This is a genomic window from Listeria weihenstephanensis, assembly GCF_003534205.1.
GTDB lineage: Bacteria > Bacillota > Bacilli > Lactobacillales > Listeriaceae > Listeria_A > Listeria_A weihenstephanensis.
In genome coordinates this window covers 2,741,921-2,972,606 of record NZ_CP011102.1, presented here as the reverse complement: position 1 = coordinate 2,972,606, position 230,686 = coordinate 2,741,921, and the positions used below count along the sequence as shown (strand labels likewise).

General features: G+C 41.1%; 206 protein-coding genes, 4 tRNA genes, 4 rRNA genes and 1 riboswitch (2 of these 215 cut by a window edge). Of the genes, 157 read left to right on the top strand and 57 right to left on the bottom strand.

Annotated elements, in window-relative coordinates:
* From UE46_RS14330 to UE46_RS14315, 4 genes are all read left to right on the top strand, one after another.
* Nucleotides 1–843, top strand: the 3' portion of a protein-coding gene (locus UE46_RS14330) for a LacI family DNA-binding transcriptional regulator (protein WP_118907727.1). Its footprint begins 174 nt before the window's first position; only the last 843 of its 1,017 coding nucleotides appear in the window; its start codon lies beyond the left edge, outside the window; its stop codon occupies nt 841–843.
* 206 nt (nt 844–1,049) lie between these two features.
* On the top strand, nt 1,050–2,231 hold the full coding sequence (locus UE46_RS14325; protein WP_036061151.1) for a NupC/NupG family nucleoside CNT transporter: 1,182 nt from the start codon (nt 1,050–1,052) through the stop codon (nt 2,229–2,231).
* Between the two features lie 14 nt (nt 2,232–2,245).
* A complete protein-coding gene (gene deoB / locus UE46_RS14320) occupies nt 2,246–3,427 on the top strand; it encodes a phosphopentomutase (RefSeq protein WP_036061152.1) in 1,182 nt (393 codons plus the stop codon).
* A gap of 21 nt (nt 3,428–3,448) precedes the next feature.
* Nucleotides 3,449–4,750 carry a pyrimidine-nucleoside phosphorylase gene (locus tag UE46_RS14315; RefSeq protein ID WP_036061153.1) on the top strand — a complete coding sequence of 434 codons (1,302 nt, stop codon included), beginning with the start codon at nt 3,449–3,451 and terminating at the stop codon, nt 4,748–4,750.
* 855 nt (nt 4,751–5,605) lie between these two features.
* Here UE46_RS14315 and UE46_RS14310 read toward each other — a convergent pair.
* Nucleotides 5,606–6,070 carry a DUF1877 family protein gene (locus tag UE46_RS14310; RefSeq protein ID WP_036061156.1) on the bottom strand — a complete coding sequence of 155 codons (465 nt, stop codon included), beginning with the start codon at nt 6,068–6,070 and terminating at the stop codon, nt 5,606–5,608.
* 235 nt (nt 6,071–6,305) lie between these two features.
* Here UE46_RS14310 and UE46_RS14305 point away from each other — a divergent pair, with 235 nt between their 5' ends.
* Together UE46_RS14305 and UE46_RS14300 are read left to right on the top strand one after the other, a co-directional pair.
* Complete coding sequence (locus UE46_RS14305) at nt 6,306–7,280, top strand: ABC transporter ATP-binding protein (RefSeq protein WP_036061157.1); 975 nt, start codon at nt 6,306–6,308, stop codon at nt 7,278–7,280.
* Nucleotides 7,277–8,791 (top strand): ABC transporter permease/substrate-binding protein, encoded by a 1,515-nt coding sequence (locus UE46_RS14300; protein WP_036061159.1) that lies wholly within the window; start codon nt 7,277–7,279, stop codon nt 8,789–8,791. The genes UE46_RS14305 and UE46_RS14300 overlap by 4 nt, the downstream gene beginning before the upstream one ends.
* A gap of 26 nt (nt 8,792–8,817) precedes the next feature.
* Here the strand turns inward: UE46_RS14300 and UE46_RS14295 are convergent, their stop codons facing one another.
* Complete coding sequence (locus UE46_RS14295) at nt 8,818–9,177, bottom strand: Lin0512 family protein (RefSeq protein WP_036061161.1); 360 nt, start codon at nt 9,175–9,177, stop codon at nt 8,818–8,820.
* 12 nt (nt 9,178–9,189) lie between these two features.
* The gene (locus tag UE46_RS14290) at nt 9,190–9,636 is read right to left on the bottom strand and encodes a MarR family winged helix-turn-helix transcriptional regulator (protein WP_036061163.1); all 447 of its coding nucleotides are present in this window, start codon (nt 9,634–9,636) and stop codon (nt 9,190–9,192) included.
* Nucleotides 9,637–9,751: 115 nt separating this feature from the next.
* On the opposite strand from UE46_RS14290, the gene UE46_RS14285 reads away from it, so the two are divergent.
* The gene (locus tag UE46_RS14285; protein ID WP_036061164.1) at nt 9,752–10,192 is read left to right on the top strand and encodes a universal stress protein; all 441 of its coding nucleotides are present in this window, start codon (nt 9,752–9,754) and stop codon (nt 10,190–10,192) included.
* Nucleotides 10,193–10,248: 56 nt separating this feature from the next.
* Here the strand turns inward: UE46_RS14285 and UE46_RS14280 are convergent, their stop codons facing one another.
* The gene (locus UE46_RS14280; protein WP_036061166.1) at nt 10,249–11,505 is read right to left on the bottom strand and encodes a nucleoside permease; all 1,257 of its coding nucleotides are present in this window, start codon (nt 11,503–11,505) and stop codon (nt 10,249–10,251) included.
* A gap of 59 nt (nt 11,506–11,564) precedes the next feature.
* A complete protein-coding gene (locus UE46_RS14275; RefSeq protein ID WP_036061168.1) occupies nt 11,565–12,383 on the bottom strand; it encodes a purine-nucleoside phosphorylase in 819 nt (272 codons plus the stop codon).
* Nucleotides 12,384–12,567: 184 nt separating this feature from the next.
* Here UE46_RS14275 and UE46_RS14270 point away from each other — a divergent pair, with 184 nt between their 5' ends.
* Nucleotides 12,568–13,785: an ROK family protein gene (locus UE46_RS14270; protein ID WP_185427085.1), complete on the top strand. Its 1,218-nt coding sequence runs from the start codon at nt 12,568–12,570 to the stop codon at nt 13,783–13,785.
* Nucleotides 13,786–14,139: 354 nt separating this feature from the next.
* On the opposite strand, the gene UE46_RS14265 is transcribed toward UE46_RS14270, so the two are convergent.
* Nucleotides 14,140–15,054: an alpha/beta hydrolase gene (locus UE46_RS14265; RefSeq protein WP_077912523.1), complete on the bottom strand. Its 915-nt coding sequence runs from the start codon at nt 15,052–15,054 to the stop codon at nt 14,140–14,142.
* Nucleotides 15,041–15,793 carry a MurR/RpiR family transcriptional regulator gene (locus tag UE46_RS14260; RefSeq protein ID WP_036061173.1) on the bottom strand — a complete coding sequence of 251 codons (753 nt, stop codon included), beginning with the start codon at nt 15,791–15,793 and terminating at the stop codon, nt 15,041–15,043. The genes UE46_RS14265 and UE46_RS14260 overlap by 14 nt, the downstream gene beginning before the upstream one ends.
* 212 nt (nt 15,794–16,005) lie before the next feature.
* On the opposite strand from UE46_RS14260, the gene celB reads away from it, so the two are divergent.
* Genes celB through UE46_RS14245 form a run of 3 tightly spaced genes read left to right on the top strand, consistent with a single transcriptional unit; the run spans nt 16,006 to nt 19,409 of the window.
* On the top strand, nt 16,006–17,349 hold the full coding sequence (gene celB, locus UE46_RS14255) for a PTS cellobiose transporter subunit IIC (RefSeq protein ID WP_036061175.1): 1,344 nt from the start codon (nt 16,006–16,008) through the stop codon (nt 17,347–17,349).
* The gene (locus tag UE46_RS14250) at nt 17,346–18,662 is read left to right on the top strand and encodes a 6-phospho-beta-glucosidase (protein ID WP_036061177.1); all 1,317 of its coding nucleotides are present in this window, start codon (nt 17,346–17,348) and stop codon (nt 18,660–18,662) included. Before celB ends, UE46_RS14250 begins: the two co-directional genes overlap by 4 nt.
* 18 nt (nt 18,663–18,680) lie before the next feature.
* Complete coding sequence (locus tag UE46_RS14245) at nt 18,681–19,409, top strand: glucosamine-6-phosphate deaminase (RefSeq protein WP_036061178.1); 729 nt, start codon at nt 18,681–18,683, stop codon at nt 19,407–19,409.
* Between the two features lie 53 nt (nt 19,410–19,462).
* Here UE46_RS14245 and UE46_RS14240 read toward each other — a convergent pair whose 3' ends face one another.
* The gene (locus UE46_RS14240) at nt 19,463–20,074 is read right to left on the bottom strand and encodes an immunoglobulin-like domain-containing protein (protein ID WP_036061179.1); all 612 of its coding nucleotides are present in this window, start codon (nt 20,072–20,074) and stop codon (nt 19,463–19,465) included.
* Nucleotides 20,075–20,231: 157 nt separating this feature from the next.
* Nucleotides 20,232–21,548 carry a 6-phospho-beta-glucosidase gene (locus tag UE46_RS14235; protein WP_036061181.1) on the bottom strand — a complete coding sequence of 439 codons (1,317 nt, stop codon included), beginning with the start codon at nt 21,546–21,548 and terminating at the stop codon, nt 20,232–20,234.
* 214 nt (nt 21,549–21,762) lie between these two features.
* On the opposite strand from UE46_RS14235, the gene UE46_RS14230 reads away from it, so the two are divergent.
* From UE46_RS14230 to UE46_RS14200, 7 genes are all read left to right on the top strand, one after another.
* Nucleotides 21,763–22,515, top strand: coding sequence for a MurR/RpiR family transcriptional regulator (locus UE46_RS14230; protein ID WP_036061182.1), 753 nt, complete (start codon nt 21,763–21,765; stop codon nt 22,513–22,515).
* Nucleotides 22,516–22,592: 77 nt separating this feature from the next.
* On the top strand, nt 22,593–23,729 hold the full coding sequence (locus UE46_RS14225; protein WP_051492941.1) for a globin domain-containing protein: 1,137 nt from the start codon (nt 22,593–22,595) through the stop codon (nt 23,727–23,729).
* Nucleotides 23,730–23,952: 223 nt separating this feature from the next.
* Nucleotides 23,953–27,633 (top strand): immunoglobulin-like domain-containing protein, encoded by a 3,681-nt coding sequence (locus UE46_RS14220; protein ID WP_051492942.1) that lies wholly within the window; start codon nt 23,953–23,955, stop codon nt 27,631–27,633.
* 171 nt (nt 27,634–27,804) lie between these two features.
* Nucleotides 27,805–28,074 (top strand): ACT domain-containing protein, encoded by a 270-nt coding sequence (locus UE46_RS14215; RefSeq protein WP_036061183.1) that lies wholly within the window; start codon nt 27,805–27,807, stop codon nt 28,072–28,074.
* A 12-nt stretch (nt 28,075–28,086) separates the two neighbouring features.
* A complete protein-coding gene (locus tag UE46_RS14210) occupies nt 28,087–29,442 on the top strand; it encodes a PFL family protein (protein WP_036061184.1) in 1,356 nt (451 codons plus the stop codon).
* 609 nt (nt 29,443–30,051) lie between these two features.
* The gene (locus UE46_RS14205) at nt 30,052–30,507 is read left to right on the top strand and encodes a MarR family winged helix-turn-helix transcriptional regulator (protein WP_051492943.1); all 456 of its coding nucleotides are present in this window, start codon (nt 30,052–30,054) and stop codon (nt 30,505–30,507) included.
* Nucleotides 30,507–30,872, top strand: coding sequence for a DUF1304 domain-containing protein (locus tag UE46_RS14200; protein WP_036061186.1), 366 nt, complete (start codon nt 30,507–30,509; stop codon nt 30,870–30,872). The genes UE46_RS14205 and UE46_RS14200 overlap by 1 nt, the downstream gene beginning before the upstream one ends.
* Before the next feature lie 24 nt (nt 30,873–30,896).
* Here the strand turns inward: UE46_RS14200 and UE46_RS14195 are convergent, their stop codons facing one another.
* Nucleotides 30,897–31,868, bottom strand: a complete 972-nt coding sequence (locus UE46_RS14195; RefSeq protein ID WP_036061187.1) for a LacI family DNA-binding transcriptional regulator — start codon at nt 31,866–31,868, stop codon at nt 30,897–30,899.
* Between the two features lie 159 nt (nt 31,869–32,027).
* Between UE46_RS14195 and UE46_RS14190 the strand changes: the two genes are divergently transcribed.
* The 6 genes from UE46_RS14190 to UE46_RS14165 all read left to right on the top strand — a co-directional run bounded on the left by UE46_RS14190 (nt 32,028) and on the right by UE46_RS14165 (nt 38,484).
* A complete protein-coding gene (locus UE46_RS14190; protein WP_036061188.1) occupies nt 32,028–33,362 on the top strand; it encodes a 6-phospho-beta-glucosidase in 1,335 nt (444 codons plus the stop codon).
* A gap of 499 nt (nt 33,363–33,861) precedes the next feature.
* Entirely contained in the window at nt 33,862–35,223 is a 1,362-nt protein-coding gene (locus UE46_RS14185) for a PTS sugar transporter subunit IIC (protein ID WP_036061189.1), read from the top strand.
* A 334-nt stretch (nt 35,224–35,557) separates the two neighbouring features.
* A complete protein-coding gene (locus UE46_RS14180; protein WP_233230945.1) occupies nt 35,558–35,758 on the top strand; it encodes a hypothetical protein in 201 nt (66 codons plus the stop codon).
* A complete protein-coding gene (locus UE46_RS14175; protein ID WP_241433220.1) occupies nt 35,758–35,937 on the top strand; it encodes a DUF3188 domain-containing protein in 180 nt (59 codons plus the stop codon). Before UE46_RS14180 ends, UE46_RS14175 begins: the two co-directional genes overlap by 1 nt.
* A 15-nt stretch (nt 35,938–35,952) precedes the next feature.
* On the top strand, nt 35,953–36,381 hold the full coding sequence (locus UE46_RS14170) for a DUF3284 domain-containing protein (protein ID WP_036061192.1): 429 nt from the start codon (nt 35,953–35,955) through the stop codon (nt 36,379–36,381).
* Between the two features lie 213 nt (nt 36,382–36,594).
* Complete coding sequence (locus UE46_RS14165; protein WP_118907726.1) at nt 36,595–38,484, top strand: LTA synthase family protein; 1,890 nt, start codon at nt 36,595–36,597, stop codon at nt 38,482–38,484.
* Between the two features lie 89 nt (nt 38,485–38,573).
* Here the strand turns inward: UE46_RS14165 and UE46_RS14160 are convergent, their stop codons facing one another.
* Together UE46_RS14160 and UE46_RS14155 are read right to left on the bottom strand one after the other, a co-directional pair.
* Nucleotides 38,574–38,774, bottom strand: coding sequence for a cold-shock protein (locus UE46_RS14160; RefSeq protein WP_036061193.1), 201 nt, complete (start codon nt 38,772–38,774; stop codon nt 38,574–38,576).
* 195 nt (nt 38,775–38,969) lie between these two features.
* Complete coding sequence (locus UE46_RS14155; RefSeq protein ID WP_036061195.1) at nt 38,970–39,671, bottom strand: Crp/Fnr family transcriptional regulator; 702 nt, start codon at nt 39,669–39,671, stop codon at nt 38,970–38,972.
* 540 nt (nt 39,672–40,211) lie between these two features.
* Here UE46_RS14155 and UE46_RS14150 point away from each other — a divergent pair.
* The 27 genes from UE46_RS14150 to UE46_RS14020 all read left to right on the top strand — a co-directional run bounded on the left by UE46_RS14150 (nt 40,212) and on the right by UE46_RS14020 (nt 65,485).
* Nucleotides 40,212–40,862: a Crp/Fnr family transcriptional regulator gene (locus tag UE46_RS14150; RefSeq protein ID WP_036061198.1), complete on the top strand. Its 651-nt coding sequence runs from the start codon at nt 40,212–40,214 to the stop codon at nt 40,860–40,862.
* A gap of 36 nt (nt 40,863–40,898) precedes the next feature.
* Nucleotides 40,899–41,561 (top strand): Crp/Fnr family transcriptional regulator, encoded by a 663-nt coding sequence (locus tag UE46_RS14145; protein WP_036061214.1) that lies wholly within the window; start codon nt 40,899–40,901, stop codon nt 41,559–41,561.
* Between the two features lie 93 nt (nt 41,562–41,654).
* Nucleotides 41,655–42,125, top strand: coding sequence for a DUF4352 domain-containing protein (locus UE46_RS14140; protein WP_036061199.1), 471 nt, complete (start codon nt 41,655–41,657; stop codon nt 42,123–42,125).
* A gap of 17 nt (nt 42,126–42,142) precedes the next feature.
* Nucleotides 42,143–43,384: a glycosyltransferase family 4 protein gene (locus tag UE46_RS14135; protein ID WP_118907725.1), complete on the top strand. Its 1,242-nt coding sequence runs from the start codon at nt 42,143–42,145 to the stop codon at nt 43,382–43,384.
* Nucleotides 43,385–43,386: 2 nt separating this feature from the next.
* Entirely contained in the window at nt 43,387–44,709 is a 1,323-nt protein-coding gene (locus UE46_RS14130; protein WP_036061216.1) for a UDP-glucose dehydrogenase family protein, read from the top strand.
* Between the two features lie 21 nt (nt 44,710–44,730).
* Nucleotides 44,731–45,321, top strand: coding sequence for a sugar transferase (locus UE46_RS14125; protein WP_036061217.1), 591 nt, complete (start codon nt 44,731–44,733; stop codon nt 45,319–45,321).
* On the top strand, nt 45,287–46,018 hold the full coding sequence (locus tag UE46_RS14120) for a NeuD/PglB/VioB family sugar acetyltransferase (RefSeq protein ID WP_051492945.1): 732 nt from the start codon (nt 45,287–45,289) through the stop codon (nt 46,016–46,018). The genes UE46_RS14125 and UE46_RS14120 overlap by 35 nt, the downstream gene beginning before the upstream one ends.
* A 313-nt stretch (nt 46,019–46,331) precedes the next feature.
* On the top strand, nt 46,332–47,309 hold the full coding sequence (locus UE46_RS14115) for an SDR family NAD(P)-dependent oxidoreductase (RefSeq protein ID WP_036061201.1): 978 nt from the start codon (nt 46,332–46,334) through the stop codon (nt 47,307–47,309).
* 20 nt (nt 47,310–47,329) lie between these two features.
* Entirely contained in the window at nt 47,330–48,754 is a 1,425-nt protein-coding gene (locus tag UE46_RS14110) for a polysaccharide biosynthesis protein (RefSeq protein ID WP_051492946.1), read from the top strand.
* Nucleotides 48,755–48,777: 23 nt separating this feature from the next.
* Complete coding sequence (locus UE46_RS14105) at nt 48,778–49,683, top strand: hypothetical protein (protein ID WP_036061202.1); 906 nt, start codon at nt 48,778–48,780, stop codon at nt 49,681–49,683.
* Between the two features lie 49 nt (nt 49,684–49,732).
* Nucleotides 49,733–51,229: a murein biosynthesis integral membrane protein MurJ gene (gene murJ, locus UE46_RS14100; protein WP_077912526.1), complete on the top strand. Its 1,497-nt coding sequence runs from the start codon at nt 49,733–49,735 to the stop codon at nt 51,227–51,229.
* 28 nt (nt 51,230–51,257) lie between these two features.
* Complete coding sequence (locus tag UE46_RS14095) at nt 51,258–52,475, top strand: glycosyltransferase (RefSeq protein WP_036061203.1); 1,218 nt, start codon at nt 51,258–51,260, stop codon at nt 52,473–52,475.
* A gap of 40 nt (nt 52,476–52,515) precedes the next feature.
* Nucleotides 52,516–53,628 (top strand): glycosyltransferase, encoded by a 1,113-nt coding sequence (locus UE46_RS14090; RefSeq protein WP_051492948.1) that lies wholly within the window; start codon nt 52,516–52,518, stop codon nt 53,626–53,628.
* A 26-nt stretch (nt 53,629–53,654) separates the two neighbouring features.
* On the top strand, nt 53,655–54,338 hold the full coding sequence (locus UE46_RS14085) for a YveK family protein (protein ID WP_077912527.1): 684 nt from the start codon (nt 53,655–53,657) through the stop codon (nt 54,336–54,338).
* Nucleotides 54,339–54,358: 20 nt separating this feature from the next.
* Nucleotides 54,359–55,057 carry a CpsD/CapB family tyrosine-protein kinase gene (locus UE46_RS14080; protein ID WP_051492949.1) on the top strand — a complete coding sequence of 233 codons (699 nt, stop codon included), beginning with the start codon at nt 54,359–54,361 and terminating at the stop codon, nt 55,055–55,057.
* A gap of 33 nt (nt 55,058–55,090) precedes the next feature.
* Nucleotides 55,091–56,509: an O-antigen ligase family protein gene (locus UE46_RS14075; RefSeq protein WP_036061206.1), complete on the top strand. Its 1,419-nt coding sequence runs from the start codon at nt 55,091–55,093 to the stop codon at nt 56,507–56,509.
* A gap of 34 nt (nt 56,510–56,543) precedes the next feature.
* Nucleotides 56,544–57,302, top strand: coding sequence for an accessory Sec system protein Asp2 (locus UE46_RS14070; RefSeq protein WP_036061207.1), 759 nt, complete (start codon nt 56,544–56,546; stop codon nt 57,300–57,302).
* Between the two features lie 154 nt (nt 57,303–57,456).
* Nucleotides 57,457–58,482 carry an Mrp/NBP35 family ATP-binding protein gene (locus tag UE46_RS14065; protein ID WP_036061208.1) on the top strand — a complete coding sequence of 342 codons (1,026 nt, stop codon included), beginning with the start codon at nt 57,457–57,459 and terminating at the stop codon, nt 58,480–58,482.
* A 284-nt stretch (nt 58,483–58,766) separates the two neighbouring features.
* Nucleotides 58,767–60,318, top strand: a 16S ribosomal RNA gene (locus UE46_RS14060).
* A 122-nt stretch (nt 60,319–60,440) separates the two neighbouring features.
* Nucleotides 60,441–60,514: transfer RNA gene (locus tag UE46_RS14055), tRNA-Ile, on the top strand.
* Between the two features lie 58 nt (nt 60,515–60,572).
* A tRNA-Ala gene (locus UE46_RS14050) sits at nt 60,573–60,648 on the top strand.
* Nucleotides 60,649–60,838: 190 nt separating this feature from the next.
* A 23S ribosomal RNA gene (locus UE46_RS14045) occupies nt 60,839–63,770 on the top strand.
* Between the two features lie 94 nt (nt 63,771–63,864).
* A 5S ribosomal RNA gene (gene rrf / locus UE46_RS14040) occupies nt 63,865–63,980 on the top strand.
* Nucleotides 63,981–63,990: 10 nt separating this feature from the next.
* A tRNA-Asn gene (locus tag UE46_RS14035) sits at nt 63,991–64,063 on the top strand.
* A 56-nt stretch (nt 64,064–64,119) separates the two neighbouring features.
* A tRNA-Thr gene (locus UE46_RS14030) sits at nt 64,120–64,192 on the top strand.
* Between the two features lie 19 nt (nt 64,193–64,211).
* A 5S ribosomal RNA gene (gene rrf / locus UE46_RS14025) occupies nt 64,212–64,327 on the top strand.
* The 16S, 23S and 5S rRNA genes sit together here with 4 tRNA genes alongside, the layout of an rRNA operon.
* Before the next feature lie 78 nt (nt 64,328–64,405).
* Entirely contained in the window at nt 64,406–65,485 is a 1,080-nt protein-coding gene (locus UE46_RS14020) for a winged helix DNA-binding domain-containing protein (protein WP_159103089.1), read from the top strand.
* Nucleotides 65,486–65,525: 40 nt separating this feature from the next.
* On the opposite strand, the gene UE46_RS14015 is transcribed toward UE46_RS14020, so the two are convergent.
* Nucleotides 65,526–66,419 carry an acetamidase/formamidase family protein gene (locus UE46_RS14015; RefSeq protein WP_036059860.1) on the bottom strand — a complete coding sequence of 298 codons (894 nt, stop codon included), beginning with the start codon at nt 66,417–66,419 and terminating at the stop codon, nt 65,526–65,528.
* A gap of 367 nt (nt 66,420–66,786) precedes the next feature.
* Here UE46_RS14015 and UE46_RS14010 point away from each other — a divergent pair, with 367 nt between their 5' ends.
* From UE46_RS14010 to UE46_RS13970, 9 genes are all read left to right on the top strand, one after another.
* On the top strand, nt 66,787–67,626 hold the full coding sequence (locus UE46_RS14010; protein ID WP_036059862.1) for an energy-coupling factor ABC transporter ATP-binding protein: 840 nt from the start codon (nt 66,787–66,789) through the stop codon (nt 67,624–67,626).
* Nucleotides 67,602–68,474 (top strand): energy-coupling factor ABC transporter ATP-binding protein, encoded by an 873-nt coding sequence (locus UE46_RS14005; RefSeq protein ID WP_036059863.1) that lies wholly within the window; start codon nt 67,602–67,604, stop codon nt 68,472–68,474. Before UE46_RS14010 ends, UE46_RS14005 begins: the two co-directional genes overlap by 25 nt.
* The gene (locus UE46_RS14000; RefSeq protein WP_036059866.1) at nt 68,471–69,268 is read left to right on the top strand and encodes an energy-coupling factor transporter transmembrane component T family protein; all 798 of its coding nucleotides are present in this window, start codon (nt 68,471–68,473) and stop codon (nt 69,266–69,268) included. The genes UE46_RS14005 and UE46_RS14000 overlap by 4 nt, the downstream gene beginning before the upstream one ends.
* 15 nt (nt 69,269–69,283) lie before the next feature.
* Nucleotides 69,284–70,024: a tRNA pseudouridine(38-40) synthase TruA gene (gene truA / locus UE46_RS13995; protein ID WP_118907722.1), complete on the top strand. Its 741-nt coding sequence runs from the start codon at nt 69,284–69,286 to the stop codon at nt 70,022–70,024.
* A gap of 366 nt (nt 70,025–70,390) precedes the next feature.
* The gene (rplM, locus tag UE46_RS13990; protein WP_036059868.1) at nt 70,391–70,828 is read left to right on the top strand and encodes a 50S ribosomal protein L13; all 438 of its coding nucleotides are present in this window, start codon (nt 70,391–70,393) and stop codon (nt 70,826–70,828) included.
* 21 nt (nt 70,829–70,849) lie between these two features.
* Complete coding sequence (gene rpsI / locus UE46_RS13985; protein ID WP_036059869.1) at nt 70,850–71,242, top strand: 30S ribosomal protein S9; 393 nt, start codon at nt 70,850–70,852, stop codon at nt 71,240–71,242.
* A gap of 79 nt (nt 71,243–71,321) precedes the next feature.
* A complete protein-coding gene (locus tag UE46_RS13980) occupies nt 71,322–71,897 on the top strand; it encodes a DUF6630 family protein (RefSeq protein ID WP_051492844.1) in 576 nt (191 codons plus the stop codon).
* A gap of 115 nt (nt 71,898–72,012) precedes the next feature.
* On the top strand, nt 72,013–72,975 hold the full coding sequence (locus tag UE46_RS13975; protein WP_118907721.1) for a tRNA dihydrouridine synthase: 963 nt from the start codon (nt 72,013–72,015) through the stop codon (nt 72,973–72,975).
* A gap of 480 nt (nt 72,976–73,455) precedes the next feature.
* Nucleotides 73,456–75,561: an immunoglobulin-like domain-containing protein gene (locus tag UE46_RS13970; RefSeq protein WP_036059870.1), complete on the top strand. Its 2,106-nt coding sequence runs from the start codon at nt 73,456–73,458 to the stop codon at nt 75,559–75,561.
* Nucleotides 75,562–75,622: 61 nt separating this feature from the next.
* Here the strand turns inward: UE46_RS13970 and UE46_RS13965 are convergent, their stop codons facing one another.
* Nucleotides 75,623–76,636 carry a tagatose-bisphosphate aldolase gene (locus tag UE46_RS13965; RefSeq protein ID WP_036059871.1) on the bottom strand — a complete coding sequence of 338 codons (1,014 nt, stop codon included), beginning with the start codon at nt 76,634–76,636 and terminating at the stop codon, nt 75,623–75,625.
* A gap of 277 nt (nt 76,637–76,913) precedes the next feature.
* Between UE46_RS13965 and UE46_RS13960 the strand changes: the two genes are divergently transcribed.
* Nucleotides 76,914–78,086, top strand: a complete 1,173-nt coding sequence (locus tag UE46_RS13960) for a serine hydrolase domain-containing protein (RefSeq protein ID WP_118907720.1) — start codon at nt 76,914–76,916, stop codon at nt 78,084–78,086.
* A gap of 46 nt (nt 78,087–78,132) precedes the next feature.
* On the opposite strand, the gene UE46_RS13955 is transcribed toward UE46_RS13960, so the two are convergent.
* A complete protein-coding gene (locus UE46_RS13955) occupies nt 78,133–79,053 on the bottom strand; it encodes an ABC transporter substrate-binding protein (protein WP_036059872.1) in 921 nt (306 codons plus the stop codon).
* A gap of 209 nt (nt 79,054–79,262) precedes the next feature.
* Here UE46_RS13955 and UE46_RS13950 point away from each other — a divergent pair, with 209 nt between their 5' ends.
* Nucleotides 79,263–79,868, top strand: coding sequence for a hypothetical protein (locus UE46_RS13950; protein ID WP_036059873.1), 606 nt, complete (start codon nt 79,263–79,265; stop codon nt 79,866–79,868).
* Between the two features lie 63 nt (nt 79,869–79,931).
* On the opposite strand, the gene cbpA is transcribed toward UE46_RS13950, so the two are convergent.
* Nucleotides 79,932–80,573 carry a cyclic di-AMP binding protein CbpA gene (gene cbpA, locus UE46_RS13945; RefSeq protein WP_036059875.1) on the bottom strand — a complete coding sequence of 214 codons (642 nt, stop codon included), beginning with the start codon at nt 80,571–80,573 and terminating at the stop codon, nt 79,932–79,934.
* A 174-nt stretch (nt 80,574–80,747) separates the two neighbouring features.
* Here cbpA and UE46_RS13940 point away from each other — a divergent pair, with 174 nt between their 5' ends.
* The gene (locus UE46_RS13940) at nt 80,748–81,056 is read left to right on the top strand and encodes an antibiotic biosynthesis monooxygenase family protein (RefSeq protein ID WP_036059878.1); all 309 of its coding nucleotides are present in this window, start codon (nt 80,748–80,750) and stop codon (nt 81,054–81,056) included.
* Nucleotides 81,057–81,114: 58 nt separating this feature from the next.
* Here the strand turns inward: UE46_RS13940 and UE46_RS13935 are convergent, their stop codons facing one another.
* Entirely contained in the window at nt 81,115–81,729 is a 615-nt protein-coding gene (locus tag UE46_RS13935) for a cyclic nucleotide-binding domain-containing protein (RefSeq protein WP_143812893.1), read from the bottom strand.
* A gap of 216 nt (nt 81,730–81,945) precedes the next feature.
* Nucleotides 81,946–83,388 (bottom strand): helix-turn-helix domain-containing protein, encoded by a 1,443-nt coding sequence (locus tag UE46_RS13930; protein WP_036059882.1) that lies wholly within the window; start codon nt 83,386–83,388, stop codon nt 81,946–81,948.
* A 371-nt stretch (nt 83,389–83,759) separates the two neighbouring features.
* Between UE46_RS13930 and UE46_RS13925 the strand changes: the two genes are divergently transcribed.
* The 21 genes from UE46_RS13925 (at nt 83,760) to UE46_RS13825 (ending at nt 107,426) form a co-directional block, all read left to right on the top strand.
* The gene (locus tag UE46_RS13925; protein ID WP_118907719.1) at nt 83,760–84,425 is read left to right on the top strand and encodes a Crp/Fnr family transcriptional regulator; all 666 of its coding nucleotides are present in this window, start codon (nt 83,760–83,762) and stop codon (nt 84,423–84,425) included.
* 102 nt (nt 84,426–84,527) lie between these two features.
* Nucleotides 84,528–89,192, top strand: coding sequence for a toxin Cry1Ac domain D-VI-related protein (locus tag UE46_RS13920; RefSeq protein WP_036059886.1), 4,665 nt, complete (start codon nt 84,528–84,530; stop codon nt 89,190–89,192).
* Between the two features lie 109 nt (nt 89,193–89,301).
* Nucleotides 89,302–89,805, top strand: a complete 504-nt coding sequence (locus UE46_RS13915; RefSeq protein ID WP_036059888.1) for a hypothetical protein — start codon at nt 89,302–89,304, stop codon at nt 89,803–89,805.
* Between the two features lie 21 nt (nt 89,806–89,826).
* A complete protein-coding gene (locus tag UE46_RS13910) occupies nt 89,827–91,236 on the top strand; it encodes a polysaccharide biosynthesis protein (RefSeq protein WP_118907718.1) in 1,410 nt (469 codons plus the stop codon).
* Between the two features lie 15 nt (nt 91,237–91,251).
* Nucleotides 91,252–92,421, top strand: coding sequence for a glycosyltransferase (locus UE46_RS13905; protein ID WP_036059890.1), 1,170 nt, complete (start codon nt 91,252–91,254; stop codon nt 92,419–92,421).
* Nucleotides 92,418–93,689, top strand: coding sequence for a nucleotide sugar dehydrogenase (locus UE46_RS13900; RefSeq protein ID WP_036059892.1), 1,272 nt, complete (start codon nt 92,418–92,420; stop codon nt 93,687–93,689). Before UE46_RS13905 ends, UE46_RS13900 begins: the two co-directional genes overlap by 4 nt.
* Nucleotides 93,689–94,831 carry a glycosyltransferase family 4 protein gene (locus UE46_RS13895; RefSeq protein WP_051492846.1) on the top strand — a complete coding sequence of 381 codons (1,143 nt, stop codon included), beginning with the start codon at nt 93,689–93,691 and terminating at the stop codon, nt 94,829–94,831. Before UE46_RS13900 ends, UE46_RS13895 begins: the two co-directional genes overlap by 1 nt.
* Entirely contained in the window at nt 94,803–95,405 is a 603-nt protein-coding gene (locus tag UE46_RS13890) for a sugar transferase (RefSeq protein WP_118907717.1), read from the top strand. The genes UE46_RS13895 and UE46_RS13890 overlap by 29 nt, the downstream gene beginning before the upstream one ends.
* A gap of 16 nt (nt 95,406–95,421) precedes the next feature.
* Nucleotides 95,422–96,591, top strand: coding sequence for a DegT/DnrJ/EryC1/StrS family aminotransferase (locus UE46_RS13885; protein WP_118907716.1), 1,170 nt, complete (start codon nt 95,422–95,424; stop codon nt 96,589–96,591).
* Nucleotides 96,588–98,021, top strand: a complete 1,434-nt coding sequence (locus tag UE46_RS13880; protein ID WP_036059896.1) for a hypothetical protein — start codon at nt 96,588–96,590, stop codon at nt 98,019–98,021. The genes UE46_RS13885 and UE46_RS13880 overlap by 4 nt, the downstream gene beginning before the upstream one ends.
* Nucleotides 98,014–98,550: an acyltransferase gene (locus UE46_RS13875; protein WP_051492848.1), complete on the top strand. Its 537-nt coding sequence runs from the start codon at nt 98,014–98,016 to the stop codon at nt 98,548–98,550. The genes UE46_RS13880 and UE46_RS13875 overlap by 8 nt, the downstream gene beginning before the upstream one ends.
* Nucleotides 98,528–99,796 (top strand): MATE family efflux transporter, encoded by a 1,269-nt coding sequence (locus tag UE46_RS13870; protein ID WP_233230942.1) that lies wholly within the window; start codon nt 98,528–98,530, stop codon nt 99,794–99,796. The genes UE46_RS13875 and UE46_RS13870 overlap by 23 nt, the downstream gene beginning before the upstream one ends.
* Before the next feature lie 19 nt (nt 99,797–99,815).
* Nucleotides 99,816–100,484 carry a YveK family protein gene (locus tag UE46_RS13865; RefSeq protein ID WP_036059899.1) on the top strand — a complete coding sequence of 223 codons (669 nt, stop codon included), beginning with the start codon at nt 99,816–99,818 and terminating at the stop codon, nt 100,482–100,484.
* A complete protein-coding gene (locus UE46_RS13860) occupies nt 100,484–101,185 on the top strand; it encodes a CpsD/CapB family tyrosine-protein kinase (protein WP_036059901.1) in 702 nt (233 codons plus the stop codon). The genes UE46_RS13865 and UE46_RS13860 overlap by 1 nt, the downstream gene beginning before the upstream one ends.
* A 24-nt stretch (nt 101,186–101,209) precedes the next feature.
* A complete protein-coding gene (locus UE46_RS13855; protein WP_036059902.1) occupies nt 101,210–102,199 on the top strand; it encodes a polysaccharide deacetylase family protein in 990 nt (329 codons plus the stop codon).
* Nucleotides 102,196–102,963: a formyl transferase gene (locus tag UE46_RS13850; protein WP_036059904.1), complete on the top strand. Its 768-nt coding sequence runs from the start codon at nt 102,196–102,198 to the stop codon at nt 102,961–102,963. Before UE46_RS13855 ends, UE46_RS13850 begins: the two co-directional genes overlap by 4 nt.
* Before the next feature lie 161 nt (nt 102,964–103,124).
* Nucleotides 103,125–104,306: an iron-containing alcohol dehydrogenase gene (locus tag UE46_RS13845; protein WP_036059974.1), complete on the top strand. Its 1,182-nt coding sequence runs from the start codon at nt 103,125–103,127 to the stop codon at nt 104,304–104,306.
* Nucleotides 104,307–104,396: 90 nt separating this feature from the next.
* Nucleotides 104,397–105,881, top strand: a complete 1,485-nt coding sequence (locus UE46_RS13840) for a peptide MFS transporter (protein WP_036059906.1) — start codon at nt 104,397–104,399, stop codon at nt 105,879–105,881.
* A gap of 112 nt (nt 105,882–105,993) precedes the next feature.
* Nucleotides 105,994–106,674, top strand: a complete 681-nt coding sequence (locus UE46_RS13835) for a histidine phosphatase family protein (RefSeq protein ID WP_036059907.1) — start codon at nt 105,994–105,996, stop codon at nt 106,672–106,674.
* Nucleotides 106,675–106,693: 19 nt separating this feature from the next.
* Complete coding sequence (locus tag UE46_RS13830; RefSeq protein ID WP_036059909.1) at nt 106,694–106,999, top strand: hypothetical protein; 306 nt, start codon at nt 106,694–106,696, stop codon at nt 106,997–106,999.
* A 16-nt stretch (nt 107,000–107,015) separates the two neighbouring features.
* Nucleotides 107,016–107,426 (top strand): VOC family protein, encoded by a 411-nt coding sequence (locus UE46_RS13825; RefSeq protein ID WP_233230941.1) that lies wholly within the window; start codon nt 107,016–107,018, stop codon nt 107,424–107,426.
* A gap of 374 nt (nt 107,427–107,800) precedes the next feature.
* On the opposite strand, the gene UE46_RS13820 is transcribed toward UE46_RS13825, so the two are convergent.
* Together UE46_RS13820 and UE46_RS13815 are read right to left on the bottom strand one after the other, a co-directional pair.
* On the bottom strand, nt 107,801–108,838 hold the full coding sequence (locus UE46_RS13820; protein ID WP_036059911.1) for an oxidoreductase: 1,038 nt from the start codon (nt 108,836–108,838) through the stop codon (nt 107,801–107,803).
* 61 nt (nt 108,839–108,899) lie between these two features.
* Nucleotides 108,900–109,946 (bottom strand): lactonase family protein, encoded by a 1,047-nt coding sequence (locus tag UE46_RS13815; protein WP_036059913.1) that lies wholly within the window; start codon nt 109,944–109,946, stop codon nt 108,900–108,902.
* Nucleotides 109,947–110,297: 351 nt separating this feature from the next.
* Between UE46_RS13815 and UE46_RS13810 the strand changes: the two genes are divergently transcribed.
* The 16 genes from UE46_RS13810 to UE46_RS13735 all read left to right on the top strand — a co-directional run bounded on the left by UE46_RS13810 (nt 110,298) and on the right by UE46_RS13735 (nt 131,050).
* Nucleotides 110,298–110,924, top strand: coding sequence for an SH3 domain-containing protein (locus tag UE46_RS13810; protein WP_077912476.1), 627 nt, complete (start codon nt 110,298–110,300; stop codon nt 110,922–110,924).
* A 253-nt stretch (nt 110,925–111,177) separates the two neighbouring features.
* A complete protein-coding gene (locus UE46_RS13805; protein WP_036059916.1) occupies nt 111,178–112,650 on the top strand; it encodes a helix-turn-helix domain-containing protein in 1,473 nt (490 codons plus the stop codon).
* Nucleotides 112,651–113,168: 518 nt separating this feature from the next.
* Nucleotides 113,169–113,828 (top strand): Crp/Fnr family transcriptional regulator, encoded by a 660-nt coding sequence (locus UE46_RS13800; protein ID WP_118907714.1) that lies wholly within the window; start codon nt 113,169–113,171, stop codon nt 113,826–113,828.
* 273 nt (nt 113,829–114,101) lie between these two features.
* Nucleotides 114,102–118,244, top strand: a complete 4,143-nt coding sequence (locus UE46_RS13795; RefSeq protein ID WP_051492849.1) for a toxin Cry1Ac domain D-VI-related protein — start codon at nt 114,102–114,104, stop codon at nt 118,242–118,244.
* Nucleotides 118,245–118,492: 248 nt separating this feature from the next.
* Complete coding sequence (locus UE46_RS13790; protein ID WP_036059922.1) at nt 118,493–118,990, top strand: DUF4352 domain-containing protein; 498 nt, start codon at nt 118,493–118,495, stop codon at nt 118,988–118,990.
* A 2-nt stretch (nt 118,991–118,992) separates the two neighbouring features.
* Nucleotides 118,993–119,661 (top strand): YveK family protein, encoded by a 669-nt coding sequence (locus UE46_RS13785; RefSeq protein ID WP_233230940.1) that lies wholly within the window; start codon nt 118,993–118,995, stop codon nt 119,659–119,661.
* Between the two features lie 13 nt (nt 119,662–119,674).
* The gene (locus tag UE46_RS13780) at nt 119,675–120,361 is read left to right on the top strand and encodes a CpsD/CapB family tyrosine-protein kinase (RefSeq protein ID WP_036059925.1); all 687 of its coding nucleotides are present in this window, start codon (nt 119,675–119,677) and stop codon (nt 120,359–120,361) included.
* A 21-nt stretch (nt 120,362–120,382) separates the two neighbouring features.
* Complete coding sequence (locus UE46_RS13775; protein WP_118907712.1) at nt 120,383–121,825, top strand: polysaccharide biosynthesis protein; 1,443 nt, start codon at nt 120,383–120,385, stop codon at nt 121,823–121,825.
* 12 nt (nt 121,826–121,837) lie between these two features.
* The gene (locus UE46_RS13770) at nt 121,838–123,025 is read left to right on the top strand and encodes a glycosyltransferase family 4 protein (protein WP_051492852.1); all 1,188 of its coding nucleotides are present in this window, start codon (nt 121,838–121,840) and stop codon (nt 123,023–123,025) included.
* Between the two features lie 2 nt (nt 123,026–123,027).
* Nucleotides 123,028–124,299: a nucleotide sugar dehydrogenase gene (locus UE46_RS13765; protein WP_036059926.1), complete on the top strand. Its 1,272-nt coding sequence runs from the start codon at nt 123,028–123,030 to the stop codon at nt 124,297–124,299.
* 1 nt (nt 124,300) lies between these two features.
* The gene (locus UE46_RS13760; RefSeq protein WP_051492853.1) at nt 124,301–125,464 is read left to right on the top strand and encodes a glycosyltransferase family 4 protein; all 1,164 of its coding nucleotides are present in this window, start codon (nt 124,301–124,303) and stop codon (nt 125,462–125,464) included.
* Nucleotides 125,442–126,050: a sugar transferase gene (locus UE46_RS13755; RefSeq protein WP_118907711.1), complete on the top strand. Its 609-nt coding sequence runs from the start codon at nt 125,442–125,444 to the stop codon at nt 126,048–126,050. The genes UE46_RS13760 and UE46_RS13755 overlap by 23 nt, the downstream gene beginning before the upstream one ends.
* Entirely contained in the window at nt 126,043–127,191 is a 1,149-nt protein-coding gene (locus tag UE46_RS13750; RefSeq protein WP_036059927.1) for a DegT/DnrJ/EryC1/StrS family aminotransferase, read from the top strand. The genes UE46_RS13755 and UE46_RS13750 overlap by 8 nt, the downstream gene beginning before the upstream one ends.
* Nucleotides 127,192–127,213: 22 nt before the next feature.
* Nucleotides 127,214–128,644, top strand: coding sequence for a hypothetical protein (locus UE46_RS13745; protein WP_036059928.1), 1,431 nt, complete (start codon nt 127,214–127,216; stop codon nt 128,642–128,644).
* Nucleotides 128,637–129,164, top strand: a complete 528-nt coding sequence (locus UE46_RS13740; RefSeq protein WP_036059929.1) for an acyltransferase — start codon at nt 128,637–128,639, stop codon at nt 129,162–129,164. The genes UE46_RS13745 and UE46_RS13740 overlap by 8 nt, the downstream gene beginning before the upstream one ends.
* A 14-nt stretch (nt 129,165–129,178) precedes the next feature.
* Nucleotides 129,179–131,050, top strand: a complete 1,872-nt coding sequence (locus UE46_RS13735; protein WP_233230939.1) for a NeuD/PglB/VioB family sugar acetyltransferase — start codon at nt 129,179–129,181, stop codon at nt 131,048–131,050.
* A 41-nt stretch (nt 131,051–131,091) separates the two neighbouring features.
* Here UE46_RS13735 and gdhA read toward each other — a convergent pair whose 3' ends face one another.
* Nucleotides 131,092–132,462 carry an NADP-specific glutamate dehydrogenase gene (gene gdhA / locus UE46_RS13730; RefSeq protein ID WP_036059931.1) on the bottom strand — a complete coding sequence of 457 codons (1,371 nt, stop codon included), beginning with the start codon at nt 132,460–132,462 and terminating at the stop codon, nt 131,092–131,094.
* 273 nt (nt 132,463–132,735) lie between these two features.
* Here gdhA and UE46_RS13725 point away from each other — a divergent pair, with 273 nt between their 5' ends.
* Complete coding sequence (locus UE46_RS13725) at nt 132,736–133,521, top strand: 2OG-Fe dioxygenase family protein (protein ID WP_118907709.1); 786 nt, start codon at nt 132,736–132,738, stop codon at nt 133,519–133,521.
* Nucleotides 133,522–133,556: 35 nt separating this feature from the next.
* Nucleotides 133,557–133,883 carry a helix-turn-helix domain-containing protein gene (locus UE46_RS13720; protein ID WP_036059932.1) on the top strand — a complete coding sequence of 109 codons (327 nt, stop codon included), beginning with the start codon at nt 133,557–133,559 and terminating at the stop codon, nt 133,881–133,883.
* 1,557 nt (nt 133,884–135,440) lie between these two features.
* On the opposite strand, the gene hisC is transcribed toward UE46_RS13720, so the two are convergent.
* Genes hisC through hisZ form a run of 10 tightly spaced genes read right to left on the bottom strand, consistent with a single transcriptional unit; the run spans nt 135,441 to nt 142,919 of the window.
* Nucleotides 135,441–136,523, bottom strand: a complete 1,083-nt coding sequence (hisC, locus tag UE46_RS13715; RefSeq protein WP_036059935.1) for a histidinol-phosphate transaminase — start codon at nt 136,521–136,523, stop codon at nt 135,441–135,443.
* 12 nt (nt 136,524–136,535) lie between these two features.
* Entirely contained in the window at nt 136,536–136,850 is a 315-nt protein-coding gene (hisE, locus tag UE46_RS13710; protein WP_036059979.1) for a phosphoribosyl-ATP diphosphatase, read from the bottom strand.
* A gap of 2 nt (nt 136,851–136,852) precedes the next feature.
* A complete protein-coding gene (gene hisI, locus UE46_RS13705) occupies nt 136,853–137,173 on the bottom strand; it encodes a phosphoribosyl-AMP cyclohydrolase (RefSeq protein ID WP_036059936.1) in 321 nt (106 codons plus the stop codon).
* The gene (gene hisF / locus UE46_RS13700; protein ID WP_036059938.1) at nt 137,170–137,931 is read right to left on the bottom strand and encodes an imidazole glycerol phosphate synthase subunit HisF; all 762 of its coding nucleotides are present in this window, start codon (nt 137,929–137,931) and stop codon (nt 137,170–137,172) included. Before hisF ends, hisI begins: the two co-directional genes overlap by 4 nt.
* Nucleotides 137,921–138,646 (bottom strand): 1-(5-phosphoribosyl)-5-[(5-phosphoribosylamino)methylideneamino]imidazole-4-carboxamide isomerase, encoded by a 726-nt coding sequence (gene hisA, locus UE46_RS13695; protein WP_036059939.1) that lies wholly within the window; start codon nt 138,644–138,646, stop codon nt 137,921–137,923. Before hisA ends, hisF begins: the two co-directional genes overlap by 11 nt.
* The gene (gene hisH, locus UE46_RS13690) at nt 138,625–139,245 is read right to left on the bottom strand and encodes an imidazole glycerol phosphate synthase subunit HisH (RefSeq protein WP_036059940.1); all 621 of its coding nucleotides are present in this window, start codon (nt 139,243–139,245) and stop codon (nt 138,625–138,627) included. Before hisH ends, hisA begins: the two co-directional genes overlap by 22 nt.
* Nucleotides 139,246–139,830: an imidazoleglycerol-phosphate dehydratase HisB gene (gene hisB / locus UE46_RS13685; protein WP_036059941.1), complete on the bottom strand. Its 585-nt coding sequence runs from the start codon at nt 139,828–139,830 to the stop codon at nt 139,246–139,248.
* Complete coding sequence (hisD, locus tag UE46_RS13680) at nt 139,817–141,115, bottom strand: histidinol dehydrogenase (protein ID WP_036059942.1); 1,299 nt, start codon at nt 141,113–141,115, stop codon at nt 139,817–139,819. The genes hisB and hisD overlap by 14 nt, the downstream gene beginning before the upstream one ends.
* On the bottom strand, nt 141,112–141,750 hold the full coding sequence (hisG, locus tag UE46_RS13675; protein WP_036059943.1) for an ATP phosphoribosyltransferase: 639 nt from the start codon (nt 141,748–141,750) through the stop codon (nt 141,112–141,114). The genes hisD and hisG overlap by 4 nt, the downstream gene beginning before the upstream one ends.
* Entirely contained in the window at nt 141,747–142,919 is a 1,173-nt protein-coding gene (gene hisZ, locus UE46_RS13670) for an ATP phosphoribosyltransferase regulatory subunit (RefSeq protein WP_036059946.1), read from the bottom strand. The genes hisG and hisZ overlap by 4 nt, the downstream gene beginning before the upstream one ends.
* Before the next feature lie 265 nt (nt 142,920–143,184).
* On the opposite strand from hisZ, the gene UE46_RS13665 reads away from it, so the two are divergent.
* Together UE46_RS13665 and hisJ are read left to right on the top strand one after the other, a co-directional pair.
* Nucleotides 143,185–145,746 (top strand): immunoglobulin-like domain-containing protein, encoded by a 2,562-nt coding sequence (locus UE46_RS13665; RefSeq protein ID WP_118907707.1) that lies wholly within the window; start codon nt 143,185–143,187, stop codon nt 145,744–145,746.
* A gap of 71 nt (nt 145,747–145,817) precedes the next feature.
* Entirely contained in the window at nt 145,818–146,648 is an 831-nt protein-coding gene (gene hisJ, locus UE46_RS13660; RefSeq protein ID WP_036059952.1) for a histidinol-phosphatase HisJ, read from the top strand.
* A gap of 31 nt (nt 146,649–146,679) precedes the next feature.
* Here hisJ and UE46_RS13655 read toward each other — a convergent pair whose 3' ends face one another.
* On the bottom strand, nt 146,680–147,975 hold the full coding sequence (locus UE46_RS13655; RefSeq protein WP_036059954.1) for an NCS2 family permease: 1,296 nt from the start codon (nt 147,973–147,975) through the stop codon (nt 146,680–146,682).
* A gap of 88 nt (nt 147,976–148,063) precedes the next feature.
* A riboswitch (purine riboswitch) is annotated at nt 148,064–148,165 on the bottom strand.
* A gap of 191 nt (nt 148,166–148,356) precedes the next feature.
* Nucleotides 148,357–148,467, bottom strand: coding sequence for a putative holin-like toxin (locus UE46_RS13650; protein WP_077912480.1), 111 nt, complete (start codon nt 148,465–148,467; stop codon nt 148,357–148,359).
* 110 nt (nt 148,468–148,577) lie between these two features.
* Here UE46_RS13650 and UE46_RS13645 point away from each other — a divergent pair, with 110 nt between their 5' ends.
* From UE46_RS13645 to UE46_RS13610, 8 genes are all read left to right on the top strand, one after another.
* Nucleotides 148,578–148,796 carry a hypothetical protein gene (locus UE46_RS13645; RefSeq protein ID WP_036059955.1) on the top strand — a complete coding sequence of 73 codons (219 nt, stop codon included), beginning with the start codon at nt 148,578–148,580 and terminating at the stop codon, nt 148,794–148,796.
* Nucleotide 148,797: 1 nt separating this feature from the next.
* The gene (locus UE46_RS13640; protein WP_036059956.1) at nt 148,798–149,088 is read left to right on the top strand and encodes a hypothetical protein; all 291 of its coding nucleotides are present in this window, start codon (nt 148,798–148,800) and stop codon (nt 149,086–149,088) included.
* Complete coding sequence (locus UE46_RS16360) at nt 149,088–150,599, top strand: TNT domain-containing protein (RefSeq protein ID WP_233230938.1); 1,512 nt, start codon at nt 149,088–149,090, stop codon at nt 150,597–150,599. Before UE46_RS13640 ends, UE46_RS16360 begins: the two co-directional genes overlap by 1 nt.
* The gene (locus UE46_RS13630; RefSeq protein ID WP_036059957.1) at nt 150,596–150,922 is read left to right on the top strand and encodes an Imm59 family immunity protein; all 327 of its coding nucleotides are present in this window, start codon (nt 150,596–150,598) and stop codon (nt 150,920–150,922) included. The genes UE46_RS16360 and UE46_RS13630 overlap by 4 nt, the downstream gene beginning before the upstream one ends.
* A 22-nt stretch (nt 150,923–150,944) precedes the next feature.
* Complete coding sequence (locus UE46_RS13625; protein WP_118907706.1) at nt 150,945–151,268, top strand: Imm59 family immunity protein; 324 nt, start codon at nt 150,945–150,947, stop codon at nt 151,266–151,268.
* Between the two features lie 23 nt (nt 151,269–151,291).
* A complete protein-coding gene (locus tag UE46_RS13620; RefSeq protein WP_036059958.1) occupies nt 151,292–151,630 on the top strand; it encodes a hypothetical protein in 339 nt (112 codons plus the stop codon).
* Nucleotides 151,631–152,024: 394 nt separating this feature from the next.
* Nucleotides 152,025–153,416 carry a glycoside hydrolase family 1 protein gene (locus UE46_RS13615; RefSeq protein WP_036059959.1) on the top strand — a complete coding sequence of 464 codons (1,392 nt, stop codon included), beginning with the start codon at nt 152,025–152,027 and terminating at the stop codon, nt 153,414–153,416.
* Between the two features lie 42 nt (nt 153,417–153,458).
* The gene (locus UE46_RS13610) at nt 153,459–154,187 is read left to right on the top strand and encodes a GntR family transcriptional regulator (RefSeq protein ID WP_036059960.1); all 729 of its coding nucleotides are present in this window, start codon (nt 153,459–153,461) and stop codon (nt 154,185–154,187) included.
* Nucleotides 154,188–154,467: 280 nt separating this feature from the next.
* On the opposite strand, the gene UE46_RS13605 is transcribed toward UE46_RS13610, so the two are convergent.
* Nucleotides 154,468–155,526, bottom strand: a complete 1,059-nt coding sequence (locus UE46_RS13605) for an Lmo2079 family surface lipoprotein (RefSeq protein WP_036059961.1) — start codon at nt 155,524–155,526, stop codon at nt 154,468–154,470.
* Nucleotides 155,527–155,863: 337 nt separating this feature from the next.
* Between UE46_RS13605 and sufC the strand changes: the two genes are divergently transcribed.
* The 5 genes from sufC to sufB are packed head-to-tail and all read left to right on the top strand — an operon-like array spanning nt 155,864 to nt 161,050.
* The gene (gene sufC, locus UE46_RS13600) at nt 155,864–156,652 is read left to right on the top strand and encodes a Fe-S cluster assembly ATPase SufC (RefSeq protein WP_036059962.1); all 789 of its coding nucleotides are present in this window, start codon (nt 155,864–155,866) and stop codon (nt 156,650–156,652) included.
* Nucleotides 156,653–156,670: 18 nt separating this feature from the next.
* On the top strand, nt 156,671–157,963 hold the full coding sequence (gene sufD, locus UE46_RS13595) for a Fe-S cluster assembly protein SufD (RefSeq protein WP_036059963.1): 1,293 nt from the start codon (nt 156,671–156,673) through the stop codon (nt 157,961–157,963).
* 1 nt (nt 157,964) lies between these two features.
* Nucleotides 157,965–159,191: a cysteine desulfurase gene (locus UE46_RS13590; RefSeq protein ID WP_036059965.1), complete on the top strand. Its 1,227-nt coding sequence runs from the start codon at nt 157,965–157,967 to the stop codon at nt 159,189–159,191.
* The gene (gene sufU / locus UE46_RS13585; protein WP_036059966.1) at nt 159,188–159,631 is read left to right on the top strand and encodes a Fe-S cluster assembly sulfur transfer protein SufU; all 444 of its coding nucleotides are present in this window, start codon (nt 159,188–159,190) and stop codon (nt 159,629–159,631) included. Before UE46_RS13590 ends, sufU begins: the two co-directional genes overlap by 4 nt.
* A 24-nt stretch (nt 159,632–159,655) precedes the next feature.
* Nucleotides 159,656–161,050 carry a Fe-S cluster assembly protein SufB gene (sufB, locus tag UE46_RS13580; RefSeq protein ID WP_036059967.1) on the top strand — a complete coding sequence of 465 codons (1,395 nt, stop codon included), beginning with the start codon at nt 159,656–159,658 and terminating at the stop codon, nt 161,048–161,050.
* 116 nt (nt 161,051–161,166) lie between these two features.
* Here the strand turns inward: sufB and UE46_RS13575 are convergent, their stop codons facing one another.
* On the bottom strand, nt 161,167–162,390 hold the full coding sequence (locus UE46_RS13575; protein ID WP_118907705.1) for an ISL3 family transposase: 1,224 nt from the start codon (nt 162,388–162,390) through the stop codon (nt 161,167–161,169).
* Nucleotides 162,391–162,740: 350 nt separating this feature from the next.
* Here UE46_RS13575 and UE46_RS13570 point away from each other — a divergent pair, with 350 nt between their 5' ends.
* The 14 genes from UE46_RS13570 to UE46_RS13505 all read left to right on the top strand — a co-directional run bounded on the left by UE46_RS13570 (nt 162,741) and on the right by UE46_RS13505 (nt 179,584).
* Nucleotides 162,741–163,307, top strand: coding sequence for a lacticin RM (locus UE46_RS13570; protein ID WP_118907704.1), 567 nt, complete (start codon nt 162,741–162,743; stop codon nt 163,305–163,307).
* Nucleotides 163,308–163,411: 104 nt separating this feature from the next.
* Nucleotides 163,412–164,044, top strand: a complete 633-nt coding sequence (locus tag UE46_RS13565; RefSeq protein ID WP_233230937.1) for an ATP-binding cassette domain-containing protein — start codon at nt 163,412–163,414, stop codon at nt 164,042–164,044.
* A 139-nt stretch (nt 164,045–164,183) separates the two neighbouring features.
* A complete protein-coding gene (locus tag UE46_RS13560; RefSeq protein WP_143812892.1) occupies nt 164,184–164,954 on the top strand; it encodes an ABC transporter permease in 771 nt (256 codons plus the stop codon).
* An 807-nt stretch (nt 164,955–165,761) separates the two neighbouring features.
* A complete protein-coding gene (locus UE46_RS13555) occupies nt 165,762–167,633 on the top strand; it encodes a glycosyl hydrolase family 18 protein (RefSeq protein WP_051493048.1) in 1,872 nt (623 codons plus the stop codon).
* Nucleotides 167,634–167,820: 187 nt separating this feature from the next.
* Nucleotides 167,821–168,912 carry an excinuclease ABC subunit UvrC gene (gene uvrC, locus UE46_RS13550; protein WP_036062667.1) on the top strand — a complete coding sequence of 364 codons (1,092 nt, stop codon included), beginning with the start codon at nt 167,821–167,823 and terminating at the stop codon, nt 168,910–168,912.
* 197 nt (nt 168,913–169,109) lie between these two features.
* Nucleotides 169,110–170,216 carry an alpha/beta hydrolase gene (locus UE46_RS13545; RefSeq protein WP_036062669.1) on the top strand — a complete coding sequence of 369 codons (1,107 nt, stop codon included), beginning with the start codon at nt 169,110–169,112 and terminating at the stop codon, nt 170,214–170,216.
* Nucleotides 170,213–171,043, top strand: a complete 831-nt coding sequence (locus tag UE46_RS13540; RefSeq protein ID WP_233230936.1) for a phosphatase PAP2 family protein — start codon at nt 170,213–170,215, stop codon at nt 171,041–171,043. The genes UE46_RS13545 and UE46_RS13540 overlap by 4 nt, the downstream gene beginning before the upstream one ends.
* Before the next feature lie 27 nt (nt 171,044–171,070).
* The gene (locus UE46_RS13535) at nt 171,071–171,997 is read left to right on the top strand and encodes an AraC family transcriptional regulator (RefSeq protein ID WP_036062673.1); all 927 of its coding nucleotides are present in this window, start codon (nt 171,071–171,073) and stop codon (nt 171,995–171,997) included.
* 19 nt (nt 171,998–172,016) lie between these two features.
* The gene (locus tag UE46_RS13530) at nt 172,017–172,505 is read left to right on the top strand and encodes a hypothetical protein (protein WP_036062676.1); all 489 of its coding nucleotides are present in this window, start codon (nt 172,017–172,019) and stop codon (nt 172,503–172,505) included.
* Between the two features lie 14 nt (nt 172,506–172,519).
* The gene (locus UE46_RS13525; protein ID WP_118907701.1) at nt 172,520–174,736 is read left to right on the top strand and encodes a glycoside hydrolase family 3 protein; all 2,217 of its coding nucleotides are present in this window, start codon (nt 172,520–172,522) and stop codon (nt 174,734–174,736) included.
* Nucleotides 174,737–175,571: 835 nt separating this feature from the next.
* Nucleotides 175,572–176,324 carry a DeoR/GlpR family DNA-binding transcription regulator gene (locus tag UE46_RS13520; RefSeq protein WP_036062678.1) on the top strand — a complete coding sequence of 251 codons (753 nt, stop codon included), beginning with the start codon at nt 175,572–175,574 and terminating at the stop codon, nt 176,322–176,324.
* Nucleotides 176,321–177,232, top strand: a complete 912-nt coding sequence (gene pfkB, locus UE46_RS13515; protein WP_036062680.1) for a 1-phosphofructokinase — start codon at nt 176,321–176,323, stop codon at nt 177,230–177,232. The genes UE46_RS13520 and pfkB overlap by 4 nt, the downstream gene beginning before the upstream one ends.
* A 16-nt stretch (nt 177,233–177,248) precedes the next feature.
* Entirely contained in the window at nt 177,249–179,126 is a 1,878-nt protein-coding gene (locus UE46_RS13510; RefSeq protein WP_036062683.1) for a PTS fructose transporter subunit IIABC, read from the top strand.
* A gap of 107 nt (nt 179,127–179,233) precedes the next feature.
* Nucleotides 179,234–179,584 carry a helix-turn-helix domain-containing protein gene (locus UE46_RS13505; RefSeq protein ID WP_118907700.1) on the top strand — a complete coding sequence of 117 codons (351 nt, stop codon included), beginning with the start codon at nt 179,234–179,236 and terminating at the stop codon, nt 179,582–179,584.
* A gap of 53 nt (nt 179,585–179,637) precedes the next feature.
* Here the strand turns inward: UE46_RS13505 and UE46_RS13500 are convergent, their stop codons facing one another.
* Nucleotides 179,638–180,285 (bottom strand): competence protein ComK, encoded by a 648-nt coding sequence (locus tag UE46_RS13500; RefSeq protein ID WP_118907699.1) that lies wholly within the window; start codon nt 180,283–180,285, stop codon nt 179,638–179,640.
* 269 nt (nt 180,286–180,554) lie between these two features.
* Here UE46_RS13500 and UE46_RS13495 point away from each other — a divergent pair, with 269 nt between their 5' ends.
* The 6 genes from UE46_RS13495 (at nt 180,555) to UE46_RS13470 (ending at nt 190,346) form a co-directional block, all read left to right on the top strand.
* Entirely contained in the window at nt 180,555–180,788 is a 234-nt protein-coding gene (locus tag UE46_RS13495; protein WP_036062686.1) for an IDEAL domain-containing protein, read from the top strand.
* Between the two features lie 167 nt (nt 180,789–180,955).
* Nucleotides 180,956–184,429 (top strand): helicase-exonuclease AddAB subunit AddB, encoded by a 3,474-nt coding sequence (gene addB, locus UE46_RS13490; RefSeq protein ID WP_036062712.1) that lies wholly within the window; start codon nt 180,956–180,958, stop codon nt 184,427–184,429.
* Nucleotides 184,426–188,151, top strand: a complete 3,726-nt coding sequence (addA, locus tag UE46_RS13485) for a helicase-exonuclease AddAB subunit AddA (protein ID WP_118907698.1) — start codon at nt 184,426–184,428, stop codon at nt 188,149–188,151. The genes addB and addA overlap by 4 nt, the downstream gene beginning before the upstream one ends.
* A gap of 4 nt (nt 188,152–188,155) precedes the next feature.
* Nucleotides 188,156–189,016, top strand: coding sequence for a fumarylacetoacetate hydrolase family protein (locus UE46_RS13480; RefSeq protein WP_036062687.1), 861 nt, complete (start codon nt 188,156–188,158; stop codon nt 189,014–189,016).
* Between the two features lie 22 nt (nt 189,017–189,038).
* Nucleotides 189,039–189,398, top strand: coding sequence for a YisL family protein (locus tag UE46_RS13475; RefSeq protein ID WP_036062689.1), 360 nt, complete (start codon nt 189,039–189,041; stop codon nt 189,396–189,398).
* Nucleotides 189,399–189,440: 42 nt separating this feature from the next.
* The gene (locus tag UE46_RS13470; RefSeq protein WP_036062691.1) at nt 189,441–190,346 is read left to right on the top strand and encodes a YitT family protein; all 906 of its coding nucleotides are present in this window, start codon (nt 189,441–189,443) and stop codon (nt 190,344–190,346) included.
* Between the two features lie 432 nt (nt 190,347–190,778).
* On the opposite strand, the gene UE46_RS13465 is transcribed toward UE46_RS13470, so the two are convergent.
* Nucleotides 190,779–191,588, bottom strand: a complete 810-nt coding sequence (locus tag UE46_RS13465) for a Cof-type HAD-IIB family hydrolase (protein WP_036062693.1) — start codon at nt 191,586–191,588, stop codon at nt 190,779–190,781.
* Nucleotides 191,589–191,749: 161 nt separating this feature from the next.
* Between UE46_RS13465 and yjfP the strand changes: the two genes are divergently transcribed.
* Nucleotides 191,750–192,502 (top strand): esterase, encoded by a 753-nt coding sequence (gene yjfP, locus UE46_RS13460; RefSeq protein ID WP_036062696.1) that lies wholly within the window; start codon nt 191,750–191,752, stop codon nt 192,500–192,502.
* A gap of 61 nt (nt 192,503–192,563) precedes the next feature.
* Nucleotides 192,564–192,872 (top strand): metal-sulfur cluster assembly factor, encoded by a 309-nt coding sequence (locus tag UE46_RS13455; RefSeq protein ID WP_036062697.1) that lies wholly within the window; start codon nt 192,564–192,566, stop codon nt 192,870–192,872.
* Nucleotides 192,873–192,932: 60 nt separating this feature from the next.
* Here UE46_RS13455 and UE46_RS13450 read toward each other — a convergent pair whose 3' ends face one another.
* Nucleotides 192,933–193,289, bottom strand: a complete 357-nt coding sequence (locus UE46_RS13450; RefSeq protein ID WP_036062700.1) for a PTS lactose/cellobiose transporter subunit IIA — start codon at nt 193,287–193,289, stop codon at nt 192,933–192,935.
* A gap of 151 nt (nt 193,290–193,440) precedes the next feature.
* Between UE46_RS13450 and UE46_RS13445 the strand changes: the two genes are divergently transcribed.
* Together UE46_RS13445 and UE46_RS13440 are read left to right on the top strand one after the other, a co-directional pair.
* Nucleotides 193,441–193,638 carry a hypothetical protein gene (locus UE46_RS13445; protein ID WP_118907697.1) on the top strand — a complete coding sequence of 66 codons (198 nt, stop codon included), beginning with the start codon at nt 193,441–193,443 and terminating at the stop codon, nt 193,636–193,638.
* A gap of 742 nt (nt 193,639–194,380) precedes the next feature.
* Complete coding sequence (locus UE46_RS13440) at nt 194,381–194,902, top strand: type 1 glutamine amidotransferase domain-containing protein (protein WP_036062702.1); 522 nt, start codon at nt 194,381–194,383, stop codon at nt 194,900–194,902.
* A 27-nt stretch (nt 194,903–194,929) separates the two neighbouring features.
* Here UE46_RS13440 and UE46_RS13435 read toward each other — a convergent pair whose 3' ends face one another.
* The 3 genes from UE46_RS13435 to UE46_RS13425 form a co-directional block, all read right to left on the bottom strand.
* A complete protein-coding gene (locus UE46_RS13435; RefSeq protein WP_118907696.1) occupies nt 194,930–195,193 on the bottom strand; it encodes a hypothetical protein in 264 nt (87 codons plus the stop codon).
* Nucleotides 195,194–195,327: 134 nt separating this feature from the next.
* Nucleotides 195,328–195,747: a DUF805 domain-containing protein gene (locus tag UE46_RS13430; protein ID WP_036062706.1), complete on the bottom strand. Its 420-nt coding sequence runs from the start codon at nt 195,745–195,747 to the stop codon at nt 195,328–195,330.
* 376 nt (nt 195,748–196,123) lie between these two features.
* A complete protein-coding gene (locus tag UE46_RS13425; RefSeq protein WP_036059289.1) occupies nt 196,124–197,413 on the bottom strand; it encodes an NCS2 family permease in 1,290 nt (429 codons plus the stop codon).
* A 194-nt stretch (nt 197,414–197,607) separates the two neighbouring features.
* On the opposite strand from UE46_RS13425, the gene UE46_RS13420 reads away from it, so the two are divergent.
* Entirely contained in the window at nt 197,608–198,255 is a 648-nt protein-coding gene (locus tag UE46_RS13420) for an HAD family hydrolase (protein WP_036059291.1), read from the top strand.
* A gap of 43 nt (nt 198,256–198,298) precedes the next feature.
* Nucleotides 198,299–198,589 carry a hypothetical protein gene (locus UE46_RS13415; protein ID WP_051492818.1) on the top strand — a complete coding sequence of 97 codons (291 nt, stop codon included), beginning with the start codon at nt 198,299–198,301 and terminating at the stop codon, nt 198,587–198,589.
* Between the two features lie 360 nt (nt 198,590–198,949).
* Here the strand turns inward: UE46_RS13415 and UE46_RS13410 are convergent, their stop codons facing one another.
* The 7 genes from UE46_RS13410 to UE46_RS13380 all read right to left on the bottom strand — a co-directional run bounded on the left by UE46_RS13410 (nt 198,950) and on the right by UE46_RS13380 (nt 206,020).
* Nucleotides 198,950–199,963 carry an alpha/beta hydrolase family protein gene (locus tag UE46_RS13410; protein WP_233230935.1) on the bottom strand — a complete coding sequence of 338 codons (1,014 nt, stop codon included), beginning with the start codon at nt 199,961–199,963 and terminating at the stop codon, nt 198,950–198,952.
* A complete protein-coding gene (locus UE46_RS13405; protein WP_036059294.1) occupies nt 199,960–200,565 on the bottom strand; it encodes a GNAT family N-acetyltransferase in 606 nt (201 codons plus the stop codon). The genes UE46_RS13410 and UE46_RS13405 overlap by 4 nt, the downstream gene beginning before the upstream one ends.
* Nucleotides 200,537–201,331, bottom strand: a complete 795-nt coding sequence (locus UE46_RS13400) for a MerR family transcriptional regulator (protein ID WP_036059296.1) — start codon at nt 201,329–201,331, stop codon at nt 200,537–200,539. Before UE46_RS13400 ends, UE46_RS13405 begins: the two co-directional genes overlap by 29 nt.
* An 81-nt stretch (nt 201,332–201,412) precedes the next feature.
* Nucleotides 201,413–202,552 (bottom strand): pyridoxal phosphate-dependent aminotransferase, encoded by a 1,140-nt coding sequence (locus UE46_RS13395; protein ID WP_036059299.1) that lies wholly within the window; start codon nt 202,550–202,552, stop codon nt 201,413–201,415.
* A gap of 68 nt (nt 202,553–202,620) precedes the next feature.
* Nucleotides 202,621–203,343 carry an amino acid ABC transporter ATP-binding protein gene (locus tag UE46_RS13390; RefSeq protein WP_036059301.1) on the bottom strand — a complete coding sequence of 241 codons (723 nt, stop codon included), beginning with the start codon at nt 203,341–203,343 and terminating at the stop codon, nt 202,621–202,623.
* On the bottom strand, nt 203,336–204,802 hold the full coding sequence (locus UE46_RS13385; RefSeq protein ID WP_118907694.1) for an ABC transporter substrate-binding protein/permease: 1,467 nt from the start codon (nt 204,800–204,802) through the stop codon (nt 203,336–203,338). The genes UE46_RS13390 and UE46_RS13385 overlap by 8 nt, the downstream gene beginning before the upstream one ends.
* A gap of 252 nt (nt 204,803–205,054) precedes the next feature.
* Nucleotides 205,055–206,020 carry a hypothetical protein gene (locus tag UE46_RS13380; RefSeq protein ID WP_036059303.1) on the bottom strand — a complete coding sequence of 322 codons (966 nt, stop codon included), beginning with the start codon at nt 206,018–206,020 and terminating at the stop codon, nt 205,055–205,057.
* Nucleotides 206,021–206,296: 276 nt separating this feature from the next.
* On the opposite strand from UE46_RS13380, the gene UE46_RS13375 reads away from it, so the two are divergent.
* Nucleotides 206,297–206,734, top strand: a complete 438-nt coding sequence (locus tag UE46_RS13375) for a hypothetical protein (protein ID WP_036059305.1) — start codon at nt 206,297–206,299, stop codon at nt 206,732–206,734.
* Between the two features lie 53 nt (nt 206,735–206,787).
* Here UE46_RS13375 and UE46_RS13370 read toward each other — a convergent pair whose 3' ends face one another.
* From UE46_RS13370 to UE46_RS13360, 3 genes are all read right to left on the bottom strand, one after another.
* Nucleotides 206,788–207,306, bottom strand: coding sequence for a hypothetical protein (locus tag UE46_RS13370; protein WP_036059307.1), 519 nt, complete (start codon nt 207,304–207,306; stop codon nt 206,788–206,790).
* A gap of 131 nt (nt 207,307–207,437) precedes the next feature.
* On the bottom strand, nt 207,438–208,439 hold the full coding sequence (locus UE46_RS13365; protein ID WP_036059308.1) for an inorganic phosphate transporter: 1,002 nt from the start codon (nt 208,437–208,439) through the stop codon (nt 207,438–207,440).
* A gap of 12 nt (nt 208,440–208,451) precedes the next feature.
* Entirely contained in the window at nt 208,452–209,072 is a 621-nt protein-coding gene (locus tag UE46_RS13360) for a DUF47 domain-containing protein (protein ID WP_036066870.1), read from the bottom strand.
* 464 nt (nt 209,073–209,536) lie between these two features.
* Here UE46_RS13360 and UE46_RS13355 point away from each other — a divergent pair, with 464 nt between their 5' ends.
* From UE46_RS13355 to UE46_RS13345, 3 genes are read left to right on the top strand one after another with little or no spacing between them, the layout of a single operon-like run.
* Nucleotides 209,537–210,406 (top strand): aldo/keto reductase, encoded by an 870-nt coding sequence (locus UE46_RS13355; protein WP_036059311.1) that lies wholly within the window; start codon nt 209,537–209,539, stop codon nt 210,404–210,406.
* Nucleotides 210,407–210,435: 29 nt separating this feature from the next.
* On the top strand, nt 210,436–211,083 hold the full coding sequence (locus UE46_RS13350) for a DNA alkylation repair protein (RefSeq protein ID WP_036059453.1): 648 nt from the start codon (nt 210,436–210,438) through the stop codon (nt 211,081–211,083).
* A gap of 18 nt (nt 211,084–211,101) precedes the next feature.
* Nucleotides 211,102–211,503 carry a VOC family protein gene (locus UE46_RS13345; RefSeq protein WP_036059313.1) on the top strand — a complete coding sequence of 134 codons (402 nt, stop codon included), beginning with the start codon at nt 211,102–211,104 and terminating at the stop codon, nt 211,501–211,503.
* A gap of 23 nt (nt 211,504–211,526) precedes the next feature.
* Here the strand turns inward: UE46_RS13345 and UE46_RS13340 are convergent, their stop codons facing one another.
* The 3 genes from UE46_RS13340 to UE46_RS13330 form a co-directional block, all read right to left on the bottom strand.
* Nucleotides 211,527–212,837, bottom strand: a complete 1,311-nt coding sequence (locus UE46_RS13340) for a hemolysin family protein (RefSeq protein ID WP_036059316.1) — start codon at nt 212,835–212,837, stop codon at nt 211,527–211,529.
* A 479-nt stretch (nt 212,838–213,316) separates the two neighbouring features.
* Nucleotides 213,317–214,201 carry a cation diffusion facilitator family transporter gene (locus UE46_RS13335; protein ID WP_036059318.1) on the bottom strand — a complete coding sequence of 295 codons (885 nt, stop codon included), beginning with the start codon at nt 214,199–214,201 and terminating at the stop codon, nt 213,317–213,319.
* Between the two features lie 99 nt (nt 214,202–214,300).
* A complete protein-coding gene (locus tag UE46_RS13330; protein WP_036059320.1) occupies nt 214,301–214,720 on the bottom strand; it encodes an arsenate reductase in 420 nt (139 codons plus the stop codon).
* 360 nt (nt 214,721–215,080) lie between these two features.
* On the opposite strand from UE46_RS13330, the gene UE46_RS13325 reads away from it, so the two are divergent.
* The 4 genes from UE46_RS13325 to UE46_RS13310 all read left to right on the top strand — a co-directional run bounded on the left by UE46_RS13325 (nt 215,081) and on the right by UE46_RS13310 (nt 220,337).
* On the top strand, nt 215,081–217,219 hold the full coding sequence (locus UE46_RS13325) for a transglycosylase domain-containing protein (protein WP_036059322.1): 2,139 nt from the start codon (nt 215,081–215,083) through the stop codon (nt 217,217–217,219).
* 95 nt (nt 217,220–217,314) lie between these two features.
* A complete protein-coding gene (fumC, locus tag UE46_RS13320) occupies nt 217,315–218,676 on the top strand; it encodes a class II fumarate hydratase (protein WP_036059324.1) in 1,362 nt (453 codons plus the stop codon).
* A gap of 113 nt (nt 218,677–218,789) precedes the next feature.
* Nucleotides 218,790–219,911, top strand: a complete 1,122-nt coding sequence (locus UE46_RS13315; RefSeq protein ID WP_233230934.1) for a DUF445 domain-containing protein — start codon at nt 218,790–218,792, stop codon at nt 219,909–219,911.
* A 72-nt stretch (nt 219,912–219,983) separates the two neighbouring features.
* Nucleotides 219,984–220,337: a YlbF/YmcA family competence regulator gene (locus UE46_RS13310; RefSeq protein ID WP_036059329.1), complete on the top strand. Its 354-nt coding sequence runs from the start codon at nt 219,984–219,986 to the stop codon at nt 220,335–220,337.
* A gap of 56 nt (nt 220,338–220,393) precedes the next feature.
* Here UE46_RS13310 and UE46_RS13305 read toward each other — a convergent pair whose 3' ends face one another.
* Nucleotides 220,394–220,828, bottom strand: a complete 435-nt coding sequence (locus UE46_RS13305; protein WP_036059332.1) for an NUDIX domain-containing protein — start codon at nt 220,826–220,828, stop codon at nt 220,394–220,396.
* A 164-nt stretch (nt 220,829–220,992) separates the two neighbouring features.
* Here UE46_RS13305 and UE46_RS13300 point away from each other — a divergent pair, with 164 nt between their 5' ends.
* The 3 genes from UE46_RS13300 to yhaM all read left to right on the top strand — a co-directional run bounded on the left by UE46_RS13300 (nt 220,993) and on the right by yhaM (nt 226,065).
* Complete coding sequence (locus tag UE46_RS13300) at nt 220,993–222,231, top strand: metallophosphoesterase family protein (RefSeq protein WP_036059335.1); 1,239 nt, start codon at nt 220,993–220,995, stop codon at nt 222,229–222,231.
* On the top strand, nt 222,228–225,035 hold the full coding sequence (locus UE46_RS13295; RefSeq protein ID WP_036059337.1) for an ATP-binding protein: 2,808 nt from the start codon (nt 222,228–222,230) through the stop codon (nt 225,033–225,035). Before UE46_RS13300 ends, UE46_RS13295 begins: the two co-directional genes overlap by 4 nt.
* A 91-nt stretch (nt 225,036–225,126) precedes the next feature.
* On the top strand, nt 225,127–226,065 hold the full coding sequence (gene yhaM, locus UE46_RS13290; protein WP_036059339.1) for a 3'-5' exoribonuclease YhaM: 939 nt from the start codon (nt 225,127–225,129) through the stop codon (nt 226,063–226,065).
* 110 nt (nt 226,066–226,175) lie between these two features.
* On the opposite strand, the gene UE46_RS13285 is transcribed toward yhaM, so the two are convergent.
* Together UE46_RS13285 and UE46_RS13280 are read right to left on the bottom strand one after the other, a co-directional pair.
* On the bottom strand, nt 226,176–226,565 hold the full coding sequence (locus tag UE46_RS13285; protein WP_036059341.1) for a tautomerase family protein: 390 nt from the start codon (nt 226,563–226,565) through the stop codon (nt 226,176–226,178).
* A 20-nt stretch (nt 226,566–226,585) separates the two neighbouring features.
* On the bottom strand, nt 226,586–227,338 hold the full coding sequence (locus UE46_RS13280; protein ID WP_036059343.1) for a DeoR/GlpR family DNA-binding transcription regulator: 753 nt from the start codon (nt 227,336–227,338) through the stop codon (nt 226,586–226,588).
* A 295-nt stretch (nt 227,339–227,633) separates the two neighbouring features.
* Between UE46_RS13280 and iolA the strand changes: the two genes are divergently transcribed.
* The 3 genes in view from iolA to iolC are tightly spaced (at most 16 nt apart) and all read left to right on the top strand, a layout consistent with a single transcriptional unit that may run on beyond the window.
* Nucleotides 227,634–229,100, top strand: coding sequence for a methylmalonate-semialdehyde dehydrogenase (gene iolA / locus UE46_RS13275; protein ID WP_036059347.1), 1,467 nt, complete (start codon nt 227,634–227,636; stop codon nt 229,098–229,100).
* 16 nt (nt 229,101–229,116) lie between these two features.
* Nucleotides 229,117–229,926, top strand: coding sequence for a 5-deoxy-glucuronate isomerase (iolB, locus tag UE46_RS13270; RefSeq protein WP_036059350.1), 810 nt, complete (start codon nt 229,117–229,119; stop codon nt 229,924–229,926).
* Nucleotides 229,927–229,942: 16 nt separating this feature from the next.
* Nucleotides 229,943–230,686: the 5' portion of a 5-dehydro-2-deoxygluconokinase gene (gene iolC / locus UE46_RS13265; protein WP_036059353.1), read on the top strand. The gene runs 234 nt beyond the window's last position; 744 of the gene's 978 nt are visible here — the first part of the coding sequence; it begins with the start codon at nt 229,943–229,945; its stop codon lies beyond the right edge, outside the window.

Below are 230,686 nucleotides of genomic sequence, written 5' to 3'. Positions count from 1 at the left end.
AATCGGACGAATACGATTGGTATGATTGTACCGGAAGTAACAGACCCATTTTTTTCGCAGATGGTCAAAGGCGCGGAGGATTACCTGAATGCGCATGATTATATGATTTTACTGTGCAATTCTTCGCAGGATAGTGCACGCGAGGATCTATATGTTGAGGAACTTTTGCATCGGGCGGTGGATGGTCTGATTATCGCGAGTCCGAATATTTTAGCGTCGAACGTGTTTGAGCAATTAGAAATTCGTCATAAACCGTATATTTTACTCGATTGTAAACGGCATCATCGTGAGGAAGGCAATATTTTTATTGATGATTATGAAGGCGGATACATGGCGACGGAATATTTGATTTCGCTAGGGCACACACAAATTGGAATCATCACATCCGATGACTCTTTTTATTCGGTAGAAGAACGATTGCAGGGTTATCTTGCTTGTCTAGAGAAGCATCAGGTGCCGGGCGAGTCCGCTTGGATTTCAGAGGGTGATCAAACGATGGCGGGTGGCTATTTCGCCGCTAAGCAATTGTTAACGACAACAGAGATTACGGCGCTATTTGTAACCAACGATCAGATGGCAGTTGGCGCTTATCGTGCAGCACTAGAACTTGGCATTCACATCCCAAATGACCTCTCCATCGTAGGCTTTGACGATATCGAGCTCGCGGAATACATGGCGCCAGCACTAACAACGATTCGCCAGCCGATCTATGATATCGGTAAAACGGCCGCGGAATACTTACTAAAAGCGACCCAGAACCCAACTGAAAAAATAGCCAATAAAAAAATGCCGCTAGACCTTATTATCCGTGAAAGTACGCAGAAGCTTGATGCGAGGCGGTAATCAAATAAAAATGCAGATGAGAGAGGGAAATCATTTCCCATCTCTCATCGTTAATGATATACTTACTTCTGGTAAACCGTTTTACTTTTTTGAAATCTAAATGTAAACGTTTGCTAAAAATGTTAATATAATGTTCAGTAAACCGTTTTACCTTCTATTTTATCGCACTAATTGTTCCATATTTTAAAAACATTGGGGGATTCATAATGAAGTATCTAATTGGTATTGTTGGCTTGATCGTAGTTCTTGGGATCGCTTGGATTGCAAGTAACGACCGTAAGAAAGTGAAAGTGAAACCGATTATTATCATGATCGTGTTGCAGTTTATTTTAGGGTTTATCTTGCTGAATACAAGCGCTGGGAACTGGCTGATTGGCGGGATTGCAGATGGATTTGGTAATTTGCTATCTTACGCTGCAGAAGGTGTTAATTTTGTATTCGGAGGAATAGTAAACACTGGGCAAATGTCCTTTTTCCTAAGTGTGCTATTACCAATCGTCTTTATTTCCGCGCTAATTGGGATCTTGCAACATTGGCGAATCCTACCGTTTATCATTAAATATATCGGTCTCGCGCTGAGTAAAATAAACGGCATGGGGAAACTCGAATCATATAACGCCGTGGCATCCGCGATTCTTGGCCAATCGGAAGTTTTCATTTCCGTGAAAAAAGAACTGGGATTACTGCCAAAACATCGTCTATATACGTTATGTGCTTCGGCGATGTCAACCGTTTCTATGAGCATCGTCGGCTCTTATATGGTACTCTTAAAGCCAGAGTATGTCGTGACAGCACTGGTTCTTAACCTATTCGGCGGTTTCATCATTGCCTCGATCGTTAATCCATACGAAGTCACTGAGCAAGAAGATATTCTCGAAGTAAAAGAAGAAGCCAAACAGAGCTTTTTCGAAGTGTTAGGCGAGTACATTATGGACGGTTTCAAAGTGGCGATCACGGTTGCTGCGATGCTGATTGGATTTGTTGCGATTATCGCGATGATTAACGCGATTTTCAGCGGTATTTTCGGACTTTCGTTCCAAGATTTACTCGGTTACGTTTTTGCACCATTTGCATTCCTAGTTGGTGTTCCGTGGAATGAAGCGGTTCACGCAGGAAGCATCATGGCAACGAAGATGGTATCCAATGAATTCGTCGCAATGACTGATTTAGCAAAAGGCAATTTCAACTTCTCAGGCAGAACAACCGCGATTGTATCCGTATTTCTAGTATCTTTCGCAAACTTTTCATCTATCGGCATTATCGCTGGAGCAGTAAAAAGCTTGAACGACAAACAAGGTATCGTTGTCGCTCGCTTTGGCTTGAAACTGTTATTCGGCGCCACATTAGTTAGTTTCTTGACAGCCACAATCGTTGGCTTAATCTATTAAGGAGGTTTTTCAAAATGGTATTTAAAAGAATTCACGTTGTAGTTATGGACTCGGTAGGTATTGGAGAAGCGCCAGACGCGGCGCAATTTGACGATTTTGACGTTGACACATTAGGGCACATCGCTCGCGAAAAAGGAGGGCTAAAACTGCCAAATATGTCCGTACTTGGCCTTTCTAACATCCGTGAAATCGAAGGTGTACCAGTTGCAGAGAAACCACAAGCTTACTTCACAAAAATGCAGGAAACGTCCGCTGGTAAAGACACGATGACAGGACATTGGGAGATCATGGGGCTTTTCATCGATACGCCATTCCGCGTTTTCCCAGACGGTTTTCCAGATGAACTAATCAAAAAAATTGAGGACTTCTCTGGTCGCAAAGTTATCGGAAATAAACCAGCAAGCGGTACGGAAATCATGGAAGAGCTTGGCGAAGAACAACTTGCCACTGGCGCTTTGATTGTCTATACATCGGCTGATTCCGTGCTACAAATCGCGGCGAACGAAGAACTTATTCCACTTGAAGAATTGTATCGTATTTGCGAATATTGCCGCGAAATTACGCGCGATGAGCCTTATATGCTAGGCCGTATTATCGCCCGTCCTTTTGTTGGTAAAACTGCGAAAACATTTGAACGTACTTCTAACCGTCACGATTACGCGCTAAAACCATTTGATAAAACGGTGATGGATCACTTGAAAGATGGCGGTTTAGACTCGATCGCACTCGGAAAAATTTCAGATATTTTTGATGATGAAGGCGTAACAAGATCGATTCGCACGAAATCAAATATGGATGGCATGGATAAATTTATCGACCTGTTGACTGAAGATTTCCACGGCATGAGTTTCTTGAACCTTGTTGATTTTGATGCATTATACGGCCACCGTCGCGATCCAATCGGTTATGGCGATGCGTTAGAAGCATTCGATGCGAGACTTCCAGAAGTATTCGAAAATATGAAAGAAGACGATTTGCTTCTTATTACAGCCGATCACGGAAACGACCCAACATACCGCGGCACCGACCACACGCGTGAATACGTGCCACTTTTAGCTTATTCGAAACAATTCAAAGAGGGCGGCAAAGAGATAGACCTACGCAAAACTTTCTCTGATTTAGGCGCGACTGTCGCAGATAATTTTAGAGTGAAAATGCCTGAATACGGCACAAGTTTCTTAAACGACTTAAAATAAAAAAAGGATTGGTGAACGAATATGAGAATGGTAGACGTAATTTCGAAAAAGCGTGATGGCAAAGAATTAACGACGGAAGAAATCCAATTTGTAGTCGATGGTTATACGGCGGGCGATATTCCTGATTATCAAGTCAGCGCATTGGCAATGGCGATCTTCTTTCAAGATATGACGGATCGTGAGCGCGCAGATTTAACGATGGCGATGGTCAATTCCGGTGAAACGATTGATTTGTCCGCGATTGAAGGCATCAAGGTAGATAAACACTCGACGGGAGGCGTTGGCGATACAACAACACTTGTCTTGGCACCACTTGTTGCAGCGCTCGACGTACCTGTTGCGAAGATGTCAGGACGCGGTTTAGGCCACACAGGAGGCACGATTGATAAGTTAGAAGCGATTGAGGGATTCCATGTGGAAATCACGAAAGAGCAGTTTATCGACCTTGTGAATCGCGATAAGGTAGCGGTTATTGGACAATCTGGAAACTTAACTCCCGCAGATAAAAAATTATACGCTTTGCGCGACGTTACAGGCACAGTAAACTCGATTCCGCTTATCGCAAGCTCGATTATGAGTAAGAAGATTGCAGCGGGCGCAGACGCGATCGTGTTGGACGTTAAAACGGGTGCCGGTGCATTCATGAAAACGGACAAAGATGCTGAAAACTTAGCGCATGCCATGGTTCGGATTGGGAATAATGTTGGTCGCCAAACGATGGCTGTTATTTCTGATATGTCTCAACCACTTGGCTTTGCGATTGGAAATGCTTTGGAAGTACAAGAAGCGATCGATACGCTAAAAGGCGAAGGTCCAGAAGATTTGACGGAATTAGTTTTAATTTTAGGAAGTCAAATGGTTGTGCTTGCGAAAAAAGCGAAGGACTTGGATGAAGCGCGCGAAATGTTGAAAGAAGTGATGGCAAATGGCAAGGCTTTAGCGAAGTTTAAGGATTTCTTGAATAACCAAGGTGGAGACGGTTCGATTGTTGATGATCCGAGTAAATTACCACAAGCGAAATTCAAGATCGATGTTCCTGCGAAAGAAGCGGGTGTCGTATCTGAGATTGTGGCAGATGAGATCGGGATTGCGGCAATGCTTTTAGGAGCTGGACGCGCGACGAAAGAGGACGAAATCGACTTGGCTGTTGGAATTATGTTGCGTAAGAAAGTCGGCGATAAAGTGGCGGTTGGTGAGCCATTAGTGACGATTTACGCGAATAAGGAAGATGTGAAGGCGGTCGAGCAGAAAATTTATGAGAATATTCGAGTGAGTGATCATGCGAATGCTCCGAAATTGATTCATACGATTATTACGGAATAGGATATAAGAAGAGCCACCGGACCTTGATTAGGGCGGTGGCTTTGTTGTGGCTCTTATGAGGCATCCCCTGCCGATTTAGAGCCTCAATATGCATGTGAACGTAGTGAGCAGGTAATCCATGCAGTTGGTTTTGCGGCTTGATTTCTAGACTTGGAGTTATTCATGTTCGGACCCCTGAGTTTGAGGGGATGCATGTTTTTATGGTGTAGTCTAGTTTCGTGATCTAGCTCCAACAACCAGCTTCTCGGAAATTTCGTGGCCTCCGAAAAATCCAAGGGAGGGATTGGTCTGCGCCCTCTAACAATTTCTGTCGAAGCTAACGGGCTGTTTCCGCTTTGTTGTGGCTCTTATGAGGCATCCCTTGCCGATTTAGAGCCTCAATATGCATGTGAACGCAGTGAGCAGGTAATCCATGCAGTTGGTTTTGCGGTTTGATTCCTAGGTTTGGAGTTATTCATGTTCGGCCCCCCCGAGTTTGCGGGAATGTATGTTTTTATGGTGTAGTATAGTTTCGCGGTCTAGCTCCAACAGCCAGCTCCTCGAAATTTTCGGTGCCTCCGAAAAATCCAGGGGAGGGATTTATCTGCGCCCTCTAACAAATTTTTTCGGACTTAGAGGAGTTAGAAATAGGCTGTTGGCATCTTAGTTGGGTGGTTATTTGTGTTTGAAAGAAGGTTGGTGTTGAGAATCGGCTGGTTCTCGGGAGTTGGAGTTTTTCATGGGTTGAGCCTTCGGATCTAGCTCCAACAGCCAGCTTCTCGGAAATTTCGTGGCCTCCGCAAAAACCAAGGGATGGTTTTCCCTGCACCCTCTAACAATTTCTGTCGAAGCTAACGGGCTGTTTCCGCTTTTCTATCATACAACATAAAATATAATATAATCATACCCCTTAGCTACCTGATTGAAGAAGGTTCGTAGGCCGTGGAAGCTTTTTAGTAATTCTTCGTCAAATTTCTCTTTCTTTGTTCGCCAGGTGATTCCGTATAATCCGCTTTTTTTCAGCTTTTTAAAATCGTACATCGCGATGAAGTCTTCTTCGGTAATGCTAAACAGCGCGTCGCGAGCCATTTGTATCTGCTCAGGGTAGAGGAAATGTGCCGTTGCTAGGATGTCGCGAATGTGATTTTCAACGCGAAGTGGAACCACGAATCCCCAAGGCGCTGCACCGTTTTTTGTCGTGCCGCAAAATATATAATGAAGTACTTCCCAATATTCGTCTAAGGACAATAGTATCGGTCTGGTGAACACCGGCTCATAACCATCTTTTATTTGCCGGAATCCAGCCTCGTCTACATAATAATAATATCCAGATAATCCCATCTCTATATTCCCCTTTCAAGTTATAAATCATACCTATATGCTGCTTCTATTAGAGAACTTCCTTTACTACAATAAAGTTAATTATGCTCAATTTTAGTTGATTTGTCAACGAAATGCTAAATGGTGTAATTTATTAGTCGGTAGTGGTAGAATTAAGAACAAACGTTTCTAGTTTTATAAAATAGGGTATACTAATAAACATGATTTTAATGACAAAATGAAAGGGAAGTGACCCATGATTCGCTTCGAAAATGTAACTAAGAAATATCCAAATGGAGAAAATGCAGTTAAAAATATCGATCTTAATATTAAGGATGGCGAATTTTTTGTATTTATCGGTCCTAGTGGTTGTGGTAAAACAACGACGCTGAAAATGATTAATCGCCTGATTCCACTCACAACGGGGACTATTTATATTGATGAAAAGCGAATTAGTGACTATAATATTCATGAATTGCGCTGGAATATCGGTTATGTACTGCAACAAATTGCGCTTTTTCCACATATGACGATTGAAGAAAATATTGCGATTGTGCCTGAACTCATCAAATGGGATAAGGACAAGATTCATGATCGTATTACAGAACTCCTGAATAGCGTTGGTTTAGACGCGGAAAGTTACAGGAATCGGAAGCCATCAGAGCTTTCTGGTGGAGAGCAGCAACGTGTGGGCGTCGTTCGTGCTTTAGCTGCTGACCCCGAAATTATCCTGATGGACGAGCCGTTTAGTGCGCTTGACCCCATTAGCCGCCAAAAACTACAACAAGACATGATCGTGTTACAGCGCCGTATCAAAAAGACGATTGTTTTTGTCACGCATGATATGCAGGAAGCGCTGATGCTAGGCGATCGGATTTGTATTATGAAAGACGGTGAAGTTGTTCAGTGCGACACGCCAAATGAAATTTTACAAAATCCAGCGAATGAATTCGTGCAAAATTTCCTAGAGTCAGGCAATGTAAATAAACACGTGCTTTCCTCGAAATTTACCGTGCATGATATGGTGGAACAAGGCTATTTTGAAGCTGGACAAGTAGACGGTGACGCAGATTTTGCGGATCGAATTGCAGTTGAAATCGTCTTGCAACAATTAGCGAATCAGCATGCGGTATCCATTGAAAGTGATGGTAAAGCTGTCGGAACGATTACGCAACAACACGTTATCCAGTTCCTTGCCAAACAGCTTGAAAGGGACGGTGAGCGTGTATGAGTAAATTAATCGACACGTTCCAGATCAGACAGGACGCGCTTTGGGCAGCCTTAGTTCAGCATATCGAATTGTCTTTTGTTTCCTTATTCATCGCTGTATTTATCGCCGTACCACTAGGTATTTATTTAACGAACCATAAACGCGCGGCAGAACCAATCATTCAAGTCACCGCGATTTTACAAACGATACCGTCACTTGCCTTGCTTGGCTTACTGATCCCACTCGTTGGAATCGGTACTGTACCAGCGATTATCGCCCTTGTAACCTACGCATTATTGCCAATTTTGCGCAATACATATACAGGTATCAAAGAAATCGATCCTGTGTTAATGGAAGCAGCGCAAGCGATGGGAATGAACAAATGGAAACAGCTCTATAAAGTGCAACTCCCACTCGCGATGCCCGTTATTATGGCCGGAATTCGGACTGCTATGGTACTAATCATCGGAACCGCAACACTTGCAGCACTTATCGGAGCTGGCGGACTTGGGGACCTAATCTTACTTGGAATCGACCGCAACGATAACAGTTTAATCTTGCTCGGCGCCATTCCAGCAGCCTTGCTCGCGATTCTATTCGACGTTATTTTGCGCTACATGGAAAAAGCAACTTTCAAAAGAACGCTCATCACGATCACCGGCGCACTCGTTGTCACAGCAAGCATCATCATCGTGCCGTACTTCACCCAACCGCAAAAAGAGATTGTCATCGCTGGGAAATTGGGATCAGAGCCAGAAATATTAATCAATATGTATAAACAACTCATCGAAAAAGACACTGATTTAAGCGTCACTGTCAAACCGAATCTCGGAAAAACAAGTTTTGTTTATAACGCCTTGAAATCAGGAGACGTCGACATTTACCCAGAGTTCACCGGAACCGTACTCGAAACGTTCCTAAAAGAACCCGCTAAAAGTCACGATCCAGAGCAAGTTTACGAACAAGCGCGCGACGGTCTCGCCAAAACAGAAAAAATGGCCTACTTGAAGCCGATGGAATACAATAACACGTATGCCGTCGCCGTTTCACCAGAGTTTGCAAAAGCCTACAATATTAAAACGATTTCGGATCTGAAAGCCGTACAAGATTCCGTTAAAGCAGGATTCACACTCGAATTTTCCGATCGTGATGACGGTTATAAAGGGTTACAAAAACAATACGGATTGAAATTCGATGCGCTAAAAACAATGGAACCAAAATTGCGTTATTCAGCTCTAAAAGCAGGCGATATCAACACGCTCGATGCCTACTCTACGGATAGCGAAATCGCGCAATATAAACTCAAAGTTCTGAAGGACGACAAGCAATTATTCCCGCCATATCAAGGCGCACCGCTAATGCTTGAATCGACACTGAAAGAATACCCAGAATTAAAAGCGCCACTCGAAAAACTCGCAGGAAAAATTACCGATAAACAAATGAGCGAGATGAATTATGAGGTGAACGTGAAAGGGAAGTCCGCTGAAGAAGTTGCGAAAAATTTCTTACAGAAGGCAGGAATGCTAAATTAAAAAGCGAGGGCCGCGGCCCTCGCTTTTTAATATCCTGTTTCCACAGAAGCATTCACCATATACATCAAATCATTTTTATCTTCTTTGTCTGCCAAGAAAATCCCGCTTGTCGTCATCATGCCACCTGACATCGTCTCAATCGTAACCGTACCATAAGGAATAATCTCCTTAATCGCGTCATGATCGAGTAAAGCAGCATCAACGGGTAAGGCCAATTTCACGTTCACGATCATATTATTTAGATTTTTCTCAGGAAGTAGATCTTCGATGCCCGGCATGGAGTTTGTAAAAATCGCATTTCGCACAGCACGTACAGCGGCTTTCGTAACGTTTTGGCCATGGACATCGACACCAAAGCCAGTTTGAATGAACAATAATTTTTCCATCATATCACGCTCCTATTTAAATAGTGCAAAACCAGGTCGTTCCCTCGCGTACTGTTCTAAAACATGCGTCCAAACCTTTCCATCAGGATCACCACTATCTGCTAGTGCTGCCGCCATGTGACGTCGCTGTGCCTCCCCAAGCTCAGATTCGATCGCTGTTCCTGTCTCCGTCAAAAACACGCAACGAACGCGTTTATCTAGAGCAGAAGGTTCCAAAGAGATGTATCCCTTTTCTTTTAATTCTAACAACGGTTGGTGAAGCGCTTGCTTTGTAACCTCGAGCAAAGTCAACAACTCATTCATTTTAATACCAGGTGAATGCGCCACGAAAAATAAAATTCGATGATGCGTCCGCGTGATATCATACTTGCCGATGAGTCTATCAGCCGTTTCCACAAATGTTTTATAAGCAAAATAAAACAGAGCGATCTGCTGATTTAATCGATCATCTTTGTCCATATTATATCCCCTTTTTATCAAAAGATAAGTTTAGTATAGCACAAAATAAAAAAATTAGGATAATCAGCATCAAAATATTGATTTTGGGGTATTGTTTTAAGAAGGAGTGATAATAATGGGAAATAAATATCAACGCATTTTAGTCGCATTAGATGGCTCTAAACAAGCTGAAATAGCCTTTTTAAAAGCTGTAGAACTTTCCAAAGCAACAGGATCGGAGCTGGGAATTGCGAGCATTGTCGACATCAGGTCGTTCTCGCCGAATATATCCTACGACGGGGCACTAGAACTAGCCGCGCGCGAAGAAGCAACAGCGAGGCTTGAGTCGTACCAAGAGCTTGCCGAAAAAGCAGATATCACAAAAGTTCGCGTATTTCTAGAAGCTGGAAATCCTAAAACATTACTCGCACATGACATCCCGAAAAAATTTGACGCAGACGTTCTCATTTGTGGCGCCACAGGCTTAAACAGGATCGAAAAAATTGTCCTTGGAAGCGTCTCCGCCTATGTTTTACAACACGCAATTTGTGACGTACTAGTCGTCAGGGAGAAATAAAGAAAACGCATGATATCTTGTGGCCAAAGCGCCATTTGATACCATGCGTCTTTTAATTAATGCGTAATTTCGATATCCTTCATTTTCTCAGGTTGATGTTTATAATGGAACGTGAACTGGAAAATAACTGCGAGTATCAGTGTGTAAGCTGCGAAAATCAGCCAAATCGTAGGCCAATCTTTGACACCGTCGACCGTAAAATAATCGACCGTCATACCACTCAAAATCGCACCAACATAAGCACCAACACCATTTACCATTGTCATAAATAAGCCTTGCGCACTTGCTCGAATATCTTTACTTACTTCCTGCTCAACGAAAATCGCGCCGGAAATATTGAAGAAATCAAAGGCACAACCGTAAACAATCATGGAAAGTAATAGCAATACCGTGCCGAATGGCGAAGGATCACCGAACGCGAACAAACCAAAGCGTAACGTCCACGCGATCATACTTACCAACATCACCGTTTTAATCCCGTAGCGTTTCAAGAAGAACGGAATTGCAAGGATAAATGCGACCTCAGCCATCTGAGACACCGATAATAAAATCGAAGGATATTTCACCACGAGGCTGTCAGCATACGCCGGATTAAGCCCGAAATCATGCAAGAACGGATTACCAAACGTATTCGTAATCTGCAGAACCGCTCCAAGTAACATTGCGAAAAGGAAGAACACAGCCATTTTCGGTTTTTTGAAAAGGACAAAGGCGTTTAGGCCAAGCATACTGACCCAACCTTGATTTTTCTTTTTGTTCGTCGTTGGAATAGAGGGCATTGTTAGTGAATAAAGTGCAAGCGCGAGAGATGCGCCAGCCGCAATATAAAGTTGGACATTGCTAAGTTCGAATTGGAAAATACTAATCGTCCACATTGCGATAATGAAACCGACCGTTCCAAAAACACGGATTGGCGGGAAATTTGTTACGGTATCAAGATTCGCTTTTTCCAAGCAATAGTAAGAAACCGTGTTAGAAAGCGCCAATGTTGGCATGAAGAACATCGCATTGACGAGCATAACCCAGAACATCACGGTAGGATCCGAGACCGTCGCTGCATAAAATAGTGAACCCGCACAAATGAAATGACAGGCCGTATATAAGTAGTTTGCTTTAATCCATTTATCCGCAACAATCCCCATTAAAGTAGGCATAATAACGGCGGCAATACCTTTCGAACTGTAAACGATCCCGACCTCGACACCCGTAAATCCAAGCGTGTTAATCATATAAGAACCGAGTGTAATCAACCAGCTTCCCCAAATAAAATACTGCAAAAATGACATAAATCTCAGACGTGTTTTAATCCCCATGATGTTCCCCCTCTATATTTTTAAAAACTTATTTCCGATATGATAAAAAGAATGCAAGTTTAGAAGCGCGAAATCGTTTCCGTCACCAATTTTAGGAAGGTTGCTTTCACACGTTCAGCCGTTTCAATAACCTCATCGTGACTAAGCGGTTGATCCAAAATACCACAAGCCATGTTCGTTAAACAAGAAATTCCAACCGTTTCAATTCCCGCATGACGAGCAATCAAAGCCTCAGGGACCGTTGACATACCAACTGCATCTGCTCCAAAACCGCGAATCATCCGAATTTCAGCAGGCGTTTCGTATGTTGGGCCAGTCCACCAAGCATAAACACCTTCTTGAATCGTCACGCTTTGATCGGCCGCAACATCTTTCACAATACCACGTAATGCTTTGCTATACACTTCCGAAACGTCCAAGAAACGAACACCAAGCTCCGGATTATTAGGTCCCATCAATGGATTATTTGCCGTCAAATTAATATGATCCGTAATCAACATTAAATCACCAGGATTAAAGTCCGTATTGACCGCACCACAAGCGTTTGTAATAATTAATTTCTCTACGCCAAGCGCTTTCATTACACGCACTGGGAAAGTAACTTCATCAAGCGGGAATCCCTCATAATAGTGGAAGCGTCCTTTCATAGCAACGATTTTCTTACCACCGATCGTTCCAATAACAAGTTCATTCGCATGACCAACTGCAGCCGATTTTGCAAAATGAGGAATATCATTGTATGGAATATGAATCGCATCCTCGATCGTATCAGCAAAAGGGCCAAGTCCCGATCCTAAGATAATACCAACTGTTGGTTCCACGGCTGTTAATTGTTTTATATAGCTAAGGGCCTCGTTAATTTGTTCTGTTTTATGCATGTTTATTTCCTCCTCGAGATAATTTGGCTTGCACATAAGAAATCGTGAAGCGCTTTCAAAATAATCTTAGCATGAATGAGACGGAAAGTAAATAACTTTTTTTCATTTTGATAAAAAGTGGTTGTAAATTGCTTTTTCGTTAGGTCTTTGATACATTTTTACTATACAAGAAGGGGGCATATCCGTGGTTAGTCATATGTTAGAAGCATTCCGGACGTCGCAAAGTTCTAAAATAAAAAAATTGAAGATCCTATACAATCTGATACGCAAACACGAATCGATAACCGTCGAGGAATTGCTGTTACAAAGCGGTATGAAGCCCGCCACATGCGCTAGGTTGTTGGAGGAGTTAAGCAAGGATAACCTGATAAATAGCAATGAATTAGGCGAATCAACAGGTGGACGCAAGCCAATTTTGTATCGTATTAATCCTGAGCAAGCCTATCTAATCGGCATCGAAGTGACCAACCTTTACTCAACGATCGTCCTGTCCGATTTGAATTTAAAAGAAATCAGCCATAAAAAAATCCAAATGGGGCCACAAACGGCGATTTTCGATATTCTTGACATGTTTACCGAGCAATTACTCGAGCTCTTGAACGAAGAAGGAAAAGAAATCAGTGACATTTTAGGCATTGGTATTTCTGTTGACGATTTGCTGGATCAAGTTAGCCAAAATGAAGAGATAACGGCGAGCGATATTGAGAACTATTTGACCGCGAAAATCCCAACGTATGTCATGGTTGGTAGCGGCGTTAATTTTGCAGCATTGGCGGAGTATCGTTTACATTATTGGCAGACAAGTGAGCGTTTTTTGTTAACGACGGGAGATATTGAAATTCGTAGCGCGGAAATTGTGGATGGCATGATGGCATCGGGATATAGTGGTATGACCAACGCGTTTGGCCACACGATTATTGATACTAATGGCTCACGGTGTTATTGCGGTTCTTATGGTTGCTTGCACACATATAGCTCGCTACCGACGATTAAAGCGAAGATCATGCAGGAGTTAAAACAAGGAAAACCGTCCGTTTTACACGAACTTACGAGCGATCCAGAAAACATCGACTACTTCACGATTTTCCAAGCGCTAGAACAGGATGATCCCGTGTGTCATGATATTCTAAAAAACGCAGCGTACTACTACGGCATTGCGCTATCCAATTTGATTCTTACAACCCAGCCAGATACGGTAGTTTGTGGCGGTACACTCGTTCCAAAAGGTACATTTTTTGAAGACGTGAAAAAAACCGTAGAAGAACGATTGCGAGCTTTCCCAAAAATAAAAACAACGATTCATCCTGCAAAAGAGTCTTACGAGATTGTTGCGCAAGGAGCAGGAGGCATGGTTTTAGAGCGATTTTTAACGCGGGCGGGGCCTGGGACATACCCCAGATAAATCGGCGGCAAGCGCTCGCATTGTTGAGGCTGTTCGAAATGAAATGAGTTACAGCCCCAATATGCCTATAAGCATCGCGAATAGGCGTTCCTTTAGGATATTTAGAATAAGGATGCGGTACATCTCTACGGTTCGGCTATGCAATACTTGCTACGCTTAACTTCTTACATGGTCGAGGAAACTACCCTCTCCCTGTTTTCAGTCATCACATACACCAGTATGCGCAGCTCTCCGGCTTCCACCAAATCCCCTGAATACAAACGCTTTCGCTCGATTTGTGTAAAGCAAAATTTTTCGTCCTACCCGAAGTAAAGGGAAGGGCGTTTTTGCCTTATCTCCCGTATGTCCCAGACTTTATTCGGTTTCATCATCAGCAAGCTCTACTTCCTTCTTATCCCCGCTATAATCATACAAGAACCAGCTCACTTTTTTCTGAACATCCTCATTAGCAAAAAGCGTTCGATGATCATAAGCAGCGGCCTTGAAATAGCTTTCTAAATACACTTTCGCCTGGTCTTTAAAAATAAGTCGGGATCCAAAAGCGCTTAATACAGGCACGATGTCATCAGAAAAACTACCATCATCTATGTCGCCAGCAATTGATAAAACAAGTAAATCAGGGCTTATTTTAGAGCGATTATCTTCATAATCCTTCAACGTGGGTGTAGTGACTGGGACATCGGTGAACGCTAAATCCCCGTCATTATCGTCCTCGTCTAGATCATTATAAGGCGATCCAATAGCAACTACACGCTCCAAAATAGGCGCTGTTTTCGCATATTTCTCCGAGTAAGTCGATAAAACAAGGCCGCCATTGGAGTGACCAACACCATCCATTTTGGTGAAATTATACTTTGTTTTCAAATCCTTCATCGCGATGCGCAACCAATCCGTTTGCTGCTCAATCGTCGCATCCAGACTATCCTCAAAACCAATCTGAACAATTGGATTCACCGCACTTTTAGTAAAAACCCCATGATAGCTCAATTCACCATCCGTACTAATATCCAGCTTTATCCGCTCATTAGAAGTTTTCGAATCCTCTAAAAGCGGATCGCTAAAACTGTCCATTGTATCCGAGCTTCCACCAGAACCATGCACTAAAATAAGTGCCGTTTGTGAGGACAGATCTGGCAGATTTTGCATATCTTTTTCACTTGTTTTTGGCGTCCCGCATCCAGCCAATAGAGCAAGGAGGATTAGAGCGAAACCAATCGTGATTTTCTTCATATTCACTTGTTCCTTTCTTGATAACCTATTTTGTTTCATTATCGAGCTTGCGTCTGATCTCACGCGCGATACATTCCACAGTGTATAAAGCAGGAAGTTGCGATGTAATATCGGCTCCCTGAAAAGTTTCTCGGTGAATATAATACGGAATATTAACATCAGAAAGCCGCGCCACCGTTGATTTCTCGCTATTCGTGATCGAGAGAATTTTGCACTGGTGGGCGTTTATATGTTGAATGTATTTAATGACTTCACTCGTTTCCCCAGAGACCGAAACCGCGATAATGCATAGTTTCCCAGAGAGCCCTTTTGATAAATGGTTAAACGGATGATTCAGCGGGTCTTCGATGTGCAGGGCGAGCGTAAATAAAGAGGAAAAGTAGAGCGCGCCGTATTCCGCGACAATTCCCGAGGAGCCAACTCCGACAAAAAGCACCAACTCCGCGTTCTTCAAAAGATCAACAGCTTGGTCAATTCGCGCCTTAAATTCAGGCTGGGACGTCCTTTTCAAAAAATCGATATAGGTGGTTTCATCGGCCAAATCGACCTGCACGCCGTTCTCAGTTTCCGTATACATCCGTAACCGAACTCGAAATTCCGAAAAACCACTGCATTCAAACTTGCGACAAAAGCGTAAAATCGTTGCTGTACTAACATGTGTCGCGTCCGCCAAATCACGGATGCGCATCAAACATACTTTGTCTAAATTCGCGGTGATATACTTGTAAATCATCATATCAACATCGCTCAATTCAGGCGTTTTATCTAAAAATAGCACAACGATTCAGCCTCCTTTATTCCTGTTACCTACTAAAAAGTCTAGCATAAAACAGCAAGTGTTACAACCTGTTACTTTCGCGACACAAGTTTCAATTTTGCAAACGCTTTTCTAAAGGTCCAGAAGCTATATCAATTGCTGTTGCGGCATACTATAATAAGAACTAAGAAAGCGCTATCTTTAAAAGAATAAAAAGGTGAGGAGTAAAAGCCATGAATAAGTTTTATGCATTTCTTGAAAATCGATTAGCACCAGTTGCAGCAAAATTATCGGCACAACGTCATTTAGCATCGATTCGTGATGGAATTATGTTAGCGATGCCATTTTTAATTATCGGTTCTGTTTTTATGATTATTCAATATTTACCGATTCCAGGATACGAGGACTTTATGGCGAATATATTCGGTTCGCAGTGGCAAGTGAAATTAGGCTATCCAGTTGAAGCTTCTTATAATATTATGGCGATACTGGCCTGTTTCGGTGTTGCCTACAGATTAGCTGAGAAATACAAAACAGCCGATCCATTGATGAGTGGGGCAGTCGCGCTCGTTAGTTTTATCTTAACTATTCCCCAAATCACGTCATTTACACCAGAAGGAAGCAAAACTGCTTACGATGTTGGCGGTGTCATTCCAACGATTCTTACCGGGAGTCAAGGATTATTCGTCGCTATCGTTGTCGCGCTTGTCGCCACAGAAATTTTCCGCGTGATTTTCGAAAAAAACTGGGTTATAAAAATGCCAAATGGTGTTCCAGAAGCCGTCGGAAAATCATTTATTGCCCTGATTCCAGGATTTATCACGATTACGACGATCTGGATTTTCCGCTTGCTTATTGAGTTAACACCATTTTCAAGTATTAACGAAATTATCTCGACTGTTATCGGAATCCCGATGCATTATATTGGTAGTACATTGCCAGGTATGATTGTAACCGTCATCATTATTGCGCTTCTTTGGAGCATTGGCTTACACGGCGACGCGATTATCGGTGCTTTTACAAACCCGGTTTGGTTAGCCAATATGGACGCCAACCGCGCTGCATTCCAATCAGGCAAAGAATTACCGAATATTATTACACAGCAATTTTATGAATTATGGATTGTTCCAGGTGGGACTGGCGCCTTGCTGGGCCTTGTTATCCTACTTTTCTGGCGCGCTAAAAGTAAGCAAATGAAGCAGCTGGCGAAAATTTCAGGACCAGCGAGTTTGTTTAATATTAGCGAACCGATCGTATTTGGTGTACCAATTGTTTTGAATCCTTATTTCATCATCCCATTCGTTTTAACACCAGTCCTGCTCGTCATTATCACCTACTTCGGAATGGACTCAGGCCTCGTCGCCAAGCCCGCAGGAATCGCGCTACCATGGACAACGCCACCGATTATCAGTGGATTTTTAGCAACAGGAGGAAAAATATCAGGTTCCGTCATGCAAATCATCAATATTGCGCTTGCGATGCTAATTTACTGGCCATTCTTTAAGGTTTGGGATGCACAAAAATATAAAGAAGAACAAGCATTAGTCAACGAAGAAACGGGAGGTACAAATCAATGAAAAAAGCATTAAAAATCGCAACAATCGGCGGTGGCTCAAGCTATACGCCCGAATTAATCGAAGGATTCATCAATCGTTATGACGCGTTGCCAATCAGTGAACTATGGTTGGTCGATGTTGAAGAAGGCCGCGAAAAACTAGAAATTGTCGGCGCACTTGCCAAACGAATGGTTGAAAAAGCAGGATTACCAATTGAGGTTCACCTAACGATGGACCGAGAAGCGGCGCTAAAAGATGCTGATTTTGTAACGACACAATTTCGTGTCGGCCGTTTAGAAGCGCGGATGTTGGATGAAAGTATTCCGCTAAAATATGATGTCATCGGTCAAGAAACGAATGGCCCAGGTGGACTTTTCAAAGGATTGCGGACGATTCCAGTCATTCTTGATATCTGCCGCGACATCGAGCGTTTATGCCCTGACGCATGGCTTGTAAATTTTACAAATCCAGCGGGAATGGTCACAGAAGCCGTTCTACGGTATAGCAATATCACGAAAGTTGTCGGTTTATGTAACGGACCAATCGGCATTCAAAAAGGTATCGCGAAGGAACTGGATGTCGATATGTCCCGCATTTACGTGGAATTTGCCGGTTTAAATCACATGGTTTTCGCGAAAAATGTGTATCTGGATGGCAAAAATGTCACGCCAACCGTGATGGAAAAGATGACGAAAAATGCAGACGGAATTTCCCTGAAAAACATCGCGGATATTGGCTGGGATCCACTTTTCTTAAATACGCTCGGAATGGTGCCAATCGGGTATTTGCGTTATTACTACCAAACATCAACCATGCTTGCCGAACAAAAAGAAGCTGCGGCAAAAGAGGGAACGCGTGCGGAGGTTGTGAAACGCGTCGAGGCAGAACTTTTCGAGCTATATAAAGATGTGGATTTGGCTGAGAAACCGAAACAGCTGGAGCAACGTGGAGGAGCATATTATAGTGAAGCCGCTTGCAATTTGATTCATTCCATTTATAATGATACACGAGACATCCAGACGGTAAACACGCGAAATAACGGTGCGATAATAGGTATTGATCCAGATTCGGCGGTGGAAGTGAATTGCGTCATCACGAGTCAAGGACCGATTCCATTAACGACCGGCCCACTTCCACTCGCAGTGAACGGCCTCGTCCAATCTATTAAAACATTTGAGCGATTAGCCGCAGAAGCAGCCGTAACCGGGGATTACAATACAGCCTTGCTCGCGATGACGGTGAATCCACTCGTACCAAGCGATAAGGTAGCCCATCAAATTTTAGATGAATTATTAGAAGCGCACAAACAATATTTACCCCAATTTAATAACTAAAGAGAGGCAGATGAAGAAATGATGCACGCACTAAATTTGAAAGTATCCGCAGACTATGAGGCAATGAGTGATGCGGCAGCAGAATTAGTCATAAAAACAATCCAAGAATCGCCAGAAGGACTATACTGTTTTGCAGGAGGAGATACGCCAGTTGGAACTTTACGCCGTCTCGTTTCCGCACATAAAGCTGGTGAGATCGACTTACAGAAAGCTTATTTCGTAGAGCTCGACGAATGGGTAGGGTTGGACGGAAGTGATGACGGCAGTTGCCTGAATTACCTTGAGACAGAATTATTCGGGCCAGCTAAAATTGACCGTTCACATTACCATTATTTCGATGCAAAATCAGCGGACCTCCAAGCGGAATGCGACGCCGCGGATAAATTTATAGAAGAGCGCGGCGGATTAGAACTCATTTTGCTAGGTGTTGGTGTGAATGGGCATCTCGGGTTTAACGAACCAGGAGTCAGCTTCGAAAATTACGCGCATGTCATCGATCTCGACAGCACAACTCAAAACGTCGGACAAAAATATTTCACAAAAGAAGTAGACCGCACAAAAGGAATCACGCTAGGAGTGAAACATATTTTAAACGCTAAAACAGCAATCCTAGTTGCAAATGGTGAGAAAAAAAGGGACGCAATCGCGCATCTATTAGAAGAAAAAGTAACGAATGAATGGCCGGTGACAGTGCTCCGAAATCATAGCAATGCCAACGTGTTTATTGATAAAGAAGCGTTAATATAATGAAAAAAGAGTTTGAGCCCCATCTAAATCAGGATGAGTGCTCAAACTCTTTACTATTTTACCGTTACATAAATTGTTTTTTCCGTTGTTAATCCGTAAAAATTCGAAGCTGTGTAGGTCACGAAGTATTTGCCAGGTTCATCGGAATTTAAATCACTTGTCTTCACATGCAAGAAAATCCGGATATCGCCAGCGAGTTCATCAAAAGCGGATACGTTTTTCCAGTAATCAAAATAAGTTCCGCATGTAATTGTTGCATCTTCCGCTTCGATAGTAGGTCTAGAAACAACATTGACCTCAACGCGGCGTTCTTTCCAACGACCATCACCAGCAATTGCGCGATAAGTCACGTGATAGCTACCAACTTTACTCGTATCAACATCATTTTCAGTAACAAAAATGGACGGGGTTAGATCGGTATGGTTGTCATCATCATAAGCCGATATCGAAATAGGCGGCGCCATTGGATCGAAAGCCGAATTTTTTTCAATGAAATAACGATGTGCGTGCAAAGAAATACCTTTAATACGATCACTGCCAGAAATCGCAAGGTCTTTTTTACGAGGAATCGTTTGTGCTTTTGCCGTGTGGTGGGCAAGACTTGCTGGGAGAACAAGCGTAATAGCGGATGTAACGAGGGCAGTTGTGGTTAATTTTTTATACATGTGTGTTCACTCCTAATTTATCTTATAGGAATAGTATAAAGCAAAACGGAGAATAAATTTGTTAAATAATTAACAAAAAACAATATTTATTGTGTACTTTCTGACACAAACAAAGACGGCAAGCTTATCAAACTACAGCTTGCCGTCTTTAGAAATTTTATTTAAAGAAAAGTGGTAAATACTCTTTGTGTGCTTCAAGTAGTTCATCAAGTAGAACACGAGCATCTGTATCGCTTGGTACTAGAGGGTTAATCGTTAAAGCAAGTAATGCCTTATCGTAATCGCCAGTTACCGCAGCTTCCACCGTTAAGCGTTCCACTGTTTTGATTTGTTGGATGATACCGTTGATTGCCACAGGTAGATGTCCACTTGCTAGCGGAATCGGACCTTGACGGGTAATCACGCAGTTCGTTTCAATCGCGGAATCTGGATCAATATCTAAAATCGCACCATTATTACGCGTATTAACGATTTGAATATCACGTTTGTCATTGTAAATCGAGTTAATCAAGTTACAAGCGGCTTCACTGTAATAAGCGCCACCACGTTGTTCCAATTGTTTTGGTTTTTCAGCTAGATCAACATCTTTATATAACTCGAAAAGTTCCGCTTCCACGCGTTTCACGACCTCCGCACGCGTTCCGTGTTTTGCATACGCGGCTTGTTGATCTTCCAGCTGCGTACGAGTTTGCCAGTAGTAGCGCAAGTAATCGATAGGAATCATGTTTAAAGTACGTAAGAATGTTGCGTCCCAGCCAGTTGCGTTGATGTTTTTAAGCGTCGAGCCAGACTCGCCTTCCGTCATTTTTTGAACAACTTCAGCCGTTACATCTTCGCCATCTTTGTAAACAGTTTTTGCGAAAACCATGTGATTTAAACCGACAAATTCTACATAGATTTCCGTATGGTCAACACCTAGAATATCTGCAATATTTTTCTCGATGCCAATTGGGCCGTTACATAAGCCAACAACTTTTTTCGTATTACTATAACGAAGAACAGCTTCTGTTACCATTCCCGCAGGATTTGCAAAGTTAATTAGCCAAGCGTTCGGACAAAGACGTTCCATATCCTTACAAATATCAAGGATAACAGGAATTGTACGGAATCCTTTAAACATACCGCCAGGACCGTTTGTTTCTTGTCCAACAACACCATGGGAGTTCGGAATACGTTCATCTTTCACACGCGCATCCAATTGACCAACGCGTAATTGTGTTGTTACAAAATCGGCACCTTTTAGCGCTTCTTCGCGATCCATCGTCAAATGAATTTCCATATCCACGCCAGCTTTTTCAACCATCCGTTTTGCTAAATTACCGACGATTTCAAGCTTCTCTTTACCAGCCGGTACATCCACAAGCCATAGTTCACGCACTGGAAGTTCATCTTGACGTTTGATAAAACCTTCAATTAATTCAGGAGTATAACTTGATCCGCCACCGATTGTCGCGATTTTAATACCTTTAGACATCATTTTTTCCTCCAATATATTTTATATTTTATTATGTTTTGTATAACGCTTTCTACTCCCCATAGTATAGGCTGAAAATGAAAAAATAGCTATTATTTTGTGAGCATTTGTTAAGGATTTTTGAAGTTGGAACTTGTTCCTTTTATGTAACGCCTTGTCACATCGGAGGGCATCGTGCTAAAATAGTGATATAAAGAAGATCGGAGGCATGAGAATGCTTTTTTTAGATAAAACGATTGAATTAAATGATATGGAAATGGATATTTATAATTATATTGCAACTAATTTGGATACCGTCACCTATATGCGAATTCGTGATTTAGCAGACGCGACGCATGTTAGCACGACTACAATTCTACGTTTTTGTCGCAAATTTGACTGCAGCGGCTTTTCCGAATTTCGGGTGAAGTTACAGATGTACGCACAAGAACGGACGAAGATCAACGTGGACATGTCAGACGAAACAACGTATATCGATTTCTTGAAACGGACGGCACAACCTGAATTTAAAGCGAATATTGCAGCATCGGCAAAAATTTTGCGTGATGCAGAACTCGTTTTGTTTGTAGGCATCGGCTCATCAGGAATTATCGCAGAGTACGGCGCGCTCTATTTCTCCTCGTTGTTTACATTGGCGCTTCACATTGAAGATCCGCTCAATCATCCGTTTTACCACTTATCCAGCAAATTATCCGATAAAATATGTATGATCGCGATTTCCGTTTCAGGCGAAAATGAGGACATTATTAAGTACATCCACCAGCTCAAAATGCAAAAATGCAAAATTGTCACGATCACAAATAGCGCGAATTCGACGATGGCTAAATTATCTGATGCCAATATTGCCTACTATATAAACAAAGAAATGTATCAAGAAGCGGACATCACCTCCCAGCTCCCAGCCATTTATACCGTGGAATGCATCGCACGCGAAATCCGAACACAACTCGATCGCGAAGGTAAATAGGGGAAAACCCCGAGAGCTTCGTGGAGGTAACTGTGATATCATAAAGGTTGTATACCATTTTTTAGGGGGAATTGAGAATGACGATGATAACAGAAGAACAAAAGCAAATAGTCAAATCCACAGCACCAATTTTAAAAGAACACGGCAAAGAAATTACGTCGATTTTTTATAAAAAAATGTTCGAGGCCCATCCTGAATTACTTAATTACTTCAACCTTACCAACCAAGAAATCGGCACACAGCCACTGGCTTTGGCGAATACGGTTTATTTAGCAGCAGAAAATATCGAACAGTTAGAGGTACTATTACCGCAAGTCAAAACGATTGCGCATAAACATCGTAGCCTCACGATTAAAGCAGAGCACTACCCAATTGTCGGCGAGTACTTATTAAAAGGAATCGCGGAATACTTAGGTGACGCGGCGACGCCAGAGATCTTGGACGCATGGGGCGCTGCATACGGCATTATTGCTGACATTTTCATCGAGGTGGAACAAGAAATGTACGACGCACTGGGTGACGCACGAAATCAAGATTTTATCGCATTCAAAATTACAGAAAAGCGCCATATTGCACCGAATATCTTCACATTAAATTTAGCCCGAAATGATGGCGGCGAGTTAGTAGATTTCACGCCAGGCCAATATATATCGTTACGAGTGAAGCTGAACGAGCTGTTTCACAATCGCCAATACAGTTTGACGAAAGCATTTGATGGAAAAACCTATCAAGTCGCGATAAAACAGGAAAATGAGAAGGATCCAGCAGGCGTTGTTTCCAATCATATTTTTGATAATTATCAAGTTGGAGATACGATTCTTGCGACGCTTCCAGCAGGCGATTTCGAATTAGACAAAGCAGCAAGTCAGCACGTATTTATTGCAGGTGGTATTGGTATCACACCGATTGCGGCAATGATTGACAGCTTGGAAACAGCCAATCAAGCACAACTGATACATTGCGTCAGATCTGAAGAATACGCTGTGTTCGCCGAAGCATTCCAAACAAAACTAGGCGCACGATATCATCTTTTTGCAGGTGAAAACATAAGCCAAGCCGACTTGTCGGAGCTTGTAGAACAAGGCGCGGCCATTTATCTATGCGGACCAGTTCCATTCATGAGAGAGATTGAAGCGATCTTATTAGCGCAGGGACATGCCCAATCGGATATTCACTTTGAAGCATTCCAGCCAGCATTGAGTTTAATTAAATAATGTAGATGAAGAGGTATTTCTGTAAAAGGGAATGTCTCTTTTTAGTTCACTAGCACTTATGTTTCAGCACCCATCTCTTTCGAAAAATGTGTCGAAAAATTCATAGTTAAAGCGGAATAAGAGGAGATCCTGTATTTTATTAGACTGTAACAAATGCTAAGCTGAGTTTAGCGATGCGGTTTGTGAAATTCGTACACGCTTATTATGAGGAGGGTTTAAAATAATGAAACTTAAGAAAATAGGGGCAACTACAGTAGCGTTTATAATGTGCGCAGGAGTACCATTTTCATCTACAGTATTAGCAGCAGAATATCCTGAGGTACATTCAACAAAAGCAGAGGAACGATTAAAGCAAGTACAAAATTCAATTCCAGAAAATGCACTGATTAAAAATCTAAAATCGAATCTTTTACTTTTAAATAATGATGAGGAAATTCGATTAACGAATGGTAGTTTTGAAAATCCGGTTATAAGTGGAAGAAGTGCCCAAATGGATGCTTCACTAGTGCCAGGTTGGAACACAACAGATGCAAAAAATTTAATTGAATTGCAAAAAAACTATGATGGTGTTGCGGCGGCTGATGGCGATCAGTATGCCGAAATAAATGCGAACACTATCTCTGCACTTTACCAAGATGTAGACACAACACCTGGTAAAACAATTCGTTGGAAAGTCTCGCATAGAGGTAGACATGGAACGGATACAGCAGTTGTGAAATTTGGATCACCTAATACCGAATTGCCTGTGATTGCAACATTGCAAACAGACAATACAGCATGGAAAACATATCAAGGAACATATACGATTCCTGCTGGACAAACTACAACGCGTTTTCAATTCGAAGCCGTGTCAACATCAGATGGGGACATATCAAGTGGGAACTATTTAGATAATGTGGTTTTTTCGACACCTTCTAAGTTAGAAGTTAGCGATTCGTTACAACGCGCGAGTATCAAAAAAGGAGAAACAACACAATATAATGTTAATCTACAAGATACCGGTGGCATGGATGCAGGGAATGTTACGTTAGAAATCCCATTGCCTGCTCAGTTGGGTTATGTACCAGATTCGGTCCTAATTGATGGCGTTTCATCAACTGATGTGACTTATAATGCAGAAACTAATACAGTGAAAATTCATGTAGACAAAGTAAACGTGAGCACAACATCGGTCGTTAGTTTTGGCATCAAAGGATTAGCTAAAACAGCGCCTACGACAAATATTAAAACAAAAGTAGTATATGAAGATTTAGGTTTTACAGATAAGGAATATTCTGCCGATACGCAAGGGGTAGATTTAGAAGTAAACGGCGGTGAGTTCCCGGTAATTACAGCAGCTGACGTGAGCATGAAAAAAGGTGATGTGTTTAGTCCACTGGCAGGCGTGGCGGCGAGCGATACGGAAGATGGTAACGTGACAAGCAAAGTGACAGTGACGGCGAATAATGTTGACACTAGCAAAGTTGGGACATACCATGTGACATATAGCGTGACTGATTCTGACGGGAATACAACGACGAAAACGATTACGGTGAACGTGAGGAGTAATGACGCACCGACGATTTCAACAGCGGACAAATCTGTGAAAAAAGGTGATATGTTTAATCCGTTGACAGGCGTGACGGCGAATGATACGGAAGATGGGAACGTGACATCAAAAATTACGGTAACAGCAAACGATGTCAATACGGGTAAAGTTGGTACGTATCACGTGACGTATGCTGTGACGGATTCCGATGGCAACACAACGAAGAAAACAATCACAGTGACGGTGACAAGCGATGCTGCCCCAGTTATTTTAGCCGCTGATACGACCGTGAAAAAAGGCAAAACCTATGATCCAAAAGCTGGCATGACAGCAACAGACAGCGAAGATGGCGATATAACGTCGAAAGTGACCGTGACAGCGAATGATGTCGACACAAGCAAAATTGGTACGTATCACGTGACCTATTCGGTAACGAATTCTGATGGTAACACCACAACGAAAACCATCATGGTCACGGTAACAAGTAACGATGCTCCGATTATTACGGCGAAAGATCAATCCGTGAAAAAAGGCAAAACATTTAGCCCACTTGCAGGTGTGACGGCAAGTGATACGGAAGATGGGAATGTGACGTCGAAAGTAACGGTCACAGCGAATGATGTTGATACAAGCAAAGTTGGCACGTATCATGTCACCTACAGCGTAACGGATTCTGATGGCAACACAACGAAGAAAACAATCACTGTGACGGTAACAAGTAATGATGTTCCAGTTATAGAAGCTTCTGATGTTGTGCAGCGTATTCACAACACGTTTGATGTGAAAAAAGCTGTTACTGCCCATGATACCGAGGATGGTGACCTGACGAGTAAAATCACTGTGACGGCGAATAATGTTGACACAGAAAAAGCTGGTGTGTATCACGTAACATATAGTGTCACCGATTCTGATGGCAACACGGTAACAAAGACGATCCAAGTCACTATTTTAACGAACGATGCGCCTGTGATTACAACAAGCGATGTGTACCTAAAAGCAGGCGACACATTTAATCAATTCAATGGCGTAACGGCAAGTGATCTCGAAGATGGTGATCTAACAGCAAGCATCAAGGTAGTATCTACAAACGTGAATATGAAATCAGAAGGGCTGTACACAGTGGTATACTCTGTCACAGATTCCGATGGCAATACTACAACAGTTACCCGCCATATTTACGTGCGAACCAATGACAAACCAGAGATTCACGTATCAGATCAAACATTCAAAGCGGGTTTTGCGTTTGACCCAATGACGATTGTTTCTGCAAATGATTTAGAAGATGGCGATGTGAGCAAATCCATCAAAATCATAGAGAACAATGTAAATGCAGATGTTGCAGGAACGTACGCAATCACTTATAGCGTCACAGATTCCGACAATAACACAACAACAAAAACGATCACTGTGACTGTTTTAACTAATGAAAAACCAGTGATCACAGCAGGGGATCGTACAGTCAAAGCACATCTTACATTTAATCCAATGATAGGTGTTTCAGCCAATGATCTGGAAGACGGCGACATCAGCGACAACATCAAAGTCATCGCAAACGACGTTAACATCGATGTTCCTGGCGACTATCATATTACGTACAGCATTCTAGATTCGGATGGCAATACCACCGAAAAAACAATTACAATCACGGTCCTTAGCAATGAAAAACCAGTGATCACAGGTCAAGATACAAGTATTAAAGCGGGTCGCCCGTTTGATCCAATGGCAGGTGTCACAGCAACCGATGCAGAAGATGGCGACCTTACAAGCGATATTAAGATTATCAACAACAATGTCAACGCAGATGTAGCTGGCGTGTACCAAGTAACTTACAGCATCACAGATTCTGATGGTAACACAACGGAACAAACTTACACGGTGACTGTTTTGACGAATGAAAAACCAGTCATCCATGCGAGCGACATCACGCTAGCATTTGGCCAAGCCTTCGATCCAATAGCAGGCGTGACGGCGGAAGACTTAGAAGATGGCGACCTCACTGGCCAAATCCAAGTCATCAGCAACGACGTCAATCCAAATATAGCAGGTATCTACCACGTGACGTACAGCGTGACAGACAGCGACGGCAACGAGACACAGATTACGATTACCGTCCTCGTTGGCGCACAACCAATCGTACCGGTAGATCCAATCATACCAGTGGCACCCGCTGTTCCAACAACACCGGTAAAACCAAGCTCAAGCGTTAATCCAGAACCATCCGCAAGCCCAGTTGTCCCGGTGAAAGTGGTCCAACCAACCAAAGTAGCACCGACCAAAACATTACCAAAAACAGGCGATAGCGACACCACATCCACTGTTCTTTTTGGAGGCTTATTAGCCGCACTTGGCGCACTTTTCTTGCGTAGAAAAAAATAAGGATATAGCAAAAGTAGCATAAAACGCGATTCTGCACGTGTTTTGTGCTACTTTTTTGTTATCGTAAGAAACCGCAATACACACTCAAGATTTTATTTTCAAAAAATTAGTGAAATTCAGCGTAATAAGAAGTATAATAGAATCTATCAACTTAAAAGGAGCTGGATTCATTTGAAAGCAATTTTAACAGTTATTGGGAAAGATAACGTTGGGATTATCGCCGGCGTCAGTAATGAACTGAGCGAACTCGAAATCAATATTTTAGACGTATCACAAACGATTATGGATGGCTATTTCACCATGATGATGATGCTTGACCTCAACACGACCACAAAGGCTTTTGACGAGATAAAAGAACAGCTTTCGAAAAAAGGAGCAGATCTAGAAGTCAAAGTCAGCATTCAACGCGAAGAAATTTTTAATTCGATGCATAAATTATAAGGAGGTGCGGATATGGAAACGAAACAAATCCTAGAAACAATTCGAATGATTGAAGAAGAAAAACTAGATATTAGAACGATTACGATGGGTATATCCCTTCTTGATTGCATCGATAGTGATGGCGAGAAGGCACGCGCAAAAATATACAAAAAAATTACTACATATGCAGAAAAACTAGTCGAAACGGGCGAACAAATTGAATCAGAATTCGGAATACCAATTATTAATAAGCGAATTTCCGTGACGCCAATCGCGATCATTGCAGGAGCTTCCGCAGATAAAGATTACGTTGCCTTCGCAAAAACGCTAGATGAATCCGCTGAAAAAGTAGGTGTCAATTTTATCGGAGGATTTTCGGCTCTAGTTGAAAAAGGATACACAAAGGGCGACGCGATTTTAATTAATTCGATCCCAGAGGCGCTAGCACAAACAGAACGAGTATGCGGTTCCGTCAATATCGGCTCCACACGAACAGGAATCAACATGGATGCTGTTCGCGATATGGGTGAAGTCATCAAGAAAACTGCAGAACTGACGGCTGACACACAAGGGCTAGGCTGTGCCAAATTGGTTGTATTCGCGAATGCTGTAGAAGATAATCCGTTCATGGCAGGCGCTTTTCATGGAGTGGGCGAGGCAGATTGCGTTATTAATGTCGGCGTTAGTGGACCAGGCGTAGTCAAACGAGCCATCGAAAAAGTAAAAGGCGAGAGTTTTGATAAAGTTGCTGAAATGGTAAAACAAACCGCATTTAAAATCACACGAATGGGCGAACTCGTTGGGCAAGAAGCATCGAAACGTCTAGGTGTACCTTTTGGAATTGTCGACCTTTCACTTGCACCAACCCCATCAGTCGGAGATTCCGTTGCACATGTTTTAGAAGAAATGGGCCTTGAAACCGTTGGAACACACGGAACAACAGCCGCACTCGCACTTCTAAACGATGCCGTGAAAAAAGGAGGCGTCATGGCTTGCGGTCACGTCGGCGGATTAAGTGGCGCTTTCATCCCAGTTTCCGAGGATATAGGCATGATCGAAGCTGTGAATAACGGTTCGCTGAATCTAGAAAAACTAGAAGCAATGACTGCGATTTGCTCCGTAGGACTTGATATGATCGCGATACCAGGCGATACCCCAGCAACGACTATTGCAGCAATGATCGCTGATGAGGCGGCAATTGGCGTTATCAACAATAAAACGACAGCCGTACGCTTAATTCCAGCAAAAGGTACTAAAGTTGGAGATATGGTCGAGTTTGGCGGTCTTCTTGGAACTGCCCCAGTAATGAGAGTAAATAAAAATTCATCCGCAGAATTCATTGCTCGAGGTGGCCGGATTCCTGCCCCGATTCACTCTTTCAAAAACTGAGCGTTTCGAGCGAAGCGAGGAACGCTCATTGTTGGAGTTGTTCGAAATGAAATGAGTTACAACAACAATATGCAGATGTACAGAGTGAATCTGCCATCCTTAAAGCCTGTGCTCCGGCGTTCTTCCTCGCAAGTGAGCTACGCATAACTTCTTACATGGTCGGAGATAAGACTTCCTCCCTGTTTTCAGTCAACGTACAAATCGTACGCTCCACTCCGGTGCTCGGCTTTGCCTAGCATCTAAGCATTCCTCGCTTCGCTCTGGTTTGGCAGTGTATTCGAAGAATACTGGTTGTTCATAAGATCAAGGACTAAAAGATTAGATTCTATCTATAGTAAGTTCGTTATGTAGAGGCATTCCTCACCTCACTCTGGTTTGGCAGTGTATTCGAAGAATACTGGTTGTTCATAAGATCAAGGACTAAAAGATTAGATTCTATCTATAGTAAGTTCGTTATGTAGAGGCATTCCTCACCTCGCTCTAGTTTGGTAGTGCATCCATGAATACCGGTGCTTTTAGAATAATAAAATCAAAAAGGTTGCATTTCGTCCATTATTAGTTCATAATAGAACTATCCTAAACGGAACTAAAATAAAAGGGAGTGTTTTTTTGTCGAATTTAAAGCAAGCTGGAGATGTTATCAAGGCAGTAGTAAGTATCAATAATACGCTTGTGCAGATCACCAGAAAATATGAAACGGAGCTTGGCTTGACATTTTTACAGTTGGCGATCGTGAATACTATCAGTTTCCATCAAGGCGGGACGCTCAAGCAAGTATCAGAACAACTATCGTTATCAAAAAGCACAGCAAGTACCCAAGTGGATCAGCTCGTTACAAAAGGCATGATTCGCCGAGAAAATTCTAAAACAGATCGCAGGGAAACGCTGCTTAGCTTAACCGAACAAGGCACCGAGGCCGCGAAAAAAAGTATCATGATATTACCATTTTATCAAGCCACCACAGAACAACTCGCAACAAAAGACCCCGAGGACGTCCAAACCCTCATCGATACGCTCGAACAATTATTAGAACAACTACAAGACCTAAAAGGAGAGAACAAATAATGACCATTTTAACTACTATTTTCATTCTAATCGTGGCGGTACTTCATTTTTATATTATGTATTTCGAAATGTTTGCTTTCACGAAACCAAGAGCATTAAAAACATTCAATATGACAAAGGAAAAAGCAGAGAACGGTAAGGAACTTGCGGCGAATCAAGGTTTATACAACGGCTTTATGGCGGCGGGGCTCGTATGGAGTGTCTTATACCCAGATGCGACAATCGGTCTGCAAATCGCCCTTTTCTTCCTAGTCTGTATCGTTATTGCAGCCATTTACGGAGCAGTTACCGCGTCCAAACGAATCTTATTTGCACAAGGAATGCCTGCAATCATTGCTTTAATTTTCGTAATTATTAGTTTATAAATGAAACAAAAACGACATGAAATCTCATGTCGTTTTTCGTGCTACCAATCGAAATTCCAGCTCCTGCAAAGGCTCGTCCTTATCATCCAGCTTATTCGAAATAATCCGAAATGCATTCTCGGCCTGCAGATCAATCGGATAATGAATCGTCGTCATATCAAACAACCGCGCCACATTATTCGTATCATCAAAGCCAACGACCGCCACATCCTCAGGAACACGAATTCCAATCCGCCGCGCCTCCGCAATGAATCCCGACGCCAAATAATCCGTCGGACACAAAATCGCATCCGCCTTCACATCCTGCGCCAACCACCAATGCGCAATCTCCTCCCCATGCGTAATCCGCCCCTTATTATAAAAATGTTCCATCTCATTCGAATCAAGCCCATACTTCTCACAAAAATCAGCAAAAGCCCGCATCCGACCACGCGTATTTTTCCCAGACATCCGACCATAAATATTCACAATCCGGCGATACCCTTTCGCATATAAATGTTCCAAACCAAGCATATAACCATCATACTGATTCATAAAAACAGAGTCCACCTTCGCAAGCTCTACACGTTCCCAGGTTACAATTGGTCCATACTTCGCATAACTCTCAATCAAATCCCAAGGACTCGATCGTATCACAAAAACCAGCGCATCTAACTGCTTATGCCGCAACATCTCCAAAGCCTCAAGTTCTCGCGCCTTATCCCCATTTGTCACAAAAATCGTCGTATTATATCCTTCACTTTGCGCCGCCAGCGAGAAGCTACGCAAAAAAACACCCATCGAACTATCAAACGCTATCGCCACAATCCCGATCATCATTGTCTTCCCACTTTTTAAAGAAACCGCATTGCGATTTGGAGCATAATCAACCTGATCTACAATTTTCTGCACACGAGCCCGCGTTTCATCACTCACATAACCACGCCCACTCACAACCCGAGAAACAGTCGCCGCAGAAACCCCAGCCAATTTTGCGATATCCTGAATATTTGCCATCCAATCCAACTCCTCACATTCCACTCTAGTATACATCAATTGTTAGCCTAATCAAAAAGTTTTCAAATAACCCTTGACCTGTAATGCATTACATAAACTACAATGAAGATGAGCAGAAATAAGAAACCGCTTTACAAAAATTCTTGGAGGTATGTAAAAATGAAAAAAGGCGTAAAAATCGTTACCATTGGTGGAGGATCAAGCTATACTCCAGAACTAGTAGAAGGATTTATTAAACGTTTTGATGAATTACCAATCAGAGAATTATGGCTGGTCGATATTGAAGCAGGCCGTGAAAAATTAGAGATCGTTGGCGCGATGGCAAAACGTATGGTGGCAGCAGCTGGAATTGACTGCGAGGTACACCTAACACTCGATCGCCGCGAAGCCCTAAAAGATGCCGATTTCGTAACAACACAATTCCGCGTTGGACTACTTGACGCACGTATTAAAGATGAAAGCATTCCATTAAGCCACGGTATCATCGGCCAGGAAACAAACGGAGCAGGAGGCATGTTCAAAGCATTCCGTACGATTCCAGTTATCCTAAGCATCGTAGAAGATATGAAAGAACTATGTCCAAACGCGTGGCTTATCAACTTCACCAACCCAGCAGGAATGGTGACAGAAGCCGTTCTTCGCTACGGAAAATGGGAAAAAGTCATCGGTCTATGTAACGTTCCAATCGGCGCTATCAAAAGTGCATCCGACGTCCTCAAAAAACCAGAAGAAGACCTATTCTTCAAATTTGCAGGAATCAACCACTTACACTGGCACCGCATTTTCGATAAAGACGGCACCGAGCTAACAGAACAAGTTATCGACGGCCTATACGCACCAGACGCCAACCCAGAAAAAGTCGTAGAAAACATCAAAAACATGCGTTTCCTATATGAACAAGTTCGCAATCTAAAAATGTTGCCATGTCCATACCACCGTTACTACTACATGACAGATGACATGCTAAAAGAAGAACTAGAAGCGTTCCAAACAGAAGGAAGTCGTGGTCAAGTTGTAAAACGCTTAGAAGAAAGCCTATTCGAACTTTACAAAGACCCAAATCTAGACCACAAACCAGAAGAATTATCCAAACGCGGTGGCGCTCACTACAGCGATGCAGCCTGCGAAATTATCAATTCTATCTATAATAACAAAGGCACGATGATGGTTGTATCCACACGTAATAACGGAGCAATCGACGACGTTCCTTACGATAGCGCAATCGAAATCACAAGTGTTATCCGCGCACACGGAGCAGAGCCAGTCAACTTCGGCAAATTCCCACCAGCACAACGCGGTTTACTCCAAGTGATGAAAGCAATGGAAGAACTAACAATCGAAGCAGCCGTTACAGGCAGTTACGATACAGCACTCCAAGCCTTCACGTTAAACCCACTAGTTCCAAGTGGCGACATTGCCCAAACAGTTTTAGACGAATTACTAGAAGCACACAAAGAACATTTACCACAATTCTTCACAAAAGTAGAAGCATAAAATATAAAGTAGAAGCACACAGATCTCAGATTTGTGTGCTTTTCATGTAAAAAAGTTTTAGTAACGTAGCTAGATTGTGAAATAAAATTGCTAAATAGAATAATACGTAAAAAGTTAAAAGTCTATACATACCAAGTGTGTACGGCGTTTTTTTGGTTTACACGGATCAATGCTATGTGTGTAAACGCTTCCTATTCACAAATAAACCGTGTGATATGAAGCGCTTCCAGTATGTTTTATTGCTTTTCAAAAGTTGGCACGCTTTTTGCATTATAGTTTAGTGAATCCATAAAACCTTAATCCGAAAACGAGAGGAGGACATCCCTAGCAATTCATAGGCGGAATGGAGGTTGTTCGCATTCAAAACCTTAAGAACGAGACATAATCAAGTAAACTCCATCCAAAAGAACAAAGCAAAAAAGGGTATTTATCAGTTCAAGGAGTTTATTTCGACGAATGCCAATAAACCATAAATAGCTTCAAAATAGGGAGGATAATTATGAACGGACTAACTAATTTTTTAGAAAAGTATTTCGTACCAGTTGCAGCTAAAATCGGCTCGCAAAAACATTTAGTCGCGTTACGTGATGCATTCATTTCAACAATGCCTATCACAATGGCCGGCTCAATCGCAGTTCTTTTAAATGCATTTTTCAGGGATTTCCCAACGTCATGGGGTTGGACAGGATTTGTCGAAGCCATGCAACCACTTATCGGAGTGAATGGATATGTTTGGGCAGCGACTCTTGCAATCGTTTCCTTAGTATTCTCAGTCTCACTGGGTTATAACTTATCGAAAGTGTATGAAGTTGACCGCTTAGCCGGTGCACTTGTTTCACTTGCCGCATTCGTTATGAACTTGTCTCAAACAGTAGCTGTTGATCCAATTAAAAACGCGATCTTAGCAGCTAATCCAAAAGCAGACGTATCAGCAATTCAACCAGTTTGGGGATTCCTTGATCTCAATCAAGTGAACGGTACTGGTTTGTTTACAGCCATGTTATTCGGTTTTATTTCTACTATTATCTACGCAAAATTAATGCGTGCCAACATCACTATCAAAATGCCAGACTCTGTACCGCCAGCAGTAAGTAAAGCGTTCGCAGCGATTATTCCTGCATTAGTAGCCCTTTACATCTGTGCGATCATCGACTGGTCATTCGTTAAAATTACAGGTCTTGATGTTATCACTTGGATCTCCAAAACAATTCAAGAACCATTACTTGCCCTATCACAAGGTTATGGCGCTGTCTTGTTAGTAACGTTCCTTGTTCAACTACTTTGGTTCTTCGGTATTCACGGACCAAACGTACTAGCTCCAGTTCTAGAATCACTTTGGGGTACAGCACAACTTAACAACATCAACGAAGCAGCAAAAGGCATTTCAGGTTCCGATCTTCCATACCAATGGGTTCGTGGTTCCTTCGATGCATACGTATGGATGGGTGGATCAGGTGGTACATTAGTACTTATCATTGCTCTACTTATGTTCTCCAAACGAGCGGACTCCAGAACAGTTGCAAAACTGTCACTCGGGCCTGGTATATTCAATATCAACGAACCGATCATGTTCGGTTTGCCAATCGTATTAAACTCGATCTACCTAATTCCATTTATCGTTGCACCAATGGTAATGGTAACAGTAGCTTACTTTGCAACAACATTAGGACTAGTTGCACCAGTTAAAATAGCCGTGGTATGGGTAATGCCACCGCTCATAAATTCATTCCTGGCAACCGGGGGAGACTGGATGGCGCCTGTCATATCGCTCATAAATATGGTGATCGCCTTCATAATCTGGGTACCATTTGTTATCACAGCGAACAAGGTTGGTGTACCAGAAGAAGAAATGAAAGCCTAATGTCTCTCAGCGGAACGAAAAACGCTCATCTTCGTCGTTAAAAGTTCCGTTCCGATGCTCTCGTACAAGTCGTACGTTCCGCTTCGGTACTCACTTTTGCCTAGAATCTAAGCATTTGTCGTCCCGCTGAGGTTTGGAGGCACGAAGTGGCTTTGTTTAGAACTAAATCAAATCTTTAAAGATTAATTTTTAGTCTGATACCATCCGTTTTGGTGGTGTCAGACCATTATGTGCCAGTCGTGTTTAGAAGATTCTTTACACTCCACACACCGAAAAGTATAATGAAGGTAATACGTAGAAGGAGGTAATGAAAATGATCGTAATTAGTAGTCCTATGAAACGAGATTTTTTTGTAGAAACGTTAGAGAATTATAATGAAAATGGTGTCACTTTTAAAAAGGTGGACGAAAAAGGGATTAAACTATACTTCGAAACTACTGCGGAAGATGAAGAAGCTGCGGTTAGAATCGCGAAGGATGTTATGAAAGCAACGGATATTGGCGCTGTTCTCTACTTCCAGGTTACTGTGGAGTAATGATGAAAAGTGCATCAAACGGACTATTTATAATGAGCCTTGGTTTAATTATTATCGTGTTCAGTCCTTCCATGGGCGGTAACTCGACTAATTTGCCAATGATGTTTACTGGAATCTTAGTGGTTGTTTTAGGAGCCTTAATGGTTTTCCTAAAAAAGAAAAAAGACAAGAATTCATAAAAGGGAGATGGCGTTGTGAACGTTTCCAAGAAATTATACATTTCGCAAAAAGAATGTTTTCATACCATTGCAAAGTCGGTTATCTATGATGTTAAACAGTCCACAGGTAAAAATCTGCCGATGCAAAAGTTAAAAGGACTGAAGTATCGTCGGAAAATGTCCAATGGAGCTGCAGCAGAGACTCTAATTACAGAGTTTCAATTCCCAAATATATATCAATTCGAAACAACAAGTCGTGTAAACCTTCATCGAACAACGTATACAGTCACTGAAATTAGTGATCATGTTTGTGAAGTCACATATAAAGAAGAAGTAGAAGCCGAAAAGTGGTTGCAGAAAATGAACAATATGTTGGTAGGTACCATTTTCGCATTTTTGAGGAAAAAAAGGGTAACACGTTTGTTAAAAGCCATGGAAGATTCCGTGATTACAGCAAGCAAATAAAAGGGGATCATAAGGCGGTATTACCCCAATAATTGTGGTATCCCAAGTACCATCAATAAGAAATATCGCTTTTTGATATAGTTGCAGTAGCAGTGAGGCATGTCTCACTGCTTTTGCTCATGGAGTTTGTACTCTATTTTTCACTATAGTATAATGTCTAGGAAAGATAGAATAGAAAACAAAGCTTTTAGGCTACAGAGGAGAATTTAAAATATGACGGCACCAGAAAATAAGAAACAACTAAAGCATCCATACTTAGTTAGATCGCTCAGAACACTTGGATTTGGGCTTATTCTATCAGTTATCTTGCATATTTTACTCGATGCATCACTCAGTGGCTTTAACATACCAGCTACATATGAAATGATCAAAACATACCCGATCCCGTTCTTACTCGGAATCTTAGTCCTATTGCTAGTATATTTGTTCTTAATCTCGCTGATCGGAAATATCTGGGCAAGCAGCACCATTTTCGTCGGAACATCCATTGTCGTCGCCTTTGCGAACAATCAGAAATTCTTAGAACGAGGCGAACCATTATACCCGCAAGAGTTCGAAATGATCACACAATGGCGTTTCATGCTTTCTATGCTCTCGACTTGGCTCGTTATCCTACTATTCATTGGCATTGCAGTCATCATCGCTATTGCCTGGATACTGGACCGCTACTCCCGTAAAATTTCAGCCAAATACTACGGACGTGATTTCAAGTATTGGGATCGTAAGACACTTATTATAAGAGCGGTAGGCCTCGTATTTAGCGGCGTTTTACTATTCTCGCTTACTAACTTCCAAAGCTCAGATAACTGGCTGAGAAAGGCATACAATATCGATGCGCAGTGGAAAGACGTGGATCCCAAAGAGAGTTACCAACAATATGGTTTTGTAGGTGGTCTAATTTACAGCGCGACCGCAAACATCATGGATAAACCAGTGAATTACACCGAATCACACATACAAGAAATCACTAAAAAATATAGCAAACTCGCAGACCAAATCAATGCGACCCGCCAAAACAAACCGATGGATGATGTGAATGTTGTCTACGTTATGAGCGAAAGTTTCAGCGACCCAACACGATTAAACGGTGTAACAACCTCATCCGACCCAATGCCCGAAACCCGCAAAATTATGGAGAAATACCCATCTGGATATAGCCTATCACAAGGATACGGCGGCGGTACGGCAAATATTGAATTCGAAGCGTTAACTGGCCTATCTATGTATAACATCAATCCGCAGATCACGTCACCATACCAAATGTTTCTATACCAAAAAGAAAATTTTCCATCTTTAGTAAGCTCACTTGAACAAAGCAATTACGAAACAATTGCGATTCATCCGTTTAAGCCATCTTTTTACCGACGTACGGACGTATACAATGCGCTCAACTTTAACAAATTTATCAGCAGGGACGAAATGAAGCATACGGATTCCATTGACGACAGCGAATATATATCCGATGCATCAGCCTTTCAAGAAACTCTAGACCAACTGAAAGCGAACAAAACATCAACCTTCATTCATCTCGTAACGATGCAAAATCATATGACCTATTGGGACAAATATATCAATACAATCGGAGTAGAAGGCGTGCCAGAAAAAGATAAGCAGACTGTCGAAACATATCTCCAAGGAGTCAAATACTCTGACGATGCACTAAAAGATTTCGTAACAGAGCTCGATAATATGAAAGAAAAAACGATGGTTGTTTTCTGGGGAGATCACTTACCAAGCGTGTTCCCAGAAGAAATAGTCAATCAAAATACAGAGCGTACGATGCATGAAACACCAATGTTTATGTACGCCAACTTCGATTTACCGAAAGAAGACTACGGCACAATTAGCCCAATCTATTTCGCTCCAAAAATGCTTGAATTAACTGGTAGCAAAGTTTCACCGTACTATGCATTACTTACTGAAATGAGCAAAGAAGTACAAGGCCTCGAAAAAAACGTGCTCATAAATGCTAATAACAAAACAATCATTGCAGATCAATTATCCAAAAAAGCAAAAGAGTACCTAGAAGACTACAAGTTAATAGAATACGATCTAGTAGCCGGAAAAGGATACTCAAAACCAACATTATTCAAAAATAAATAGACAAAGAGGTGAGCCTGTCACAGGCTCACCTCTTTGTCTGGGTATAAAAAAAGAGACTCACAAAAGTGAGTCTCTTTCATCAGCTAAAATTACGCTTTTTCAACGTTAGCAGCTTGAGGTCCACGTTGACCTTCTTCTACGTCAAAAGTAACTTTTTGGCCTTCGTCTAAAGATTTGAAGCCTTCACCTTGGATAGCGCTGAAATGTACGAATACATCGTCACCGTTTTCGCGTTCGATAAAACCAAAACCTTTTTCGCCGTTAAACCATTTTACTGTACCTGTTTCCATATCTAAATTCCTCCTCGTGCACACTGGCACATAATATTACTATTCCTGCTTAGCGGTACGAAGTGGAAAGTTATTCACTAATCATTTCTTCACCAACAAAAATAAGTCTAGTTAAATATACCATGCTTTCTTCAATAAAGCAACTGTTAACTCTTTATTCTCTTCTTTAGATAGAAAAAGAGGCGTTTCTATCAATCAAAATGGCTTAGGTAGGTTATCCGCCTCTAATAAATCTTTTAATTTTTTTACATCTGAAATGATCCAAGGCTTCTTATTAGAAATAAGAATTTTTTCTTGGCGCAGTTCAAGTAGAACTTTGGAAGCATACCCTTTGGAAGTATTAGAAAGTTCAGCCAAGGACTCATAGGTAAGGAAAATAGGTAATTCTACAGTATTTGTCTCTATGCGAAATCCCATATTGATAAGAGAGATAATGCTGAAATAAATACGTTCTTTAGAATTTAGCCGGTCCTTCACTGCAATCGCATAAAGTTCTCGACGCGTACGTGCTGCAAAATGTAGCAAAATATAATTCCGAGGATCTTCTAATAGAAGCGTTTGTTTTAGAAAAGAAAAATCAATACGCCACCAAGTCACATCAGTCAATGCTTCTAACTTAGATTTAGTTGGAATATCCTCTTCGTACATTGGCAGAAAAGGAAAACTACCCGCAGGCGTGAAAAAACTGAAATTTTTCCCAGTTTCACCAGCGTACGTGTATTTAACAAAGCCTTGTTCAATTAAGTAAAAATAATCTCTTCTTTTACCAAATAATAATTCCTGACCTTTAGGAACTCGCTCCTCCACACAATGATGATTGAACTGAGGATATTTTTTTAGCAGTTTTAAGATATTGGAGCTAGTCGCAAAATTATCGATCGTTTCTTTAAGATACACAACATAGACCTCCTTAATAATAAAAGTTACTCTGATAGAATACTAGGGGAATAAACGTGGATGTAGGACAATAATTCTATAGAAAGAGTACTAGTTTCATTGTTCATAAAGTGTTCAAAATTACAGTATAGGCTAGCTGATATAACATAATAGACATGTTTATGTACATCTAGAGGAATAAAATACAGCTAAAATCACTGTTAAAGGAACAAAAGCTAACAATAGATACCTATCTATAGGCGTTATACTAAGTACGTAGAAAAGCAACAAGCCTATTGAAGTACCTAGTGTCTTCTATAGTTTAGAATAACATACAAAGGACTTTCATGTACATGAATTTACTTGAGTGAACACGTACCAATAATGTAATCAACTAAGCAAAAATAGTAAAAAAAGTAGTCAAAAAATGCTTTTTGAGCAATAACGTAACAGAATGTACATTATTAGGGCTCATAAACAAGAAATATTGTATTTTTTTTTCAAGACTTCAGTGATAGTATACAGATATGGCATTGATAAAACTAGGAGAGGTGAGCTTTCATGGTTACATTAGAAAAAGATATTAATTTACAACAGATTCTCACACAGTATCATGATAACAATCAACATTCGAATAATATACAAGTTATCGAGGCGAAGAAAGGTGATTTAATCTGGAATTTTTCAAGCAAATCAGATATATATTTATTTAATATGAAAGGAATAGTATATTTCGAGGAAAAAATAATCGTTCCTACGAAAGAGAAAAGCATGCTAAATACGTTCCTCCTGTTCAAAGATCAATCCTGTGATTTAGGTTGGCTCTCTATCGATGAGGGAGCAGAGAAAACGCTAACAGCTTTATCAGAAAGTAAGATTATATTAGTAAATAAGGGATTTTTAAATCGCTTGCTTGAAAATATGTCTAGATCTTCCGAAAAATATCATATTAGAACACAGCAAGATATGTTTAAACAGCTACATCAAATTAGATCTTATTGGATGCTACTTCCAGCAGAACAGCGTGTATTTGAAGTCATCGCTTGGTGCATAACTTCTAATAATTCAGGTTTCTTACCAAATTGTATCACACAAGAGATTATAGCAAAGCTAAGTAATTCAAGTAGAGAATATGTCAATCTCATCTTAAGTAAGTTCAAAAAACAAGGTATTATTTCACTGAAACCTATAATCATTAAAAAAATATTTTAAAATTTGGTGAATGTTATTTTGGAAGGAAGGAAATACATGAGCACACTTTTTACTGAGCTATACAATAGAGAAACAGTGGAAGGGAAGTTTAATGCAAAGAAGTTATTAGATCTTTTGAAAAATGATTTAGTTTATAAAGTTAATTTCAAAAAAAAAGAAGTGCCTGAAAATACAGAATTATACTCAGAGAATATTTTGAGTGATCATATTCATTTTTTAGAAAAAGGTGTCGTTGCTTACGAATATGAGGATCAAATTATTTCGTTTTCGAGTGGAGATGACATTGTTGGGATGAATGATATCTTTTTACCAAAGGCGAGCAATTACACAGTGAGGACAATAACCAAAACAATCATATATACATTTTCCAAACAAAGTGTGTTAGAAAGTTTGTTGAATATGCAAGAGGGGTGGCTTTTTCTGTATTTGAATAATCAAAATTATAATATATTGATAGCAGAAAAATATATGTTGATGCGGCAAATCGGTAAAGTAAGATTAAAAAATATTTTGACAGATATTGCCCAAAAGTATGGTTATCGAGATGAAAATGGAATTAAAATACCAGGATATTTCACACGGAAAGACATTGCAAATTACGCAAATCTTAGTATGAATTCAATGTCTCAGATTTGTAAGATACTCGAGAACGAGAAATTTTGCGTTATAAAATCAAAGCAGTTCATTTTATTAAAATAAAAACAGGAACACTCCAGATCGGATAGAGCGGAGTGATGAAAGGAATTAATCATGAAAAAGATATCTAATATAGTAAAAACAGCAGGTATAGTAATGTGTTCAGCGATGCTTTTGACAGCTTGTGGGAATACGAGTGACTCATCAACAACGAAACAAACCAATGCTACGAAACAAGAGCAAGTAGAGAAAAAAGATCAAGGAGACCTTAACAAGGTGAAAACTACGAAAACGTTAGAAATAACACCAACAAAAGTGGCTGATGTTGTATCGCCAGAAGAAAATAAAAAAGGTAATAAAATAATAAAGATTCATTACAAAATCAAGAATATATCAAATAAAGATTTAGTCGTAGCTGCCAATGATTTCATTATCAATATCGGCGAAAATTATTATTATATGGGCAGTGGAATTAATTTTGCAGAAACAATTAAGCCGAGTAAAACAGTAGAAGGCGACGGTTATTATGAGATTCCAAAAGATTACAACAAATTTAAATTGATGTATCAACCACTTAGTAACGATGAGAGAGCGGCCTGGAATATCGTTATGGCAGAAGATAAATAATAAGGAGTGTCTAGTCATTGAGAATATTATATCTTCACCAATATTTTGCGACCCGAAATTCGCATACAGGAACAAGATCTTATGAATTTGCGAAGAAGCTTATTGAAAAAGGTCATGAGGTATACATGCTTACAACAGATACATTTCTAGCTGGTGAGACACCATATAAAGAAGAGAAAAACGTGAAATACTACCAAATTGAAGGTATAGAAGTGATTGCGATGAAAAATAATTACTCTAATTATATGGGGTTAATAAAGCGAGGCTGGTCTTTCTTTTCTTACATGCAAAAAGCCTATAAAATCGGCAAAAAAATGCGGAATATTGATATCATGTTTTCCACATCTACACCGTTAACCATTGCAATACCAACACTTAGACTACAGAAGAAATTGAAAGTACCTTTTGTATTTGAAGTGAGAGATTTATGGCCAGAAGCTCCGAAACAAATGGGAGCCATTAAATCTAAATTTATTTTGAATCAACTTGAAAAATTAGAATTAAAGACGTATCAAAAAGCAGATCATATTATTAGCCTTTCCCCTGGTATGACAGAAGGTATTGTAGCTGTTGGTATCGAGCAAGATAAAGTTACAATGGTCCCCAATTTATCAGATTTAAACTTATTTGATCTAGAGAAAAACTATGAGAAAGAGCAACGAGAATGGCGGGCTAGATTTCAGTTAGAAAACCAGTTTCTTCTATTACATTTAGGTGCAATGGGAGAGGCGAATGGACTCGATTATTTGGTAGAGTCAGCAAAAGTATTGAAAGACAGAGGTCGCGAAGATATCAAGGTAGTTATAAGTGGCGATGGCAAGAGCAAGCCAAGGCTAGAAAGGTATTGCGCTAAAAATAGGCTTACAAATGTTATTTTTACAGGTCATGTATCAAGGAGTGATGTTCCGATGATAACAGGATTGGCTAACATTACAATGACTTGTTTCAAGCCAGTTCCAATTTTAAAAACGAATTCCCCAAATAAATTTTTTGATTCTTTAGCTGCAGGGAAACCAATTATTGTTAATTCAGATGGTTGGACAAAAGATATTGTAGAAGAATACGGTATCGGACACTATGTAGATCCAACTAAACCTGAGGAATTAGCCGATTTATTAATTCAGTTAGAGGGCCAGCGAGAACGTTTAGCCATATTACAACCAAAGATAAGACGGATTGCAGAAGAACGTTATAGTGCAGAGAAATTGGCTGATAAAGTAGAACGAATTTTAGTAGAAACGCTTGAGAGGAGCAAATGATTGTGAATATAGTAGTTATCGGTACGGGATATGTTGGTTTGGTAACAGGTGTGGCACTGGCGGAAATAGGGCACGACGTTTGTTGTGTAGATATTGATGCATTTAAAGTAGCACAATTGAAGAAGTCTATTTCACCGATTTATGAGCCAGGCATTGAGGAATTAATTGAGAAAAATATAAACGCAGGTAGACTCACTTTTAGCACTGATTTGAAAGCAGCAGTTACAGACAGCTCGATCGTGTACTTAGCTGTTGGTACACCACAAAAGCAAGATGGTTCAGCTAATCTCGAATACATCGAAGAAGCAGCGATGAACATTGCGCAATCTATCAGTCAAGATACAGTTGTGGTAGTGAAGAGTACGGTTCCAGTAGGTACGAACCGTTATTTGAAAAAATTTATCCAGAATAAAACACCGTATAAAATATCGATTGTCTCCAATCCAGAATTTTTGAGAGAGGGCGTTGCAGTCAAAGACGTATTCCATGGTGATCGTATAGTACTCGGAGCAGATGATGATATAGCACTAGAGCAATTAGAAGCAGTCAATCAAGGCTTCCAAATTCCGATTTTTAAAACAGGCCTCGAAAGTGCAGAAATGATCAAATATGCTTCCAACGCCTTTTTAGCTACGAAAATCAGTTTCATCAATGAAATTGCAAACATTTGTGAAAAAGTTGGCGGAGACATTCGCGAAGTTAGTGCTGGAATGGGAATGGATCATCGGATTGGGAGTTCGTTTTTACAAGCCGGTATTGGGTATGGTGGATCTTGTTTTCCTAAGGACACACTAGCACTTAATCAGATCGCCAAAAATAGTGGCTATGATTTCAAACTAATACAATCAGTTATCCAGGCGAACAAAGCACAACAATTGAAACTAGTGAAAGTGTTGAAATCACACTACAACAGTGATTTGAAAGGAAAACAGATTGCTCTCCTAGGTGTTGCTTTTAAACCAGAAACAGATGATATTCGTGAGGCAGCATCAGAAGTTATCATCAAAGAACTCTTGTGGTGTGGTGCAAAGATTTCAATCTATGATCCAGTAGCAGCAGCCAATATGAAAGCTGTTTTTGGAGAAGAAATTCACGTTGCTGAAACAATTGAAGAGGTTTTATATCAAGCTGACGCGGCTTTGGTCGTCACAGAATGGGATGAAATCAAAAAAATAAAGCTGGAAGAATTCAGCTCGCAAATGAAACATCCATTAGTATTAGACGGTCGACTCGTGTTTGACAAAGATCAAATGAAGAAAGCTGGTATTAGCTACTATTCAATAGGAACTGGCGAATTGCAACTGAACGAGCCAGTATATATTTGAGGGTGGGGTTAGATTGATATGTTGAGGATTAAGGCAGTAATAGATATCGTTGTGGCGGTTATTGCAATTCTTGTTTTATGTCTTCCGATGGCTCTACTGATGTTATTTCTTTTCATTTACTACAAAGGTAATCCAATTTATAAAACAGATCGGCCTGGTTTGCATGGGAAGGCATTTCGTTTGTATAAGTTCAAGTCAATGAAAGAACTATATGACGAGGACGGGCAACTTTTACCTGATGAGCAAAGGATTACAAAAGTCGGAAACATCTTGCGCAAAACCAGTATAGATGAACTACCACAACTAATAAATATTCTAAAAGGTGATATGAGCTTAGTTGGTCCAAGGCCATTGTTGCTAGAATACAATGACCTATATACAGAAGAAGAGAGCAAACGGTTGAACATGAAACCAGGAATCACAGGATGGGCACAAGTGAATGGTAGAAACGAGATCGATTGGAAAACTAAATTCCGAATGGATGTTGCTTATGTGACGCAATATTCGTTACTCTTTGATGTAAAGATTATTTTGCTGACGGTCAAAGTAATTATTAAGAAAGAAGGCGTTAGTCAGGATGGATTCGTTTCAGCAGAACGCTACAGAGGCTAAGAAACAACTTGTTATTATTGGCAGTGGATCGCAGGGCAGGATGATTCGTAATGTCATTGAAAATTTTGATATAGGCTTTTCTATATGGGGATTCTTAGATGATCAATACGAATTATCTACCGTAGAAGAAGGCATTCACCGAGGTCCTATAGAAATGGTGGAATCACTGAGTCGGGATGCAGATATCTATTTTATAGTGGCGATTGGAGATCCAGAAAATAAATATGAGATGGTTCAGGAGCTTGACTTGGCCCCAGAGCGATATGCAACGATTATCCATCCATTCGCGTATGTGGATCCTTCAACGTACGTTGGATATGGTGTTTATGTATCGGCAAATGCAACAGTCATGCATCAAGGAAGCATCGGCAATCATACATTTATTTTAGCGGGCGCTACACTCGAATACGAAACAAGTGTAGCTGATTGCGTTTTGATTGCAGCAAACACTACGATATCTGGCAACGTAAAAATTAAAAATCAAGTGTTCGTAGGTGCAGGTTCTGTCATCACGCAAAATCGGTGTATCGGTTCTAACACAATTATTGGTGCTAGCGCAACGGTTTTAACGGATGTTCCAGATTATAGTATTGCTATTGGAACCCCTGCAAGAATGAAGCACAAAAGCGATGAGAAAAGTGCGGTAAACAAAGTTATTAAAAATACAGCGAATACCGATATTGTCCTAAAGCAATAAAAAAAGCCACTATCTTCACGTAGAAGCGTAATTTCTTGAAAAGGATACTAGTTTCTTTGTTCATAAAGTATTCAAAATTGTAAACCAGTATGAGTTAGTCGACTAAATAGACATATATATATATACCTAGAGGAATAAAAAAGCACAGAGTATACTTTTAAAGCAATAAGCCCCTCTAAAGGGTACTGATAGAGAAGTATTATAATGAAGATGTTCCCAATAAGCACAGCAACAAAGACAGCAAATAAAATACTCACATAAATGAGCGAGATGATCTAGGCGAAAGTCAAATAAGGTGATGGAGTGATACATCGTGAAAAAAACAGTTTTAGTAACAGGTGGCGCAGGTTTTATAGGCTCTCATATTTGTAAGATGTACTTGAACGAAGGGTACCGAACCGTTTGTGTTGATAATCTGATTTCCGGGAATGAAGCGAACATTGCTGATTTAATCGATGATCCAGAATTTCATTTTTATAAAGTAGATATTGGTGACACTGAAAAAATGGAAGACTTATTTCAACAATTTCGACCACAAGTTGTGAATCATCATGCCGCGCAAAAATCGGTACCATACTCATTGGAAAATCCAGTATACGATTTAGACACTAATCTAGGTGGCTTGCTTCAAGTACTATCATTAATACAAAAATACCCGATCGAAACATTATTATTTGCTTCATCTGGTGGCGCACTATCCAAAAAATTAGAAGGTGACGAGAAATCAGCAGAAGATGATGCGCCACAACTGATTTCACCATATGCACTCACAAAGTTTGCCGGTGAACAATATATCAAAATGTATAGCGAAGAATATAACTTTAAATTCACGGTATTACGTTATGCGAATGTATTTGGTCCGAAACAAATTCCAGATGGCGAAAGTGGCGTCATTCCAATTTTCTTGAAGAATTTAAAAGAAGGAAAAGAATCGACATTAATGACATATCAAGACATGCCAAGAGGGTGCACGCGAGATTATGTCTATGTTGCAGATGTTGTTGAAGCGAACAGACTAGCAACTGAAAATCCGTTAAATAAAGTGGTGAATATTGGTTCTGGAACAGCAACTTCCATACTAGATATTTACGAGCAAGTATTAGATGCATTCAGTAAATCAGAGCCTATTCGAATAGTTGGGCCACGACCAGGAGATATTAGGAGATCTGTATTAGATACAAGAATTGCAACAGAAGAATTAGGCTGGAAGTCAAACTACACATTAAAACAAGGTTTGAATGAGCTATATATCTACCAAATATCACAACATAACGAAAAAATAGTCGGTTGATTATACGAGGAGGAACAAACATGAAAATGATGAGGACTTTAATAATTGGCGCAGGAGCTGGAGGGGAATTCGTTATCGAGCAACTGCAGACAACAAAAAATAGTCGCTATCAGCCAGTTGTTATTTTAGATGATGATACCCATAAAGTAAATTCAGAGTTAAACGGAGTTCCTATTGTGGGAAATATAACAGACCTGCGAAAAATAATTATGGCTCACACAATTGAGCATGTTATCTTGGCTATTCCAACATTGAATGTAGTGATGCAAAGCAAGATTATCGATCAATTGAGAGATAGCGATGTGACTCTTTTTGTTCTGCCATCTGTGTTCTCAACAATGCAAAGTCAAAAGGTAGCTATTCCAGAATTGGATTATGGAGATCTAATTCAAAATAGATCGGAATTCCAATTAGATTATCAAGATATCCAAGGGAAAATCAGCCAAAAGACAGTACTTATTACAGGTGCAGGGGGATCGATTGGTTCAGAGATAGCTCACCAAATTTTCAACTGTTATCCCAAGCGAATTATATTATTGGGACATGGTGAAGGTAGTATTTATCAAATTGATAGTGAGCTTCAACAAGAAAAGTTGTTGACTTCACGTGAAGTAGAAATTATCCCCGTAATTGCAGATATTAGAGATGATACCCGAATGACGCAGATTTTCAAAAAATATATGCCGAATATTGTATACCACGCGGCAGCTCACAAACATGTGCCTTTGATGGAGAATAATATTTATGAGGCAATAAAAAACAATGTGATTGGAACGCACAATGTGATTCAAGCCAGCAAGTTAGTGGGCACAGAGGAATTCGTCATGGTATCTACGGACAAAGCTGTTAACCCTAAAAACATTATGGGTGCTACGAAGCGACTTGCAGAAAAATTAACCCTTGAAACAGATACCACGAGTAAGACGATTTGTAATGTCGTTCGTTTTGGAAATGTACTTGGTAGTCGAGGTAGCGTTTTCCCGAAACTTTGGAATCAAATTCATCAAGGTACACCACTAACAATTACAAACTCAGAAATGAAACGTTACTTTATGACAATTCCAGAAGCAAGTAAACTAGTAATCTCAGCCAGCATGTTAAAACAAAGAAATGCCATTTTTGTATTAGATATGGGTGAGCAATTAGGATTGTCTGGTATGGTAGATCAACTTATTAAACTATCAGGAAAAAATAAACGGGACATTTTGATTCAATACATTGGTGTTCGTCCAGGTGAAAAAATGGAGGAAGAACTATTTAACCAAGAAGAGCTCTCAAGCAAGGTGAGCGATAAAATGTATGAAGGAAATTACTATACAAGTATTACAGAATTAAATGCTGTGAAAGAATTAATGCGTAATTATGCAACGATCGAACATGAAACATTACGCGACATGTTGTTAACGATGGCTAACCAACATAATACGTTACAAGAAACGATGTGATAAATATGGAAGCATTGATTCAGATGAAACAAAAGAAATTGGGAAATTACCAGTATATGATTATGACATCAACAGCTAATAACACGAATACGAATCAACTTTTGCCAGATCGGCTCAGTTCAGAAGGTGCGATCTTAAATGTTCAAGTAAGTACGGATGAATTTGCTAAGGCAGTTTTGCAATTGGTAGATGGTATCATTCCGCATATCTTTATCGATGTGGAGCGTAAACAACCAGTCCCTTTGTGGCAAATTGCAGAAGAGACTTGTCTAGATTCGGTGGTTCATCCGCTGAAGGCAAATGATATTACGGTAGACGCAGCTATAAGTATTGTTATTAAAGAACTGAAAAAAACATTTTCACTAAATACAGTGATGATATACGGAACTGGTAATTTAGCAACGAAGGCAGCGCTAAAGCTTGCAGAAATGGGAATGAAAGTGATTCTTGTGGGAAGAAATGGAAATAAAGTCGCGCAAATCGTAACGCTTCTAAATGATATTTTACCAAGTTATACTCCATGGAAAATAAAAGCATTTCACCCAGATATGGTAAATAAGATAGATGTATTTATATCAGCCATATCTGCTCAAAAAGTTTTAGATGAGAGTTGGCTTGAATATTTACAACCAGATGGCTTCGTTTTAGATATGGGATTAAATAATTTTTCGGAAACGTTTATAGATAAAATATTGATATCCAATCGATCGCTATATCGCGTGGATATCCAAGCCAAGATTGGAACGGCTATCCTAGACTTGAAAACGGAAGATTATTTTTTCAGCCAAATTCGAGGGAAAATCAAATGGTCAAATAGGACAGCAGTTGCAGGTGGCATCATCGGCAATGAGAACGATATCGTATTGAATAGAGCAACGCCACCATATGTTGTCATTGGAACATCGAATGGTACCGGCGGACTTAAATGAATGAAGGAAGGCGAACGAGCAATGACGGAGCAAGTTCCAGTAAACACTATTGAAACAGATTAAATTCTATCAAACATTTTCTATCATTCTGATTTTGACCATGTTAGTACAAGTTATTTCATTACTAAGAACAACGGCGATGGCTACTAATTTCGGAATAAGTAATAATATGGATGCTTTTAATTTTGCAAACACAGCGATGGTTTGTTTAGTCAATATTATGGGACCCTCTGTGGCTACTGTCCTTATCCCGTTTTTAGCGAAGATGAAAGATAGTATGGAAGATAGGAATGTATTAAACACGTATATTACAGCAGTACTCGCAATGACGTATGTTCTTCTTCTAGCTTACTTTTTAATTGGTAGCATTTATTTTTACGGTAGCAATGGGAATAATGGTATGAGTTTTCAACAGTTAACGTTCGTACTCACATTTATTCTTGGTGTTGCGCAGTATACGAGGTTAATATCGGCAATTCAAACGGCATTCTTACAGATGGATAGCAAGTTTATCATCATTAAGGTAGTGGCCATACTTTCTGCAATACTTAGCTATATTTATATTATTGTCACACCTAATTTGAGCATTATCGAGGCGGCGGTGTGCATTGGCTTATCGTATGTTGTAGAGTGTATCGGTTTGATTTTTAGCAATAGGAATAAAAAATATAAGTATCAGGTAAAATTCAAATGGAAAAACGCAGAATTCCGTAGGTTGATGCGATTAACCATTCCGGTCACGCTTAGCTCCGTCATTTATCAAGTGACGGTATTGTTACCTAATATATTAGCCCGCTTTTTCGGAGAAGGGTACATTTCAACGATGGTTTATGCGAATCAAATTATTAGCATCATGCAAACATTGATTATCATAAATTTAATCTCGATGCTCTATCCGACATTGACTCGCAGTTTTAACCGCAGCATTGAAGAGGCTAAGAAGAAGTTAGTTCTTTTTATAAATGGTTCTAATATGTTGGTCATACCGATGATTTTCGGAATGATCATGCTGGGCGGCTTAGTGGTGAAAGTATTGTTTGAACGAGGTAATTTCACACATGAATCTACTGTTATAGTATGGCAGTTCCTTATTTTTCTTAGTTTAGCCTTACCATTCGTCGTCACTAGAGAATTTATTTTTAAGGCATTCTACGCGATGGGAGATACGAAAACACCTGTTAAAAACTCACTTATTGTGATTATTACTCAGATAATATTCTTATCGGGGGGATCGTTCTTAATTGGGGTCTACGCGATTATGCTTTCGCCATTACTTGCAGCTATTTTATCTACAATACTAGGGTATCGCGATCTACGTAAACAAATCGGACCTCTTTCAGGGAATCACGAGATGATAAAACAACATGCATTAACTACTTTTAATTCGCTTATCATGTGTGCTGGTATTTGGGGTGTTATGCAAGTCGTACATTTCAATACAATCGTTAATCTGCTTATATATGTTGGCGTGGGAATCGTGATTTATGGAGTATGTGTCTTATTAACACAAAGAAAGTATATTATATCACTAGTTAATAATCGTTAAAAATAAACCAATAGAGGATGAATCTCACTTGAAAGTACTATTTCTAATATCTTCATTTCCAAAATTATCCGAAACGTTCATTTTAAACCAAATCACAGGCTTTATAGACAGAGGAATCGATGTCGAAATTGTAGCTTGGAACAAAGTTGAAAATAAGAAGGATCACCCGCAAGTTGCTGCCTATAACTTACTAGAAAAAACACATTTTCTAAACTTTCCTACCAGCAGAGGAAAACGTTTTACAGGTGGCTTGCAACTGTTTTTTAAACACGTATGGCGCTCGCCAAAAGCTGTTTTTAGTGCTTTTAACTATAAGAAATATGGAAAAATGATTTTCACATTGCGCTTTCTATATGCACTGCCATTTTTCATGAAAAAAGAAAAATATGATGCGGTTATTTGTCACTATGGACCAAACGGAAGTGTCGCGGCATTTTTGAAGGAGCAGAACTTACTTCCAGAGAAAACACTCGTATTTTTTCATGGACACGATATTACTTCTTTTGTAGATAAAATGGGTAGTCACGTATATGAATCATTACTGGACTCGGATATCACATTACTACCGGTCAATGAATTATTCGCAAATAAACTACTTGAAATTGGCGCTGACCCAAATAAAATTCAGATCCATCACATGGGTATCGATTTAAACGAGTATGGGCTGGTATCGCTAGGTCCGATTGGTGAAATTACTCAATTCCTTTCGATTGGCCGTCTAACCGAGAAGAAAGGTATGGATGTAGCGATTAAAGCTATGGCAGAAATGAAGAAACGAGGATTTAAAGTGTCTTTAGATATTATCGGAGAAGGCGAATTACGAGCTGAACTGGAAACTCTTATTGAAACAGAAGGGCTACAGCAGGAAGTGACGTTACTCGGATGGCAATCACAAGGTGAAATTAATCTAGCGATAGCAGAGGCTAATATCATCCTGCAACTTAGTAAAACTGCATCCAACGGTGACAAAGAAGGTATTCCGGTCGTTTTAATGGAAGCGATGGGTCGCGGTAAGTTAATCGTCTCCACAGAGCATAGCGGAATTCCAGAACTTATCAAAAATGATGTGAATGGATGGCTAGTGCCGGAAAATGATGTGGTGAAAGCAGTTGAGAAGATTATTGAGATCAAGAATAATCAGGATCAATGGAAGCTAATCTCACTTAACGCAAGAGCGACGATTCAAGAACAGTTTAATATTATGACACTGAACGACCAGTTAGACCTATATAGTCGTACCAACTAAGAAATGAGGAGGGATTACAATTAGGAACCCCAATAAAATCATGATGGCCAGCTCCGTGCATGTCTGGAGTGACACCAGAATTTATTTTAAAGAAGCAAAGACGCTTGCCGAGAGCGGTTTAGAGGTTGATTTTTACGCGATAGATTATCCTGGCGAAAAGACAATAACTCCGAATTTGACAATGCACTACATGGAACCACAGAAAAGATACAAACGTTTTGTCCATTGGCGCTTCTTATACAAAAAAATGCTGCGTTCGGATGCTATGCATTTTCATTTTCACGATCCAGAATTATTATTTGTGGCCAGAGCTTTGAAAAAACGATTAGGTGATGAAATAACGATCACATATGATATGCATGAACATTTGCCAGCCGCGATCAAAACAAAGCAATGGCTTCCGGCGTTTATAAGACCCTCCTTATCAAGTTTAGTTGAACGAGTAGAAAAGAACCTCATGAAGTATTGCGATACAGTCATTTTCGCGGAGCTCTCCTATAAAGAAAATTACACGGAATTAAGCCTAAACAAAGTAGATGTGCTTAATTATCCGATTTTGCCGAAAGTGGAGATAACAGCAGATAAAGAGCCGATTTTCACACTCGTCTATGTGGGCATTTTGATAGAACAACGAGGCCTGTTCAACATGTTGCATTTAGCAAAAGCATTAAGAGAAAAGCAAACAGCACCATTTTGCTTGAAACTGATAGGACCAACCTTTACAGATGAAGAAAAAGTGAAACAATTTATCGTGGAAAATGATTTAGAGGATTACGTTTCTATATATGGAAGAATGCAGTATAAAGACATTTGGCAACACTATGCTACAGCACATGTCGGAGTATGCTTATTACACCCAACACCTAACAATCTTAATTCGCATTCTACAAAGTTATTCGAATATATGGCAGCAGGATTACCAATTATTGCATCTGATTTCCCAGACTTCACGAAAATGTTGACAGAACATAAGTGTGGAGAAACAAGTGATCCATATGATTATGAGCGCTTAGCGGAAATCGCGGAAAACTATATATTAGACCCTGAAGGCAGCAAAATAACCGGCTCGAATGGAAGAAAGGCTTTTGATATGTTCTATAACTGGGAACATGAGGGAGACAAATTACGAGCCATTTATTTAAATGAAAATTAGTATTTAATTACTAATTACAAGGAGCAATGACTATGAAAATAAAAAACCTTACAATAGGGAATTTGTGGAAAACTTTCAAAAAAAGTTTTGTGTGGTTGATACTAATTATTTGTTTAGCTGTAGCAAGTGTTTATACGTATAGCAACTATATCGCGAAACCAGAGTATACATCCTCTTTTCAAGTGTTATTAAATGTGGAGCAAACGGATGCACAAACAAAATCAACATCTTCGGATAGCGTTCGAAATAATATTCAGCTGATAAATACTTTTACATCCGTAATACAGAGCGGAAAAATTATGGATTTAGTCAAAGAACAAGTAAAAACAGATGATTCCTCAGCAAAGCTTTCCGCGGACACGAAGATCACGTCAAATGAGAACTCGCTAGTATTGACAATCAATTATACGGGTACAAATAGTCCTCAAGTGTCGAAAATCTCTAACGCTATGTTAAGTGTCGTGAGTAAAGAAATACCTAATATCTTTAATGGCACCACAGTAACAGTACTAGAAAAAGCATCAGAACCAACAACTCCTAGTAATAACTCTATTTACATTTTAGCGATCATGGTGGGATGTTTACTAAGCGCTACCTTATTGTTCGTTTTATGCGCAATGGATACGACTGTTCAAAATATAGAGCAGTTAGAAAACATCGGGCTACCTTTCCTTGGCGATATACCAAAATTCAAGAGTTCAGAGCTCTGAAATAGAGAGGAATAACAGAAATGTTTAGTAAAAGAAAAGAAAAAACTACTATTATAACGGATAGTAACGAGATGACTATGCAAAAAAATTCAGTGGCTTACGAAAAATTTAGTTCGATCCAAACAAATATTCAGTTTATGGAAAGAAAAGCTGGAACGATAAAAGTAATTTCAGTAACTTCCTCTAATAAAGGAGAAGGCAAATCTTTCTTTATTACAAACTATGCAAATACATCAGCCTTATACAAGCAACGAACGTTATTAATTGATGTTGATTTCTATAATCCCAAAATATCAAAACAATTCAAAACTAAATTAATGCCAGGATTATCTAATATATTAGTGGGTATGGTGAGCTTTGAAGAAGCGGTTATTCCTTTAGAAAATGACTATCTTTCATTCTTACCGATTGGTACATTACCTCCAAATCCTTTAGAACTATTGCGTTCGGACGAGTTTAAAGAACTATTAGTATCATTAAAGGAAAAGTATGATGTTATCCTGTTAGACTGTCCACCAATCAATCTATTTACAGACGCACGTGTTGTAGCGGCTGAAAGTGATGGCGTAATTCTCTTAATTAATAGCCAAACTACAAGTGAAGAAGATGTGATGAAGTCTAAATCGTTATTGGACCAAGTAGATGCCAATATCCTCGGCGCAGTTCTAAATAATAAGCGCTATAACAACAAACAAATGGCATCGTATAACTATTATTAAACAAAACAATTCAGGAAGTAGTGTATATGATATATGAAAGTATTGATGGAAAAAATGCCCCTAAATTCAATCACATTTCGAGGTATTGTAATAGCTGCAATGGCTTTGTTGAGCATACTATCTCCTATATTTCCTTGGTTACTTGCCATTCCTGTGATAGTTATTGGTGTACTATACGTTAACAAAATCAACACGAACAAGTGGATGTACGGGCTGTTTGTAGCAATCCTAATGGCTGGTTTTTGGGGTGCATATGCCTCCTTACCACAGATGCCAAGTCTGTTTTTATTTAGAATACTAATTGCCATCCACTTCGTCTTCTTTTTATTTAGCAAGAAGGATTTCTCCACTATAAAAGTGCTTAAAGTTCCGTTGATATGTATGGTAGTTTGGATTTTCTATTCTGTTATCACGCTTATTTGGACAACGGATGTAGCGCTTAGTTTAAACGCTATCTACTTTCAATTTGAAGCCTGTTATCTGGTCTTTATGTGTGTTTATTATATTAGTTCATGGAAAAAGATGCGGCAAGTTCTTTTATGGATAACAGCTAACTACACGATTTCAATTGGAATTGGTTTATATGAAGTGCTGTCAGGAGAACACTTGCGATTCTCAGCAGGAAATTTGCTAGGTTATGCCGATCCAAGACCAACTGGCTGGTTAGTAAATACGAATGATTACGCTTCTTACCTTGTGATTTATTTCGGACTGGTATCACTCGTGTTATTATCCTCCAAAAAGAAAATAAACATCGCTATCTGGCTATGCTTACTTGCGATCGTCACTTATCTAGTCATTGAATCGCATTCGAGAACAGGATTTTTAGGACTTGTATCCGTTGTAGCGTTGGTTCTCTTTAAGGTACTACGGATACAGACATTCATTTTAACCATATTTGGTGGGGCGGTCGCACTGTGTGCTAAAGTCATTTATTCTAGTGTAGCTAGTTCTGGACTTACTGCACAACTGGTGGACTCTTTCACAGGGAAAGGTGATTCAACACAGGAGAGGGTTTTTATGTATAAGTACGTTATCCAATTGTGTAAAGATCACCATTTTTTAGGTGTTGGTGTCGGTAACACACCACGTTTTGTTTTCGAAGCATTATACGGAAGTTCAAATATAGACCTCTCTGGCTCGCAAACGATGGCCGCGCATAATTTTTGGCTTAGTATTATTTCTGACATAGGTTTTATAGGTTTTATCCCTATTTTAATATTTTTTATCTATTTTATTTATCAAGCTATAACGATGTATATCACAAACAACACTTTAAAAGGAGCCATTCCAGCTACTGTAATTCTTGGATTTATAGCTGTTTCCGTTGGTAGTAGCAGTATTTTTGAGATGCGCGTTATTTGGATCGCTCTAGGACTTGGCTTAGCGGTAGTTTGTTTGTTGCAGCGTGAGAAGCATCCAAACGAAAACGTAGATCCTTGGAGAAAATAAAACGTAAAATAACTAACTAAACGGAGTGTAACTAATGAAAAAGCTAATGGCTAAAATCTATTTTAAACTGAGAAGTCGCGTATATAAAGCACCAAATAAGCAAAAACTAAACTATATATTAGAGAAAAGTAATCGAGAGGATGCACCACTAATCGTTATTTTCAGCGCATTTCCAAGAACAGGTATGAAAGCAACGTATAATTATTTGAGAACATTAAAAGATATAGATGCCCACAAATTGTTCATTCTAGATAACTTTGGATTCGAACAAAGAGGTGCCTATTATTTAGCGGAGAAGGGAGATTTTAAGTTAAGTACGGCGGTAGAATCTATCATTAATGAGGTTCAAGGAAAGTTAAAATCTGAAAAAATGATTTTTGTGGGCACTAGTAAAGGTGGATTCGCAAGTCTTTATTTTGGTATTAAAATGAAAGCAGATGTCATTATTAGTGGGGCTCCTCAATATAAACTGGGCAATTATCTAAGTGACATTCCAGAAAAAGCACCAGTTCTGTCAGCTATCATGGGGAACGCAGACGAGGCTAGTATTGATTACCTCAATAACCTTTTACCAACACAAATTCAGTTAATGAAAGAAGATGTACCTAAAGTATATATACATTATTCAGATCAAGAGCATACCTATGAGGAGCACATAACGTTTCTGATAGAGGATTTAACCGAGGCGAAATACAAAATTTCCCTTGATATATGCCATTATAAAATTCATCAAGAAGTAAGCAAACATTTTCCTCCGTTTTTAATTCAGACGCTTACAGAAATAATAAAGTAACCAGAGGGGAAGTGAAATAAGCTATCTCATTTCGTAACAGAGAGAGCTCTATTTCCCTTTTGGGCAGATATTTAGCAAAAATAGCATAAAGCATGATATAATTAAGAAAGCGCTTATATTTTTAGCGGGACATGTTTATAGGGGGAATTTTTTTATGCTGAATGAACAACAAATCACGAAACTTTTACAACGCGTAATTGATCCAGTGCTGGAATTCTCGTTGCAAGAGACAAGTGGCATCATAGAAGTTAATGTCACGGGTAATAGCGTAGAGTTACAAATAGCGCTAGCTGATCCAGAAATACATACAGAACAATTCACAACAAATATAAGTGAACTTTTAGGTGAATTTGGATGTGAAGATATTAGTTTAGATTTAGAATATCTCCCTATTACCAAGGTAGAAAGCTTACTCGCGGCAAAAAACAATATTTTATCCACTGAAAGTAAAACACAATTTATTGCAATTGCGAGCGGTAAAGGCGGAGTAGGAAAGTCTACTATAGCAGCGAATCTTGCGGTAGCGTTGAAGCGCACTGGGAAGAAAGTCGGCTTACTAGATGCAGACATATATGGTTTTAGTTTGCCCATTTTACTTGGAACAAAGGACAGTCCAAAAACTGTAGACAACAAAATCATTCCAGTAACGACATATGGAGTACAGCTAATTTCTATGGATTCATTTGTTGAAGAAGGTGAACCGGTGATTTGGCGTGGGCCGATGCTTGGGAAAATGATTAAGATGTTCTTAGAAGAAGTAGATTGGAATGCCCCAGACTATCTAATTATCGATTTACCACCTGGTACAGGAGATATTGCACTAGATATCCATACATTATTACCGACATGCAATGAACTTATTGTCACAACGCCACATCAAGTTGCCGCGACAGTAGCAGCACGAGCTGGAATAATGGCCCAAAAAAATGAACATCATATTCTCGGTGTTGTTGAGAACTTATCCTATTTTCAAATAGAAAACGGTGAAAAGATTTATTTATTTGGAGAGGGAGGCGGAGAAAAAGTTGCGAAAGAGTTAAAAACAAACTTATTAAGTGTATTTCCTATAGAGCAGCCAAAACAGAACGATAATGGCTATCTATCAGCGATTTATGAAGCAGATACAGCACAAGGAGAACGCTTTTTAAAGCTTGCTGAAAAAATAAATGACTATTTATAAAAGAAATATGCAAAAAACTATTGACGAATGGATAAATAGTTGGTATATTTATAAACGTTGCTGATGCACATAACGCAAAAGCGAATGAGAGATTGACCTTTGAAAACTGAACAGAAACAAAGATAAAACCAATAGAGACAGCAATGTTTCTAGGTAAGAATCGCAGGGCGGAAATAGAAAGCTATTTCCAAAAGTAATACTAGTAAAGTAATTTGCTAGCGAAGTCAATTTGACGCAAGGATCTTATTCACGGTGTTGAATAAGTATTCAGATTCATCTTTAATTTTAAAGAGAGTTTGATCCTGGCTCAGGACGAACGCTGGCGGCGTGCCTAATACATGCAAGTCGAACGAACCGAAGAAAGAGCTTGCTCTTTCCGACGTTAGTGGCGGACGGGTGAGTAACACGTGGGCAACCTGCCTGTAAGTTGGGGATAACTCCGGGAAACCGGGGCTAATACCGAATGATAACAAGCGTCGCATGACGCCTGTTTGAAAGATGGTTTCGGCTATCGCTTACAGATGGGCCCGCGGTGCATTAGCTAGTTGGTAGGGTAATGGCCTACCAAGGCAACGATGCATAGCCGACCTGAGAGGGTGATCGGCCACACTGGGACTGAGACACGGCCCAGACTCCTACGGGAGGCAGCAGTAGGGAATCTTCCGCAATGGACGAAAGTCTGACGGAGCAACGCCGCGTGTGTGAAGAAGGTTTTCGGATCGTAAAGCACTGTTGTTAGAGAAGAACAAGGATAAGAGTAACTGCTTGTCCCTTGACGGTATCTAACCAGAAAGCCACGGCTAACTACGTGCCAGCAGCCGCGGTAATACGTAGGTGGCAAGCGTTGTCCGGATTTATTGGGCGTAAAGCGAGCGCAGGCGGTTTCTTAAGTCTGATGTGAAAGCCCCCGGCTCAACCGGGGAGGGTCATTGGAAACTGAGAGACTTGAATGCAGGAGAGGTAAGTGGAATTCCACGTGTAGCGGTGAAATGCGTAGATATGTGGAGGAACACCAGTGGCGAAGGCGGCTTACTGGCCTGTAATTGACGCTGAGGCTCGAAAGCGTGGGGAGCAAACAGGATTAGATACCCTGGTAGTCCACGCCGTAAACGATGAGTGCTAAGTGTTAGGGGGTTTCCGCCCCTTAGTGCTGCAGCTAACGCATTAAGCACTCCGCCTGGGGAGTACGACCGCAAGGTTGAAACTCAAAGGAATTGACGGGGGCCCGCACAAGTGGTGGAGCATGTGGTTTAATTCGAAGCAACGCGAAGAACCTTACCAGGTCTTGACATCCTTTGACCATTCTGGAGACAGAACTTTCCCTTCGGGGACAAAGTGACAGGTGGTGCATGGTTGTCGTCAGCTCGTGTCGTGAGATGTTGGGTTAAGTCCCGCAACGAGCGCAACCCTTAATTTTAGTTGCCAGCATTTAGTTGGGCACTCTAAAGTGACTGCCGGTGCAAGCCGGAGGAAGGTGGGGATGACGTCAAATCATCATGCCCCTTATGACCTGGGCTACACACGTGCTACAATGGATAATACAAAGGGTTGCCAAACCGCGAGGTCGAGCTAATCCCATAAAATTATTCTCAGTTCGGATTGTAGGCTGCAACTCGCCTACATGAAGCCGGAATCACTAGTAATCGTGGATCAGCATGCCACGGTGAATACGTTCCCGGGCCTTGTACACACCGCCCGTCACACCACGAGAGTTTGTAACACCCGAAGTCGGTAGGGTAACCTTTATGGAGCCAGCCGCCGAAGGTGGGACAGATAATTGGGGTGAAGTCGTAACAAGGTAGCCGTATCGGAAGGTGCGGCTGGATCACCTCCTTTCTAAGGAAAAGGAAACCTGCTTTTGTTTTATCTTCTGTTTTGTTCAGTTTTGAGAGATTTATCTCTTATTGTTAGTGGTAAGCACTTTTTTCTTACTAAAGAAAGAGGCGCTTTTTATTGACGGGCCTATAGCTCAGCTGGTTAGAGCGCACGCCTGATAAGCGTGAGGTCGATGGTTCGAGTCCATTTAGGCCCACTTTCTCTTCAAAAAGAAAGAGTCCACTAATAGCGCAATATATCCCTTATATTATGAAGGGGCCTTAGCTCAGCTGGGAGAGCGCCTGCTTTGCACGCAGGAGGTCAGCGGTTCGATCCCGCTAGGCTCCACCAAAGGAAAGTTGTTCTTTGAAAACTAGATAAGAAAGTTAGTAAAGTGCGGTATAAGTCTTTGACTTGTACCAACCAAGTAAGAACCGAGAATCAACTGAAAGTAACCTTTCAACTAACCGATACGGCCATCGCTGGCTCGTAGACGTTAGGAACATACCCGTGGCGAGTTCGAAAGAACAACGACCCACATGGTTAAGTTAGAAAGGGCGCACGGTGGATGCCTTGGCACTAGGAGCCGAAGAAGGACGGGACTAACACCGATATGCTTTGGGGAGCTGTACGTAAGCGTTGATCCAGAGATTTCCGAATGGGGGAACCCACTATCTTTAGTCGGATAGTATCCTTACGTGAATACATAGCGTAAGGAAGGCAGACCCAGGGAACTGAAACATCTAAGTACCTGGAGGAAGAGAAAGAAAAATCGATTTCCTGAGTAGCGGCGAGCGAAACGGAAAGAGCCCAAACCAAGAAGCTTGCTTCTTGGGGTTGTAGGACACTCTATACGGAGTTACAAAAGAAAGTGGTAAACGAAGTGGTCTGGAAAGGCCCGCCAAAGAAGGTAACAGCCCTGTAATTGAAATCATTTTCCCTCCAGAGTGGATCCTGAGTACGGCGGAACACGTGAAATTCCGTCGGAATCCGGGAGGACCATCTCCCAAGGCTAAATACTCCCTAGTGACCGATAGTGAACCAGTACCGTGAGGGAAAGGTGAAAAGCACCCCGGAAGGGGAGTGAAACAGTTCCTGAAACCGTGTGCCTACAAGTAGTTAGAGCCCGTTAATGGGTGATAGCGTGCCTTTTGTAGAATGAACCGGCGAGTTACGATTTGTTGCAAGGTTAAGCGGAAAAAGCGGAGCCGTAGCGAAAGCGAGTCTGAATAGGGCGCATGAGTAACAGGTCGTAGACCCGAAACCAGGTGATCTACCCATGTCCAGGATGAAGGTGAGGTAATACTCACTGGAGGTCCGAACCCACGCACGTTGAAAAGTGCGGGGATGAGGTGTGGGTAGCGGAGAAATTCCAATCGAACCTGGAGATAGCTGGTTCTCTCCGAAATAGCTTTAGGGCTAGCCTCGAGGTAAAGAGTCGTGGAGGTAGAGCACTGTTTGGACTAGGGGCCCTTCTCGGGTTACCGAATTCAGATAAACTCCGAATGCCATGTACTTATACTCGGGAGTCAGACTGCGAGTGATAAGATCCGTAGTCGAAAGGGAAACAGCCCAGACCACCAGTTAAGGTCCCAAAATATATGTTAAGTGGAAAAGGATGTGGGGTTGCATAGACAACCAGGATGTTGGCTTAGAAGCAGCCACCATTGAAAGAGTGCGTAATAGCTCACTGGTCGAGTGACCCCGCGCCGAAAATGTACCGGGGCTAAACATATTACCGAAACTGTGGATGAACATCTTTGGATGTTCGTGGTAGGAGAGCGTTCTAAGGGCGGTGAAGTCAGACCGGAAGGACTGGTGGAGCGCTTAGAAGTGAGAATGCCGGTATGAGTAGCGAAAGACGGGTGAGAATCCCGTCCACCGAATATCTAAGGTTTCCTGAGGAAGGCTCGTCCGCTCAGGGTTAGTCGGGACCTAAGCTGAGGCCGATAGGCGTAGGCGATGGACAACAGGTAGATATTCCTGTACCAGTGCTGTTTGTTTGAGCAATGGGGTGACACAGAAGGATAGGGAATCGCACGGATGGAAATGTGCGTCCAAGCAGTGAGTGTGAGAAGTAGGCAAATCCGCTTCTCGCGAAGCATGAGCTGTGATGGGGAAGGAAATTAAGTACGGAAGTTCCTGATTTCACGCTGTCAAGAAAAGCCTCTAGTTAGAATAGTACTGCCCGTACCGCAAACCGACACAGGTAGATGAGGAGAGAATCCTAAGGTGAGCGAGAGAACTCTCGTTAAGGAACTCGGCAAAATGACCCCGTAACTTCGGGAGAAGGGGTGCTCTATTAGGGTGAAAGCCCGAGAGAGCCGCAGTGAATAGGCCCAGGCGACTGTTTAGCAAAAACACAGGTCTCTGCAAAACCGTAAGGTGACGTATAGGGGCTGACGCCTGCCCGGTGCTGGAAGGTTAAGAGGAGTGCTTAGCGCAAGCGAAGGTACGAATTGAAGCCCCAGTAAACGGCGGCCGTAACTATAACGGTCCTAAGGTAGCGAAATTCCTTGTCGGGTAAGTTCCGACCCGCACGAAAGGCGCAACGATCTGGGCACTGTCTCAACGAGAGACTCGGTGAAATTATAGTACCTGTGAAGATGCAGGTTACCCGCGACAGGACGGAAAGACCCCGTGGAGCTTTACTGCAACCTGATATGGAATGTTTGTACCGCTTGTACAGGATAGGTAGGAGCCGAAGAGACGTGAGCGCTAGCTTACGAGGAGGCAATGGTGGGATACTACCCTGGCTGTATGACCATTCTAACCCACCACGCTTAGCGCGTGGGGAGACAGTGTCAGGTGGGCAGTTTGACTGGGGCGGTCGCCTCCTAAAGAGTAACGGAGGCGCCCAAAGGTTCCCTCAGAATGGATGGAAATCATTCGCAGAGTGTAAAGGCACAAGGGAGCTTGACTGCGAGACTGACAAGTCGAGCAGGGACGAAAGTCGGGCTTAGTGATCCGGTGGTTCCGCATGGAAGGGCCATCGCTCAACGGATAAAAGCTACCCCGGGGATAACAGGCTTATCTCCCCCAAGAGTCCACATCGACGGGGAGGTTTGGCACCTCGATGTCGGCTCGTCGCATCCTGGGGCTGTAGTCGGTCCCAAGGGTTGGGCTGTTCGCCCATTAAAGCGGCACGCGAGCTGGGTTCAGAACGTCGTGAGACAGTTCGGTCCCTATCCGTCGCGGGCGCAGGAAATTTGAGAGGAGCTGTCCTTAGTACGAGAGGACCGGGATGGACACACCGCTGGTGTACCAGTTGTTCCGCCAGGAGCATCGCTGGGTAGCTATGTGTGGCAGGGATAAACGCTGAAAGCATCTAAGCGTGAAGCCCCCCTCAAGATGAGATTTCCCATTTCTTCGGAAAGTAAGATCCCTGAAAGAAGATCAGGTAGATAGGTTTGGAGTGGAAGTATGGCGACATATGGAGCGGACAAATACTAATCGATCGAGGACTTAACCAAACGTAATATGGAGGCTCGGACTCCGAACGGTCATGCACAGACCGACTTTCTTATCTAGTTTTGAGAGAACAGAATTCTTTCTATCAAAACATTGTCTGGTGGTTACGGCGAAGAGGTCACACCCGTTCCCATCCCGAACACGGAAGTTAAGCTTTTCAGCGCCGATGGTAGTAGGGGGCTTCCCCCTGTGAGAGTAGGTCGTCGCCGGGCAATGTATTATTCCACAGTAGCTCAGTTGGTAGAGCAATCGGCTGTTAACCGATCGGTCGCAAGTTCGAGTCTTGCCTGTGGAGCCTTATTTTTGTTTAACTAGAGTTTTGAGGTGTGTTAGAAGTATCTCGATATTAGCGCTTCCATAGCTCAGTAGGTAGAGCACTTCCATGGTAAGGAAGAGGTCACCAGTTCGAATCTGGTTGGAAGCTTTATATGATATAAATAATGTCTGGTGGTTACTGCGAGAAGGTCACACCCGTTCCCATCCCGAACACGGAAGTTAAGTTTCTCAGCGTCGATGGTAGTAGGGGGCTTCCCCCTGTGAGAGTAGATCGTTGCCAGGCAAATGATGTATGATAGTCTATGAAATCGTAATTGATTTGTAGGCTATTTTTTATGTTCAGAAATGGAGGATGGTTGGTTTGGATTTAGATCAGGTGAGGAATATACGGATTGTTAACTCGGGGTTAGGTAGTTCTTTCGAATCGGTGGTAGGTTGTACGGAAAAGTTGATTGGGATTCAAGCGCAGTATCAGCAGTTTGGTGAAATCAGTTTATTTCATCGGGTGGATGGGCTGACAAGGGATATATTGGACCAGGTATATGCTCGGAATGAAATTATTAAGCTTTGGGGGCAAAGGACTACGGTGCATTTGTATGTGCCAGAGGATTGGAAAAACTTGCACGAGATTTATTCGCCTAGAAGAACGTGGGTGAGGAAGCATTGTGAGGATTTAGGTGTCGATTTGGACGATTTGTTGATGAGAATCGACAGGCTTGGAAGAGCGGAACGGTTTATAGCGAAAGAAGAACTGGCTCAGTTGATGGGAGATCAAGCTAAAAAATTAATGACCTGGGGTGGTGTGTTGATTGAAGCTTCTTTGCTTGGTCAGATTTATGCTGTGCCACAGAGGCCGAGTACGCGATTTTATGCACATCGGAAATGGGTGGATGGCATATCGCAGGATTCATGGCGGGATAATGTGGATGAATATGCAATGGATAGGTTTTTATCTCGGTATTTAGCTTCCTATGGTCCAGCTACTTTGGCGGATTTTAAGCATTGGAGTGGGTTGCCGAATTATGTATTTTTGAAGGCTTTTCGGAGGATTGAGGATGGATTAGCGCGTTTTGATATTGATGGGAAGGTTTATTATTATCCTCAGGGTGAATTGGATTTAAGTAAGCAGGAAGTGATTCCACAGGTGAAATTGCTTGGGAAATTTGATCCGCTTTTTGTTAGTTTTGCTGATAAGGGGTGGCTTGCGGATGCGAAATATGAGAAGGAGATTTGGCGGACTGCGGGGCATGTTGAGGCTGTATTGCTGATTGATGGGAAAATTCGGGGGACGTGGAGATATATAATTAAAGGGGAGACGATTCGCTTTACTTGTTATGCTTTCGGGCGAATTTCTGCGAGCGATAAGAGGCGTGTTACTGTTGAGGCAGAAAGGTTGTCGATGTTTCTTGAAAAGCGGTTGCAGGGATTTGAGTATGAATAAAAACACAATCGGATTGTTTTGCACCGATTGTGTCATATTCTTATAGAAATGGGTTTTCAGACCAGTATTGGAGTGGTAGTTCCATGCGTACGGTCTTGTTTGGATCAACAACTTGGCAGATTCGAAGGTCACCTGCGAGTGAAAGTAACATGATCGCTTCTACTTGTGTTGCCTTTGTTGCGTCTGTCAAAAGTTGAACCATGTTCTTTGTTGCGATTATGCTGGCCTCGTCAAGTGTTGGTGCGGATGCGATGGTGATGATTTTTTCATCATTGATTAGACTCGGTGTCGGCCAGTTTTTATTTTTAACTACTTGGAGGCGCATCGTGATTTGGCTGGCAATTTCGGCGCCGGAAACAGATACTTCTCCGTCCGCCATTGCAGCGTGGACGTCACCAAGCGCGAGTAGAGCGCCAGGGACGTTAACGGGAAGGAATAGTGTTACGCCTTCTGTGATCTCTTTGCAGTCCATATTGCCACCGTGCGCGTCTGGTATGCCACATGAGATAGGTTCTCCAGCGGGTGCTGTGCCGATAACACCTATCATTTTGTTGATCGGAACGTTTATTTCTTTTGAAAAAATAAGTTGGTCATTTACAATTGGAAACTGGCGGATAGTGTTTTCTGTTAGGTCATCACCAAGGACTCCTAAATTTGGGCCCGTTAACATTGTCGTGTTTCCTATTAATTGAATCTTCTCTATAGTTACAGCCAGTATGTCTCCAGGTTCGGCGTCCTTGATGAAAATCGGACCGGTTGCTGGATTCACTTTGTTCCAATCAAGTTGATGGAAAGGCTGATGTTCGGATATAATTTGGTTTTCAAAGCAGTCGTATGTTTCTAAGGTTACTACTGAACCATTATCAACTGTCATACTGGGCTCGGCGTTCTTATCCATTGCATAAATAACATGGTGTTTCGTCATGGGATGCATCAAAATTTCTCCTTTCTTTTAGAGTGTTGTACATGAAGTAACAATGAATAATAAAATTTATTTGATTACTTTGATAAAAGTATAGCATCTCTCTAAAACGAAGTACATGGATATATTGTGAACAGTTTGAGACGAATTGTTTGTTTTTATTGGGTTAGATTGCTTAAAGGGTTAGATATATTTTAAAGATGGGGATTGATGACGGTTTACGAGTATTTTTATCCCAATCTTAAATAGTCTAAAACGTGAAAAATACTTTTATTTTGTTTGTGTGATTGTACGGATAGAAAAAGCTTTCTTTGCGCGGGGTGTTTTTTTATACTATAATAGGCAGGGTATAGGATCGTGTGAGAGTGAGGTGTGCGTGATGTCGGATGATTTTGTGAAATTGGATCACGTTAGTTATAAATATGAGGATGAAGATAATTTTGCGGTGAAGGATGTTTCTTTTACGGTGAAAAGGGGCGAGTGGTTGGCGCTGGTTGGGCATAATGGGTCTGGAAAGTCGACGATTGCAAAGCTCTTGAACGGCTTGCTGTTCCCGACGGAGGGTATGGTCAAAATTGGACACTTCAAATTGGGTGAAAAAACGATTTGGGATATTCGGAAGCAAGTTGGGATGGTATTTCAAAATCCGGATAATCAGTTTGTTGGAGCAACGGTGCAGGATGACGTGGCATTTGGACTTGAGAACCATGGTGTACCGCATGAATTGATGGTGAAACGCGTGGAGAGTGCGCTGGATGAGGTCGGAATGCAAGGTTACGCGTTACATGAGCCATCTCGTCTTTCGGGTGGTCAGAAGCAGCGTGTGGCGATTGCGGGGGTTCTTGCTTTGCAGCCAGACGTGATTATTTTGGATGAGGCGACGTCGATGCTTGATCCGCGTGGTCGTGCCGAGGTGATGGAAACGATTCGGGTGATGCGGGAACGCGAGGCGATTACGGTGATTTCGATTACGCATGATTTGGATGAGGTTGTGATGGCGGACCGGGTTATCGTGATGAATAAAGGGGAACGTCACCTTGAGGGAACGCCGAAAGAAGTTTTTGCGCAGGCAGATGAAATGCGCCGAATCGGGCTTGGTGTACCTTTTATCACATCGTTGCAGGAAAAATTAGAGCAGTCAGGGATTGCGCTATCGGATCGAAGCTTGATGGAAGGGGCGTTAATGGATCAATTATGGAAATTACATTCGAACAAGTAGGTTATTGTTATCAGAAAAATTCTCCTTTTGAGACGCGGGCGCTTCAGGATGTCAACGTGACGATTGAATCTGGGAGTTATACGGCGATTATTGGGCATACGGGCTCTGGGAAATCGACGTTATTGCAGCATTTGAATGCATTGTTATTGCCGACAGAGGGCACGGTGACGCTTGGTGATCGGGTTATTAAGGCTGGCGAGAAGCAAAAAGGGTTGCGTGATTTGCGGGAGCGTGTGGGGATTGTTTTTCAGTTTCCGGAGGCGCAGTTATTTGAGGAGACGGTGGAAAAGGATATTTGTTTTGGGCCGCTAAATTTCGGTGTGTCGGAAGAGGATGCGAAGGCGCGGGCGCGGAAGGTGATTGTTGAGGTCGGGTTGACGGAGGAAATTTTGACGCGTTCGCCGTTTGAACTTTCTGGTGGTCAGATGCGACGTGTGGCGATTGCTGGTGTTTTGGCGATGGATCCGCGGGTTTTGGTGCTTGATGAACCGACAGCGGGGCTTGATCCGAACGGGCGTAAGGAGATTATGGAGATGTTCGCGATGCTGCACAGAACGAAAGGGCTGACGACGGTTCTTGTGACGCATAGTATGGAAGATGCGGCGACTTATGCGGAAAAAGTGATTTTGATGAAAGGTGGAACGGTGGAACGAGTGGCGACACCTCGGGAAATTTTTAGTCAGCCGGATGCGTTGACGGATTTAGGGCTCTCGGTTCCAGATGTGGTGCATTTTCAGCGGAATTTTGAGCAACGATTTGCGGTGAAGCTTGAGAAAACGTGTTTGACGATTGATGAATTGGTGGGAGAAATGGTGCCGTACCTTGGGAAGGGCGTGGCGAGCCAATGATGGAGAAGATGATTCTCGGTCGGTTTATCCCCGGTGAATCGTGGCTGCATCGCCTAGACCCTCGTGCAAAAATTACAGCCGTGATGTATTTTATTATCATCGTGTTTCTCGCGAATAATTGGCTTACATATGCGTTATTATTTGTGTTTGTACTGAGTTTGCTATTTGCATCACGTGTGCCGTTTATGTTCTTTATAAAAGGGCTGCAACCGGTGTTTTGGCTGATTATTTTGACGTTGTTGTTGCAGGTGTTTTTTACGCAAGGTGGAACGACGTATTTTGAGTGGGGACCGATTCACGTGACGAGTCTCGGATTGATGAACGGGGCGATGATTTTTGCGCGGTTTGTGTTGATTATATTTATGACGACGTTGCTCACGCTTACGACGAGTCCTATTGAGCTGACAGACGGGATTGAGAGTATGTTGGCGTTGCTACGATTCGTGCGTTTTCCAGTGCATGAGTTGGCGCTGATGTTGAGTATTGCGCTTCGGTTTATTCCGACGCTAATGGATGAGACCGAGAAAATTATGAAGGCGCAAAAGGCCCGCGGTGTGGAGTTTTCAAGTGGTCCAATCAAAGACCGGATGAAGGCGATTGTGCCGTTGCTCGTGCCGCTTTTTATCAGTGCTTTTAAACGGGCGGAGGATTTGGCGATAGCGATGGAAGCGCGTGGTTATCGTGGTGGTAAGGGCAGGACGAAATTTAGACTGCTTGCGTGGCGGTTTTCGGATACATTTTTGCTAGTAATGATGTTGGTTGTAACGGCATTGTTGGTTTGGCTGCGATCATAAGATGAGGTGTAACAAATGAAGCGATTTAAGGCAGTAATTCAATATGATGGGACTAATTTTGTCGGTTATCAGATTCAGCCGAATGGGCGAACGGTGCAGGAGGAAATTGAAAAAGCGCTATTGCGGATGCATAAAGGTGACGTGGTGAAGATTGTTGGCTCGGGACGAACGGATACGGGGGTTCATGCGAAAGGACAGGTGATTCATTTCGACTCACCACTTGCGATTCCGCCGGCAAAATATCGGAAGGCGTTGCAGACTTTCACGCCATATGATATTAGTATTGTCTCTGTTGAGGAAGTGGACGCTGATTTTCACGCGCGGTTTGGGACGATTGGAAAAGAATATCGCTATTTTGTCCAGCGCTCGGAGTTTTTTGACCCGTTTGCGAGGCATTTTACGCTACATTTTCCTTATAAATTAGATATTTCGCGGATGCGTGAGGCGGCGGATGTTTTGACTGGTGAGCATGATTTTACGAGTTTTTGTGCCGCTGGATCTGGCCGTGAGGATAAAGTTCGGACGATTTATGCGATTGAGATTACCGAAGAGGAAGATACGCTGGTTTTTTCTTTTAAAGGAAACGGCTTTTTGTATAATATGGTGCGGATTTTGGTTGGGACGTTGCTTGATGTCGGGAATGATCGGTTGACGGTGGCGCAGGTCAAAGCGAATTTGGAAGCGCGAGATCGGACGCAAGGTGCGAAAACAGCGCCGCCACAAGGATTATACTTATGGGAAGTCTACTATAAGTAAAATCAGCGCGCCGACAAACACTCATCTACGTCGTTAAAGACTCCGTTCCAGTGCTCATGTACAAATCGTACATTCCGCGCTGGTACTCGCCTTTGCCTAGTATCTGAGCATTTGTCGGCGCGCTGATAAGTTTTGCGGAAAACAGACGGCTTTAAAGTAGTTTGAAATTTTTTCTTCAATCGCATTGACTTTTGACGATAAAGGCTGTATTATTGACTATGGTATTGTTTGCCCCACAATAAGCCCCGGAAGGTTGTTGTGTTGAACAAAACAATGGAAATTTTAACAAATGAAATCGAAAAGCAGATCGTGGGCTATGGAACAGTTTACTGATCGCATTTTTCTTAAAATCTAGGAGGGAAAATTATGCGTACGACTTATATGGCGAAAACAGGCGAAGTAGAACGTAAATGGTATGTTGTTGATGCTACAGGTATTCCGCTTGGCCGTTTATCTAGTGAAGTAGCTTCAATCTTACGTGGTAAAATTAAACCACAATTTACTCCTCATGTTGATACAGGGGACTTCGTAATTATTATTAATGCAGGTAAAATTGCTCTAACAGGTAAGAAAGCAACTGACAAAATTTACTACCGTCACTCTCAATATCCAGGCGGTTTGAAATCACGTACAGCGGGTGACCTACGTACGAATAATCCAGAGAGATTGCTAGAACTTTCTATCAAAGGAATGCTTCCAAAGAACTCTCTAGGACGTCAAATTTTCAAGAAATTACACGTTTATGGTGGCGCTGAGCACGAACATGCAGCACAAAAACCAGAAGTGTATCAATTACGCGGATAATTAGAAGAGGAGGGAAATATAGTGGCTCAAGTACAATATTATGGAACAGGTCGTCGTAAAAGCTCAGTAGCTCGTGTACGTTTAGTACCAGGCGATGGCAAAGTAATTATTAACGGTAGAGATTGGGAAGATTACATTCCATTCGCGGCTCTTCGCGAAGTTATTAAACAACCATTAGTTGCAACTGAAACTCTAGGAAACTATGATGTTTTAGTAAACGTAAACGGTGGTGGTTATACTGGTCAAGCTGGAGCAATCCGTCACGGTATTTCACGTGCATTGCTACAAGTTGCACCAGATTACCGTTCTCCATTAAAACGTGCAGGTCTGTTAACTCGTGACCCACGTATGAAAGAACGTAAAAAACCAGGTCTTAAAGGCGCGCGTCGTGCACCTCAGTTCTCAAAACGTTAAGACAAATTTTTCAAGGCTCTCATCTTTTGGATGGGGGTCTTTTTCTAGTTATATTTTGAATTTGGATGGGGGGATAACTATGGGGATATTTGATTTTTTCCAGAAGAAAACAGTAGGTGCGAGTGATGCGGATGCAGTTGACTATAGTAAGCTGATAGAAATTGCAAGGATTTTAAGTAATGACAACAAGGGGTTAGTTGATGATGCTACTTTAATGGCGAATGATTATGAAAAATTTCAGCAAACGTATGAAAAATGGTGTTTGGAAATGTGGGAAGATTCATTAGATAATCACAATGCGCGATTGTTAACTGCTGCTTACTGGTTTGTTGGCTATGAAACGTCGCATCAATTTGGAGCATATATCGATTGGAAAGAGGAGACTGAAGATATTTTGTGGCAACTTAAAAGTGCGATTGATAGCTTGGGTTATTCACTTAATCTTGATAAAATTGTTTTTACGGGAGAAGAAGCTACTGATGAGGCGCTGGATAAGATAAATGCGTATTTTTTGATGGAAGGCTACACGTTGGTAACGCTTGATACGGATAGTGATTGTTATCATCTTTTTATTATACCTAATGAGAAATTGGATAGGTTGATTTGTTTGGGGCAGTCGATTGGTTTTACATTTTTCTATGATTATAAGGAATGAGTTTTGCGTGAAATGAGAAATTGATGATTGATGCTATTGATTTTTTCTAGTATTATTAGTAGAATGACCATGTTTTTATGAAAGTAACAGAGTTTAGTGAAATGGAGATTGAATCATGACGACTAATTTTTGGGCAGAGTTGCCGAAGCCTTTTTTTGTATTAGCACCGATGGAAGATGTGACGGATGTTGTTTTTCGGCATGTTGTGAAAGAGGCTGGCGCGCCGGATGTTTTTTTTACTGAGTTTACGAATTCGGATAGTTATTGTCATCCAGATGGTATTGAGAGTGTGCGCGGGCGGTTGGTTTTCACGGAGGATGAGCAGCCGATTGTGGCGCATATTTGGGGGGATAAGCCTGAATTTTTCCGTGAGATGAGTATTGGTATGGCGGAGATGGGATTTAAAGGGATAGACATTAATATGGGCTGTCCGGTTCCAAATGTGGCGAGACGTGGAAAAGGGAGTGGGTTGATTTTGCGGCCGGAAGTGGCGGCGGAATTGATTGACGCGGCGAAGGCTGGGGGAATACCAGTTAGTGTGAAAACGCGTATTGGCTATGCGGAATTGGAGGAGCTGGAAGGCTGGATTACGCATTTACTGAAGCAAGATATCGCGAATTTATCTGTCCATTTGCGGACACGGGAAGAGATGAGTAAGGCTGATGCGCATTGGGAGCTGATTCCTCAGATTATGGCGATTCGTGATCGTGTTGCACCTAAAACGCTTATTACGATAAATGGTGATATTCCAGATCGTGAAAAAGGTTTGGAACTTGCCGAAAAATATGGTGTGGATGGTATTATGATCGGTCGAGGAATTTTTAAGAATCCGTTTGCGTTTGAAAAAGAGAAGAAAGAGCATACGGCGGAGGAATTGCTGGCTTTACTGGAGTTGCAGTTGGATTTACAGGATGAGTTTGCTGAACTGGTTCCGCGCTCGATTGTTGGATTGCACCGCTTCTTTAAAATATATGTAAAAGGATTTCCTGGTGCGAATGATCTGCGAATTAGCTTAATGGAGACGAAATCAACGGAAGCGGTACGAAAGGTTCTGTCTGACTTTCGGAAAAATAAGTAAATAACTTGTAAGGCTCAGTGTACTAGCTATTGATTCAAGTTATAAAGAACTTGGAAATGTTATTCTTCAACTTTATGGCATACAGGGTGATGCAAAAAACTACGTGACGAAAATCTGGAAATGGATTTTCGTCACGTAGTTTTTTTGTTTTATATAGAACTGGATGAGCAATACTTCTCAGATTATTATGCGGAGTTAAAGATAGTGTATATATGTCATAAAATAGTCACAATATATATCTTTATACAGGAAATATTGTATTTTTAAATCTTATCTGGATGTTATAATTCACGAGTGATACATATAATAAAGCGATTTAGTTTAAAATAGCAGCAAGATTACATAACAATTTTTAGCGGGATAGTGAATAATATAGAAAGAGAGGGGACTAGCCCGAAAATGAAGTATCCTGCTAGGAGCATGGCTTTTTTGAGACTGTATCATATGAATAAGAACTACAAAAATGGAGGGATTTATTAGATGAACAAGAACATTAAAAAAGTAGCTACAGTTATTCTAGCAACAAACGTATTAGCAAGTACGGTGATTAGTACATTACCTATTGGGACACATGCAGCGGAAACGGATTTGACTGCAGCAGAGAAGGCTAGACTATCTATTAAAGATGTTTCTGCATCAAATGACGGAGAGTTGACTATTATACTTGATAAGGCGGTTGCTTCGGGATACAGAATTGACATCCTATCTATGTCGATGGGAGGAGCTTTTTATGCTGTTGGGGGTATTAATTATGCAGTCCCTGATAGTATGTTTACCTATACAACAGATGAAAATGGAGATATTGTAGCAAAAACGAAGCTCCATAACGCTAAAGGGGAGACGGTAACGTTTACAATCTATACCTATAATTTAGGAAGTCTAGTATCATTTAACTTCCATGTCCCTACTGATGCAGAGAGTGTTGCGCAAAAAGCAGTAAATAATCTTTTCAACGATGGGGATAAGGCGCTAGGTATCAAGGCGGGAGTGACGCAAGCGGATATTGATGCAGCACAAGTTTTGATAAATAATAATGTAGCATATGCTGATCTAAAGAAGGAGTTACAAGCAGATTTGGATGCAGCGCAAAAAGCACTGACTGATCGGGAGAAGGAAGCGGCACTGAAATTGGCAGAAGCTACAAGTGCTGTAAACAATCTATTCGCAGATGCTCCTACAAACAGTAAATTAAAAGAGGACACAACACAGGCGATGATTGATGAGGCGGACGCGAAAGTGAACGCATTACCAGCAAGTACAACGAAAACAGATTTGCAAATGGATGTATCAAGAGCAAGCGAAGAGTTTAGCAAAATAGTGACGACAACAATTGATGCTTTGACAAGCGAGTCTACAAGCGTTTTTGGAACAGGTGAGCCAAATGCGGATGTTGTCATTAAAAATGGTGTAGCAGTCATAGCAACAGGAAAAGTAAATAGCAATGGGAGTTATTCGATTAGCATACCTAAACAAGCTGGTGGCGTGACAATTACAGCGAGCGTTACAAAATTAGCGAATGGCAAAACTTCTGTGGCAAGTACCGTAGTCAAAGATGAAAATATCGCAACAACTACCATTGTAGCAATGACAAGCGATTCTACAAGCATTTCTGGAACAGGTGAGCCAAATGCAACTGTAGTTATTAAAAATGGCGAAAAAACAATAACAACAGGCAAAGTAGCGAGTGACGGGACTTATTTCTTTAATGTTGAAAAGCAAGCTGGTGGTTCGGTGATTTCAGCAACTGTAACGAAAGAGTCCAATGGCAAGACCTCGCAGGCATCTACTACAATTCCAGTAGCAAAAGATTACAGTTTGACAGCTAATGTATATACTGTAGGCGACGCTCAACTAACTGGTAAATATGGCAAAGATGTTCCTAAAGTCCGCTTGTGGGTGAATGGTCTAGCTGTGATGCAAGCAACATTAAACGCGGATGGCACATATACTTTTGCAAATGCATCTAGCTTTATTAAATCGGCTTCGGATAAGGTAGAAATCGTAGGCGTGGATAATGCTTACAAAGAGTTAGGTCGTATTACTGTGACAATGCAAGGTGCGATAGTTATCGATAAAGCATTGACAGTCGTACCCTACGCAAAAGATGATGCAACATTGACAGGGACATACGGGAAAGATGTTAGCAAAGTCCGTTTATGGGTGAATGGTGTCGTTGTAGCACAAGCATCAACAAGCAATGGAAATTATACGTTTGCGAATGCTGCAAGTTTCATCAAAAATAAAACAGATGTTGTAGAAGTAGTAGCCGTAGATGCACAGTACAAAGAATTAAATCGTATTGCTGTCGTACGTACTGGTTTTGATGGAGTGGCGGTTACTGCGCCAACGAACTTTAAATTGGGTACCGATATCGAGATTGCCGGAACTTGTAGATCCGATGTAGATAAAGTTCGTCTATGGGTGAATGGCAAAGTCGCGAAACAAGCTATTGCAAATGCGGATGGTACGTATAACTTAACGTATGCGAATGGTTTTATTAAAGCAACAACGGATTTAGTGGAAGTAGTAGCCGTTGATGCACAATACAAAGAATTAGGTCGTGTTACGGTTAACGTTATTAACTAAATGGCACATAAAAACAGCGTGTATTGATTTTAATCAATACACGCTGTTTTTAGAGTAAGTCTTATTTTTCAACGACATGTACATCTTCAAATGAACCATATTTAGACCACCATGGAGATGCTCCAGCGTTTAGCAAGCCGTCAAGCGATGTGATATTTTCCTTACCTTGCGTACGTAACCATTCGCGCAATGCATCGTCGCCTTGTTTGCCGTAGACTTCAATACCATCTTTCCAAGTTGCCCGGCCACAAAGCACGCCGCTGTATTGCACTTTATGTTCATTCGCAAAGGCAATCGTTTTATGGAAAAGTTCCGCCGTCACGCCAGCACTTAAATAAATGAATGGTAGTGGGCTTAAATCGGAACATTCTTCAAAATGGCGTCCAGCTTCTTCTTTCGTATAAACGGTTTCGCCATCCGTGAAGCCTTCTACATATTTGAAGTTCACTGGAACCTCGAGTTTAAGTACATCCACACCATAACGCGGTTTGGAGAATTCTTTGATCGATGCTTTGACTTTCGCAGGTTTCAGTTTCGCATATTCGGCGCTTGCTGAATCCGTTACTTTTGCATCATACGTAATAGGTTCTAAGAAAAACGGGATATCGACTTCTTTACATTCAGCGCCGATTCTTTCTAGGAACGCGTATTTAATTTCGTTGATTTCAGCAGGCTCATCTGGATCATAATATACTAAAATTTTAACTGCATCGCCGCCGCTTTCTTTAATACGTAGCGCGGATAAGTCAGGTATTAAATCTGGAAGTTTACCAGGAGTTGTTGCGTCATAGCCAGTTTTTTCATAAGAGGTTAGGAGGCCACAATTCTCATTACGAGCTTTAATCGCGGGTGTACCATATTGAAGATCTAGTAGGATTGCTGATGCGTATGGTGTTAATTCTTCGGAAACGAGTTGTTTGAAATCCTCAACATCTTTATCGCTCTCGGAACCTTTTGCTTCTTGGATCATTTTTTTCAATGAACCGCGTTGGTCGATCGCAAGTGCTGCGATAATTCCTTTATCGTTGGAAAGTCGTTGTAAACCATCAAATTTACCTTTTGTAATTTGTACCATAACTCTAATCTCCTTCTTTCTCTTATTTCTAAATCACACATACTTAGGTACAATACCCTGATAAAATGGGGCGTAAACCTAGATTGAACTGGTTAAGATCTCCTTGCAATTCTATTTTAACACCAAAATAGTTATATACAAAATTATTCGAAGAGGTGGTTGCAATTCAGGCGGAAATGGTCTAATATTTTGATTAGGAGTTGTGCATTGGGGAATCGTATTTTTTTAAAATTCGTGGGGACGAAGCGAGCCATTTTATTTGGAAATGAGGGCAATTATGGCAAATCGAGAAATGAGTCGATCCTCCAAACGGCGCAGCAAAAAGAAACGTGATTTTTATATTGGTATTGGTTTAATTTTCGCGTTGCTTGCGGTCATATTTATTGCGGTGAAAATGATAACGCCGGAAGAGTTGGAAAATAAAGAGGTTGCGAAGACGGATAGTGTTGCAAAAGCGCCGAGTAAGCCGAAAATGCCAGCCAAGCCAGTGGTGAAGGAAACGCCTACTGTTGTTGATAATACGGCGATTGATACGTATCTGGAGGGCATTGGCTTTAGTGGGACGGCGCTGGTCTACCGTGAGGGCAAGATTGTTCTGAATAAGGGGTATAAAGTCGCGAATCGGGAAACGGATGTAGCGAATACCCCTGATACGGTGTATTATATCGGTTCTTCTCAAAAAGCGGTGATTGCAACGGCGATTTTGCAGTTGGCGGAGAAGGGGAAGCTTGATGTGGATGACCCGGTGTCAACGTATTTACCAGATTTTCCGAATGGACAGACGATCACGCTTAGAAATTTGCTGAATCATACGTCCGGGATTGTCGGACATACGGAGGACAATGTGAAAATTACACCAGCAGATTTGATTAAGGACATTGAGGCGCAGGGGATCAAGCGTCAGCCGGGTAAATGGGATTACAATGATTCGAACTATAGTGTGCTTGGATATATTGTCGAGCAGTTAAGTGGAGAGAAGCTGGATACGTATATTCAAAAAAATATTTTTGAACCAGCGGGTATGACACATTCGGGTTTTTATACGACGTTTGATAAGCAAAAGAAGCCGTCTGTTGGATACAGTATTCAGAATGATGGGACGTACAAGACGCCGTATTTGCCAGATTTATCGCAGCTTTATGGGTGTGGCGATATGTATATGACAGCGAACGATATGTATTTATTTGATCGCGCTTTGTCTGATCGAAAGTTGATCAATGACGCGAGTTTCGAGAAGATGTTTACGGCTGGAAGTACGTCGGGCTATGGGATGGGATTTTATGCCGATCCGGGGAGTTATAATAGTCACGGGGTTCTGAGTGGCTGGAACGTTTCCAATAGTTTTAGCCACAGCGGAAAAACGGTTGTTGTCTTGTTGTCAAACATTCAAAATAATATTAAGTCGTTTGGTAAGGTAAACAATCATATTTATCAACTATTAAACAATTAAAAAGGATTAGATACGTTTTGGGGGCGTATCTAATCCTTTTTGGTATTTAGTTTTTCGTTAATTTATCGATGACGTCTTGCATTTGGTATTCTCTTGATGGGGCTGTGTAATTGCTCCATTTGTCGTTGTCAACAAGATAGACATGCTTCCCTTTAATTGCTGGGATGTCTTTCCAAATGCCAGATAAGAGATTGCTGACTTCATCGGTTGTTTTGCCTTCAGGTGTTAAAATGAATAATTGATCAGCGTCGCCAACATAGGCGGGTACTGCTTCTGCAGAGATTGCTTTTGTTTCATTGTTCTTTTTGGCTGCTTCTGTTGGTGTAAAACCAGCGCCGGTATAAAGGCCATCAAACACGATTGGATCATGAATATAGGTTTCTTTACCCCAGAATTGGATTACGGCAGCTTTTTGATTTTCAATGCTAGCGTCTTTTAGTGTCGCTTTTGCTTCTTTGGCTTCTTTTGCATATTTTGCTTGGTACGTTTTTTCAGCGCCTTTAGCATTGACCAGATTAGCGATATCGGAAAGTTGCTCGTCAGGTGTTACGCCGAATTTTGTTGCATAGACGGGCGCGATTTTTTCTAGGTTTGTAAGCATGTCTTTTTGGTAATCAGAAATGATGATTAAATCGGGTTTCAGAGAAGCAATTTTCTCCACGTTTGGCTTGTCGCCGCCAATGTTTTCAACGCCTTTTAGGAAGTCTGGATAGATTCCCATGTAATAGTCTGTTGTTGCTAGCGGTTTGATATCAAGGGCATATAGTTCGCCCGCGTTTTGAATAGCCACGATTTTCTTCGGTGTTGCTGGTACTTCGACTTTACGATCCAGCGCATCAGTCAATGTCCGCGCTTTGTTTTCTGTCTTCGCCTCGTCGGAACTGCTAGAACCGCCGCCACATGCTGCGAGTGCAAGTCCTAATGTTAAAACAACGAGTAGAAGTGCTGTTAATTTTTTCTTCTTCATCCTTAAACCTCCTGTAATTGAAAACTGTTCTCAATAAGATAAGTATAGATGGAAATGAAGGATTATTCAAGTGGTTTTGGAAAACTATTTTTTGGGGGATAATAGCGTATATTAAAAAACGATTCAATTTGAAGTTTTTATTTTTAAACGTTATAATATGAGTGTGTTTATTTTAGAATATGACGTATAATTTAAAAGGGAGTGCTTCTATGAATAGAATTATGAAATTATGTTATTTGCTGATATCCCTATTTTTAGTTGGATGTACTAATGATAATGCGAATGAAGTGACAAAGGAGACTAAAATCGGGGGTTCGCTTTCGGCAGATTATAATATTCCTGAATCAATAGGAGATATAGAAGAAATTAGCGAAGATATTTTGGAGACTCAAGTAATTAGAAATATTTCGATAGGTGAATACGATGGAAATAATGGGGACATTCCTAGTACGATTACGGAATTAGAGGTGCTTCAGAATTACAAAGGCTCTTTTAAGAAAGGCGATAGAATAAGAGTTGCAGAACCATATTACTTAAAAGATGGGGCTTTGGAGTTTATTGAAAACTATGTTCCTCTGCAACAAAATGAGAACTATACTGTATTTTTACGAGGGGGACATGAATCAGATGGTATAAGTTCGATTATTAGCATGGGATTTGGAAAGTATCGAGAAGAGCTTACCGAAAAACAAGCGGAAGTCACTGATTTTGAAACTTTGGGGGAGTTGGGGAAATTTGATTTTATATCACCAGAAATAGAGCAAGTCGGTGATTATAAGAGCCTGAAAGAGGAAGTATTTCAAGAATATGAATAATAACAGAACAGGGAAGGTACGCCGTTTTATAACGATGTATCTTCCCTGTTCTTTATATAAGTATTATTTTTGAATCTTTAAATGCTCTACTTCAATAACACGCAGGCCTTTGCGTTCTAAGGCGTTCACAATGGTGTCTTTCTCGGTTTCTGTAATGCCAGCGGGTAATGTCACAAGAACGCGACGAATGTAGTCCTCGGCTTGTGAGTCCATCGTGATCAAACTAGCGATCGTTGTATGTTTATCGATGATTTTCGTGATTTTTGTAAGGGATCCTGGAACTTCGCCGGTTGCGATTGTTAAAACGTAGCTTCCTGAATCAATGTTCCACGCGTCTTGGAGCACACCGAGTAGTTTACCGTGTGTTAAAATACCGTAGAAATCGCCTTGTTCGTTGAGAACCGCGATGTAAGGTAGTTCTTTAATGGTGAAGAAAACTTCGAAAAATGAGGAATTGATACCGATATGCTTGGTTTGGTTCTTGATGAGGCTCGTCACGTTATCAGATAAACTGCCTCCGTTTGCAGCATGACGGTAAATATGCATTTTATAAATGTTGCCGATGAATTTCTCGCCTTTGTTATCGAGTACGGGAACACAACGGTAGCCAGCTTCTTCTAAAATATCTAGCGTTTCTTTGAGTGTTGCGTTTTCAGTGATAGTTGTTAAATTCACTTTTGGGATACAGAGGTTTTTAATTAACATATTGCATTCACTCCAATCTCTTTATATTTAGATAGGTCTACTTTATTCTAACCCAAGTTGTCGTATTTGTATAGAAAATGCCGTATTTATAAGTTGACAATGAGAAGTGCTATCAATTAGAATGGAGAAAACAACGGTGAGAATGATTATCGTTGAGAAAGAGTGGGTGATGTTATGCATATTGAAACAGTAAGCATAGAATTTGAAACGGGTAATAAGGAGAAAATGCTACAGTCCGTCGCACATCACAAAGAAGAAATGGCTGATTTTGAAGGCTTTTTAGGATATGAGGTTTGGTTGAAAGAAGGCGCGATAAAGTCGACGGTGATGAATGTATCGCGCTGGGCATCGAAGGAGCAGTTTACGGTGTGGATGAAGCAACATCGTGATTTCCACCGGGAAATGAAGCGAACTGGTGGTGGCGGTGGTTCTGAATTGGTTGTGACAAGGCAGACGGGATCGTATGATATGATTAGTATGTAAGGATAGATTAAAAAACGCGAAACCATCGTACTATGACGGTTTCGCATTTTTGTTTTGTTTAAATGTAAACAAGAATTACTCGTCTGCTGTACATAATTTTACCGTCATCATGGAGTTTATTTAAAGCGTGCGTGAGGCTAGATAATTTGATTCCTGTATAATCAGATAATATTTTTTTCGTAAAGCATTGTGGGAGTCTGCGAGCTTCGTTATCTGTAGAAGGCTCTCCAAATCGTGATACTAGTGAGCGCAGGGATAAAATTAGTTTGTTAGGATTATTCAATTTTAAGATGCTTAATTTTTTCAGTAGGCGATCATGTATCTGCATAGCGTGCTTATTATATAGTAGAAAACCATTTCTTGTAAGTGATATTTTTGCGAAGATATCTTGTAAGTTAAACTTCCAAACAGTTGCCACCTCCGATAATACTTTTCCGTACATTGGTGATTCGTTATCTGTGTGGAATCCAATGAAGTGATCAGTAGCCGCAAAATCAAGGATAGTATTGTCTTTGTGTATAGCAATTATTCCGTCAGAAACCCCAAATATATAGCGAGATTGACTCATTGTATCCTCTAGTTCGATTTTATCACCTTTATTAAGATGTAAAATTTCATTTCGAATTGGCATAATCGTGTCGTCTAATAAAAATGTTAAAAATTCTTGCATCATAGCCCTCCAGTTTCTGCTCGTGCTCGTTTTAGACTGTTAACGTTAAACCCTTAACACGAGTTCTTATATTTAATTTACCATGGGAAACTTGCGAAACTAACTATTTCCACGAAAATATAAGAAAATGAAAAAAATCTGCACTATTTGGATGGGAAAATATATGCTAGCCAAAAAGAAGCCTGAATCTATGACAAGAGATTCAAGCTTCTTTTGGTTTTATAGCTTAATAAATTTTCGTAACATCTCGAAATCCAGATCTGTTGGTGGAGAGTTCCAAGTCAATATCTCAACGGCAGTTTTTTCTAAGATAGGGAAATCCGTGATAATCAAGTCACAATCAATATCACCTAAACCATTATCATTATTTGAAAAGATAAGATACTCTTCAGAAAAATGTTGCCTGATTTGGTATTTTAGTAGTTCCTCCCACATATAGCCGTTCTTAGAAATGACCTTTACATGTAGTTTTTCATGTTCTTGACTCAGCCATGAAGCAATGTTGAGGAGTTCGTGTACGTAGGGTAGGATAGCTTTCATGTTATCTCGAATGAATTCCAAGTCACCTGCATACGCACTCACTTCCAATAGTTTTTGTTCTATTTTTTGCTTATCAATCCGATTTATTTTATTGTTATTTTCGTGTTCCTCAATTTCGAGAATGTAGGCTGTTTTTCCAATAAATGTGTACTTGCCAAAAAAAACGAGTAAGGTTGCTGTTAGAAATTTCGAATCTTTTTCATCTACATTAGATAGTTCGGCTAGAACTTCAGCTGCCTTATATCGCATGGGACGGAAAGTTTTGTAATAATTTAAAATTTTATCTAAAGCTTCTTTTTTTGAATAGGTAAAGGAGCAAAGGAATAGAGATAAAAAAATAATCGACTTTTCGTTTACCATGATTTCTTGTGAAAGGATGGTTTCTAAATCAGTAAAATCCATCTTTTCGATTTCATAAAAATTTATGATCTGTTGCCAATACAGTAGTTGTTTTTCTGTAAGGTTTAACGGGTGATCGTTTTGGATTCTTTTGAGATGAACACTAATAGCGATGGCATAATCTACTTTGGCGATGGGGGATAAGTTAATGCCCATGAATCTTTCTATTTTATAAATATAAGTATAGATCGAATCCAGTGATATCTCTGGGAATGGCCAGCCTGAGCGAGGATAGGATCTATCAAATATATGGAAATAAAAAAATCTGATAGACAGTTCATTGCCTAAAATTTCAATGGGTGTTTTGTTTAAAATCAATCTATTTTCAGCTAGTAAATTATCTAACTCCTCTAATTTGTTATAGGCAAGCGATTTACTTATAAACTCTTTATTTGCAAGGCTCACCGGAGTTTCTTCATCCTGATTTAGCGTGGATAGCGCAATTCGGTAAGCCTGGCTGGTATAAATCATAGTTGCAGTTATTAGGGCAAAGTTTGTCTGATTATTCCTCGATAGGAAAATCCATTTGCGTTTATAAGTTTGAATTTTTAGAACATCCGCAGAGAAAAAGCTATTTATTGCAGTAATATCTTTATTCAATGTTAGATTGCTGATCTCGAGATACTCTGCCGCATCATTTTTGGCGACAACCTCATTTTTAAAAAATAATAAACTTAATAAACGTAGTTGTCTATAGTCTGATTTAGTTAATATTTTTTCCATAAAATACACGCTCCTTTGTATTAAATAAGGCTTTAATCGATTAAGTATAAGTCCTATTGCAATCAAAAAGCAAAATTTAAGTAATTTCCAAGGTTGTTGTTAAAATGATAATTTTTCTGGAATATACAGGGTTTCGACTGATTAGGATGCTATCATGAGGTATAACGTGAAAACAAAAAATTCACCGTTTAGACAAAAGTATAGAAAACAGGATAGTGTTTAGGCCCATGTACATGTGGTGGCTAAGAATAGGAAAATACGTATATGAAAAGAAATATTTTGTATGAAAAAAGCGCTTTTGAAACCCTACTAGTTCACATATTGAAATTATATACTAAGTTAAGTAGTTAAAGCAGAGGGAGGTTACAAAGATGGATTTCCTTACAGTCCACGGGCTGTTACTAAGAGAGCCGAATTTATTAGCAACATTATTAAAAAAGTCTAATTGGAAACGAAGATATAAAAATGGTTATGAAATGAAAATTTTAGAACATGGGCAAAATGCATTTTTAGATGAATCTGGAAAGATCATTCATATTATAGAGGGAAAGCTTCTTCAACAAATTACTAATGAAAAAACAGATAAAGATGCAATTAATGCGATTTGGGTAAAAGATGACTGTGTTTTCCATAATGTGTTTCAGCCAAATAACTATGAATATATAGCGCTGGGAGATGTGACGTTAGAAATTTATGATGCTCCAGCAGTATTACAAGAAATATCGAAGCACCCTTTTTTTCCAGATCTTTTAATTGATAGTTTAAAGCGTTTAGAAGAAAATTTTTTTCAATATTCCGAAATGTTAACTAAGAATAGTGATGAGAGAATAATAGATATTATTCATAAGTTATCGAAGAAAAGTAAAGAAGGCTATTGTATTCCAAAATTCGTGAACTATACGTTACTCGCGAAATGTTGTCAGATTACACCACGGACGGCTAAAAGTAAGTTGAAAGAATTAGAAAAAGCACATCAAATAGTACAGACAGATGGTAATCGAGTACTGCTTTTTGAAACAGTTACTTCGGGTTTATAAGTTCCCCCGCCCGTAAAAAACTTAAATCTTACATGGAGGATAGTATCTAATAATACGATGGGTTACCAGATATAGAAGAGTTTGAAGGGAGAAAAAGTAAAAATGTCAAAAAAATCAAAAGTGTTAAATAAGTCGTTAAAATTATTTTTAGCGAGTGCAATGGTGCTAACAAGTATTAGTACTTTGCCAGTTAGTTCACTAGCTACTGAGGGGACTACTAATCCAAGCGTGGATGCAGTAGGTGTCTACGTAAGTGACTGGGCTACGTTTAAGTCAGAGCTTCAGAACACAACAACAACAGATATTTATCTACAAGCAGATTTAAAAATGGAAGGCGCGGATTTTAGTATAGCAATTGATGAGAAAAACATTCATGGCGAAGGCTATTCTCTGGATATGAATACTAGAAATATTCGTGTGACAAAAGCAAATGCAAAAACATCAATAAATAATATCACAATCAAAAACAGTGGTACGAATGGTTTCCTATGGAGTACTATAGCTGGAACGCATACGATTAATAATGCGACTGGTGAAGGTAATAGAGCCTTTGCAAGACTAGAGGCTGGTTCTATTGTCTTTCAAGGTACAAACAACATTACGCAACTTAGTGGTAATAACAACTACAACGTGTGGGCAAAAAATATTGCTATCGAAAGTGGCGCAGTAGTAAATATCGATGGTGGTGGATATGCCAGAGATCGCGGTGCACTTCATACGACAGGTGGCAGTGTCTTAACTGTTGCGACGGACGCAAAACTAGATGTAAATTCTACTACAGGGCAAGCTATTAGATTGGATGGAGTTAATTTCACCAATAATGGTTTTGTTAAAGCAACATCATCTCGTGATGCTATTGCGACATATAATACAAGTACTACGACAATCAATTCAGGTGCTACTTTAGATGTTAAATCGACAGCTACTGATGTGCAAGGAGCGATGTTCTACAACAGTTCCCTTTTTGTGAAAAGTGGAGCGACACTGATTGCTGTCTCACAAGGAACTTCTTCTACTTTGACAACAGGTAAGGAGCTAGTTATTGAAGATGGTGCCAATTTCTCTATTACTAACACGAGAAATGGAGCGTTAGGTAGTGAAGCTGCTGCGACAACGATGGTCATCAATTCTACTATCGGGGTTAGCACATGGGAACGTGGAAAGACAACACTTGAAGAACCAACTTTTTCATATCAAGGACCTTTAGAAGCTAAGTTCACATTAAGTGGCTATGCAGGACCAAAACAAACGAATCTTGTTACGAACAATGCAGACATCACAAAAAACTTTGATACGAGTAAAGTTGGCCGTATTGAAGGTGGTTATTTTGTAAAGGATCCTAAGCAAATCGAAGCGGAAGATAAGGCACGTGTAGCAGTAAACAACTTGTTCGCTAGCCAAAATCCAGCAAACAATGCAAAAGCAGGATTAACACAAGCTGAAATTGATGCAGCACAACTTTTGGTGGATGAAGTAACTGATCCTAAAACAAAGGCGGCATTGCAAGCGGACATTGATAAGGCGCAACAACAAGTAGATGCACTCATAGCAGCAGAAAAAGCTGCTATCGAGAAAGCAGCACAAGATAAAGCGCGTGCAGCAGTCAATGATCTATTTACTGGGAAAAACCCAGCTGGCGATGCGAAAACAGGTTTGACACAAGCGGAAATCGACGCGGCACAAGCTTTAGTCGACAAAGTAACAGATCCAACAGTAAAAGCAGCATTACAAGCAGACTTAAATAAAGCACAAGACCAACTAGACTCAGCGAATGCAGCAGAATTAGCAACACAAAACGCAGCTCGCGAAGCAGTAAATAAATTGTTCACGAATCAAGATCCAACTGGTGATGCAAAAACAGGATTAACACAAGCAGAAATTGACGCGGCTCAAGCGTTGATCGACAAAGTAACAGATCCAGCGAAAAAAGCAGCATTGCAAGCAGACTTGAATAAAGCGCAAGACCAATTAGACGCAGCAAATGCAGCAGAATTAGCAGCACAAAATGCGGCGCGCGAAGCAGTAAATAATTTATTCGCGAATCAAAACCCAACTGGCGATGCAAAAACAGGATTAACACAAGCGGAAATCGATGCGGCACAAGCATTAATCGATGCAGTAACAGATCCAGCGAAAAAAGCAGCATTGCAAGCAGACTTAAATAAAGCACAAGACCAACTAGACGCAGCGAATGCAGCAGAATTAGCAGCACAAAACGCAGCACAAGAAGCAGTAAACAACTTGTTTGCGAACCAAGATCCAACTGGGGATGCAAAAACTGGTTTAACACAAGCGGAAATCGACGCAGCGCAAGCTTTAATCGACAAGGTAACAGATCCAGCGAAAAAAGCAGAACTACAAGCAAGCTTAGATAAAGCACAAGCACAACTAGATGCGGATAAGGCAGCACAAGATAAAGCACGTGAAGCAGTAAACAACTTATTTGCTAACCAAAATCCAACTGGTGATCTGAAAACAGGATTAACACAAGCGGAAATTGATGCAGCACAAGCTTTAATCGATCAAGTAACAGATCCAGCGAAAAAAGCAGAACTACAAGCAGATTTAGATAAAGCACAAGCGAAACTAGACGCAGACAAGTCAGCAGAGCAAGCGGCGCAAGATAAAGCACGTGCAGCAGTAAATGCACTATTTGCAAACCAAGATCCAACTGGCGATGCAAAAACTGGTTTAACACAAGCGGAAATCGACGCGGCACAAGCTTTAGTCGACAAAGTAACAGATCCAACAGTAAAAGCAGCATTACAAGCAGACTTAAATAAAGCACAAGACCAACTAGACGCAGTAAAAGCTGCAGAACAAGCAGCACAAGATAAAGCACGTGCGGCAGTAAACGCCCTATTTGCCTATCAAAACCCGGCTGGTGATACGAAAATCGGATTGACACAAGCGGAAATCGATGCGGCGCAAGCTTTAATCGATCAAGTAACAGATCCAGCAGTAAAAGCAGCATTACAAGCAGATCTAGATAAAGCACAAACACAATTAAATGCTAATTTAGTAGCTCCAAATGCACCAACAGTAAACAGCGTAACAGCAGTAGACACAAAAGTTACTGGTAAAGGTCAAGCTGGTATGACAGTTGTTGTCAAATTAGCAGACGGAACAGAGAAAACTGGTGTAGTGAATGCGAATGGCGATTTCTCTATCGTTATCCCTGCACAAGCAGCTGATTCCAACATTGCAGTAACACTTAAAAATGCTTATAGCGTAGCAAGTGAAGCAACTACAGTAACCGTTGTCGGTTTACCACAACCGGTAATTAATCCGATGACAATCTCTGACGTTACTGTTACAGGAACAATCGATGTGTCACAATTCCCAGCGTCTAAAGTGAAATTAATTATTAATGGCGCTCCTAAAACAATTTTGACAGTTGGAGCAGACGGTTCATTCTCCTACTACACAGGGAATTTAGCAGCTGGAACAACGATCGAAGTACAATATGTTGGACCAAACGGTTCTTATTTGACAGATAGTAAATATGTAGGAACAACTGTAGTTACAGAAGAATCAGTTGCCCTTGTTTTAAATGAAATGACAGCTTCAGATATGTATATTACTGGAACAACGCTAGCAGACCACCGTGTTCGTGTAAGTATTAACGGTGTATTGAAAGCAACAGTAACAGCAGATGCAGCAGGTAATTTTAGTTACCTAAGTAGCTATTTAGTGAAAGGTGACGTTGTAAAAGCAGAAGTACTTCTTGGTGCCAATGTTGCTAAAACAGTAAGTATCACAGTAGCAGATGCCGTAGCAACAGAATTAGTAGTCAATGAAATGACGATTGCTGATAACAAAGTAACAGGAACAGCAACACCAAATGCAAAATTACGTATTAGCATAAATGGTGCAGCAAAAGCAGTTGTAACAGCAGATGCAACAGGTAACTACACGTATACAACTGGCACGTTAGTATCTGGAACAGAAGTGAAAGTAGAGATGCGTAATTCCTTGACAGGAGCTTATGACACATCAAAATCAGTTGTTGTTTCTGGTGAAATACCAGGTCTTCTATTGACACTGAATGATTTAAAAGCACCAGAGGGCCTTGTTTCTGGGGAAGCTACAGCTGGTTATACCGTTCGTATTAGTGTGAATGGTGTAGTGAAAGCAAATACTGTCGCAACTGTTGATGGTAAGTATTCTTATAACGTAGGCGTTTTAACTGGCGGCGACGTGGTGAAAGTAGATGTACGTGTAGGTACACAATATCTACTTGCAACTGAAAAAATTGTCAAAGCAGAATTTTCATTGAACCCAATTTTAGATACAGATCGTACGATTACTGGGAAAGCACCAGCTGGTAAAACCGTTCGTATTAGTATCAATGGTGTTCCTAAATCTGTCACAGTAGCTGATGCAGCAGGTAATTACACATATCTTATCGGCCTTGTAGCAACAGGGGACGTTATTAAAATCGAGCTAAGAAATACAGAAACAGGTAAATATGAAGACTTCGTAGAAAGAACAGTCATCTCAGCGGCAGATGCTGGTCAAGTAACAATCAACGCGCTAACAAGTGCAGACACAATGGTTACTGGTAAAACAATACCATCTGGTAAGTTGAGAATTAGCGTTGATGGCAAAGCGAAAACAGTTGTCACAGCTGACGCCCAAGGAAACTACAGCTACTTCATAAGCGGAGTAACAGTAGGACAAGTCATCAAAGTAGAACTGAAAGAAAACAGTGCATATACCTCATTCGCTGAAACAACTGTTACAGAAGCTCCAGCGGCTGAATAAAGAAAAAGCATCTAGATAAAATTTTGCGATATAAGTAATGAAAAATGGGGGGAGGGGCTGAGATTTTTTTAGTCACCTCCCCATTTTTAAACGAAGGAGAATGGGATATATGAAAAGAATAATGACGCTCATGTGTATGGTCATGGTGGCGAGTATTACCTTACTGGGATGCTCTAATACTGATGATACGAAGAAAAATGAGGATAGCAAGCAAGAAACAACAAAGAAAAACGAAATAAAAGCAGACAGTAAAGCCACATATGGTTTTAAGGATGTCGTAGATGCTGATGGCCTGCGTATCGAATTTACAAAAGCAGAATTGCTAGAAGCAGAAGGCAAGAAGGACAGCATTTTGAAATTATCTTTCGAACTATCTAATCCTACGGCAGATAAAAAAGGCTTCACAGCAATCAATTTAGAAGTGAAGAACAAAGAAGGCGAATTACTCGATGTCTACCCAGGTGAAAATTACGGGAAAGAAATCGAAACGGGAACAACGGATAAGGGTGCTGGCTACTTCATGGTAAAAGGTTCAGCTCCATTCAAAGTAACGTATATTGATCCTGACCACAAAGAAGTAACAGCAACTTGGGAATTAGCTCTCCAAAAATAATATGTGAAGGGTGCAAATCGAATGAAAAACATTCTTAGCGCACGAAAAAAAATCCTGATTATTGGCGCGGGTGAACTAGGTATGAACGTTCTCGCTTCTTTTATCAGAGATTATCCAGAAGAATACACACTTACCGGTTTTTTGGACGATGATAAAACGAAATGGAACGCGGTGTTTCATGGCTATCCTGTTTTAGGAGGATTAGAAGCATTAGGCGATATGATCTCAAGATTGAATATTCAGATGGTTGTTATCGCGATTTCTGATATAGATGCGAGTAAACGTGAGGCAATCATTCAAACGGGCTTAGCTAAACAGATCTTGGTGAAATCGATTCCGGGTATTCGCGAATTAATCACGCAAAACGATTCTTTTAAAGCGTTGGAAGAGGTTACGATGCAAGAATTGTTGGGACGCTCGCAGGTAAAACTAGATGAAGCTCTCCTCGTATCGCAAATCAAAGGGAAAACGGTGTTAGTGACAGGCGCAGGTGGTTCGATTGGATCGGAGCTCTGCAAACAATTATTGAAACTAAAGCCGAAAAAACTGATTGCATTAGGACACGGTGAAAATAGTATTTATCAACTATTAATGGACTTAGAAAGTGATCGAATTGAGCCGGTTATTGCGGATATTCAAGACTTAGATGAACTACGTGATGTTTTCTCTAAATATGAGCCAGATATTGTCTATCATGCAGCCGCACACAAACATGTACCGCTTATGGAACGTTCACTCAGAAGCGCGTTTAAAAATAATTTCATTGGAACTAAAAACGTGGCGGATATGGCGGAAGCTTTTCAAGTGGAGACATGTGTGATGGTATCTACGGATAAAGCTGTGAAGCCTGTGAATAACATGGGACGCACGAAACGGTTAGCAGAAATGTATATTCAAACGATGGCGGAACGAGCAACTACTTGTAATTTCTCAGTCGTGCGGTTTGGGAATGTGTTGGGTAGTCGTGGCAGTGTGATACCACTTTTCAAGAAGCAGATTAAGGCTGGTGGTCCAGTGACGGTGACGCATTGTGAGATGACACGCTATTTTATGACAATTCCAGAAGCGGCGTCACTTGTGCTGCAGGCAGGTTCACTTGCAACTAGCGGAGATGTCTATGTTTTGGACATGGGAGAATCCGTGAGAATTATCGATTTAGCACAGAATCTGATTGCACTTTCTGGTTATTCGGTACAAGATATTGCGATTGTGGAGTCGGGGATCAGGCCTGGTGAGAAGTTACATGAGGAGTTACTAGATGCGGACGAGATATATCAAGAACAAATATCGGAGAAGATTCATGTGGGAAAAACGGTCCCATTTGATGTGAAAGAACTGATTCGTTTATCAGAGGAGTATCGACAACTTAGTGAAAGCGAGTTATTTGATGCGATATGTGGATTAACGAGTAAACAAGTACAGAGAGCATGAAGGAGATGATGGCAAGTGAACTGGTTATTCGCATATGATCATAAATTTTATACAGATGGGGATAATGTGTTGTCGAAAACAGCTTTTCCCTACGAGACGTGGCAACGGTATTTAACGCATAGTGATACGTTGACGGTGGCTTGTCGTTTGTATCCACTTACGGAAGATGTGCAGGGATATAGTGTTTCTAGTGGTGAGCGGGTGTCGTTTACAGCGATTCCTAATCCGAGTGGTTACGGCTACTTTATACCTCGCAATCCCGCGATTCAAGCGATGCGAAAAGCAGTACGTCAAGCAGATGCCGTTATTGCACGTTTGCCTTCTCAAATTGGTTTTCTAGCCGTCAAAGTGGCGAAAGAATTAGGCAAACCGTATGCCGTCGAAGTAGTGGGCGATCCGAGTGAGACTTACCGTTTACATGGGAGTTTTAAGGCGAAGTTATACGCGCCATTAGCGAAAAGAACGATGCAACAAACCGTGGCAGAAGCACCATTTGCCTTATACATTACGAAGAAAGAACTGCAAAGATTGTACCCGACAAAAGGCATTGAGACAAGTTGTTCCAACACAGAATTACCAGATGCTTCAAGGGCAGTATTATTGATGGAAAGAAAAAATAGAGATCTAAATAAAAAAATTGTATTTGGAATGATGGGATCTCTTGATTCACAGTACAAGGGACTAGATGTTGCTATTCGGGCGTTAGCGCGTATCAAGAATGAGCTTCCGGCATTTGAATTTCGGATTCTTGGAAGTGGTGCTAGCAGTAAATGGACGCGGATGGTAGTAGAGAATGGTCTGGAAGATATGGTTGATTTCTGCGGAACGAAGCCAGCGCATGAGGTGTACGATTGGCTCTCCGATGTAGATATTTATCTCCAACCGAGCCGCACCGAAGGACAAGGACGTTCTGTGATTGAAGCGATGGCGATGGGATGCCCCGTTATTACCTCCAAGGTGGGCGGTATGAAAGAACTGGCTGATCCAGCGATGCAATTTGAAAGTGAAAATGACGCGGAATTAGCCGCAATAATAAAAAGGTTATCTGAAAATCATGCGCTGTATTGTGAACAAATTGAGCGCAATTATATAAAATCACTACAATTTTCCAAACAAGTATTAACGGTAAAACGTGAACAACATTACCAAAAATTTATGAATTGGATCGAGGGACAAAATAAATGAATGAATTAAAACTTGGTGTTTTAGGTCTTGGATATGTAGGTCTTCCCGTAGCAGTAGCATTTGGTAAAGAAATGCCAGTCGTTGGTGTGGATATTAATGAAACGCGAATTGCAGCACTTCAAAATAAAATCGATGACACGGGAGAAGTGACTCCAGAAGATTTATTTGTGACTGATATTGCGTTCACGAGTCAAGCGGAACGTTTAGGTGGTTGTAATTTTATCATCGTAGCTGTGCCAACGCCAATCAACGAGAGTAATCAACCAGACATGAGGATTCTGCATAAAGCGTCGCAAATGATTGGGGAAAACATGGCAAAAGGAACGATTGTGGTATTTGAATCGACGGTATATCCAGGTGCGACCGAAGATGAATGTGTTCCGATTATGGAGCATTACTCTGGACTTGTATGTGGCAAGGACTTCTTTGTAGGCTATTCTCCAGAACGGATTAATCCAGGCGATAAGATCCACACGTTTACGACGGTTCAAAAAGTTGTAGCGGGGCAAACGGAGGAAATTACAGATATTATTGCGGATGTGTACGCTTCGGTCGTGACGGCAGGCGTGTATAAAGCCTCATCGATTCGTGTCGCAGAAGCCGCGAAAGTCATCGAAAATACGCAACGAGATTTAAATATTGCGTTGATGAATGAACTGTCTCGTATTTTCCACGCGCTGGATATTGATACACACGAAGTTCTTCAAGCAGCGGGAACAAAATGGAACTTCTTGAAATTCGAACCAGGTTTGGTCGGCGGACATTGTATCGGTGTTGATCCTTACTACTTGGCGCACAAAGCGGAATCGGTTGGTTACCATCCAGAAGTTATTTTGGCCGGACGCCGTGTAAACGATAGTATGGCAAGTTTTGTCGGACAAGAAATCGTGAAAGAGCTGCTACAACAAAAGAAAAATATTTGTGAGTTAAAAGTGAGCGTGCTTGGTTTGACTTTTAAAGAAAATGTGCCAGATATTCGGAATTCGAAAGTCATTGATTTGATTGGAGAACTAAAAGAATTTGGAATGCAGGTACAGGCTTACGATCCATTGGCGAATGAGCAGGAAGTTGCCAAAGAATACGGATTGGAAATGGCGAGTTATCCAGAATTAGAAGCATCGGATGTCGTGATTTTGGCAGTACCGCATGAAACCTTTGTCGCAGAAAATGGCAAGCTGGTACGCGATATTTTGAAAGACGAATCCAGTATGTTAGTGGATTTAAAGAAAGCGCTGGAAAAATCGCGTTCATATAGCTGGAACTTGTGATGACGAAGCTACTCATTGCAGTGACGGCAGATATCAGCGTAAGGCTTTTGAACGGACAGTTAGATTACTTGGCACAGCAAGGTTTTGATGTCCATTTGGTCGTCTCAAAAGGGAAAAGTTCGGAGGCGCTCGAGCGAGATGGACGGATTACAGTACATTATGTGGAAATGGCGCGGGAAATATCGGTTTGGAAAGACATGAAAGCATTGATACAAATGATTCGTGTTTTCCGAAAAGTACGCCCAGATATTTCTAATGTAGGAACGCCAAAAGCAGCCTTGTTGGGTAGTATCGCGGCATTCCTGACACGAACGAAAACGCGAATTTATACGTTACGCGGATTGCGAATGGAAACGGCGACAGGCAAACTTCGAACATTATTGTGGCTGATAGAACAGCTGATCATTGGTTTGTCTACGAGAGTGATCGCGATTAGTCCGAGTTTGATTACGACGTGTAAAGCATTGCAGATTCAAGGAACTTCCAAGATGCAAGTTTTAGGAAAAGGGAGCAGTAATGGGATTCATTTGGCAGACTTTACAGTGAAGCGGCAAGAAACCGTTCGCTATGTTTTCGATAAATCGCAATTTGTGATTGGGTTTACAGGCCGAATTACGAAAGACAAGGGAATTGAGGAGTTAATTGCAGCTTTTCTCGCCGCAGAAGACATGAATTTATTATTAGTAGGCGATTTCGACGATCAACATGGCTTGAAAAAAGAGACAGTGGATGTGATTCGAAGCCATCCGAATATTCATGTCACAGGCTTTATTCCAAATCCTGCGCCATATTACAACATGATGGATGTCTTTGTGATTCCGTCTTACCGCGAAGGTTTTTCGAACGTTTGTTTAGAGGCAGCGGCGGCCGGACTTGCGGTGATTGGCACGGATGTGACGGGGATTAGAGATGCGATGGTGGATCAAGAAACCGGCATACTCATTCCAGCGCGATCCAGCTTGGCGATTCAAGCAGCGATTACTACGCTTAAAAACGATGAAACTTTGCGAGAACGTTATGCTTTTAACGGCAAAAAACGCGTCATTTTGGAGTTCCAATCTGAGCAGATGTGGGAGCGAATGAAAAACGTGTATCTAAAAGGGGGAGAAGCGAATGTATGGACACATAAAGCAAGTTCTTGATGTTCTAGGGGCTTCTATCTGTCTTCTAATTTTTTCAATGCCACTCTTATTGATCAGTCTAGCGTTGTTCGCGACACAAAGGCATGTTTTATATAAGCAACAACGCGTTGGAAAAGCAGATCACGTTTTTTGGATCTACAAATTTCAAACGATGACTGACGCGCGGGATGAACAAGGCGTACTTTTGCCAGACGAGCAGCGGATTACAAAACTAGGGAACTTTTTGCGGAAGACAAGTCTAGATGAGTTACCGCAATGTTGGAACATTTTAAAAGGGGATATGAGTTTTATTGGGCCGCGACCGTTACTTGTGGAATATTTGGCACTCTATTCGGAAGAGGAGAGAAGACGGCATCTTGTGAAACCTGGGATGACGGGACTGGCGCAAATGAACGGACGCAATGCGATTAGTTGGCAGGAGAAATTCGTCTGGGATATCCGCTATGTGGAACGGCTGTCGATCCAACAAGACATCCACATTCTGATACGCACGATAAAAAAAGTGCTGTTCGTCGAGGATATCGCACGAGATGGTTACGCGACAACGCCACCATTTGAAGGTAGTAAAAAGTAAGGAGAAGATGCAATCAATGAAGAGAATTCCACTAGCCATTCCTCATATGAGTGGGAAAGAAATGGCGTATATAGAGCAAGCATTTGCGGAAAATTGGATTGCCCCAGTCGGTCCTAATGTGGATTTATTTGAAGAAAAGGTGCGCAGGTACACAGGAGCAGAATTTGCGACAGCTACGAGTTCAGGAACGGCGGCGATTCATCTGGCGTTACGGATGCTCGAAGTAGGGCATGGTGATACCGTTTTTTGTCCAAGTTTCACATTTGCCGCATCCGCGAATCCGATTCATTATCAAGGTGCCAAAGCGGTGTTCATCGATTCCGAACTAGAGACGTGGAATATGTCTCCAATAGCTTTGGAACGGGCTTTACTAGATGCCCAGCAACAAGGTCAGTTACCCAAAGCCATCATCGTTGTGCATATTTACGGACAACCTGCGAAAATGACGGAAATAATGGCGCTGGCAAAATCATACGGAGTTCCAGTGATTGAAGATGCCGCAGAGTCATTAGGATCGCTACATCATGGCGTGCAAACAGGAACAATCGGCGATATTGGCATCTATTCTTTCAATGGGAATAAAATTATTACAACTTCCGGTGGCGGCATGCTAGTCTCGGCAAAAGAAGAATGGACGAAAGAAGCCAAATTCTTATCTGAACAAGCCAAAGAGCCAGCACCTTATTACCAACACGAAAAAATCGGCTATAACTACAGGTTGAGCAACATTGCTGCAGGGATCGGTTGTGGTCAAATGGAAGTCTTACAAGAACGGATCGATCAAAAACGGCTCATTTTCGAACGATATTTGGAGGGCTTTGCCACATATAACGAAACGTTCAGTAATTTCCCACGAATCACATACCAACAAGAAAGCGAAGGTACTTTTTCAAATCGCTGGTTGTCTACGATTCAAGTTCGAGGAATCCACCCACTTCAGTTGAAGGAAGCCCTAGACGCGAATGGAATTGAAGGTCGTCTATTATGGAAACCGCTCCACTTGCAACCAGTTTTTCAAAAGAATCGTTTTTTCGCAGAAGACGTAAGGGCCAAGATAAGCAATGCCCAGCGTCTGTTTGAAAGTGGCTTTTGTTTACCATCCGCGACGCAAATGACTTTGAGTGAGCAGCATTATGTTATTCAAACCGTTGCTAAATTCTTAATTCAAGCAGGTGAATCTGTGTGAAGTCCTTTTCTAAAAAGAGACTCCTTGAATTTTCAGGTGTGACAGTCATTGGTCTGCTCTCGCTGTTTAGTTTCATTTTTATTAGCCTACATGATAGAGAACCTGGGTATGAGTTATTACCATTCTTGCCACTGTTATATCTCTTTGCTGCCAGCTTTGTATTCGTTCGCTCGCTGGTCTACGATTTTAAAATGTTTAATCTCGTCTTTACGGGACTCGCTTTTATGCGCTACGTGGTGCTCCCGTTTTTCATCGTGTACGCGAGTTATTATGGCGGGAGATCGCCCGTACCACCGACTGCTCACAGTTATGACTTAGCTTTAAAACTAATGTTATACGAGCTCGTTATCGTGACCGTCGTGATTGCAATTTTGGATGCGATACGAAAAAAACGAAAACAGCAGAATCCATTACCTGAAAAACCACTGACACGCAGTCCATCGATCTTTTTCTATATACTATTCGCGATTATTGGCTTTCTCGGCGTCTTCGTTGTGCCAGGAGCCTTGAGCAGTATATCGTTTCTTGTACCGACCGATCGCGTTGTTGGTGTTCTCCAAACGTTATCTCTTCCATCTTACTTCGCACTATACATGTTCATGATTGCAAAACAAATTGTTGCCCTCCTGATTATCTGGTTTTGCTGTGAAAAATATAAATCATTGGGACATGTGCATTATGTGTATGCGGCAGTTGTCGTTATGGTGCTAAATATCGGTATCTTTGCAGGTACCAACCGAACGGATATCATTCTTTGTACGATTACATCCTTGTTCGTTTTCAAAAAACTATTTCCGACCCACTTCAAAAAAGCGGCGATTCTCATTGTTTCTGTTGTGACGTTCGTAGTTGTACTGATTGCATCTGTTCGGCAAATCGTGTCTGTATCAGGTGATGCGAGCCAACTTATCGACTTTACAGATACGATGCAAGTGTATCTTGGCGGGCCCTACAACGTGGCGATGGCGATTGAAATGAAAAGCATGTTTCCTGAGGCAAGTCATTTGTCCGTCCTGTTTTACGATATTTTCAGACCGATGATTGGCGTCAACATTTTCATTAAAGATTTGCCAATCGACTTCTCCGTTTTGTACTTCAATGAGCGCTATTTCTTCAAGGATAATGTATCGCAAATTTTACCGATGATTGGGCAGGGGAATCTCTACTTCGGCTATCTCTTCGCACCTATAATCACGGTTAGCTTTGTAGCTTTGGCGTACTTTTTCCAATCGCAAATTGAGCGTATCGGCAACCTTGAGCTCGTCTATTTCTTTACTATTTCGACCGCGAGACTCGGCTTTTTAATGGGACAGAACACGATGAATCTGGTGAACGACATCAGTTATAACCTCGTTTTATTCTTGCTCATTTACTTTTTAAATCAAAAAGTTATCTATAAACGCAAACAAAGGAGCTCCTTATATGAATAAAAAATTAGATCAAGCGGGGCGTTTTCTTCGCTATTCCGTACCAATTCACTTGATTAATCTGATCACGGCGATCTTGCCGAATTGCACACCAACTGTCGCAATTCGTGGTTTTCTGATGCGCCCTTTCTTCAAAAAATGTGGTAAAGGATTTCGAATCGCAAGTGGTGTCATCATCAATAATCCCGAACGCATTGAAATCGGTGATAATGTCTATATTGCACATAATAACTGGATCAACGGCGTCGGCGGCTTGAAAATTGATGCGAACGTTCGAATCGGTCCGATGAGTGTGATTGTAACATCGCAACACGCCTTTGAAAATGGCAAGATGACGAGCGGTTATATCCCAGCTCCCGTCCGGATTCACGCTGGTTGTTGGATCGCCAGTAAAGCGGTCATTACAGACGGCGTCGAAATTGGTCCAGATTCGCTTGTCGCAGCGGGTGCGGTCGTTACGAAATCATTCCCAGCACAGAGCAAAATAGGCGGCGTACCAGCGAAGCTCATTGGAAAACCAGGCGATGCTTAGAGCTCTGCGAAATATCGCCAAAAACGCATATGGCATCACGATCATCAAAAAAGGCATTGTCATTATCACGGGCTTGCTAGCGATGATTCTCCTAACCCGATTTCTAGGACCAGAGCTAAAAGGAGAATATAGTTATCTTTTTAACTTGGTGACCATTGGAATGACGATACTCAATCTCGGTATCTCACTCGTCTATCCAGAATATAAGCGAAAAGGGCGAGATTATCGAAATGTGTTTATCACGTTATCCCTAATCCAATTTGCGATGTATATTGCGCTGTCACTCCTGTTTTTCTTCCTATCAGGTATGGGAAACTACGGTTTTGTCGCGATCCTCATTTCTGTCAGTATCCTAAATCTACAACTGTCCCAACTGAATTTGGTAGAAGATATTCGTTCTCACAGCGTCATTACGATTATCGGTGCCGTGTCCAACCTACTTTTCACGGTGATTCTATTTTACTTTTTCGATAGTAACGTGAGCTTGGTCTTGCTAGTTTTTCTAATCAAAAATGTGATTTTAATTATCTGCACGCTCAAAGTCCTCATGAAAAACTTCCATTTCAACGGTTCGAAAAAAGCATTTCAAACCATCTTGGTAGCGGGTATGCTGCCTATGCTGACGACATTTCTCATTTCGATCAACTACCGCATCGATATCGTATTACTCGGCTGGATGAATGTTTCCTTCTACGATATCGGGCTCTACAGTACTGGCGTGCAACTGGCCGAATACGCGTGGATGATTCCAGATATCTTTAAAGAAGTCATGCTGCATAAAAATGCAAGGCGCGACGATATCAATGCTTTACTTTTCTCGCTTCGAATGGCGACCACTTCGGTCCTATTTTTCGGACTGCTGATGATCGTAGGCGGGAAATGGCTCATTGAATTCATGTTTGGTGCTAGTTTCATCGGTGCCTACAGTATCACCGTCCTGATGTTTTTAGCAGTCCCCGCGATGGTATACACGAAAATTATCGGGACGTTATTTATTGCTAACGGGAAATGGCGTTTCTACTTTGTGACGCTACTTATCACGGTTTTACTCAACGTTGCACTCAATTTTGCGCTTGTACCTTTCTTTGGAACGATTGGTTCCGCGCTTGCATCGATTGTTTCCTACAGCATTTCCGGCGGAGTTTTCCTCATCTGGCTAGTCCGAAATACCGAAGCGAAATGGTACGATGCAATACTCATCAAAAAACAAGATGTCGCGCAAATACGGCAAATTATAAAGAGATAAAGGAGAACGAATCGAATCTATGGATATCCAACTTATTTTCCAAACGATAAAAAGAAATAGCCGACTTATCATCAGTTTAGCGTTCATCGGAATTCTACTAGCAGGTGCTTTGACTTTCTTCGTCATTCCAAAAGGCTACAGTGCTACGACACAAATTTTAGTGACACAGGCAAAAGAAAGCGACAATGCACAAAGCTCCGAGGTGCAGGCGAATATTCAGATGGTAAACACCTATTCTGTCATTTTAAAAAGCAAGCAGCTCCTGAAAGAAGTGGCGAAGGTCTATCCACAGTATACGTCTAATGACATTGAAAAAATGATGATGGTCACGAGTGATTCCAACTCCCAAGTCATTAATCTTAAAGTGAAGAATGAGAATCCACGTGTTGCGGTGAACATTGCGAATACGGTGACAAATAAGTTTGTTGATTATACAAGCGATCGTATTAAATCCAATAATGTCTCTATCCTATCCAAAGCCTACATGGAGGACAGTCAAAAGCCATCTAGTCCCAATCACAAAATGCACCTTGCGATCGGACTTCTGGCTGCCTTATTTCTAAGCTTTATCATTATTGTGCTCAAAGAAGTGTTCGACAACACGATTAAGACACAAGATGAAATTGAACAACTGCTAAAACTACCGATTTTAGGAACGGTTAATCAAATAGAGAAGGGAAATAAATAATGCCATTTAAACTAAGATCCAAAAAAAAGCAAAATATCTCGATTATGCAAAAAAAATCCAACTCTATCTCATCGGAACAATTGCGTACCATACGAACGAGCATCCAATTTGCCTCTACCGAAAAACTACGCACGATGGTGATTACCTCACCGGAACAAGGCGCGGGCAAGTCTTTTATCTCAATGAATTTAGCCATTTCATTTGCGGAACAAGGAAATAAAGTATTGCTAATTGACGCTGATTTAAGAAGACCGACTGTGCATACGACGTTACGACTAAAAAATGACATGGGACTCAGTAACTATTTAGCTGGACAGGGCAAGTTAGAAGAATGTCTCCAAGAAATCATCATGCATGAAAACTTATTCGTGATAACCAGTGGTGTTATTCCACCAAATCCCGCGGAACTGCTATCTTCTAACAAGATGATGGAATTTGTGCAGATCATTTCCAATATGTTTGATATCGTTATTTTTGATGCCCCGCCAGTTCTGCCAGTTGTCGATCCACTCATCATCGGAAATATGGTAGACGGTCTTATCTTAGTTTTACGGAGTGAACACACGGATCAGCACGATGCCGTTCAAACCCTAGACAAGATTAAACAATCTAAAATTAAAATGATAGGCGCAGTGCTAAACGGTAGGAAAAATCGTGGTGAAAGTTACCAAACGGGATACTACACAAGAAATCAAAAGTAAATTAGAAAAGGTAGGTTAAGCTTCGTGAAAAATGGTTATTTCGTCATATCCCTTGATTTTGAGCTACGATGGGGAAGTTATACTTGGGATTCAGAACACACATATGATACAAACATTTTTGGTGCCAGAAAAGCGATTCCAGATATGCTACAGATGTTTGAGGCATACCAAATTCATGCAACATGGGCGACTGTCGGTGCGTTATTTGCGCCGTCAAAAACAGCCATAATAAACACGAATGAGCAGTATTTTGATGATACATCAGTGCCTCACGTGTCTCCATTTTTGAAGGAATGCGCAGAGCTTGGAGAGGAAGAGTCAGAAGATCCATCACATTACGCGCTTTCCTTGATTAAAAAAATAAGGGCAACAGCACACCAAGAATTAGGGCTGCATACCTTTTCCCATTTTTATTGTTTAGATAATAAGAATGCCGAGGAAACCTTTGAACGGGATACGCGGGCAGCCTTAGCGATGATGGATGCGCAAAATATTCAGCCGACAAGCTTTGTTTTCCCGCGCAATCAATTTAATCCAGCGTTGTTAGACGTGTTAAAAAAACATGGACTGGATGTTGTTCGCGGAAATGAAAATCACAGTTTATATCGTGAACGAGAAGGACGGGAGCGTAAGTTACATCGCGCTTTGAGGCTGATGGACTCCTATATCAATATTTCAGGTCATCATACGTTTGCTTCCGATACTTGCTTGAAAGACGGCATGATTAATATTCCTTCTAGCCGCTTTTTAAGACCGTATGCAAAAAAAGCACCATTTCTGGAATCACTCAAGCTGCATCGTATTAAAAAAGCAATGCGTCACGCGAGCAAACACGGCGAAGTATTCCATCTTTGGTTCCACCCTCATAATTTTGGTAGAGATATAGAAGAAAATATCAAGATGCTGCAAGAAATATGCGAGTATTACGAAGATCTGCAGAATGAGTTTGGTTTTGAAAGTGTAACGATGCAAGAGCTAGCACAAAAAGTGAAAAGAAAGGAAGTCACCGCATGAAAATTATGATGCTTGCAGGCGACAAATCAAGTAGTCATCTTGTTTATCAAAAAATAAATAAAACATTTCCGATAAGCAAGGTTGTGATGGAAGACGGTTTATCTAAAAAAGGGATGCTGAAAAGACGAAGAAAGCGTTTAGGACTTCGAACGGTAGTAGGACAAGTACTATTTCAATTGTTTTGCCTGCCATTTTTAAAACGTGAGGCGCAGGGGCGGATACAGCAAATCATTCGAAAAGAAGATATGGACGCAGCAAAGATACCAGCGTCTGAACTACAGCGAGTAGGATCTATCAACGACGAAGAAACGATTGCCGCAATCCAATTGGAAACACCAGATTTAATCCTTGTTTGTGGTACGAGAATAATAAGTCAGCAGGTGTTAGAAGCCACAGAAGCCCCCTTTGTAAATATTCATGCGGGAATTACGCCTTATTATAGAGGCAGTCACGGAGGCTATTGGGCCCTAGTGAAAAAGGATAAAAGAAACTGCGGCGTGACACTACATTATATTGATACTGGAATTGATACGGGCAGCATTATCGCGCAAGCAAAGATTTCCGTGACGCCAAAAGACAACTTTGTCACCTATCCATACTTGCAGCTAGCAAAAGGAATCCAATTACTTGAGCGTTTTCTTTCAGAGAATAAAATGGAGACGATAACGCCGAAAATCGCGGATAAGGATCGAAAGGGAGAAGTTTTTTACCACCCGACCTTATTTCAGTATCTGAAATTTAGAAAACAGTTGAAAGTAAAATGAATGTAACGCAGGAATCTCACGGGATTTCTGTTTTTTTGTTTGAATCTCACTAAAAAGGTGTATTTATAGTGTAGTGGTCCATTCGTTACAGAAGAGGCAATTTGTGTTAATATGGACACGTGACAAAATCTAAGACAAAAGGAAAGCGGGGACTTTATACAATGAATAAAGGAATTGCAAATTTTGATTATTATAACCCAACACACATCGTTTTTGGAAAAGACCGGATTGGAGAATTAGCGACATTAATTCCAGCAGATAAGAAGGTTCTAGTTCTTTATGGTGGCGGTAGTGTCGAACGTTTTGGTACGCTTGCAAAGGTACGCGAGGCACTTGCTGGGCGTGATTTTGGCGAATTTGGCGGGATTGAAGCGAATCCTACTTTTGAAACGCTTGTCCGTGCATTGGAACAGGTGAAAAAAGATGGCTATAATTATTTGCTTGCTGTTGGCGGTGGTTCTGTTATTGATGGAACGAAATTCGTTGCGGCGGCTGCATTATTTGATGAAGATCCGATTCACATTTTTGGTAGTGGAATCGGTAATGGAACGCCAATTACGAAGGCTTTGCCGTTTGGTACGGTGTTGACGCTTCCTGCAACGGGTTCTGAGATGAACAGTGGTGGTGTCGTTAGTATCGTTGAGAAAAAAGCGAAACTTGGATTTGGTAGCGCTGTGACGTTCCCGCAGTTTTCGATTCTTGATCCACAGTTGACGTATACATTGCCAAAACGTCAATTAGCGAACGGTGTGATTGATTCGTTTGTTCATATTATGGAGCAGTATATGACGTATCCGGTGAACGCGATGGTACAAGATCGTTTTGCAGAAGGTTTGCTTGAAACGTTGATCGAGATTGGTCCTGATGTGATTGATGAGAAAAATCATGATTATAACTTGCGTGCGAACTTTATGTGGGCGGCGACTTATGCGCTAAATGGTACGCTTAATAAAGGTGTGCCTGGTGACTGGTCGAGCCATGGTTTAGGCCATGAGATTACGGCGCTGTATCATATTGACCATGCGCGGACGCTCGCAATTGTGTTGCCATCGTTACTCGAAATTCGTAAAGAGCAGAAAGGCGCGAAGTTGTTGCAATATGCAGAGCGCGTTTGGCACATTACGGATGGAACGGACGACGAGAAAATTCAAGCGGCGATCGATAAAACGCGGGCATTTTTCGAATCTCTAGGTGCACCAACGCATTTCAGTGATTATGAGCTTGGTGATGAAGTTGTGGATGCGCTTGTGACGCAACTTGAAAACCATGGTTTAACGGCGATTTCAGAGCGTGGCGATCAAACGCTTGAAGTGAGTCGTGACATTTACAAAAATGCGTTATAATATCGGCTGATTTTTTAGTTGTACTCTATAGGGCACGGGGAAAAGGTGTTCTATAGAGTATATTTTAATAGGGGAAAGGGGAGTTTTAGGATGAGGGCGATTAAAGATAGTAGTGGTAAGACGTTTTTCGGCCATCCGCGGGGGTTGGCGACGCTATTCTTCACGGAATTCTGGGAACGTTTTTCTTACTATGGTATGCGTGCTATTCTTATTTATTATATGTATACAGCGGTTGTCGATGGCGGGCTCGGATTTTCTCAGGCGACAGCAACAGCGATTATGTCGATTTACGGTTCGCTTGTTTACATGTCTGGCGTTATCGGTGGTTGGACGGCGGATCGGCTTTTAGGGCCACGTCGAACGATTTTTTATGGTGGTGTCTTGATTATGATAGGGCATATTGCGCTGTCATTTCCAGGAGGCGCGACGGCTTTATTTGTGTCGATGTTCTTCATTATCATTGGTACCGGCTTTTTGAAACCGAACGTATCGAATGTTGTTGGTGATCTTTATCCAAAAGGAGATCAAAAACGCGATGCTGGTTTTAGTATTTTTTACATGGGGATAAACTTGGGTGCTTTTATCGCGCCATTTATCGTCACCAACGTGTCGAATTCGGCGAATAGTTATCATGCTGGATTTGGTGTTGCAGCTGTCGGTATGGCTGTGGGACTCATTGTATACGTCATTACTGGGAAAATGTATTTACGCGATGCTGGGAAGAAAGTGCCCAATCCGCTTAAAAGTTCCGAGAAGAAGAAAATGTCTGGATTGGCGTTGGGGTTATTGGCGGCAATTGCAGCGATTGGAACGATTGTAGCGTGGCTTCAAGGTGAATTCACATTGCAAACGGTTATTATGACAGTGACGATTATGGGTGTTATTATCCCGCTGATCTATTTCATTGTGATGATGACAAGTAAGAAAACGACGAAGGACGAACGTTCGCGACTTACGGCTTACATACCGCTGTTCCTCATCTCGGTCATGTTTTGGATGATTGAAGAACAGGGATCAACAACACTTGCGCTCTTTACTGCGAACCGAACAGATCTCAGTGTGGGGAGTTTTACACTTGACCCAGGATTATTCCAGTCACTAAATCCGATGTTCATCATTATTTTATCACCGATATTTGCTTGGATTTGGACGAAACTCGGCAAACGGCAACCAGGAACACCGCGAAAATTTGCGCTGGGTCTGTTTTTTGCAGGGCTATCGTTTGTGATTATGATGTTGCCGGGAATTCTGGCGGGAAATACAACGACCGCAGTGAGTCCGATGTGGCTAGTGCTGAGCTTCTTTATCTGTATCGTGGGTGAAATGTGCTTGTCACCGGTTGGCTTATCCGCAACGACAAAACTAGCGCCAGCGGCATTTGCATCGCAAACGATGAGTGTTTGGTTCTTGTCGGACTCGATGGCACAGGCGTTTAACGCGCAAACGACGCAGTTCTTTAATGCAGATACGGAGATCTTATATTTCGGTATTTTCGGATTTGGAGCGGTTGCTTTTGCGATTTTACTATTCCTTGGCGCGCCACTTTTGAAGAAATATATGCGTGGTGTCGACTGATTATGAGATTGGGCGTTTTTCTTATTGTGAGAAGAGCGCCTTATTTCATTGCAAAACAGCCGATAGCTTGATAAACTAGGGGTATATTTGAGAAACGGTGGTGCTTGTCAGAATGACTGGGAAAGTGACTTTATATGTAACGAGACATGGAAAAACGATGCTGAACACAACGGAGCGCGTGCAAGGTTGGGCGGATTCGCCACTTACGGAGGCTGGAATCTTGGTCGCTGAACAGTTGGGACGCGGTCTTGCGGATACGAAATTTGAAGCGCTTTATACGAGTGATCGTGGTCGGACTCTTGAAACGGCGGATATCGTGATGCGACATGCTGGTTTTGAATTGCCAGTCAATCAGTTGAAAGGGTTACGCGAGTTTGGCTTTGGTAAATTTGAAGGCGAATACAATGCGTACATGTGGGAAACGGTGAGTAAAATGCGTGGATTTGATTCTGTGGAGTCTTTCTTTGAAGCGTTAAAGCATGAGGCGCCGCGCGTGATGATTGATGCGGTGGCGGAAATGGACGAGACTGGCATGGCGGAGAATTGGGATATTTTCACGAAACGCTTGCTTGATTCGATGGACTTGATTTGTAGCGAGAATACGGATGGCAATGTGCTCGTGGTTTGTCACGGTATGGTGATTAATATTTTGCTTTCACTGCTGGATCCTGATCGTGTGGATGGTCCAATTGAAAACGCGAGTGTCACGAAAATAAGCTATGAGAACGGGAAATATACTGTGGAATCGGCGAATGATATGCAGTATGTGGAACGCGGTGTCGTTAAAAATTAGGATAAAGGGATGACGAACAATGGATGACATGGAAGAAGTACCGCTCAAAAAACGAACAACTTTCTTAGGCGTTATGGCATTTTTACTAGGAATTCTATGTATTGTAATGATTTTTATGAAGCCTGTTGCATTCTTCATTGTGACGGTGAGTAATTGGTTTATCGCCATTTTTGTTGTGGCAGTTATTACATTTATCATATCGCTTTTAGGAATTGCTAACGAACGCGAACGTAATTTTTTTCCGATTATTGGGTTTATTATTTCGATGGCATATATCGTATTTTGGATTATTTTCTTTTTGCTGATTTTGATAGGTGTTATGTAATAAGAAATTAGGAGGAATGATGATTATGATTGAAGCTAAAAATTCGATTTCAACTTTTTTAACGTTTGCAGGGAATGCGGAAGCCGCGATGGACTTTTACGTGAGCTTATTTGAAGAAGCAGAGGTGTTTAGTAAGACATATATCGGCGAAGAGGATCGCGGGGAGACTGGTAAATTGTTGACTGGTGTGTTCGCACTTCGCGGTCAGTCGTTCATGGTTATGGATATGGAATCTGAATTCCTAACTCCGCTTACGTGGGCGACTTCCATTCTAGTACAATGTCAAGATGAGGCTGAATTTGATCGCTTGTTTGCCGCTTTTTCTGAAGGTGGGTCGGTGATGATGGGGCCTGTTGAGATGGGACCATTTAAAAAAGTAACTTGGGTAACGGATAAGTTTGGCTTAACATGGCAATTAGTTTGGTAAACTGAATAGAAACATACCTCAGATAAATCGGCGACAAGCGCTCGCATTGTTGGGGCTGTCCGAAATAAATTGAGTTACAGCCCCAATATGCCTATGAGCAACGCGAAAAGGCGGTCATTCAAGGTTTTTAGAACACGGATTGTGGGACTTCTTTAAGGTTCTGCTACACAAGAGCAGTTTCGCTTAACTTCTTACATAGTCGAGGAAACTACCCTCTCCCTGTTTTCAGTCATCACATACACGAGTATGCTCCGCTTCTGGCTTCCACAAAACTCCTTGAATACAAACGCTTTCGCTCGATTTGTGTAAAGCAAAATTTTTCGTCCTACCCGAAGTAAGGGGGAGGGCGTTTTTGCCTTATCTCGAGTTTTGTCCTATAGAGATATCACACGTGGATTTTTGCCAGTGAAGCCTTGTTCTAGGATGGTCATGTTGGTTAGTGTTTCTTCATCGCTTACTAGTTTGCGTGTGCCATTTAGGATCGCATCGTGCAGCTGATCGTAAAGGCGACCGTAGTCTCCAAGCGGTGTTGGAACGGTTTCTTCTTTTGTTTCGCCAGTCGCGTCGACGTAAACGAGCGTGCCATAGTTTTCTTTGGGATCAATACCAAAATCGGGCTCACCTGGCATTACACCAGCTTTGAGATACGTTTCTTGTTGGTCAATACCATATTTGACAAAACTGCCTTTTGTGCCATGTAGGGTGAATTTTGGATAAGGAATATTCACTAAATGGCTTGTTTTGACGATCACTTTCAAGACTGGATAAAAGAACTGAACTTCAAAAGTGTCATCGGGATTTTTAGGATTACGGATAGAGCGGATATCGTAGCTCACTTCGTCGGGACGGCCAAATAAGTCGATAATCTGATCCATCATGTGAACGCCAAGTCCGTAGAAGGCGCCATCGTAGTACTTTCCTGGGGCATCGGGAGCGTCGGGACGGTAGTAATCCATATGAGATTCTAGTTCCACGAGTTCGCCCAGTTTTCCGCTAGCAAGAACTTCTTTGACAGCAAGGAAATCACTGTCGAAGCGGCGGTTTTGATACGCCATCGCGATTAAGCCTTTTGATTTAGCGAGCGCGAATAGTTCCTCGGCTTCCTCTGATGTTGTACAGAACGGTTTTTCAACAAGGACGTTTTTACCGTTTTCTAGTGCTTTTTTTGCGAGATCGTAATGTGTGCTTGCGGGCGTGCAGATACAAGCTAATTGAATCTCCGTGTCTTGTAGCAAATCATCTAATTGGTCGGTGAACGCAATATTATATTTCGCGTATTCGGCCTCGAGTTCTGGCTTGCGACGGTGATTGTAGATCGTTTTGATGCGGATATTGTCGCGAATGAGCGTGTAAGGCATGTGGTAACGGGTGGTACTCTTCCCAAATCCTATATAACCAATAGTAAGTGTCATATAAATATTCCTCCTAATTAAAGAGGCTCCGAACGTTTGCGCGCTGGGGCCTCTTATTTTTTTATTCGTTAATAAATTTGACGCAAACTGGTTCTGGAACGTGAATGTCTTTTTGAAGTAGCGCGAGTGCGCCAGTTTCTTTATTGACACCAAATACCGTTACGTTGTTCGTGTTTTCGTTTGATACAAGCAATATTTCACCACTTGGATCAAGATCGAAATCACGTGGGCCAACGCCTTCAACATGAGTCGTAGCAACCAATTTCAGCTTGCCTTCTTCATTAATGGCAAAAGTAACAACGGCATCTTGCCCGCGATTAGAAACGTAAAGGAAGCGGCCGTCGTTTGAAATGTGAATCGCGCTACCTTTATTTTCAGCCGTAAAATCAGCTGGTAATGAAGCAATATTTTGGATTTCAGTTAGTGTTCCAGTTGCTTCATCATAAGCAGCAACAACAACGTCAGCCGCCATTTCGGTCATAATGTAAGCAATTTTTGCGTTAGGATGGAAAACAAGGTTACGAGGACCGCTACCACCTTTTACTTTTAAATCGCTTACTTTTTCGAGAATGCCGTCTGTTAATGCGTACGTTGTTACATAATCTGTTCCAAGATCACACGTGATAACAAACTTTTCATCTGGCGTGAAACCAGCGAAATGGGCATGTGCTTTTTCTTGGCGGTCTTTGTTAGGGCCTGTACCAATGTGTTGTACCTCGGAGCTCGGAGCTTTTAGAGCGCCTTTATCTGTTGGGTAAGCCACGATTGTTCCTAAATGATAGTTCGCTGAAACGACATACGCGCCGTCTTTTGATGCATCGACATAACAAGGAGGATTTCCAGCTTTTAATTCTTGGTTTAAATAGTCAAGCGAGCCGTCTTCTTTAATAGCAAAGGCAGCAACACCACCATTTTCGCCATCTTTTGCTACAGAATAAAGATGTTTTTGATCATCTGTCAATTTCAAATAAGTAGGGTTATCCATTTTACCAGCAAGTTTGTTCTGCGTGATTTCCCCAGTTTTCTTATCGATATGAAGGCGGTAAATTCCTTCACTTTCTACTTTGGTGTATGTACCAATGTAGGCAATTGCTTCTTTGTTAGCCATAAATTATTTCCTCCTTTAGCGTTCTTTTCTCCATTATTATATCACAGCTAGGGAAAAGGATAGCCTAATAAACCTATGTTACAGTAATATTACAAAAATGTAACTTGGAAGTGGCTTTTGCTTGATATAATGCGAATTCTTTACTAGAAATAAGCTCGAATAGGATATTTTAATGTAAGAAAGGCTCCGTTTTTGATATAAATCTTAAATATTTGTAATATAATCGTAATAAAAGTATTGACTTTGAAATCATTGTAGTGTAATATAAAGGTATCGAAAGGGCGCCCCTTAGAAAACTTATAAAACTGCAATTATCCAATTACTAATAAACCTAAATTTGAAGGAGAGATTATGATGAACAACGTATTGAACAACAAAACAACTAAAATGGTGGCAGCAGCAGGACTAGCATTGACATTGGCATTCACAACAGTAGCAGCAGGAGCATTCACAGCAGAGGCAGCAACACAAACTACTTATTACACAGCAAAACCGCAAATGGTAACCGTGAAATCAGCAGTAAATGTACGCGCTGGTGAAAACACAAACTCTAAAGTACTCGGAACACTTAAAAAAGGTGAAAAAGTATACTTTGTAAAAGATGACTACGGTTGGAGTAAAGTAACATACAAAGGTAAAACAGGCTATGTTGGAACTAGATTCCTAAACGTTCCAGGCAAACAAGTTGATACAGCTAAGAAAGTAGCACCAGCAGTGAAAACAGCCCCGACAAAAGTGGCACCAAAAACAACAGTAGCACCAAAAACAGCACCAGTAGTGAAAAAAGCGACAACAAAAACAGTAACTGCTAAATCAACTGTTTACGTTCGCGCTAGCCAAAGCAAAACATCTAAGATCTTAGGAACGCTTAAAAAAGGCGAAAAAGTAACGTTTGTTGAAGACAAGTATGGCTGGAGCAAAGTAATGTATAAAGGCCAAACAGGATATGTGGGTACACAATTTTTAAACGTAAAATAAGTTTTTTGCAACAAGAGTGAAAGTTGTGAAGTAAGTAGGATTGCATCACAAGAATGAGTAACTCATCACATATATTTTTGCACAAACTCCCCCCACGAAGAATGAAATAGGACGCAAACTGGTTTTATAAATCAGTTCGTGTCCTATTTTGTTTTGTAGAAGAAGAGCTGTGAATTGCTTTTTCATGTCGTCTGGGTATAATGAAGTTCAAGCGCATATGGATTTTTGCATGTACTTTTATGGGGGTGTTACGATGAATCATTTCTTTTTACAGTTGATTGCAGAAAAAAAGGTTAGGCGACAAATCAAGGTGTTGCAGAAAATTTACGATGCTAAATTCCCTCTTACGGTAGACGAAATCGCAGAGGATTTGGATATTTCCAAACGAACACTATCTAGAGATATCAAGGACATCGAGCATTCGTTTCCAGAACAAGAAATATTAGAACTAAATACGCTGTATGGCTATTCCATTAATCACACGCATTACGTCGATGATCTGATTGTTAGAATTTCTGAGGAATCGCCATTACTTCTTATTGTGAATGGTGTTTTTCGGGAAGAGGTCAAGAGTATCGATGAATGGGCAGATGAACTTTTTATATCAACATCGACGCTACAGAGATATTTAACATACTTGAAAAATCTATTAAAGGAATTTAAGCTGGAACTAACGTTAACACCGATAGCATTTCTTGGTGAGGAAGTAAATATTCGACATTTCTTTTTCAACTTCTTCTATAGTATGAATGATATCTCAACGATAAGTCACCCAACAGAGGCTGAACATGAGTTTCACAATAAGGTATTAGCTGGGTATGATGAGATCAGAAAAACGACTAATTATTCACAATACAGAAGAGCAATATATTGGCTTATGGTAGTAAATAATCGCATTAAACAGGGTCATTTTGTCAAAATAAATCCAGAACTTAAAAAAATCCAAAAACAAATGGAAACATATCATGTGTTATTTCAAGTTGCAGAATCACTACTTCCAATTATGGTGGTAGAAAGTTTGCCTGAGGATGAGATAGTGTACGTTGATTTTTTGACAATGGATATTTTTGTGTATTTAGAGGATAGAGTTATAAGCGATTTTCATTCTAAAGAGGAAAAGGATGCAGTCGATGATTTTTTGGCGAAGGCATTTCAAGTGTTAGGGGTGGATGATGCAGAGGCAGTTGACTTAAGGGTTTTCATCTCCTATTTGCGTAATCAAATTCTATTGTCTAAGCTAACACCTTTATTTCAAAAAAATGTGTATGAGGTCAATCAATTTGTAAAAGGTGGGCATAAGGCGTTGTTTTACAAATGGGTAGACTTATTGCAAAATGACCCAATTAAGCAAATTGCTAACATAGAGTATATAGAGGACGTAGCGGTGAATTTGACGATGTTTACACATTGTATGGCTCATAATAAGCGCTTCAAAGAACGTGAGCGCCACATTTTATTTACATTTGATGGTCCTAATGCCTATTTGAACTATTTGGCGACTTTGGTAGAGAAATTCAATATTCAAAATGTCCGAATCACACTTTTGACGAATTATCATGTTACGAATGAACTTGTAGAGGAACGTAAAGTGGATGTTGTAGTATGTAATTATAAAGATGATAGTGAGATATTAGGTTGCGAAGTTTACACGGCTGAGCGGGTTCCAACAGAGAATGATTGGGAACAGATTCGTAACATCATATTTCACATGGATGAATTTATTTAATAATAGAAGGAAACTCTAGTGTCAGTAAGTGCTGATGCTGGAGTTTTTTTATTGAAAATAGAGTGGCGGAGGTTAAAGCCAAATCTGATTTCTAATCAATTCTTAAAAATGGTTTAATAGAATTAACAACAAGAACAATGGAGCACACGAAAAAGACATAAAAAAATGTCCAAATTGTGACGGCGATTCGGCTTGTCATAGCAAGCAAAAAAAAGCTTATAAAAAAAGAAGAGAACATGAGTTGCAGGATATCATTCTAAAACATGTATAAAAACAGACGTTTTGATTAGATTAATGTATTAATAAAAATACAAAAACATAGTAGTATTGCTTTAGTGATGTAGAAATCGAGTGGCGGATGTCAAAGCCAAATCTGATTTCTAATCAATGATTGAAAATGGTTTAATAGAATTAACAACAAGAAAAAGATATTTTGATTGAGTTAGCATATTAATAAAAATACAAAACGTAGAAGTATTGATTCTAGTCATGAAAGGAATATTAATGGAGGTTTACCAATGGATTATTTAGCAATAAACAAGCTACTCATTCGAGATAAGACAATTTTACAAAGTATCATAAACTCCAGTGATTTTCAGGATGACTTATTGGAAACGATAGTTGTTCGAAAAGGAGATAGAATTGTACAAGATAAGATTCAACATATTTACATCATCGAGGAAGGTCTTATAGCAAAAATATTTACACACAATAAGAATATAGAAAAAAATATATGTCAAGCATTCTTAAGTGAAACAGACGTAATCTGGAGCAATCAATTTATTAGTGATAGTAAGGTAAGTTTTGAGCCACTAAGTACAGCGGTATTGAAGAAAATTGACGCAAATATTTTTTATAACGTACTAGCAACACACCCATTTTTCACAGATGTCCTTCTTGAGTCATTGAACCGGAATGAGGAACTTGCTCAATTATATGCCAAACAGTTTCAATACGAACTGCAAGACAGAATCCTTATGTTGTTCGAACAGCTAGGAACACAAATAAGTCAGCAAAAGTTCATTCTACCAAAAGGCTTGGATGCACATTATATCGCTGCTTATTGTGGCGTGAGCAGAGTTAGTGTTAATAGAGTGTTGAGAGAACTCAAAGGAATCAATTTGTTAGAAAAAAACAACAAAGGATCCTTAGAATTCAGAAAACATAAGATAATATAAAAAAAGAAATATGGGTTTATAAGTACATCCCAGCGCGCCTAAAAAAAACTTAAATATTCATATGAGGAGATAAGGCCCAGAAAAAGCAACTAGGCGGAAAAATACAAGTCTAAGGAGAAGCGCATCTAAAAAAACATGTGGAATCAGGTGAGACAAGTCTAGTATAAGCAAAAAACGATGACAACCTAGAGCAAGTGATTCACAAACAACGTTCGCGAAATGAATTTTTATTTAATGATATGAAAACTAAACTATAGGAGTGTTTTATACAATATGAAAAAGCAAGATTTATTGAAAAAAGGCAGCAGCATCGCACTAGTAGCAACCCTTATCGGAAGCCAATTAATGACTACAATACCATTTAACGTACTGGCAGCAGAAAATACAGTAAACGCGCAAGCTATTCCTTACAATGCTGTAGAAGTTGAAAATTGGAAGGAACTAAATGCGGCTCTTACAAGCGCAGCGGTTACAGATATATACTTGAAACAAGATATTAAAATGGAAGGACATGTACTAGTAAATTCTGCAACCAAAAATATTCACGGGAATAAGCATACGCTAGATATGGCTGGCTACTACGTTCGACTTATGGCAGACGACACTGTTGGATTAGTAGAAGACTTAACAATCACGAATACAGGTATCTATTCACTGTTTTGGAGTGAAGCAAAAAACGTTGAGGTTACCTATAGGAATGTAGATCATACTGGTGGACAAATGTCGTATATAAAAACTGGACGACTAATTATTGAAGGAACTGTTACTGCACATGTATCACAAGAAGAAGTTTTTGAAGGAAAAGAATTGATAATCAAGGATAATGCAACTGCGAATTTTTATTCAACTTCAACTGGTTCGAATCCAATTATCTATCTAATGACTTCACCGGGAATACTAACTGTAGGAAAGAATGCTACTTTAACAACTCGCTCAAAAGTGGCGTCAATGGTTGGTGAATCAAATACTACGATTACGAATTACGGTACTATAGATATGCAAGCTGATACCGGGATAAACGTTTCTCTAAAACCTGGTAGTAGTATATACCTCAAAGATGGAAGTTCTTTAAAAACACTTACAGGTGAAAAAGGCCACAAATCGGTTTTAGTACAGAATGGTAATCTTTTTGCGGAATCAGGATCAACTTTGGATGTAACAAGTAACGGAACCGAAACTGCTCTACAGACAGGCAGCTTGCTTAAGCTAGCTAAAGGGTCTAATTTCTCTATAACGAACCTTAGTACAGGCCCAGCACTTGGATCGTATTCTAATGCGACAGATGTAATTATGGAGTCAGGCCAAGGTGTTAGCACATGGAATGTTAAGAATACTAAAAATCCTGTGCCAGATGCATCTTATCCAGGTCTTTTCAATGCTCAGTTTACATTAAACGGCTATGGCTCAGTGACACAAACAAATATGACATCAAACAATGCTTTATTTGCTAGCCAATTCAAATCAACCAACATTGGTAAAATTACTGGCGGAAGTTTTTCATCAAAAGCAATTGCCACAACAACGCTTGACACAGTAGATTCAGATGCTACTACAGTAACAGGAACAGCAGAACCAGGTGCAGACGTTGTACTCAAAGTTGGAACGACTGTTATTGGTCAAGGAAAAGCTGGAGACGACGGCAAATACAGCATTACTATTCCAAAACAAACAGAGGGAACAACCATTACAGCAACAGCGACATGGAACTCTCAAACTTCTGACGCAACAACGGTTGTACAAAAAGGAACTGCTGATCAAGATGCAGCTAAAAAAGCAATCGATGCTCTATTCACAGACGGAACAAAAACTGCCATCCAACCAACAACAGATGCAGACGCAATCAAAAAAGCACAAGATTTATTGGATAAGGTACAAGACCCAACTGTAAAAGAAGCTTTACAAAAAGATATCGATAAAGCTAAAGAATTACTAGCTAAAAAAGCGGTCGATGAACTGTTCACAAATGATGACCCATCTGGTAATGCTATTAAAGACACAACAGATGACCAAGCTATCAAGGATGCACAAACAGCAGTTGATGCCGTAGCACCTGGTACTGCGAAAGATGAACTTCAAAGCGATATAGATAAAGCAAAACTATTACTTCAAGCTAAAAAAGATCAAGCTTCAGCTGATCAAACCCAAAAAGCAATAGCAGATTACGCAGTGAATAAATTATTTGAGAATGACGATCCAAAAACAGATAAAATCAAACCTTCTACGGATCAAGGTGCAATTAATGACGCACAAAAAGAAATCGACAAAATAAAAGACCCAGAACTACAAAAAGGTCCACAAGCTAACTTGGACCGCGCACAAGAATTGTTAAATCAACGCGAAGCAGACAAAGCGGTCGACGAATTATTCACTGGTAACAACCCAGCAAACGACACAATCAAACCAGAAACAACTCAAGACAAAATTAAGAAAGCGGAAGAACTAGCAAGCAAAGTAACAGATCCAACAGCTAAAGAAGCATTGGATAAAGATATTCAGAAAGCAAAAGACCTATTAGCGGCTCAAGAAGCAGCAGAAAAAGCAAAAGAAGCAGAAGCGAAAAAAGCAGTCGACGAATTATTTACTAGCAACCCAGCAAACGACGCAATCAAACCAACAACAGATGCAGACAAAATTAAGAACGCAGAAGAACTAGTAAACCAAGTAACAGATCCAACAACCAAAGAGGCATTGGAAAAAGATATTCAGAAAGCAAAAGACCTATTAGCGGCTCAAGATGAAGCAGCAGAAAAAGCAAAAGAAGCAGAAGCGAAAAAAGCAGTCGACGAATTATTTACTAGCAACCCAGCAAACGACGCAATCAAACCAACAACAGATGCAGACAAAATTAAGAACGCAGAAGAACTAGTAAACAAAGTAACAGACCCAACAACCAAAGAAGCATTGAACAAAGATATTCAAAAAGCAAAAGACCTACTAGCTGCTAAAGAAAAAGAAGCAGCAGATGAAGCAGCAGCGAAAAAAGCAATCGACGAATTATTTACTAGCAACCCAGCAAACGACGCAATCAAACCAGCAACAGATCAAAAAGCAATTAATGATGCGAAAGATTTACTAGACAAAGTAACAGACCCAGCAACCAAAGACACGTTGAACAAGGAGCTAGAAAAAGCACAAAATCTACTAAATGAGCGTGACACGATTGTACTTGCAGTTCCACAATTAAACCCACTGACAGAAGCAGGCACAGTATTCAGCGGTAAATTGGATGTTTCGAAATACAACCCAGGAACAATCCGTATCTCTATCAACAATGCACCAGCAACAATTGTACCAGTTGACGCTAACGGTAACTTCTCGTATAGCATTGGAAACCGTAAAGTTGGCGATGTTATCAGCGTAGACTACAAAGATACTAAAGGTCTATACAATGCAGCTACGAAAGCAGCAATCACAGTAACACCAGCAGCTAGCAACGTAACGATCAACCCAATGACAGAAAATGATGACACGATTACTGGTAAAACAACACCAAATGCAAAAGTAAGATATGTTGTCAACGGTCAAGCGGTAAATGTAGGTTATGCAGATGCAAACGGTAATTACTCGATGTATATCGGCAAACAAAAAGTTGGAACTGTAGTTGGCGTAGAAGGATTTGATCTATCAACAAACCAATACAAAGCAGCAGTAACAACAACAGTAAAAGCAGTAAACGTTACAATTCAACCAATGACAAACGCAACAGATACTGTATCAGGAACAGCTCCAGCGAACGCAAAACTAAGATTCCTAATCAACGGTGTAGCAGTAAACGTTGGAACAGCTGATGCGAGCGGTAACTACAGCAAATATGTAGGAACTCAACTTGTAGGAACAACAGTAGCAGTAGAAATGTTGAACCCTGAAACAGGGAAATACGAACTTGCTAAATCAACAACTGTAACAGGCGCTCCAAAAAGCATTAACTATACTGTAGCAGCATTAACAACAGATAACGACACACTAACAGGAACAGCCCCTGCAAATGCAAAACTAAGATTCTCTATCAATGGTAACCTAGTTAGCGTTATCACAGCAGACGCATCAGGAAATTACAGCAAATTTATTGGTAAACAAAAAGCTGGCGCAGTAGTTAGCGTAGAGCTTTTAAATGAAAACACAAACCAATATACAGCACCACAATCAGTAACAGTTACAACAGGAACAGGTAATTCGACACTTGCACCAGTCATCAACACGATTACAGAAGGGCAAGGCGTAGTTACTGGTACAGTTCCAACAAGCGTTACAACTGTCAGAGTATGGGTAAACGGCGTTGCACAAACAATGGTATCTGCAACAAACGGTAACTTCACATGGACAAAAGCAAACCTAAAAGCCGGCGATACAGTCAAAGTAGATTATAAAGATGCCACTCAAACTTGGATTTCTGCAGAAAAAGTTGTAACAAAATAATAAAAAACGAGCTGGGACAGGAAAACGGTTTTCCGTCCCAGTATATGAAATCAGTAATATAATAAAATGGCGGATGTTGAAGCCAAATCTGATTTCTAATCCATTCTCAAAAATGGTTTAATAGAATTAACAGCAAGAACAACAGATCAGTTGATACAGCAAGGTTTTAACAAAATAATAAAAAACGAGCTAGGGCGGGAAACACAGTTTTTTCCGTCCTAGTATATAAAAATAAGCGAGGTAATAGAATGAAAAAATTAGCAATCGGACTCGTAGCAGTAATCGGTCTCACATCAGCACTTACAGGATGCGGCAATCCATCATCAGAAAAAGATCAAACAGAAACAAAACAAGTAGCACAACAAGAAACAGTAAAAGCAACAGACCAAAAAACATTCAAACTAGGCGATCATGTAGATTTTCTAGGGCTAATTGTTACATTTGAAAAATCCACCTATTTAGAAAATGACAAAGGCGTCAAAGATAGTGTGATGAAAATAGATATGAAGGTAGAAAATAAATCAGCTGCATCACGTGGCTTTACAACAATCGATATGGAGATTAAAGATAGCAAAGGCAAGAAATTAGCGATTTATCCAGGTGAAAACCTAGGTGATAAAATCAAACCAGGCAAGTCCATCAGCGGCGCAGGTTATTTCACAGTGAACGGCAATGCACCATACACAATCACCTACAAAGACCAAGACTCAGATAAAAAGGCTTCATGGAAAGTGGAGGCTAAATAGCATTGGAGCAAAAAACAATTGAACTAGCAGACTTTTTATATGTATTAAAAAAATGGTTCTGGCTCATCATTATCCTATGTATCGTTGGTGCAATGAGCGGATTTGTTATTTCAAAAGAGTTTATGACCCCAATCTATGAATCTCAATCACAATTAGTTATTAAACAAGAACAACACAAAAACGACACAACCACAACATCAGAAACACAGAGTAACATCCAGTTAGTTAACACCTACAAAATCATCCTAGTAAGTCCAACTGTTTTAGAAACGGTAATCAAAAATTTAGACTTAGCAGAATCAACAGAGCAACTAGCAAAACAAATATTAATCGAGAACTCGAAAGACTCTCAAGTGCTTACTGTCAACGTATTAAATGCAGATCGTGAACTAGCTAAACAAATAAATCAACAACTGATCAAAATAGCAACGAAAGAATCCGATAAAATTATGTCTGCCAATAATATTCGAGTTTTGACACAACCGACTGAAAATATGTCACCAGTTAAGCCGAATCAAACATTGGTGATTGGTGTGGGATTCATCGTCGGGCTCCTCGTAGCTATCTCCATTATTGTGCTCAAAGAAACGATGAGGCAGAATATCAGAGATGAAAAAGAGTTACGTGCGATTATTAAAGCCACCCATTTAGGCAATATAAATCAATTTTGATAGGAGTAAATGTATGCTATCGCTATCTCGGAAAAAAAATAAACCACCAGTGAATCGACTAGCTCAGTTGGGAGAAAATAAATCAGTCAATGAACAGTTTCGGATTATTAGAACGAATATCGAGTTCGTCTCCATGGGACAAAATAACGTGTATCTTATCACATCAAGTATTCCAGGAGAAGGCAAGTCCACAATCACGTCAAACATCGCGATGACTTTTGGTCAGCAAAATAAGAAAGTATTACTGATTGACGGCGATATGAGACGACCGACGCAAGACAAGCTATTTCGCAGGTTAAACAATGTCGGACTGAGTACATTGCTTGCTAACCAACACACATTGGAAGAATCCATTCAACCGATTGAAGAATACAATATCGACTTTTTACCAAGTGGCCCCGTTCCGCCTAACCCCGCTGAATTACTTTCCTCGACCAAACTTGAGAAACTACTAGAAGAATGCAAACAGAAATACGATCTCATTTTTATTGACAGTCCGCCACTGATTGATATTGCTGATGGACCCATTTTGGCAAGCAAGGTAGATGGAACTTTTCTTATCGTACGAGCATACAAGACATATAAAGCGGAGATTCAGAAAAGTGTACAAATACTAGAACAATCTAATAGTAAAGTCATGGGATATATTCTAAATGATGTAAAAAAACAAGGCCAAGGCAAAAACTATTACGTCTATTAAATGATAAGGATGCGTTTATAAATGGAACAGACTAACTTTCAACAAGTAAAAAATACGTTAATACTAGGTGCGGGTGACACTGGCCATATTATCGCTAAGAAAATCATGAAAGAACAAGAGGGAACATTTAAAATACTTGGTTTTCTAGATGATGCAAAAGAGAAACAAGACGTTAGCCTAGCTGGTGTTTCAGTTATCGGAACTTTATCAGACTTACAACGGTTGATCAAGTTATATGATATAAAGCTGGTTATTGTCGCCATTACCAACATGGGGCGAGTTGCTTTTACAAGAATAGAAAGCCTTTGTAAGCTTGCTGATGTAGAGTTGAGACGAATTCCATGCATCGAGGACTTACTTTTAAAAAATGAGCCGCTCATCGATTTAGCAGATATTCCAACACAATCTTTGTTAAATCGTGAACCAGTTCAATTAAATGATGCGGATATAAAACGACAATTGCATCAGCAAACGGTACTGATCACAGGTGCAGGAGGTTCCATCGGTTCGGAGATGTGTCGCCAGTTGCTAAAATATGAACCGAAATCGCTCATCTTGCTCGGTCACGGTGAGAATAGTATTTATCTGATTGAGCAGGAGTTGCGCGAAAAGGCTGGGAATACAACACTTGTACCGATTATTGCAGATATCAAAAATCGCCAACAAATGCACGAAATCGTGGAAGAATACGCCCCAAATGCGATCTATCACGCGGCAGCGCATAAACACGTGACGTTGATGGAAGCAAATCCACATGAAGCCATCAACAACAATGTGATTGGAACAAGAAATATTAGTGAAGCAGCTGATCGATTCGGCGTACAATCGTTTGTGATGATCTCATCGGATAAAGCGGTAAATCCAACAGGTGTCATGGGTGCATCTAAACGAATGTGTGAAATGGTTATCCAAGAATTCGCGCAAAAAAGTGATACGAAATTCGCGGCGGTCCGTTTTGGAAATGTGCTTGGTAGTCGTGGCAGTGTTGTCCCAATGTTCAAAAAGCAAATCGCTAAAGGTGGTCCGGTAACGGTAACAGATCCGCAGATGACGAGATTTTTCATGACAATTCCCGAAGCGGCGAGCCTCGTTTTACAAGCTGGAGTTTTCTCACAAGGCGGCGAAATCTTTGTCCTAGATATGGGCGAGGAAGTCAAAATTCTAGATTTAGCGAAAAATGTCATCCGATTATCTGGTTATTCTTTAGACGACATCGAAATTAAATTTACCGGTTTGCGTCCAGGCGAAAAACTATATGAAGAGTTATTGCTAGAGAATGAGTTAGAGCCTAAACAAATATATCCCAAAATCTACGTGGGTAAAACAAAATTTGTGAGTTTTGAAACGTTGCACACTATTTTAGAAAATAATGACTCATGGACAAAAGCAGAACTGCGCAATGAGATGATAGCCCTTGCAAATAGTAACCACGTAACGCAAGCAAAAAATAATTTGAAAGTCTAGGCGGTGAGTAGTTTGAACTGGTTGTTTGCACATGATAATCGATTTTTAGAGGCAGAAGACGGGCAAGTTTACTCGGAAGTGGCTTTCTCGTATAGCAATTGGGAACGTTATGTGGCGCATGTGGATCAACTCACCGTCATTGCACGCGTGGAGCCATTAGGTGATTTGGATACGAAGTTTTTAAATCTTTCAAGTGGAGAAAATGTCGCGTTTGAAGGTATGCCAAATCCATATGGAATCAGGGCTTTCACACCATTTCCACGAGGATACGAAACGGTACTCGCGGCGGTTGAAAAAGCCGATGGAGTCATCGCTCGCTTACCTTCAGAAATCGGCTATATGGCAGTCAAAGCAGCTCGGAAAACGAAGACGCCTTACTGTATTGAAGTCGTTGGCGATGCTTATAACGCCATGGCGACGTACGGCGATTGGAAAGGGAAATTGTACGCCCCTTTTGCAGAACGGAAAATGAAGCGAAGCGTTAGAGAATCTCAACATACGCTTTATATCACGGATAGGCACTTGCAAGAACGTTATCCGACAAAGGCTCACAGCGTATCTTGTTCCAATGTAGAACTTCCCAAGCTAGCAATGGAAACCATCGAGCGACGCCAAGAAAGAAATGCGAAACCAGCAGAAAAACTAATTATCGGCATGAATGGTTCGTTATCATCGCCTTATAAAGGTTTTGAAACAGCCTTCCAAGCGCTTGCAAGTATTCAATCAGACTTACCGCCATTCGAATTTCGAATTTTAGGGCGTGGGTCGAAAGAAGATTGGCTTGAAACGATCGAGCAACTAGGATTAACAGAACACGTCGTTTTTTCGGGAACATTGCCCCATCATGGCGTCTACGAATGGTTGGATGATATCGATATTTTCCTGATGCCAAGTAAAACAGAAGGGCAAGGAAGAGCATTAATTGAAGCCTTATCAAGAGGTTGCAGTTGTTTAGGATCGAACGTCGGCGGTATTCCAGAACTCATCACGAAGGAACAACTGCACGAGCCGAACGACATTGCTGGACTAGCGGGCAAAATAGTCAAACTCGGGACCAATCAAGGAAAACGGCGACGATATGCTAGGTTGGCTTTTGAAAGAGCTGCAGCTTTTCAGAGTGGGCGGTTACAAGAAATCAGACAACAATTCTTTCAGGATTTTAAAAACACCATACACAACAAACGAAATGAGGAATTATAATAATGGCTAGGAAAATTGCAGTCGTAGGTCTAGGCTATGTCGGCTTACCAGTAGCGGTAGCCTTCGGACAAAAGGAAAACGTCGTCGGATTCGATATTAATCAAGAGCGTATCCAAGCCCTTCAAAATAATAGTGATATGACAAAAGAAGTAACGACGGAAAACCTGAAACAAGCAAGGATTGACTTTACGTCAGATGCAACGAAATTACAGGCATGCGATTTTATTATTGTCGCTGTACCAACCCCGATTACCAACGATAAACAACCGAATTTAGCGCCGTTAATTAGTGTCTCCAAGACCATTGGCGAGAATTTAACAGCGGGAACGATTGTCGTGTATGAATCGACAGTGTACCCCGGCGTGACCGAAGAAGAATGTGTGCCAGTCCTCGAAAAATACGCCCAATTAAAAGCAGGTCAAGACTTTTATGTAGGCTATTCCCCAGAACGAATTAACCCCGGTGATAAGAAGAACACCTTTTCCTCTATTAACAAAATTGTATCTGGTCAAACAGAAGCGGTAACAGAAATTATTTATGAGACGTATAAGTCGGTGATTCAGGCGGATGTCTATAAAGCAAGCAGTATCAAGGTAGCGGAAGCCGCGAAAGTGATTGAGAATACGCAACGAGATCTAAATATCGCACTCATGAACGAATTTGCGATGATATTTGATCGGTTAGAAATTGATACGTCCGAAGTGTTAGCCGCAGCGAAAACGAAGTGGAATTTCCTACCCTTCGCACCAGGTCTTGTTGGTGGGCATTGTATCAGCGTCGATCCTTATTATCTAACACACAAGGCGCAGATGCTTGGCTACGATCCACATATGATTTTAGCTGGTCGCCGAATTAATGATGGTATGAGCCATTTTATCGTGTCTGCTCTCATCAAAAAAATGATTGCCGCTGATTTACCAATAAAAAATAGCGTGGTGACGATTCTAGGGGTGACTTTTAAAGAGAATGTTCCTGATATGAGGAACTCCAAAGTGATGGATATTATCGCGGAATTAAAGCAATTTGGCATCGAGGTTCAACTTTCAGATACAGAATTGGCGGCGGAAGGAACGAAGCTTGACGATGAACTCGTAGCTTTTACGGAGTTGAAACCAAGTCACGCGGTTATTATGGCAGTGCCACACGCCGAGTATCTAACAGCTGGTTGGGAAGGCCTAGCCGATTTAGTCACGCCAGGCGGGATTTTCATGGATGTGAAAGGTGCGTTAAATAGCGCGGAAAAACCAAGTCATATCGACTACTGGAGACTATAATATGGCCAAATTACTCATGGGCGTGACGTCATCGATCAGCCTCCAACTTCTCCGAGGACAGCTAGAATACTTTAGCAAACAAGGCTACGACATCCATTTGATTTGTTCGCCGAGTGGAGAGATAGATCGGATGCTACCGGAGAATATCACGGTGCACAACGTACGAATGACGCGCGAAATAGCACCATTTTCCGATTTGCTCTCCTTGCTCCGAATCATCATGATTTATTTAAAAGTGAGACCAGACATCACCAACGTATCCACACCAAAAGCCAGCTTACTGTGCATGATAGCAGCATTTCTGACACGTACACCGATGCGAATTTACTCGGTGATTGGACTAAGATTTGAGACGTGTACAGGGAAAAAACGAAAGCTACTACACTTTATTGAAAAATTAGTATGCAAACTGAGCACGACATGCCTTGCAGTTAGCTCTAGTTTGAAGGAAGTTTTGGTGGAAGAACGGCTAGCACCGCGAGAGAAAATTCACGTGTTGGGATCTGGGAGTTATAACGGCCTAGATTTAGCAGAATTTCAGTTAGACGTGGTGGAGGTAGCGCATCTGAAGAAACAATACTCGCCAGATAATCGGCGCAAGGTCATTGGTTATGTAGGACGGTTGACGAAAGACAAAGGCATTGATGATTTGGTGGCGGCTTTCACGGAACTTTCTGAGGAACACGAGAATCTTAAGCTACTCTTAGTTGGTGATTTTGAAGAGGGTGATATGGTTTCGCCACTAACGGAAAAGCGCATCGAGGAGCATCCAGATATCATCAAAACCGGATTTGTCCCTAAAACAGCTTCTTATTACCGCTTGATGGACGTGTTTATTTTACCGACTTATCGTGAGGGCTTTGGAAATGTCATTTTAGAGGCAGCTGCGGCTAATGTGCCTGTTATTACAACGAATGTGACGGGAGCAAAAGACGCGATTATCCCGAATGAAACGGGACTACTAGTTGAGGCGGGTCATGTAGCGGATATGAAAAAAGCGCTGATGACGTTACTTGAAGATACCGATTTGGCCGACAAGTTTAGTAGAAACGGGCGCATGCGAGTGGGTAGAGAATTTAGATCTGAAATTATTTGGCACCAGTTAGATAGTGTGTACAGAGAAACGGAGGTCGATAAGCAAGATGTATATGAAATGGAAAAATAATATGGATCGGTGCCTGGCCATCGTGATGTTATTGTTACTAGCGCCATTGTTACTAGTCATCGCCGTACTCGTATGGGTGAAATTAGACAGGAAAATTATCTTTTCGCAAGAACGCGTAGGTTTGCACGAAAAGATTTTCAAGATATATAAGTTTAAAACAATGACAGATGAACGGGACGCGGAAGGTCAGTTGTTACCGGATAACGAACGGCTTCATCCATTTGGTAACACATTACGGAAGTTGAGTTTGGACGAGTTGCCACAATTAATTAATGTGATCAAGGGCGATATGAATTTTATCGGACCACGACCATTGCTAAAAGAATACCTCGCTTTTTACTCAGAGGAAGAGAAGAAACGTCACGATACGAAGCCAGGTCTCAGCGGTTGGGCGCAAGTGAACGGACGCAATAGTATCAGCTGGCAGGAGAAGTTTCAATTAGACCTCTATTATGTCGAAAATCAGTCACTTAAACTAGATATGCGCATCTACAAAAAAACGATTTTGAAAGTGATTCGTCGAGAAAATGTGAATACGTCAGAGCAAGTGACGATGGAAAGGTTGGACGAGATTAAACATGCTTAAAACAAAAAAGATGATTCCCTTAGCAGTACCTCACATGAGTGGTATGGAAGAAAAATATATTCAGAAGGCTTTTCAGGAAAATTGGATTGCGCCATTGGGCTCGAATGTAGACGGCTTTGAAGCAAGTATCGCATCGTATAATCATGTTTCCGAGGCGGCGGTTGTTTCTTCTGGAACGGCAGCCATTCATTTAGCGCTTCAACTTTTAAATGTTGGTGCGGGCGATACGGTATTTTGCTCTACTTTTACATTTGTCGCCAGCATTAACCCAGCGTTGTATCTTGGCGCGAAACCGGTATTTATCGATTCGGAGGAAGAGACTTGGTGCATGTCCCCATTTGCTCTCAAAACAGCACTAGAAGACGCGCGACAAAAGAAGCAACTGCCAAAAGCAATCATCGTTGTGCATATTTACGGGCAATCAGCTCAAATGGACGAAATCATCGCTTTGGCTAACGAATACGGTGTTCCTATTGTAGAAGATGCGGCGGAGGCACTTGGCGGCACGTATCGAAATGCTCCGCTTGGAACGCTTGGCGACCTTGGTATTTTCTCTTTTAATGGGAATAAAATCATTACGACATCGGGTGGCGGTGCTTTAGTCGCTAAGCAACCGGAGAAAATCGCAGAAGCTCGTTTTTTAGCTAGCCAGTCGAAAGAGGATGCGCCGTATTATTTACATCACCAAGTTGGTTATAATTATCGTTTGAGTAACGTGCTTGCTGGGATTGGAATCGCGCAAATGGACGTTTTGAATGATCGGGTGGCTAAAAAACAGGAGATATTTGCAGCGTATGAGTCAGGATTAACGGATGTTCCGAGTGTTGTCATGATGCCGGAATTGGATGATGCAACAGGAAATCGGTGGCTTTCGACCATGACTTTCTGTGTGGACGAGGTTGGGAAAACACCGGAAATGGTGATGGAGTTATTGAGGGGCAAGGGAATCGATAGTCGCTTATTATGGAAGCCGATGCATCAGCAACCACTTTTCCAAGATGCGCCGTTTTATGCAGATGAAGCAGGAGATGTGGCGACAAAGTTGTACGAGACAGGGTTATGCCTTCCGTCCAGTACGCAGATGACGCAAGAAGAACAGGAATATGTAATCGAAGCAGTGAAGAATATTCTCAGCAAATAATTTGAAGGATGTATGAATAAATATGCCAATAAAAATTCCTAAACAATTCTACGTTATAGCAGTAAATGTAATCATGCTCGGCATTGGTGGTTTTGTCACTTTCTATGTGGCAGGAAATATCAATGCAAGTGGTTATGAGCGACTCTATTTATTACCATTGACGTTCACAATTTGTTTCTTGCTAGTCTTTTCGAGAGCCTTATTTCAGCGGTTCAAAGTGTTTCTCATTGTTTTTACGGGAATTGGATTTGCTAGATTTGTCGTGTTGCCTTATTTTATCGTGTTCAATGATTATTATGGAGGCAGATCACCGGAACCGCCGCTTGCAAGCTCGATGGAAACGGCGATTTATTTAATGGTGTATGAGCTTATTGTCGTGACGATTGTCATCGGAATACTGGATTACTTCCAAAATAAGAAATACAAACCGAGAAATACGCAGCAACCATTTGATGAAACGAAAAGTTATTTTGGCTATGCTGTATTTATCGTCGTGGCTATTGTTGCGGCGCTGGGAATACCAAATGTCATTTCATCGATTAGCTTCTTTATTCCAAAACCTGATTTGGTGGATGTGATGGAAGATAGTAATGTGATGGTGATGCTCGGCGGTTATATGTTTATTTTAGCGAAGCAGCTTGTGTTCATTATGGTTACGTGGTGGGCGCATAAGAGGCATCGGGCAACGAGTCAGTTACTCTATGTGTGGATTGCGATAGGTGCTTTATTTGCTAATATTGGAATATTTATCGGTACGAATCGTTCAGATATTGTGTTAGTTGCGATTGTTAGTTTAGTGACATTTCGATTGTTGTTTCCGAAGTATTTCAAACTTGTGGTTCTTCTTGTCGTCGGAATGCTCGTTGGAATTCTTTTGATTATGAGTACGGTGCGAAATATTGCCTCGATATCGGGTGGTACGAGTGGGGTTACGGATTTCACGGATAATTTACAAGTGTATTTTGGCGGACCATATAATGTGGCGATGGCGCTTGAAACGAAGCTGATTTATCCAGAAGCGCAAAATTGGAGTGTGCTGTTTTTCGATATTTTCAGACCGATGATCGGGGTTAATATGTTGGTGAAAGATTTGCCGTTTGAGTATTCGAATATTTTCTTTAATCAACGTTATTTTTATTCGGATCATGCGACGCAAATTTTGCCAATGATCGGGCAAGGGAACTTGTTTTTCGGTTATTTATTGTCGCCGTTGCTGTCTGTTTTAGTGGTTTGTCTCGCTTATTTCATTCAATCCAAAATTGATCAGACGCGTTCGATCGAGATGTTTTATTTTCTGACCTTAGTTTGTACGCGAATGGGGATGTTGATGGGGCAGAATACGATGAATATTATCAATGATTTGAGTTATAACTTGGCGCTGTTTTTAATTGTGTACTATGTGAATCGCAAAATTGTTTACAAGAAACGTTTAGGAGATGTTCATTATGAATAAGAAAAAACTATTTTTCCGATATGTTTTGCCAATGCACGGTATTCAATTATTGACTGCGTGGATGCCTAATACAGATATCACGACGAAAATTCGTGGTCGGTTGATGCGTCCGTTTTTCAAGCAGTGTGGGTCTAATTTTCGGATCGGGTCGCGGGTTATTATTAATCGTCCGGACCTCATTAGTATTAGCGATGATGTGTATATTGCGCACCAATGTTATTTGAACGGTACGGGCGGGTTGAAGATTGAGCGCAATGTTTCCGTTGGGCCGATGTGTGTGATTGTGACGTCGAAACACGTGTATGAAAATGGTGCGGTTTCCATGGATTCCAAGCCGGATGGTGTCGTCATTGGAAAAGGTTCGTGGCTCGCAAGTCATGCGGTGATTAATGCGGGAGTTACGGTGGCAGAAGGTACAACTGTTGGGGCCAACGCGGTAGTAACGAAGAATTTTGAGCCACATACGATTATTGGTGGCGTGCCAGCTCGCGTGATTCGCACGCAGGAAATAGCGCTATGAGTTTCGCTTCAAATATGTTCAATAATGCATTCTTCCTGACCTTTGTTAAAAAGGGGTTCGTTGTTTTTAATGGCATCATTAGTTTGATGCTGGTAGCGAGATACTTTGGACCTGCGATGCGCGGGGAATATATGTTCATCGTCAATGTTGTGATTGTCGGGACGACGATTCTGAATTTAGGTATTTCGCTCATTTATCCGCATTTTAGAAAACAAGATAAGCGTGCGAAAAACCTTTTTGTGAGCTATTCTTTCCTCCAGTTTTTCCTGTATTTGATTATTTCTATGCTTATTCTGATCTTCACAAAAGATATGATTGTAGGTCTAAGCGCATTGCTGATTAGTGTGAATGTGTTGAATTTGCAAGTGACGCAGATTAATCTAGTGGAAAATTTGAAGCAGCAGTCGGTGATTATTATTATCTCGTCGCTTATCAATACGGCATTGATTACCCTCGCTTTTTTTATGACGAGTGAAAATTTGTACCTGATTTTGATTATTTTCGGATTGAAAAGTTATGTATCGATGGTTTTATCTTTAATGTCGCTATGGGATAAGGATTTCAAGTTCACGATTGTTCCGGTGAAATATAAGAAGATGACAGCGCTGGCCTTTCTGCCGTTGTTAACCTCTTTTTTGATCGCGATTAATTACCAAGCAGATATTATTATTTTGAAAATGATGTCTGTGGATTTTTATCATATTGGGTTGTATAGCACGGGTGTGGCACTTGCGGAGTATTCGTGGATGATTCCGGATATTTTTAAAGAGGTCATGTTTCATCATAATGCACGAAAAGATGATATTAAACGGATGACATTTTCGATTCGGTTAGGTTTCACGGCGGTTGTTCTCGTTGCGATTATGGTGATTATTCTTGGAAAACCGATATTAGGATTATTATTTGGCTCCGATTTTGTAGCGGCGTATCCGATTGTTGTATTGATGTTTTTGGCGGTGCCTTTTATGGTCTATACGAAAATTATTGGGACGCTGTTTTCGGCAAATGGTGGATGGCGCTTTTACTTCATCACATTGCTCATTAGCGTGCTACTGAATATCGGCTTGAACGTGGCGCTCATTCCATCGTTTCATATTTATGGTTCTGCGTTTGCTTCTGTGGTTTCGTATGCTTTTTGTGGCATGACCATGCTGGTTTGGTTTAAGCGGAAATATAAAGTACCGTTTCGTGATGTATTGTTTATGAAATGGGGGGATATACGGAAGGTGGCACCATTTTTATTTAGAAAAAAAGCATCGTCGGTGGCATCACTCATTATTATTGGCGACGGCGGGCATAGTAAAATGGTTCAGAATATCGTTCGGGAGAGTGGGACATATCGGCTGACCGAGGTATGGGATGATAAGTATCGTGAATCCGTGGCGCAAGAAGGGATTCTCTACACAGCAGTGGACGAAAAATTGCAGAGCTTGACGCAAATGGATGCCGATATTGTCTTTTTTGTAGCGATTGGTGATAATGAGATTCGGAAAAAAATCGCTCGAACGTTGGCTTTGGCTGGGAAAAAATTTGCGGTTATTGTTCATCCGACTGCGTTTATCGAAGCAACAGTGGAAATCGGCGAGGGTAGCTTGGTGATGGCAGGATCGATTGTTCAGGCGAATACGGTGCTCGGAAAACATGTTATTGTAAACAGCGGTGCTACTGTGGAACATGATATTTCGGTTGGGAATTTTGTTCATTTTGCTCCGGGGAGTGTTGTGACAGGCGGATGCACGGTGGAAGATAACGTATTGATTGGTGCCGGGAGTGTCGTGGTGCCAAATATCAGTATCGGCGCGAATGCCGTTGTTGGTGCAGGAAGTACATTGACGCGTCATATCGAGGCGAATACATTAGAATATAGTAGAAAAAAGACCGAATAGTGAGGGAAAAGTCGCCCGTCATTATTCGGTCTTTAAGTCGTTTAAATAATACCTTCTGTCAACATGCTATCGGCAACTTTGAGGAAGCCTGCGATGTTAGAACCAACTACAAGATTTCCAGCTTTATCGTACGCGTTTGCTGTGGCGCTAGCGTTTTTGTAGATATTTTTCATGATCGATTTCAAGTGAGAATCAACTTCTTCAAAAGTCCAGCTCATCCGGATGCTGTTTTGAGCCATTTCTAGCGCTGATACGGCAACTCCGCCAGCATTTGCAGCTTTGGCAGGTCCGAATAATACGTTATTATCTTGGAAAATTGCCACGGCATCGAGTGTAGACGGCATGTTTGCGCCTTCTGCTACAGCGATAACGCCATTTTGAACGAGTACAGTTGCTTGATCGGCATTGATTTCATTTTGTGTCGCACATGGTAAAGCAATGTCGCATGGTAGAGACCAGATATCACCATTTGCAACGAATGATGCATTTGGATGATGTTTGGTGTATTCGCTGATGCGTTTGCGTTCTTGTTCTTTTAATTGTTTGACGGTTGCGACGTTGATGCCGTTTTCGTCTAGGACATAGCCACTTGAATCGCTACATGCAATAACGGTTGCGCCAAGTTCGTGGGCTTTTTCGATGGCATAAATCGCGACGTTACCTGATCCCGAAACAACGACTTTCTTGCCTCGCAGGGAATCGCCTTTGTCCTGTAACATTTCTTGTGTGAAGTAGACCACGCCGTAACCTGTGGCTTCGGTACGTGTTAAACTTCCGCCGTAATTGAGGCCTTTACCTGTTAATGTACCGGCATCGAAGGCGTTTAGGCGTTTGTATTGGCCAAATAGGAAGCCGATTTCGCGGGCGCCGACACCAATATCACCTGCTGGAACGTCGGTATTTGGACCGATGTATTTCTGTAATTCGGACATGAAGCTTTGGCAGAAACGCATGACTTCGTTGTCTGTTTTGCCTTTAGGATCAAAGTCGGAACCACCTTTACCGCCACCGATTGGCAAGCCAGTTAAGGAGTTTTTAAAGATTTGCTCGAATCCAAGAAATTTGACGATGCTGCCGTTTACGGATGGATGGAAACGAAGTCCGCCTTTATATGGACCGATAGCGCTATTGAACTGTACGCGGAAACCACGGTTGACCTTGACATTGCCGTTATCGTCTACCCAAGGAACGCGGAATGTAATTAGTCTTTCTGGCTCGGTCAATCTTTCTAGAATTCCAGCTGCCTCGTATTTAGGCTCTTTCGCTAAAACTGGCACTAAAGATTGTAAAAATTCTTCGACCGCTTGATGAAATTCACTCTCGGAAGGATTGCGTTTTTTCACGGTTTCAAAGATACGTGCTGTGTAATCTTGTGCTGCTTCAACTTCTTTTGTTAATGTGGGTTGTACCATATTAAATCGCTCCTCATGGGTATAATTTTAAGTGAGAATAAACGTATCATGCAATGGAATATTGGTCTTCGCGTTTCTTCTTATTTTTCAGGATTTGTTAGTTCTGAAATTTCACTTATAATGTTAGTTTACATGAAATACGTCAAGGATACAAGGTAAAAAAACAATTTTTCTGATTTTTTCAATAAGATGCGCAATTTAAAAACGCTTTCTTTGGATGCTGCTGGAATGTTACAATAAAAGTGAGATCTGAAAAGAAATGAGGAATGTTTTGTGTATAAGAATGAAATGTTAGAAAAAGGCTTTATTCGGTTTGATGCTGGGGCGGATATTGGCCATTTATATAGTAAGGATGAGGCGTGGATCGCCGAGCAATTTGCTGAGATTGAGCGCGCTTTTGAGGATTTGCCAGTGGATGCTTATGCTAGTGGGCTTCATCGTTATCGCCGTTTTTCGCGTGCGGTTATTTTGCCGTGGACGGAGCAAGTGGAGTGGTTGCCCGCGATGGTGAATGCAGATGGGGAAGAGGTTGCGGAGTATTTTCAAGGGGTGTTTAATCCGGAGTTTAAGGATGCGTACCGTAGTTTTCCGATGTTGCAACAGGAGATGCTTGAAAATGAGCTTTTGAAGCGGATAATTCAGTTTGATTTTGCGCAGACGTATTGGGATGAGCGGGATATGGTGATGCCGGTGAATGTGGGTGTGCATTTTGTGAAGTTGAAGGTGGAGCGTGATGGGGACGAGGCGGTTTCGTCGCCGAATTGTTTGCATCGAGACGGGGAGCCGTTTACGTTTGCGCATTTAGTGAGGCGCCAGAATGTTATTGGTGGAGAGAATGTGATTGCGACGGTGGATGATGTGGATCAGTTCCCAGAAGATATCGATGCGGGGCATATTTTCGCAGATTTTGCGTTGACTAAAAGCTTGGAGTCTTACGGGGTTGCGGATGTGGCGGTGAGCCATTATGTGAGCGCGGTTCGTAAGGGTGCAGGCGATGAGGCGGGAGAGCGGTCGATGATTTTGATTGATTATCAGCCAACTGTTGTGAAGCCGCTTTGATTTGATGACAACATGAAAAGGGAGCGTAAGCAGATATGAAAAATAAACATGCGTGGATTATTGGGATTTGTATTCTTGTTGCTGGAATGATGATCGGTGGTGGCCAATCTGATTCAGAGGATAATTTGGATCAGTTAGGGCTTATGGATGATGGCGCGTCTATTGGCGTTAGTTTAGTGGATACAGATACGCAAATGCTTTTTGAAGAAGATGTTGCTTCCTATTTAGGCGTGACGGAAGAAGCTATGGCAATGTTAATGGAGAAAGGCGCTTTACCGTCGATCAAAATTGGTGACGATGTCTATTATCCTAAAGAGAGTCTGGATAAGTGGGTAGAGGAGAATGTTGGAAAGTCGTTTTAGCTTGATTATAAAATAAGGGAAGTGTGCAGCTATGAATCGTTTTTTTGCGTCAAAATGGAATCTTATCTTGCTAACAGTGTTGTGGTCGTTACTTTTCATTGTAAATTTAGCGAGTTATTTTAATACTAAGTCAGAGTTAATGCTTCTTGCTGTTGGCGTTGCAGGGATTGGATTGGTTTTGAATTTTGTTGTTTATTTTTTGAGAAAGAGGAATAAATAGGTAATTAAGAATCGCATTTTGGGTAAGATCTAAATTTTGCTACCAACAAATCGAACGCTTGTCGCCGGATTATATCGCATATCATCAAGACAAAAAAAACACATGCGGGGGATATATTTTGGAGTGTCCAGATATATGTCTGATGTATCCGAATCTCTTAATCAAGGATTTATGTGGAGTAAAAATTTGCAACAGTGGATATAAAAAAATAATTTTTAGTGACAAAAATGTGAAAAAGAGGAGAAATTGAATATTAATTTATGAATTAGATAAGATAGAACAGGCCTCTTGTGTTATCCTATCATTAGTAACGATTAGTGAATAGGCTTCATAGAGGAAGTACGAGAAACTTATAGAGTAGGATTTGCTATAAAAATTTGATGGATAGAAACTAGATTATACTGGTCTAGCTATTTTTTTAGTTTCAGCGATAGATTGTATTAGCATGATTAGTGAGTTATCCGGTTCATAGCCGTTTTATTTATGTTACAAAAAATCAAATGAAGAGGCGGGCGAGCTTTTTTGAAAAAAACACTAATATACTCTTTACTTATTTTAGTTTGCATCTGTTTTATGTTTCTTATAATTTTCTTTCAATCTCTGTTCATGCCTATATTTATTGAAAAGGTGCCTTTATTCTACCGGATTATCTTGGCTCTATTGGTTTTAGTAGTAGGGGCAGGAGCTATAATTAAAATGGTTAAAGTCAGAAGGGCATATTTTAGGAATATGGACTAATAATTTTTATTATGTATTTACAACGATAACCGCATTTGATGTAGTATTGGCAAATGAGGCATAAAAAGCGATAAGTACTCGAGCAAGATAGCTCTATTGCAGGGAATCAAATATGTATTTAATGCTGTTAGAAAAAGAAGTAATCAATATGTAAGCCTGGCTAAAGTAATAAAACACTTTAAGGGAATTGGGATTTTGCCTCATAATCTCGACAAAAAAGCACATGCGGGGGAGCGCATGTGCTAGGGATATATTTTGGAGTGTGTGGTGGCACCGATATAAAAAGGGATATCAGGGAAATTTTATGATATAGGATTATTCGCCATATAGAGCAAAGCGAGTCATGCTCGTCCATATTGAATAGGTTATGAGTTTTCTTTTGAAGCGTGTATTAGACTTTAAAAGAAAGCTTATTTATCGTTACCACCACGCATCTTGGGGAAAAGATGGTTTGCTCCGATAAAGTAAGTATAGCTCGAAATAGAAACTTAAAACATCGCTTTGGCTTACATTTTTCATCGTTAATGTGACAGTTTTGTCAGGTTAGTAATTTAGATGAGAATGTGATGAGAGTGGGGTTAGAGATGTGTTAAAACGGGTTATTTTTCATCTAAAATGGATGCTAGGGCTTGGATGCATTCGCGGTTTTCTATTTCAGATCCGATGGTGATTCGTAGCCAATTTGGTTTTAGTCCGGCGCGCACAATGTAGCCTTTTTGGAGTAGTTGGTTGAAAAGTTCGGTGGCGTCGCGCTGGGTGTCGAAAAAGATGAAGTTGGCGTCGGATTTGTAGTAGGCTAGGCCGCGCGTGTCTAAGAAGTCGTACCATTGCTTTAGGCCTTCGGTGTTGGACGTGACGCATTTTTCGACGAAGGTTTGGTCGGCGAGTGCGGCGGTTGCGGCGGATTGGGCGATGGATGATGTATTGAACGGGAGCCGCACGATGTTGAGAGGCTCTTTTAGGGCGTCTGGGATGATCGCGTATCCGATGCGCAAGCCTGCTAAGCCGTAAATTTTGGAGAAGGTGCGCATGATGATGAGATTTGGAAATTGGTCTAGGAGCGCGAATGTGTCTGGGTATTCTGCGGTTGTGGCGTATTCGAAATAGGCTTCGTCGCTGATTACGAGGACGTCTTTGGGCACGGATTCGAGTAGAGTTAGGACTTCTTGTTGGGTGGAGATGGTGCCTGTCGGGTTGTTTGGGTTGCAGAGCCAGATGATTTTTGTACGCGGATTGACGGCGCTTGCCATGGCGATGAGGTCGGATTTTCCGGTTGTCTCATCGACTGGGATGCGCTGCGTTTCGGCGCCTTCGATTGTGGCATGAAGGGAGTATTGGGAGAAGGTCGGCGCGGCTTCGATGATGTTGTCACCGGGTTCTAGGATGGCGCGCGAGATGATTTGGATAACGTCATCGAGGCCGGAACCGAGCAGGATATTATCTGTCGCGACGCCGTGAAAAGTGGCGATGTTTTCGCGCAAAATTCGGCCGGCACCGTCGGGATAGTAGGATAGGTCCATCGTGCCTTCCTTGAGGATTCGCGTGACGGCTTTTGATGTGCCGAACGGGTTTTCATTGGATGCTAGTTTTGTGATTTTTTTGAGTCCGAGTTCGCGGCGGACTTCTTCTAGTGGCTTGCCTGGTTTATAGGCGGATAGGGTGTTTAGCGATGATTTTACCATGTGTGAGCCTCCTTATAATTCGTCGATTGGCTTGCGGTCTTTCGTGACGCTGATTTTGCCTTCGCGTTTTTCGAGTTCGCGTGCGATGTCGTCGGGTGTTAGGCCTTTCTCTGCCAGCAAAACGAGGACGTGGTAGGTCAGGTCGGCGAGCTCGGATGTGAGTTCCGCGTTGTCGTTATTTTTCGCAGCGATGACTACCTCAGTTGTCTCTTCGCCCACTTTTTTCAAAATTTTATCGAGTCCGCGGTCGAATAGATAGTTGGTGTAGGAGCCTTCTTTTGGCGTGGTTTTGCGGTCGTTGATTTGATTGTAAAGTTCGGTTAGAATCGTCATTTTTCGGTCACTTCCTTTTCTAGATTGAAGAAACAGCTGTGCGCGCCAGTGTGGCAGGCGGCTCCGATTTGGTCGACGCGGATCAGGAGTGTGTCGTTGTCGCAGTCGGAGCGGATTTCTTTGACGTGTTGAAAATGGCCAGATGTCGCGCCTTTATTCCAGAGTTCGTTACGAGAACGGGAGAAAAACCAAGTCGTGTTCGTGTCGAGCGTCTTCTGGTAGCTTTCGGCGTTCATATAGGCAAGCATGAGGACATCGCCAGTCGTGTCTTCCACGATAATCGCGGGGATGAGGCCTTTGGAAAAGTTGAGTGTCATGGCCGAATCGCAACTCCTTTCTCTTGCAAAATTTGTTTGACTTCTGGAATCGTCATTTCGCCGTAATGGAAAATCGAAGCGGCAAGTGCGGCGTCAGCGCCTGTTTTGGCGAATACTTCTGCCATGTGATCGGCGTTTCCGCAACCGCCTGATGCGATGACGGGAACGGAGACAGCTTTACAAATCGCGTCGGTGAGTGCGATATCGTAACCGTCTTTGGTACCGTCGCCGTCCATGCTCGTTAGCAGGATTTCGCCGGCGCCGAGTGAGACGGCTTTTTTTGCCCATTGGATGGCGTCAAGACCAGTGTCCTCACGCCCGCCGCGACTGTAAACGTGCCAAGAATCATCTTCCGCGTGAAATTTGGCATCGATGGCAACAACGATGCATTGATTGCCGAATTTGGCAGCGCCTTCCGCGATTAAATCGGGATTTTTGAGAGCCGCAGAATTCAGTGAAATTTTATCCGCGCCAGCTTGAAGTAAGGCTTTCATGTTCGCGACGGAATGGATGCCACCGCCGACAGTCAGCGGGATGAAGACTTGTTCTGCAGTGCGTTCGACGACATCGATCATCGTGCGGCGTTCTTCATGGGTTGCGGTGATATCAAGGAAAACGAGCTCGTCCGCGCCAGCTTCATTGTAGGCTTTGGCGATTTCGACAGGATCACCAACATCGGTTAGCGATACGAAATTGATGCCTTTTACGACGCGTCCATCCGTCACGTCTAGGCATGGAATGATTCGTTTAGTCAGCAAGATTCTCCACCTCCGTAATTTCTGCCATCGAAATATTGCCGTTATACAAAGCTTTACCGCAGATTGCACCGTATAAACCGAGCTCGGAAAGTTGCACCAAATCCTGTTTATTACTCACGCCACCAGATGCGATAATATCAACACTTACCGCCTTTTGCAAAGCTTGAAGTTGCTCCAAATTCGGACCTTCGAGCGTACCATCTTTTGCGATATCCGTAAAAATAATCGTTTGAACGCCGCTTTTTTCGACTTCTTTTGCGAACGTCAAGTAATCCGTAGCGCTCACGTCAAGCCAACCAGACGTTGCAACAAAGCCATTTTTCGCGTCAATTCCGACCGCAATTTTATCACCATAAAGCTTCACCGCGTCACGAACTAAATCAGGGTTTTCCAGTGCTGCCGAGCCGATAATAACACGATCGATACCAGCGTCTTCGAGATAAAACGTGATTTGTTTCATCGTTCGAATGCCGCCACCAACTTGGACGGGGAGTCCAGCGGCTTTTTTCATGGCACGAATCACGTCTAGATTAATCGGTTTTCCTTCAAGCGCCCCATCCAAATCAACAATATGTAAATAGGTTGCGCCTTGTTCACTAAACGCCGTGGCTTGGGCGATGGGGTCAGGGTTTACAACGGTTTCCTGTGCGAAGTCGCCTTGATATAGCCGCACACAACGACCGTTTTTCAAATCTATTGCTGGGAAGATGCGCATGTGATTACCTCCTTAAATCCTTGTAAAATTTCGAGTCCTGCTTGTCCACTTTTTTCAGGGTGAAACTGGGCGCCATATACGTTCTCATTGGCGATAATACCGGGAATTTCCACAGAATAATCACTGGACGCCATCACGTACTTAGCATCGCAAACCGCGTAATAAGAATGCACGTAATACACAAAATTACCATCCTGATCCCGCGTTAACGGCGAGTCCTGCTTCACTTCCAACTGATTCCAGCCCATATGTGGAATTTTCGCTGTGTCTGGCAGCAATTTCGCGTGACCCGGAATGAGTCCAAGTCCCTGCGTATAGCCAAATTCTTCACTAGAATCAAGCAATAATTGCATTCCGAGACAAACCCCAAGTAGCGGTTTTCCGTGCGCGACAGCCTCTTGCAGAACAGCAATTAAATCGCGTTCTTCGAGTGCCGCCATCGCTTGCGGAAACGCACCAACACCCGGCAAAATAATGCCATCTGCCTCCAAAATCGTCTTTTTCACAGCCGTTATCGTATTTTCAATCCCGATAAAATCGAGCGCCTTGCTCACACTTTTCGTATTGCCAGCGTCATAATCAATAATCGCAATCTGCATTTACAGCACACCTTTCGTCGAGTTGACCCCTTGAATATCAGGATTTACCGTGATCGCTTGACGCAGAGCACGCCCAAACGCCTTAAACAGTGCCTCAATTTTGTGATGCGTATTTTTGCCGTAAAGCACGCGACAATGCAGGTTCATCGCTGCATTAAACGCCACCGCTTGAAAGAATTCCTCGACCAATTCCGTATCGAAATCACCAAGTTTCGGATTATCAAACGAAGCATCAAAAACGAGGTACGAACGCCCGCTGAGATCAAGCGCCACAAAGCCAAGTGACTCATCCATCGGCACATATTCCGAACCATAACGATTAATCCCAGCTTTATCGCCAAGAGCTTCCTTCAAACATTGGCCGAGCACAATCCCGACATCTTCCGCCGTGTGGTGCGAATCGACATCCAGATCCCCAATCGCCTCACAAACAAATCCAATCCGACTATGCCTCGCAAATAAAGTCAACATGTGATCAAGAAAGCCAACCCCAGTGTTAATCTCGCATTTCTCCGGCTGATCCAAATAAACCTCCATTTTAATCGATGTTTCCGCGGTTTTCCGTTCTATTTTAGCTGTTCTCATCTTCGTCATCCTCCTCAAATCGAATTTCGATAGCGCGAGCGTGCGCCGTCAAGCCTTCCTTTTCAGCGAGCAGTACAATCGCATCTTTTTCCTTCGCCAGCGCGTCTTTTGTGTAAGAAATAAACGAGGTACGTTTGCAGAAATCAGCGACACCGAGCGGGGAGAAGAATCGCGCCGTTCCACTCGTCGGCAACACGTGATTCGGTCCTGCAAAATAGTCACCAAGCGGTTCGGAGGCATAAGCGCCCAAGAAAACCGAGCCAGCATTTTTAACATAACTCAGATAATCCATCGGGTTCTCCAACTGGATTTCGAGATGCTCCGGCGCAATCTCATTCATAATATCGAACGCGATTTCCACAGATTCAGCAACAATCACCTGACCAAAATTGGTAATCGAAGCCCGAGCAATCTCCTCGCGCGGCAGGGTTGGAAGCTGCTTTTCCACTTCGGAAGCAACGGCTTGACCAAACGCTTCACTCGTCGTAATGAGAATCGCGCGCGCCAACGTATCATGCTCCGCTTGCGACAATAAATCCGCAGCAACAAAACGAGGATTCGCCGTGGCGTCCGCGACCACGACAACCTCCGAAGGCCCGGCAATCATATCGATATCCACGATGCCAAACACTTCCCGTTTCGCTAGCGCCACAAAAATATTACCCGGTCCAACAATCTTATCTACTTTTGGAATCGATTCAGTCCCGAACGCGAGAGCAGCAACGGCTTGCGCGCCCCCGATTTGATACACTTCATCCGCACCCGCAATTTTCGCAGCAGCTAGAATATACGGATTCAAGCCATCTTTTCCAGGCGGTGTCACCATAATAATCCGCGGAACCCCAGCAATTTTGGCAGGTAAAATGTTCATCAATACGGAAGAAGGATAAGCGGCCGTACCACCGGGAACATAAATCCCAGCCGTTTCAAGCGGACGAACGAGCTGACCGCGCATCACGCCGTGTTTCTCCGTGTCCACAAATCCAGACTGCTTCTGCTTTTGGTGGTAAGACAGGATATTCACCTTCGCCTGTTCCAACGCCTTGATAAAATCAGCTTCCACGTGATCCAAAGCATTGTCCAGCAAACTTTGCGCCACTCTAAAATCCGTTAATCGAACCCCGTCAAATTGCTCCGTCAGTCTAAAAAGCGCCGCGTCACCATTCGCTTTCACATCCTCGATAATCACTTTGACAGAAGCCTCGGTCTCGACTTGCGTATCCGCACTCGTCGCGCTATGTAATTGCTCCAATATCGCCTCTTTATCCCCAGAAATAAACCTCATTTCGCGTCCTCCTCAAGCGTGCTCTCCAACAAATCAATTAATTCAAAAATTTGCGCTTTATTCCGTTTCAGCGACGCCTTATTCACGATGAGCCGCGCCGAAATATCGTACATTGTATCAAAAATAACCAATCCGTTCTCACGTAGCGTCGATCCCGTTTCTACAATATCAATAATCGCATCGGCAAGTCCCAGAATCGGTGCCATCTCAACCGACCCTTCAATTTTGATAATCTCGACATCCTCGCCACGTTCGCGAAAATATTTCGTCGCCACCGTCGGGTATTTCGTCGCGATAATTTTGCGCCTATAATCACTAGGATCGTAGCTGGGCGTCGACGCAAGGCAGAACTGACACCGCCCAATTTTCAAATCCAGCATCTCGTAATGCTCCTTATCCTGCTCCATCAGCACGTCTTTCCCAACAATCCCGATATCCGCAACACCATGCTTCACATACGTCGTCACGTCCGGCGCCTTCGCCAAAATAAACGAATACGGCGCGTCCTCACTCTTAAAAATAAGCTTCCGACTCTTCTCATGTAGCATCGTACAATCCACACCAGCCTGCTCAAAAAGTGCTACCGCCGACTTCTCCAAGCGTCCTTTCGTCAAGGCAATTTGCAGTGATTTCATGTCAAAACCTCCTTTTCTGGATCAATCTCGCGCACCGTATGATCGCTCACATCAATGATTCGACTAAATTGCCATTTCTTCGCAAAGGCAACGCTCTCCGACAACTGATCGAAAAAACTAAGCGAACTGTTTGGCGTCTTAGCCAGAATTTCTTCCGCCAGATGCATCGTTTCAAGCGAATAATGAATAAACGTTTTCGCGTCCGGCTTGTCTTCTTTCAACGACCGCCGTTTCAGTGACACAATCTCATCCAAATTCAGCGCTAACCCAACAGCAGGCCAATTATCCTCCCCAAACTCAGCGAAAAGCGAATCGTACCGACCACCGCTCAAAAAATGAACCGCCGACATATCCGCATAACCACGGAAAATCGCGCCCGTATAATAATGAAGCTCCTGCACCAAGCCAATATCCACCGACAAATGCTCCGGCACATCCACGACCTCAATAATCGTCTCCATCTGCGCCAATGCCTCCAAAATAACGACATTGTCCGTCAACGCCTGCGCCTCCCGAATCGTGTCCACCGAACCAAACAAGCGCGGCAATGCCAAAATAAAATCATCCATCACACTCGGATGGCTTTCCACAAACGCCCGAATCCCAAACAAACTCTTATTCTGCAACACTTGGCGAAAAGCTTCCTCGTCGCTACCTTGCAAATCCAGCGTCTGAATCACAGCCTGATAAATCGCCGCGTGCCCAATCTCAATTTGGAAATCACTAATCCCCAGCTGCTTCAAAACCACAATCGCACTCGTAATGCACTCAATCTCCGCTTTAATAGAAGCAAACCCGATAATTTCAATCCCAGCCTGCGTCATTTCATTGCGTTCCCCAGCCAATTCCTCATTCGCCCGAAACACCTTACCGCTATACGAAAGCTTGAGCGGCGGCGTCACACCTGTCGTACTAATCACCCGACCAATCGGCGACGTCATATCTGGCCGCAAAACTGTCAAACGCCCCTTTTTATCGAAAAAACGGTACAGATTTACATCATTAATCGCCGAGAAAACATCATCAAATTCGATGACAGGCGTTTCAATTCTCTGATATCCGCGCGCATGAAACGACCGATTCACCAGATGTTCCATATCATAAGCCGCCGCCGCTTCTTTAAAAAGTTTATCTCTGGTTCCAGTAGGTAAATTTCGATTCCATTTCATATTTCTGAGCTCCTTTTTACGTTAACTTTATTGTATTACCATATTAGCAGGTTAAAGCGTTTTTGTAAATATAAAAGGAAGAATATCTCCAGTATACCAATAAGTTCATAGAATATTCTAGAAATAAGCGAGTTGTGTTGATTAAATATGTCTAAATTGTCATGACTTTTCACCAAAAAGCGGAAATATTGTATTTTTTTCGAGGCGGACACTGCTAGGATTGAAGTAGAACTATGAACAAATAAATCAAAAAGGGGCGAAAAGAATGAATAAAATAATGAAGAAAACAGCATTACTTTTTTTAGCAACGAATGTTTTTGCAGGATCGGTTATCGCGACGGCACCAGTTGGGGCACAAGCGGCGAACCAAGCAGTACAAGGCTCGATCTACGGAAATGTGAAAGCGGAAGTCAACGCATTGTTTGTAGGGAAAGACCCAAAAAATGATATCAGAGCGGGACTAGATCAAACGCCAGTCAACGATGCGATTGCAGATGTTGCCCTTTTAGAAGATCCAATCCAGCAAGCCGAGTTACGATTGATTCTGGATAAGGCGATCAGCCAACTAACCACGAAAATCCAATCCACTTTAACAATCGATAGCGCTTTAAAAGGAGCAACGGGAATCACTGGAAAACTCGAATCACAGACGGTTTTCATCGCAGAGGTTTACAATGCGACTGGCACAAGAATCGCGATGACAACAGGCATGGCATCAACAGACAATACATACAAGGTAGCGCTAAATCGTGTGAATCGGTACGATGAAGACGGCTCATGGATCGATATGGGAGCGGTGACTTTAGAAAAAGGCATGAAAGTCAAAATTTACGTGAATTTACTGAATTCCAAAGGACAACGTTTCACGGCTGCGGATTTAACGCAGGATGTCATCGGAATACCGTATGAAGAAGCAGAAGCGGCAGTTTTAGGCTTGTTTGTGGATAGCAATCCGACTAAAATGGTAGCAACAACGGCCAGTAAAGCAAGTGTAACGGAGGCGCAAATGAAAGTAGCTATTCTACAAGCATCTCCAGAAAAAGATACGCTACAGGGCTACTTGAATAAAGCCGAAACGCTAGTTGGAGCGCGCGATGCGTTCCAAGGAATCACATTAAGCGACGATCATCAAGCGGCAACTTTTGCGTTAGATAATACGGAACAGGCGAAATATGCCTACAAGTTTACATTAAATAATAACGCGATGACGACAACAAGTACGGTAAGCGGAAATACGAAAAATGTTGTATCGCCGAGCACGTTAGCAGTTGGCGATACGGTTGCGATTTGGGCACAAGTAGAGAACGTATCCTACTTAATCGCGGACTTGAGGGTAACAGCGGTTCCAACCCCAGAAGAACTTGCACGCCAGTTGGTGGATGAATTGTTCATCGATAATAATTCTGCAAACCATGTCAAACCAACAACAAACCAAACAGACTTGAATAAAGCGCAGGCACAGGTTAATTTGATAATAGACTACACAACGAGAACGAGTATCCAGAAAGATTTGGATAAGGCAAAAAGTGAATTCAATGTCATTGCGCCAATCACGATTAATCCAGTGACAACAAATACAACAGAAGTAACAGGGACCGGTGAACCGAATGCAGGTGTGGTTGTACGAAATGGTTCCCTTGTTTTAGGCTCAAGTACAGTGGACGCGAACGGAGAATATAGTGTCTCGATACCACAACAAACAGTTAACACGAGTCTAACCGTATACATCACAAAACCACTAAATGGTAAAGCGAATGTGGCGAGCATTTCTGTGACAAAAGGCGCTGACATCACACTTTCTGCGAATGATTACAAGCTAGGCGAAGCAACCATAACAGGAACATACGGCAAAAATATCCCGCGTGTTCGCCTTTGGGTCAATGGGGTTGCGGTAACACAAGCCACATTAAACACAGATGGCACATTCACGATCGAAAAGGCAGCGAATTACGTCAAGGCACCAACAGACAAAGTCGAAATCGTAGCCGTTGATTCGAAATTTGTCGAACTAATGCGCGTTCCTGTGAAAATTACAGGTTCCATCGTCAAAGATTATGCACTAACAGCCAATGGATATCAGGTGGACGCGGCGAACATCGAAGGCACTTACGGAAAAGACATCGCAAAAGTTTCTCTTTGGGTCAATGGTGTATCAGTGGCTCAAGCGACAACAAATCCAGACGGAACTTATCAAGCAAAGAACATCACGCAATTTGTAACATCGAAGAAAGACCTAGTGGAAGTCGTTGGTGTTGACGCACAAAACGCGGAAGTGAAACGCGTGAGAGTAACCGTTACGAGCTCCCCACTAGAGAACTGGATAAAAGCGGACACATATCAATTTGGTATGCTGCCACTTACCGGGACGATCGGTAAGAATATCAGTAAAGTACGTCTTTGGGTCAACGGTAAAGCTGTGCAAGAAGCCATAATAAACGAAGATCGTAGCTATATTTTTGCGAATGCTAAGAAAAGCATTTTGAAAGATAGCGATTTGGTGGAAGTTGTTGGAGTAGACGATGCTTATGTAGAGGTTGGTCGTGCAACAGTTGTAGTGAAGCCGATTGTGCTAGATCTTACGTTAACAGCGGATGACTATGCATTTGGTAGCCTCACACTAACAGGAACATACGGTAAAGATATTAAATATGTGCGCCTTTTTGTGAATGGTGAAGTCGCGAAGCAAGCTGATTTGGACCCAATAGCAGGAACCTACACATGTACAGAGATTATCAAAAAAATTACGAGCAATGCGGATAAATTAGAAATTGTAGCGGTAGATGCGAATTTTAAAGAGATCAAGCGGATACCAGTTATAGTGAAATAAAACAAATCAAGTCATGGTAGTTGCTATCATGGCTTTTTTTGATACAATGGACAAAAAAGGAGCGATGCAGGATGAAAAAATGGGATGGGCATACGCATACGGAATTTTGTCCACACGGTTCAGGGGACAAGGTGGAGGCTATGATTGAAAAAGCAATTGGACTGGGGTTCACGGATTATTCGATTACGGAGCATCCACCAATGCCGGCTGCGTTTGAGGAAGTTATTGCGAATTCGATGGAGGACATTGCGACAGCAGCAATTCGGTGGGATCAATTAGATGCTTATTTTGAGCGAGCGCAGGCGATGAAGCGTAAATATAAAGATCAGATTCGGATTCATGTCGGTTTGGAAGTGGATTTTTTGCCGGGGTTTGAGCAGGATACGCGGGCGTTGCTTAGGGAGTATGGTTCGCAGATGGATGATGGTGTTTTGTCGCTACACTTTATGCCAGGTATCGGTGGTTGGCGCTTTATTGATTTTTCAGCGGAGGATTTTGAGGCGGGAATTTTGAAGTATTATGGTAGCTTTGATGCAGTTCAGAAGGGGTATTATGCGTTGATTCGAGAATCGTTGTTTGCTGACTTAGGGCCAGCGAAGCCGACGCGATTGGGGCATATTTCACTTTGCCAGAAGTTTCAGCGCTTTTTTGTAAATGAAGAAACTGGGATGAAAAAGGATACGCGACTCCATATTTCAGATTTGCTGAGGGATGTTAAGGCGCGGGAATATCAGTTGGATTGGAACACGGCGGGACTTTACAAGGAATTTTGTGAAAAAACGTATCCACCGCTTGATGTAGTGAATGAGGCGCGAAGATTGGGGATTGAATTGGTTTATGGCTCGGATTCGCATAGCTTGGCGGATGTGGGGCGAGGCTATGACTACTATGAAAACCATTAAAAAAGTTGGGCGCGATGACGCCCAACTTTTTTTAAACAACAAATATAAAATAGCAGATAAATAAGATCATTAATACGTACATAATCGGGTGGACTTCTTTGTATCTACCTTTGAAGAACATCGTAATCGGGTAGAAAATGAAGCCGAGCGCGATTCCTGATGCTATCGAGAAACTAAGTACCATCATCAAAATAACCATGAAACAAGGAACGGCGATTTCGAATTTGGACCAGTCGATATGTGCCACGTTACCAATCATTAGAATGCCGACAATCACTAGGGCAGGAGTCGTTACAGCGCTTGTGATAACGCCGAGCAGTGGTGAAAAGAACATCGATAGTCCGAAACAAATTGCTATGACAATCGCGGTCAATCCGGTACGTCCGCCAACCGCAACCCCCGCTGTCGATTCTACATAAGAAGTTGTTGTAGAGGTTCCTAGAATAGAGCCAACAATCGTCGCCGAGGAGTCAGCGAACAAGGCACGGCTTGCGCGTGGGATTTTGTTATCTTTCATGAATCCTGCTTGATTCGCTACCGCAACGAGTGTTCCAGCCGTATCAAAGAAATCAATGAAGAAGAATGTCAAAATGACGATCAACATCTGTGGTGTGAAAATATCGCCAAGGTGAAAGAGTGCTTGTCCAAAAGTAGGCGAAATATCTGGAATCGGTGCCACGACTTGAGTTGGAACATCGATTAGTTGGAAAATCATGCCGACAATAACAGTCGCTGCCATCCCGATAAAAATCGCTCCATTTATATTTAAAGTCATGAGAATAATGGTAATAACGATACCAAAAACAGCGAGCAGGACAGCGCTATTATGCAAATCGCCCAGTGCCACGAGTGTCGCCTTATTTCCAACGATAATCCCCGCGTTTTTCAAGCCAAGAAAAGCGATGAAAAAACCAATCCCTGCACCCACGGCGAATTTTAACTCGGTTGGAATTGCGTTAATAATTTTTTCACGAATTCCTGTAACAGTCAAGACGATAAACACACAACCGGACACTAAAACGCCAGATAGTGCGGTCTCCCAAGGAATGCCCCACTGTGCACAAACCGTGTACGCGAAAAAAGAACTAAGTCCGATTCCAGGCGCTAACCCGATTGGATAGTTCGCGATAAGTCCCATGAGTAACGATCCGACGACAGCCGCAAGAGCCGTAGCAACGAATACCGCGCTCATGTCCATCCCGGTTGTTGCAAGTGCGGACGGATTCACAAATAATATGTAAGCCATTGACAAGAAAGTCGTTAACCCCGCCAAAATTTCTGTTTTAATCGTTGTCTTATTTTCTCGTAGTCTAAACAATTTTTCCATTAAAAAAAGCCTCCCTGAATTGTGTTGTCGCACATTTTTCAAAGATGAGCCATCGCAAAAAAGAACCGATCCTACCTAAAAAGCAGAAATCGAGTATGCTATTGCTCGTAGTTTAGCCATTTACGGTAGCTAAGTAGAAACGTCTGGGCCATATTCCTAGACATATACGACATGTTTATATTTTAGCCTAGTTGGGGGCGGTTAGCAAGAGGGGAGGAGAAGAAATGTTGCGTGGGAATAGGAATTTTGTTATAATGAATATGAAAAGAGAGTCGTGCTAGTAACACAACCCTCTTCGCAAGTAGAGATTTCCAAGAACAGTGACTTATTTATAAATGCTAGAATAGCCATCTATCAACCGGTCAAAGTTGAGGTAGATGGCTATTCTTTGTCTTGTTGTACTGCTTTAGCAATCTTGACTACTAGACCGATTAAGGAAACTAAAAAGCTTCCAAAGCCGATCATGAGCGCGAGTGCTTCTGCAACAGACATTGCTGATCCTTTCCAATGATTTATGAAGCCCTTCGTGTGGAGGCTTTTTTATTTTGTCTATATTTGCTATAATAAGTAATGGAAGATACTAACACGAGAGGAAGTGCCATATGCCACATTACGAACAAGTTCGACATGCGATATCTGCTAGAAAACGTAGTTTAGAAAGTATAGTGGATGGTATTAAGAACAGGAAAAATGGGATTCAAGATGAAAATCACGAAATAGAGGAGAAAATGATACATAGGCTTAATCAAATAGAAGAGGAAGCTAAAGACATGATTTCCTACTGTGAGCAGACCGAGAATGCCTTGCGGAGGGAGATATGATATGTCAACGCAAATTGATATTGACACAGCTTGGGTTTTGAAACAATTAAAAAAGGGGGAACAAGCCGTATCAGATTTTAAAGCCGAAGCCACAAAGATTCAACACACCATGGACAGATTGAATAAGCAAGTTTCCCCTGATTTTATGACACGTTATATGGAGGTAAAAGAGGGATTAGTAACAGAAATAAAAGCGGATCAATTTACGAAATTAAACCAATCTTTTGTTGATAGCCAACTAGCGGTACATGCATTTATTGAAACAGATGCAAAGCTAGGAGGCGAAGGCTAATGGATTTTAAAATCAATATAGGGGAATTGGAAGATGTATTGACATCGCTCCATAAAATGAAATCGAGCTTAGAAACGTTAGACCGTGTGTTAGTCAACGTACAAAATGCCATCGCTCAACAACAAGGGAAATTAGCCGAAGCGTTGACGATGGAATTTGGTGCCCATCGAGACGATATTTCTAGGCAACAAGGAACGGTGACAAAACTGTTTACGTATTTAGAAAACTATGTGAATGATTTGAAAGACATAGATAGCCCAACCTATCGCAATCAGGATATGCTCATTGATGCGCGTGGCCTTCAAAAAGCGGCTGAAATGCAGGGATACGCTTTAGATGATGCCAAAAGCGAGGTATTCCGCGTGTCACAGCCAAGCATCGAGCGCATACCAGATGATCCAGATGAATTATGGGTCATGCGACATAACCAAGGATTGATGGAAGATTTAGATGATTATTTAAGGCAAAAGTTGACGCAATTACAGCAAAATGAAGGTGAAGCGATGCATCGGATTAGCCAAGATATGCGACGCCTCATGGAAATGGATCGCGCACACGCCTCTAAAATTGAAGAAGATTATCGGCATTATGATCGAAATAAGGTACGTCAAATTGGCGCTTCTACGAGAGATTCTATTTTTGGGTTTGGGAAAAGTACGCTTGATAGTTTGAAACATCCAGAAAAACATTTGGAGAGCATGGCTATGTTGATGAAAAACCTGCGTACTGACCCGTCAGGAACAATGGGGATGTTCTGGAATGGTATCGTGTCTAGTTATTTAGAACCCTATAAAAAGGGAGATGCCTATGGATTAGCTAGTACTACTATCTTTTTGGCTAGTGTGTTGGGTATTACGAAAGGTATTAACGATTTCAGCAAGATAAAAAATGTGAAAGATGTCAGTGCTAGCTCTAAAGTCAATAATATAAGTGAAGAAGTTGGAGCGGTTGTAAAGCCTTTCTCTCCTAAGAAAATCGTTTTAGAAAATGGAGAAATAGCATATGAATCAAAATGGGGAGCCTTGGTTCGCTCACCTAAATACCTAGATGAGTCAGGCGATATAAAATGGCCAAAAGCAGATGGTTTTGTTGTGGATAAGGCCGGAAAAGCAATTACAGTTAATGCAAATTTGAAAGCTGGACAAGTTATTGATAGGTATGGAGATTCTTTCGGAAGATTTACGAGTCCTGTGGAAAATGGTAAGATTCTTGAGTATGATACCAGAGGGTTACCATATCCAGAGAGTGTAAAGCCTTATTACCAATACGAAGTGGTGCAAGATATAAACTTGGTGAACGTAAAAAAAGCTGTTGAGAACCTCCCTCCTGCGATGCAAAACGACTTAAGAACTGGGATGAGAAAACATAATTTTACTTTGGACGATATAGCAAATCCCCAACAAGGAAAGGTAGCAGAAGTTTTTGGAGCAGGCGGAGGCACTCAGATTCAACTAGGAACTGTGGTCGACTGGTATGAAAAATTAGGACTTTTAAAGGAGGTAGTAAAATGAACAGTGATTCAATTGAAGAGTATAAAAATATTTTAGAGGATGATATTCAAATATTGGGCTATGGAGACTTAAGGTATTCCATTTTTGAGGGGCCAGAAAACAACAGACAAGAGTATCAAATTAGAATTGAAAAAATTGGAGGAACCTTTGAAGTTTATATGACAGCTGATAGAGCTGGTGTAATGGGGAAATACCAGTTTGAAGATATTTTTGATGCATTCCATCAGTTTCTAAGTATAATGCAGGATACTATCCTTTCAAATAGGAAAAGGGTAAGAGATGGAGAGCCACCAGAATATTCTTGTCCATTATGGGATAATTAGGTCTTTTGAAGGGGATAATGAAGTGGAATCAAAAATTGAAGAATATAAAGAAATGATTCAGCGTGACATTAACTTATTGGGGTATTCAGCATTAAGGTATTCACTTTTTGCCGGGGAAGAAAATCATCGTGATGAATATCAGGTTAGAATTGAGTATACGAATGGAAAATTTGAAGTTTATATGACTGGCGAACGTGCATCAGTTTCTGGAAAGAGTGGATTCGAAGATTTTTGGAAAGCATATAAAGAATTTATGTATAAAATACTACTCACAGTTTTAAGTAATCGTGAACATATACAAAGTAATGAACCTCCTGAATATCCCTGCCCGTTATGGGATAAATAAATTTATAGCTGGGATGTGGACAGTTGGAAAAAATTCATCGTGGTAATGGCTTTGCTGTTATTGAAAAAGAACGCGAATATCAAATATCTTGGCCTCAAGGTCCATATGATCAACCAGTATTTTATGCAATCTCAAAGGAAAACGCCGATAGGGCTTTTAAGTCGCCCCAAGATGCTTATGAAGTGATGATTTACGCCGAGACAGGACAATGGCCAAACGTAAAAGAAGAGACGCAAAATAAAGACAGAGAGTTAATGAAAAAATTCCTAGAGCTACGCATTAGAATTCCCTCAAACCAAGAATTATTTACAGAAGATGAACTTAAAGAGTTAATGCCATTGGCTAGAAAAGCCTTGGAGTGAAGGGCGCAAAAAACACCGATCAGAACGCGATCGGTGTTTTTCATATAATCCATCTTTGCTCTAGTTCGCCCCTAATAATTTGTTTTTATAGTCAAATGTAGTCATGTGTTAAATAGTTATAAAACGCTTGAAATGCTATTGTATCAACAATCGCGCTTTTGAAGTGACCGCGTAGGTATGATGATACAATAACAAGAAAGATGATACATGCACATCTCTAATTGAACTGCATTTAAGATAAACCACTCATAATGATTTTTTTAATCCAATTGAGTATTTTTACTTTCACATCAAATATACCTTTGACGAGTTATAAGTTTATACTTTTAAATAAATAGGGTATAATAAAGATATTAAACGGGCGTTTGATGCTCGTCTCTTGGAGGTAGAAATGATGAAATATGAATTTCCGCAAGATTTTTGGTGGGGTAGTGCGGCTTCTGGTCCGCAAACGGAAGGTGCTGCTGATGTGGATGGCAGAAAATCGAGTATTTGGGATCATTGGTATGACATCGAACCAGGTCGTTTTTTCAATGATGTTGGGCCTGCGAACACGTCTAATTTCTATTATCAATATAAAGAGGATATCCAGTTAATGAAGGAAACGGGACATAATTCGTTCCGGACGTCGATTCAGTGGTCGCGCTTGATTCCTGATGGGATTGGTGAGGTAAATCCGAAAGCTGTTGATTTTTATAACCGTGTAATTGACGAAATGTTAGCGAATGGTGTCGAGCCGTTTATGAACTTGTATCATTTTGATATGCCGATGTCGATGCAGGAAATCGGTGGCTGGGAAAACCGTGAAGTTGTTAGTGCGTATGCGACTTTTGCAAAAACGTGTTTTGAGCTGTTTGGTGATCGAGTGAAGCATTGGTTTACGTTTAACGAGCCGATTGTTCCGGTTGAGATGGGCTATTTATATGATGCGCATTATCCGAATGTTGTCGATTTCAAACGGGCGGTGCAAGTGGCGTATCACACGACGGTTGCGCATTCGCTTGCGGTGAAGGAATACCATGCACTCAAACAAAATGGGGAAATTGGTATCATCTTGAACTTGACGCCATCTTATCCACGTAGCCAAAATCCAGCTGATATTCGCGCAGCACATATTGCCGATTTGATTTTTAATCGCAGTTTCCTAGATCCTGTGACAAAAGGAGAATTTCCGGCTGATTTGGTAGATATTTTGAAGGAACATGCTATTTTACCGACCTATACGGAGGAAGATTTGGCGGTTATTAAGAACAATATTATTGATATTCTTGGCGTGAACTATTATCAGCCGCGCCGTGTAAAAGCGAAGGAGTATGCAACTCACCCAGATGCGCCGCTTATGCCAGAGCATTTATTTGATAACTATGAAATGCCCTATCGCAAAATGAATCCGTATCGGGGTTGGGAAATTTTCGAGAAGGCGATCTATGATATCTCGATTAATCTGCGTGATAATTATGGTAACATTCCGTTCTTCATTTCTGAAAATGGGATGGGCGTTGAGGGCGAGGATCGTTATCGTACAGCGGATGGATACATTGATGACCATTACCGGATTGCGTTTATTAAGGATCATTTGAAATGGTTGCATAAAGCAATGGCGGAAGGTGCGAACTGTAAAGGGTATCATTTGTGGACATTTATGGATTGTTGGTCGTGGGCAAATGCATACAAAAACCGTTACGGCTTGGTGGAAGTGAACTTAGATCAAGATTACAAACGGACAATCAAATCTTCTGGTCGCTGGTATAAAGAGCTTTCCGATAATCATGGTTTCGCTGAGTAATTTTTGTGATAGAATAGAAAGAAAAAAGAGGTGTTTAGCGCCATGGCAAATAATCAGACAAAATATAGTTTTATCGCGGAGGCGTTGAAAAAGCGTATTTTCGCCAAAGAATATTCGCTTGATAAACCAATTCCAGATGAAATGACACTTGCAAAAGAATTTGATTGTAGCCGCATGACGATGAAGAAGGCACTTGAGGTTCTTGTTTTGGAAGGGTTATTGTATCGCAAGCGTGGGCACGGAACGTTTATCATTAAGTCAGCGCTTGATATGGATCGATTGAATATTCATAGTCAGGAAGTGAACGGCTTTACAAAGTTACTGGAAGGACGCGATGTAGAAAGTAAAATCGTGCAGTTCCAGGTGACATTTCCTGATAAATATGTAGCCGAACGATTAAATATTGATCTAGAAACACCGGTTTATGATATTGTTCGGGCACGGCTTGTGGACGGTGAGCCTTATGTTTTAGAGCATACGTGCATGCCTGTTGCGCTGATTCCTGGTGTGACGCAGGAAGTTCTGGAGCATTCGATTTATACGTATATTCGCGAACGGTTGAACTTGAAAATTGCGAGTTCCTATAAGCAAATTCGGGCGGATAAGCCGGGACAAATGGATTTTGATTATCTTGATTGTTCGGAGATGGACCCGGTGATTGAAGTTGAACAAACGGTTTATTTGAATAATGGGATGGCTTTCGAGTATTCGAAATCGCGCCACCGGTATGATAAATTCGTGTTTACAACGGTGAATATTGCGAGACGATGAATAAGAAAAAGGCGTATCGGAAATCTGTCATTAGATTTTCGATACGCCTGTTTTTCGTTCCAGAAATAAAAAAACAAGCTAGCAGGGGAACTAGCTTGAAAAAAGGATAGGATAGTCAATTACGAAAAAGGGGGGAAACGTAAAAGCTATCTTGTTTACAAAGACTATATTACAGAAAACGGATGAAAACAAAAGGAAGGGAATCTAAGAATTTCATGAAAATCAGTAATGTGGGTCCCAATAAGGTAATGGTGATTGTACTATCAGACGTACGCGATAATCATTTTCGCTGCGCTTGTATAACGTCGGTCATCACATTATCGAGTTCTTTCTTCGTAACGATATCTGCCTTACTCGGAGACTCAGGAATTTTCTCAAAGTCTAGAAGCTCCATCGTAAAGTTGAATTTTAGTTTCTGATGATTTTCCTGATTGGCATAATCGACGGTTATAACTAGCTTTTTAATACCTTTGTCTGCGTCAGGATGTAAGGTCATCACCGTGCTCAGTTGGATGTTCTTATTCTGAATGAGCGCCTTCAGCGTTTCTTGCATATCGCTACTACTAGCATTCCATGATTCCTTTGCTTGCGATTCTTTTAGTCCCGACACGTTTGCGTAAAAACTTATAAAATCATGATTGGAGCGGAATTCTTCTAGCCAAGCATTTGCCAATTCGGCGAGTTCTTTTTTGCTAAGCGTGAGTTTAATCGTCCCATTTTCTGTTTGATAGTGACTTTTATCTAACTTATTCAAGTTTTCATAGATTAGGAAAGCGGTTTTTCCTTCGATTGCTTGAAGTTGGTCGGCTTGCTCGTCCACCGTTTTTTCATCGATGACTTGATTGGTTACATTTTGCCACGTTTGTAATAGATCCAGTTGTTTGTCTTTTAAGTCTTCGTTTTCGGCAAGTACTTTGGAAAATACTGAATTGGTCGCTAAATCTAGCAGGTTCGTGACAGGTGTTGCTGTTTGAAAAAAATCATTGACAGGTACAAAAATTTTGCCGGTACTGCCGTTTTGGAACGAATGGGCGGTTATATCCATTGTTGGGACGCCGCCGACATGAACGCCAAATGTATTATAGGTTAAATCGCGATCACTGTCACGCGATGTTTTGACGGTTACATTGCTTGCAATTAGGGCATCTGGGTTCAACTGGTTAAGTTCCTCAAATCCTGATATTGCCACGGGTTGCAGCGTTATTAAAGTTGTAAATTGCTTGTTTTTTACGGTATTTCGAAAAGATGACATGAACTCTGATTTTGGCGACGTACAAGCCGTTAAAAATAAGGCTACCGACAGGACAATCAAAGCTAATGCGATGATGGCTTTCTTCATATTAAATATGCCTCCCATAATCTTGGGTATTCCAGAATTGTTATACTAACACAACCATAGCATATCGACTGCGTTTCGACAATCCTTTTTTAAACCTTTTTGAGTGTTTTCGGTGTGGCATTTTGGTACACTAGTAGGGAACGCTAATTGGCGATTTTCTCAAGTGTCATTCAGTGAGTGATAATATGAACGATGGAGGGAGAAGCGAGGCTCTAACACAAAGTAAGAGCTATTTAAAAAGAATGTATTTCGGATAGTTGTAATTAGATTAGAATTATACTAAACTAGAACCATACGTAATGAAAAATAATGCGAAAAAATTAGGAGGTAATTTTTAATGTCAACGTTGAAAATTCAAGATTTACATGTTGAAATAGAAGGTAAAGAGATTTTAAAAGGGGTTAACCTAGAAATTTCGACTGGGGAAATCCACGCAATAATGGGACCTAACGGAACTGGTAAATCGACGCTATCCTCAGCAATTATGGGGCATCCTAAATATGAAGTAACACAAGGGACTATCGAACTTGATGGGGAAGATGTTCTGGAAATGGCAGTAGATGAACGCGCCCGTGCTGGTCTATTTTTAGCCATGCAATATCCGAGTGAAATTAGTGGAGTTACAAATGCCGAGTTCATGCGTGCTGCGATTAATAGCCGTCGTGAAGAAGGTAAAGAAATTCCATTGATGCAATATATCCGCAAATTAGACGAGAAAATGGCTATTTTGGAAATGGACGAAGAAATGGCTGAGCGTTATTTGAACGAAGGTTTCTCTGGCGGAGAGAAAAAACGTAACGAAATTCTGCAATTATTGATGATTGAGCCGACGATTGCGATTTTAGATGAAATCGATTCAGGTCTTGATATCGATGCACTGAAAGTCGTTTCTAAAGGAATTAACGAAATGCGTGGCGAAGGTTTTGGTTGCTTGATTATTACCCATTACCAACGTTTGTTGAACTATATCGAGCCTGATTTTGTACACGTAATGATGCAAGGGAAAGTCGTGAAAAGTGGCGGATCTGAACTTGCGAAGCGCTTAGAGGGCGAAGGTTATGACTGGATTAAGCAAGAACTTGGTATCGAGTTTGACGAAGAAGAAGAAACCGTTGACCAAAAATAAGAGAGTGAGGGATAAATCATGACAGAAAATTTAGCTGTAAAAGATGATTTTATCCGTGCTTTTTCAGGCGATTTAGGCGAGCCTGGCTGGTTAACAGAGCTACGGATAAATGCATGGCAACAAGCTTCGGAATTAGCATTGCCATTTGTAGATAAAACGAAGATTGATCGCTGGAATTTCACGAAGTTTGAGGCTTATGCGGCTTTTCAAGCGGGTGTGACGAATGAGGCGTTACCGGAGAGTGTTCAGGCGTTAGTTGCGGAGGACGCGAATGTGTACGTTCAAATTGATAATCGCCCGGCGCGACTGCATTTGAGCAAGGAATTGGCGGATGCTGGTGTTATTTTTACGGATGTTATCACGGCGGCGAAGGAACATCCGGAACTGGTACAGAAATATTTCATGACCGAAGCGGTAAAAGTGGATGAAAGTCGTTTGACGGCCTTCCATACGGCGCTTGTGAACGGTGGATTGTTCTTGTATGTACCGAAAAACGTGGAAGTGAAAGAGCCGATTCAAGCGGTTTTTGCACATGAAAATGCGAGCTCTCCACTTGTGAATCATGTGTTGCTAGTTGCGGATGATAACAGCGCTGTGACTTACGTGGAGAACTATGTGACACTTAACGCGGAGAATAAAGGTATTGTGAATATTGTTGCTGAGGTTATTGCAAAGAACAATGCGCAAATTAAATTCGGTGCGGTGGACAACCTGGGAAGTGGCGCGACGACTTATGTTAGCCGCCGTGGACATGTTGGAAACGATAGCCGTGTGGAGTGGGCGCTTGGTTTGATGAATGATGGCGACACGATTAATGAAAATACGACGAACTTGATGGGCAATGGGTCTGTCAGTGACGTGAAAACGGTGACGGTTGGTCGTGGTAAGCAAACGCAAAACATTACGACACGCGTGACGCATTACGGCTTGGCATCGCTGGGCACGATTTTGTCACATGGTGTGATGAAAGATAGCGCGACGACAATTTTCAACGGTATTGGTCATATTAAGCATGGTGCGTCGAAATCGGATGCGCAACAAGAATCTCGCGTGTTGATGCTTAGTCCAAAAGCGCGTGGAGATGCCAATCCGATTCTTTTAATTGACGAAAATGATGTAGTAGCTGGTCACGCGGCGTCAGTTGGTCGTGTGGATCCGTTGCAACTTTTCTATCTAATGAGCCGCGGAATTTCGAAACAAGAAGCAGAACGCCTTGTTATTCACGGTTTCCTTGATCCAGTTGTACGCCAATTACCAATCGAAAGTGTGAAACTTCAACTGAAGGAAGTTATCGAAGGGAAAGTGCGCTAACATGACGCTAACCCAAAAAATTCAGGCTGATTTTCCGATTTTAAAGCAGGAGATTAACGAAAAACCGCTTGCTTACTTGGATAATGCGGCTACTTCCCAAAAACCGAAGCAGGTCTTAGATGCGGTCATGAAGTATTATGAGTGGGAAAATGCGAACGTTCACCGCGGTGTTCATACGCTGGCGGCTCGCGCGACGGATGCTTATGAAGGAAGCCGGGCGAAGGTGGCGCGCTTTATCGGTGCACGCGAGACGGCGGAAATTATTTTCACGCGCGGGACGACGACGGCGATTAATATGATTGCAAACGGTTATGGTGACGCGAATTTGCAAGCGGGAGATGAGATTGTGATTTCCCACTTGGAGCATCATAGTAACTTGATTCCGTGGCAGCAGTTGGCGAAACGGACAGGCGCGACGCTAGTTTATATTGAATTGGACGCGGACGCGACGATTACGCTTGCCAATGCTGCAAAAGTGATCAACAAGAAAACGAAAATAGTCGCGATTGCTCACGTTTCTAATGTGATCGGCTCGATTGCACCGGTTCGCGAGATTGCGGATTTGGCGCATTCAGTTGGCGCGGTTATCGTTGTTGATGGCGCGCAGGCTGTGCCGCATATGAAGGTCAACGTACTCGCATTGGACGCTGATTTTTACGCTTTTTCGGGGCATAAAATGATGGCTCCGACTGGAATCGGCGCGCTTTATGGGAAACGGGAATTGCTTGATGCGATGAACCCGACGGAATTTGGCGGCGAGATGATCGATTTTGTCGAGTTACATGACTCAACATGGAAAGAACTGCCGTGGAAAATGGAAGCGGGGACGCCGAACATTGCAGGAGCGATTGGTCTTGGCGCTGCGATTGACTATTTGGAAACGATTGGCTTTGACCTGATTCACAATCACGAAGAAGAATTGACCGCCTATGCGATGGCAGAAATGCAGAAGCTGGACGGCATTACGATATATGGTCCACTAGACGCGACGAAGCGTTGCGGACTGATTACGTTTAATTTAGAAGGAGCACATCCCCATGATATCGCGACAGTGCTTGATGAAGAAGGCGTTGCAATTCGCGCTGGACATCATTGCGCACAGCCGCTCATGAAGTGGTTGGATACGTCCTCCACAGCCAGAGTAAGTTTTTACGTATATAATACCAAGCAGGAGGTCGACCAGTTTATCGCTGGCCTCAAGCTAACAAAGGAGTATTTCGGATTATGAGTGGTCGCAAATTAGATCAATTATATCGCCAAGTTATTATGGATCACTACAAAAATCCGCGCAACAATGGCACGCTCGACGATGAAAGTGTCACGATTGACCTGAATAACCCGACGTGTGGTGACGAAATTCATCTCCATCTCAAAGTGGAAAATGAAACCATCACTGGCGCCAAATTTACAGGTAGCGGATGTTCGATTTCGATGGCGAGTGCTTCCATGATGACCGAGAGTATTATCGGAAAATCAGAAAAAGAAGCCCTCAAAATGTCGCGTGACTTTTCAGAAATGGTACAGGGTCACGAACATGATGTGATCGACGAAAACGGTGATGTCGAAGCTTTATCAGGCGTTGCTAAATTCCCAGCTCGAATCAAATGCGCAACTCTTTCATGGAAAGCCATGGAACGTGCCATTTTTGAATTCGAAGGAAAGAAATAAGAAGTTTAAAGGAGGATCTTGACTATGACTGAAATTCCAGAAATGGGCGAGTATAAATACGGTTTTCATGATAAAGATACGTCCGTTTTCCGTAGTGAACGCGGCTTGACAGAAGATATCGTGAGAGAAATTTCAAGTATTAAAGAAGAACCTCAGTGGATGCTTGATTTCCGCTTGAAGTCTTTAGAACAATTTTATAAAATGCCGATGCCGCAATGGGGTGGCGACTTATCCGAACTGAAATTTGAAGATATTCGCTATTACGTGAAGCCATCGGACCACACGGTAAACGATTGGGACGAGGTTCCCGACGAAATCAAACGCACCTTCGACAAACTCGGAATTCCCGAAGCAGAGCAGAAATATCTTGCCGGAGCTTCCGCGCAGTACGAATCCGAAGTAGTTTACCATAACCTGAAAAAAGATCTTGAAGACATCGGAATCGTCTTCAAAGATACAGATTCAGCGCTCAAAGAAAACGAAGATATTTTCCGCGAGTATTTCTCAAAAGTTATCCCGCCAACTGACAACAAATTCGCGGCGCTTAACTCAGCAGTTTGGTCAGGTGGCTCGTTCATCTACGTTCCAAAAGGCGTGAAAGTCGATACACCGCTACAAGCTTATTTCCGCATTAACTCGGAGAATATGGGACAATTTGAGCGGACGTTAATCATCGTGGACGAAGGCGCAAGCGTGAACTATGTGGAAGGCTGTACCGCTCCCGTTTACACGACGAATTCCCTTCACTCAGCGGTTGTTGAAATCATTGTTAAAAGCGATGCTTATTGCCGTTACACAACGATCCAAAACTGGGCAAACAACGTGTACAATCTCGTAACCAAGCGTACTTTCTGTGATGAAAATGCGACAATGGAATGGATTGATGGAAACATCGGTTCGAAATTAACGATGAAATACCCAGCCGTTCATCTTCGCGGTGAAGGCGCACGTGGTATGACGCTTTCTATCGCGATTGCTGGTAAAGGCCAACGCCAAGACGCCGGAGCAAAAATGCTTCACTTGGCGCCAAACACATCGTCAACTATCGTCTCAAAATCAATCTCCAAACAAGGCGGTAACGTAACCTATCGTGGTATCGTTCACTTTGGTCGTAATTCAGCAGGATCTCGCTCGAATATCGAGTGTGATACGTTAATTATGGATAACGCGTCCACATCTGATACAATTCCTTACAATGAAATTTTGAATAGCGACATTTCCTTAGAACACGAAGCAAAAGTTTCCAAAGTATCCGAGGAACAACTATTCTATCTGATGAGCCGTGGCGTAACAGAAGAAGAAGCAACAGAAATGATCGTCATGGGCTTCATTGAGCCATTTACAAAAGAATTACCAATGGAATACGCTGTCGAAATGAACCGTTTGATTAAGTTCGAAATGGAAGGTTCGATTGGTTAATATGATTCTCATAAAAAAGTAGCCTCTTGATTTGAGGCTACTTTTTTGGCTCTTTGTCAATTGTTGGGGTGAAATATCGAAGTACAAGCTAGAGAAACAATGGCTTGTACCTCTTTTTAACCTACAGAAATGTCAAAATCTTTGATAAAATGCTGGGCAAGTATTTTGGCACGGAATCGTGAAAAGTTTTGATAGCCATAAGAAGTGCGCTTGATAACTTTGGTTCGGTTGTTAATTCCTTCTACGAAACCATTGGACAGATGTGGGTAAATGAAGGCATTGATGATTTCTGTTTCCCAGCGTCGGAAAGTACCGATAGCTTTTATGAATTCTGGAAGCTGTTTGTCTTGTACGAGTTGATAGAAATCGTGTAAGGATTGACGAACGTCGTGGCGTTCTTGTGCTTTATTGGCATCAAACCAAGCCTGATAGGCTTCCTTGATGGTGTAGGCGGTTTGTAGATCAGGGTGCAAGCTTAAGTAACGGCGAATGATGCTTTTTTGCGCTGTGTCCAGCTTATGAGATCGCTTGAAAAGGAGTTTTTGTATCCGTTTCCCGTGTTTTCGATCTTTTTCTGAAAAACGTTGTTGGACACGAACGCGGACTTTATTCAGCGCCCAATAGATGTAGCGAGAGAAGTGGAAAGAATCGGCAATAATAACTGGTTTGTCAAGGGCTTGTTGCACGGCGTTTTTGAAGGTCGAACTCAAATCCATGATAACCATCTCTACCTGCTGCCCGCGTTCTCTTAAATAACGTTGAATGGTTTTGGCGCGACGGTTTTCTAAGATATCAATGGGGCGACGAGTCATGGGATCAGCGATAATGAGTTGAAATTTGCCTTTGTCGGTATCTCCCTTGAACTCATCGATAGCGATGACCTTAGGAAGAGAGACGGGAGGCGTGGAAAAGGCTTCTGTACGCGCGTCGAATAGACGCATAATTTTAGGTGCGGTGGTCCCAAACGTTCTGGCAGTATAAGTAAAGGACGGAGCGGAAATACTATGAAAAAGGGCCGCTTGGTGCCAAAGCGTTGAAAAACGCTGATAGCGTGCCACAAGTCCTTGATTTTTTTCATCAAATGATTTTCCGCAGGAACAAGCATATCTGCGTTTTCGATAGTGCACATAGACACGTTTTTCTGCGACTTTTAGATGTTGGAAAGTGTGCGTACGATAGTCTTTAATGCGATCTGTCCGTGTTTTACAAGAGGGGCAGGCATGTTTTTTTCGTTTTAGTTGGATATGAATGTGGCAGATATGATTTTCAATCGAATAATCAAGAAGTTGGATGTTTTTATTTTCTAAACCGATGAGTTGTATGATAAAATGGTCTGGCATGGTAATATCGCTCCTTTGGATTGGGTTTCGTCACTTTTATCTTAAAGGATTTTGATATTACTGTGTATTTTTTTGTCTTGAAATGAGAACAAAAAAATGCTGAGGTAGATTATTTTCTACCCCAACATTTATTATAGAACCACTTTTTTATGGTTTAATGCTAATTTTGGGATCGGAATATGGAAGTAAGATCTAGATAGGCAACGCTATACGAAAAAACATGCTGAAAAGGCTATCTGCCATCAAATTGAAATTCTCTATTTACATATCATTGTAATCATTGACATTATTTGAAGGGAAGTATATAATAAGGACTGTTAATAAAATACAGAGAAAAGGGAGATTAGATTATGCAGAACGTAATTAGTAGTAAAAAAGTTAAAATGATAGCGCTAACGCTATCTTGTTCATTTTTACTCACAGTAGTGGCACCAGCTCTTAATGTTAATGCAGAAGAAAATGTTAGCGATTTAAATGCGGTAACGGAAGTAGAACAACTCAATGTAGATGCGTCCCAAGCAATTTCTGAAATTGATAATGTCGGAGTTGAGGAAGTAACAGATGATAATGTGCAGGCTACGCCAAGCTTACTTAGAGCATCAGCTTTCAAAAATAAGACATATTCTTATAAAAGAGGTGGGTTTGCAGCATATTGTAAAGATTTTATAAATTACAGATATAATGGTACTACTGTAGCAGAAAATAGCAAATGGCAAGAAGCACAATATATTTTTCCTAATATAATTAGAAAAGCTGGAATAACAAACTATGCAAATGGTACGGGATATAAAGATTATAGAGGGACAAAAACGTATAAAATTGGCTCACCAAGTCCTTGGGGTGATGTTTCATTTGCAGAGTTCGACCGATCAGACTATTATCGAGTAAAATCAAATGGTTCAGGGTATCTAAAATAGGCATGTTATATTGAAGTACTGAAGCAGTTACAATGGGAAGTTTATCCAAATTGTAACTGCTTCAACTTTAGTCGATACTTATCGGAATGAAAAGGAGTGTAAAAGTGCTAGAAATTATAAATTTAGAGAAAAAGTACAAAAATAAAACTATACTATCAAATTTTAATATGCTACTTGATTCCGCAGGTATTATTTTTTTCTTAGGAAAAAATGGTGCTGGTAAAACAACATTTTTTAACTGCATTATGGGCTTTGAAGACTACTCTGGTGAAGTTATAAAACCAGTAAATGTTGCTACAGTTTTTGATGAATCACATTTATATAGTAATTTAAATGCATTTGATAATATTGCTTTATTAGTGGGCAAAAATTTGGGAGATAGCGAACGAGAATTGCTGTTGAAGTACATAGATGAGAGTGTATTAAATAGAAAAGTGAAATCCTATTCACTTGGCCAAAAAAAGATTCTAGCCATTCTTATCGCTATGTTTACAAACCCACAATTGCTTATTTTAGATGAAGTATCTAATGGTCTAGATTATGATACTGCAAAACAGGTCAAAAATTTATTAATAGCATGTAAAAAAGAAACACTTATTCTAGTTTGTGGGCATCAATTTGATTTTTACAATCAAATACTAGATGAAGTTTTCGTTATTAATGACAAAAAGCTAGTTCAGGTAGATATAAATGATTTTACAGATTTGGAGAAGGTGTATGAAAAGTTTGTGGGATAATGTTAAGGTTCAATTTTTTTATCAGTGGAAGGCGAAGTATATTATTACATTATTTATGTTTCTTGTTATATTATGTAGTTTTTCTAGCTATTCGCAGTACAATTCTTTACATCTAAAAGAGGCTAGATTTAATAGTTCAATGGAAATGTATGAAAAAGATGGTATTACGCTGAAACAAGCCCTTTCGGAGGAGTTAGAAATTAAGACGGATGGTAATTCTGAGGAAATAAGTAACATATTGAAATACGATTATTATCGTGTGATTGCAGCTAAAGTGGCATTAAATCCGTTAAATGCTCCAAATCAAATCTTTACATCCATCGCGATATTATTTTTACCTATTATTTTTGGTATTTATAGTTGTCATGTGGCATTCTTTGACTTTAAGCACAAGACTATCAAAAATCAGTTATTATTAAAAGGTTATAAAAATCTTTTTTTTAGTAAGTTTTTTTCCATCATAATCATGGCAATTGGCGTAGTTTTGGTTACTACATTGCTCTCCATAGTTATCCAATACTTATTTAATTTATTCGTTGGTGTACAGGCAAATACAAGCGTGAACTATTTGAAAGAGGTACCCTTACAGTTTCTTTATCAATCAGTGGTTCTCATTTTGTTTGGAGTATTCTTTTTTCTATTAACAACTGCTGTAAGGTCAACACTAGTTAGTATCATTGCTTTGTTTTTGTATATGCTACTTGTCCCTAATTTAGGCGGTTTTGATTTGAAAAATCTAATGCTTCTTACTGTATCAAAAATATATAATACGTCAGCAGCTACAATGGATGTGGTCGCGGGTGAAGATACTAATCTCATATTAGGCTATGTTGCTACAATTGGTGTATGGATATTACTGATAGTTCTCGTATATAAAATTGATAAGAAGAGGTCATGTCCTAGGCTTTGATAGGCTAATTCTTCACAAAACAAACAAGAGTAGTCTTCTCAACAGGGGCTACTTTTTAGTTTGCCCAGTATGGATAAACCTTAACGGGTGAAGGTCCTGAGTGCGACCAAGTAGTGGTAAGAGCCTACCCAACAGCAGGGGCATTTATGATGACTGCGAGGCTTACAAATATAGCTATACGAGTAAATCCTATGCTAGAGTTGTATATCCATGGATATTAACAACAACTATCACGAATTAAAGGCTCGCTAAATTTGAGTGAATATCAGCAACTGAGCACTGTAGTAACATACATGTCTAGCATGAAATTGAACCGTCTACTTGATTATCAGGATATAAAAGCTATTACATATTATCTAAATAATGTCTGCTTCGATTGTCTTTGTCACTGCATCATTTTTTGCAAATGTGCAACATAAGCATATCTCAATGCACGAGGAGAAAAAAATTACTACAGAATCATATTCAGAAATTAGCGGTTAAAATTGACATTTGTATAACTTTATCTTAATATGAACATATGGGAATTTTTGATAATAATATCCATGGAAGCGTATTCTTTTATAGCGAGAATAAATGTCCATCAACTAGTTCATTAATACAAAGACAATTCCCAATCAACCTAGAAGAAATCTAGTGAAAAATAGAATGATACGAAAGGGTGATTTTTACTAGTTGGAAAAAATGTATTGTTTGGTCACTTACTAAGGTTAGCGTCTATTTAAGGTTGGGAATTTTTTTAGAGGGAAGTAACATCAGAGTATCTCACCACGGTAATAATAATGATTATATTAGGGGGATTTTTTCATGAACGTATCATTGAAAAGAAATATTCTGACAGCAGGATTAGCTATTATTCTAGTACTCTCCGCCGTGATGGCATTCACAACACATGTATCTGCGGCATCAAGTACACAACTTAAACCGCATGTGAACATAGGTTACTGGCTGGGTGGCAACGGTGGATCGAAAAAAACATTAGCTCAAGCAAGTTCGGGCTGGGATGTCATCAACGTTTCATTTATCGAGACGAAAGGAAACTACTATACGCCGAATTTAGCAATGGATCTTTCGGCAGTCTATCCAGGTACAGAGGCACAGCAAATAGCAGCTTTTAAAGCAGATATTAAAACGTTACAAGCGCAAGGTAAGAAAATTGTTATTTCTTGCGGTGGACAAAATGGTGTTGTTCATATGGATAATGCTGCGCAGCGAGATACTTTCTTGAGCGGAGTTAAAAGTATTATTAATGAATACGGATTTGACGGTTTTGATGTTGATTTCGAGGGTAGTTCCATAGCTGTTATGAGTACTGACAAAATTGGCCAACTTACTTCACAGCAGTCCATCAACTTGGAATATTTACTCCGCAATCTGAAAACTACTTACGGATCTGACTTCATTATTTCTGCGGCCCCTGAGTATTGCTATGTTCAAAATGGGGCAATCAGCACAGGTAATGGTGGAGCATTTCTACCGGTTCTTAACGCTACTCGTGACATTTTGACATACATTCACCCGCAATACTATAACGGTTTTAATGGCGACTTCGCTTGGTTACAGCCATCAGCAAATGCCGGTGCACCTTTTGCACAAGTTTATTCTGCAGAAGGATACACTCGCCTTTCTGAGATGCTGATTACAGGATTTGTAACGATGGATAAAGGGACTTTTGCAGGGCTACGACCAGATCAAGTTGCTTTTGGAGTACCTTCCACGAACGGTGCAGGTAATGGGGCACAAAGCGTTTCAGTCTATGCTTCCGCTCTAAATACCTTGCTTGCCAAATATCCTACTTACCGCGGAATTATGACATGGTCCATTGGTTGGGATGAAGCGAACGGAAACAATTTTGTAAATACGATTGCGCCAATTATTAAAGCAGCAAATGATTCCGCTCAACCGTCACCAGATGCTAAAGCTCCAACAATCTCTAGCCAGCCAACTGATAAAACTATAAAAGTAGGTGGCGCAGCAGATTTAACGGTAGTCAGCTCTGTATCTAAAGGGACACTTAGTTACCAGTGGTATAAAGCCTCTAGCAAAGTAAACACTGGCGGTACAGCAATAAGTGGTGCAACAAGCGCAACATACAATGCACCAACAAATGCGGAGGGTACCAACTACTATTATTGCGTTGTTACCAATACGGACAATACAGCGACAGGAATCAAGACAGCAACAACGACAAGTAATGCGGTATCCGTAGTCGTTAGTGCTACAAGTAGTGCAGCAACACCTACTATTACAAGCCAACCAACTGATAAGGCAACTACTTTGAGCGGAGCAGCGGGTCTTACAATAGGAGCAAATGTATCACAAGGAACACTCAGTTACCAGTGGTATAAAGCTTCTAGTAAAGTGAACACTGGCGGCACAGCAATAAGTGGCGCAACTAGTGCAACCTATAATGCACCAACAAGCGTAGTAGGTACAAGTTATTACTATTGCATTGTAACCAACACGGATAGTTCTGCTACAGGAACTAGTACAGTAACAAGTAATGCCGTGGCAGTCACAGTAAACGCATTACCAGCTGGAGATACATGGAAAGCTGACTCCATTTACGTTGCGGGAGACACTGCCATATATCAAGGGAAAACTTACAAAGCGAAATGGTGGACACAAGGAGACGTTCCAGGTGCAGCTGAATGGGGACCATGGGAATTAGTTTTATAGTAAAGCTAACTTAAAATGAAATAATAATCGCAGAGTCTATTTTAGGAAGTTATATACTGGCTTCCCTAAAAAGACTCTGTTTTTGAGTACCCAAGGCGATGAATGCAGTTGGCTATTTAGCAAGCTTTACAAAACTTCTCGCAAAGTCTAAAATAAAAGAGCCAACGTACGTCCTGGAGGTGTAACAATGGATGCAAAATTAAAACAAAAGTTAAAAACATTGCCTGAATTGCCTGGTTGCTACATATATCGGGATAAAAAAGGTGAAATTTTATATATCGGTAAGTCCAAAAACCTCAAACAGCGTGTGAAATCTTATTTTACGAAAACGCAAATCGGAAAAACCGCGCGTTTGGTTCATAATATTCATGATTTTGAGCTGATTATCACGGATTCTGAGCAAGAAGCCCTGTTACTCGAGATGACACTAATTATGAAATACCAACCACCGTACAATGTGATGTTAAAAGACGAAATTCGCTACACGTATCTTAAAATCACCAATGAAACGAATCCACATCTGGAGCTTACAAAAGAAATCGAGAAAGACGGTGCTTCCTATTTTGGTCCTTATGCTAGTCGTCACACAGCAACGGCCACGCAAGAACTATTGCAAAAAATATATCCGCTTTGTTATTGTAATGGGAAGAAGGGACGTCCTTGTTTTTACTATCATATTGGCATGTGCATCGGTCCGTGCGCTCGTGATGTTACAAAAGAAGAATATGACGCTCAAATAAAAAAGATTAGTAACTTCTTAAACGGTGGGCAAAAAGAGGTAAGACGTGATATTGAAAATCGCATGAATAAACAAATAGAAAATCTTGAATTTGAACGTGCAAAAGAAACGCATGAGCTTTTGAATGTGCTGGAACGTGTCACTGAGAAGCAAAAAGTGATGTCACGTGATTTCGGACATCGAGATATGATTCATTTTGCGGAACAAGATCAGTTTTGTGCCATTCAGATCTTTTTTGTGCGAAATGGAGCCATTGTTGGGAGGCACGCGAAAGTTTTTGAGTTTGTCGGGGATGTAAACGAAATGGTCGAGACCTTCCTCATGACTTTTTACAATCATCCGAACCACTTGTTGCCAAAAGAATTACTTGTTCCGGAACAGCTGGACACGAAATTATTGGCGAGCTCTTTAGGTATTAAAGTACGTGTGCCAAAAAAAGGCGAGAAAAAGGCGTTATTAGAACTTATACATGAAAATGCTAAAAGTGCACTGGATGCTCATTTTAAAATGCTAGAGTATGCGGAGAAAAAAGAAGAGTAAATCAGAAAGCGGTCTTTAAAAGAGATTGCTTTTTTTGTGATGAAAAATTCATAGGTAGTTTAGATGGCTCATTTAGAATGGAATATCAATATTTGACTATAGATGTCATAACTTAAAGCAACTAAGAAAGCGTTTTCTATGCTATTATTAAAATGTAGCAAGGATAAAAAAGTGAAGTGAGGAAAGAAGGTATTAAAATGGAAAGAAAATATCCAGAGAGCTTAGTTGCTGATATCAAGCGAAAGCAAGAAGTGGTCATGATAGACGACGTAGAAGTATTACTTAAAAATATACCTGATTGTGACATAAAAGGTGCGATGGATCCTCGTTTATATAAAGAAATGAAGAAAATGGCACTAATATCAAATTTTATCCCTAAAAGTGCGTTTAAAATGGATGCGAGTCCGAAATCATTAGCGAGATTGAGAAAGATGTTTAACAGTGTGGACAGTTATCCAATGGTAAAAGCGGAAATTGCGATAACAAAAGAGACTGTGAAGGCGGAGGATGGTTATGATATTCCAATGTATTGTTTCAAGTCTAAGACACCACTTGAGAATTCGCCGATACTTTATTTCATTCACGGAGGCGGTTTCTTTGCAGGTAGTGTAGATGTTGTGACAGAAGCACTCAAGCTATTTGTTGCTAATACGAATATGATCGCTTTTTCGATTGATTATCGCTTGGCACCGGAAAATCCATATCCAACGGGGCATACGGATTGTTATGCAGGGCTCAACTGGATTCAGGAAAATGCGGCTCGTTTTGGTGGAGATCCAGCAAATATTTTTGTTGCGGGTGACAGCGCTGGAGGGAATTTAACGCAATACTGTACGAATAGAGCATTGGAAGATGGGACAAAAGCGGTGAGAGGACAAATGTTGCTTTATCCGACCGTCAATATGGGTGGAGTGAAGGATGAGCATGTCAACTTTAGCAAAGAGAAGTATGATATCTATCCCAAACATGCCAAAGTGATTAATATGTCATTGGATATGATGGGCGGTGCTACAGATGGTTTGGGTGAATTTTTAGGAACGAACGATCTGATGAATAAATATTTAACACCATATATGGATGTTAGTCCAGAGTTGCCACCGACATTTGTAACAGTGGGAGAACACGATTTTCTTAAGATTGAGACATTAGCATATGCGCGTAAATTAACGCTTGCCGGAGTGGACACAACGACCATAGTGTATAAAGGGCTGGGACATGCTTATATTGATAAGGTTGGCTACTTCCCGCAAAGTGAAGATTGTATTCAGGAAATGACGAACTTTATTATAAAATATAAAGGGTGATACGTGTGAAAAGAAGCAGTAAAATTTTGTTGGCTGTCGGAATCGTTGCTTTCGTTTTATTCACAATTTCTGATTTACAGATTTCAATGAATATCTTCAATGAACAGTCAGCATTTGGAAAGTTTTTTGAGGCATTTGGAGAGTTACCAATGTCTTATGTGGGCGCTTTTTCATCTGCGGCTTTGCTTGTTACGACAAGAAAAGCCGCAGCTTGGAAGTTTTATTTAGCGCTTGTTAGTTTTGGAATATTGCTTGTGTTCTTTTCCTTCATGTCTAGTTTTTTGGTCGCGTCGCATTTAAACTTACCAACTTGGACTGTGCTGTTATCAACTTGCGTGTACATCATTCTCTTTTTCTTGCTCGCCAAGGCAGTTCCAGGCAAGTATCGAATTCCATTACGACGAGCGGCGATAGTGGGGCTGGTTCTTTCTTTCGCAGCAGTGTTGATTATCACCTTACTAAAAATGTTGTGGGGACGCATGCGATTTAGGAGTATGATCGATCCGACGAATGAGTTCACACCTTGGTACTTACCGCAAAGCTTTACGACGAATAATGAGTTTATGTCCTTCCCTTCTGGACATGCTGCAAATTCTGCGGTTATTATGTGGATTACGCTATTACCGACGTTTATCCCTGTTTTGAAAAATAAGCAACTGTTGCTACAAATTATTGTGGCGATCTGGATTGCATTGGTGATGATCAGTCGTGTTATCATGGGCGCTCATTTTTCGACAGATGTCATGATGGGGATGCTAATTTCTTTAGGTGTTTTTGTTCTCTTAAGATCCAAATTTATTAAATCAGATTCAGTTGGAAATAAATGATAAAAAGCTATCTAGGTGGTGTATATTTTGAGTAAAACAATTTATGAATCTATTCAGATGGATGATAATTTGCCGATGAGAATTCTTCATATTTATCCTGATAGTCCGCTTTTGTTACGTGATCCTACCATTCCTAAACTGGAGCTTGATACAGTTCATTTTGTACCACCTCACTGGCACCGTAGTTTAGAGCTGACTTACGTTGTAGATGGTGGTATTACTCTGCGCACAGGAGATAAGGTGAAGACGTACATGAAGGATTCACTTTTTATTATCAATAGTGGTGATATTCATGAGGTAAGCAATGTCCCATCAGATAATGTAGAAGTCGTTTGCTTGCTCATTTCCAATGATTACGTGCAATCGCTTCAACCTGAGTGTGCGGACATTCGTTTTGATCTATCCACAACAACCGAAACGCATGAAGCATTCATCCAGTTATATCAAGATATATTGGAGCTTTATTATGCAGAGGATCCGTTTAATTATTTAAAAATTCAAGGGAAACTACTTGAAGTTATGTACTTGTTATTCACGCATCATCGGGTGGAAGAAACACCACATCTATTGAAAAAACATGTAAAAACGCAAGAGCTTAATAAAAAAATTCTGGAGTACATTCATGAAAACTATGATAAGAATCTAAGTTTAGAAATGATGGCAAAGGAGTTTCATTTTTCAAGAGAACATTTTGCGAGAATGTTTAAGGAGACATTCGATAAAACGTTCCTTTGTTATGTAAGCGATTACCGCCTGTATCGAGCGTTTCCAGAGATCGTAAATAGTGAAAAAACAATCGAGGAAATCAGCTTAAAACATGGCTTTTCCAGCTCAAAGTCTCTCATTACCCAATTCAAAAAGAAATATCAAGAAACGCCAATGAAGTACAGGCAGAAAAATAAAGTTGTTATCTTAGACCATAACGAAATTAATATTCATTCTAAAACAATGTAAAAGGAAAAGGGGAAGTTGTATGAGTCCGAAAAAGTATATGCGGAAAAAAATCCTCATAGATTTTATCATTATTAATTTGGTCATTAACGCTGCGTTTTACATTATTAATTTTAGAAATTTTAAAGGGCAGTTAACGATGCAGGAAATATCATTTGATTTGATAATGGGCTTAGCTTTATTGGGCGTTTTTTGTTCGCTCATTGGATTTATTAATATTCGTAAAGATTTGAATAAAGGGAATGTTGCCGTGGAAGATTATCACCCTAGTCGAATTTCTAGTTTCTTTCCGCAACGTATTTTATGGCGTGTCCTCATACTTGCTGTACTGACTATAAGCCTTATGTTTACCGTTTTTGCAGTGCTTCCGTTATTATTAGGGGTGAGTAATATTAATCACTATATTGGTTTTGGGATTAAAACGATTTCAGCAGGCATTGGTGCCCTAGGTATTGGCTATATTGTTTTGGATTTATCATTTACAGATTATCAAAAAAAAGCATTAAGGTAGGTGCATAAAAGAAGATGAAAAAATATACGATAAGCGAGAAGGATGGTTATGTTTTAGTTGAAAATCAAAGTGGTGCAACACTTGGCTATAGCCTTGATAGTTCAGTGGGACTAATTGAAGAAGATGGTTATGCGTTTAAAGACTTAAATCATACTGGAAAATTAGATAAATATAAGGATTGGCGGTTACCACAAGAGGAGCGAATTGCCGATTTAGTGGCACGAATGTCAGTAGAAGATATCGCTGGTTTGATGCTTTACAGTGCACATCAATCGCTTGCTACAACTGGACTTTTTGGTACAATGTTTGCGGGTACGTATGATGGTAAGAAATTAGCAGATAGTAATAAGTCGATTTTAGATTTAACGGATCAACAGAAGGCATTTTTAAAAGAGGATCGGCTGCGTCATGTTCTGCTCACTGCAATAGAGGATTTAGAGACGGCGGTTACATGGAACAATCGTCTGCAAGCATCAGCGGAATCACTAGGTTTAGGAATTCCAGTAAATATCAGTACTGATCCGAGACATACTGTAAGCGCGAATACGGAATTCGATGCTGGGTCTGGCGGTGAGATTTCGAAATGGCCACATCAGCTGGGTTTGGCAGCTACTTTTTCGCCAGCGTTAATTAAAGAATTTGGTGAAATTGCTGCAAAGGAATATAGAGCTTTGGGAATAACGACAGCGCTTTCGCCTCAGGTTGATATGGCAACAGAACCAAGATGGATGCGCTTTAATGGCACGTTTGGTGAGGACAGTCGTTTAAGTGCCGACCTAGCTAGAGCTTATTGCGAAGGCTTCCAAAACAGTGCGGACGGTTGGGGCAAAGATAGCGTGAACGCAATGGTGAAGCATTGGCCTGGTGGTGGAAGTGGTGAAGCTGGACGTGATGCTCATTTTGGCTATGGAAAATACGCGGTATATCCAGGCGAGAACTTTGATGAGCATCTGATTCCATTTACAGAAGGTGCTTTTGATTTGGAGAAGACGGGTAAGGCGAGCGCGGTGATGCCGTATTACACAATTAGCTACGGCCAGACGGAAGATAATGTTGGAAATGGCTATAATAAGTATTTAATTACAGACTTATTGCGCGATAAGTATCAATATGACGGTGTTGTTTGTACAGATTGGGGCATTACGAATGATGCGCCAAAAGTTGATTCTTTCTTGGTTGGAAAGCCATGGGGCGTTGAAGGTTTATCGATTGCAGAGCGTCACTATAAAATTTTGATGGCAGGTGTTGACCAATTTGGTGGAAATAATGATATAGCGCCAGTACTCGACGCGTATCAAATAGGCATCAAGGAGCACGGAGAAGTATGGATGCGCGAGCGATTTAATCAAAGTGCTACACGCTTGTTACGGAATATTTTTCAAACAGGACTAATGGAGAATCCGTATCTAGACCTTGAAGAATCTAAGAAACAGTATGGTGTGGAGGCGTACCAAGAAAAAGGCTTTTTAGCACAACTTCAATCCATTGTGATGGTGAAAAATGCGGGGAAAACCTTGCCGTTGAAAGAGAAACAACGCGTGTACATTCCAAACCGTAAGCGCCCGGAATCATTTGATTGGTTTGGGCAACCGATACCGGCCGTGGATGAGTTGCCAGTTGTGCCGAAAATGATTACCCAATATTACGAATTAGTAGATGTGCCGGAAGAAGCTGATTTTGCGATTGTGATGATGGAGTCTCCAAAATCGTCTGGTTATACGGCCGAAGAGGGCTATTTACCAATTTCATTGCAATATCGCCCATACACAGCTACAAATGCCCGAAAAGTAAGCATTGCTGGAGGCGACCCATTAGAACATGGAACGAATCGTAGCTATGCGGGTAAAACAAATGTGACAGAAAATGAGGCGGATTTGGAGCAGCTTATCATGACCAAACAAAAAATGGGAGATAAACCAGTCATCGTCACGTTAGATAGTGCTAATCCAACAGTCCCAGCCGAGTTTGAGTCCTATGCCGATGCTATTTTAGTCCACTTCAGTTCAACGACACAGGCATTACTGGAAATTATCAGCGGTAGAACGGAACCTAGTGGCTTACTTCCATTCCAAATGCCAAGAGATATGGAAACGGTGGAGACACAGCAAGAAGATGTCGCACATGATATGATTCCTTATGTGGATCAAGAGAATAACGAGTACGACTTTGCTTTTGGTTTGAATTTTTCAGGTGAGATTAAAGACGAGCGAGTGAAGCGGTATAAACGATAATAAATAGGACCAGTTTAGAAATGTTGCATAGAGCTTCTTTCTGAGCTGGTTTCGTTTTTTGCAGTAGGTTTATATGAATTTTTAAGTTTGAAAATCAGGAGGTCTGGGATATAAACTAGATAAGGTGGCGCTAATTTTTCGTCCTACTCGGGAAATGGAGGGCATTTTTGCATTATCTTGTATTTGTGTCTGTTATTAACCTAAGTAAAAATCAAATGATGTTCTAAAGTGTTCGCTGATCTAGTATTTGTTTATGTCCTTTAAACTAATAAAAAGTATAAGCGTTACATTTTTTAGTGTTGAATATAAAAAATTCCCTCATTCATTCTAATTAAATAATCATAATATACTCATGTCGTTACATAATTACTAGCATAGTTCAGGAATGTATATTAAAATTCCGGCTTATCCAAGTCGATTTTTTATACATATTTTAGACATAATCGTATTGAATTGTACAACTTTGAGAGAGTTTTTGTTGTTATTTTATGGTTAATAAATACACAATGAATGCTCCTAGATCTAGTGTTTCAGAATGTATTTTATTTTTAGTTAGAAAGTAGTATGCCAAAATCAGTCATGCATTATTATACGTAAAAAAAAATACTGTTTTTTTCCTGTTTGATAGAGAAACCATTTGTATGAATTAAAAATAAATAAAAATGATTGAAAAGGCAGGGGATATTATCCTCATCGCCAAGCGTTTATAAATATAGATCTATATCAAAAGTAGCGGAGTTCTAAATTTAAATTCATCTATTTTCAAGTGATTGACCGTTTATGATTGACTTAGACTGTTTTTGGTGGTATTCTAATATCGGATGGAGGAGATATTATGTTGAATGCAGAAAGGCATAATCTTATAATGGATCTCCTTAAGCTAAGGGGAAGCGTTAAATTAAGAGATATTATGGATGCTTCGGATTCTTCGGAGTCAACGGTGCGACGCGATTTAGCAGATTTAGAAGAACAGGGATTGTTAAAACGTGTTCATGGTGGAGCAATCCTTAGTCAGGAACGTGCTACTGAATTAAGTATGGGTGAAAAATCAGTCATAAACGTTCGTGGGAAAAAAGAAATTGCACGAATAGCGGCATTGACAGTAGCAGATGGTGATTGTATTTACTTAGATGCAGGTTCTACTACATTTGAAATCATTCATTTTCTAGCGGGTAGGGATATTACTGTTGTAACAAATGGTCTGATGCATGTGGAAGAGCTCGTATCATTGGATTTAAAAGCTTATATTCTTGGCGGTAAAATGAAAGCGAAAACAAAGGCTGTTATTGGTGGTATTGCACTAGAGAATATTATGAATTACCGTTTTGATAAAGCTTTTATTGGAGCGAATGGAATTAATATTGTAGATGGGTATACGACACCAGATATGGAAGAAGCCTTGTTGAAGCGAAGAGTTATGAACCTCTCTGACGAAACTTTTATAGTTGCAGATAGAACGAAGCTACATCATAGTCATTTCGCAAAAATGTTTGATCTAGAAGATGCGGTGATCATTATAGATCAGATGGAAGCGGAAGACAAGGCTAGATTTATGAAAAAAACAACTGTTATGGAGGCGTTAGAATGATTTATACAGTAACTTTAAATCCCTCAATTGATTATATTGTTGAGGTAGATGATCTAAAATTAGGTGAATTAAATAGAATGAATGCTGCGGTGAAATTACCTGGTGGTAAGGGCGTGAATGTTTCGCGAATCTTAAATCAATTAAAGATAAATAATCGCGCATTGGGTTTTTTAGGTGGTTTCACAGGTGAATTCATTCGAGAATGGTTAGAAAAAGAGGGTAGCGAGAGCCAGTTTACGTATATTAAAGACGATACGAGAATCAACATTAAATTGAAACATGGCGAGGAGACTGAAATTAATGGTCTTGGCCCATCAATTGATTCAAAGGAGACCCTTCAATTTCTTGAAAACTTCGAATCAATGAAGGCTAGAGATATTGTCATCTTATCCGGAAGTATACCGCCTTCATTGGGAAATGATTTTTATAACCAGATTATTGAGAAGTGTGAGGCTGGGGGTATCGATTTTATGATTGACACAACTGGTCAAAGCTTACTTAATACGCTGGAAAAGAAACCATTTCTGATTAAGCCGAATCACCACGAATTAGCAGAGGCTTTTGGGATCAAATTTTCTGGTTTGGAAGATGTAATAGTCTACGGAAAGAAATGTCTTGAGATGGGCGCCAAACATGTTATTGTTTCTATGGCAGGTGATGGGGCCTTACTATTTGTAGGTGATAAAGTATACCAATCGAATACGCCGGTTGGGGTTGTGAAAAATTCAGTAGGTGCTGGGGATTCCATGATCGGAGGTTTCGTTGGTACGTATCAAGAAACACAGGATGTACTTGAAGCTTTTAAAGTTGCTGTGGCGACTGGAAGTGCTACCGCTTTTTCAACGGATTTAGCGACATACGATGATATTCAAAAATTAATTCCAGAAGTTAGGATTTCACAGATATAATTGGGAGGTTTACAAAATGAAGATTACAGATATTTTAAGTCAAGATACAATGATACTTTCTCTAAAAGCAACGACCAAAGAGGCCGCAATTGATGAAATGATTGCAAAGCTTGCTGAAAAGGGGAAAATTAATGATTCAGCGTTATTTAAAGCAGAAATTATGAAGCGTGAGCAAGAGAGTTCTACAGGTATTGGCGAAGGAATTGCTATGCCACACGCAAAGACAAGTGCTGTAAATACACCAACTGTAGTTTTTGCAAAGAGCGAAAATGGGCTTGATTATGAATCTCTGGATGGTCAGCCAGCATACCTCTTCTTCATGATTGCTGCAACTGACGGAGCGAATCAAACGCATCTGGAAACTTTAGCTGCGTTATCACGACTATTAATTCACCCGGATTTTGTAAATAAATTACGAACAGCTACCTCTACTCAAGAAGTTGTAGATTTATTTGATGCCGCGCAAGGTGAGGCGGAAGAAATTCCTGCAGAGAGCAATACTACAAGTTCACAAGACAAGCCTTTTGTTGTTGCAGTTACCGCGTGTCCCACGGGAATTGCGCATACTTATATGGCTGAGGATGCGTTAAAGAACAAAGCAAAAGAAATGGGTATTGATATACGCGTTGAAACAAATGGTTCAGACGGTGCTAAAAATAAATTAACATCAGATGAAATAGCGCGTGCAAATGGTGTCATTGTTGCTGCCGATAAAAAAGTAGAAATGGCTCGATTTGATGGTAAACACGTCTTACAAACACCGGTAAGTGACGGAATTAGGAAGCCAGAGGAATTGATTAATAAAGCTGTTGCCAAGGATGCACCTATTTATCACAGTAATGGTGAAAAGGATACCAGTTCTGATGACGGACAAAAAGTGTCTATTGGAAGTCGAATTTATAAAGACTTAATGAACGGTATTTCTCATATGCTACCCTTTGTTGTTGGTGGAGGTATTTTACTAGCGTTCTCATTCCTATTAGAACAGTACTTCCCAGGAGCAAAAGACTTTACTGACATGCTTGGTGCTATCAGTGGCGGAAAAACTGGAGCATTTATGTTCTTAATTCCAATTTTATCTGGTTTTATTGCGATGAGTATTGCTGATCGCCCAGGTTTAATGCCAGGTATGGTCGGTGGGCTTCTTGCAGCTACATCAGATGCAGGTTTCCTAGGCGGCTTGCTTGCTGGGTTCTTAGCAGGTTACGTTGTTCTTGGATTAAAAGTTCTTTTTTCTAAGTTACCGAAAACGCTAGAAGGTTTGAAACCAATCTTAATTTATCCAGTACTTGGACTTTTAGTAACTGGTGGATTGATGTACTTTGTTTTTGATCCGATTTTTTCAAAAATAAATCTCTTTTTAGTGGATCAACTACAATCTCTTGGAACAGCGAATGCAGTTATTTTAGGAACTGTTCTGGGTGGTATGATGGCGATTGATATGGGTGGCCCATTTAATAAGGCTGCCTATACATTTGCTATTGGAGTATTTACAAGTACAGGAAATACAGATGGTGCGTTTATGGCGGCTGTTATGGCGGGAGGTATGGTGCCACCCCTTGCGATTGCACTTGCTACAACTATCTTTAAAAATAAATTTACATCGGATGAACGTCAAGCGGGGATTACAAATTATGTTCTAGGCTTATCCTTTATAACAGAGGGGGCTATACCATTTGCTGCGGCAGATCCCTTGCGTGTCATCACTTCTTGTGTGCTAGGATCAGCGGTTGCAGGCGGTTTGACACAATTCTGGCATATTAATGTGCCAGCTCCTCATGGTGGTATATTTGTTGCAGGATTAGCTAACCATGCAGGTCTGTTTTTGCTTTCTATACTGATAGGAACTGTTATTTCAGGATTATTATATGGATTCTGGAAAAAAGCAATATAATGAAACGTGCTGCTCTAGCGATAGGGCAGTTTTTTATTGTATATTATCTCAAAGTCGAAATATCTGTTAGAGATTGCTATAATAGAAGTGTGGAGAGGAGTGAGGGTATGAATTTTGGAGAAAAGTTAATTTCACTTCGAAAAAAACATCAATTGACGCAGAAACAGTTAGCAGAAAAGATAGGTGTAACGTCATCAACCATTAGCAAATATGAAAATGATAATCACCGACCTCCTATATTTATTCTAGCTAAGCTAGCGGATGAACTGGGTACAACAACAGATTTCTTACTGGATGATGTTGCAGGGCTTAGGGAAAAAAATTCGGTAAATGCTTTTCCTTTGATTGGGAATCCTGAATTAGAAAAATGGTATTTGGAGTTACCTTACTCTTATTCTGAAGAAGAGTTATTGCTTTTGAAAAGAATTTCGGAGGCATTGGGGAATCGAAGTATATAGGATCATTTATAGAAGAGGCAGTCACAAATTAGAAAAAGGTGACTGCCTCATTTTTATTCTTCTTCGTCTTTATGTTTCTTCTTTTTATTATTCTCATCTGAAAAACTAAAATCTAAAAATTTATTATTAGACTCTTTTACATCGCTTAGAATATAAGGTGCGCGATTTTCAGCAGTTAGAGAGGTTGGAGGAAACAATAGATTAGAGTATGGATATTCATTTTCCACATTACGCATTTTCTGAGAAAACTTCATATGTAACATGGAAACTCTGGCCATCTGATTATTAAATGTAGAAAAAGAAACGGATATTTTTATTTTTTGATTGTTGGTAAATCGGATGGTTGTACAATTGTAATTAGAATCATAATATTCGGATATATGCTGTGGAAACACCCAAATGCAATCATCTCTTCCTGCTGACGTGGTAGGAAAAGCATAGGTAAAGCTTACAGGATCAATCATAATGGGTGGCTTGTGTGTAACACCTGTTAAAAAGCGTGTACCATCTTTTCTACCTTCATAACTAGAACCAAAAAATTGGCAACTTGTTTTAATTAGAAATAAAGGGGTAAAACTAGTTATACGATGGTCGTTTAATTCAAACACTTCTGAGTTGATTCCCGTTTTTGTCTTTAAGGGCAAGATTATCATGGTATGAGGATTAATCTCATACACTGGCGTTTTCATTTTCTTTTGCATGTCGACACTCCTTTGAAGTATATGGATAAAAGTAAATGCACTTTTAGGTTATGATTTCTCCAGGTTGATGTTTGTAAGCCACAAAGCACAGGTACTAAGTAAAGCCGATTGTCATTGTATTTCTCTATTTGCTAGTTAGTATAGCATAGCTAATTGTCGAAGTCACTATTTTTTCTAAAAATTCTATTTTTATACAAAATGGAACTTTTTAACCCCTTATTCCTACTTTTCAATTGTAGTAATAAAAATAAATAAAGGAGTGAGCAGTCATGGAAATGCGAGATTTTTCAAGTTCATTAGTTAATCAAGTTGGAGTTCTAAAAGGAGAAAAAGAATTGGTTAATACTTTCATTGAATGCTACATGACAATGCTCCTTGATGAACATCAGGTACAACAATTAAAAGACGAAATTGATATTGCACTGGATAATCAGGACAAAGCTAAATTTTATCTTTTAACAGAGAAATTAAACAAAATGCAGCAGGAAATGCTCATTATTTAAATAAATCGATGAAAAACTAGTGTCTTTCGAGGCGCTAGTTTTTTATTTGTTTGTTGAAATAACGTTATAGTGATAGACTAAAAAAGAGAATAATAAATTAGGGGTGGTCAAGCTAGTTTATTTATGTTATGATTCAAAAAAAGAAACATATGTTCGGTGGTGGCGAAATGAGTTTGCAATTTATTATAGGTCGCGCTGGTACTGGAAAAACAGCGTTAATAATGGACAGGCTAGAGGAGAAAATGATTCAGAACCCACAAGCTAGCTCTCTTTTCTTGGTTCCGGATCAAATGACTTTACAAACAGAGACAGAACTTTTTAAACGCGAGAATATCTCGGGTTTATTACATGCGCAAATTTTTAGTTTTAGCCGTTTGGCATGGCGAGTTCTCCAAGAAAGTGGTGGTCTGGCAAGAACGTTCCTTACTGACTCTGGTTTAGAGATGATTATTCGTAAAATTATGATTGAAAAACAGGATGAGTTGTATTTATTCGGACGAAATGCCTCCAAGAAAGGTTTCATTAAAGAGTTAGAGCAGATATTTAAAGAAATGAAGCAGTATTGTGTGGACAAGGAGCAGATTCGGGATTTTGAAAGTGAGATTAATCTTGATTTAAAAAATAAAATGGCTGATATCGCAACGTTATATGATGCTTATGAGGATTCATTATCCGGTAAGTACCTAGAAAATGAAGACTATTTAAGGTTGCTAATAGATGCTATTTCGGGAAACTTATTCTTACAACAAAGTGATATTTTTATTGATGGTTTTCATGAATTTTCACCGCAAGAGTATTTAGTTTTAGGTGAATTGATGAAGACTTGTAGAAGTGTGACGATTGTGTTGACTTTGGATAAGATCTATGACGTGAGTGAGTTAAATGAATATAATCTGTTTCAGATGACTGGGACAACTTATGCTAACTTAACCGAGATGGCCAGAAATGGCGGGTGTGAAATAGCACCCAATATTATTTTGAAGGATAATAAACGATTTGAAAAAGAGGAACTGCTACACTTGGAGGATACTTGGTCAGATATCGCGATTTCAAAATTTAATGGTGAAGTAAAGGCAATTGCAATTGATGAGGCTAATAATCGACGGGCGGAAATAGAGGGTATAGCGAGGCGTGTGAGACAGTTAGCTTTGGATGGATATCGATATCGGGATATCGCTATTTTAAGTCGAGATTTGGATGCCTATGAGACTATTTTACGTTCTTCTTTTCAGGCAAATGATGTTCCGTATTTCATTGATAAGAAACGAACAATGGCAAATCATCCTATGGTAGAATTCCTGCGCTCAAGCCTAGATATTATCCGAACTAATTGGCAATATGAAGCAGTTTTTCAGGCAGTTCGTACAGAGTTTTTCTTTCCTTTAGATGTGAGTAGTACTATTTATCGTGGAAAAGTAGATATTTTTGAAAATTATATCTTGGAGAATGGGATCTATAACAAACGAAGATGGATGGATAAGAAGCCCTGGAGCTATAGGAAAATACGTGGGTTGGATTTGAATCAAGGTGTGCAGACAGATGATGAAAAGATACGGGAAGATACGATTAATGATGTGAAAGATCAGATTAGGAAGCCTTTGATGGTATTAGAGAAACAGCTGAAGGATGCGGAAACTGGTATGGAGCAGGCAAGTGCACTTTTTCAATTCATGTTGGATGTTCGCGTAGATGAACGATTAGATGTGTGGCGTAAGCGCGCAGAAGAGGCGAATGAACTCGAATTAGCAAAAGAGCATGAGCAAGCATGGAAATCGGTTATTGGCTTGTTAGACGAGTTTGTGGAGGTTATGGGAGAAGAGAAAATTTCGTTAGATATTTTCTTTGATATCATTAATACGGGGTTAGATGCACTTAATTTTGCCTTACTTCCGCCTTCCCTTGACCAGCTAATCATTACAGATATGGATAATTCCAGGTTATTAAACAAGAAGGTTATTTTTGTTGTGGGTGTCAATGATGGCGTACTACCAATGAAGAAGCAAGAGAGTGGAATTTTATCTGATGAGGATCGCGTTGATCTAAATATGTCAGGGGTTGCCGTTCGACCAAGCGGAAAAATGATGCTGTCAACGGAAGATTTCTTAGCATATCGGCTGTTGACGCTGCCCTCAGAACTTTTATTTATTAGTTACCCGAACGCTGATGATAATGGTAAGGAGTTATCGGAGTCTAGTTATGTGAGGCGAGTGAATACTATTTTTCCAAAACTTCGGCGAGGGGTTTATTTAAGTGATCCTTCTTTACTTGAAGATGTGGATCAAGCGGCATATATTTCAGCGCCAAGATCGGCTATTGGGTATCTAACGGCTCAGTTGCAGTTTAAAAAAAGGGGCTATCAGATGTCGTCAGTGTGGTGGGATGCTTATCAGTTCCTGAAATCAGATAAGGTTTGGGGAACATCCACTTTGAGAATATTAGAAAGTCTATTTTATCAAAATAAAGCTGAAAATATTTCAAAAGAAGTGGCAACGGCTTTATTTGGAGAGGATATTCATGCGAGTGTATCACGAATGGAGCGATTTTATAGTTGTCACTTCCAGCATTTTGCCCAGCATGGACTTAAATTGGAAGAAAGAGCGCATTTTAAATTGCAGTCCGTTGATATTGGCGAAATTTTTCATGGGGCAATGGAATGGATTTCTGGAGAATTGCGGAGAAATAGTCTGGAATGGGGAAATTTGTCTACGGAGCAGTGTATGGAGATGGCCAGTTTGGCTATGAAATACTTGGTTCCTAAGTTGCAACATGAAATTTTGTTAAGCACGAAGCGTTTAGAGTATATTCAATATAAATTACTAAATATCATTATTCGGGCAACTCGAGTGTTAAATGAGCAGGCGAAAATTAGTTTATTTAAGCCGGTGGGACTAGAAGTTGATTTTGGGATTAAAGGCCAAATACCACCTCTGAAATTGCCGTTACATGATAACCGAGAATTAATTTTGCAGGGGCGGATTGATAGAATAGATGAGGCTGAGCGCGATGAAAGAACATTCTTGAGAATTATTGATTACAAATCGAGTTCACATGATCTACCGATGACAGAGGTGTATTATGGGCTGGCTTTACAAATGTTAACTTATTTGGATATTGTCGTAGAAAATTCGGCTAAACTAATTGGCAAGGTAGCAGAGCCAGCAGGAGTACTCTATTTCCATATGCATAATCCACTTATATCAACAGATAAAGAATTGACAGATGCGGAATTGGAAAAGGAATTATTAAAAAGTTTTCGTATGAAAGGGCTAGTACTGGATGATGCTTTGGCTGTTTCGTTGATGGATACGGAATTGGAACCAGGTAAAACATCGACTATTGTTCCAACTGGATTGAAGAAAGATGGACATTTTAATGCGCACTCTGCTACTGCAACTAAAGCGGAATTTGATGTGATGCGGCAATATGTACGAAACCAATATGTGAAGGCCGGGAATAAGATTATTGATGGTGAAGTTGCAATTAATCCGTATAAGCTGAAGGAACGAAAACCTTGTCAATTATGCCCGTTCCGATCTGTTTGTCAGTTTGACGCTTCACTAGACAGTAACAATTACCGTAAGCTAGATAATCAGAATCGAGCGGACGTCCTACAGAAAATGAGAGAGGAGGATCAAAAATGAAAAAGGAAATTCCTATGAAGCCAGATAGTGTCACATGGACGGAAGATCAGTGGAAGGCTATACATGCTTCTGGTCAAAATATTCTTGTCGCAGCGGCGGCTGGATCGGGGAAAACGGCAGTACTTGTAAACCGTGTGATTGAAAAGATTATTGATCCAGAGAATCCTATTGATGTGGACGAATTGCTTATTGTAACTTTTACAAATGCCTCTGCTGCTGAAATGAAGGCGAGAATTGGCAGAGCTATAGAAAATGCACTTTTGGCAAATGAATCGTCGGGGCATTTGAAACGGCAAATTGCTTTACTTAACTACGCTTCTATCTCAACGCTACATTCTTTTTGTTTAGACGTTATAAAAAGATATTACTACTTGGCAGATATTGATCCAGAATTCCGTCTAATTGACCCGATTGAAAGCGCAATGGTACGTGATGAAGTGATGGATAAGTTGCTAGAGGAACACTACGGGCAGGCGGAAGATATCGCTTTTTTTGAATTGGTAGATACATTCACTGGAGACCGATCAGATGATGATATTAGCCGAGTTGTTGGGGAGCTTTATGATTTCTCTCGGGCACATCCTGATCCAGAGAAGTGGTTAGAAGCAATTGTTACTAATTATGATGTAGCCAATATTTCGGATGTTGTTGATTTATCTTTCTACCCGGTTATTGAAAAGCAGTTATTGATGACTTTGCGTCAAGCGGAGCATTTTTTGAGACATGCGATTTTATTATGTGGTGAAACAGCAGGTCCAGAGCCATATATTGTAACTTTAAATAATGATTTGGATCAAGTGATGTTCATTATTGAAGCGTTGAATAATGGATGGAATGAGTTGGGGGATACTTGGAAAGCTGTGAAATTTCAGCGAATTGCTACTTTGAAAAATAAAGATATGTATGATGAGGTTTTGGTCGATCAGGTGAAAAAGTTACGTGATCAGGCGAAAAAAGTAATCACAGATGCGCAGAATGAGTGGTTCCAAAGAAGTGGCACGAATTATTTGTTAGACTTAGGGAAAATGAAGCCGACAATTGAGACGTTAATAGCACTTAGCAAAGAGTTTTCTGTGAGGTTCTATGAGGAAAAGGTTGCCCGAGGAATGCTTGATTTTAATGATTTAGAGCACTTGGCGTTGCGCATTTTGTCGGATCCCGAGCATAAAAATAAGCCTTCTAGTGCGGCTTTGGGATATTTAGCTAAATTTAAAGAGGTATTGATTGATGAGTATCAAGATACTAATATGGTTCAAGAGAGCATCCTATCACTTGTCACGGCGGATACGGAAGCGGATGGTAATTTATTTATGGTTGGGGATGTTAAGCAGTCGATTTATCGTTTTCGTTTAGCGGAGCCAGGCCTATTTTTGGCTAAATATAAGCGGTATACAGAGGATGGGCATGAAACTGGCATGAAGATTGATCTGTCGCAGAATTTCAGAAGTCGTTCGGAAGTTTTGGACACGACGAATTTCATTTTCAACCAATTGATGGATACGGAGGTTGGAGAAATTGAATATGATTCGCAGGCGGAGTTGGTTTTGGGAGCAAATTTTCCAGAGTCGGATACGTCGGATACAGAACTTGTTTTAATTGATATGGAACAAGACGACAAGTCAGATGAAGCGGATGACTTATCACCTGAGCAGTTGCAAAAAAGACAAGTAGAAGCGCGTTATATTGCTAGGAGGATTGATTTACTTATACAAGAGAAGACGCCCATTTTTGATAAAGCTTTGAAGCAGTATCGAGCTATAGAATATAGGGATATCGTTATTTTATCGCGTGCTTTAACGAGTGCTCCTGAGATGGAGGAAGCTATGAAGGAGTTGGATATTCCTTTTTACGCAAACAACAATTCAGGATATTTTGAAGCGACAGAGGTTGCGGTCATGATTTCTTTGCTGAAAATTATTGATAATCCATATCAAGATATTCCGCTCGCTTCTGTTCTACGCTCGCCGCTTATTGGTTTGAACGAGGATGCGATGGCGAGAATTCGAGCGGTCGGGAAGAATATGCCGTATTTCGAGGCACTAGAAAAATATGCTATAACGCAGAGCGATGGCTTAGTTGAGCAAGTGCAATCATTTTTGAAGCAATTGAGTAATTGGCGGGAATTGTCTATGCGTGAGAATTTAGCGGACTTGATTTCGCAAATTTTTCAAGAAACACATTTCTATGATTTTATGGGCGGTCTACCGGGTGGTAAGCAAAGGCAGGCGAATCTTCGGGCATTATTAGATCGTGCTAATCAATATGAAAAAACAGCTTTTAGAGGATTATTCCGGTTTATTCGGTTTGTGGAAAAATTAGAAGTGAAGGGACAGGATTTAGGGACTGCTAAGACGCTAGGCGAAAAAGAAGATGTCGTTCGAATGATGACGATTCACGCTAGTAAGGGACTTGAATTCCCAGTTGTATTTTTATCTGGTTTGGATCGGAAGTTCAATATGCGTGATATTTATAATAAATACTTATTTGATAAGGATTTTGGTTTTGCAACGAGATATAACGATCCTGTTAAACGAATTGTATATCCTACTATTATGCAACAGGCGATAAAATATAAGAAAGTTGCAGAGATGACCGCTGAAGAAATGCGTGTGCTTTATGTTGCTCTGACTCGGGCGGAGGAGAAGTTAATTCTTGTGGGCACGGTTCCTAGTTTAGAGAAAGCAACTGCTGAATGGGAGCGGAGTATGCATCAAGCTGAGTGGATATTGCCAGCAAGCGTTAGGTACCAAGCGAAGACCTACTTGCAGTGGATCGGGAGCGTTTTTGTAAGGCATCCTTCTTATCTTGCTCAAATGGGAGTAACTCAGGTTTCAGGCGCTGTGAAATTACCAACCAATATGAGTCTTGTGATTGCAAAACATCAGTATGAGGAGTTTTTAACTGTAAATAACGATGATAAAGAAGACTCGGGTTGGTTGGACATTGTGAAATATGGTAAAGATGCAGAGACGGAGTCACCTTATTATAGGCAAATTCAGAACCGTTTGGGTTTTGAGTACGGCTTTAAAGAGGAGGCGGAAATTAGATCAAAACAATCGGTGACAGAAGTGAAGCGACAATTTTCCGTTACAGATAGTTTTAGTGACACGCGTTTTACAAGAAATGCGCAACCAGTTTCTTTTGAACGGCCTAAGTTTATGCAGGAACAAAAATTGACCGCGACGGAACGAGGAACGGCAATGCACACGGTGATGCAAGCATTATCATTAGATGAAAAGCCCACATCGCGGACGGTTGCGTTATTACTCGAAGATTTGGTGACTAGGGAGATTATGAATGAAAATCAGGCGGCTTCTATTCAAATAGATGAGATTATTGCTTTTTTTGATTCGGAGCTTGGGGAAATAATGATTCAGAATGCTACTAGAACCTCGCGGGAAATACCGTTTAGTTATAAAATTCCTGCTAACCGTTTATATCAGAAAGTGGAGACAGATGAGCAAATTATTGTGCAAGGTATGATTGACGTAATGGTAGACACAGGGGATGAACTTATTATTATTGATTATAAAACGGATCAAATAACAGGAAAATTTGAAAATGATTGGCTGAGAGCAGAGCCTGTTTTAAAGAAGCGGTATCAAGTGCAAATGGATATGTATAAAGAGGCTGTAGAGAAAATAAGTAGTAGACAAGTGGACCATGTTTATTTATACTTTTTTGATGGAGATCATATTTGTGAATTGACAGAGGGAGAGTGAAGAAATGAAGTGGATTAGCTTTAAAAAGGGTGGTAGAGATTCATTTGGTATTGTAAAGGGAGATGAAATTATTGATATCAGTGCATTCTTTATGGAATCAGAGTGTCCTAAAACGTTAGTAGATCTTATTTCGCAACCTGAGAAGCTAGAGCATATTATCAATCAGCAGGAAGCGATGCAAGGCGCAATTTCGTGTAAGGATATTCAATTTTGTCCAGCGATCGTACCTGCTAATAATGTTCTGGCTGTTGGGAAGAATTATCGGAAGCACGTGTTAGAGATGGGGAGCGCGAAGGATATTCCAGAAGCCATTATGATTTTTACTAAAAGTAAAAATGCACTTTTGGGGCATCGCGGAACAATCCCGCTGCACGCTGAGGTGACAGATGAGTTGGATTATGAAGGCGAGCTTGCGGTTGTGATTGGGAAACAGGTTGTAGATGTTTCGATGGATGAAGCGATGGATGCTGTGTTTGGCTATACAATTCTAAATGATGTGACGGCCCGGGATTTACAGGTGAAGCACAAACAATTTTATATTGCTAAAAGTTTAGATGGAAGTTGTCCGATTGGGCCCTATGTTGTGACAAAGGATGAGATTCCAGATCCAAGCAAATTGCGAATTAAAACGCTGGTAAATGGCGAATTGAGACAAGATGGCACGCTGGATCAGCTTATTTTTCCGATTGCAACGATTATTTCGGAGCTTTCAAAAGGACATACGCTTATGCCAGGTGATGTCATTGCTACAGGGACTCCAGATGGTGTCGGAAAGGGCATGAAGCCACCACGCTTTCTAAATGCGGGAGATACTGTTACAATTACGATTGAAGGAATTGGAACGCTTGAAAATCAAGTGATGTAAACGAAGGAAAAGGGGAGTTATTATGTGGGCATATATTCATTTGATTTCATGGGTAGGGATTGTGGTATTTACTTTAGTGGCAATGTTTATCTATAAGAAATCAGCAAAAGTTTTTACAATTATGCAGATGTCTAATCGGGTGCTGTATATCACGGTTATTTTGAGTGGAATTATGATGATGAAGTATAGTTTTAGTGATCATGTGGTAGTATCTATTTTCAAGATATTGCTGGGACTTGCAACGATTGGTGTTGTGGAAATGTTACTTAGTTATCGGAAGAAGCAAAAACCGTCGAATCTCTTTTTGGGGTTATTTATCGTATGTGTGATTGCTACTGTTAGTGTAGGGTTCTATTTGTCTGGAGGACGACCTCTATTTTAAGAGAGCTTGCAAGTGTAATTTTTTTGAAAGTGGGAAATTGGGTTGAAGCAACGACAAATTTATATTGAGAGTACGAAGAAATTTTTTATTGCAGTGCTTGCTGCGTTGTTGAATGCGATCGGGATGAATTTTTTCTTGATTCCTGCGCATGTTTATGCAAGTGGTCTGACAGGTGTTGCACAGCTTACTTCTGATTTATTGCAGGATGGAATTGGTGTAACGTTATCAACTGGATTACTTGTGTTATTACTAAATATTCCTGTAGCGGTACTGGGCTGGTTTAAGGTAGGCCGAGCGTTTACGGTATTCAGCTTTGTAACGGTAGCTTTTATGTCTTTGTTTTTAATTGTGATACCAGTACAGGAGGTTTCTTCGGATATTCTGCTAAATGCGATTTTTGGTGGGGTTATTTCGTCTGTAGGGATTGGACTAGCACTTAAGTTTGGGATTTCTTCAGGGGGTCTTGATATTATTGCGATGTACATTACGATTAAAACGGGACGCTCATTTGGTAAATATTTTTTGATTATGAATGGTGTTATTATTTTGATTGCAGGGTTTACTTATGAGTGGACGTATGCACTTTATACGCTGATTTCATTGTATGTTTCTAGTCGAGTGATAGATACAATTCATACGAGACATCAAAAATTAACAGCAATGATTATGACGCAGAATCCAGAAGATGTGATTCGCGGCGTTCAGGATAATATGTTTCGAGGTATTACAGTGGTGGATGCGACGGGTGCGTACTCTAAGGAGAGTGTCACGATGCTTGTGATGGTCATTACTCGCTATGAATTATATGATTTGACGCATATTGTGCAAGCTGTGGACCCGCGTTGCTTTATTAACATTGTGGAGACTTCGAGCGTATTTGGTGATTTTCGTTCGGAAGCTGATCAGAGGATGGCGATGGAAATGTATAAGACTGGGATACATCATTAGGTAGTGTTTGTTCGAATAAGTGATTTTTAATTCTCATTTTGGCTTCTTTGTTGAGGCTTTTATGATGGCCCAAATAGCCATAAAGCCAATAAACCAGCTGATAATAATGATAATTGTCAACATGCATTCATTCACATCCAATCTATCCCTTGACGAGGATTTTGAATTAATTATATCACTTCTTTTACTAATAAGAAGGCTTATGTAAAACGTATCTATCGATTGGGCACTTTAAAGTGGGCCCATTCGATAGGTATTTCTTTATACGCTGGATTTTAGAAATAGCGATGTGCTTAGGTTATTCGAGGTAAACAGGAGAGGGCCATACTATTTTCAGAAGAACTGCAACTACGAAAAGGATAGTGGCACATGGGAAAATAAATAGGTAGAACGGTGTTAAGATTCTACCTGGAAATATTGATAACGTGAAGATTATACGCCTAAATTTTCTTCCAAATAAATCGCAATACCGTCTTCTTCGTTGGATAGTGTGACTGTGTTTGCCACGTTTTTCAGTGGATCGATGGCATTACCCATTGCAACGCCAACGCCTGCGTAATCTATCATCTCAAGATCATTATCTTCATCACCAAATGCAATAATATCTTTGCGATCAATGCCAAGATAACGACTTGCAGCTTGGACGCCGACTGCTTTATGAACGCCGAATTTTGTCATTTCCATCGCTGGCCATTCTGCGCCCCAATTACGGTATGTCACAATATTGGAAAGGCGTGTGTCCATATGACTGCTGATTTCTTGTAGCATTTCTTGACTAGCGAAAAATAGTAGCGATGTCGGATCTGTTGTTATTGTGTTGCGCAGATCTCCGATAAAGACATTTTCTTTGCCTTGTTGGAACATGTCGGGTACGCTATTGTTGCGTTCGCGTAGGAACACACTATCTTGAACTTCTGCTGCAATATTATCTAGCGCATAATTTGTTGAGAAATCAAGCAGTTCACGTGCTGTTTTTAAGTCGATGGCCTGATGGTAGGCATTGCTGAATTTAATATCTCGTGGGTGATGGAAAACGGCACCATTGAAATTTACAATCGGTGTATCTAAGCCTAGTTCATAATAGTACATGTGGCTCATGCGATACGGGCGACCAGTCGCAATCATAACTTCGTGGCCTTGCTCGCGTGCATTAGCTAGTGCTTTCTTTGTTCGATCGGAAATGGTTTGATCGCTTTTTAGGGCGGTTCCATCCAGATCGAGGACGATTAATTTTTTTGTCATATATGTCTCCTCATTCTTTCTATAATTCGAATATCTAGTCCCTATTTTGATAAAGTGTTAGAATAGATAGTATACCTTTATGATAGACGTTTGGGAGCGCTTTGTAAACGGCTAAGTGCTTTACGAAAAATTAATAAATCACATGGAAATGAGGCTTATCAATGATTCAAGTAGAACATAAGTGGATAAAAGAAATTCCAGTCTTGCATATTTTTGATGAGAGGAGTGGGCTAGAAGCTTTGCCTACAGTCTTTTTTTATCATGGTTTTCAGTCGCAAAAAGAGCTCTATTTGCCGTATGCTTATTTGCTTGCGCAGCGCGGGATGCGTGTGATTTTGCCAGATGCACCGATGCATGGGGAACGCTGGGCGAAAGAAACGGATACGGAACAAGCCATTTATTTCTGGGACACGGTTCGTGGGAATATTGATGAATTGCCGATATTGGTTGAGGCGCTGGGGGCAGAAGGGCTGATGGATATGTCGAGACTTGCGGTTGGCGGTTTTTCGATGGGGGCGATTACGAGTTTTGGAATGTTAGCGCAGTATGATTGGCTAAAAGTTGGTGTTTGTCTTGCGGGGAGTTCGTATTACGGGCATTTTGCCAAGGCATTAGCGGATGGCGTTGCGAAACAAGGAGTGGAGTTTCCTTTTGACGTAGATGCACGAATTCGTGAGCTTGCACCGTATGATCTAAGCGCTGCGCCTACGAAATTGAAAAATCGGCCTTTGATGATGTGGCACGGTAAAGCGGATGATGTGGTGCCTTTCCAATACAGCGAGAAATTGTATGAGGCTTTGGTGGAAGAGGACATGACGGACAACGTTGCATTCATGGTGGATGAGAAAGCGAAACATAAAATATCGATTGAGGGCATGCTTGCGGCTGTCGGCTTTTTAGAAGAAAAATTATAATGAAAATCATTCTCAACTGTGATACAATAATGTTAGAAAATCAAAAGGAGGCTACTACTTCATGGATGCTGAACTAAAAGAAAATTTAATGGGTGCTTTGGAACAAGTAATCGATCCGGAGCTAGGTATTGATATTGTTAATATTGGTCTAGTTTACGATGTGGACTTGGATGATGAAGGACTTTGTACGGTAACGATGACATTAACTACGATGGGATGCCCGCTTGCAGGTGTTCTTACGGATCAAGTTCGTGTGGCAATGTCGGATATTCCAGAAGTGAAAGACACGAATGTAGAACTAGTTTGGACGCCGGCTTGGTCGAAAGATCGGATGTCGCGTTACGCTAAGATCGCACTCGGTATACGTTAAAAAAGATACGTGGACAAGAGCCCTAACTTTGGTTAGAATACTTGTCTTCGTATCTTTTTCTTATTTTAGAATGTTTCTTTCCAATTGTTCGATGCGTGTTTCCAGTTCGCGTTGCTTTTGATATTGGCGTACGATTTGTTTCGCTAAGTTGAGTTCGGCTTGTGCAGTCATCAAATGGTCTTGCCCGTGTACCAATAAAAAGGATGGTGCTACCTCGTGCTCTGAACTTCGACGAGAAACGAGTTTTGTCTGCCAGGCATGCCCCTCTAAAAACTGTACTTCTGCTTTTTGCAAATGAGATGTTGCCTCTTCGAACTTGTAATTTTCTGCAGCTGCGATTGCCGCATACGCCTCGTTACGCGTATTTCCACCGTGTAGAATTAATTTTACAACGGCTTCTTCTGTATGGATATCCATTTTCCCACCTCATTTATAAGCTATAATCTTATTGTAGCAAAGCGCTGGAAGAATTGCTATTATTAGGTTAATCAGACTATGGTACGATGACGGCAGGCTTGTTTTTATTATATAATAGGGCTATCAAAGTGAGTGGAAGAGAGGGATTATCGTGGAAGAGCGGTTGTATGATCTTGAGGATAAGGTGCAGGATCTGGAGTTGGAAGTACTTGAACTACGTCGACAAGTGAACGATTTAGAACACGAGAAAAAAACTAAATCGCATGGTGGAAATTGGACGTGGGGAATCTGGGCGTTAATTCCGATAGTGGCTATTATTTGTAATATGATTATAAAACTAGTAGACTAATAGAAGTAATAGGTTCTCCGATATCTTTTTCGGAGAATTTTTATGAAAAAATTTTTTTCGCTGTTCGTATCATAAGTGCACGCTTTTTAATTACAATTGGTTCAAAGCAGTAATATTTATGTGTAAAGAACAACTTTAGCTTGAAAATATGTACAAAATTTCATAAAGCTGGATATTTAGACACAAAAATTCCACAGTTTGTTCGCTTGCTTTTTTCAGTCAACAAAAGTAGAATGTATATATACCTTAGATTTGATATAAGTTCTTATTTTGACAAAAGTATACAGTCATTGTTTATTTTTGTGGGGATAAGACCCTATCATGGTTATAATGGAATCGGTGTATCCATCTTCCAAATGGTGAGCATTTATGTTTATCATATGATTTCGCACCGACGCCCATTATTTGTTTTCATTCATCTCATTTGCCATGTAGTTTTCGTTTGTGCCTCATCCCGTTAAGCATAGACAACTGAACATGATGGCGTGCCAAGTCAATTGACTTGGCTTTTTTTGTTGTTGTGGCTGTTCGAACAAAGTGAGTATTCGATCCCTAATGTTCTCTTTACGGCAAATATCTTTAGAGAAATAATGTTTTTTACTAATACCCTAGCTAGAACTGAGATAACCAAGACAAAACTAAAAACAAAGCAAAATCGCCAAACCCCCAACAAGCAGATCATTTCACCCGCGCGATCTCTATTGTTATACTTAAGGTATCAATGTTGAGGGAGGACGAGGAAATGACACTACAAGGTAAAAAAGTGATTGCTTTAGTCAGTGACGATTTTGAGGACTTAGAATTATGGTATCCTGTTTTGCGTGTTCGTGAGGCTGGAGCTGAGGTCCATTTGGTTGGTGAAAAAGCGGATACTGTTTATCACGGGAAATATGGTGTTCCTGCAACAAGTGATTACAGTTTTGATGATATTAAGGTAGAAGATTATGACGGGATTTTAGTTCCTGGGGGATGGTCTCCAGATAAATTACGTCGTTTTGATAAGGTAATAGAGTTTGTTCGTTATTTTGATGAGCAGAAGAAACCGATCGGACAAATTTGCCATGCTGGATGGGTTCTTATTTCAGCAGGAATTTTAGATGGTGTGAACGTAACGAGTACACCTGGTATTAAGGATGACATGACGAATGCCGGTGCGATTTGGCATGATGAAGCAGTTGTGACGGACGGTCATATTGTTTCCAGTCGCCGCCCGCCAGATTTACCTGAATATGTACCTGCGTTTATTGAGGCATTTAAGAAATAGAAAAAAGAGCCTTTATTTGGGCTCTTTTTACGTGAAATAATAACTGATAACAAAACCAATAAATGATGGAATTGCGGCAACGGCGAGTAAGATGCTCCATCGTAATTGGACTTTTCTGTTTGGGTTTTGCGATCTGCCAACGGATACAAGCGCGGAGCAGATAATCGATGCCACAATTAAGACCATCAGTACGAAAGAGAACAACGATGACAAGCTGTATCCGGTTGTTAATAGGCTGAAAATGATAACTAGTATGGCAATTCCAATGCCACTAAAAAATGCTTTCCACAAATGGCTCACTCATTTCTATTCGGATTCCTAATTCCTTTATAGCAGATATGTAAGGTCGTTGTCTAATAAAATGGCTAGATAGGCAAAATTCCAAATAAAAAAAGGACGGGAAATTATTCACGTCCTTGTGTAAGTTAGAAATCGTAATTATTTTCTAGTGATAATTCACCAGGTAAGCACATCAAAACGATGATGATAATCTCGCCGACAAATGGAATGAGGCCGAGTAAAACAAACCAACCGCTTCTATTCGTGTCATGTAAACGGCGAACCATTAGGCTGAGTGTCGGAATAAAGGTTGCGATTGCATACAGAATTGCGACGATTGTAATGAACAGCATTGGACCAGCCATTAGCACGAAAGCGGCATCACCAGTGGAACCTGCAGTCGTTGTCGCTACGGTAATTACTGTGAAAATTAGAAATAGAACATAAAAAATACTAATAATAATGGCATTCCATAGAACAACATACCAATATTCGGTGCGTGATGCACTATCGCTGAAATTTACGTAATTTTTCCAATAAGATTTATATGCTTCGAGGAATCTCAAGATAAACCCTCCTTTCTAAGATGTTAAACTTTAGTATAGCATGATTTTGGGTGATTAAGTTTGACGGAATTGTGAATAATCTGTGAGAAAACGCTTGCTTTTGTTAGTAATTTTAATACTTTGGGTTTGAAGGAAGAAAAGACGAGTCTGGGACAAAACGCGAGATAAAGCAAAAACGCCCTTCCCTTTACTTCGGGTAGGACGAAAAATTTTGCTTTACACAAATCGAGCGAAAGCGTTTGTATTCAGGGAGTTTGGTGGAAGCCGGAAGCGGAGTGTACGACTGTACATGAGAACCGGAAGTCCGCCAAACTCCCTGAATGCGAACGCTTGCCGCCGATTTATCGGGGTTATGTCCCAGACCCGTCTTTTCTTTTTAATGTGGTAAGAAGGCAACTAGGATGAAGAATAGAATCGCAATAACGATCAGGAACCAGTTGAGTTCGCGCCATTTACCAGTGAATACTTTTAGGATTGGGTAAGAAATGAAGCCAAATGCTAGGCCAATTGCGATGCTTGATGTTAGTGGCATCGCGAGAATAACTAGAAATGCTGGGAATGCCTCGTCGAGCGTGTCCCAATCGATTTCTTTCACGGCGCCAATCATCATACTACCGACAATAATTAGCGCGGGAGCTGTGATGGCTGAGATTCCAGATACGGCACCGACAAGTGGAGCGAAGAAGGCGGAGACAATGAACAGGCCGGCTACGGTAAGCGTTGTTAGGCCTGTACGACCACCTGTTGCAACGCCTGCTGATGATTCAATATAGGCGCTTGTTGGTGTTGTACCAAACATCGAACCGACACTTGTTGCGACGGCATCTGCCAGTAGGGCGTGTTTTGCATTTGGCAAACTTTCGCCTTTCATGAGGCCAGCTTTTTTAGCAACGCCGATCATTGTTCCTGTTGTATCGAAAATCGTGATTAGAAGGAATGACAGGACGACGCCATAAAGGCTATACGTGACCACATCGCCGAATGCGTGTATTGGATTCGTGATAACAAGGTCAGGCATCGATGGCATTTTGACAAAACCATTGAATTTCAGTTCACCAGTGAAAAAGGCGATAATGCCGGTCGAAATCATACCGATAAAAAGTGCTCCTTTGACGTTTAGCGCTAGGAAAATGAGTGTAATCAAGAGTCCTGCGATGGCAAGTAGTGCTTCTGGGGAATGAAGATCGCCAAGCCCGACTAGATTGGAGTCACTTTTTACGATGATTCCTGTCATACGGAAGCCGAGGAAAGCGATGAAAAGTCCGATACCAGCTGTAATACCTGCTTTTAATGTATGTGGGATTGCCGTAATTAATTTTTCACGAAATGGTGTTAGGGATAATAGTAAGAAAATAATACCTGCTACGAAAACGGCGGTGAATGCGGTCGTGTAGTCTAGTTTTTGCGTGGTAACTACAGTGACGAAGTAAGCATTCATTCCAAGGCCTGGTGCAATCGCGATTGGATAGTTTGCGAATAAGGCCATCCAGAGTGTCCCGACAACAGCTGAGATAATCGTTGCCATGAAGACTGTATTAAATGGAACACCAGCTGCCGAGAGGATTGCGGGGTTTACGACGATAATATAAACCATTGTTAAAAATGTTGTAAAACCGGAAATAACCTCTGTTTTGACGTCTGTTCCATGTGCTTTTAGTTGAAACATAAAATTCCACTCCCTTTTGTAATTAAAAAGCTGATTTTTGTTCTTATTACGAACGTTTTAAAACCACAACTACAATAATATTCGTTTTTCGGTTGAATTGCAAGCTTATTTTCGGGAATTTAATTCTTTTTTATGATGAAACCGTTTCATATGTTATAATGAAGAGGTTGAAATATGATAGCTGGAGGAATTTCATGAAAGCATTTGTTTTTGATTTTGATGGTACAATGATTGACACAGAAGCAGTTTGGTTTGACGAGACACAGAAGTATTTGCAAGTGAATTATGGCTTGGATTTGCCGATGGATGTGTATGAGCAAGTGGTTGGTAGTACGGATGAACCGCTACTTCTCTACATGGCGGAGCAGACGAATGGCAAATTTGATGCGGCGGCTTTCCAAAAATACATAGATGTGCAAGTGCATAATGGCCGTGATAAACTGGAAATGCGTCCAGGATTCATGCGATTATTTAATTACGCGAAAGATAATGGGTACAAAATTGGTTTAGCGACCAGTTCTGCGCGCGCTTGGGTAGATCCGATACTTGAGAAATTCGGTATTTTAGAGGATTTTGAAACGATTCAAACGGCGGATGATGTGGAAGTGATTAAGCCTGATCCAGCACTTTATCGTCAAGCGGTGGAGGCACTTGGGGTAAAACCTGAGGAAGCTGTGGCTGTAGAGGATTCGCGTAACGGTTCGTTATCAGCTGTTGGTGCGGGATTACATGTGATTGTCGTAAAGAACGAGGTAACGAAGGGCATTGTTTTCCCTGAGGGAACGAGTGTCTATGATTCGTTTGAAGACGTGGATTTAGATGCGTTTTTAGCGGGTAAATAAAAAAGGTAATAATGAAGGAGTGATTTGAATGATTGAAAATACGATAAAAGAAGTTGAGTTATTCGAGCAAATGAAACATGGTGAGCCAGTGCTTTTTGTGACAGCAATCGGGTATATTATTGGTATTACGGATATTCCAGATGAGATTCCACATAGTGTTGTAAAGTTGAAAGATGTCTATATTAACTGTGTTTCGGCTTCGCGGGTGAATCGTTTTTCTAAAGGTTTGAACATTTCTGTAGACCAGATTATTGGGTTTAATGTTTTGACGGAGGAAGAAATGAATAGAATGATTACGAATTGGCAAGTTTCCATGGCCCCAACCATCGGCTAGTCTTTCAGCGGAGCGAGAAGACCTCATCTCCGTCGTTAAAAGTTCCGTTCCGATGCTCTTCTACTCTTTGTTTCGCATAACTTCTCACATGGTCGGGGAGATAAGACTCCCTCCCTGTTTTCAGTTGATGTACAAATCGTACATTCCGCTTCGGTACTCGCTTTTGCCTAGGAACTAAGGCCTTCTCGCTCCGCTGAGGTTTGGTGGTACGGTTGTGGAACTGGCGGGGAGTATGATTTTTTAGGGAAAACCTTATTTCTGTCGTTAGAAGCACTATTTTGATGCTCTCATACTGGGATTCGAGCATTTGTTAGTATGATTTTTTGTGTTATAGGACTGGTGATTGCTTGTGGGCGATTGTTAGTCCTTATTTTTGTTTAGTTGGTTTAGGCTTTTTTGGCAGGTGTTTAGGTAGTCTTTGTCTAGGAGTTGGTCTTTTGGTGCCATGATGGCGGTCAGGGTTGTGAGCCATTTGGAATTGGCGATTTGTGGGTTTAGCATGGCGTGTTGTGTGTTCTTAATAGTGACGGTGGTGAGTAGTTTTTCGGGAATCGTCTGGGTGTAGACTTGTTTTGTATCTTGGATGTCTACGTTGCGATCTTTTTCAGCGAGCAAAAGTAGTACTGGTGTTGTGATTTTTTTTAGGTCGGCTGTGGCGTCAGATTGATAGTTTTTTTGGACGAACTGCCAACGGTCCTTCGTCATCGCGTTTTCTTCTGGTGCGATTTTTTGATAGGTTGAATAGGAGGAATTATTGTTTAGTAGGGTCAAGATTTCTTGGTCTTTTTTTGTCGTTGTTTTGATTTGTTGGGCTGTTTTCCCCTCGTTTTGTAGTTCTTGTTGTGTGTTGAATTGGCCTTGTTCAATCCAGTTTATGGCTGGGGATGCTAGGATGGTGAGGGCGAATTTGTGTTCACCGCTAGCCATGACTTTTGGAATGACCCAACCGGCTTGGCTGGCTCCCCAAAGTACGATTTTGTCGGTGTTGATATTGGGTTGTTGTTTAGCCCATGTGATGACATCGTTTACTTCTGTTGCGCGGTCGTCCATGGATTGGTTTAACCAGTTTCCTTGAGACTTGCCAATACCGGGTTTATCCCAGGAGATGGATGTATAGCCGCTTTCTGCAAATTTTTCCATAAGTGGCTTATAACCTCCATCTTGGGTAGCATCCATTGGCCCGTCTCCGTGGACAAAAACGACAAGTCCTTGCTGTTTTGTACCGTGACTGGGCTTCGCGATGAAGGCGTTTAATGGAGTGGAAGTGGTGTGAATTATTTTTGTGCTCTCTTTCATGTTATAGCTATTTTCATATAGAAATACGCCGATTAGCAGAAGGAGAGGAATGCCGATAAAGAGTAATATTTTTTTCATGTTAGTTTCCTCCATTCCATAAAAATCCATGAGGCTTCGTTAAATAAAAGTCCTCGTAGTAAACTAGTGTTTTGCTTTGTGATTTGGAATCCTAGGGCTTTGTATAGCTGAATTGCGTTGTTATTTTTTTCGGAAACGTATAGTGTGAGTCTTTCATTGGAGCTGATTTCTGATTGCGCGCGTTGGAGTAGCGCTTTTCCGATTCCTTGTCGTTGGGCGGTGTGATCCACGGCGATATGGTCGATGTAGCACTCGTTATCGGTTAAAGTATGTTCTAATGCGAGCAATTGGGTCATGATTCTTAGTGTGTTTCTAACGCCAAAAGTGCGACATTGGGATAAAAAGTTCCAGCTAGGCTTTGCTGTTTTTATGGATTTAAATCGAAGCAACATCGTGCCGCGAACCTCGTCATTCTTTAAAGCCACGAATTGTTTTTGGGTAGGATCGTCATCGGTGATTTGCCAAAAGGAACGGATTAATTGTAACTGTTGTTCTTCGTTGAGTTTTTTTGTCGTAAATTTGGAGCGAAATGCAGTTAAAACTAGTTTTTGAATGGCGTATTCTTGTTTATAACTACACGAGATAATCAGATTTTGAGGCAATATCTTCGCCGCCTTTCCACTCCATTTTTGCTTGGATATCGAAAACGACATAATCAGAATGGAAAATAGAGGAATAGGATTTTTCTTGGCATAGGATTAGAGTTGGTGGGCATAGTTCAAAAACAGGTTCCTTTTCAAATAGAGAAATAGCTTGTTCAAGTTCGGCTTCGTTTGAAACGAGAACGCTCTGTACTAAATAGTCACCAGACTGCAAAACGAGATCATCGGAAAGCGGCGACTCAATAAAGGCTTGGGTTGCATTGTTTATAGTAGTGTAAAAGATATCACTGTTAAAAACGTGTATATCAGAGTCACGCATGGTTTCTTTTAAGTGATGGAGATCCACGTTACCTGTTTGTTCATCATACTTTATTTGCTGAAAATGCCGTTTTGGATAATGCTTTATCTGGCTAGTATTAGGACTGGCGGACGTGGCATTGGTTAGGACTGTTTCGACCTGTTTTTTGACAGACTCTAGCTGGATGATTTTATTTTCTAGGCGAGATAGAGCAGTTTGAAGTAGTTGTTCGCTTTCACTGGGGGTATACTTCTCCATCAAAGCCTTAATTTCAGGGACAGAGATACCTAGATTTCGAAATAGCAAGATGTTTGATAGTTGGTATATCTCGTCTAAACCGTACATATGATAGCCGTTTGCGTCGATATAGGCTGGTGAAAAAATGCCCTTTTCCTCGAAATAGCGAATTTGGTAAATGGATACATTCATAAGTTGTGCTAGTTCACCGATTTTTAAATTAGAATTCATCTTCGGCATCCTTATTACTTGGTTTATAAAACAAGTATAGACCATGGGGCACACCCATGGTCAAGTGGAATATTAGAATGGTTAGAAAGAAAGTTTAGCTAATCGGTCGAATGCTTCTTTTAACACGTCCAAATCCTGTGTCGCGGCTAGGCGGACGTAATTATCTCCAGTGTCGCCAAATGCTAGACCTGGGATCAGCAATACTTGCGTTTCTTTTAGGACGTATTCGCAGAATGGGACGGAGGTCATTCCGGAGCCGCTTATGTTAATGAAAGCATAGATTGTGCCTTTTACTGGGTGGATCGAAAGGTAAGGTATCTCAGAAACGCGTTTTCCGACGTATTCTAGACGTTTTTGGAACGTTTTTGTGACTTCTGGTATAAACTTGTCTGCATTATTTAGAGCGTGTATCGCGGCTCTCTGGGACGGTGAGGGTGCCGAGAATGTAATGCCTTCGTTGATCGCCTTCACGGCTTGGATGATATATTCGCCCGCGATCATGTAGCCAATTCGCCAGCCTGTCATCGCAAAATTTTTCGAGAGGCTGCCGAGTGTGATGGTGTGTTCTGGTGCGTATTGCGCCATTGGGGTGAACTTTTCATAGAAACTGAAGCCATCGTAGACTTCATCGGATAAGATGTAAAAATCGTGTTTTTTCGCGAGTGAGGCGATTTCTTCAAAGATTTCACTTGAGAAAACGGCGCCTGTTGGGTTGTTCGGTGAATTTAGAATCAACGCTTTTGTTTTACTTGTAATCGCAGCGTTTAAAATATCCATATTGATCGCAAAATCGTCTTTTTCATAGGTTGGAATGAAGATGGGAACGCCGCCAGCCGCCAGAACTTGATCTTTGTAAGGCGTGAAGTACGGTTCGTGGATGATAACTTCGTCGCCAGGATCAATGATGGCTTGAAGTGCGAGATACATCGCGTGGCATGCGCCGACCGTTGCGCGGATTTGGCTGGTGGAGAACTGTAAATTGTATGTACGATCGTAAAATCCAGAAATCGCTTGGAGTAATTCGATGTCACCAGATGCCTCGGTATATTTGGTTTGGCCATTTTTCACATCTTTGAAAGCAGCTTCGATGATTTCTTGGTCAGTAATAAGGTCTGGATCTCCAATCGAAAAGTCAATCAAGTTCGGCGTTGTTTTCGCGATAGTTGTAATTTGAGATAAGATATTGACGGGCGCTTGTTGATATTTTTTAGCTAATTTCATTTAAAAAAACCTCCATATGTAGATAAAAGTGGAATGCAGCTTGAGTTTGCATTCCACTTTTTCACTTATTATAACACTTTTCCGAGGAAACTTTGTGTTCTTTCGTTTTGCGGGTTGCCGAAAATTTGTTCTGGCGTACCTTCTTCTTGAATATAACCGCCGTCCATGAAGATGACGCGATCGGCTACTTCTTTGGCAAAGCCCATTTCGTGAGTGACAACGACCATGGTCATGCCTTCTTTAGCGAGACTTTTCATAACTTGAAGTACTTCGCCGACCATTTCTGGATCGAGCGCGGATGTCGGTTCGTCAAAGAGCATCACGTCGGGATTCATTGCCAAGGCGCGCGCGATGGCAACCCGTTGTTTTTGTCCGCCAGATAGGGACGATGGGTAGCTGTTTGCTTTATCAGCAAGCCCGACTTTATCAAGCAAGGACAAGGCATGTTTTTTCGCGGTCTCAGCAGATTCACCTTTCACTTTTAGGGGTGCAAGGGTTAGGTTGTCGAGTACAGTTTTATGTGGAAATAGGTTGAAGCTTTGGAAAACCATGCCCATCCGTTGACGCAAATCATTGATGTTGACGTCTTTGTCCGTGAGGTTAGTACCTTCGAATTCGATGACGCCGCCAGTTGGTTGTTCGAGTAAGTTTAAGCAGCGCAGGAAGGTACTTTTTCCAGATCCTGAGGGGCCGATGACAACGACCACCTCGCCTTTTTCTACTTCTATATCAAGTCCTTTTAGAACTTCTAATTTATCAAAATGTTTTTGTAGTTTGGTTACTTTAATCACTTGTTCTCATTCTCCTTTCAGCAACGCCTAGAAGTCTTGATAGACCAAACGTTAGGATGAAGTAAATCACGGCTGCGACTGCGTATGGAAGGAAAGCGTTTAGACTAGCTCCCGCAACGACTCCGGACATAAACATCAATTCGCCGATACCGATAATCGATACCATGGAAGATTCTTTAATAACAGTAATAAATTCATTGCCAAGCGCTGGTAAAATATTTTTAATCGCTTGTGGCAAAATGATGTAACGCATGCTCGCGCCTTTCGTCATACCAAGACTACGTGCGGCTTCTTCTTGACCTTTATCAACGGCCATGATTCCAGCACGAATGATTTCAGCAACGTAAGCGGCACTGTTGAGCGATAGGGCGATACAACCAGCAACGATCGCTGGTAAGTTGAAGCCTGCAAATATTGCAGTTGTACCAAAATAGACTAAGAAAATCTGAACTAGAAGTGGGGTTCCGCGTAAAAATTCAATGTAGCAATTTGCAGGCCAACGTAGCCACCTTGTTCTAGATAATTTCATGAGAGCAATTAAAGCACCAATAATGGCACCAAAAAATACTCCGATAGCTGCGATACCAATTGTGTATAGTGCGCCTTTTAAATAATAGGAACCATATTGTGTGAAGAAATTGCCCTCTTTAAACATGGCTTTACTAGCTTCTTCTTGATATTGTTTCAATAGGCCTTTATCTTTAATCTCTTTTAAGGAGGTATTTATACTTTTTTGCAGTGATGTAGTTCCTTTATTCATTGCTATGGCAGTTTGTTTTGTACCATTAACGAAATTAACATCAGAGATCATTAAGTCGTCATATTGCGTGATATATGCGTCGGCAACAGGTCCTTCTAAAACAACTGCATCTAATTTTTTTTGCTGTAATTCAAGCATTAATGTAGTTACTTTAGATAACGATTTTACATTAGCGCCAGTCAGTTCATCTTGGGCTAAAGCTTCTTGAGTTGATTGCTTTTGCGCCCCTACTTTTGCACCCTGAAAATCAGTGGTAGATTGATATTTATTTTTATCCTCTTTACGAATAACGACCTTTTGTTGAACCGTCATATATGGATCGGAAAAATCTACTTCTTTGAGACGTTCTGGAGTTGGAGACATACCAGAGATAATGACATCAATTTTATTAGTTTTTAAAGCGGGCAAGAGACTATCGAAGTCCATTTCACTAATACTTAGATCAACACCCATATCTTTGGCAATTTTTTTTGCAATACTAATGTCAAAACCAACATAAGTATCTTTTCCTTTAATAGTTTTATGGAATTCATAAGGAGGATAGTCCGCAGAGAGTCCGACTACGAGCTTACCACGTTCCTTCACATCAGCCAGCGACGTGTCTTTGTCTGCGGCTAAAACTGGTGAAAAACTAGAAAAGACGATCATTAATATAAAAAATATAGCGGTTAATTTGAGATAAAACTTCCCTTTAATCATAAGTACACTCCTTTATAATGTATATCATCCTGCTAGTTTATGCATTTTAATGAATAACTATTAAAGATGAACATAGAATTTATGGCTTCTTTCGATAAATATAATAATACATGTTTTTGAGTAATTATGCAATAGGTTTTTTGATATAAAATTCTTTTATATCAAAAACACGCACCAGCCTAGATATGGGTGCGTGTAGTTTAATAAAATAAGTTTTATTCTTTGTTTGAATAAGGAAAAGTAAACACTAACTTACCAAGAACCTCTACCTTTGTTTACTCCAAGGTTATCAAGTAGCATTGTTGTAGTTGCAACATGATATGATTTATTATTAGAACCATAAATTGTTGCTTGTATTTTAGCGCCTACAAAAGCATTACTTGTTAGAACTGGAGGCCAACTATCAGGAACATTTACCGTTTTATGATTTGATGTAGGGTAGCTAGCATGGGTATTATATATCCATCCAGACTTATAGCCTGATAATCCCATTTGCTTAAACTCAAGTTTTCTATAGCCAACAGATGAGCCCTTAGCTTTAGGAGTTGTCCAATACTCTACGTAGTTCATATCAAGATGATTTGCGCCTCCCTTATTTTGATAATGATAATAAATTTTCATAGTTAACAAAACATTTCGTCCGCTATCATACTTTTGAGATGATTTACTATCGGTCCAACTTGCAATAAGAGTTGGAAAAATAGTATTTTTATGGTTTCCGCTTAACTTTTCTACTAAGTTTGAACCAATGTTCTTATAGGTGCTACTATTGTCTACTTTTAAATCATCATTAATATCTGAAGTTTGAGCTTTTTCGGGAGCAACAAGATTTGAAGATATGGCTGAATCACTGTCGCCTTCAATAAATATAGTTGATGTCATGTAGGCTGAATAGTCGTCATCTGTTGTTTTATCAACAAGAAGAACCTCAGTAGCTCTCGATACATCCAGATTTTCTGGTTCGCTAGTATCAGTTTGAATAATTGATTCAGTATCAACTAAATCTAATGGAATTTCCTCACCAGCTATTTTGATATCATCAATATTTTCCTGCTCTTGCTTTTGAGCTAACTTGTATAAATCTTTGTCATTAGAAATTTGATCGTTCTCAAATACCACAGCAGGCAATTGTTCGTCAGCATTTACTATTGTGGAAAATGCTGGACAGATTGAGGAAACAGTAAGCGTTACAGCAGCTACAATAAATTTTAGTTTCATTTCACTTTTCTCCCTTATATGTATTTTTGGTATAACTCTAAGACGCTAGTAGCGTAAATAAATTATACACTTCTTTAAAGTTACCATAAGAACGCTTTCTTTGTTAATATAATACAATAAATAACTGTTGAAATTAATATTCTTTATTACTACTAGGTAAAGAGGTATTTCAGTCTTATTTTTCATTTGGCGCGAATACTGATGTCGTGTTATATTGAAGGTGTTGATATTTAACCACGTATATTTAAAATGCAAACGAAATGAGAGTGATTCGAGATGGAGAAAGAATATGAGCTAGTTATACAGGAGTTTGAGATACCGAATGATTCTCGGGGAATATTTGATGGGACACTTTTATGTCTGGAGATTTTTGTTGCTAAGAATAAGGCGGCTTACGATGCGAAAACGGATGATCCGATGTTGCAAAGAAAGGATCGGCGCGTGGTGAATGACTTGGTTCAAGGTGAACTGAAGAAATTTACAAAGCGGATGGAAGATGAGCAGGGGGAACGTCCATTACGCGTGTTGGATGATCTTTTTCAGGTGCTCGAGGTGGAACTGGGCAAGTTGTTTACGCCAGAGCATGAGATTGAGTTTGCGAATATCGGGATCGATGGATTTATTCAGGTGTATAATGATCGTGAGGTTCTAGGGCGTCATGGAGATACCCTCTTAGCTAGGTTGATGGATGATCTTGAAAGGGATGATGAATAAGTTACCATTAAAAAAACTCCGATTCAGATGAGCTGATTCGGAGTTTTGCTGTTTTAGAACTCTTCTTTGATAAGTTTAATAATGAAGAAAGATAGTAGGAAAAAAGCGGGAGGCAAGATTTCAGTTTCCTGGTATTCGATAGAGACGGCGCTACCTGATAGCGATTTATCAACTGCAATATGGCACGTATCAGTGTGGTCAAGCAGGATTTTTATAGGACCTTTTGCTTCGGACTGAATAATATCGATGCGATGGTCCTCTTTCATTCCTTTTATATGGAGGCTGTGGTTGCTGCTGGGAATTTCTTTGAATGACATATCAAAATGGGGCTCGATATTGTGGTATACAACGGATGAGCCATCTTCTCCAAGCCAGCCAATTTCGACGGTTAACGTGGCGAGTTCTTTATGTACCGCTTCGTTAGTGTAGCTGTACAATGGATTATTATTTTGGAAAGAAATGCGGGATGAAATTTTTTCGATGGTTCCAACAAGCTCTTCTTTTTCATTTTGAATTTCGATGGGGTTATTTTTTCGTATGACTAATGGTTTTTGAAAGTGAAAACTTGGCATATCTTATTCATCTCCTGACGTAATATCGTGAGTACATGCTTTTTCAATAGTGTCATACAGATCTATTCCCTTTTTTTAGTAGTAGAAACATAAAAAAACTCGCCCTTTTGATAAGGAACGAGTTTTTGAAATTATACTAGTAAGAAACGTAGTACGTAATAAATAGCGGCTGCAAGTGTGGCTGAGATTGGCAGTGTGATGATCCAAGTAATGATCATGCGTTGCGCGGTATCCCATTTAACGCCTTTCACACGGTGGGCTGTTCCAACACCAAGGATGGAGGAGCTGATAACGTGTGTGGTACTTACTGGTAAGTGAATGAAAGTGGCACCGAAGATGATGAACACGGAGCTTAGATCTGCCGCTACACCACTTACTGGTTTGATTTTCATGATCTTACCGCCAACTGTTTTGATGATTTTCCAACCACCGATCGATGTACCAACGGCCATCGCGATCGCACAGGATACTTGTACCCACAGTTGAACGTCATCGGTTTGTTGGAACCCGTTAGCGATCAAAGCAAGTGTGATGATACCCATTGATTTTTGGGCGTCATTTGTACCGTGTGTGTAGGATTGGAGTGCTGCTGTTCCGACTTGAATGTAGCGGAAACGGCGGTTTGTTGATGATAGGTTTAAGTTCTTTAAGAATACCTTGAACAGGCTATAGATTAGGAAACCAACTCCGAATGCTAGGAATGGAGACACGATGAGGCCAATGATAATAGTTAAGAAGCCTTTATATTCGAGTGCGCCAAATCCTGCTGCGGCAATGGCTCCACCAGCGATAGAACCGATCAGGGCATGAGAGGAACTACTTGGGATACCGAAGTACCACGTGAGTAAGTTCCACATGATAGCAGACAAGAGTGCTGCTAGGATTACGATATCGCCATGTGGTAGTGAGAATGGATCGACAATGTCTTTCGTAATTGTTTTGGCAACCCCAGTGAAGGAGATTGCACCGACAAAGTTCATCACTGCGGCCAAGACGATCGCGTGTTTTGGTTTTAGAGCTTTTGTTGAGACACTTGTTGCAATTGCATTGGCTGTGTCATGAAATCCGTTGATAAGGTCAAACGCTAGCGCTGCAATAACTATGACAACCGTTATAAATAACATACCTTCCATTTAGCCGGCCCCTTACGCGTTTTTCATAACAATTGATTCAAGCGTATTGGCTACACTTTGACAACTGTCTGCGATTTCTTCAAAATTCTCATATACTTCTTTCATCCGAATTAAACGGATTGGGTTTTCTTCGTTTTGGAATAATTGAATCAGAGACTCGCGATATACTTCATCACAAATGGATTCGTAGTTCTTTATTTTAATAGCTAATGTGCGTACATCTTTTAATTTTTTATCAAAAACGAGGTCTACTGCTTTTTCAATTTCTACAGTACTTGCTTCGATCGCGTCAATGAATTTTTGCATGTAATCGTCAAATCGTTTGATGTGACAAATTTCGAATGTGAAGGCGATTTGTTCAAAGCCGTCCATTACGTCATCTAATCGGTTTGTTAGTTCTAACATGTCTTCGCGCTCAATTGGCGTGATGAAGGCATCGTTTAGTTCTAAGATCATTTTGTGGACAAGTGAATCACCGTGTGTTTCGTACTCCTTCATCTTCTCCGAAAAAGTATGTAAGTCTTCCCCAGTTTCAATGTCGTAAGAAGCGAAATAGTTAGCGCCCTCACGTAGGTTTACTGCCATGTCATGTAATAGTGAAGCAAAACGGTCCTTTTTATTTTTAAAAGCCATTTTTTATTTCCCCCGATCTTTTTTGTGTGATTTTTCCCAGTATAATAGGGCCCACTTTTTCGTTGATGTTAGTGAGCGGATGTTTACAAAAATAATACAGAAAAAAATCGTTACAAGATAGAAATTTACTACATATTCATACTAACATAGGATGGAGCCAATAGGTATCTTTTTTTTGCGTATAATTAGGCAAAATCTAGTTGAAATCGGTTACATTTGCAGTTTTGCTGGTTTTTGATTCTATCTCAATTTTATTATTTTTTTGAGGAGCATGGCTAATATTTCGAGGGGGCGTCCGTTTGTAGGAAAGCTGGTGGGATATGGAAGTGGTAAAAACGTGAAAATTCGAACAAGAGTGTTGCATTTTGGTAGATAAGCGTGGTGGATTTAGGTATACTAGTTTTAAGTATTTAATGAAAGAAAAGCGTGAGGCGTATATATGAGAGAAGCAGGAGGTTTTATCTATGGTCAATTCATTTCAGGCACGTTATCGTTTAAATAATGGTGTGATGATTCCTTATCTTGGCATGGGCGTTTTTCAAGTGACTGAGCAGCAACATGTGACGGGTGCGATTGAGAAGGCGCTGGAAATTGGATACCGTTCTTTTGATACGGGCGCGGTTTATAACAACGAGAAATTAGTTGGGCAGGCGATTGGTCATAGTGATGTCGCGCGTGAGGACCTTTTTATTAGTTCGAAAATTTGGAATGGGGATCAGGGCTATGATAAAGTTTTGACTGCATTTGAACATACGCTTGCGAATTTGGGCGTGGATTATTTGGATATGTATTTAATTCATTGGCCGCTGACGGAAATGTATACGGAAACGTGGCGGGCGATGGAACGTTTATATGAAGAAAAGATGGTGCGTGCGATCGGTGTTGCGAATTTTAAGGAGCATCATTTGGCGAATCTGGCGGTGAAGGCGAATGTGAAGCCAGCGATTGATCAGGTGGAAACGCATCCACTATTACCACAAAATGAGCTGCGAACGTATTTGGCGGAGCATGGAATTGCGCATGGTGCTTGGTCGCCACTCGCGAAGGGTGCGCTGTTTCAAAATCCTGTGATTGAGGAGATTGCCCGGAAACATGAGGTGCATGTGGATCAGGTGATTTTGCGGTGGCATATGGAGCGCAACACGATTACGATGCCGCGTTCGATTAGTGCGAAACGGACGTTTGAAAATGCGCAATTATTTGATTTTAAATTGGACGCGGAAGATATGAAGCGGATTGGTCAGTTGGAGAGCGGGAAACGTGTGGGGCCAGATCCGGATGATGTTGACTTTATGTTGGCGAGCATGGAGAAGGAACGGGCGATGTTTTCTTAAAAGGTGAGGAGATTTGGATGGGGAATTATATGGAGGACTTGGTTCAGTATATGAGGGCACACGCGGATTCCGAAGAGAAGCGGGCGATGGAGCAGTATATGCGAAATCAGTTTGCATTTCTTGGTTTGCGTAGCCCTGTGCGGCGGGTACTTTATCGGGAATTTGTTGCGGAACATGGTAAGCCGCTGGATTCTGTTGCTACGGCGAGAGAGCTTTACGCGCAAACGGAGCGGGAATTTTGCTATTTGGCCATTGATATGTTGACGAAAGATGTGAAGAAGCAATCGGCCGATGTGATTGATTTTTATGAGCAATTGGTTGTTACGGAGCCCTGGTGGGATACGGTGGATTTATTGGCCAGCACGCTTGTTGGAGGACATTTTAGATTGTATCCAGAGTTGATTAGCGAGTATAATGCGAAATGGATTGATGGCGATAATATATGGTTGGCGCGCACGGCGATTTTGTTTCAGTTGAAGTATAAGGAGGCAACGGATTTTAATTTGTTGTTTGCAAACTGTGAAAAATGGCTGGATTCGGATGAGTTCTTTATTCAAAAGGCAATCGGTTGGGCGTTGCGGCAATATGCTAAATTTGAGCCTGAGGTGGTTCGTGAATTTGTGGAATCGCATGCTTTGTCTCCGCTTAGTCGGCGGGAAGCACTCAAACATTTGTAAGGGAAGAGGTCATGAGGGATGTTGCATCATGTGGAGATAAATGTATCTAATCTGGAGGAGGCACGCTTATTTTGGGATGAGCTACTTCTGGGATTGGGCTATTCGCTTTATTCGGAATGGGGAGCTGGCGTTAGTTGGATGTACGAGGAGACGTATTTGGTTTTTGTACAGACGGAAGCGCGATTTTTGGAGGCTGGGTATCATCGGGGACATACGGGACTGAATCATTTGGCTTTTCACGTGGAGCGGCGAGCGGATGTGGATTGGTGGACGGCTAAGTTTCGGGAACGAGGGATTCCCATTTTGTATGAAGACCGGCATCCTTTTGCTGGTGGACCGAATTATTATGCGGTTTTTGCGGAAGGTCCAGATCGGATGAAAGTTGAACTTGTGGCAAAAGAAAAGGATCAAAAAATCTAGTTTCAGATTTTTTGATCCTTTTTTTATGCTTCTTTATTCTCTTTTTTGAAGACTTCGATGTACGAAATATGATGTGGTTCGGCTTCTTTTACTCGGAAAATGTAGCCGCTGTTCTCAATCTCGTCACCAATTTCGACTTCGTAATTATGTGTTAGGAACCAGCCACCGATAGTATCGACTTCTTCTTCCTCGATATCTGTGCCAAGCATGTTGTTAATTTGATCGATCAGGACTTTAGCGTCGATGATGAAATGACCGTCCTTTATTTTGCGAATTTCAGGGATTTCGTCGGCATCAAATTCATCGCGAATGTCGCCCACGATTTCTTCCACGATGTCCTCGACTGTGACAAGTCCTGATGTTCCGCCATATTCGTCGAGTAGAATCGCGATATGGGAACGTTCGCGCTGCATCCGGATAAGCAATTCTTTAATCGGAATTGTCTCGATAACGCGGATGATTGGTTTTACGTATGGATCAGTACTGAAGGACGGATCGGAGCCATTTTCAACGTACGCAGAAAGGATTTCTTTCAAGTTCAGTACACCGATGATATGATCCTTGTCGCCTTCAATAACGGGATAACGTGTGTAGCGTTCGTATTTCATAATGTCGGATAGGTCGGCAATGGTACCGCCAGAATCAACAGTTACGATTTCGGTACGAGGAATCATGACTTCTTTGGCCATTCGCTCGTCAAAATCGAAAATCTTGTTTACATAGCTGAATTCGGATTGGTTGATTTCACCGCTCTTGTAACTTTCGCCAACAATGATTCGCAGTTCTTCTTCCGTATGGGCAATTTCGTGGTCGTTGGCTGTTTCTAAACCAAACAATTTGGCGATAACTACCGCAGATTCATTTAAAAGCCAGATGAAAGGGAACATGATTTTGTAGAAAATATGCAATGGGCGAGCTACTGAAAGCGCGACAGCCTCTGTTTTGTCAATGGCAAGTGTTTTTGGAACGAGCTCACCAACAACGACGTGTAAAAAGGTAATCAGAATAAACGCAATCGCAAAGGAAAGAACAGATGTCACGGAGCTTGGCCATTCAAACAGCACAAATAGTGGATGTAAGGCGGCCTCGACGGTCGATTCTCCTAACCAACCTAGTCCGAGTGAACTGATTGTGATACCTAACTGGCAGGCAGAAAGGTAGGCGTTCATGTGTGTATAGATGTGTTTTGCTAAAGTCGCACGTTTGTTACCTTCTGAGATCAGTTGGTCCAAACGGCTCGGACGCATTTTTACGATGGCGAACTCGGTCGCAACGAAAAAGGCGGAAATTGCAATTAGTAAAGCGATAACTAAAAATTTAGTGGTTAATATCAATGAATGGCCACCTCTGATAAAGCACCAGAAATGGCGAACACCTCCTATATAGATTCTAAAGTTTGTTGTTGCTATTTGTATGTGTCTGTATTCAAGAGGTTAGCCACTTGTTTAGGAAACACGAGACAGCAACGATTATATTTGGTCTGTTTTGTTCTTTTTGGTTTGTTAGTTTCTCTGCCCCACTGTGTTTTTCCCTCCCAACAACTGATTTTGATATACTTATTCTAAATTATAAGTCAAACGCTTCAATAAGACAAGCGAACGAATGAAAGATTTTTACAAAATTTTAGACTGTAGAAAAACCGCATCACATGATTTTTTACTAAACTTCAGCGTGTCGACAAATACTTAGTTTCTAGGCAAAAGCGAGTACCAGCGCGGAGCGTACTAAAGTACGTGAGCACTGGAACGGAACTTTTAACGACGAAAATGAGTGTTTGTCGACACGCTGAAAGATTTTTACAAAATTTGATATCTTATTCGGTATCTGCTCCAGCAAAATAAGGCTCAATATGGACGAGTGTGTAGGCGTTTGGATAGGATTCGCGAATCGCGGTTTCAATTTTTTCTGTGATGATATGGCTTTCGGCAACACTTAGATCGGCCTTCACGGAAATCGTGGCGTCAATCCAGATGCGGTTACCGTTCATACGTGCTTTGATATCAAGGACTTCATGAACCTGAGGGACTTCGGCGATGATCGTGTGGATGGTTTCGATTTTGCCGATGTCAAATCCGTCGGTAAGCGTGTGGGCGGCATCAAAAAATATTTTCCAAGCAGTATAAATAATGAGGACGCCGACAAGGAATGCGGTGAGATTATCGAGCCAGGAAATACCGATCACAGCGCCCGTTATACCGATGAATGTTCCAAAACTTACGTAAGCATCGGAGCGGTTATCGTAGGCGGCGGCTCGGACGGCTTGACTGTCGACTTTCTTCGCCAGATTATTGTTGATGATGTAGACGATGTACATGACCACGCCTGAAAATAGCGCTACAATCGCGGTAAGTACGGAAGGTGTCGCGAATTCTTGATGAATAAATGCTAGAAATGCTTGCCAAATGACCTCGATCCCAACGAGAAACATAATGAAAGACGCGATTAAGGAGCTGATTGTTTCTGTGCGTCGGTGGCCGTAAAGATGGTCTTTATCTGGCGGAATACGTGAAATTTTAAGACCGATAAGAAGCGCGACGGAAGCCACGATATCGGTCGTATTATTTAATCCATCGGCTTGGAGTGCATCAGAATTCCCCAACGAACCAATGACAATTTTTAAAGTAGCTAGGAAAATGTAGGCGATGATACTAAGCCATGCGCCACGCTCCCCTCTTTTTAGATCTTCGTAATTATCCATGGATGCTCACCTCGTTTACTTCATTATACTACTCGGAATAATAAAAATCTCGCTAGCGATGCGTACCGAGATACGGATATACTAGTGAGATCAGAATTATTATATTAAAACTTTCTCTAAACCTTTAACGGATGTCGCGATGTTATCACAAACTTCTTGGTAATGAGCCCATTTAACAGGTTCTTCGGTAGATTGTTCTGGATCTTTAATATCCCAATACATAATCTTTTCACGCAATTCGTCTGGGAATCCAGGAGCGAGTTCGGAACTGGAATCATAGATGGTGACGATTAAATCGGCTTCGTTTAATAAAGCTTGACTTGGAGTGGCAGGCATCGATGCTGGTGGTTCCATCGCATATTCGTGTAGCGCATCGGCAACAAATGGCGGTGTTTGATTGGTACGCCAAGAGCCGCTAATAAATTGAACATTGTTAACCGTCAACTTCTTTGCCCAAGCTTCAGCCATAGCACTGCGAATATGCCTTTTAGATAGAAAATAAATGAGTCTTTTCTTCATGTTCCAAATCCTTTCTTGCTTTGTTCAGACTGAAAAAATGTTGGTTTTGCGTTACTTTTATTCTGTCTAAATGAAAGCAGGTAATAACGCCTTTTGTTGAAACGGCGGTGTTTGTATTTATTTTTTTCGTTTTGCCTTTCCCGTTAACAGTAGATAAATACCCCGTCTGGACGCTTGAAAACCTGATTTTCAAAATAAAATTAAAAAGTTGTAAATATTGTTACGAATTTGTGTACTATTACGAAGCAGTTTTCAAAATCGGTCTAAAGAAGGTGGCGCGAATTAGACTTTTGCCGTAAAATAGGAGTATACAACTGAGCATAAACTTACAAAATTAACTCAGAAAGCTAGGAGATATGCGTGAAAGATACGAACAATACAATCTTGACCTATTTAAAAAGCTTCTTTCTTTTCTTGAAGAAGTGGTTGGGGATCGGTTGGAATAAATTCCGCCGTTTTTGGAAGAACAAGCATATCGGTAAAATTATTACACTTGTCGGCTTGACATGTATACTTTTTTTCATTGTATATTTTGTCATAGTTGCAAAATCTGCTGACATCGATGCTTTAAAAAAGGGTATTGAAACGACAACCGTTATATATGATAAGGACAATGATAAGGCCGGAGAACTTTCCGCGTCTGATGCTACCTTTGTAAAAATTGGTGACATTTCTCCTAATCTACAAAATGCTGTCATTTCGATTGAAGATAAACGTTTTTATGAACATGGTGGTTTCGATATGAAAGGTATTTTCCGTTCCGTTTGGGGACTTGCCTCGACAGGAAGCATCACGGGTGGGGGTAGTACAATCACCCAACAGGTAGCGAAGAACGCGCTCCTGACGCAAGATCAGACATTTACGCGGAAAGCCAAAGAATTATTTATGGCGCGTGAAATTGAGAAGACGTATACTAAAGATGAAATTTTAGAGATGTATTTAAACACTTCTTATTTTGGTAATAACGAATGGGGCGTCGAGAATGCAGCTAAGAAATATTTTGGGACGACGGCTTCTGATTTGACGATTCCACAAGCTGCGACGATTGCAGGACTTTTGCAGGCTCCATCTGCATATGACCCTTATACACATGCAGATAAAGCGGTGAATAGACGTAATATCGTGCTTGGTGCGATGTACACAAACGGCAAGATAACGAAAGATCAAATGAAGCAATATCAAGAGACGAAGCTGGTGTTGACGGATAAATCAAATGATCCGGACAACTATCACTATCCTTGGTATACAGATGCTGTCATTAACGAGGCGCTGAAGGAAACCGATTTGACGCAAGATGACATCATGAAGCAAGGTTATCAAATTTACACGGAATTGGATCAGAATTATCAAGCGGCATTAGAAAGTACGTTTGAAAATGATAGTCTTTTCCCGTCGAATGCAGCAGATGGTACCCTTGTTCAAGCTGGTGCTGTTCTTATGGATCCAGAAACAGGCGGTGTTCGTGCGCTCGTTGGTGGTCGTGGCAAACACGTTTTCCGTGGTTTTAATCGCGCGACACAGATGAAAGCTCAGCCTGGTTCAACGATGAAACCACTAGCGACCTATGTTCCAGCACTTGAAGAAGGTTGGAAAGTGGATGATATGCTACAAGATAAGAAAACAACATACGGTAAATATACACCGACTAACGTTGGCGGAATTTATCGTGATGAAGTTCCAATGTACACTGCGGTTGCTAAATCAATCAACGCTCCAGCTGTATGGTTGCTTGACCAAATCGGCTTGCAAAAAGGTGTGGATTCAGTCAAACGATTCGGAATTCAATTAACGAAAGAAGATGAATACCTTGGTTTGACGCTTGGTGGTTTGCATAAAGGTGTTTCGCCTGTAGAACTGGCAACGGCTTATGCGACATTTGCTAATGAAGGAGCGAAACCAGAATCACACATCATCCGCAAAATTGTCGATCCAACTGGAAAAGTCGTGTATCAAAGTGAGGCAGAGACGAAACAAATTATCTCTAAAAAGGTATCAACAGACATGACATCGATGCTGATTGATGTTATTAATACAGGCGGTACAGGCGCGAATGCTGGTGTATCTGGCTACGAAATGGCTGGTAAAACGGGATCAACCCAAGTACCATTTACAACGGACGGCACGAAAGATCAATGGTTTGTAGGTTATACACCGAATCTTGTCGGTTCTGTCTGGATCGGCTTTGATAAAACAGATCAAGCCCACTATTTAAAAACAACAAGTTCTGCGGGCGTTGCATCTCTGGCGCATTACGTGATGAAGAGCGGTTTGAAATATCAAAAACCAGTGGACTTCGGAACGAAGAGTGCATCCGCTAAAACAGAAGAGAAGAATCAAGAAGACGTAGTTTCAGGTCAAGTTGGCGATTTCTGGGGATCTATTAAAGACTCCGCAAAAGGAGCTGGCGAAACCATTAAAAAAGGCGCTGACAAAGTGAAAGAAGTTGGCGGTCAGATCGCGGATGGATTTAACAATATACTAGATTCATTCGGTAGATAATGAGGAAGGCTCAAGGCGCAGATGGTTGCCTTGGGTCTTTTTTGTTGGTAGGATAAAAGAAGTACATATTTTAATTGGAAAAGGGGCGTTATATTATGGATAGAATGGAACGCGATACGATTGGGGAAATTGCGGTTTCTGGGGATAAGTTTTGGGGAGCGCAAACAGAACGTAGCCGCCAAAATTTTAAAATTGGTGAGGAAAAAATGCCAATCGAGATAGTGAGGGCTTTCGCTAAATTGAAGAAGGCGGCGGCTAGGGCTAACGCGGACTTGGGGAAATTGAGTCGGGAGAAGGAACAGGCCATTGTGGCGGTTTGTGATCAGATCGTGGCCGGTGAACTAGATGAGCATTTTCCGTTAGTGGTTTGGCAAACGGGGAGCGGCACGCAGTCGAATATGAATGTGAATGAGGTAGTGGCGTATGTTGCGGGCGCTTCGGTGCATCCGAACGATGATGTAAACATGTCGCAGAGTTCGAATGATACGTTTCCAACGGCGATGCATATTGCGGCCTATATGGCTGTGGTGGAGGATTTATTGCCAGAACTCGAGGCGATGAAACGCATTTTAGCAGAGAAAAAAGAGAAGTATTGGCGGATGGTTAAAATAGGTCGGACGCATTTACAAGATGCAACGCCGCTTACGTTGGGGCAAGAGATTAGCGGCTGGGAAAGTATGATCGCGCATGCCGAGAAATTTATTAAAGAGAGTAGTGAGCACTTGTTGGAGCTGGCGATCGGCGGAACTGCGGTTGGAACTGGCCTCAATGCTACGGCTGATTTTGGCGCGAGGGTGGCGAAACATTTGGAAGCAGACACGTCTTATCCGTTTCGTTCTGCTGAAAATAAATTCTACGCGCTAACGAGTCATAGTGAGCTGAACTTTGTGCATGGTGCGTTGCGGGCGCTGGCTTCGGATTTAATGAAGATCGCAAATGATGTGCGATTTTTGGCAAGTGGACCGCGTAGTGGAATTGGTGAATTGACGATTCCAGCGAATGAACCCGGAAGTTCGATTATGCCTGGAAAAGTGAATCCGACGCAATGTGAGGCGCTGACGATGGTTGCGGCGCAAGTGATGGGCAATGATACGACGATAAATGTTGCGGCGAGCCAGGGGAATTTTGAGTTGAATGTGTATAAACCAGTGATTATCTATAATTTCTTGCAGTCGGTGAGGTTGCTTGCGGATGGGATGCGTTCGTTTAGAGTCCACTGTTTAGAAGGTTTGGAGGCAAACGAGGTGGTTATGCAGGAATTGGTTGATCGGTCGTTGATGCTTGTGACGGCGCTAAATCCGCATATTGGGTATGAAAAAGCGGCGAAAATTGCGAAGACAGCGTTTGCGGAGGATTTATCTTTAAAAGAGGCAGCGATTCGGTCGGGATTTGTGACGGAAGAGCAGTTTGCACTTTGGATTGATCCGCTTAAAATGACGAATTTGGATGCGGAGTAAGTGGTCATACTTTAGGCTGAAATTTGCGCAAAACCATTGTGCCTTGCGGAAAAATGCCGTAAGATGATAGCACTACATGGAAATTAGAGGGTGACACTATTATGAGTGCGTGGATGACAATTTTATTTATGGTAATTGTGGGTGCTTTTATCGGTGCTGCAACGAATTTTATCGCTATTCGGATGCTTTTTAGACCGTTTGAAGCGAAATATATTGGGAAATGGCGAATTCCGTTTACGCCGGGTGTGATACCGAAGCGGCGGGAAGAGCTGGCTGTGAAGATTGGAGAAGTTGTCGCAGAACATTTGCTTACGAATGAGGCGGTACAAGCGAAACTTGCGGAGGAAACGTTACGTGAGGAATTGATTGGAACGGCGAATGATCTAATACGTGAAAAATTAGCGGTGACAACGACGCCAAACGAGCTCTTGGAACGGTGGCAGATGACGGCGGTTGGAAATCAAGCGAACGAGAAGATTAGCGGGATATTAAAAAGCCAGCTAGAACAATTTTTTCAGAAGCGCAATGAAGAGACGGTAGAGAATGTGGTGCCGGAGGTTGTGCATCAAGAACTGGCGCGAAAAATACCTTCGATTTCAGCGCAGACGTTGCAGAAAATGGGCTTGTTTACGGCGAGCGATGCTGGAAAACTGCAAATAAAAGCAATGATTGAGCGGATTTTAGCGGAACATGGGAAAGTCGGCGGCATGGTAGGGCTCTTTTTGAACAATGATACGTTTATTACGCGGATGCAAAAAGAAGTCATCAAGTTTATCGGTAAACCGGAGACGGAGGAAGTTCTTTCGGGATTGATCGTTTCAGAGTGGCAGCAGTTTTCACAACGGGCACTTGTTGATGTTATGCCAGCCGCGAAACAAGAGAAATTTATCGATCAACTTATCGTGGAAATTATGCGTACGGTACAACTTGAAAAATGGATGGATACGCCGATTCAAGACTGGATTCGTCCATATGAGCAGGAAATTTCAGATAAAATAGTGCCATTTTTAGTGGATACGGTTTTGAAATTCGCAGGCGAGCATAGTGCGCAGATGATGGAACGACTGGAAATTGGCAAGATGGTGCAACATCAAATTGAAGCTTTCTCTTTACGCGAGATGGAGCAGATTGTGCTTGACATTTCGGGTAAGGAACTGAAAATGATTACGTATTTAGGTGGATTTTTAGGCGGTTTCATTGGGATATTGCAAGGGATTATCGCGATTTGGTTTTAACTTTTGCCCTTGCCCGCAAAATTTGATATAGTGAGAAAGGAAGAAAAATTCGTATATATGGAGGAACAATCTATGACTATCAATATTTATGACATTGCAAATGATTTAGAAAAAGGAATTCGTGAAACAGAACAATTTACGAATTTAAAACAAGCTTATGCTGATGTGAATGCAGACCCTGAGGCAAAAGTGAAATTCGACCGTTTCCGTGAAGTACAAGTTACAATCCAAGAGAAACAAATGTCTGGTCAAGAAATTGACGAAGAAACGATTGATTTGGCGCAAGAAGTGGCTGAAGAAGTGCAAAACAATAAAGCTATTGTTCAGTTGATGGAGCGGGAACAAGCGATGAGTCTTATTATCAACGACTTGAACCGTATCATTATGACACCGTTACAAGAATTATATGATGTGAAAGAAAATTAATTTCAAAAAAAGCGCGATATAAAGCAGTTTTCAAGCTGTTTTGTATCGCGCTTTTATTATGGATTTAGAATTTCTACGGCTTTTAATGCGGCTGGTGTAGCGTTCTTTTCATTGAGCATATTCATCGGTACCCATTGATATTGAATCGTTTTACTTGGCTCTGTTTGGAATATAAGTGGGACAGCTTTTTCAGCAGCGAAATCCACTTGAGTATAAAACAGCGCGGTAATATGTTGTAAAATACGTTTATCTAGGAATGGATAGCCAACGAGGAAATCGTAGACGCCGAGGTTTTCGGTTATCGTTGCTTTGCCACCAATTTGTGAGATATGTCGCGTGAGGCAGTCCATGAGTGTTTCATCATCATTTAATTTTCCACCTGGTAAGTCCCATTTTTGCTTGTAAGGCTCGCTTTCTCGCTGTATCATCAGTAATTTACCATTCTCTTCTGTGACGCCGTAAACGCCAAAGTTTCGTTGCCAGTTTGCCATTGTTATTACCTCCTGTGATGTGCTTACGTTTAGAATAGCATGTTTTAGCTATAATTGGGAGTCTTTTTGAAAAAAATTTATGATTATCAAAAGGGAATTTCATTGTGTCAGAAGTACTTTCAAGGTATAATAGAACGTATATTCGTAATTTAGGAGGGCTTGAGATGAAAGAAGTACGATTTTTACATATGGCGGATTTACATTTGGATAGCCCGTTCTTAGGGTTGAAACATTTGCCAGATACAATTTTTCAGCAACTCAAGGAAAGTACGTTTGTTTCGTTGACGAAAGCGGTGGATGTAGCGATTCAAGAAGTGGTTGATTTTGTTATTATTGCTGGTGATATATATGATGAGGAAGATCAAAGTATTAAGGCGCAGGCGCGGTTTTATCGAGAAATGGAGCGTTTAAATAGGGCGGAGATTCCAGTTTATTTGATTCATGGTAATCATGATTATGTTGTGAAGTATCAAGATCGATTGCAGTTGCCAGAAAATGTGACGGTTTTTAAGACAGAGTTAGAGATGTATCAATTTACTAGTAAGCGAGGAATTCAGGTTCATTTATATGGATTTAGTTATGGAGAAAGGCATATTCGTGAGGCGATATACAAGGATTATAAGCGATTGGGCGAGGCTGATTTTCATATTGGGCTTTTGCACGGTTCAGAGGCAACGGGGAATGTGAGCCAGGATGTGTATGCTCCTTTTAATGTTGGGGATATGAAGCAGATGGATTATTGGGCGCTTGGTCATATTCATTTAAGGCAGGTTTTGGCGGAGGACCCAACAATTTATTTCCCGGGAAATATTCAAGGGAGGCATCGTAAGGAAAAGGATGAAAAGGGTGTGACGCTGGTTTCTATGTCTGAGGGGAAAACGACATTAACGTTTGTTGATACGGCGCCGATCATTTGGGAGCAAAAGACGCTTAATATTGATGGTGAAGTGGATTTTTCTTCGCTGTTTCAGCTTTCTTTACAAGCTGTGAAGGAAGCTACACGTATGGATAAGGCTGTATTTTTAGAGTTGGTGGTGACATCGAATTTGCCACTTAGTATGGAAGTGAAGCAGCGAATTGATAGTGGAGAATGGCTCGATATGTTGCAGGAAATTTGGCTGGATGAGTTAAATTTTGTTTGGGTGACGCGGGTGGAATATCATGATGCCAAGAGGAACTCGGATTGGTTGGCGGGTTCTGGTTTGGAAACGGAGTGGCAAGCGGCTAAGGATGGCTTACTTGCGGAGAGCGCGTTTTATAAGGCAACAGAAAGTTTACTTGTGAACGGGGCGGCGAATCGATTTTTGAAGGATTTTGATAAAGCAGAGCGAGAATCATTAGTGGAAGAATCGGCGTTGTTGCTTGAAAATATGTTGGAACAGTTTAAGGGAGACCTCAAATGAAAATTAGTGCATTAGAGATTATAGGATATGGCAGATGGGAAAATAAGCGAATCGATAATTTACAGGATTTTCAGCTGATTTTCGGACAAAACGAGGCTGGGAAATCAACAATTATGGCTTTTATTCATAGTATTTTATTTGGTTTCCCGACAAAACAGCAAAGTCTACCGCGGATGGAACCGAAAAATAAGGGGGCCTATGGTGGCAAGCTGATGCTTGAGGATGAGACGAATGGAAAAGTTACGGTGGAGCGTTTGCGGGGAAAAGCAACGGGAGATGTGACGGTTTATTTTGAAGATGGGACGATTGGGCATGAAGCGGAGTTGGAGCAGTTGCTTGGTGGCATGGATCGTTCGCGATTTCAATCTATTTTTTCTTTTGATATTCATGGATTGCAGAATGTGCAGAATCTGAAAGAAGTGGATTTTGAGCGTTATTTATTAGCAACTGGGACGATCGGTTCGGATGTGTTGATTCGAGCGGAGGAACGATTGCAAAAGCGCTTGGATGAACTTTTTAAACCTAGTGGGAAAAATCCGAAGTTAAATCAGCAGTTGCAGACATTGAAGCAGGCTTTTGGATCTTATCAGGATGGGAAAAAGAATAACCAGCAGTATTTGCAAATGGTGGAGGAATTGGAAACGGCGCGACGGGATCTAGCGGATAATCATGTTCGCCGTCAGGAACTGCGAATGGAGGTTGAGTCGGAGGAGTCGTTGCTTAAGATTTGGCCTGTATATGAGGAGTGGCTTTTTCTGGAAAAGCAGATGGGACAGACGGGAGATTTGTCGTTCCCAGCGAACGGAATTGTGAAGTTGGAGCATTTAGTGGCACGTGAGAAGGAACTAAATTCGCAGTTGATTCAGTGGCAGGAGCGTCTTGTACAGCTTGTGGAGCAACAGAGAAATGGCGATTTATGGAGTGAAGCGGACGCGGAGAAAGTGGATGGATTGCTTGAAACGTGGCCATTATTTCAAGAATGGCAAAGACGCTTGGGTGAATTGCAGCGGGATATTCAGTTTTTGGAAGAGAAAGAGACGTCGCAGTTTACAGGGATGGATGCGGTGAAGTTGATTCCTGAGGATGATGATATTTTAGCGATGCGTTTGGATATTGCCACTGAGCAGCAGTTGGAGATTTTGCAGCAAGAGACGGAGAAGTTACAAGAGAATTTGGATGAGAAAAAACAGCAAATTGCTTGGGCTAAGCAGGAGCAGGAGCAACTTCAGAAGCAGTGTGAACATTTGGAAACGGATTTATGGTCTTCGTCTAAGTTTCAGCAAGTGCAGCAACAGATGGAGAAACGTGTGACGAAAGTACGGGCGAAACTTCCAGTTGTAGCGATTGTTTTCTCGGTGTTATTTTTGGGGAGCCTCGTTTTGGCGGGACTGTTGCAGTCATTTATTTTATACAGCATATCGGCTTTATTGTTAGTCGGAGTGGTGATTTCTTGGATTGGATTTTCGCGTAAAAGGGTTACGCCAGTTGCGAGTAATCAGTTGGATTCGGTGACTTTTATGGAGCAGCGGCAGGCCCGAATGACGTTGAAAAATTATTATGATCAAATGGATCAGTTGGCGTTTCAGATTGAAAAAGAGGAGCAGGAATGGCAGTTGATGACGCAAGGTATGGCGGAATTGGATTCTAAATGGCAATCATTTCGGGAATTACTTTTTGTGCCAAATCATTTTCCTTGGAAGCGTCTTGAGCATCTTTTATTTGTGTGGCGTGATGTGCAGCAAATTATTGTGAATAAGCGGAAGGCTGTGGAGGATGCTCGGGTTCTTGCAGACAAAGTGGCGGATTGGGAGGCGGACCTAGATGAGCTGGTAGGTGCGCTTGGAATGGAGCGCTTAGCCACGGATGAGCAGATTGCTGCTTTGAAAATGAAGCGCCGGGATCGGAAGAATTTTGTGGCTCAAATTGCGAAATCGCAGGAAAAAGAGGAGCAGTTACGGAATCAGATTGCGATTTTGGAACGAGAGAAAGCGGCGATTGCGTTTGATAAGGCGGAATTGTTGAAGGCGGCAAATGTAGAGAGTGAGGCATTCTTCCATCAAAAGGGTTTGCAAATCGAGCAACAGTGGAAATGGCAGGAACGCGCGGTGTTGCTTCGGGCGCAAATATCGGATACGCATTTGGCGGTTTTGGCTGATATTGAGCAGGAGAGCGATATTAGTGCGAAGGTATTGGCTTGTAAGGATACGTTGCGCCAGCTTGATGCGGAGCTTGATAAGTATAATAAAATCATTGCGGAGAAGGAATTGGCATGTGCGACGCTCGAGGATGGGCAAAGTTTCTCGGATCGAATGCAGCAATTTTATTCGGAGCAAGAGGTTTTTCAAGATTTGGCGAAAGAGTGGATTCGGGTGAAGCTGGCGAAGGACATGGTGGGCTCGATTATGCGTAAGTTGCAAGAGGAGAAACTTCCGAAAGTATTGACACGCGCGACGCATTTCTTTGAGGTACTTTCAAAGGGGAACTATCAGCAGGTGCGTTTCGCTCAGAATCGTTTGCAGGTGGAGCGCAAGGATGGTTTACGATTTTTCCCAGAGGAGTTAAGTCAAGCGACGAAAGAGCAGTTGTATTTAGCGATTCGCTTTGCTGTGATTCAAATGTTGCACGGGGAACAGAGATTGCCGATTATTATTGATGATAGTTTTGTGAATTTTGATGAGGATAGATTGGAAGAAATTATGTTGCTTTTACAGGAGATTAGGCGTGAAAATCAGGTGATATTTTTTACGTGTCATCGGCAGCTTAGCAAATATTTTTCCAAGGAAGAGCAACACATGCTATACTAAAAGGGTAAAGTTTGGAATGTAGACCTATTTTTAATTATATTTTGAGCTATTAGAGACGAATAATGGACTGGAGAAAGTAGGCGATGAAGAGATGGACAAGAAGTTATTGGATTATGAAGTTGGCGAGGGGCTAGATTTATATTTATTAATAAAGTCGAGCACAAAAGGAATTGCAAGTAATGGTAAGCCGTTTTTATCGTTGGTATTACAGGATAAATCAGGCGAGCTTGAAGCGAAACTGTGGGATATCTCGGACAGTGATGAGGAGAATTATGCAAGTCAAAATATCGTGAATATCGTCGGTGAAGTGCAGAATTATCGCGGTAGAAAGCAGTTGAAAATTCGCCAAATTAGGCAGTCGACAGGGCTTGATGGTGTGAGTATTGGCCAATTTATGGAGACGGCGCCAATTGATAAGGCTGAGATGAGTGAAGAGGTTACAAAATATATTTTTGAGATGCAAAATCCTAATTTACAACGGATTACGCGTGCTCTTTTGAAGAAGTATCAAGATGATTTCTTTGATTATCCGGCAGCGGTTCGCCATCATCATGAGTTTGTCTCGGGACTTAGTTTTCACGTGGTATCGATGTTGCGACTCGCGAAGGCGATTGCCGATCTTTATCCAACGGTAGATCGCGATTTGTTGTATGCAGGGGTTATTTTACATGATATGGGTAAGGTTATTGAGCTTTCTGGTCCAATTTCCACTACGTATACGTTGGAAGGTAATTTGATCGGGCATATTTCAATTGTGGTGGAAGAAGTGAGCAAGATGGCGGATGAGCTTGGAATTGAAGGCGAAGAAGTGGTTATTCTGAAACATGTTTTATTAAGTCATCATGGCAAAGGTGAATGGGGAAGCCCTAAACCACCGCTTGTGAGAGAGGCTGAGATTTTGCATCAGATTGATTTGATGGATGCAACGATGAACATGATGGATAAAGCTTTGCGCCATACTAAACCAGGTGAATTTTCAGAACGTGTATTTGGATTGGATAATCGTTCGTTTTATAATCCGAATTTTTGAATGGAAACGTTGAGATAATTGGTTTAACCTCGGAATACAAATATTTAAAATAAGACAAGTCATGCGTATAAAATTAGCTTTTCAGCTGTTTTTATACGCATGACTTATTTTTATAATTTTCCAGTGATAAACTGCGCTTCGCCTAAACCGAAACTCCAGTCTGCATCTTCATTCTCCGTAATCGAAATCATCAAATCGGTTGATGGAATCCCGCAAATAGAAGCGAGTCGTTCTGCCGTCAGTGTGTATAATCGTTGTTTTTGTTCTGCGGTACGCTTCTTGCTCACAATACTTAATAGTACAAATTTTTCTGTTCGCTCGTATCCAAGTCCTGTATCCTCCATGATCATTTCGTACGGTTCATGTTGGTGGACTACTTGATAGCGGTCACTCGCAGGTACGTCAAACGCTTCTACCATCGCATCATGCGCGGTATCTAGCAATTTTTTTACGTCCGCGGCATCGCGTCCTTTAATTAAATCAAATCGTAATAATGGCATTTTAAAATCTCCTCATTCTATTATTTGGTCGCGATTTGGATATTATGTTCTTCACAAAAAGCAGTGTATTCTTCTGAAAGTGGTTGCGCGGTAACGATTGTACTCACATCTTCTAATGGGCAATAGGTGAGCAATGTGGACTTATCGTATTTGGATTGATCAGCGAGTAAAAAGATGTCTTCGGTTTTGCTCACAATTCGCTTTTTAATCTCATATTCGAGCAGGTCCGAGTTTGTTAGACCGTGTGAAATCGAGACCCCAGTTGCTGCCATGAAAGCTTTATTCACGTTGTATTTATCAATTGTATTCGAGTCGTCCATGCCTACAAATGACTTGGTTTTGCGCTTGTAGTTGTTACCGATAATGATCAAATTAATATTTTCCAGGGTCGCGGCAGCGTTGATAATATCCAGGCTATTCGTCAGCAATGTGACTTTGATTCCTTTCGGCAAAAATTCGATGATGTTGCGTGTCGTTGTACCGGAATCGATGAAAATGATTTCGTCTTCTTCTATATACCCGGCAGCAATTTCTCCGATGATTTGTTTCTCTTCTTGGTTAGAATGATCGCGATTCTCAAAAGGAATCAAGCGGTCAGATGTTGTGGTGACGCCACCGTACACTTTTTGAATGGTGCCGTTTTCGAGGATCTTATTAATATCGCGACGAATTGTATTCTTGGAGACGTTGAAGTGCTCACATAATTCGTCTAGGGACGCCGTGCCTTTTTCTTGAATAAACTCTTCCACTAATTGGAGCCTTTTTTCCTTCATTTGTCATTCTCCTATCCGGTTGGTAACTTGGTTAAATTTTAACACATATTCAAAAGTTAATCAACATGTAACAATAATATGCGTTTTTTGATATATTTCCTTGGTTTAATAAGGATTAGTGGTTATCTTTTGATTGAAAAACGTAAATTCATGGTTGACATTTACTCATTGTAAGTATAGAATGTAATCAAGATGTAACCAAGAGATGACTTCTGAACGGTTATCTTTCGGTCGAATTAGCTCATCTTTTACGATTGGAATTATGAAAGCGTTTATATATGAAGGAGGAAATGGAATGGCAGAGGTTAGAAAGCTGAAAAACTTTATAAATGGGGAATGGGTAGCGAGCAAGACGAAAGTTTATGAGGATGTGTATAATCCGGCGACGAAGGAAGTTGTGGCGCAAGTGCCGATTTCGACGCGGGAGGATTTTGATTATGCGGCGCAAGTAGCGGCAACGGCTTTTGAAAAATGGCGGAATATTGCGGTTCCTCGCCGAGCTCGGATTTTATTTAATTATCAGCAGTTGTTACTCCAAAATAAAGAAGAATTGGCACGGCTGATTACGCTTGAAAATGGGAAAAATTTGACGGAGTCGCTTGGTGAAGTGCAACGCGGCATTGAGAATGTGGAGTTCGCAGCTGGTGCACCGACACTTATGATGGGAGATTCGCTGGCATCGATTGCAACGGATGTGGAGGCAACGAATTACCGTTATCCGATTGGTGTTGTTGGTGGGATTGCGCCGTTTAACTTCCCAATGATGGTGCCATGTTGGATGTTCCCAATGGCGATCGCGGTCGGCAATACGTTTATTTTGAAGCCTTCGGAACGTACGCCTTTATTAACCGAAAAAATTGTGGAGTTATTTACAGAAGCGGGACTTCCAGACGGCGTGTTCAATGTCGTTTACGGTGCGCATGATGTGGTGAATGGTATTTTGGAACATCCTGAAATTAAAGCGGTTTCGTTTGTTGGATCTAAGCCAGTTGGTGAGTACGTTTTCAAAAAAGGAAGCGAGAACTTGAAACGGGTGCAGGCTTTGACGGGTGCGAAAAATCATACAATCGTGCTTGCGGATGCGAACATGGATGATGCGCTTACGAACATTATCGCGGCGGCTTTTGGTTCTGCGGGTGAGCGGTGCATGGCATGTGCGGTCGTGACGGTGGAAGAATCGATTGCGGATGCGTTTATCGCTAAGTTAAAGGAACGTGCGAGCCAGATCAAGATTGGTAACGGCCTCGATGATGGTGTTTTCTTAGGCCCGGTGATTCGTGCGGAGAACAAACAACGGACGCTTGATTATATCGAAAAAGGAATCGCGGAAGGTGCGAATCTGGTATATGATGGCAGAAGTGATGCGCTTGATGATGGTTATTTTGTGGGACCAACGATTTTTGACGGTGTGACAACCGATATGACGATTTGGAAGGATGAGATTTTCGCGCCGGTTCTATCGATTATTCGGGTGAAAAACTTGAAAGAAGGAATCGCGATTGCGAATGAATCGGAGTTTGCGAATGGGGCTTGTCTATTCTCGACGAATGCTTCGGCGATTCGGTACTTCCGTGAGAACATCGATGCTGGAATGCTTGGCGTGAACCTTGGTGTGCCTGCTCCGATGGCGTTCTTCCCATTCTCTGGTTGGAAATCTTCTTTCTTCGGAACGCTGCATGCGAACGGTAAAGATAGTGTAGATTTTTATACTCGTAAAAAAGTGGTAACCGCGCGTTATCCAAAACCGAATTTTGACGAATAGGGAGGTGTGATCGAGGATGGTAAATTTACTTCGGAAACCAGAAACTGCGAATAAAGTCGTGCAAGATGTGGCGATTGGTGGAGATTCTCCGCTAAAATATGTCGGTTTTAAAATGATCGATTTAGCGCAGGGTGAGACGTATGAGGAGTCGCTTGGGAAATTGGAAGTTTGTGTTGTAGCGCTCACTGGGAGAATAACGGTGACGGATCATGACGCGACTTTTGTGAATATTGGGCGTCGATCAAGTGTTTTTGAACAGGTACCGACGGATAGTGTTTATATCTCCAATGATCGAGCGTTTCGAGTGACGGGGGAATCGGATGTGGCGCGTGTGGCACTGTGCTATGCGCCATCAGAAAAGCAATTGCCAACAACTTTGATTCCTGCGGAGGCGAATTCGACGGAACAGCGCGGGAAATATAATAATAAGCGGACGGTGCATAATATTTTGCCTGATTCGGTGACGACAGCGAATAGCTTGCTGGTCGTGGAAGTGTATACGGAAGGCGGCAACTGGTCGAGCTACCCACCGCATAAGCACGATCAGGATAATTTGCCGGTAGAGTCATTTTTGGAGGAGTCGTATTATCATGAGATGAATCCACCGCAAGGTTTTGTTTTTCAACGGGTTTATACAGATGATCGGTCGATTGATGAGACGATGACGGTGGAAAATCGCAATGTGGTGCTTGTTCCGGCGGGGTATCATCCAGTTGGTGTGCCCGATGGCTATACTTCTTATTATTTAAATGTGATGGCGGGACCTGTGCGGACGTGGAATTTCCACAATGATCCGGCGCATGAATGGATTTTAGATCGAAAATGAGGAGGAGAAACGTGAAATGAAATATCAATTTGATGATTCGAAAAAATATGATGTTATCGCAGTGGGGCGTGCTTGTATCGACTTGAACGCGGTAGAGTATAATCGTCCGATGGAAGAAACGATGACTTTTTCTAAATATGTGGGAGGATCGCCTGCGAATATCGCGATTGGGACGGCGAAATTAGGCTTGAAAGTTGGTTTTGTCGGCAAAATTCCAGATGATCAACATGGCCGTTTTATTGAACAATATATGCGCAATGTCGGTGTGGATACGTCAGAAATGATCGTGGATAAGGATGGACATAAGACGGGGCTTGCGTTTACGGAGATTAAGAGTCCAGATGAGTGTAGCATTTTAATGTATCGTGATCAGGTAGCGGATTTATATTTGCAAACGGATGAAATCAATGAAGATTATATAAAAAACACAAAAGCACTCGTGATTTCGGGTACGGCGTTGTCGCAAAGTCCTTCTCGTGAAGCGATTTTGAAAACGGTTCAATTGGCGCGTCAGCACGATGTGAAAATTGTTTTTGAATTGGATTATCGTCCTTATACGTGGAAAACAACGGAAGAAACGGCGGTTTATTATCAGCTGGTTGCTGAGCAGGCGAATATCGTTATTGGAACGCGTGATGAATTTGATATGTTAGAAAATCATGTTGGTGGTGAAAACGCGGCAACAGTGACGGCACTATTTGGGCATACGCCAGAGTTGATCGTGATTAAACACGGTGTGGAAGGTTCATACGCCTACACA

What these genes read in the sequence shown, in the direction of transcription:
- hisJ (WP_036059952.1), top strand. Translation starts at nt 145,818, where the DNA reads ATGAAAAAATGGGATGGGCATACGCATACGGAATTTTGTCCACACGGT.
- UE46_RS13655 (WP_036059954.1), bottom strand. Translation starts at nt 147,975, where the DNA reads ATGGAAAAATTGTTTAGACTACGAGAAAATAAGACAACGATTAAAACA.
- UE46_RS14110 (WP_051492946.1), top strand. Translation starts at nt 47,330, where the DNA reads ATGAAAATGATGAGGACTTTAATAATTGGCGCAGGAGCTGGAGGGGAA.
- addA (WP_118907698.1), top strand. Translation starts at nt 184,426, where the DNA reads ATGAAAAAGGAAATTCCTATGAAGCCAGATAGTGTCACATGGACGGAA.
- UE46_RS13795 (WP_051492849.1), top strand. Translation starts at nt 114,102, where the DNA reads ATGAAAAAGCAAGATTTATTGAAAAAAGGCAGCAGCATCGCACTAGTA.
- UE46_RS14310 (WP_036061156.1), bottom strand. Translation starts at nt 6,070, where the DNA reads ATGGGATTATCTGGATATTATTATTATGTAGACGAGGCTGGATTCCGG.
- UE46_RS13560 (WP_143812892.1), top strand. Translation starts at nt 164,184, where the DNA reads ATGGAAATGTATGAAAAAGATGGTATTACGCTGAAACAAGCCCTTTCG.
- UE46_RS13810 (WP_077912476.1), top strand. Translation starts at nt 110,298, where the DNA reads ATGATGAACAACGTATTGAACAACAAAACAACTAAAATGGTGGCAGCA.
- rplM (WP_036059868.1), top strand. Translation starts at nt 70,391, where the DNA reads ATGCGTACGACTTATATGGCGAAAACAGGCGAAGTAGAACGTAAATGG.
- hisZ (WP_036059946.1), bottom strand. Translation starts at nt 142,919, where the DNA reads ATGAAATGGAATCGAAATTTACCTACTGGAACCAGAGATAAACTTTTT.
- UE46_RS14280 (WP_036061166.1), bottom strand. Translation starts at nt 11,505, where the DNA reads ATGGGGATTAAAACACGTCTGAGATTTATGTCATTTTTGCAGTATTTT.
- UE46_RS14230 (WP_036061182.1), top strand. Translation starts at nt 21,763, where the DNA reads ATGCTTTTTTTAGATAAAACGATTGAATTAAATGATATGGAAATGGAT.
- iolA (WP_036059347.1), top strand. Translation starts at nt 227,634, where the DNA reads ATGGCAGAGGTTAGAAAGCTGAAAAACTTTATAAATGGGGAATGGGTA.
- fumC (WP_036059324.1), top strand. Translation starts at nt 217,315, where the DNA reads ATGGATAGAATGGAACGCGATACGATTGGGGAAATTGCGGTTTCTGGG.
- UE46_RS13475 (WP_036062689.1), top strand. Translation starts at nt 189,039, where the DNA reads ATGTGGGCATATATTCATTTGATTTCATGGGTAGGGATTGTGGTATTT.
- UE46_RS13790 (WP_036059922.1), top strand. Translation starts at nt 118,493, where the DNA reads ATGAAAAAATTAGCAATCGGACTCGTAGCAGTAATCGGTCTCACATCA.
- UE46_RS14240 (WP_036061179.1), bottom strand. Translation starts at nt 20,074, where the DNA reads ATGTATAAAAAATTAACCACAACTGCCCTCGTTACATCCGCTATTACG.
- UE46_RS13920 (WP_036059886.1), top strand. Translation starts at nt 84,528, where the DNA reads ATGTCAAAAAAATCAAAAGTGTTAAATAAGTCGTTAAAATTATTTTTA.
- UE46_RS13800 (WP_118907714.1), top strand. Translation starts at nt 113,169, where the DNA reads ATGGATTATTTAGCAATAAACAAGCTACTCATTCGAGATAAGACAATT.
- UE46_RS13940 (WP_036059878.1), top strand. Translation starts at nt 80,748, where the DNA reads ATGCATATTGAAACAGTAAGCATAGAATTTGAAACGGGTAATAAGGAG.
- UE46_RS13980 (WP_051492844.1), top strand. Translation starts at nt 71,322, where the DNA reads ATGGGGATATTTGATTTTTTCCAGAAGAAAACAGTAGGTGCGAGTGAT.
- UE46_RS14145 (WP_036061214.1), top strand. Translation starts at nt 40,899, where the DNA reads ATGAGCACACTTTTTACTGAGCTATACAATAGAGAAACAGTGGAAGGG.
- UE46_RS13865 (WP_036059899.1), top strand. Translation starts at nt 99,816, where the DNA reads ATGGATATCCAACTTATTTTCCAAACGATAAAAAGAAATAGCCGACTT.
- UE46_RS14265 (WP_077912523.1), bottom strand. Translation starts at nt 15,054, where the DNA reads ATGAAACAAAATAGGTTATCAAGAAAGGAACAAGTGAATATGAAGAAA.
- UE46_RS14150 (WP_036061198.1), top strand. Translation starts at nt 40,212, where the DNA reads ATGGTTACATTAGAAAAAGATATTAATTTACAACAGATTCTCACACAG.
- UE46_RS13440 (WP_036062702.1), top strand. Translation starts at nt 194,381, where the DNA reads ATGACACTACAAGGTAAAAAAGTGATTGCTTTAGTCAGTGACGATTTT.
- UE46_RS14220 (WP_051492942.1), top strand. Translation starts at nt 23,953, where the DNA reads ATGAAACTTAAGAAAATAGGGGCAACTACAGTAGCGTTTATAATGTGC.
- sufC (WP_036059962.1), top strand. Translation starts at nt 155,864, where the DNA reads ATGTCAACGTTGAAAATTCAAGATTTACATGTTGAAATAGAAGGTAAA.
- UE46_RS13555 (WP_051493048.1), top strand. Translation starts at nt 165,762, where the DNA reads ATGAACGTATCATTGAAAAGAAATATTCTGACAGCAGGATTAGCTATT.
- UE46_RS13345 (WP_036059313.1), top strand. Translation starts at nt 211,102, where the DNA reads ATGTTGCATCATGTGGAGATAAATGTATCTAATCTGGAGGAGGCACGC.
- UE46_RS14185 (WP_036061189.1), top strand. Translation starts at nt 33,862, where the DNA reads ATGAACGGACTAACTAATTTTTTAGAAAAGTATTTCGTACCAGTTGCA.
- UE46_RS13450 (WP_036062700.1), bottom strand. Translation starts at nt 193,289, where the DNA reads ATGGATATCCATACAGAAGAAGCCGTTGTAAAATTAATTCTACACGGT.
- UE46_RS13335 (WP_036059318.1), bottom strand. Translation starts at nt 214,201, where the DNA reads ATGGATAATTACGAAGATCTAAAAAGAGGGGAGCGTGGCGCATGGCTT.
- UE46_RS13645 (WP_036059955.1), top strand. Translation starts at nt 148,578, where the DNA reads ATGCCACATTACGAACAAGTTCGACATGCGATATCTGCTAGAAAACGT.
- UE46_RS13380 (WP_036059303.1), bottom strand. Translation starts at nt 206,020, where the DNA reads ATGAAACTAAAATTTATTGTAGCTGCTGTAACGCTTACTGTTTCCTCA.
- UE46_RS13360 (WP_036066870.1), bottom strand. Translation starts at nt 209,072, where the DNA reads ATGGCTTTTAAAAATAAAAAGGACCGTTTTGCTTCACTATTACATGAC.
- UE46_RS13930 (WP_036059882.1), bottom strand. Translation starts at nt 83,388, where the DNA reads ATGGAAAAAATATTAACTAAATCAGACTATAGACAACTACGTTTATTA.
- UE46_RS14160 (WP_036061193.1), bottom strand. Translation starts at nt 38,774, where the DNA reads ATGGAAACAGGTACAGTAAAATGGTTTAACGGCGAAAAAGGTTTTGGT.
- UE46_RS14010 (WP_036059862.1), top strand. Translation starts at nt 66,787, where the DNA reads ATGTCGGATGATTTTGTGAAATTGGATCACGTTAGTTATAAATATGAG.
- UE46_RS13425 (WP_036059289.1), bottom strand. Translation starts at nt 197,413, where the DNA reads ATGTTTCAACTAAAAGCACATGGAACAGACGTCAAAACAGAGGTTATT.
- UE46_RS13735 (WP_233230939.1), top strand. Translation starts at nt 129,179, where the DNA reads ATGTTCAATAATGCATTCTTCCTGACCTTTGTTAAAAAGGGGTTCGTT.
- UE46_RS14090 (WP_051492948.1), top strand. Translation starts at nt 52,516, where the DNA reads ATGATGGCCAGCTCCGTGCATGTCTGGAGTGACACCAGAATTTATTTT.
- celB (WP_036061175.1), top strand. Translation starts at nt 16,006, where the DNA reads ATGAATAAGTTTTATGCATTTCTTGAAAATCGATTAGCACCAGTTGCA.
- addB (WP_036062712.1), top strand. Translation starts at nt 180,956, where the DNA reads ATGAGTTTGCAATTTATTATAGGTCGCGCTGGTACTGGAAAAACAGCG.
- UE46_RS13975 (WP_118907721.1), top strand. Translation starts at nt 72,013, where the DNA reads ATGACGACTAATTTTTGGGCAGAGTTGCCGAAGCCTTTTTTTGTATTA.
- UE46_RS14065 (WP_036061208.1), top strand. Translation starts at nt 57,457, where the DNA reads ATGCTGAATGAACAACAAATCACGAAACTTTTACAACGCGTAATTGAT.
- UE46_RS14225 (WP_051492941.1), top strand. Translation starts at nt 22,593, where the DNA reads ATGACGATGATAACAGAAGAACAAAAGCAAATAGTCAAATCCACAGCA.
- UE46_RS13285 (WP_036059341.1), bottom strand. Translation starts at nt 226,565, where the DNA reads ATGCCATTATTACGATTTGATTTAATTAAAGGACGCGATGCCGCGGAC.
- sufD (WP_036059963.1), top strand. Translation starts at nt 156,671, where the DNA reads ATGACAGAAAATTTAGCTGTAAAAGATGATTTTATCCGTGCTTTTTCA.
- UE46_RS13355 (WP_036059311.1), top strand. Translation starts at nt 209,537, where the DNA reads ATGGTCAATTCATTTCAGGCACGTTATCGTTTAAATAATGGTGTGATG.
- UE46_RS13610 (WP_036059960.1), top strand. Translation starts at nt 153,459, where the DNA reads ATGGCAAATAATCAGACAAAATATAGTTTTATCGCGGAGGCGTTGAAA.
- UE46_RS13915 (WP_036059888.1), top strand. Translation starts at nt 89,302, where the DNA reads ATGAAAAGAATAATGACGCTCATGTGTATGGTCATGGTGGCGAGTATT.
- UE46_RS14315 (WP_036061153.1), top strand. Translation starts at nt 3,449, where the DNA reads ATGAGAATGGTAGACGTAATTTCGAAAAAGCGTGATGGCAAAGAATTA.
- UE46_RS14200 (WP_036061186.1), top strand. Translation starts at nt 30,507, where the DNA reads ATGACCATTTTAACTACTATTTTCATTCTAATCGTGGCGGTACTTCAT.
- UE46_RS14175 (WP_241433220.1), top strand. Translation starts at nt 35,758, where the DNA reads ATGATGAAAAGTGCATCAAACGGACTATTTATAATGAGCCTTGGTTTA.
- UE46_RS14140 (WP_036061199.1), top strand. Translation starts at nt 41,655, where the DNA reads ATGTGTTCAGCGATGCTTTTGACAGCTTGTGGGAATACGAGTGACTCA.
- UE46_RS13575 (WP_118907705.1), bottom strand. Translation starts at nt 162,390, where the DNA reads ATGCCAGACCATTTTATCATACAACTCATCGGTTTAGAAAATAAAAAC.
- hisC (WP_036059935.1), bottom strand. Translation starts at nt 136,523, where the DNA reads ATGGTAAAATCATCGCTAAACACCCTATCCGCCTATAAACCAGGCAAG.
- UE46_RS13830 (WP_036059909.1), top strand. Translation starts at nt 106,694, where the DNA reads ATGGATGACATGGAAGAAGTACCGCTCAAAAAACGAACAACTTTCTTA.
- UE46_RS13925 (WP_118907719.1), top strand. Translation starts at nt 83,760, where the DNA reads ATGGATTTCCTTACAGTCCACGGGCTGTTACTAAGAGAGCCGAATTTA.
- UE46_RS14080 (WP_051492949.1), top strand. Translation starts at nt 54,359, where the DNA reads ATGTTTAGTAAAAGAAAAGAAAAAACTACTATTATAACGGATAGTAAC.
- UE46_RS13310 (WP_036059329.1), top strand. Translation starts at nt 219,984, where the DNA reads ATGACTATCAATATTTATGACATTGCAAATGATTTAGAAAAAGGAATT.
- UE46_RS13330 (WP_036059320.1), bottom strand. Translation starts at nt 214,720, where the DNA reads ATGAAGAAAAGACTCATTTATTTTCTATCTAAAAGGCATATTCGCAGT.
- UE46_RS13900 (WP_036059892.1), top strand. Translation starts at nt 92,418, where the DNA reads ATGAATGAATTAAAACTTGGTGTTTTAGGTCTTGGATATGTAGGTCTT.
- UE46_RS13850 (WP_036059904.1), top strand. Translation starts at nt 102,196, where the DNA reads ATGAAAATTATGATGCTTGCAGGCGACAAATCAAGTAGTCATCTTGTT.
- UE46_RS13950 (WP_036059873.1), top strand. Translation starts at nt 79,263, where the DNA reads ATGAATAGAATTATGAAATTATGTTATTTGCTGATATCCCTATTTTTA.
- UE46_RS13965 (WP_036059871.1), bottom strand. Translation starts at nt 76,636, where the DNA reads ATGGTACAAATTACAAAAGGTAAATTTGATGGTTTACAACGACTTTCC.
- UE46_RS13300 (WP_036059335.1), top strand. Translation starts at nt 220,993, where the DNA reads ATGAAAGAAGTACGATTTTTACATATGGCGGATTTACATTTGGATAGC.
- UE46_RS13815 (WP_036059913.1), bottom strand. Translation starts at nt 109,946, where the DNA reads ATGGCTAACAAAGAAGCAATTGCCTACATTGGTACATACACCAAAGTA.
- hisH (WP_036059940.1), bottom strand. Translation starts at nt 139,245, where the DNA reads ATGCAGATTGCGATTATTGATTATGACGCTGGCAATACGAAAAGTGTG.
- UE46_RS14275 (WP_036061168.1), bottom strand. Translation starts at nt 12,383, where the DNA reads ATGCATAAAACAGAACAAATTAACGAGGCCCTTAGCTATATAAAACAA.
- UE46_RS14285 (WP_036061164.1), top strand. Translation starts at nt 9,752, where the DNA reads ATGGGAAATAAATATCAACGCATTTTAGTCGCATTAGATGGCTCTAAA.
- pfkB (WP_036062680.1), top strand. Translation starts at nt 176,321, where the DNA reads ATGATTTATACAGTAACTTTAAATCCCTCAATTGATTATATTGTTGAG.
- UE46_RS13745 (WP_036059928.1), top strand. Translation starts at nt 127,214, where the DNA reads ATGCCAATAAAAATTCCTAAACAATTCTACGTTATAGCAGTAAATGTA.
- UE46_RS13495 (WP_036062686.1), top strand. Translation starts at nt 180,555, where the DNA reads ATGGAAATGCGAGATTTTTCAAGTTCATTAGTTAATCAAGTTGGAGTT.
- UE46_RS14005 (WP_036059863.1), top strand. Translation starts at nt 67,602, where the DNA reads ATGGAAATTACATTCGAACAAGTAGGTTATTGTTATCAGAAAAATTCT.
- UE46_RS13395 (WP_036059299.1), bottom strand. Translation starts at nt 202,552, where the DNA reads ATGAAATTAGCTAAAAAATATCAACAAGCGCCCGTCAATATCTTATCT.
- UE46_RS14085 (WP_077912527.1), top strand. Translation starts at nt 53,655, where the DNA reads ATGACTATGAAAATAAAAAACCTTACAATAGGGAATTTGTGGAAAACT.
- UE46_RS13500 (WP_118907699.1), bottom strand. Translation starts at nt 180,285, where the DNA reads ATGCAAAAGAAAATGAAAACGCCAGTGTATGAGATTAATCCTCATACC.
- UE46_RS13970 (WP_036059870.1), top strand. Translation starts at nt 73,456, where the DNA reads ATGAACAAGAACATTAAAAAAGTAGCTACAGTTATTCTAGCAACAAAC.
- UE46_RS14235 (WP_036061181.1), bottom strand. Translation starts at nt 21,548, where the DNA reads ATGTCTAAAGGTATTAAAATCGCGACAATCGGTGGCGGATCAAGTTAT.
- UE46_RS13305 (WP_036059332.1), bottom strand. Translation starts at nt 220,828, where the DNA reads ATGGCAAACTGGCAACGAAACTTTGGCGTTTACGGCGTCACAGAAGAG.
- yjfP (WP_036062696.1), top strand. Translation starts at nt 191,750, where the DNA reads ATGATTCAAGTAGAACATAAGTGGATAAAAGAAATTCCAGTCTTGCAT.
- UE46_RS13280 (WP_036059343.1), bottom strand. Translation starts at nt 227,338, where the DNA reads ATGAAGGAAAAAAGGCTCCAATTAGTGGAAGAGTTTATTCAAGAAAAA.
- UE46_RS14295 (WP_036061161.1), bottom strand. Translation starts at nt 9,177, where the DNA reads ATGGAAAAATTATTGTTCATTCAAACTGGCTTTGGTGTCGATGTCCAT.
- UE46_RS13910 (WP_118907718.1), top strand. Translation starts at nt 89,827, where the DNA reads ATGAAAAACATTCTTAGCGCACGAAAAAAAATCCTGATTATTGGCGCG.
- UE46_RS13820 (WP_036059911.1), bottom strand. Translation starts at nt 108,838, where the DNA reads ATGACACTTACTATTGGTTATATAGGATTTGGGAAGAGTACCACCCGT.
- UE46_RS13835 (WP_036059907.1), top strand. Translation starts at nt 105,994, where the DNA reads ATGACTGGGAAAGTGACTTTATATGTAACGAGACATGGAAAAACGATG.
- UE46_RS13295 (WP_036059337.1), top strand. Translation starts at nt 222,228, where the DNA reads ATGAAAATTAGTGCATTAGAGATTATAGGATATGGCAGATGGGAAAAT.
- UE46_RS13400 (WP_036059296.1), bottom strand. Translation starts at nt 201,331, where the DNA reads ATGAATTCTAATTTAAAAATCGGTGAACTAGCACAACTTATGAATGTA.
- UE46_RS13935 (WP_143812893.1), bottom strand. Translation starts at nt 81,729, where the DNA reads ATGATGCAAGAATTTTTAACATTTTTATTAGACGACACGATTATGCCA.
- UE46_RS13860 (WP_036059901.1), top strand. Translation starts at nt 100,484, where the DNA reads ATGCCATTTAAACTAAGATCCAAAAAAAAGCAAAATATCTCGATTATG.
- UE46_RS13480 (WP_036062687.1), top strand. Translation starts at nt 188,156, where the DNA reads ATGAAGTGGATTAGCTTTAAAAAGGGTGGTAGAGATTCATTTGGTATT.
- UE46_RS14305 (WP_036061157.1), top strand. Translation starts at nt 6,306, where the DNA reads ATGATTCGCTTCGAAAATGTAACTAAGAAATATCCAAATGGAGAAAAT.
- UE46_RS14325 (WP_036061151.1), top strand. Translation starts at nt 1,050, where the DNA reads ATGAAGTATCTAATTGGTATTGTTGGCTTGATCGTAGTTCTTGGGATC.
- UE46_RS13590 (WP_036059965.1), top strand. Translation starts at nt 157,965, where the DNA reads ATGACGCTAACCCAAAAAATTCAGGCTGATTTTCCGATTTTAAAGCAG.
- UE46_RS13605 (WP_036059961.1), bottom strand. Translation starts at nt 155,526, where the DNA reads ATGAAGAAAGCCATCATCGCATTAGCTTTGATTGTCCTGTCGGTAGCC.
- truA (WP_118907722.1), top strand. Translation starts at nt 69,284, where the DNA reads ATGAAGCGATTTAAGGCAGTAATTCAATATGATGGGACTAATTTTGTC.
- UE46_RS14015 (WP_036059860.1), bottom strand. Translation starts at nt 66,419, where the DNA reads ATGCATCCCATGACGAAACACCATGTTATTTATGCAATGGATAAGAAC.
- UE46_RS13525 (WP_118907701.1), top strand. Translation starts at nt 172,520, where the DNA reads ATGAAAAAATATACGATAAGCGAGAAGGATGGTTATGTTTTAGTTGAA.
- hisG (WP_036059943.1), bottom strand. Translation starts at nt 141,750, where the DNA reads ATGAAATCACTGCAAATTGCCTTGACGAAAGGACGCTTGGAGAAGTCG.
- UE46_RS13420 (WP_036059291.1), top strand. Translation starts at nt 197,608, where the DNA reads ATGAAAGCATTTGTTTTTGATTTTGATGGTACAATGATTGACACAGAA.
- UE46_RS14070 (WP_036061207.1), top strand. Translation starts at nt 56,544, where the DNA reads ATGAAAAAGCTAATGGCTAAAATCTATTTTAAACTGAGAAGTCGCGTA.
- UE46_RS14250 (WP_036061177.1), top strand. Translation starts at nt 17,346, where the DNA reads ATGAAAAAAGCATTAAAAATCGCAACAATCGGCGGTGGCTCAAGCTAT.
- yhaM (WP_036059339.1), top strand. Translation starts at nt 225,127, where the DNA reads ATGGACAAGAAGTTATTGGATTATGAAGTTGGCGAGGGGCTAGATTTA.
- UE46_RS13615 (WP_036059959.1), top strand. Translation starts at nt 152,025, where the DNA reads ATGAAATATGAATTTCCGCAAGATTTTTGGTGGGGTAGTGCGGCTTCT.
- UE46_RS13955 (WP_036059872.1), bottom strand. Translation starts at nt 79,053, where the DNA reads ATGAAGAAGAAAAAATTAACAGCACTTCTACTCGTTGTTTTAACATTA.
- UE46_RS13315 (WP_233230934.1), top strand. Translation starts at nt 218,790, where the DNA reads ATGACAATTTTATTTATGGTAATTGTGGGTGCTTTTATCGGTGCTGCA.
- UE46_RS14210 (WP_036061184.1), top strand. Translation starts at nt 28,087, where the DNA reads ATGGAAACGAAACAAATCCTAGAAACAATTCGAATGATTGAAGAAGAA.
- UE46_RS13520 (WP_036062678.1), top strand. Translation starts at nt 175,572, where the DNA reads ATGTTGAATGCAGAAAGGCATAATCTTATAATGGATCTCCTTAAGCTA.
- UE46_RS13370 (WP_036059307.1), bottom strand. Translation starts at nt 207,306, where the DNA reads ATGCCAAGTTTTCACTTTCAAAAACCATTAGTCATACGAAAAAATAAC.
- hisD (WP_036059942.1), bottom strand. Translation starts at nt 141,115, where the DNA reads ATGAGGTTTATTTCTGGGGATAAAGAGGCGATATTGGAGCAATTACAT.
- UE46_RS13890 (WP_118907717.1), top strand. Translation starts at nt 94,803, where the DNA reads ATGTATGGACACATAAAGCAAGTTCTTGATGTTCTAGGGGCTTCTATC.
- UE46_RS13630 (WP_036059957.1), top strand. Translation starts at nt 150,596, where the DNA reads ATGAACAGTGATTCAATTGAAGAGTATAAAAATATTTTAGAGGATGAT.
- UE46_RS13640 (WP_036059956.1), top strand. Translation starts at nt 148,798, where the DNA reads ATGTCAACGCAAATTGATATTGACACAGCTTGGGTTTTGAAACAATTA.
- UE46_RS13510 (WP_036062683.1), top strand. Translation starts at nt 177,249, where the DNA reads ATGAAGATTACAGATATTTTAAGTCAAGATACAATGATACTTTCTCTA.
- hisB (WP_036059941.1), bottom strand. Translation starts at nt 139,830, where the DNA reads ATGAGAACAGCTAAAATAGAACGGAAAACCGCGGAAACATCGATTAAA.
- UE46_RS16360 (WP_233230938.1), top strand. Translation starts at nt 149,088, where the DNA reads ATGGATTTTAAAATCAATATAGGGGAATTGGAAGATGTATTGACATCG.
- cbpA (WP_036059875.1), bottom strand. Translation starts at nt 80,573, where the DNA reads ATGTTAATTAAAAACCTCTGTATCCCAAAAGTGAATTTAACAACTATC.
- UE46_RS13410 (WP_233230935.1), bottom strand. Translation starts at nt 199,963, where the DNA reads ATGAAAAAAATATTACTCTTTATCGGCATTCCTCTCCTTCTGCTAATC.
- UE46_RS13375 (WP_036059305.1), top strand. Translation starts at nt 206,297, where the DNA reads ATGGAGAAAGAATATGAGCTAGTTATACAGGAGTTTGAGATACCGAAT.
- UE46_RS14180 (WP_233230945.1), top strand. Translation starts at nt 35,558, where the DNA reads ATGAAACGAGATTTTTTTGTAGAAACGTTAGAGAATTATAATGAAAAT.
- UE46_RS13650 (WP_077912480.1), bottom strand. Translation starts at nt 148,467, where the DNA reads ATGTCTGTTGCAGAAGCACTCGCGCTCATGATCGGCTTTGGAAGCTTT.
- UE46_RS13365 (WP_036059308.1), bottom strand. Translation starts at nt 208,439, where the DNA reads ATGGAAGGTATGTTATTTATAACGGTTGTCATAGTTATTGCAGCGCTA.
- UE46_RS14300 (WP_036061159.1), top strand. Translation starts at nt 7,277, where the DNA reads ATGAGTAAATTAATCGACACGTTCCAGATCAGACAGGACGCGCTTTGG.
- deoB (WP_036061152.1), top strand. Translation starts at nt 2,246, where the DNA reads ATGGTATTTAAAAGAATTCACGTTGTAGTTATGGACTCGGTAGGTATT.
- uvrC (WP_036062667.1), top strand. Translation starts at nt 167,821, where the DNA reads ATGGATGCAAAATTAAAACAAAAGTTAAAAACATTGCCTGAATTGCCT.
- UE46_RS13805 (WP_036059916.1), top strand. Translation starts at nt 111,178, where the DNA reads ATGAATCATTTCTTTTTACAGTTGATTGCAGAAAAAAAGGTTAGGCGA.
- UE46_RS13385 (WP_118907694.1), bottom strand. Translation starts at nt 204,802, where the DNA reads ATGATTAAAGGGAAGTTTTATCTCAAATTAACCGCTATATTTTTTATA.
- UE46_RS13505 (WP_118907700.1), top strand. Translation starts at nt 179,234, where the DNA reads ATGAATTTTGGAGAAAAGTTAATTTCACTTCGAAAAAAACATCAATTG.
- UE46_RS13875 (WP_051492848.1), top strand. Translation starts at nt 98,014, where the DNA reads ATGAATAAAAAATTAGATCAAGCGGGGCGTTTTCTTCGCTATTCCGTA.
- UE46_RS13765 (WP_036059926.1), top strand. Translation starts at nt 123,028, where the DNA reads ATGGCTAGGAAAATTGCAGTCGTAGGTCTAGGCTATGTCGGCTTACCA.
- hisA (WP_036059939.1), bottom strand. Translation starts at nt 138,646, where the DNA reads ATGCGCATCTTCCCAGCAATAGATTTGAAAAACGGTCGTTGTGTGCGG.
- UE46_RS13895 (WP_051492846.1), top strand. Translation starts at nt 93,689, where the DNA reads ATGACGAAGCTACTCATTGCAGTGACGGCAGATATCAGCGTAAGGCTT.
- sufB (WP_036059967.1), top strand. Translation starts at nt 159,656, where the DNA reads ATGACTGAAATTCCAGAAATGGGCGAGTATAAATACGGTTTTCATGAT.
- UE46_RS13960 (WP_118907720.1), top strand. Translation starts at nt 76,914, where the DNA reads ATGGCAAATCGAGAAATGAGTCGATCCTCCAAACGGCGCAGCAAAAAG.
- iolB (WP_036059350.1), top strand. Translation starts at nt 229,117, where the DNA reads ATGGTAAATTTACTTCGGAAACCAGAAACTGCGAATAAAGTCGTGCAA.
- UE46_RS13825 (WP_233230941.1), top strand. Translation starts at nt 107,016, where the DNA reads ATGATGATTATGATTGAAGCTAAAAATTCGATTTCAACTTTTTTAACG.
- UE46_RS13570 (WP_118907704.1), top strand. Translation starts at nt 162,741, where the DNA reads ATGCAGAACGTAATTAGTAGTAAAAAAGTTAAAATGATAGCGCTAACG.
- UE46_RS13760 (WP_051492853.1), top strand. Translation starts at nt 124,301, where the DNA reads ATGGCCAAATTACTCATGGGCGTGACGTCATCGATCAGCCTCCAACTT.
- UE46_RS13530 (WP_036062676.1), top strand. Translation starts at nt 172,017, where the DNA reads ATGAGTCCGAAAAAGTATATGCGGAAAAAAATCCTCATAGATTTTATC.
- hisI (WP_036059936.1), bottom strand. Translation starts at nt 137,173, where the DNA reads ATGACACTCAACTTTTCCAAAGGCCTCATCCCCGCGATTATCGTGGAA.
- gdhA (WP_036059931.1), bottom strand. Translation starts at nt 132,462, where the DNA reads ATGGTACAACCCACATTAACAAAAGAAGTTGAAGCAGCACAAGATTAC.
- UE46_RS13545 (WP_036062669.1), top strand. Translation starts at nt 169,110, where the DNA reads ATGGAAAGAAAATATCCAGAGAGCTTAGTTGCTGATATCAAGCGAAAG.
- UE46_RS13775 (WP_118907712.1), top strand. Translation starts at nt 120,383, where the DNA reads ATGGAACAGACTAACTTTCAACAAGTAAAAAATACGTTAATACTAGGT.
- UE46_RS14075 (WP_036061206.1), top strand. Translation starts at nt 55,091, where the DNA reads ATGAAAGTATTGATGGAAAAAATGCCCCTAAATTCAATCACATTTCGA.
- UE46_RS13755 (WP_118907711.1), top strand. Translation starts at nt 125,442, where the DNA reads ATGTATATGAAATGGAAAAATAATATGGATCGGTGCCTGGCCATCGTG.
- UE46_RS14245 (WP_036061178.1), top strand. Translation starts at nt 18,681, where the DNA reads ATGATGCACGCACTAAATTTGAAAGTATCCGCAGACTATGAGGCAATG.
- UE46_RS13465 (WP_036062693.1), bottom strand. Translation starts at nt 191,588, where the DNA reads ATGACAAAAAAATTAATCGTCCTCGATCTGGATGGAACCGCCCTAAAA.
- UE46_RS14000 (WP_036059866.1), top strand. Translation starts at nt 68,471, where the DNA reads ATGATGGAGAAGATGATTCTCGGTCGGTTTATCCCCGGTGAATCGTGG.
- UE46_RS14290 (WP_036061163.1), bottom strand. Translation starts at nt 9,636, where the DNA reads ATGGACAAAGATGATCGATTAAATCAGCAGATCGCTCTGTTTTATTTT.
- UE46_RS14165 (WP_118907726.1), top strand. Translation starts at nt 36,595, where the DNA reads ATGACGGCACCAGAAAATAAGAAACAACTAAAGCATCCATACTTAGTT.
- UE46_RS13750 (WP_036059927.1), top strand. Translation starts at nt 126,043, where the DNA reads ATGCTTAAAACAAAAAAGATGATTCCCTTAGCAGTACCTCACATGAGT.
- UE46_RS14190 (WP_036061188.1), top strand. Translation starts at nt 32,028, where the DNA reads ATGAAAAAAGGCGTAAAAATCGTTACCATTGGTGGAGGATCAAGCTAT.
- UE46_RS13840 (WP_036059906.1), top strand. Translation starts at nt 104,397, where the DNA reads ATGAGGGCGATTAAAGATAGTAGTGGTAAGACGTTTTTCGGCCATCCG.
- UE46_RS13350 (WP_036059453.1), top strand. Translation starts at nt 210,436, where the DNA reads ATGGAGGACTTGGTTCAGTATATGAGGGCACACGCGGATTCCGAAGAG.
- UE46_RS13780 (WP_036059925.1), top strand. Translation starts at nt 119,675, where the DNA reads ATGCTATCGCTATCTCGGAAAAAAAATAAACCACCAGTGAATCGACTA.
- UE46_RS13845 (WP_036059974.1), top strand. Translation starts at nt 103,125, where the DNA reads ATGAATAAAGGAATTGCAAATTTTGATTATTATAACCCAACACACATC.
- UE46_RS13885 (WP_118907716.1), top strand. Translation starts at nt 95,422, where the DNA reads ATGAAGAGAATTCCACTAGCCATTCCTCATATGAGTGGGAAAGAAATG.
- sufU (WP_036059966.1), top strand. Translation starts at nt 159,188, where the DNA reads ATGAGTGGTCGCAAATTAGATCAATTATATCGCCAAGTTATTATGGAT.
- UE46_RS13720 (WP_036059932.1), top strand. Translation starts at nt 133,557, where the DNA reads ATGAAAAATAAACATGCGTGGATTATTGGGATTTGTATTCTTGTTGCT.
- UE46_RS14120 (WP_051492945.1), top strand. Translation starts at nt 45,287, where the DNA reads ATGGATTCGTTTCAGCAGAACGCTACAGAGGCTAAGAAACAACTTGTT.
- UE46_RS14195 (WP_036061187.1), bottom strand. Translation starts at nt 31,868, where the DNA reads ATGGCAAATATTCAGGATATCGCAAAATTGGCTGGGGTTTCTGCGGCG.
- UE46_RS13665 (WP_118907707.1), top strand. Translation starts at nt 143,185, where the DNA reads ATGAATAAAATAATGAAGAAAACAGCATTACTTTTTTTAGCAACGAAT.
- UE46_RS13740 (WP_036059929.1), top strand. Translation starts at nt 128,637, where the DNA reads ATGAATAAGAAAAAACTATTTTTCCGATATGTTTTGCCAATGCACGGT.
- UE46_RS13455 (WP_036062697.1), top strand. Translation starts at nt 192,564, where the DNA reads ATGGATGCTGAACTAAAAGAAAATTTAATGGGTGCTTTGGAACAAGTA.
- UE46_RS14105 (WP_036061202.1), top strand. Translation starts at nt 48,778, where the DNA reads ATGAAACAAAAGAAATTGGGAAATTACCAGTATATGATTATGACATCA.